We start from the raw sequence: 224,633 nt of genomic DNA, 5'->3' as shown, positions 1-224,633 counted from the left end.
AGGCCGCCGGACCCCCGGCCGGCCGACCCGACCTCCTACGTCTGCACCGACGTGCACGGCGGCGGCTACGCCGCGGTCCTGCACCTCAACGGGCTCGGGCGGAGCCGGATCGGCTACCTCGGCCGGATCGGCACCGCCACCTCCGAGCAGGTGTTCGCGGGATACCGCCAGGCCGTGGCCGACCTCGGGCTGCCGGAGATCCCGGACGCCGTGGCCAGGCAGCCCGTCTGGACCGGACCCGACATGCTCGCGTACGCCAACGCCTGCGTGACGGAGAAGGTCCGCGCGGTGGTGTGCCTCGGCGACCGCGAGGCGACCGCGCTGCTGCCCTACCTGCGCCGGGTCGGCCTGACCGTCCCCGACGACATCGCCGTCGTCGCCTACGACGACGAGGTCGCCGACCTGTCCGAGGTGCCGCTCACCGCGGTGTCGCCGCCCAAGGCGGAGGTGGGCCGCATGGCGACCGAGCTGCTGCTCCGCCGGATCGAGCTCGGCCCGGCCGCCCCCGTCTGCCGTGTCGTGCTGCAGCCCCGCCTGGCCGTACGGGCCTCCTGCGGCGCCGCCTCCGGCAGCCTCGTCGAGGTCCGCGTCCCCCGCTGACGCCGGCCGTCATCCTCACCCCCTTCCCCTCTTCCTGCTGGAGGACCCAATGAGACTGCGCATGCTCGCCACCGCGGCGGCCGTCCTCACCGTGGCCGCCACGGCGGCATGCGGCGGCTCGGCCGACGAGTCGGGAGCCGTCACTTTGAAGCTCGGCTTCTACGCCGCAGCCGGAGACCCGGCCGACACGACCATGCGAGAGCTCGTCAAGGAGTTCACGGCCGCCAACCCGTCGATCAAGGTGCAGCTGGAGGTCGCACCGTACGTGAAGTTCTTCGAGAAGCTGCGGACCGAGATCGCCGGTGGCCAGGCGCCGCAGGTGTGGCTGTCCGACGGCGTGCTCGTGCAGGAATTCGCCGCGCGCGGCGCCCTCGCCGACCTCACGGACCGGGTCAAGACCGTCAACGCCGCCGACTACTCCGGCATCGAGCTGAACCGGGACGCCAAGGGCCGGATCTACGGCTTCCCGCAGGGCGCCCAGACGCCGGTGCTGTTCTACAACAAGAAGCTGTTCGCCGAGGCCAAGGTCGACGCGCCGACCGCCGACTGGACCTACGACGACCTGGCCGCTGCCGCCAAGAAGCTCACCAAGGACACCAACAACGACGGCAAGCCCGACACGTACGGCTTCCGCGCCTACTCGCCGGGCTTCACCGAGAGCTGGTGGCCGATCATCAAGGCGTTCGGCGGCGACATCGTCACCGACGGCAACCGCAAGGTGGTCGTCGACAGCCCGCAGTCGAAGGCCGCGCTCGACTGGATGCTCGGCGCCATGGGCAAGGACGGGTTCGCCCCCGACTACGCGACCACCGAGGGCCTCGGCAAGGGCGTCGTCCACACGCTGTTCGCCACCGGCCGGGTCGCGATGTCGTACGGGATCTACGCCCGCACCCTGCCCGCGGCGAGCGCGGGCGTCGACTTCGGCGTGGCCCCGATGCCGAAGGGCCCGGCCGGCCGCGGCAACGTCGCCATCGTCAACTCGTGGGTGGTCAGCAAGTCGGCCTCGCCGGCGCAGGCCGACGCGGCGTGGAAGTGGATCACCTTCTTCTCGGGAGAGGGCCCGCAGCGCAAGTGGGCCGAGCTCGGCGAGGCGATCCCGATCAACAAGAAGGTCGCGGCGACGGCCCTGCCCGCCGACCGCCGCCAGGCGTTCCTCGACTCGCTCGACGCGGCCACCGACCTCGGCGTCAACGCCGTGTGGTCGGAGTACACCGAGGCTCTGTCCAAGCGGATCAGCGAGGCGCTGTCGGGCGCCTCGCCCGTCGACACCGCGCTCGCGACCGGCCAGAAGGAGGCCCAGGAGGTCATCGACCGCTTCTACGCGGGGCAGACGCAGTGACGGTGCTCACGAGGAAGGCCGGGAAGGTGGCCGCCGACCCGCGGCCATCGTCCGGCAGACGGCACGCGGGCGAGCGCGCCTGGGCGTTCGCCTTCGCCTCGCCCTACCTGCTCCACCTGGTCGCGCTGGCCGCCTGGCCCCTGCTGGCCTCGCTGTTCTTCAGCATGACCGACTACGACCTGGTCTCCCCGCCGAAGTTCGTCGGGTTCGGCAACTTCACCCGGCTGTTCGGCGACGAGGTCTTCTGGCGGACCCTCGGCAACACGGCGTACTTCGCGGTGCTGTTCGTGCCGACCCAGACGGTCCTGGCCCTGGGCCTGGCGATCGCGCTCAACCAGCGGCTGCGCGGCATGGCCCTGTTCCGCGCGGCCTACTTCGTCCCGGTCGTCTCGTCCTGGGTGGTCGTCGCGTACGTCGCCGACGCCGTCTTCAACCCGCAGACCGGCCTCGCCAACCAGGTGCTCGGCTTCCTCGGGCTGCCGTCGGAGAACTGGCTGCAGGACCCGGCGCTGGTCATCCCCACGCTCGCGGCGGTCGCGGTGTGGAAGGGCGTCGGCTACATGATGGTGCTCTTCCTCGCGGGCCTCCAGGCCATCCCCGAGGAGCGCTACGAGGCGGCGAAGATCGACGGCGCGTCGGCCTGGAACCGGTTCCGCTACATCACCCTGCCGGGCATCTCCGGCACCACCTTCCTGGTGCTGGTGCTCACCTCGATCGAGACGCTGCAGTCGTTCGAGCAGGTCTTCGTGATGACCGACGGCGGTCCCCACGGGGCGAGCGAACTGACCGTGCTCCATCTCTACCGGCAGGGCTTCCAGTTCTTCCAGATGGGCTACGCCTCGGCCATCGCGTGGGTGCTGTTCGTGCTGGTGCTCGCGCTGACCCTGGTGCAGTTCCGGCTCCAGCGCAGGTGGGTGCACTATGCGTAAGACCATCTCCTACGTCCTGGTCACGGCGGGCGCGCTGGTCATGCTGGTGCCGTTCGTGGCCGCGCTCAGCAACTCGCTCAAGAGCTTCGCGCAGTACATCCAGGTGCCGCCGAGCTGGATCCCCGACCCGGTCCACTGGGACAACTACGCGGAGGTGTGGCGGCGTACGCCGTTCGGGCTCTACCTGACCAACAGCCTGGTGATCGCGGCCCTCGCCGTGGCCGGCAACGTGCTGACCAGCGCCATGGTCGGGCACGCCCTGGCCAGGATGCGCCTGCCCGGCAGGGACGCGCTGCTCACCATGGCACTCGGCACCATGATGCTGCCGACCGTCATCACGATCGTCCCGAACTTCCTGCTCTTCCGCTCGCTGGGCTGGCTGGACACCCTGCTGCCGCTCATCGCGCCGTACTGGCTGGCCACGCCGATCGGGATCTTCCTGATGCGGCAGACCTTCCTCGGCATCCCGAAGGACTTCGAGGAGGCGGCGAGCCTCGACGGCGCCAACCCCTGGCAGGTGTTCTGGCGGATCCACCTCCCGCTGGCCAAGCCCGCCCTGGCCACGCTCGCGGTCTTCACGTTCACCACGTCGTGGAAGGCCGTGCTCGAACCCACGATCTACCTCACCTCGCCGGAGCACTACACGCTGCCCGTCGGCGTGCTGAGCCTCAAGGGCCAGTTCGTCGGGAACGACCAGCTCGTCACGGCCGCGGCGATGATGAGCCTGCTGCCGATGCTGGTGGTGTTCGTCCTGGCCCAGCGCTATTTCGTCCGCGGAACCATGTCCGCGGGACTCAAGGGCTGAAGCGCCCCATCCGAACCGGAAAGGAAATCGTGACAACAACATCCGGGCTGCGCCTGCCTACGCTGCGCCTGGGCGTCATCGGCGCGGGCACCATCGCGGAGTTCCACGTGGCCGCCGCCCGCCGCACCGGCGGGCAGGCGCAGGTCGTCGCGGTGTGCGACGTGCGCGCCGAGGCGGCGGAGAAGCTGGCCGCGGAGGCAGGGGCCCTCGTCTTCACCGATCACCGGGCGATGATCGACGCGGGCGGCCTCGACGCGGTCGTGATCACCGTCCCGCACGCCCTCCACACCCCGATCACGTTGGACGCGGCCGCGGCCGGACTGCACGTCCTCCTGGAGAAGCCGATCGCCACCACGCGCGAGGACGCGATCCGCATGATCGAGGCCTGCCGCGCGGCCGGCGTCGTGTTCGCGGTCGGGCACGTGCTGCGCTTCGTCCCGACGCTGCGCGCCGCGGCCTCCTACCTCGCCTCCGGAGAGCTGGGCCGCGTCGTGGTGGCCTCGGAGCGGCGGACCGCCGACTACGCCGACCCCGCGCGACCCCGCTGGTTCCTCGACCCCGGCATGGCCGGGGGCGGCATCGTGCTCAACGTCGGCACCCACAGCATCGACAAGCTCCAGATGCTCGTCGGCTCGCCGATCGTCGAGGTCACCGGCCACACCGCCGCGCCCGCGGGCGGGTCGGTCGAGACCGAGGCGGTCGCCCTGGCGCGGCACGCCGACGGCACCCGCTCGACCATCTCCGTCACCGGCACCGGCCTGCCGTTCACCGACGAGGCCGAGGTCGTGTGCGGCGAGGGCGCGATACGGATCAGCCGGGGCGAGGGCGTCTGGTCCTTCCGGAGAGGGGTCGCCACCCAGGTGGCCGCCCCCGAGCCGGGCGAGATGACCACGGCGTTCGCGGCGCAGCTCGCCGACTTCGCGCGGGCCTGCGCGGAGAACGGCACACCCGAGGTCACGCCCGAGTACGCGCTGTCCGTCCTGGACGTCGCCCTCGCCGTCTACGAGTCATCCCGTCAGGGGTCCTCCATCACTGTGAAGGGACAGTTGTGAACCCTCTCGCGTTCAGCACGCTCGGCATGCCCGGCGCCCCCGTCGGCGACGTCATCGCCACGGCCTCCCGGTACGGCTGCGCGGGTGTGGAACTGCGCTGCGCCGACGGCGAGATCATCTCGCCGGACACGCCCGCCGGCGAGCTGCGCGAGGTCGCGCGCGCGTTCGCCGCCGCCGGCGTCGAGATCGTCGCGGTCTGCTCCTACACCCGGGTGGCGCGGCCGGACGGCGACCCGGTGGCCGAGGTGCTGCGTCACGTGGAGATCGCCGAAGCGCTCGGCTCGCCGTACGTGCGGGTCTTCGGCGGCGTCGAAGGGCAGGCCGGTCCGGCCGCCGCCGCGACTCGGAGGCTCGCGGAGGTCGCGGACCGGCTGCCGGACAACGGCGTCGACGTGCTGCTGGAGACCCACGACGTCTTCCTCACCGGCGAGGCGATCGCCGGAGTCCTGGCCGGGGTCGGCTCGCCGCGCGTCGGCGCGCTGTGGGACGTGGTCAACCCGTGGCGGGCGGGCGAGGCGGCCCCGGCCACCGCGGACGCGCTCGCGCCCTACCTGAGGCACGTGCAGATCAAGGACGCGGCGTCGCCCACCGATCTGGCGCCGGTGCTGCCGGGCAAGGGCGCGGTGGGCGTGCCCGGCGTGCTCGCCGAGCTGGACCGCATCGGATACGCCGGATATCTCGCGCTCGAATGGGAGCGCGTGTGGTATCCGGACGCGCCGCCCGTCGGCGAGGCGCTCGCGGCGTTCCGTGAGGTGCTCGGGCGGTGATTCCCCAGGTCACCTCACTCATCTCGGGCGAGGGCCGGTTCCCGCTCGACCGGGGCGCCCGGGTGCGCGGCCCGCACGCCGACGCGGCCCGGGAGCTGCTCGGCCTCCCCGAGGACGGCGACGCCCCCGGGGAGATCGTCCTCGACCTCGTGGACGACCCGTCGCTGGGCGACGAGGGGTACACGCTCACCGTCACTCCGGAAACGGCCAGGATCGCCGCGGCCGGAGCCGCCGGGCTGGGCTGGGGCGTCCAGACGCTGCGCCAGCTCGGCGCGGCCGGCGCCGTGCCGTGCGTGACCGTCCGGGACGTGCCCAGGTACGCCTGGCGCGGCGTCATGATCGACGTGGCGCGCTGGTGGCGCCCGGTCTCCTTCCTGCGCGCGTACGTGGACCTGCTGGCGCTGCACAAGTTCAACGTGCTGCACCTGCACCTCACCGACGACCAGGGGTGGCGCTTCGAGGTGCGGGCGCACCCACCGCTCACGGAGGTCGGCGCCCACCGCGCCGAGTCCCCGGTCGGCCACGCCCGGGAGGGCAGGTTCGACGGGACCCCGCACGGCGGCTTCTACACCCAGCGGGAGCTGCGCGACCTGGTGGACTACGCGGCGGCCCGGGGCGTGACCGTGGTCCCCGAGATCGAGTTTCCCGGGCACTCCCAGGCCGCGATCGCCGCCTGCCCCTGGCTCGGCCACCCGTCCGCCGAGCCCGTGCGGGTCCGCACCTCGTGGGGCATCTCCTCGCACGTGCTCAACGTGAGCGACCGCGCCGCCGGGTTCGCCCGCGACGTGCTCGACGAGCTGTGCGATGTGTTCCCGTCCCGGTTCGTCCATATCGGGGGTGACGAGGTCCGTACGGAGGAGTGGGCGGCCAGCCCGGAGGCGGCCCGGCGGGTGGCGGACGCCGGGCTCCCCGGCCCCGAGGCCCTGCACGGCTGGTGGGGGCGGCTCCTCGCCGGGCACCTGCGCGGGCTCGGCCGCCGCGCCGTCGCCTGGGACGACATGCTGGACCACGACCCGCCCGAGGACATGGTGATCATGGCGTGGCGGGGCGTGGACCGGATCGAGGCCGCGCTGCGAACAGGGCACGACGTGGTCGCGGCGCCCCACACGCACACCTACCTGGACTACGCCGAGTCGGACGCCCCCGGCGAGCCGGTGAGCATCGCCGGGCCGCTTCCGCTGGAGACCGTCTACGGGTTCGACGCGGGGGAAGGCGTCCTCGGGATGCAGGCCCAGCTCTGGGGCGAGTACCTCCCCACGAGGGAACGCTTCGACTACAACGCCTTCCCCCGGCTCTGCGCCGTCGCCGAGGCCGCCTGGACCTCCGGCCGGGACCTCGGCGACTTCACCCGGCGGCTCACCGCCCACCTGCCGCTCCTCGACCGGCTGGGCGTGGGTTACCGCCGGCCACACCACCAAGGAGCGCGACATGTTCACCTCTGAGCGGGAGCTCGAAGACCGGCTGGCCACCCCCTCGGCGGCGCTGGTCGCCGACGCCGGCCGGCTGAACGGCGACCTCGTCGTCCTCGGCGCCGGCGGCAAGATGGGGCCGAGCCTGGTCCGGCTCGCCCGGCGCGCGCTGGACGCCGCCGGACGCGGCTCCGCCCGCGTGTACGCGGTCTCGCGCTGGTCGGACGACGCGGCGGCGCGGGCGCTGGCGGACGAGGGCGTCGACGTGGTGCGCCACGACCTGATGGGCGGCGACGACCTCGCCGGGCTGCCCGACGCGGCGAACGTCGTCTTCATGGTCGGCGCCAAGTTCGGCACGTCGGCGGCGCCGTACCAGGCGTGGGCGGTCAACGCGGCGCTGCCCGCGGCGGTCGCCCGGCGCTATCGCGACTCGGTGATAGCGGCCTTCTCCACCGGCAACGTGTACCCGCTGGCACACCTCGCCTCCGGCGGCTGCGCGGAGGAGGACCAGCCGGGGCCCGTCGGCGAGTACGCGATGAGCTGCCTCGGCAGGGAACGCGTGTTCGAGCACGCCGCCGCCGCGTACGGCACGCGGGTCGCGATCCTGCGCCTCAACTACGCGGTGGACCTGCGCTACGGCGTGATCGCCGACATCGCCGCGGCGGTGGCGGCGGGTGAGCCGGTCGACGTCACGACCGGGCACGTCAACGTGGTGTGGCAGGGGTACGCGAATGAGGTCGCGCTGCGATCGCTGTTGCACGCGCGCGCTCCGGAGGCGTTCACGCTCAACCTGACCGGCCCGGAGACGGCGTCGGTGCGGCGGATCGCGATCCGGCTCGGCGCCGCTCTCGGCGTCGAGGCGACCTTCACCGGCGAGGAGAGCGGCACGGCGCTGCTGAGCGACGCCTCCCGCTGCCACGGCCTGTTCGGCTATCCGGAAGTGCCGCTCGACACGCTGATCGCCTGGCAGGCCGGCTGGCTGTCGCGGGGGCTGCCGCTGTCCGGGAAGCCGACCAAGTTCGCCCTGCGCGACGGGAGGTTCTGAGATGTCGCTCGACCTGCTCAGGGCGGGGACGGTCATCCCCGCCCACCCGCTCGCGCTGACCGCTGGGCGCACGCTGGACGAGCGCCGCCAGCGGGCGCTCACCCGCTACTACCTCGCCTCCGGGGCGGGCGGGGTGGCCGTCGCCGTGCACACGACCCAGTTCGAGATCCGCGAAGTCGGGCTGCTCCGGCCGGTGCTGGAGATCTCCGCCGAGGTCGTGGCGAAGGAGGCCGACCGGCCGTTCGTCCTGGTCGCCGGGGCGTGCGGCGACACCGCCCAGGCCGTCGCCGAGGCGGAGCTGGCGGCCTCGCTGGGCTACCACGCCGTGCTGCTGTCGCCGAAGGTGCCGGGCGCCGGCGAAGCGGAACTGCTGGAGCGGGCCAGGGCCGTCGGCGAGGTGCTGCCCGTCATCGGCTTCTACCTTCAGGAGGCGGTGGGCGGCCGCAGGCTGAGCCCGTCCTTCTGGCGCTCACTCAGCGAGCAGGAGTCCCTGGTCGCGATCAAGATGGCGCCCTTCGACCGCTACCGTACGGTCGACGTGGTCCGGGCCGTCGCCGTGTCCGGACGGGCCGACGACATCGCGCTCTACACCGGCAACGACGACAACATCCTGACCGACCTGCTCACGCCGATCGCGGGCCGCCGCGTCGTCGGCGGACTGCTTGGCCAGTGGGCGGTGTGGACCCGCGCGGCCGTGCTCATGTTCGAGGAGGTGCGGCGCGCGTGGGCCGGGGACGATGAGGTCCTGCGCTCCCTGCTGGGCCGCGCCGCCGACCTCACCGACGCCAACGGCGCCGTCTTCGACGTGGCCGGCGGCTTCCACGGCTGCATCGCCGGGGTCCACGAGGTGCTGCGCGGGCAGGGCCTTCTGGCCGGCACGTGGTGCCTCGACCCCGGCGAGGGGCTGTCCCCGGGGCAGGCCGAGGAGATCGCCCGGGTGCGCGCCGCCTATCCCTGGCTGGTGGACGACGACTTCGTCGCCGCCAACCTGGACGACTGGCTGCGCTGAGCCGGGCGCCCGGATCGGCGGCTCGGGGCGGCAGGTCGTCCGCCCCGGGCCGCGACCGGCCGGAGCCGCCGTCAGACGCTCCAGTGCGCCGAGGCGAGGGCGCGCACCGCGTCCTCGTCCACCTCGACACCGAGGCCGGGCCCGGTCGGCACCAGAGCGGTGCCGTCGACGACCTCCACCGTGCTCCCCCCGACGTAGGCCGAGCGTACGAACTGCCGTCCGTTCAGATCGACGGGGGTGTCGACGCCGAACGCCGCGAACAGGTGCAGCGAGGCGGCGAACCCGAGATCGGTGTCGGTCAGTCCCGACCCCATGATGCGCAGCCCCGCGTCCTCGGCGAGCTGGCACAGCCGCCGCGAGAGCGTCAGCCCGCCCGAACGCTGGACCTTGGCGATGGCGATGTCCACCGCGTCGAGCTTCACGAACGTGGCCAGGTCGGACGGGTGGCGCAGGCTCTCGTCCAGCGCCACCGGCAGCGGGCTGTGGTCACGCAGCCTGCGCAGCCCGGTGACGTCGTTGGCGGGCAGCGGCTGCTCGAACGCCGACACGTCGAATTCCGCGAGCCGGCGCGCCATGCGCAGCGCGGCGTCCACGGTGTAGGCCTGGTTGGCGTCCACCCAGATGGGCGCGTCCGGCGCCGCCTCCCTGACCGCCGCCACGATCGAGACGTCCGTCGCCTCGTCGTGCAGGCCCACCTTCACCTTGTACGCGTGATAGCCCTCGGCCCGCCCCTCCTCGACCGCCTTGCGCACCTCGCCGGGGGCCTGCCCGGCCACGATCCAGCCGAGCCGGATCCGGTCGAGGCGGCGCTGGCCCCAGAGCACGCCGACGGGGACCCCGAGGGCCCGGCCGAGCAGGTCGTGCAGGGCGATGTCGAGCGCGGACTTGGCGATGGGGGAGCCGATCGTCAGGCCCCGGTTGATCACCTTTTCGTAGGCCGCGCAGGCGCCGTCCAGATCCCACGCCGGCCGTCCGACCAACACCGGAGCGAGGTAACGGTGAATGGTCGTCGAGATCGACTCCACGGTCTCGTACGTCCAGGAGGGCGTCGGCGTCGCCTCACCCCAGCCGGTCACGCCGCCGGCCGTCACCTTGACGAGGACACGTTCCGCGGGCTTTCCCGCCGTGGTGACGCTCCCTCCGGAAATGCTGAACGACCTGATGGAGGGCAATTCGACGACGAACGTCTCCACCCGCTCGACGACCAGCGACTCCATGATTCTCCCATCAAATGAATTCATTCGTATTTCCTTGCCGTAATACCCCCAACCTAGTATGTCGGAAATATTTGACCAATCAATGGAATGAATTCCGGTGCCACGCCTTTCCGATCACGGCGCCGCGCCGCGGGCCACCGAGATCACCTCCGGCCGGCCCGCCGCCGATCATGGCTCGCCGTGCCAGGCCGGACGGAGTCGCCGGGCGACAAAGGCCCCAGAAGGGTGTTTAGAGGTCATGGCTGGCGAAAGACTACCTATTGGGCATAAACCGATCGAGCGAGGAGAGACATCTTGAGCGTCAACCCTTCCTCCAGAGTCCGTGAGAGCAGCCAGCCCTGGCTCCACCAGAGGGGCACCGAGATACAGGCGTTCGGTACCGTGCGGGACTTCCCGGTCGGGCTGCCGAGGGAGACGCGCGAGTACTCCTGCCAGCGGCTCAACCAGGTCCTGGCCGACACGCAGATCCTCTACAGCCTGTACAAGAAGCATCACTGGCTCATGCGGGGGCCGACCTTCTACCAGCTTCACCTGCTTCTCGACAAGCATGCGAGCGAGCAGCTGCCGATCATCGACGCGGTCGCCGAACGCATCCAAACCCTCGGCGGCGTCGCGGTCGGCGATCCGCGCCAGGTGGCGGAGATGACCGTGATCCCGCGGCCGCCGGACGGTGTGGAGGAGGTGCCCGCCATGCTGTCCCGGCTCCTGGAGGCGCACGAGACGATCCTGGTCGCCGCGCACGACGCCGCCTCCCGGGCGGACGAGATGGGCGACGACGGCACCAACGACCTGCTCGTCTCCCAGGTCATCCGCACGGGCGAGCTGCAGGCGTGGTTCCTCGCGGAGCACCTCGTGGACACACCGCTCGTCCGCGCCTGAGCTGCGTTCCCGGCCCGGGCGTCACCCCGTGACGCCCGGGCGGCCGTTCTCGACGTGTCCCATCAGCCGCCGGGCGAACCCGTCGTGCCCCGCCACCCCGATCATCAGGTCGTACCAGCCGGTGGGCGCACGCCACTCCACGCGGGCGGTGTCTCCCGGTGCGATCCCGACCGTACGCGCCGCACCGCCGTAGGCCAGCGGGGTGACCGACACCTCGACAGGGAAGGCGCCCGGGTTCGCCATGGCGATCACGACGGCGCGGGCGGCGGCGTCGATCGCGCCGGTCACCTCCACGGGGTCGGCCGTCCCGCCGCGGAACTCCCGGCGGAACCCGTTCGGCCCGACGAGCACCAGGTCGTACGACGGGCAGGGGAAGTAGAGCACCTCCTCCGCCGCGCCGAGCACGTCGAAGTGCATCGGCTTGGCGAGCTCGCCGAGGTAGCCGTACAGGATGAAGTGGGCGGAGGCCGCGCCGGAGTTGCGCATCGCGATCTCCACGGACCGCCCGCGCACGACCGCCTCGGCGTCCTGCTGGTAGGGCAGCGCGCGGGCGGGCCTGACCCCCGGCTCCTGGACCGGCATCCGCTGCTCGGCGGGCACCTGCGGATACCACCGGTCACCGGCGGGAGCCGGCCGGGGCTCGGCGACGGCCGTCACGGGAGGCGGGGACATGGGGGCGGCGAAGTCGAAGGCGGAGGTGAGGTCGCCCGCCACCCGGCGCCGCCATTCGCCGATGGGCGCCGCGATCCCGAACCGGCGCTCGAGGAACCGTACGGTCGAGGTGTGGTCGAACGTCTCCGAGCAGACGTGGCCGCCCACGCTCCACGGCGACACGACGATCATGGGAACGCGGACGCCGAGGCCCATCGGCCGCCCGCCGACGAACTCCTCCGGAGTGCCGTCGGGCGGCACCGGCGGCGGGACGTGGTCGAAGAAGCCGTCGTTCTCGTCGTAGGTGATGAACAGGGCGGTACGCGCCCAGACCTCGGGGTGGGAGCCCAGTGCGTCGAGCAGCTCGTAGACGACCCGTCCGCCCTCCACGGCCGACGACCCCTCGGGGTGCTCGGAGTCGGCGAGCGAGGGCACGACGTACGACACCGCGGGCAGCCGCCCGGCGGCCACGTCGGCGGCGAACCACTCCGCCAGGCCGCCCGCGGGGGCGCGGCGCAGCGCCCGGTCGTAGAGGTCGCGGTCGGTCGGCTCCAGGGCGGCCACCCGCGCGTCCAGCTCCGCCAGCAGCGGCGCCGGGTCCTCCGCCGCCCGGACCTTCTCGTAGAACGAGCGCATGCTGCCCAGCCCGATCCGGTCCATCACGGTCATGAACGGCCGGAAGAACTCGAGGTTGTTGCACTCGTAGTTGTCCCACTCCTGGTACACCTGCCAGGTGTGCCCAGCCCGCGTCAACAGCTCGGGCACGGTGACCCAGTCGTAGCCAGGATGCCCCTCCGCCCCCTCGGACGCGACGTTGTCCAGCGCGCGCTGCCGGGTCCCCGGCTCATAGCCCGTGTAACCCGTCACGTGGTAGTTGCGGTTGGGCGTGGTCGAGGTCAGCAGCGAGCAGTGATAGGCGTCGCAGATCGTGAACGTGTCGGCCAGCTCGTAGTGGAAGGGCAGATCGCGCCGGTCGTAGTAGGCCATCGAGCCGGGCCCCTTGCTGGGCACCCAGGCGTCGTTCCAGCCCATGGCCCAGGCGTTCTGGGTGCCGAGCCAGGTGTGGTCGTGCGTGTCGAGCAGCATCGGGTCCGCCCCCGCCCGCTCGGCCGCCTCCCGTACGGAGAAGGGCAGCACGCCGTCCTGCTCGAAGACCGGCCGCCAGGCCCGGGTGGACACCGCGTTGCGGTCCCCGAACCCCCGCACCCCGCGCATCCGCCCGAAGTAGTGGTCGAACGAGCGGTTCTCCAGCATGACGAAGACGACGTGCTCGACGTCGTCCAGACTCCCCGGCGGGACCGGCCGGGCCAGCGCCCGGAGCAGGGAAGGCGGCAGCGAGGATCCGGCCGGCATGGGCGCCCCTTAAAAGGAGGGAGGAATCACGCGAAACGCCCACAACCTAACAGCGTCGCGTCGTCACACGAGCACGCGCCTGCGCGTGGCGGCGGGCGGCGGCAGGTGGACGCGGACCAGCTCCCGCAGGGCTCGGGCGGCCCCGGCACGGCGGGCGAGTGAAAGCGCCTGCCGGGCGAGGTCGGCCGCTTGGTCCCGCTCGTGCGCCTCGGCGTACGCGTGCGCCTTGCGGGCCAGCACGTACGCCGCGAGGTACGCGGGTGTGGCCGGGGCCGGCTCGCCCTCCAGGAGCTCGATGGCGTCGCCCGGCCGGCCGAGGTCGACCAGGCAGCCCGCGCACAGCTCCGCCCGCGTCTCGCCCGGCTCCTCCAGGCACCCCTCAGCGCACTCCTCAAGGCACTCCTCAAGGCAGCGGTGGCACAGCTCCACCTCGCCCGCCAGCGCGTGCGCCCGGGCCTCGCGCCGCCGGGACAGCGTCCCGACCTCGGCCGGCACGCCCGTACGCTCCCGGGCGGCCACGGCCGCCTCGACGATCTCGCCCGGCTCGGCGGCGTCGACCAGCTCAGCCCGCTGGATCAACGCGAAGACCTCGATGAGGGGGTCGCCGGTCTCGCGCGCCTCGCGGATCGCCCGGTCGGACCAGGCCCGTGCCCCAGGCGCGTCGCCCGCCTCGTGCTCCATCCCGCTGATCAGCTCCGCGTCGCGGGTGGCGAGCGTGAGCAGCGGCCCCCGCGCGGACGGCCGGGCGTCATGGCGGAACGCCTCGATGCCCGCGAAGACGGGCCGCAGCGCCGCCGCGAGATCGGCCGGCCGCGCGTGCGGCACGGCGCAGGCGTCGAGCACGCGCTCGAAGTAGCCGACCGTGCCGGCGTCGGCGCGCCAGGGGCGCTCGATGGCCCGGCCGACCCGTTCCTCCTCCTCTTCGGGGAACAGGCCCGGCACCAGCGGAATGCCGGTTAGGTGGTGCCACAGGGTGGTGCCCGACTGCGGCCCGACGAACAGGTCCGCCTCGTCGACGCCGAACACGCGGCACAGCAGCTCCGCGTGGCCGGGGTCCGGCCGCCGCTCCCCCGCCTCCCATGCGCGCACCGCGTCCGCGGGCAGGCCGGGCTCGGTCTCCCCCGCGACTTCTGTCAGCCGTTCTTCCAGGTCCCGGCGGCTCCACAGTCGGCCGCGGCGCAGCGCCCGCAGACGGGCGGCCCACAGCGGGACGTCAATAGTGATCATCAGCGGCACCCCCGGTTCTGTCGGTGCCGGGCGTTATGTTTGCGGCGTGCTGACCCGACGTATGCTCAACCGCGCGCTGCTCGACCGCCAGATGCTGCTGAGCCGCCACCACGTCAAGGCTCTGGCCGCGATCGAGCACCTGGTGGGCATGCAGTCGCAGGCTCCTCTCCCAGCCTACGTCGGCCTGTGGACCCGCCTGCTGGACTTCCGGCACGAGGACCTGGCCGGGCTGCTCACCGACCGCACGGCCGTACGGATCGCGCTGATGCGCGGCACCATCCATCTCGTCAGCGCCGACGACTGCCTCGCCCTGCGCCCGGTCATGCAGCCGCTCCTCGACCGGTTGCTGCGCACCTCATACGGCAGGCGGCTGGACGGGGTGGACCTCGGCGAGGTGGCGAGCGCCGCCCGCGCCCTGATGGAGGAGCGGCCACTGAGCTTCGCGGAGCTGGAGGAACTGCTCGGGCAGCGGTGGCCGGGCCGCGACGCGCTCGCCCAGGCCGTACGCGCGGTCGTGCCGCTGGTGCAGGTCCCGCCGCGTGGCGTGTGGGGCGCCTCGGGCCAGGCGCGGCACGTCCCGGCGGAGTCATGGCTGGGCCGACCGCTCGGCGACGGCTCGGCCGCCGGCGACATGGTGCTGCGTTACCTGCGCGCCTTCGGACCGGCGTCGGTGAAGGACATGCAGACCTGGTCGGGCCTGACCGGGCTGCGCTCGGTGGTGAAGGGCCTCGACCTGGTCACCTACCGGGACGAGAACGGGGTGGAGCTGTTCGACCTGCCCGGGGCGCCGCTGCCCGGCCCGGACGCCGAGGCGCCGGTGCGGTTCCTGCCCGAGTTCGACAACCTGCTGCTCTCGCACGCCGACCGGACGCGGGTGATGGCCGAGGAGCACCGCCTGCGGGTGTTCACGGTCAACGGGATCATCCGCGCGACGATCCTGGTCGACGGGTTCGTCGCGGGGCTGTGGCGAATCGAACGGGAGCGGATCGAGCGGCGGCGGACCGAGCGGGCCGGGGAGACCGCGGTCCTGGAGATCGAGCCGTTCGCGCCACTCGGCGCCGCCACCCGCGACGCGCTGGCGGCCGAGGGCGAGCGCCTGCTGGAGTTCGCGGCCGGCGACGCCTCCGCCCGCGACATCCGCTTCCTGGGATAGGACGCTCACCTGGGTAGGACGTACGGGGTGGAGATCCTCTCGGTGGCGGTGGACGCGCAGGCGAGCCCGGAGCGGGTCTTCGCCGTGCTGACCGACTGGCCCCGGCAGCACGAGTGGATGCTGCTGACCCGGGCGTGGGTGGTCGCCGGCGACGGCCACAGCAGGGGCAGCAGGCTGGCGGCGGCCACCGGGATCGGCCGGCTGTCGTTCGTGGACACGATGGACGTCACCGGCTGGCGGCCGCCACACGAGGTGGAGGTCCGCCACACCGGCCGTGTCGTACGCGGCGTCGGGCGGTTCCACGTGCTGCCCCGTCCCGGCGGCGGGAGCAGGATCGTCTGGGAGGAGAACCTCCACGTGCCCCTCGGCCTGGTGGGGCGGATCGGCTGGCGGGTCGCCGGGCCGGTGAGCGCGGTCTTCCTGCGCGTGTCCCTGCGCCGCCTCGCCGTCCTGTGTGTTTAGCCGAGCGCCATGTCGAAGAAGCGGCGCTCCAGGGTGGTCGCCCGGCGGAAGACGTCCAGCACCCGGGCCCGGCCGTTCTCGTCGAGGCCGGGGCCGAGCCGGTCGAGCTCGCCGCGCAGGAAGCCCACCCACGCCTCGAACTCCGGCCCGCTGTGCAGGTCGATCCACTCCCGATGGACGAAGCCCGCCGGGAGCCCGATGGCCCGCGAGGCCCAGCCGAGGTAGGTCCACTCGGCCACGCACAGCACCGCCAGGATCAGCGGATAGTCCTGGCTGAGGCGCACCTCGTCCATCAGGGCCCGGAACTCGACCGTCACCGGCTCCGGCGGGGCCTGCTCGCCCCCGAGCTCGGCGAGCGCGCGGTGGAAGTAGCTGTGCTCGGTGTCGGCGACGGTCTGCCCGAGGAAGCGGCCCACGGCCACCCGCGCCTCGAAGGTGTCGGCCGCCGCGACCGCGGCGCCGAGCAGCGCCGTGAAGGAGTCCACGAACTGGAAGTCCTGCTCAAGGTAGCGGCGCATGTCGGCGGTGCCGTCATGGATCCCCGCGGCGAAGGGATGCGTGACCACCGCCGTCCAGTCCGGCTCGCTCGCCGACCGCAGCCACTCGCTGAACGGCGTCTCGAACCCTGGCCCCTCGCTCATTCGCCATCCTTCCCCGCGATCCGGCGTGAACGTTTCACGATGATCTCAGAGGACCGCCGTCCGCCTCCACCTGCCCAACCGGGGTGAGCGACGAGGCGGCTCGAAACCCGCACCGCGCGAATCCGTTGACCGGCGCTTAACAGGTCCGTAATTTGATGCGTGTTGTTCCTCCTCATGAATGCTGTTCGCATTCATGAACGCCCCCCCTTCGCGGGACCAGGAGTCACCCCCTCGGTCAGGGGTCCTGCACGACATGCAAGGAGCTCGGCTTTGAGAACCAGAACCAGAACCGGAGTCGGGGTGATCGGCACCCTCGCCGGGGTCGCCGCCCTGGTCGGCGGCGTGTTCGTCGGCGTCTCCAACGCGGCGCCGAGTGCCGGCGCCTACCGGATCGTGAACGGCGCCAGCGGTCTGTGCCTCACCGTTCCGGGCAGCAGCACCTCCGACGGCGTGCAGCTCACGGTTTCCAGTTGCAACGGCGCGAGCAACCAGACCTGGAACCTCTCGTCCCAGGGCAGCGGCTTCCGCCTGGCCGCCGGCAACAGCGGCAAGTGCGCCGGGGTCGCCGGGGCCTCCACCTCCGCGGGCAAGGCCGTCCAGCAGGAGTCGTGCACCGGAGCGTCCTCCCAGACCTGGGAGCTCACCGCCTCGGGCTCGAACTACCAGGTGGTCAACGCCAACAGCGACAAGTGCCTGAACACCAAGGACAACTCCACCTCCTCGGGTGCCCTGGTGCAACAGAACTCCTGCGACTCGGTGTCCACCAAGCAGTGGACCCTCCAGCCGACCGGCTCGACCCCGAGCGGCACGCCCACGGCCACCCCCACTGTCACGCCGACGAGAAGCCCGTCGCCCACGCCGAGCACCACGCCCACGGGCGGCCCGACCACCCCGCCCACCACCGGGCTGATCGGCTGGGCGACCCAGGGCGGCGGCACGACCGGCGGCGCAGGCGGCGCCACGACGACGGTCACCTCCCTGACCGCGCTCACCACCGCCGTGAAGGGCGACGCCGCGAAGATCGTCCAGGTGAACGGCAACTTCACCTGCTCCGAGGACGTCCGGGTGGGCGGCAACACCACCGTCCTCGGCGTCGGCGCGAACTCCGGGCTGACCGGCTGCGGCCTGAACATCCGTGACGTCAGCAACGTCATCGTGCGCAACATGAAGATCTCGAAGGTCCAGGCCGGCAACGGCAACGGCGACGCGATCCACCTCGACAACGCCAAGCGCGTGTGGCTCGACCACAACGACCTGTCGAGCGACACCAGCCACGGCACGGACTACTACGACGGCCTGCTGGACATCACGCACGGCTCCGACTACGTCACCGTCTCCTGGAGCAAGCTGCACGACCACGTCAAGTGCTCGCTCGTCGGCCACAGCGACGGCAACAGCTCCGAGGACTCCGGGCACCTGCGCGTGACGTACCACCACAACGCGTTCCAGACCTGCGCCCAGCGCAACCCGCGGGTGCGCTTCGGCAACCCGGTCCACGTGTTCAACAACTACTACTACAAGGACCCGTCCTACACCGACTACAGCTACGGCATCGCCTCCACCTGCGGCGCCGGGGTGCTCGTCGAGGGCAACTACTTCGAGAACATCGCCGAGCCCACCCACACCGCCGAGGGCTCGTCGCCGGGCGGGTCGATCGTCGCCCGCAACAACTACTTCGTGAACTCCGGCACGCCGCAGACCTCCGGCCGCGTCGCCTCCATCCCGTACTCGTACACGGTGGACAACCCCAGCGGCGTGAAGGCGAACGTCCTCGCCAACGCGGGCACCGGCAAGATCTAGTTCCAGAACCCACAGGTACCGGCACGTCCCTGTGAAGTCCCGGAGGCCGCGGCCACCCCGCCGCGGCCTCCTCTCGCCCTCAGTCGACGAGGCCAAGGTAGGCGAACAGGTTGTCCTCGATCAGTGCCACCAACTGCGGTGGCAGTTGCCCCAGATAGTCGCCGAGCTCCTCCTTGAGAAAGGGCTGTGCGCAGACGGTGCGCACCCAGCACTTACTGGGCAGGTTGGCGATCCCCTGGGCGAGCTTGACGCAGTACTCGGTTTTGAGGGTCGTGGCCGTCGACAACGGCGCAACGTAGATCAAATCCCAGTCCGACTGCTGGTTCTTCGCGTCACCACTCAGGACGACGACCGGTCGCCGAGAGTGAAGATTGCGCTGGTCGTTGGGCGGCATCGTGAGCGATCTGTCGGAGACGTAGTAGACACCACCCTTCCGAACGAACGACTTCACCGGTCGTCCAGGGCCTTCGCGTTAGCGCGGCGCAGAGCGTCTCGCGTCTGCAGGAACTCCTCCTTGAGGATCGCACCGGCACCGGGGTCGCCGTGCTCGGGAGGCATCGACACACGCCTCGCCCTCGCTCGCGCGAGCAGCGCCGTGGCCTGCCTGCGCCGCCGTGCCCGGCTGAGGTCGAGCAGGACGCCCGACTCTCCGCCCGCCTGCGCCTCGACGACCGGCACGGTCGCGTCCACCACGGTCCGAAGCACAGCGGTGTCCTTTCCCCCGTGCAGGGCCACGACCGTGCGGACGAATCTCATGGCGTCAGGGTCCAGAGGATCGTCCACTTCCATGGTCAAGGACAACGCGCCCGCCTCCGGGTCAGCGGATTCGTCGTCTCCGCGCTCCGCGAGCTCGCTCTCCACCACATAGTCCTGGGCCCGCGTAAGGGCGGGGTCATAGGGACCGCGGCGCCCGAGGCGCCAGGTGGCCCCGGTGATCGGTGGATGCCCCGCCTCGACGGCGGCGACGTCGGTGAGATAAAGCAGCCCCACCAGGTGAGCCTCGGTCACTGGCAGACTCAGCTCCCGCGCCGCCACGAGTATGGACAGCACGGCCCCGGCCAGAGGATTCGGCGAGTCGACGGGCATGCTGATCACCGCTCCTCCCCTGATCAGCCGCATGCTCACCGTACCCCTCCCGGCCCGCTCGCCACCTTGCACCACTACAGCGGGCACATTACTTACCGTCACATTGTCACGTCAATGAGTGACGGAGGCGACCAATGCCGGGAGGAGCTCTCTTCGAGAGGCCGGTCAGCCGTCGAGGACGGCGCGTTCGGCGTCGGTGAGCAGGCGGGAACGGATCAGGAAACGCACGCCCTCGGGCGCCTCAAGGGAGAAGCCGCTGCCCCGGCCGGGGACGACGTCCACGGTCAGGTGGGTGTGCCGCCAGCGCTCGAACTGGCTCGCCGACATCCAGAACGTGACCGGCTCGTCGACGCCCTCGACGGTCAGCGAGGCGAGCAGCACGTCGGAGGAGCCGGTGCGGAACTCGCCCTCCAGGTAGCACATGGGGGCGCTGCCGTCGCAGCAGCCGCCGGACTGGTGGAACATCAGCGGGCCGTGGGCCGCCCGCAGCCGCCGGATGAGGTCGGCGGCCGCGGGGGTGAGGTCCACGCGGGACACCTCGGGCATCAGAAGAAGCCGAGCTTCGAGGGCGAGTAGCTGACCAGCAGGTTCTTGGTCTGCTGGTAGTGGTCGAGCATCATCTTGTGCGTCTCCCTGCCGATGCCCGACTGCTTGTAGCCGCCGAAGGCGGCGTGGGCGGGGTAGGCGTGGTAGCAGTTCGTCCACACACGCCCGGCCTGGATGGCCCGGCCGGCCCGGTACGCCTTGTTGACGTCCCTGGTCCACACGCCCGCCCCGAGGCCGTACAACGTGTCGTTGGCGATCTTGATGGCGTCGTCGAAGTCGGTGAACGAGGTCACCGAGACCACCGGCCCGAAGATCTCCTCCTGGAACACCCGCATGTGGTTGGCGCCCTCGAAGATCGTCGGCTCGACGTAGTAGCCGCCCGACAGCTCGCCGCCGAGGTCGGCGCGGTGCCCGCCGGTGAGCACCTTGGCGCCCTCCTGCCGGCCGATGTCGAGGTAGGACAGGATCTTCTCCAGCTGGTCGTTGGACGCCTGGGCGCCGACCATGGTGGCCTGGTCCAGCGGGTGCCCGCGGACGATCTTCTCCGTACGCTCGACCGCGGCCTCGAGGAACCGCTGGTAGTGGCCCTGCTGGATGAGGGCCCGGGAGGGGCAGGTGCACACCTCCCCCTGGTTGAGCGCGAACATCGTGAAGCCCTCCAGCGCCTTGTCGAAGAACTCGTCGTCGGCGGAGGACACGTCGTCGAAGAAGATGTTGGGGCTCTTGCCGCCGAGCTCCAGCGTGACCGGCTTGATGTTCTCGCTGGCGTACTGCATGATCAGCCGCCCGGTGGTGGTCTCCCCGGTGAACGCCACCTTCGCGACCCGCGCGCTGGAGGCCAGCGGCTTGCCGGCCTCGACGCCGAATCCGTTGACGATGTTGAGGACGCCCGGCGGGAGGAGGTCGGCCACCAGGCTCATCCAGTAGTGGATCGACGCCGGGGTCTGCTCGGCCGGCTTCAGGACCACGGCGTTACCGGCGGCCAGCGCCGGCGCGAGCTTCCAGGCGGCCATGAGAATCGGGAAGTTCCACGGGATGATCTGCGCGACGACGCCGAGCGGCTCGTGGAAGTGGTAGGCGACGGTGTCCGCGTCGATCTCCGACAGGCTGCCCTCCTGGGCCCTGATCGCCCCCGCGAAGTAGCGGAAGTGGTCGATGGCCAGCGGGATGTCGGCGGCCAGCGTCTCCCGGATCGGCTTGCCGTTCTCCCAGGTCTCGGCGACGGCGAGCCGCTCCAGGTTCTGCTCCATGCGGTCGGCGATCCGGTTGAGGATGTTCGCCCGCTCGGTCGTGGACGTACGGCCCCAGGCGGGGGCGGCGCCGTGCGCGGCGTCCAGCGCGCGCTCGACGTCCTCGGCCGTGCCGCGCGCGACCTCGGTGAAGGTCTGACCGGTCACCGGCGTGGGGTTCTCGAAGTACTGCCCCCGCTGCGGCGGGACGTACTCGCCGCCGATCCAGTGGTCGTAACGCTGCTCGTACGCCATGAGGGCGTCCGGCTGTCCCGGCGCGGCGTAACGGGTCATGAGATGGACCTCCCGGACAGGGTGTGGGTCTGACGCCCCGGACGTTAGTCGCGGGCACGTTGCCGACACGTTGCGTCCATGTTCCAGACGTTTCGCACACAGCCTCAGGGCGGCACCGTCAAAGCAGCGGTCATGAACGGTCAAATCTCCCCTAAAATCACGCGACATGACTTCGGAAACGTTTTCCGTCTCCCGCAGGGCCGCCCTGCGCCTGCTGGCGGGCGGCGCGACGGCCGGGCTGGCCGCCGGGCTGCCCGCGTCCCCGGCGAGCGCGGCGGCCCGCGTGTGGAGCGTCACCGGCCGCAGCGCGACGTCGCTCAAGCCCTTCGACGACACGCTGAAGCGCTTCATGCAGGCACGGACGATCCCGCACGCGTCCCTCGCCGTGGTCCGCAAGGGCAAGCTCGTGCTCGCCCGGGGCTACAACTGGACGGCGGACACCTCGTTCGCGGCCGGGCCCACCTCGCTGTTCCGCGTCGCGAGCCTGAGCAAGCCGGTCACCGCCGCCGCGGTCTTGAAGCTGGCGCAGGACGGCAAGCTCAGCCTCTCGGCCAAGGTCGCGCCCCTGCTGGGGCTGAGCACGACCGCCGACCCGCGCCTCGCCAACGTCACCGTGACCCACCTGCTGCAGCACCTCGGCGGGTGGGATTCCGAGATCTCGGGCGACCCGATGTTCAAGGACCGGGTCATCGCGACGGCGCTCGGCGTCCCGCTGCCGATCACGCAGGCGCAGATCATCAAACACACGTCCGGCCTCAAGCTCGACCACGCCCCCGGGACGACGTACGCGTACTCGAACTACGGATACCTCCTCCTGCAGAAGATCATCGAGAAGGCGAGTGGGGTCTCGTACGCGAGCTACGTCCAGAGCAAGGTACTGACGCCCCTCAAGATCAAGCGGATGGTGCTCGGCAGGACCGCGAAGAGCCTCCGCAAATCGGGCGAGGTGCCGTACTTCTCCCAGTACACCGGCAAGAGCGTGATCGACACCTCCAACTCCGTGGTGCCCTTCCCGTACGGCGGGTTCAACCTCGATAACATGGCCGCCCACGGCGGATGGCTCGCCACGGCCGTCGACCTGGCCAAGTTCACCACCCTCTTCGACGCGGCCGGCGTGCTGACCTCGGCGTCGATCTCCAAGGCGTTCGCCAAGCCGTCGATCGGGATCAACTCCGACGGCTGGTACTACGGCCTCGGCTGGCAGGTCCGCCCGGTCACCGGGGGCCGCAACACCTGGCACACGGGATCGCTGGCCGGCACCTCCACGCTCATGGTCCGGCGCTACGACGGGCTGAGCTGGGTGGTGCTGTTCGACCAGCGCGACGACGCCTCGGGGCTGAACTACGGGGACATCGACTCCCTTCTCCACACCGCCGCGAACTCGGTGAAGTCCTGGCCCACCACCAACCTCTTCTCCACGTACGGTCTGTAAATGTGAGCGACGTCTGGGACCTGGTGGTGGTCGGCGCCGGGCCGGCGGGCTCGGCCGCCGCGCTGCGGGCCAGGCAGCTCGACCCCGGGCGCCGGGTGCTGCTGCTCGACCGGGCGGCCTTCCCGCGCGACAAGGCCTGCGGCGACGGCATCGCGGCGCACGCACGGCAGGAGCTCGCGCTGCTCGGGCTGCCCGGTCTGCTCGACGACCACCGGCCGACGCCGCGGCTGTCGGTGACGTCACCCGGCGGAGCCCGCGTCTCGGCCGTCGTCGCGCGGCCCAACCACGTGGTCCCCCGCCGGGTCTTCGACGCCCGGCTGGTCGAGGCGGCGCGGGCGCGGGGCGTGGAGGTCCGCCGCCACCGGGTGCGTACGCTGACCGCCCTCGGCGAGCACGTCGTGATCGACGGCCATCTGGTCGCCCGCACGGTCGTCGCCGCCGACGGCGCCAACTCGGCCGTACGGCGGCTGATCGGCGTCCCGCCGAGCCCGGACCGGCACACCGCCATCGCGGTGCGCGGGTACGCCGACGTGCCGCCGGACGACGACGAGCAGGTCATCGTCATGCAGAGCGAGGCCTGGCCGGCCTATGCCTGGTCGTTCCCGGTGGGCGACGGCACGGCCAACGTCGGCTACGGCCTGCTGCTGCCCATGCTGAGAGAAGACGGCCGGCCGGGGCGCGAGATCCTGCACGGGCGGCTGGCCCGGCTCCTGCCCCTGCTGGGCGAGATCAGGTCACCCGTCCGCGACCTGCGGGCCCATCACCTGCCGCTGTCGAGCGGGCGGCCGGTGCCGGGGGCGGGCCGGGTGCTGCTGGCGGGCGACGCGGCGAGCCTCGTCAACCCGCTGACCGGCGAGGGCATCTACTACGCACTGCTGTCGGGGCGGCTGGCCGCCGAGGCGGCGATCGGTTCGCCGGACGACCCGCTGCGGGCCTACCGGCGCGGGCTGCGCCGGGCGCTCGGGCGGCACCTGCGCACCACCGACGCGCTCGCCCTGGCCGCCCGCTCCCCCGGCTTCATTGACGCGGCGATCGCCGTCGCCGCGCGCCGCACCGAGGTGTTCGACCTGCTCGTCGACGTGGGGCTCGGAGCGGGCACCGTGCCGCCCCGCCTGGCGGCGGCGGTCGCCCTCCGCTGGCTCACGAATCTCACCTGAACGGCAGGCCGTACTCCGCGTCGAGGTCCCGCACCCGCCGGGCGGCCCTCGCCCGGGCCGGGGATCCGGCGGGCAGCGCGGCCAGCAGCGCCTGCCAGGCGACGATGTCGTCCCTCCCCCACGGCGCGCGCGTCCACCGTTCGAGCAGCGCGGGGTCGCGCCGGGCCACCAGCAGGTCGCGTACGCCGTCGTCCAGCAGGCGGCGCTGCCAGACGACGCCGGGCGCGTCGGAGCCGGGCAGGAGCGGCCCCCGATAGGCCCGCAGCGCGGCGCCGGCGTCCGCGGCGGCCAGGTGCTCGGCGAGCTCCTGGAAGTCGGCCCGCACCGGCACCCGCAACCGGTACGGACGGGAGTCGAGCAGCGGGCCGAGCCGATGACGCAGCCGGGACAGCTCCGCGCGGAGCGTGACGGGGTTCAGCATGCGGTCGCCGTACAGCTCCGCGCTGAGCTGGTCGCTGCCCAGGCCCTCGGGATGGCAGGCCAGCAGCACGACGATCTCGCTGTGCCTGGGGCCCAGCCTGATGCGGCGCGGGCCCTCGCTGAGCACGGCGTCGTCCCGGCCCAGGGCCGTGAGCGTCACGGCGGGCGCGAGCGCCGGAGCCGGAAGTGTCGCGAGGTGAGCCTCGGCGGCGCGGGCAGCCGCCTGCACGAGGGCCAGGCTGTACGGGCTGGCCAGGTTGTCGCCACCGGTGACGTCGACCGCGCCGAGCAGGCGGCCGGTGTGCGGGTCGTGGATCGGCGCGGCGGCGCAGGTCCACGGCTGCACCGGTACGGCGAAGTGCTCGGCCGCGAAGATCTGCACCGGATGGTCGACCGCGAGCGCGACGCCGGGGGCGTTGGTGCCCGCGTGGGACTCGTCCCATCGGGCTCCGGCGACGAAGTTCATCCGCTCGGCCCGCGCCCGCGCCCCGCGATGCCCCTCGACCCACAGCAGCCGGCCGGCCGCGTCGCACACCGCGAGCAGATGCCGCCCGTCGTCGGCGATGCCGCCCAGCAGGTCGCGGAACAGCGGCAGCACCTGGGCCAGCGGGTGCGCGTTGCGATACTCCTCGAGTTCGGCGTCGGTGAGTTCCAGCGGCGCGAGCGCGTCCGGGTCCACGGCCCGGGCCGAGCGCCGCCACGAGTCGGCGACGAGGGAACGTACCGGTCCGTCGATCGCCCCGGCCGACAGGAAGCGCTCATGGGCGCGGCGCAGCTCACCCGTGCGCTCCGCCGCGTCGGCCCCGGACTCAAGCGCGAGCCATGGATTGGTCACGGCGCCCTCACTCTCCGCGTCTTCAGGCGCCATCGTCACCCACGCCCGGGCCGCGCGACAAGGCCCCTCAGCCACCGAGCCCTTTCAGCCCGAGCCCTCTCAGCCCGAGCCCTTTCAGCCCGAGCCACCGCGTGAACGGGTCCGCGGGCGGCTCGCCGGCCCACGCGACGTACCCGTCCGGGCGGACGAGCATGTCCGGGCCTGGGAGCACGGTGAGACGGTCGGCGAAGCCCTCGGCGCGCGCGGCGAGCCCGGGGTCCCGCGTGACGAGCAGGAAGCGGGCGGTGCGGCAGTGGCCCGCGAGGAGGCTGCCGTCGTCGAGCACGAGATCGGGCGCCACGCGGCCGCGCAGCCGCCCGACACCGGAGATCTGCTTCATCACGTACGTCGCGCCGGGCACGGTGTCGAGCAGGTCGGCGACCACGGCCCGCAGCGCCGCCGTGCGGGCGTCGGGACGGCCGAGCGCGGTCTGGGCGTCGCTCCAGCCCTGCACCCATGCGCCGACCGGATGGCGTTCTTCGGTATAGGTGTCGAGCAGCCCCTCGGGCGCCCATCCGCGTACGGTGGCGGCGAGCTTCCAGCCGAGGTTTATCGCGTCGCCGATGCCGAGGTTGAGGCCCTGTCCGCCCGCAGGCGAATGGATGTGCGCGGCGTCGCCCGCCAGCAGAACCCGGCCCGCCCGATAGGTGGCGGCCTGCCGGGTGGCGTCGGTGTACCTGGTGCCGGTGCGCACCGAGACGATGCCCGGGTCGATCCCCGCGACCCGGCGCAGGCAGTCGGCGATCTCCTCCGCGGTGATCGGCGCGCTCCTGTCGGCGGGCGGAGGACCATGCTCCGGCCGCCGTCACACCCGGCCAGCCAGCCCGCCCGGATCCGCCCGGCCGGCGTGGTGACGGTCACCCCGTCGTCGCCCGCGTCGAATCCGGTGAGGGGGCACCCCCGCCGGATCTCGCGCGCGCTCATGCTGCGCCGTCCCTGGTTTCCGGCCGCCGCGGCGGCGCGGCCCGGTCTCGGCCCGGGCAGCCTGCGCTGGCTGGAGGCGTGGCTGCGCGCGGTCGACGGGCTCGGCCTCGGCCCCGACGCGATGCTGGCCGCCGTGAGCACGATCCAGATCTTCGTGCACGGTTCGGTGGCGTACGAGGTCGCGCAGCGGGCCGCCGGTTACGACGCGAAGACGTGGCTGGCCGCCCAGGGCGCGTACGGCGACTCGATCATCGCCTCGGGCGCCCACCCCACGCTGATCCGGATCATGGTGGAGGCCGAGGGACCGCACCGTGCCGACCAGAACGAGAGGCTCTTCGCGTACGGGCTGCGGCAGGTGCTCGACGGCCTGGCCGCCGCCCTGCCCGAAGCGTGACGGGCGTCAGGCGCTCGCCCAGATGTCCTTGTCGATGTCGCCGGCGGCCTGCGGGCCCATCAGGCCGAGCCCGCCGTCCACGAACAGCGACGCGCCGGTGACGTACGACGCGGTCGGCCCGGCCAGGAAGGCGATGACGGCGGCGACCTCGCGGGCGTCGCCCGGACGGCCGAGCGGGTAGCCGGGCCGGGTGTCGGGCCGGGGCGGCTGGTCCTCCTGCCCGGTCATGGGAGTCGCGATCTCCCCGGGGGCCACGGTGTTGACCGTGATGCCGTGCCTGGCCAGCTCCATCGCGAGCGTGCGGCTCAGCATCCGCAGGCCGCCCTTGGCTGCGCAGTAGGGCCCGGCGCCGAGACGGGGGTACTCCTCGTGGACGCTGGTCACGTTGACGATCCGGCCGCCTGCACCGCGTTCGATCATCCGGCGGGCGGCCCGCTGCGAGCACAGGAACGGCCCGTCGAGGTCGACCGCGAGGACCGACCGCCACCGGTCGTAGTCGATCTCCAGCAGCGGCTCGGCCGTGCCGGTGCCGGCGTTGTTCACCAGCACGCCGAGGCCGCCCAGCTCGTCGGCGAGCTCGTCGATCACCTCCGCCGCGGCCACCGGGTCGGTCAGGTCGTGCCGCCGCACCGCGGCCCGGCGCCCCCGCACCTCTACCTGCTCCGCGGTCTCCCGCGCGCCCTTCTCGTCCCGGTGATAGGTGACGCCGACGTCGAAGCCCTGGGCGGCGAGCGTCACCGCGGTCGCCCGCCCGATCCCCGAGTCGCCCCCGGTGACGATCGCCACCTTGTCGTAGTCGAAGCGCGAGATCGGCGCCACCGTGCCGCCCATGGGTCCCCCTCCGTCGGTACGGCAACTCGGCGTACCCGGGAGTCCCTCCTTCACACGCCCCGGCGGGCGCGCGCCATGGCGGCCAGGCGGGTGCGCTGCTCCGGGGTGAGACGCGCAAGCCGCTCGCGCGGATCCGGCCGCGTCATGACCGCGTCGGTGCCGATCAGCGCCTCGGCGTGCTCGGCCACGACGCGCACGGCGTTCCCCGACGCGGCGTCGGCCGCGAGCGCCGCGATCCGCTCCCGATATCCGCCGCCGGCCGCGGAGTCCAGGGCCCGGACCAGCAGGGCGGCCGCCCGGTCCTCGTCCCAGCGCGACACCGGCAGCCACTCCGCGACACCCGCGCGGTCCAGCCGCTCGGCGTTGTCCGGACGGTCGACGCCGTGCGCGAGCAGCACCTGCGGGGTAGCCGACGACAGCGCCCTGGCGAGCGTGCCGATCCCGCCGTGATGGACGACCGCGGCGACATGGGGCATGACCGAGGCGAACGGCGCCGAAGGCACCCACTCCACCCCGTCGGGCAGCGACTCGGGAAGGAACGACGGGTGCCGGTTCACCAGCAGGGCCTTCCTCCCGATGCGCCGGCACGCCCGGGCCGCCACGTCGTAGAACCGATCGTGCAGCACCTGCCCGGTGCCACCGGTGATCAGCACGGGCGGCTCGGCCCAGTCGGGGACCGGCCCCTCCGCCGTGTCCCCGAGCACGAACCCGCAGCGGACGACGTGCTCCGGCGCCGGCTGGCCCGCCGCGTCGAACCATTCCGGCCACAGCGCGAGCTGGGTCTTGACGCTCGTCAGATAGGCGGCCCAGTCGCGGACCGGGCGCAGGCCGAACGCCCGGAAGACCTCGTCGTACCCCTGCCCGAGCACGCGCCGGAAGAGGTTCCCGAGCACCGGCAGCGAGACGTACTGGTGGGGCGTGACGGACACCAGCGCCACCGGGACCCCGCGCAGTTCGGCGGCCATCAGCGCGGCGATGCCCGAGGTGTGCCGGGCGACCACCACCGTCTCCCCCGGCCGGTAGTGCGCCTCGATCATGCGGACCTCGTCGGCGAGCAGCTCGAACAGGCCGTTGCGCCGGTAGAGCGCGAGCACGCCGTCGGGGTCTTTCAGGGGATCGAGCATGTAGCGCCTGGCGTCGTCCAGGTGCCGGTCGTAGCCCTCCGCCGTGTCGATCGGCAGGTGCCGGAGACCCGCGGCCTCGATCCGGTCGGCGAACCAGGAGTGCGTCATCACGATGACGTCGTGGCCGCGCTCCGCCAGCTCGCGCCCGATCCGTACGAACGGGAGCACGTCGCCGTTGGTGCCGTGGGTGCTCAGCAGCATCGTGGCCATGCGGATCAGCCGTTCCCGGAGTCGAGCAGCGCGTCGATCTCCTCGTCCGACAGGCCCGCGAGCTCGTCGAGCAGCCCGGCCAGCTCCTCCTCGTCGGTGTCGGCGAGCTGCCGCTCCTCGATCGCCTTGGCGACCTCGGCGACGGTGAACGAGGTGGTGTAGAGCGTGTCGAAGGGCAGCTCGACGCCGAACTCCGCACGCACCCGCGCCATGAACTGCACCAGCCGCAGCGAGTGGCCGCCCAATTGGAAGAAGCCGTCGCTCACCGAGGCCGGCGCCGCGTCGAGCAGCTCGGCCCACATCCGCATGACGGTCGCCTCGACAGGGCTCGCTCCGGCCACCTCCGCCACGGGGCGGGCGGCCCGCATGGCGTCGAGGATCGCGTCGGCGCCGGTCAGCCGGGTCGCGATCCGTTCGACGGCCGCCCAGCCCGCGGGAGCGGCCGCCGGTTCGGTGGCCTGTGTGGTCCGGGCGGGCCCCGCTGCCCTCTCCTCAGCAGGGCCCGGCGCGTGGACGACGGCCGCCGCGTCGCCCGCGTCGAGGACGTACCAGGCCGCCTCCTCGCCGTACGGCTCCACCGTGGCGGGCAGGGCGGCGAGGAAGTCCCTGGCCGGTCGGTTGCGCTCGGTCGCCCGGAAGGCCAGGGCGACCCGGGCCAGTCCGCGCTCCCGCGCGAGCGCCCCCAGGTGCGCGAGCATGCGGTGCTCCACCCCGCGCCCGAGCGCCCGGCAGCTCAGCAGGAACGCGCCGGCGCGCAGCGTGTCCCCCTCCGTCCGTACGTCGGTGAGGCCGACGACGCCGTAGTCCCCGAAGCGGTCCCGGACGTCCACGACGAACTTCTCGTCGCCGTCCAGGCGGCGCGCCCCGGAGAGGTTGAACTGGTTGGTCCGCTCGGCGAGCTGAGCGGCCCGGGCCTCGTGCTCGGCACCGGCCGGAGTGATGGTCACCCGCAGATCGAGCGTGGCGAAGAAGTCGGCCAGGGACATCTCGCCCCTGGCGTGCTCGCGCCGCCGTTCCTCCTGGTAGCGCCGGGTGCGCTCGCGGTCGGCCTCGGTGACCGCGGCCAGGTCGAGGGGCCAGCAGTGCCGCAGGAAGGCGGCCGCCTCCGCGGCGCCAGCCGGGAGCCGGAGGGTCAGCACCTCGGGGCAGCCGGCCCGGACCTCGGCGCACTCGACCGGGCTGTCGTCGAGGAAGACGAAGGAGTCGAGCCCGAGGTCGAGCTCGGCGGCGAGCGCGCGCAGCGCCTGCGACTTGGCCTCCCACCCGACGCGCATCGCGGCGACGTCGTCCAGGCCGACCGGCAGCTCCGGATGCCGCGCGAACACCTCGCGGACGTCCTTCTCCTCGTTCTTGCTGCACAGGCACAGCAGCCTGCCCGCGGCGACCTGGCGGGCCAGCTCCCGCCAGACCTCCATCCGCTCGGGGCCGATGACCACGCCGTCGGGGCCGTCCTCGCCGACCACGCCGTCCCAGAGCGTGCCGTCGCAGTCCACGGCGACGACCTTGGGACGCGGGGTGGTCATGGCGTGCAGGCGGCGGGTGACCGCGGTGGCCAGCGCGGCGAAGTAGCGGTCGGTGTAGGGCACGTTGCCGGTCCGGTCGGCGAAGGCGTCGTGGACGGCCTCCGGCGCCGGCTCGTACGGCTCGGCGGAGGCGAGCACGCAGACCGCCCGGTCGCCCTCGAACGCCTGGACCAGCCGGGACGTGAGACGCCCGTGGGCCTCGGGCGAGCCGTGCTCGGGCGAGGGAGGACAGACGACGAGCACGTGGGGCCTGCCGGACGCGCGGGCCGAGGTACGCAGCGCGGCGGCGAGGTCGGTGGCCACGGCCTCCACCTCGCCGAGCCCGTCCCGCCCGGCGGCCGAATCCCCGGCAACCAGGTCCTCGGCAACCAGGTCCTCGGCCCGGACCAGCACGACGGCGGCCTCGGCCCGGCCGAGCACGCTGCCCGGATCGAGGAGCGAGGGGAAGACCTGGCCGTACGGAGCGAAGGCGACGTCCTTCTCGGCGTCTCCCTCGATGTCCAGTTCCGCGAGCCAGAACCGCAGGGCGTCCCCGAGCGGCTCGGCGGTGAAGGTCGCGGCGACCCCGAGCCCGATCTTGTTCACGGCGTTTCCCTTCCGAGAGCGCGGTCAGTCGGACATGGCGACGAGGATGCGGCGGGAGCCGGTGAAGGGCCTGCGGCCGTGCCCGACCAGCACGTTGTCGATCAACAGCAGGTCGCCCTCCCGCCAGTCGACGTCCACCGCGTTGTCCAGGCCCCGGTCGCGCACCTGGATCACGTACTCGCCGGGGATCGGGGCGCCGTCCGGGAACGTCACCGACTGCGGCAGCTCCTCCGGCGGCATGAGTTCGGCCAGCATGGCGGCGGCCTCGTCGCCCAGCGACGCGGGGTGCCACTGGTCGGCCTGGTTGAACCACACCTCGGCGCCGGTCACGGGGTGCCGGGTGGTGGCGGGCCTGACCTGGGAGATCCGTACGCCGCCGTCGGGCCGCCACTGCCAGTCCGCGCCGATGCGGTCGAGGAACCCGGCCACCTCGTCGCGGTCCTCGGTTTCGAACGTCTCCTGCCAGCTCTTGCCGAGCCCCCGGCCGGCGTGCAGGTTCTGCGTGTAGCGCACGCCCTTGGCGAAGGCCTCCCTGACCTCGTCGTCGAGCGACTCCAGCCAGCGCACGCCGTCCACGACGGGGGTGGCGCCGCCGCTCTCGGCCGCCTTCTCGCAGTAGAACAGCAGCCGCGAGGGCCAGGTGGCGGAGTACGACAACTCGTTGTGCATGGAGATCGTGTACTCGGGCGGGTACTCGGTCGAGGTGTAGACGTTGCCGCCCACCTTGGTGCGGGGCGAGTTGCCGTGCACGTACGCCAGCCGGTTGGGCAGCAGCATGTCCATGACGGGATCGAGGGTCTCGGGTGTGACGCCGAACCCCCGGAAGACGAGCGCCTTCTCGCGGACCAGCAGGTCGCCCACGTTCGTTTCGCGCAGCCGTTCCACCAGTCCGCCGGGTGTGGCGGCGGAGCCGTCCGGGGTTATTTCCAGGGGCTTCCAGAAGTCGTCCATGCGTCCTCCTTCTGCGCGGGATCCGGCCGCGGCCGAGCACGGGGAAAAGTCGAATCAAGGAGGCAGGCGGGCCCTCGAATAGGCGGCGCCCCTGCGGAAAGAGATTCCGGCGGCCAACATAGAACCCGAATCGGGTCACGCGCAAGAAACATGTTTCATCCGGTTTATCCCGACGTCGCCAGTCAAATTATCCGACATACGCCTGTGTCCGCCGGCAATGCCGACGACCACTCATGTTTCGCCACCCCCAGGCGATGACGGAAGGTCGATTTCCCCATACTCTTCGCGCTCGACCGCAGGTCAAAGTGAGGCTTGCGTCACCCAGCGTGCGTCCCGTATCGTAAAATAATCACTTTCGTGGGAGCGCTCCCATGCATCTCGGCTCGAACACGGCGAGATAGGCGGCGAGATACGCGGCGAGGTCCTGCGGAATCAACGATCAAGCGTTTTCTGGTTCAACCACTTTTCTGCGTGGTCAGCTGGTCCTGCGCATTGTTTGCGCAGAGAGGAGAACGCTCGGTGACGATAACGCCGACGACTGACAACGAGCTTCTAATAGCGTCGCTTTCCCCACGCAGGCAGGAGGCGCTGCGCCGGCTCCTCGCCGCCAGAGCCGCGAGGGCGGCCGCCGCGAACGTGATCACTCCGCGCGGCGGGGGACCCGCCCCCTGCTCCTACGAGCAGACCCAGATGTGGCTCGGCGCCCGCTTCGCCGAGGGCGCCCCGGCGCCGAACGCCACGATCGGCCTGCGGCTCACCGGCCCGCTCGACACCCGGGCCCTGACCGTCGCCCTGGACAGCCTGGTCGAACGCCACGAGATCCTGCGTACGGTCTACGAGGGCGACGGGCACGAGCCCCGGCAGATCGTCCTCGACCCCGGGCCGGCGCCGCTCGACGTCGTCGACCTGCGGGACCTGCCGGAGGCCGAGCGGGAGCAGCGGGCCCGCGAGATCACGTGCAGGGCCGCCGTCGAACGCTTCGACCTGGAGACCGGGCCGGTCCACCGTACGACGCTGGTCCGGCTGGCCGACGAGGACCACGTGCTGATGTTCGTCTGCCACCACATCGCGTGCGACGGGTGGTCGGTCGGCATCATCGTGGACGAGCTGACCAGCGTGTACGCGACCGCCCACGAGGGCCGTCCCCCGGAGGTGGGCACGCCCCCGCTCCAGTACGCCGACTACGCGGCCTGGTCGCGGCGTGAGCTGACCGGCGAGCAGCGCGAGCGGCGGCTCGCGTACTGGCGCGAACGGCTCGACGGCGCGAGCGCGGTGGAGCTTCCCATCGCGCGGGACGGCCAGGCCGCCACCGAGGGCAACCGGAGCGACTGCCACCTGTTCACGCTGCCGGACGAGGTCCTGCGGGCGCTGCGGGAGGCCGGCGGCCCCGGGACCACGCCGTTCGTGGCCCTGCTCACCGTCTTCTCGATGCTGCTCGCGCGCTACACCGGGCAGGGCGACCTGACGATCGCCACGGTGGACGGCGGCCGGCGCCGGGTGGAGCTCGAACCCGTGCTGGGCTGCTTCGTCAACGCCCTGCCGCTGCGCGCCGACCTGTCGGGCAACCCCTCCTTCCGGGAGGCGGCGGCCGGGGTGCGGCGCAGGCTGGGCGAGGCGCTCGCCAACCACCTGCCGTTCTCCGAGCTGGCCGGGGCGCTGAGCGACCGGGACGCCCGCAACTTCTCGCTGTCGACCGTCGGCTTCTCGCTGCGCGTCTTCCGCGACCAGCGCGGGCGCTGGCCCGGGCTCGAAGCGTCGGTGTGGGAGCACGAGGTCGACGACTTCACCTACGATCTCGCGCTGCTGGTGCACCTGAACGGCACGGACGACCCCGAGCTCTACCTGACCTACCAGAAGGACCGGTTCGACGCGGACTCCGTCGTCCGGATGGCCGGGCACTACCGGGCGCTGGCCGAGCGGATCGCCGCCGCCCCCGACACCCCGCTGGCCGACCTGGAGCTGCTCACCGACGCCGAGCGCGACGTGGTGCTGGGCGCCTGGAACGACTCGGCCCGGCCCTACCCGGACGTGGCCCTGCCCGAGCTACTGGAGCGCCACGCGGACTCCGGCGCGGTGGCGGTCTCCTTCGAGGGCCGCACGACCACGTACGCCGAGCTGCACGCCCGCGCCAACCAGGTCGCCCACCTGCTGCGCGAGCGGGGCATCGGCCCGGAGGACACGGTGGGCGTGCTGCTCGACCGGAGCCCGGACCTGATCGCCTGCCTGCTGGGCGTGTGGAAGGCGGGCGCGGCCTACCTGCCGATGGATCCCAAGTTCCCCGCGCAGCGCGTCCGCGACATGCTGTCGATCGCCGCGACCCCGCTGGTCCTGACCTCAGCGGGCTACGCGCACCTGTTCGACGGCCCCGAGGTCGTGGACGTGGACAGCGGGGTGCTCGACGGCCGGCCCGCCGATCCGGCCGATGTGCCGTACGACATCGACCGGCTGGCCTATGTGATCTTCACGTCGGGGTCCACGGGCAAGCCCAAGGGCGTGCAGGTCACCCACCGCGGGCTGGTGAACCACGTCTGGTGGGCCGTCGAGGACCTGGCGTCCCAGGGGGACGGCGGCGCGCCGCTGTTCGGCTCGGTCGCGTTCGACCTGGTGGTGCCCAACCTGTGGGCGCCGCTCGTCGCGGGCCGGCGCGTCACCGTGCTGCCGCAGGACTTCGACATGGGCGAACTGGGCGCGCTGCTGGTGGCGGGCGGGCCGTACGGCTTCATCAAGTGCACCCCCGGACACCTGGAGGTGCTCGGCCACCAGATCGACGCCCGGCAGGCCGCCGCGCTCGCCGGGAAGATCGTCGTGGCGGGTGAGGCGCTGCCCGGCTCGATGGCCAACCGGTGGCTGGAGATGCTCGGCCCGGGCCGCCTGATCAACGAGTACGGTCCCACCGAGGCGTCGGTCGGCACGTGCATCTATCCCGTGCGGGACGCCCAGCTCGTGGAGGTCGTCCCGATCGGCCGCCCGCTGCCCAACATGCGGATGTACGTCCTGGACGCCAACCGGCGGCTGCAGCCGGTCGGCGTGCCGGGCGAGCTGTACGTCGGCGGCGTGGGCGTGACGCGCGGCTACATGAACCGGCCGGACCTGACCGAGGAGCGGTTCCTGCCGGATCCGTACACCCCTCTTTCCGGGGACGGGGGTGGCCGGATGTACCGCACCGGCGACCGGGTGGCCTGGACCCGCGACGGGAACGTGGCCTTCCTCGGCCGGTTCGACGACCAGGTGAAGATCCGCGGCTACCGCATCGAGCTGGACGAGGTGCGGGCGGCCGTCCTCGACCACCCCGGTGTGCGCGACGCGGTCGTCACCGTGCACGCGTTCACGTCCGAGGACAAGCGGCTCGTCGCCTACTACGTCCCCACAGGTCCCGAGTTATCCGAGCTCGCGGACCACTGCGCGGAACGGCTGCCGGACTACATGGTCCCGTCGGTGTTCGTGCCGCTGGAGACCATCCCGCTCAACGCCAACGGCAAGGTGGACCGCAAGGCGCTGCCCGATCCGGTGGTCAAGGTGGGCGAGGACCTGGCCGAGCCGACGACCGAGACCGAGATCGTGGTCGCCGGGGTCTGGCGGGAGGTCCTCGGCATCGAGGCCGTCTCGATCGACAGCGACTTCAACGCGCTCGGCGGCCACTCGCTGCTGCTCATCCGCATGGTCGCCAAGCTGCGCCAGGCGCTGCCCGCCGACGGCTACCAGGTCACCGTGCTCGACGCGATCGCCAACCGCACCGTACGGGAGCTGGCCGCGCTGATCGACGCCGCCCGGCAGGCGCCCGAGGAAGCCGAGGACGGCCCGCGCGGCCTGCTGGTCGAGCTCACCCGGCCGGTCAAGGCGCCCACGCTGTCACTGGTCTGCATCCCGTACGGCGGGGCCAGCGCGATGGTCTACCAGCCGCTGGCCGACGCGCTCCCGGACGGCCACTCGCTGTTCGCGGTCGCCCTGCCCGGCCATGAGCTGGGCGTCGAGGAGAGCACGATCGGCTTCCACGAGGCCGCCCAGCGGGTCTGCGACGAGGTGCTCGACCGCGTGCGCGGCCCTGTCGCGTTGTACGGCCACTGCGTCGGCAGCGCGCTGACCGCCGAGATCGCGCGGCGGCTTGAGGCGGCCGGGCGGCGCGTCGAGGCCGTCTACATGGGCGGCAGCTTCCCGTTCGCCACCCCCACCAAGGGCCTCAACGGCCTGCTCGGCCGGATCTTCCGCAGCAAGGCGCTGGACAACGCCAACGCGCACGCCAACTGGCTCCGCGCGATGGGCGCCGACCTGCAGGACCTCGACCCCGAGCAGGTCGACCACATCATCCGCACCATGCGCGTGGACGCCCGGGCCGGCGAGGACTACTTCAGCGAGCTCGTGGAGCGGCAGAGCCCGCAGCTGCGCGCCCCGGTGATCTCGATCGTCGGCGACCGCGACGCGCTGACCGACTTCTACCAGGAGCGCTACCGCGACTGGCACTGCGTCTCGGAGACCACGGCGCTGGTCGTGATGGCCGAGGCCGGCCACTACTTCCTCCGATACCGCACCGAGGAGCTGGCCGCGATCGTCACGAGCACCCACGCCGCCGTCGAAAGTCCCGGGGAGTGGCGGCCGCGCCCGCCCGACGACCCGGCGACGTGGTGGCGGCAGGCGCTGTCCACCGACCGGCGGGCCGACGTCTCCGGGCCGCAGCCCAGTCTCGGCCGGTTCTTCACGGTGGCGACGGGTCAGATCGTCTCCATGATCGGCGCCGTGATGACCGAGTTCGCCGTACCGATCTGGGCGTACCTGAAGAGCGGCTCGCTGGTGCAGTTCGGGCTATTCGCCATCATCGGGCTGGTGCCGGGGCTCGTCCTCGCGCCGCTGATCGGCGCGCTCGTCGACCGGTACGACCGCAAGCGGGCGATGCTGGCGGCCGACGGCATGTCGCTGGCCGTGCAGGCCGCGCTGCTCGCGCTGATGGCGGGCGACGTGCTGAGCATGCCCGTGCTGTACGGCCTGCTGGTGGTGCTGTCGATATCGGTGACCCTGCAACGGGTGGCCTGGCAGTCGGCCGGTCCGCAGCTCGCGCCCAAGCACTACCTGCACCACGTCGGCGGCGTCGTCCAGCTCGGCAACGCCGTGGCCCAGCTCATGGTCCCGCTGTTCTCCGTCGCCGTGCTCGCGTTGATCGGCATCGAGGGCATCCTGACCGCCAACGTGGTCTGCTACGCGATCGCGTTCGCCGTGACCCTGCTCGTGCGCTTCCCGGCCACGATGGCCTGGCGGCGCCGCGAGACGGTCTCCGCCGAGATCCGCAACGGCTTCCGCTACCTGCTGCGGCGGCGGGGCTTGCGGGCCATGGCCTTCACGATGTTCATCGTGAACTTCTTCCTGTTCACCGGGTTCATCATGATCTCGCCGCTGGTGCTGTCGGTCGGGGAGCTGGCCGACACCGGGCGGGTGGCGCTGCTCGCCGGGATCGGGGCGGTCTGCGGCGGCCTGATCATCACGCTGTGGGGCGGCCCGCGCGACCGCCGGATGTTCGGCATGCTGTCGGCCGCCGGTGTGCTGGGGATCTTCTGCGCGATCGCCGGTCTGCGCCCGTCGCTCGTCCTCATCACGGTCGGGGCCTTCGGCATGTCGCTGATGATGACGATCAGCGACGGCATCTGGCTGACGATCATCCACTCGAAGGTGCCCCAGCGCTACCACGCCCGCGTCATCGCGATCAACCGGATGCTCGCGCTGTCGACCCAGCCGGTCGGCCTGGCCGTACAGGCCTGGCTCGTGGGGCTGGTCTTCGAGCCGCTGATGCGGCCCGACGGCCCGCTGGCCGGCACGGTCGGCAGGGTGATCGGGGTCGGCGGGGGCCGCGGCATCGGCCTGCTGTACGTCGTGTGCGGCCTGGCCATCGCGCTCACGATCACGCTGGCCCTGCGTCACCCGGCCCTGGCGAGGTTCGACCAGGAGACCCCGGACGCCGAGCCCGACGACCTGGTCGGCCTGGAGGCGCTGCGCAGCCGCCAGGAGGCGAGCGTTCCGGCGCAGCGGGTGCCATCCGAGCTGTGAACATGTGAATGGCATACGGGCCGCCGGGTACGGCGGCCCGTATGGACGAGAAGAAGATGAATCCGAAGCAGCTCGCCGAGGAGCTGGCGACCAACGCGCAGGACGATCCGCGGTTCAAGAACCGGACGCCGGGCATCCGGGCCACCCGGCAGGGATCGGTGGAGCAGGCGGACCAGGACGCGGCAGGCATCGTCGGCGGCAAGGGAATCTCGGGCGGCGGCGCGTCCGGAGGAGGAACGTTCGGGCAGCCGCCGACCGGAGAGCTCGACGACGACCAGCTCGCCGACACGGTGGCGGGCACCGGCCTGCCGCCCGGCGACGAGGAGGACGAGGGCGACCAGTGATTCTCAGGTGAGACGGAAGGTCGGGCGGCCGCCGGGACCGGTCTCGGCGTCCAGTGTCTTGCCGCCGACGGCCTGGGCGACCTGCGCGTCGAGGAAGACGCGCACGTCCGCCCTCTTGATCACCTCATCGCCCGAGAAGGGCGCGCTCACCAGCGAGAGCTCCAGCGAGGCGGGCTCCCCCGGCTTGGCCGCGATGCGCAGGCCCGCCTCCTCGGGGAGGTACTCCCCCACCATCAGATCGCGGATCGCCTGAACGGCGTGGTCGGTGACTGTCAGCACGACGCGCCTCCTGTGTGTCTGCTCACGCGTCCTCGGGCTTGCGCCGCCGGTTCATCGCGAGCCATCCCGCGTCCCAGGCGGCGTACCTGTGGTGGTCGAGACGGCGGCGGACGAGAGCGAGGCACGCCAGCAGGGCCGTCAGCGACAGCGCCGCCGTGGCCGTTCCGGACGCGACGCCGTCGGCGACCGTGTCGATCCGGCTCCGCGGGCCGTCGCCCGGCCGGCCGTCGCGGTCCAGCCAGATCCGCACGGGCGTGCCGGCCTTGGCCGCCGAGGGGACCGGCGCCTGCCCGGTGACCGTACGGCCGTCCGGGGCCGTCCAGGCGACACCCGTGCGCAGCCGCGCGGCCGTGCCCTCCACCGCGACCCAGGTGGCCGCCGGCGCGTCGCGCGTGACGGTGGCCGTCACCCACCGCCCGGAACGCTCCTCGGCCACGCCGCCGCGGTAGACGGCGGCGCCCACGGCGAACGCCGCGACCAGGCTCAGCACGGCCAGGATCAGGAAGGTCAGCACGACCGCGGACTCGACGCGGTCGGTTCGGCGCCGTAACGGATTGCCGTCGGGCAGGTAGCGCCGCACCCGCATCGTCACCGGGCCAGATCGCATCGCGTCACCCCTCCTCTTTCTCGTGCGCCTTCTCGTGCGCAGGGGCGTCTCACTCGCCCGGCTCCCGGAACCGCGGCGCGTCCGGCGGAGGGCCGGAGGACTCCTGGATCAGCGCGTTCAACGTGGTGTCGTCGGCGATGGCATGCTCGGCCTCGGGCGTGTCCTCCAGCGCGGTGATCTGCTCCGGTCGCCGCGCCTCCCGCTCCGCCTCGTCCCGGTCCCGTACGGCCCCCTCGATCGCCTCCAGCATCTCCCGCCGGCTGTAGGAGCCCTCGGCGATCTCGTTCAGGAGGGCGAGGGTCTCGGCCGGCACGTGGATGTCCGCGGCGGCGGCGGAGTAGAGGTCGCGGCGCGTCACGCGGAGGCGGTCGTGGAAGACCTCGTCCACGACCTGGCGCAGCCGCTCCGTTTCCGCAGGGTCAGGCATGCCCTTCTCCTTCCGGTCTGTCCTTACCCCCCGCGGTGCGGATCCCACGCCCGGACTCGAAGATCGGCGACGAGAAGCCGATATCCGGCGTCGTACGCCGCGAACCGTTCACGTACCGGCCGGAGCCGATCAGTATGGCGGGAGGAACCGGATTCCGATCACGGGAGGCCCGCATGTCCGACGCGCTGCTTCGCGACCCCTACCCCGTCTACGCGAAGGCCCGCGAGACTCCCGGGCTGACCTTCCTTCCCGAGATGGACGCCTGGCTGGTCGCCAGGGACGCCGACGTGCGCGAGGTGCTGCGAAGTCCGGAGGTCTTCTCCTCGGCCAACGCGCTGCGCGGCGACTTCGTCCCCGAGCCGTCCGTGCTCGCCGAACTCGCGAAGGGCGTCGGCGGCGCGCCCGTCGTGGTCACCTCCGACGGGGCGGCGCACCAGCGCTACCGGGCCCCGCTCGTCCGGGGGCTGTCACCCGCCCGGGTCGCCGCGGTCGTGCCGTTCATCCGGGAACGCGCCGAGTCACTCGTGGACGCCTTCGCCTCGCCGGTCGAGTTGATCGGCGCGTACGCCAGGAGGCTGCCCGGGGAGGTGATCGGGCGCCTGCTGGGCCTCGACCCCGAGCACGTCCCCCTGGCGGTGGAGGCCGGCTACCGCGCCGAGGAGCTGTTCTTCCTCCCGGTCGGGGAGGAGGGGCGGATCGCCGCGGCCCGCGAGGTCGTCGCCCTGCAGCACCTGATCGACGAGTACGCGCGGAGCCGGCGGGAGGACCCCCGCGACGACCTGTGCACCGAGATGGTCCGGGCGCTCGCGCCGGGCGCCGGGCCGCTGACGCGGGAGCAGCGGGCGGAGCTGGTGTCGAACCTGCAGAACCTGCTGATCGCCGGTCACCTGACCACGACGGCCCTGATCTGCACCGCGGTGCTGCATCTGCTGCGGCATCGCGAGCAGTGGGAGCTGCTGTGCGCCCGGCCCGAACTGATCCCCGACGCGGTCGAGGAGGCCGCCCGGCACGACGCCCCCGTCCAGGCGTTCCGCCGCGTCACCACCCGGCCGGTGACGCTCGCGGGCACCGACCTGCCCGAAGGCGCCACCGTCCTGGTCGCGTACGGCTCCGCCAACAGGGACGAGGCCAGGCACGACCGGCCCGGCGACTTCGACGTCACCCGGCGCGCCCGGCGCCATCTCGCCTTCGGGCACGGCGTGCACTCCTGTCCGGGGGCGCAACTCGCGCGCGAACAGGTGCGGATCACGCTGGAGATCCTCACCCGGCGGATGCCCGGGCTGCGGCTCGCGGCGGACCGGCCGGTGGTCATGGCCCCCACGCTCATCCACAGGGGGCCGGAGGAGCTGTGGCTCACCTGGTGAGGCTCCTCAGGCGAGCCAGTCCAGCCACTCGCCGTGCGGCCCGGCCATCGCGAGCGGCTCGCCGTCGAGCGCGGGCAGGAACGCCAGCCGCCGCTCCGGCAGGTCGGCCGTCAGCTTCGGAAGAAGGGAGGGCAGCCGGGGCGAGCCCTCGTTGGAGATCCACCGCACCGGCAGGCCCCCTGCCCGAATGCCGCGTACGAGCGCCACGAAGCGGTCCCGCGCCCCGGCGTCCAGGTAGGGCATGACCGCGCTGTGGAAGACGACGACCGTCGCCCCGGCGGGCGCGGCGGCGACGAGATCGGGCAGGGCCGCCGCGGCGTCCCCGCGCACCAGACGCGGCGGGTCCTGCCTCGCCATCCGCACCGCCCCGCGCAGCCGCGCGAGCCGGTCCTCCTGTTCCGGCCAAACCAGGCACTCCAGCCAGCGCACCGCCTCGTCATCGCGTACGTCGATGGGGTTGAGATCCAGCCCGGCCCGCCACACGACCTCGGGGAGGCGCTCCGGCACCGGCACCTTCCCGTTCGTCCGGCAGGTGAGCAGGACGGGGCTTTCTGCCGGTCCGATCTCGGGCCCGTCGTCGTATCGGTAGCGGTAGCGGTCGGGGTAGAGGCACAGCCCCGCCGAGGCGCCCACCTCCACCAGGGCCAGCGGCTGCGGCAGCGTCGCCAGCACCGGCAGCAGGCTCGCGCACCGGCCCGCCTCGTTCGTCTGCGTCCGCCGGGCGAGCATCGTCTCCCGCACCTCGGCCCAGTGGCGTACGGTCCACTCGCGGAACCGGCCGAACTCGTCGTACGGCCCGCCGCGGAAGCGCACGGCGGCAAGCAGCAGGTTCGGCTGTCTCTTCGGCTCCGGCAGACCGTCGATCAGTTCGAGCAGCCCGGGGTCGGCGGCGATCCCGAGGGCGAGCGCCTCGTAGGCCGGGCTGTGCCCCCTGACCTCCCGCTCCGCGAAGTACCGGTACCACTCCGCCGTCTCCATGCCCGCCTCCCCGAGGACCGCCGGAGCCTCCATCAAACCAGGAGGAGTGCGCCGGGGTTAACGCCCGGGCGAAGGGGCGTCGGCCGGCGGCACCGTGCCCCGGCCGGCCACCATCGCGACGATCACCTGGCCGGCCGCGGCGACACACATCAGAATGATCGGTGCCTGCCAGCCCGAGCCGAGGGTGTGCAGCAACCCGAAAATCACCGGTCCTGCGGCGGCCAGCAGGTAACCGATCGACTGCGCCATCGCCGACAACGCGCCCGCCACGGTCGCGTCCTGGGCGCGCAGGCTGAGGAAGGCCAATGCGAGCACCAGGCAGGCTCCGCCGCCCAGTCCGAGGACGACGCTCCACAGCAGTGCCCATCCCGGCACCGCCAGAAGCCCGAGGTAGCCCGCGAGCAGGACCACCGAACTCGCCGTCGCCACCGCACGCTGGTCACGCGCCCACCGCAGCGCGGCGGGCACCGCCAGGCTCGTCGCCACCGCGACCGCCTGGAACACGAACAGCAGCCATCCCGCCGCCGCCGCGCTCACTCCACTGTCCTGGAACACCTGAGGCAACCAGGTGACGACGACGTAGAAGCCCAGCGACTGCAGTCCCATGAACGCCGTGACCGCCCACGCCAGCGCCGATCTCCACGGCAGCCGGTGTCCGCGAACCGTCTCCGCGGCCGGCCGCGAAGCCCGCACCTGCGGGAGCCACAGCACGACAGCCACCAGCGCGGGAACGATCCAGCACCCCAACGCCGTGTGCCAACCACCAGGGGCGACCTGGTGCATCGGTACCGCCACCCCGGAGGCCACCGCCGCGACCGCCCCCATGACCGTGGCGTACGCGCTGGTCAGCAGGCCCACTCTCGTGGGGAAGTCACGCTTGATCAGGCTCGGCAGCAGCACGTTGCCCACGGCGATCCCCGACCCGATCAGCACGGTCCCCGCGAACAGCCCGATCGCCGTCGGCGCCCACCGGATGGCGATCCCGAGGGTCAGCACCACGAGCGCACCCCAGAGGAGCCGCTCGGGTCCCCACTGCGCCGCCAGCCGCGGAACCATCGGTGATATCACCGCGAACGCCAGCAAGGGCAGCGTGCTCAGCAGACCCGCCACGGCCGGAGCCAGTTCCAGATCGGCCTGCACGCGATCCAGCAACGGCCCGACAGCGGTCAAGCTCGGCCGTAGGTTCGCCGCCACCACCAGCAATCCCCACACCAGCAGCGCCCGGCCGGAACGCCCCGTCGACCGCTCGTGATGCGGTGAGAGCAGGGTGAAACGCTCCTTCGACATGGTGTCGACCTCTCATGCATAATACGGAATCAGGAATCCGCATTCCGTATCGGAGTCTAGGCAGAGGATCGTTTGGGATGTCAACCCCGCAGCCGCGGCGCAGGACGCGTACCGACGCCGAGCGCAATCGAGATCGCGTCCTGGAGGCGGCACGCGCGTTGTTCGCCGAGTCCGGCCACGACGTGCAGATGTCGGAGGTCGCACGAGTGGCGGGCGTCGGCGTCGGGACCCTCTATCGCAAGTTCCCGACCCGGGAGGCCCTGATCGAGGCCATCGCCGAGCAACGGACCGCCGACATCATCGCCGCCGCACGCCGGCTGGCCGACGCCGATGATCCGGCTGACGGCTTGGCCCGTCTCCTGCACCACGTGGGCGAGGTGCTGGCGGACGATCGCGGCATGTCCGAGGTCATCGAGAAGGCCATGGGCTCGGGCGAGCCGCGGGAAGAGACCCGCGAGGCGCTGCTCGCCATCGCCGGGGAGCTGCTCGACCGGGCGCAGGCGCACGGCACGGTTGGGCGGGAGGTGACGACCGGGGACGTCAACATGGTCATCTGCGGCCTGGCGGCGGTCATCCGCAACGCCGCGGGCGATTGGCGGCGGTACATCGAGGTGGCGCTCGACGGTCTCCGTTCCCGCTGATCGGCGCTCTCCCGTCGGGACGACGACCCCCATGGGCGCACGTATGCGCGAAGGTCAGACTCCGGCCTCCCGCCGCACCCCGCCTGGTCGTTCCCAGGTCCACAGGCGCTCGCCGTCCTCGAAATGATCGGTGGGCAGCAGGCCGATCCGGTTGGCCACCGTCATGGACGCGTGGTGATCGGGGTGGATGTGGGCCTCGATGCGGGCGACGCCGCGCGCACGCAACCATTCGGCGAGGGCTGTCGCCGCCTCCGAGGCGTACCTCCGGCCCTGCCAGGCGGTCCCCACGACCCACGCCACCTCGGCCCGCCGCCCGCCGTCCATCACGGTGGCCTGCACGTAGCCGACCGCCCGTCCGTCGGTGTCGCGGCGGATGATCCAGTTGAGCCACTCCTGCCGTCCGTCCGGGGACCTGCGGGCTTCGAGCGCGGCGTACCGGGCGCGTAGTTCCGCCGGGGTGGGCGCGGCTCCGCCGATGAAGGCGTACAGCTCCTCCCCCGCCAGCACCTCCGCCATCTCGTCCGCGTCCTGCGCCGTCAGCGGCCACAGCGTGAGCCGCGCCGCCGAGATGGTCTCCATACCTGGAAGTCTCGCTCCTCCCAGCCCCTACGCCCAACGGCTTTTCGCGGGCCGCCGGATAACCGATCGATTCCCGGGCGGACACGCGGCCATCATGGCGGGCATGAAGCACCGCAAGGGTTCCGGGCGCTCCCGCCGGGACGCGCTCGTCGAGCTGCACGGCTCGCTGGACCGCCGCTACCGGCCGGAGGACGTCGCCGAACTGATCCTCGAGGCGCTGGCCGGACGGCTGTCGGTCCGTGAGCGCCTCGTGCTGGGCCGTGCCGCCCGGCACTCCTCGCGCGGCTCCGCGTGGTTCACCTCGATGTCGAGCGACTACGCGCGTCCCGTCGGCGGAGCGCGTCAGGTGGCCACGGCCACCCGGCTGTTCGGCGCTCCGGCGGAGGTGGACCCCGACGACCCCGACTCCCTGCTGGCGTACGCCGGCACGGTCGGGCGCACCATCGAATGGACGCCCGACCGGACCGACTTCCTCGCCGACCGGCTCAACCGCGAGGCCCGGGAGGCCGCCGGGATGGACCTGTCGAAACGGCAGTACAACCGCCGGTTCCGCATGCTGCGCCGCATCGCCGCGAAGGCGGACACGCTCGAGGTCGAGCGGGAAAAGCGGCGGCTGCTGCTGATCGCTGTCACCGGCTTCGGCGCACGCGTTCCGCTGGAGAGGTTCGTCGCGGACCCGGACGCCGCCTGCTTCGTCGCGTACTACACGGCGCGCCGCAAACTGCGCCGCGAGTTCAGCCTCTCCGGGCGGGACAATCCGTTCGACGGGATCGCGGAAGTCCTGCTCCGCCGATGCGGAGACGATGCGGACTGGTGGATGATCGCGCAGGTCCGGCCCACATCCGACGTGCTGGACCGCCTCACCGACGGCGAGCGGGGACGACTGCTCGGACAGTGGTCCGCGGTCATGCGGCACACTGCCCGGCTCCTGGGCCGGCGCTGGCGGCCGGCCATGGACCGGACGACGATGATCGTCCGGCCCGGCGACGACTCCAGCACGTGGAACTCTGTCGCGGGGGCCTACAACGCGGCCCGTGCCGGGTGGCTGGCATGCCTCGCCTCGCTGGACGCCCTGGAGTTGCTGGACGTGTCCTGCCCCGGCAAGGCGATGCGGCTGATGGCCGCGGACCTGGCGGCCTGGCACCGCTCGACCGGCGGCGACGTAGATCCCGGCACCCGGGTCTGGGCCGCGCTGCCGCCGCCGTGGGAGGTGCTGGACGGCACGGCCTCCTGCACCCGCGCGGACGTCGAGGCGGCCTGCCGTACGGCGGGGCTCGACCCGGAGAAGTCGGGCTGGACCGCGCCCGCGCCCAAGCGTCGTGTCGCGGTGTTCCGGCCCACCCCCGAGCTTGTCCACGGCGTCGCCGTCGCCGATCCGGTGTGGGCGGCCCTGTTGCGCCGGGCCGGGGTGTTCAGCGGCAGGGCCGGCCGGCCCGACCTGGCTCCGGACGCCCTGCGCGGGCTTCAGGGCGGCGTCGTGACCGGCGACCTGCCTCCCATCGTGGAGACGGATTAATCCGTGGCGTGGCCGGGGACGGTCGAGCAGACTGGTACCCGGCCCGCCGTAGTTCAGAGGTAGAACGCCCGGCTCTTCCGGGTGGGCGCCGGTTCGAGCCCGGCCGGCGGTGCCAACACGATGGAGCGGCCTCGTCGTAGCTCAGCGGTAGAGCGCCCGGCTCGGGCCCGGGTGGACGCCGGTTCGAGCCCGGCCGGCGAGGACCTCCACAGCGTGGATCATGGTGAGGTGGTCGAAACCGTCGAGACGCTCATCGCCAGGGCCGCGCCGGGTCACCTGTACGTGCTGTGGGACCTGTGGACGGCACTGCTCCGGGCGGCGGCCGATCGCGAGCACGCCGAGCGCGCTCTCGACGCCCTGGCGGCGGCCCCGCCCTGGCTGTGGTCCGAGCTCGACCCCGCGCGGCGTGCGACGTGGTACGAAGCACCCACAGTCGCCACGGCACCTGAGCCGCGCGGGCTGTGGCGCCTGCGTCGCAAGCCCCCCATGCCGGACACCTCGCTCGCCGTACTGGCGGCGGCCTGCGTCCACGACGGCCACGAGCGGGAGCGCGCCGTCCGGCACCCCGCCATGCGCCACGATCCACGGCTGCTGCCGATCTTGGTGATCCGGGCCGCCGACTGGGTGCCCGAGGTGCGGTCGGCGGCGGCGGACGTCCTGGAACAGGCGCTCGCGACGCCCACCGTGACCGTCCTGGAGACCGTCGCGCCGGTCGCCGTACGGCTCGGGGGACGGCGACGCGGCGAAGCGGTCGTCCGCATGGTGCGCGACGCGATCACGCGGGCGTGCGGCGAGGTCCTCACGGCCCTGCGGAGCAGCGCCGACATCCCCACGCGCCGGTTCGCCTACCGGGCCTGCCTCGACGGCGGGCGTCTCGGCGAGGCGGACCTGGTTCACGCGGCGCAGCACGAGGAAGACGTGACCTGCCGGACGCTGTGCGCGGAGGCGGTCGCCGGGCTGGACCGTCCCGAGCTGCTGCGGGTGCTGCTGGCGAACCGGGCGGCCCAGGTGCGTGCCACGGCGCTGACCGCCCTGGTGCGGCTCGGCGCGCCGGAGCACGGAGAGCGGATGCTCGGCGACGGCTCCTCGGTGGTGCGGCTGACCGCGCAGTGGGCGGTCCGGCGTGCCGGCGGCGACCCGGCGGAGTTCTACCGCCGCCTGCTGAACGAGCGACCGGGCCACGGACTACGACACCTGGTCGCGGGGCTGGGTGAGTGCGGCACTCCCGCCGACGCCCCGACCGTCCTGCCTTACCTGGCCGGCGAGAACCCCCGCGTGCGGGCAGAGGCCGTACGTGCCGCGTCCCGCCTGGGCGCGCAAGTCGACCTCGCCGCGATGCTCGTCGATCCCGCGCCGATCGTCGTCCGCCGCGCCGCCGAGGCGTTGCGCACCGCGCCCCCGCCCGAGGACCGCTTGTGGCCCTTGTTCGACAGTGGCCGCCCGCCTCACGTACGGCGAGCGGCCTACCGGTTGCTCGCCGGGACGCACGTGTGGAACCGCCTCAAGGCCGACCTGATCCTGCTGGCGGGGCCGGACGAGTCGCTCCGCGAGCGGGCGCGGGCGGACGTGCGCAACTGGCTCGACCGGCAGGCGGCCACCGCGTACGTGGGACCCCCCGAGCCGCTCCGCCGCGAGCTGGCGGTGCTGATCGAGCGGGCGTACGACGTGCTGGGCGAGCGGACCGTGCGCATTCTCAAGTGGCACCTGCGAGCGGACCAGCAAGATCGATAAAGTGCGCGGGTGATCGGACTCCGGTGGGCGCGTATCGTACGGCCGGCGCTCGTGGCCGTGCTCCTGATGGCAGGGCTCATGGGCGAGCCGGACCTCATGGAGGAGGCGGTGACCTGCCTGTCCGTGTCCTCCGGCGATTCGATGTCGCTGTCTTGCGGTGATCCCGAGTTCGAAGCGAAGGTCAAGGCCAACGCCCTCACCCCGGAGGAGGCGAAGGCCATCGGCTGCCCACCGATCCAGTGGGAGGACGACGGGGCCGCGGCCGGGGCCCTGACCGTGGACACGCAGGAGCCGGTTTTCGTGGGCAACGAGCCCACGTACGTCCCGCGTACGCCCGATCCGGGGGTCACCGCCCGGGTGAACCAGGCGTGGGACCGCGTCGAACGCTGGCTGGGCGCGCACGCCTCGGCCACCCTGCGGAAGCTCAAGTTCGGCGCCGACCCGCAGGACCTCGCCCGATGGGAGGCCGATCACGGACGCCGGCTGCCCGACGACCTGTACGTCTCCTACCTGCGGCATGACGGCGCCGACGGCAACCTCGGGGCGGGGTTCCGGCTCCCGCGGTCGTACGGCCTGCTCGGGGCGTCCGACATCGACTACGTCAACGGGAGCAAGTGCGAGGACCTGGTGATGGCGGGCGACCTGGACGCGGCCGACGGGGTGCGGCGCTGCGGGACTGGTATCCGGTCGTCACGGCGGGCTGCGAGCTGCGCTGGGCCGAGGACCCCGCCCCCGCGCGGCCGGGCTGCGCCGGCGGCCCCCGGCCGTCCCCCAGCCCCACGCCCACGGCTGAGCCGACGCCGGAGAAACCGACGGCGGAGGAGTTGCGGGCCGGCGGGTGCCTGCCGCCCCGCCGTACGCCCCGGGTGCGAGTGCCGGGCCCGCGCGTCACGGCCCAGGTGAACGCGGTGTGGCGGCGCGTCGAGCGATGGCTGGCCCGCAGGGCGCCCGTCACGTTCAAGCGGCTCCGGCCCCCGGCCCGCCCCCTGGACATCGCCAGGTCGGAGGCGGCGATGGGGCTGCGCTTCCCCCACGACCTGCGCGCCTCGCTGCTGCGGCACGACGGCGGGGGCTCCTGGGGGTTCGGCCCCGCCCCCTTCTACGAGCTGATGTCCGCCAAGGACATCCGCTCGGAGTGGAAGATGCTCTGCGGCGACGGGAACGACTTGCTCGACGACTGGTGGAACGGCCACCTGATCCCCTTCGCCTACGCCAACGACGGCGGGAACCTCTTCGTCGACACCCGCACCGGGAAGACCGGCGAGTTCTTCAACGAGGAGGGGCTCACGCTGGAGGGCGACGTGGTGTGGCCGTCCTATCTGGCCCTGCTGAAGGCGACCGCGAGGTCGCTGGAGACCGGCAGGCCGATCCGCGGCTGGCGGCCGAAGGTGGTCAAGGGCGAACTGGAGTGGGAGAGCACCCGGGGGTGACGCCCCCGGGCCCTGTCAGGCGGGCCCGGGGGCTGCCCCGAACAACACGGATCAGGTGACGGTCACCACCGCCTTGGCCTCGACCGTGCTGCCGGCCACGTGGCCGGTGACGGTGAACGTGCCCGGGGCGGCGTACCTCGCGGGATCGACCGCGTCCCACGTGACCTTCACCCGGCTGTCCTTCGAGCCGTCGTTGTAGGTGGCGACGACGGTGCCGGGCAGCGACGGAGCGGTTCCGGCCCGCGTGGTCACGCTCTCCTCGGCGATCGAGGTGACGGTGACCGCGTCGGTGGTGCGCACGTAGACCGTGGCGTGGACCGCGTCGCGCACGCCCTCGGCCAGGCCCGCGACAGTGAAGCTGCTGCCGCCGGTCTTCACCTGGTCGAGCGTGACCGGCTGCCAGGTGACCTTGGCCGTGCCCCGCCCGCCGTCGGCGTACGTGGTCTCCACCGAGGCCGGCAGCTCGGGCAGCGTGTTCACCAGCGTGGGCACGTGCACGGGCCGCACGCCGTCGGGCCGCACCGCGTACGTCTTCCACTCCAGCAGCCCGACCGAGCCCTGCCCGGACTCGAGCACCACGCGCAGCCGGGTCGTGGTCACCGGGTCGAACGACACGGTGTTGTATTTGTCGGCTGCGACGGGATAGTCGGCCTGGATGTCCTTGAACGCGGCGCCGTCCCAGTACTGGATCTTCCAGGAGGCGGGGACCCGGACGCCGCCGCCGTCGTCGAAGAAGTAGACGTCCGACTTGTTCACCTTGACAGGTGCGGGCCATTCGAGCTGCACCCACTGCGTGCCCTGCTGCGGCCAGGTGCCCCAGCGGGGGTTCACGGCGTCGTTGGACCGCGGCGGGTCGATGCCGTCGTTGACCGCGCTCACCTTCTCCCAGGGTGAGGTGTAGGAGGCGGTGGGCGTCGCGTTCGCGGCGATGTTCACGTCCTCGGCCTGCTCGGTCGCCGTGACGGTGACCGTCGTCCGGGTCGTCAGCGCGCCGTCCGCGGCGGTAAGCCGCACCCGGTAGGTGCCCGCCTTCGTGAACGAGACCGTCGTGCCCGTCGCACCGGACGGGTCGCTGAAGAACGCCTCACCCGGCCCGTCCACGAGGTCCCAGGCGGCGGTGAGCTGCCCGGACGGCAGCCCGTCGTCCTTGACCACCGCGTTCAGGCGCACCTGCCCCGGCCGGTTCACGCTCTCGTCCCGCACGACCAGCGCGTACGGTGCCCGGTTCTCGGCGGACGGCGCCCTGCCGCCGCTGGAGAACGCCTGTACCTCCTTCAGGCCGGTGGCGTACCCCGGCCGGTGCGTGACCACCACGCGCAGCTTCGCCGTGCTGATCGAGGGGAAGCGCACCTCGTTGAGGTTGGCCCGGGGGTAGACCGGCGACTTGGCCTGACCGGGCACGTCCTTCCATTCGGACCCGTCGAGGTACTGGATCGTGTAGAGCGCGGGCTCGCTGTATCCGCCCGGCTTGCGGTCGTTGGAGAAGTACAGCCGCACGTCGTCCACGGGCCGCGCCGAGCCGAGGTCCACCTCCAGCCAGTCGGAGGCCTTGCCCGACCCCTTGCTCCCCCAGTAGGGCTCGTTGATCGTGAAGCCGTCCACCGCGCCCGCCGGGTCGCCGTACGAGGCGGTGGCCGACCTGACCAGGTTGGGCGCGTCGCCGTCGAGCGACACCCCGGCCTTGGCGAAGAGGTCCTCGATCCTGTCGCCCTTGAGCTTCACCTCGGTCGGCGCCTTGAGCTGGTGCGCGGCCTCGCTGTGCAGGACCTGGCCACCCTCGACACGTCCCGTCGCGGGGTCCCAGACGGCGTGGGCCAGGCCCGCCAGGGTGACCTTGCGCTTGCCGTCGATGAAGATCGAGTAGCCCTCGGGCACGCCGCGATACTTCACGTCGCCGTCCGGCTTGTCCCAGACGATGGTCAGGTCGTGGCCCCGGTAGTCGATGTCGTTGACCGTGAAGTGGTCCCAGCCGATGTCCACCGGCCACAGCTCGACCTTCGCGTCGTCGCGCGGGCGCAGCCCCATGACGTCCTCGATGACCGTCCAGTTGCTGCTGCCGAGGATGGTGTGGTGGATCCAGGAGCGGTAGTCGATGCTCTTGGTCTGCGGGTTCCAGTTCGCCCAGAACTCGTTGGCGTCCGGCCAGCGGGTGTCGCCGCCGACGAACTGCGCCCAGGCGTTCCAGTAGAGCAACTGCTTGTACATCTCCGGGGTGATGTACGGCGAGGAGTACTCGTGCAGCGCCTTGGAGAACAGCGAGAAGTCCCGGGTGGAGTTGATCTGGGAGAAGTTGTTCGACCCCGGCTTGCCCTGGGCGGCCGCCTCGGCCTTGTCCTTCTGGTTGGCCGTGTAGAAGGGGAAGATCGGATACTCGGCGGGGTCGGTCCACAGCCGCAGCGCCTCGCGGTACTTCGGCTCGTCGGCCGGCACCAGCCCGGTGGCGAACGGGATGTAGTTGTTGGACTCCTTCCACGGGATCAGGTTGCCCGTGCGCAGGTCGCGGTGCTTGAACACCTTGTCCTTGTCGTCCCACAGCAGCGTCAGGACGCCGTTCTTGACCTTGTCGGCCACGCCGCGCATCTCGGCCGCCTTGGCGCTGTCGCCGATCAGCTCGTACGCCTTCGCGGCGGCCATCGCGTTGGCGTAGACGTAGGCGCCCTCGGCCCGCTCGTTGGCGCCGCCGTAGTAGTGGAACGACACGGCGTCCGCGTCGTTGCCCGTCATCGCCTCCCAGTCGTACTCGATGACGCCGTTCTTGTTGGAGTCGTACGCGTTGAGCTGGCCGTAGACGTCCTTCTCGGCGTACCGCGCCAGGTTGCGCAGGATGCCGGGCTGTCCGCCGTGCAGGCGGTAGCTCTCCAGGGCGCTGGCCGAGATGTACTGGGTGTAGCTGTTGCTCCAGTTCTCCGGGTCACCGGGGTTGTCGGTGTACTTGGAGTTCTTGGAGACCTCGCCCGCCGACACCCACGGCCCGTAGGAGTAGATGGGGTCGCGCAGATACTTGAGGTCCTGGATGAACATCGGCACGGTCAGCACGATCGCGTTGTTGTAGCCGAGCGCGCCCTCGACCGACGTGGGGAACTGGAAGTCGTTGCCCGGGATGTCCGCATCGAGGAAGTTGAAGCGCATCAACCACCAGCGGTAGTAGACGAACTTCTTGATGTTCTCGTCCGGCACGTCCATGTAGGGCACGTTGTCCGCCCACCAGGCGTTGTAGTCCTTCAACTGCCTGGTCAGCGCCTTCTCCGGCGAGCGTCCCTTGTAGCCGTCGTACTCCTCGCGGGAGCCCGGCAGTTCCTCGGTGACCAGCCCGAGCTGGACCTTGGTGCGCACGGTCTTGCCCGGGGCGATGGTCAGCGTGCCCTTCAGCGCGGCGCCGTCCACCTTCAGGCCGTCGCCGCTGAGCCTGGGGAAGATCGTGGTGAGCCGGTTCTTGGCGGTCACGACCCCGGTCAGCTCGCGGTCGCCGTCCGCCGTCTTCGCGTACGGCGAGGTCACGGTCACCGGCACCGAGCGTTGCGCGGCGCCGGTGTTGGTGATCTCAAGCGTGGTGACCAGCACGTTCTCATGCGTGATGAACTTCCTGACCACGACCGACAGCCCGTCGCCGGTGTAGACGCCCTCCCAGTGGCTGGGCATCTGCAGCCGCTCGGCGACGTTCTCCCGCAGGGCGGTGCCCAGATCCACGGCGTACGCGTCGCGGTTGTCGATGCTCTCCCAGTAGGCGAGGCTGCCGCCGAACCCGATGACGGCGGGGTCGTGCTCCTTCATGAACGCCGCCCTGCCCCGGCTCATCAGCCACGGGCCGGCCGGGTCGTCGCCCTTGCGGGCCAGCATGCGGTCGATCCAGTAGGAGTCGCCGCCCTTCTCCTTGTCGTAGATGGCCCGCATCATGCGTCGCGGGTCGTAGCTCACCGGCTCGTCGGGGACCGGGTCGCCGCCGGTGAAGACCGGCAGGCCGAGCTGGTCCTGGGACTGCGCCGGCAGGATCTCCGGCGCGGCGGACGCCGGAGTTGTGAGCGTTAACATCCTGCCGCTCAACACTGTCAGCGTTAACAGCCCGGCTGCCGCCGGGGTCCGCCAACGTGGCTTCATGACCTCTCCTTCCGGCATCCCCCCGCGACGCACGAAACGAACTAAAAGGTTTTCGGTAACGTAAAAGAAACCTCAGTCGCTGTCAACGGTCATGACGTAAGTCCAGTTCAGAGGTGGACCGAACATCGCGAAAAGGTTTTCGTGATCTTGCGCGAAGCGCCGGGACGCCGCGCGGTCAGGGCAGCCGGCCCGCGATGCCGTCGAGGACGAAGTCGAGCCCGATCGCGAAGCGTTCCTCCGGTGTGGGACCGGCCGGGTGGGTGAGCCATTCCGTGAGGTGAGGCAGGCGGCCGTCGGCGGCGGCCAGTTCGCGGAGCGCCGCGATGGCGGCGTACAGCCGGGCGTCGTCGTCCAGGCCGTGGCGCCGCTCCTGGCGGGCCTCCTCGCTCTCCTGCAGGGCGCTGCCGAAGACGTGCCTGTCGATCAGCGCCGCGTAGGTCATGGCCTCGCCGACGGTCGCCCCCTGCCGTACGAGGACGGTGAGCATGAACTCCAGCCTGCGCATCATGTGCGGACCGGCCGGAGGGCGGGCGTGGACCAGCACAGCGAACCAGGGGTGCCGGGCCGTCATCCGCCGGGTCTCCAGGGCGAGCGTGCGCAGGTCGTCACGCCAGTCCCCGCCAGGCTCCCCGGGCAGCGGGATCTCGGCGGTGGCCGCGTCGAGCATGAGGTCGAACAGGCCCTCCTTGCTGTGCACGTGGCGATAGAGCGCCATCGGCGAGTACGGCCCGAGGCCGGCGGCGACCGCCTTCATCGTCAGGCCGTCCAGCCCGGCCTCGTCGGCGACGCGGATCGCCGCCGCCACGATCTTCTCCCGGTCCAGCCCGCGCCTGCGCGGCGGCGGCTGAGTCCAGATCAGCGGGAACGCGGTCGTCTCTCCCTCACCCACGTTCCGAGTTTACGCAATAAACTCTTCGTGTACGACATAAACTTCCCCAGGACCGGAGGTACTGATGACGCAGGCGGCGACCGACGCGTACGAACCGCCGGGGATCCGGCTGGGCGTCGTGAGGGGCGTCAGCTACGGCCTGTTCGGCCCGCCCGGCACGTTCGTCCCCCAGGCCCGATCGCTGGGCGCCGGGATCGTGCGGGCGTACGTGTACTGGAGCCAGGTCGAGCCCGAGCCGGGCCGCTACCTCTGGGAGGTGGTCGACGCGCTGCTCGGCCAGCTCGACGGCGACGAGGAGGTGTGGATCACGCTGTGCTCCAGCTCCCCGTGGGCGACCAGGACGCCGACCGACTTCCTGCCGCCCTCCCCCGCGAACGACCTGAACGCCTACGCGGAGTTCGTACGCCGGGTGGTGCGCCGCTGCGCCGGCCGGGTGCGCTACTGGCAGTGCGACAACGAGCCGAGCAACACCGACCTGCTGTGGGCCGGGACCGCCGACGAGTACGTCGCGCAGCTCAAGGTCATGTACGCCGCGGTCAAGGAGGCCGACCCCGCGGCCGCCGTGGTGCTCGGCGGGTGCGGCTACGACGTACTCTCCGGCGAGGCGGGAAGCGAGCCGTGGCGCTTCTTCGAGCAGGTGGTGTCCGGCGGCCGTGACGCCTTCGACCTGTTCGACGTGCACCTGTACGGCGACGCCGCCGCGGTCCCCGCCCACATCGAGGCCGTGCGGGAGCTGATGCGGGCGCACGGCTGTCTGAGGCCGGTGGTGGTGGGCGAGTACGGCGCGCCCGTGCCGTTCGAGTTCCCCGACGCCCAGGCCGTCATGTACGAGGTGTTCGCCGAGGCCTTCGCCGGGGCCGCACAGGTGCAGAGCACCCAAGAACTGGCCGCCAGGGCGCGGCAGGACACCCCCGAGCGACGGGCCATGGCCGCGTTGTACGCGCGGATGCCGCAGCTGCCGCCCCGGCTGGTGATGTTCATGGAGGGGTGCCCGCCCGAGCTGGAGGCCAGACGGCACCGGATCAACTGCCGCCAGCTCGTCGCGTGCACCCTGGAGGCGCTCGCCGCCGGGGTCCGCCGCACCCTCTACTGGAACCTCGCGCCCGAGGTCCCCGGACCGGCCGATCCCCTGCAGATCATGCACCTGATGTTCGGCAAGCTCGCCATGCTCGGCTACCGGGACGGCGAACTCGCGGTCCGGCATCCGGCGGCGGACACCTTCGCCCTGCTCGCCGCGCAGCTCGCGGGGGCCCGCCGGGTGACCCGGGTGCGGCCCGGCGACCCGCCCGGCCTGTACGCGTTCGAGGTCGAGCGTGCCGGACGGGGGCCGCTACTGGTGCTGTGGAACCGGCGCGACACGGCCGACGACACGGTTGACGACACGGCCGACGGGGAGGAGCGGCCGCCCGTCGCCGTCTCCTGGCCCTGGCCCGCTTCCGCCGCGACCGCCGTGGACGCGTTCGGCGAGCCGCACGCCGTCGAGATCCGCGACCGGCGGCTGCGCACGGCCGTCTCCGACACGCCGGTGTTCGTCAGCGGAACCTGATCATGACGAGATCGGGGCGACGGACTCCCGTTCGACCAGCGTGACGTCCATGAACAGGGTGGCGGGCGGCGCGGGCTCCGGGTCGCGCAGGCGCCGGATCAGGCGCCGGGCCGCTTCCGCGCCCATCTCGTAGACCGGCTGCGCGATGACGCTCAGGGCCGGGGAGACCAGCACGGTCCAGTCCAGGTCGTCGAACGCCACCACCGAGAGCCGGTCGGGCACCACGACGCCGAGGTCGCGGATCGCGCGGTAGGCGCCGACCGTCATCAGGTTGTCCACCGTGAAGATCGCCGTCGGCGGGTTCTTCAGCGCGAGAACGCGCTTGGTCTGCTGGTAGGCGGCCTCGGCGGCGTAGGTGCCGGTGCGCCGGACCAGCTCGCGGCGCACCGGCACCCCGGCGTCCCAGTGGGCCCGCAGATAGCCGAGCAGCCGGGCCTCGCTCGGGCTGAGCTCGCCCAGCGACACCTCGGCCTCCGGGGTGAGGAACCTCGCCCAGTCCTGCTCCCGGGGCTGGCGCAGCTCCGTCACGATCGCGATGCGCCGGTGGCCGAGGTCGAGCAGCCGCCGTACGGCCTGGTAGGCGGCCTTCATGCCGTCCACGATGACGGCGTCGGCCTCCAACCGGTCGCTCACGCGGTCGAACAGGACGACGGGCGTGCCGCCGCTCTGCGCCTGTGCCAGATGCTCGACCTGCTTGACGTCGGCGGGCGCGCAGATGATGCCGTCCACCTGCTTGTGCAGGAGCAACTGCACCGCCTCACGCTCGCTGGCGAGGTCCTCGTCACTGTTGGTGACGAGGGTGCTGAAGCCGTTCTCGTGCGCGACGTCGGAGATCCCCCGCAGCGCGCGGGCGAAGAAGGGACTCTCGATGTCCGCGCACACGACCCCGATGGTGTCGGTCCTGCCGGTGCGGACGCTGGCGGCGAGGCGGTTGGCGCGGTAGTTGAGCTGCCGCGCCGCCTCCGTCACCCGCCGCCGGACGTCCTCGCTGACGCTTCCGTAACCTCCCAGCGCGCGCCCCGCGGCGGCCGTGGAGACACCGGCCAGCGCCGCCACGTCCGGGAGCGTCGCCCGCCGCGGCCTGCTGGATGCGGTCACGGATCCTCCTCTTCCCGGTATCGGTCGCCGCCGGCGGGATCCCGGCCGTCATCGCGTTCGCGGGCGCGCCCGGGAAGCGCCGGCGGCTCGCCCATCAGCGATCCGCCGCAGCGAGATTGTAGTGATCCCGCGCGGCGCGGGCGGTGATCCGCCCGCTGCGCAGGTCGGCCTCCACGGCCTCCCTCGGGCGCAGCGCCGGGTCGCCGAATCCGGCACCGCCGCCGGCCCGCAGGCTCACCACCTCGCCCGGTGCGGCGACGTGCTGCCCCTTCGCCGGGAGCGGGGTCTCCTCGCCGTCCTCGCGGATGAGGACGATCGAGGCGGCGGTGCCGGGCAGGCCGCCGTCGAGCCCCTGCGGAACGTGACCGGGGTCGCTCTGCTCGGCCTCGGAGAGGAACTGCATGGGCCCGTCGGAGATGTTCCGGTAGTCCGCGCGGATGCCCAGGCCGCCCCGTGTGCGCCCCGCGCCGCCACTGTCGGGCCTCAGCTCGTAGCGCTCGACGCGCAGGAGGTAGCTCGACTCGATCACCTCCGCCGGGATGATCGCGCAGTTGGCCATGTGGACGTCGACCGCGTCCGCGCCGTCGTGCGAGGCGGTGGCGCCCGCGCCACCCGCGACGTTGGCGAGCAGCACGACGCCGTCCCCGGTCTTCGGCGAGGCCGACTCGCAGATCAGCACCGGCCAGCCGACGAACCACTCCGCCGACGCCCGGTGCGGGGCCGCCGGGGCCAGCGCCCGGGTCATGACGGACGCCAGCCGCTGGGACGCCAGGTGCCGGTCGCCGACCGCGGCGGGGAAGATCGGGTTGACCGCCGAGCCCTCCGGGGCGTGGATGGTCACCGGCTCCATCGACCCCTCGTTGAACGGCACGTCGTCGGGCAGCAGGCACTTGATCGCGTAGTGCACGACCGACCGCGTCGTGGACGTGGGGATGTTCATGCCGCCGGGCATCTGCGGATCGCAGCCGGAGAAGTCGACGTGCGCGCCGTCGCCCTCGATGGTGACCGTGACGGCGAGGCGGACGGACGCGCCGGGGTTGATGCCGTCGTCGTCCAGCCACCCCTCGGCCCGGTACGTCCCGTCGGGCAGGGCCGCCAGCTCGGCCCGGGTTCGCTCGGCCGTGTAACCGATCAGATCGTCGATCGCCGTGACCAGCGTGTCGGTGCCGTACCGCTCGGCCAGGCGGGCGAAGCGGCGGGCGCCCGAGCGGGCGGCGGCGACCTGGGCGCGCAGGTCGCCGTGGTTCTGCTTCGGGTGGCGGGTGTTGGCCGTGATGATGTCGCGGACGTTCGGCTCGGGGACGCCGCGCACCTCCAGCTTCACCGCCGGCAGCATGACGCCCTCGTAGAACGCGCTGCGGCTGGTGGCCGCCGCCGTGCCGGGCACGACCCCGCCCCAGTCGGCGTGGTGCGCGATGGCGCCGGTGAAGCCGATGAGCCGCTCGTCGCCGTCGAAGACCGGGACGAACAGGTTGAGGTCGTTGGTCTGGCAGGCCCCCAGGTAGGGATGGTTGCTGAGGAAGACGTCGCCGGGGTGGATGTCTTCGCCCCACTTGTCGAGGCAGGCCCGCAGCGCGGGGGACATCGAGGCGAGCAGCGTCGGGATGTCCAGCGCGGCGGCGAGCAGCCGGCCCGACCGGTCGAAGACCGCGCAACTGTAGTCGCGCATGTCCTTCACCACGACGCTGAGCGCGGTGCGGCGCAGCGCGGTGCCCATCTCCTCCGCGATGGTCTCCAGGGCGTGCCGGATGACCTCCGTGGTGATCGGGTCGGTTCGTCTCATGCCGGTGTTCATGCCGAGGTTCCCTTCACAGTCAGGACGAGGTTGCCGTCGCCGTCCACGCGCGCCCGCGCGCCGGGCGGCACGACCGTGGTCGCCTCGCGCTCCTCGATGATCGCCGGGCCGCTGAACGCCGCCCCTGGCCTCAGGTCCGCCCGCTCGTACACGTCGGTGTCGACCCATCCGGCCCCGCGGAAGCAGACCCGCCGTACGGAGGCCGGGGCGGGGGTGGAGGACGCCTCCTCCGAAGAAGCGGCGGCCGTGCGCGGCAGAACGCCGTACACCTCGACGCCGACGGCGACGAGTTCGACACGGGCCTCCTTGTCGCTGTGCCCGAACTCGAACTCGTGCTGGGCGTGGAAGCGGTCGAGCGCCTCGGCCAGGCTCTGCGCGTCCACGGCCCCGGGCCGCAGCAGCACCTCCACGTCGTTGTCCTGCCAGGCGTAGCGGAAGCGGGCCAGCCGGTTCTCGGTCTGTCCCGTGGTGAGCGACTCGACCCGGGAGAGCCGGTCGCGGGCCCGGTCGAGCAGGCCGGTGAACAGCCCCTCGATCTCCTCCGGGCTCAGCGTGTCCACCGGCGCGTCCACGGTGAGCGAGAAGTCGTACTTCAGGTCACTGGTGGCCAGGCCCAGCGCCGAGAACGTGCCGGGGTGGCGCGGCACCAGGACGGTCCTGATGTCGACCATCTCGGCGACCGACAGCGCGTGCATGGGACCGGCCCCGCCGAAGGGCAGCAGCACGAAGTCGCGCGGGTCGTAGCCGCGGTTGACGCTGACCACCCGCACGCCCCTGGCCATGATGGCGTCGGCGACGTCGAGGATGCCCAGCGCGGCCTCCTCCAGGCCGATCCCGAGCGGCTCCGCGACGTGCGTCAGCACCGCCTGCCTGGCGGCCTCCACGTCGAGGGTCATCTCCCCGCCGAGGAACCGCGCGGGGTCCACCCGGCCGAGCACCACCTGGGCGTCGGTCGTCGTGGGCCGGGTGCCGCCGCGCCCGTAGCAGGCGGGCCCGGGGACGGCGCCCGCGCTCTCCGGTCCCACCCGCAGCAGCCCGGCCGCGTCCACCCGGGCCAGCGACCCGCCGCCGGACCCGATGGTGTGGATGTCGAACTGCGCGACCTGCAGGGGCCGCCCCTCGAACTGCGACGACCGGTCCAGGCGCGGCCGGCCCTCGTGGATCAGGCAGATGTCGGTGGACGTGCCGCCCATGTCGAAGGTGATCTGGTTGGCGTACGCCGGGTTCTCCGCCACCCGGGCGGCGGCGAGCACCCCCGCCGCGGGGCCGGACAGCACCATCTTGTGCGCGGCGGCCGACGCCTCGGCGGCCGACATCACGCCGCCGGAGGACTGCATCACGAAGAACGGGCAGGTGACCTTCTCGCTGTCCAGCCCGGCCTCGACCGCCGACAGGTAGCGCGCCACCAGCGGCTGCAGCGCCGCGCTGATCGCGGTGGTCGACGCCCGGGGATATTCCTTGATCTCGGGCGCGACCTCGGAGGAGACGGCCACGTGCAGGCCGGGCAGCGCGGCGGCCAGCCGCTCGGCCACCCGGCGCTCGTGGGCGGGGTTGCGGAAGGAGAACAGCAGCGTGACCGCGCACGCCTCGGCGCCGCTCGCCGCGACCTGGGCCACGACGCGGTCGATCTCCTCGTCGGTGAGCGGGGTGACGACCCCGCCCAGCCGGTCGAGCCGCTCGTCGATCTCGAAGACCATGTCGCGCGGGATCACCGGTTCCGGCTTGACGACCCCGAGGTCGAACAGCGCGGGCCGAAGCTGCGTGCCGATCTCCAGGACGTCCCGGAAGCCGCGGGTCACGATCAGCGCGGTGGGCGGGAGCTTGAACTCCAGGAGGGCGTTGGTGGCGACGGTGGACCCGTGCGCGAACATCCGCAGCGCGCCGGTGTCGACGCCGCGGGTGCCGCGCGCGGCGCGGACGCCGTCGAGCACGCCGCCCGCCTGGTTCTCCGGGGTGCTGGGGACCTTCTCGACGAGGACGCGTCCGTCGTCCCCGATGACCACGACGTCGGTGAAGGTCCCGCCGACGTCGATTCCGAGGCGTTGGCTCACTTCTTTCCTGCCTTGTAGAAGTACGCGCTGACGGCGGGGTCGTTGATGTTCTCCTGGGTGGCCACGACCGCGTCGAGGCTGACCGACTGCGGCTTGGTGCCGTCCTTGAGGTAGGCGGCGAGGTCGGAGACCGCCCTGCTGCCCATGTCGCCGGGCTTCTGGATGATCAGCGCCGCGACCAGGCCGCGCTTGAGCAGGCTCACCTCGTCGGGCGAGGCGTCGAAGCCGACGATCTTGACCTTGTCGCTCCTGCCCGCGGCCTGTACGGCCTGAGCGGCGCCGAGGGTGGGGTTCGTCCAGTTCGTGAAGATGCCGGCGAGGTCGGGGTAGCGCTTGAGCACCGCGCTCACGGTTCCGGCGATGGTGGTGAGGTCGGTGGCGTCGTAGCGCTCGGCGACGTACTCGAGTCCGGTCTGCTTCAGCCCCTCCTGCCAGCCCTTGAGGCGGGCGTCGGTGCTGGAGGTGCCCGGGGTGTAACCCTCGAAGGCGACCTTGCCCTTGCCGCCCAGCAGCTTGTCCATCGTCTGGGCGGCCAGGCGGCCGGCGGCCTCGCCGTCGGAGGTGACGGTGGCGAGGCGGGCCGACGGGTCGGCGACGTCGGCGTCCACCGTGATGATCGGGATGCCCTGCGCCATGACCTGCTTCATCGGCGCGATCATCGCCTTGGCGTCCAGGGCGGACATGATGATCCCGTCCGGCTTGCGGGCGGCGACGGACTGCAGGAGCTGGGTCTGCGAGGCCACGTCGAGCGTGGACGGCGCCTGCCAGCTGAAGTCGAAGCCCTGCTTCTTCGCCTCGGCCTCGGCTCCGGCGACCAGGGTGAGGTAGTAGGGGTCGAACTGGTCGTTCAGCAGCATGACGATCTTCTTGCCGGCGGCGCTCCCGCCTCCGGCGTCGTCGGCGGACGAGGTTCCGCCGCAGCCGGCCAGCAGGCAGACCGCCAGCGCGCTCGCGGCCAGGGCGGGGATGGTTCGCTTCATCGGGTTCCTTCGGGATGAGGGGTGGGTGCGAGCGAGGAAGCTCATGTGCGCTCCTGAGCGCGGATCTTGACCTGGTCCACGTAGACGGCCACGAGCAGGACGACGCCGACGGCGACGTTCTGCCAGAACGGCTGGACGTCCATGATCACGAAGCCGCTCTGCAGGACCGCCGGGATGAGCGCGCCCACCACGGTGCCGGAGATCCGGCCCCGTCCCCCGAACAGGCTCGTCCCGCCGATGACGACGGCGGCGATGGCCGACAGCGCGTCCCCGGAATGACTGGTGATCGACGCCGTGCTGAACCGCGCGACGTCGAGGACGGCCACGATGCCGCAGAGGGCGCCGGTGCCGACGTAGAGCAGGACCATGTGCCGCCTGACGTTGACGCCCGCGCGGCGGGCCGCCTCCAGGTTGGCGCCCATCGCGTAGGTGTGCAGGCCGAAGCGGGTCTTGGACAGCACGACCCAGAAGACCGCGGTGACCACGGCCGCGATCACGATGGACCACGGGATGACCTCGAACAGCTTGCCCAGGCCGAACGACGACTGGAAGGGCAGCGGCACGTTCTGCACGTTCTGGCCGTTCGTCCAGACGCTGGCCAGGCCGAGCACGATGCCGCCGGTCGCGAGCGTGGCGATGAACGGAGGGATGCGGAGCTTCACGGCGAGCAGGCCGTTGACGGCTCCCCAGCCGGCGCCCACCAGCAGGCCGCAGACGATCGCCACGGTGATCGCGACGCCGAGGTTCGGATAGTGGAAGTCCGCCGCCTGCGCCGCCGTCCCGGCGAGCGCCCCCATCACCTTCGCGACGACGACGGCGGAGAAGATCGTGATCGAGCCGATGGACAGGTCGAGTCCGCCGGCGATGAGCAGGAACGTGATGCCGCACGAGAGGATGAGCAGCTGCGAGGCCGTGAGCAGGATGGACTCGGCGTTGCTCAGCGACAGGAACGTGCCCGCCGGAGTGACGATCGAGAAGACCGCCACGATGGCGATCAGCAGCAGCAGGATCGTCGCGTCGGACAGCCGCTGAGGGCGCGGCACGGCCCTCCTGCGCGGCGCGCCCGGCGGCGTGGTCCGCGGTGTGGCCGGCGGTGTGCTCTGCGAAGCGAGGTCGGTCATCGCGGTTCTGCCGCCCTTTCCCCGGTCGGGCTGAGGGTGTCGGCGCCCGTCATCGCCCTGATCAGATCGGTCGAGGTGACGTCGGACATGCGCGCGGTCAGGACCCGCCTGCCGAGCCGCAGGACCGTGCAGCGGTCCGCGACGCGGAAGACGTCGGGCAGGTTGTGGGAGATGAGCAGCACCGGCAGGCCCTTCTCGTCCCGGATCCGCCTGATGAGCTCCAGGACCGACTCGGTCTGCGCCACGCCGAGCGCCGCGGTCGGCTCGTCCATCATGATCAGGGCCGAGCCCCACATCGCCGCCCTGGCCACCGCGACGGCCTGCTTCTGCCCGCCCGACATCGAGCCGACCTCGGCGCCCAGGTCCTGGATCTTGGAGTTGAGCTGCCGCAGGTGGGTGGCGGCCTCGGCCCGCATGGCCTTGCGGTCGACGAACCCCAGCCGGCCGAGCAGCCCCGGCCGGGCGGGCTCGCGGCCGAGGAAGAGGTTGGCGTCCGGCGGCAGCGTCGGCGCGAGGGCCAGGTCCTGGTAGACCGTCTCGATGCCGGCCGCCTGGGCGTCCCTAGGGCCGGTGAACCGGTGCGGCACGCCGTTGATCTCGACGGTGCCCTCGTCCGGCGTCACCGCTCCGGCGAGCACCTTGACCAGCGTCGACTTGCCTGCGCCGTTGTCGCCGAGCAGGGCGTGGATCTCCCCGGGGGCGATGTCCAGGTCGACGCCGCGCAGCGCCTCGACGTGGCCGTACCGCTTGCGAACGCCGCGCACGCGCACCGCGAGGTCGGCGCTGTCTTTCATGGGGTCTCCTCCGGTGGATAGAGGGCGTCGAGATCGGCGGGGTAGCCGTAACCGCCGTGGTGACGGCAGACCGAGGCGGCGTACGCGGCCGCCCGCGCCATGGCGACCTCGGCCGGGGCAGCGGGCAGCGCGACCAGCAGCTGCGCCGCGAAGGCGTCGCCGGCGCCCAGCGTGTCCACCACCTCGGTGGGGACCGCCGGCTGCCACACTGTACGTCCCTCCGCGGCCAGCAACGCGCCCTGATCTCCGCAGGTCACGACGGCGAACCGGGGTCCGAGCGCGAGGACCGACGCGGCGAACTCCGCGCACTCGCGCCGGTCGAGCCGGGGCCGGGAGAAGAAGGCGATGCCGACCGAGGGCAGCAGGTCCCGCGCGTACTCCATGTCCTTGTACGAGAAGTCGAAGGAGACCTTCGTGACGCGGGCGATGTCGGGGAGCTGCTCCTCGACCAGGCTGGTGTGTCCCGTGTGGACGAGGTCGAACGACGACAGGTAGTCGAGGTCCGCCGGGCTCAGCCGCAGGTCCTCCGTAGGCGGGACGTAGTCGACGAAGGTCCGGTTGCCGTCGGCGTCGAGCTTGACGTCGGCCCGTGGGGTGGGGTGACCGCCGTACCGGGACCATCTGGCCTCGACCCCCTCGGCGGCCAGGCTGTGCCGTACGAGGTCGCCCGCCGGGTCGGCCCCGATCGAGCCGAGGTAGGCGGTCTCCGCGCCGAGGCGCCCGGCGTGGACCGCGACGTTGCAGGCGCTGCCGCCGGGGAAGACGAGGCCGAGGTCGAGATATCTGTCGACGACGTTGTCGCCGACTCCGCACAGCCGCATCTCAGTACGCCATCTTGTGCATGTAGCGCCGCTCGTCGAGCGAGTGACCGGTGACGGACTCGTAGTGGTCGGCCAGCCGGGTGGCGATGTTGGCCAGCACCGGGGCCGACAGCTCCGGCCGGGCGGCCGCGGGCACGCCGGGCAGTTCGAGAGCGGCCGAGTCGAGCGTGAAGACCCGGGAGGTCACCTTGGGGGCGAAGGCGGCCACCCGGTCGGCCATCGCCTGGGTGCGGTCCTCGCTGCGCAGGAGGATGAGCGGCGCGTCGCCGACCACCATCTCGAACGCCCCGTGGAAGAAGTCGCCGGACGCCACGCAGACCGACTTCTTCCACTGCATCTCCATCAGGTAGCAGACCGAGAGCAGGAAGGCGACGCCGTACGCGTTGCCCCCGCCGACCACGAAGGTCAGGTCGGCGTCGGCGGTCTCCCGCGCGATCGTGGCCGACAGCTCCTCGTGCGCCTCGGTGGCGGCGGCGAGCGCGTCGGGCAGCGCCGCGTAGCCGCGTTCGAGGGTCTCGTAGTCGAGGTCCGCGCCCTCGATCCGGAGCAGTTCCTGCACGAGCTGCCCCAGCAGGACGTGCTTGGCCGCCGTGATCGTCTTCTCGCTGTGGTAGGTGAACGCCGCGTCCCCCAGCTCGGCGAGCGGGTTGTCGTCGTCGGTCGCCACCGCCACCACGTACGCGCCCGCCTCCTTGGCCAGGCGCGCGGCGGCCACCGTCTCGGGGGTCGCGCCGGAGTGGGAGGAGGCCACCACGAGCGAGCGCGCCGACAGCCGGGGCGAGGGGGAGGCCAGGAACTCGGCGGCGTTGATGTTGTGGCTGACCAGCCCGGTCGCCGAGGCGGACAGCGTGGCGTGCGCCGGCACCGAGGAGGCCCAGGAGCCGCCGCAGCCGAGGAAGAACACGTCCGTCACTCCGCGCGAGGCCGCCTGCGCCGCCACCTTCGCGGCGGCGCCGCGCTGGTCGACCGCTCCCCCGATGACCTCCCTGAGCTGAGGGTCGACGGGGCGCAGGCCGGGTTTGGAAGTCATGGGGACACTCCGCAAGTAGAACGTTCTCACTGACCGGTGCGCGAACGTGTAGAACGTTCTCACCGGGATGGTGAGAAGGTTCTCAACACCGTCGGGGAGCAGTCAAGGGTTCACGCCGTTTTTGCCCCTCGTGTCACATAGCAGGACCAAGGTGATGTCGATCACATAAAGGGATCTTGTCGCCATACGGGCACGCATGGTGATTTACGGAGGATTTCCACACCCCCTATGGAGGCTCTCCGTGCTGTTACGAGCAGCCATCGCCGCAGTCGCCGTGACCGCGATCGGCGCGGTCCCGGCCCACGCGGCCACCGGCCCGGCCATCACCGTCGACCAGGGACGGACCCAGCCGGTCTTCTCCTACGCCGACGCCGTCCGCGAACACGTCTACGTCGAGTCGAGCGTCGACAGCGACTCCGACGGCCGCCTCGACCGGGTCAGGGTCGACATCATCAGGCCCAGGGAGTCGGGGCCCGGGCTCAAGGTGCCGTCGATCATCGACGAGAGCCCCTACTACGACAACTCCGGGCGCGGCAACGAGTCCGAGCGCAAGGTGTACGACGCGGCGGGCGAGCCCGCCAAGTTCCCTCTGTTCTACGACAACTACTTCGTGCCGCGCGGGTACGCCGTCCTCAACGTCGACATGGTCGGCACCACGAAGTCCGACGGCTGCCCTGACGTGGGCGGCAAGGCCGACGTGCTCGGCGGCAAGGCGGTCGTCGACTGGCTGAACGGCCGCGCCCCCGCCTTCCACGACGACGGCTCCCCCGCGGTGGCCGACTGGAGCACCGGCAAGGCCGGCATGATCGGCAAGTCGTACGACGGCACGCTGGCCAACGCGGTCGCGGCGACCGGGGTCGAGGGCCTGGAGACGATCGTCCCGATCTCGGCCATCAGCTCCTGGTACAAGTACCAGCGCTCCAACGGCGTCATCTACAACTACAACTACATGTCGTACCTGTCCCGGGTCGTCGACACCGACCCGGCCGCCAAGTGCGCGGCGAATCGGGCTCGGCTGGACGTCGACGCCGATGACGCCACGGGGAACTACAACGGCTTCTGGGCCGAGCGCGACTACGTGGCCGGGTCGCTCGGCGACGCCTCGAAGGTGCACGCCAGCGTCTTCGTCGTGCACACGGTCAACGACCTGAACGTCAAGCCCGACAACTTCTCGGTGTGGTGGCAGGCGCTCGCCGACCGGAACGTGCCGCGCAAGATCTGGGTCGGTCAGTATCAGCACGTGGACCCCTTTGACTTCGAGGGGCGCCGCGACCTGTGGGTCGACACGCTGCACCGCTGGTTCGACCGCTGGCTGCTCGGCGTGGACAACGGGATCATGCGGGAGCCGCGCGCCGACGTGCAGGTCGGCCCGGCCGAGTGGATCACCCAGGGCGACTGGCCGACGCCGGCCGCCTCGACCCACTTCTTCCGCCCGTCCGCCGACGGTTCGCTGAACCTCAACCCCGGCAAGAACGGCGAGACCGCGAGCTTCACCGACATCCGCCAGTCGGAGGACGCGATGGTCGCCGACGTCGGCACGGCCAAGCCCGGCCGGGTCGCCTTCACCACCGGTGAGCTGCCGCGCGACCTGCGCATGTCGGGCACGCCCGAGGTGGACCTGCGGGTCTCGCTCGACAAGCCGACCTCGAACCTGACCGCGCTTCTCGTCGACTTCGGCGAGGACACCCGGGTCGATTGGCGTCGCGGACAGGGCATCACCACCCTCGCCCAGGAGGACTGCCACGGCGACAGCACCGCCGCCGACGACGCCTGCTACCGGAAGGTCGTCACCAACCTGGCCACACGGCCGCTCGAGGTCGTGGCCCGCGGCTGGATCGACGCGCAGAACCGCGACTCGCTCTCCGAGTCCTCGCCGCTGACCCCCGGCACGTACGCGCAGGTCACGTGGAAGACGCTGCCGCAGGAGTACGTCTTCAAGAAGGGCCACAGGATCGGGCTGGTGATCGCCGGCACCGACTCGAACTACAGCGGCGAGCGGGCCACCGGCACGACCGTCACCATCGACCTGCACAAGAGCCGGGTGGAGATTCCGCTCGTGCTCGGTGTCGGCCACGCGCTGAACGGCGGCGACATTCCCAAGGACAAGGGCACCTGGCACGGTCCCCAGCAGATCGATCTGCCGGTGCCGGACAACACGCTCTACTGATCCCCTGATCGTCCTCCGACGCGGCGCCGGGACCCTCGTCCCGGCGCCGGCGTCCGAGCGGTTCAGCGGTTCCCGCCGACGTCGTAGTGTCATGACATGACCGAGATCGTCGTGGAGGACGGCGCATGGACGGTCGATGTCGAGGCGGTGAGGATCACCCCCGGCAGCGGCCGCGACGTCCACGAGGTGCGCAAGACCCTCGGGGACCTGGTGGTGCCGCTGGAGGCCGTGGCGGGAGCCGTGTTCGAGCCCTCGCGCAAGGGCGGGCACCTGCGGCTGCGACTGCGGCCCGGTGCGGACCCGCTCACCGAGGTGGGCGCCGGGCTGCTGGCCGCTCCCGCCGACCCCTACCGGCTGGCGGTCCCCAAGGAGCGCAGGGCCGCGGCGGAATACATGGCCGGCGAGATCCGCGACCTGGTGCAGCTGGCCCAGGTGCCGGAGGAGCCCTGTCCCGATTTCCTGTTGCCCGGCCCGGCCGTGCCGATCAGCGCCACGGCCGGTGACGGCACCGTGAGCTTCGACGGCGTCCGGGTCCGCCTGGAGTGGACCGGATTCGCCAAGGCCGTCAAACAGGCGGCCGGCGCTCAGGAGTTCCGGCTGTCGGATCTGACCGGCGTCGAGTGGAAACCGCAGTCGGGCCTGGCCTACGGGAGCCTCCGTTTCCGCGTACGCGGCGAGGGGCCGACCGGCCGGCCGGAGGAGGACCGACGCTGCCTGTCGTGGGGGGTGCAGCGTTTCGGAGGGACGAGCGTGCTCGTCGGGGCCGCCGTGCTGGCGCGGCTGGCCCGCCACGCTCCGGAACCGCCCGCCGCCCTCCCGCCCCCCGCGCCCGACGGCCGTGACCTCCCGAGCCGGGACCTGCTGATTCGGCGGCTCACCGACCTGGGCGAACTGCACCGGAGCGGAGTGCTGACCGACGAGGAGTTCAGCACGGCGAAGAAGGCGCTGCTGGACCGCATCGCCGAACTGTAGGGTCCGGCCGCCGCACGGTGTTTCGACCTCTCCTGATCGGCAAGCTGGTAGATCCAGGGTCAAGCCGACGGGAGAGGTCACCGTGCGTTTCCACGCCGACCTGCACATGCACTCCAGGTACGCCTACGCGTGCAGCAAGAACAGCGACCTGGAGCAGCTGACCTGGTGGGCCCGGCGCAAGGGCGTCACGCTCGTGACTCCTCCGCTCCCTGAAGCTGAAGGGAGCAGCTTCTCGCTAGGCCGCTTCCGCAGCGTCGCGAAGGACAAGCCCTGCCCTGAGGATGTTGGTGGCCGCGTTCACGTCGGCGTGCGCGGTGTGCCCGCACGTCGTACAGGCGAACTCGGCTTGAGTGAGGCGGTTGTCCTTCGCACAGTGCCCGCACCGCGAGCAGGTGCGGGAGGTGTTGCGGGGATCAACTGCGATCAGCTCGCGACCGGCGCTTTCAGCCTTGTACGCGAGGACCCGCAGGAACACCCCCCAACCCGCGTCCAGGATGCTCCGGTTCAGCCCGGATTTGGCCGCGACGTTCCGCCCGGGTCGTTCGATCGCGCCGGCGGCGGAGCGGGTCATGTTCGCGATCCGCAGGTCCTCATGCACGATCACGTCATAGCCGCGGACCAGCGTGAGCGCTGCCTTGTGCGCGGTATCAAGACGTTGGCGGCGGACCTTCGCGTGTAGCGCCGCCACCCTCGCCACCGCCTTACGCCGCCGCTTGGACCCCCGCTTCTTGCAGGCCAGAGCCCGCTGGGCCGCCGCCAGACGTCCCGCCGACGCCTCCAGGTGGCGCGGGTTGGCCAGGGGGTCCCCGTCGCTGGTGGTCACCAGCGATGCCACACCCATGTCCACGCCCACGGCCGCCCCCGTCGCAGGCAAGGTCTCGGCGGGGACGTCATCGCACGACAAGATCACATACCAGCGGGAACCCTCCCGCTTGATACTGATCGTCTTCACCCGGCCCCGCACCGGACGGTGCCGGTGCGCCCGAACGTGCCCGATGCCCTGCAAACGGACGAACGTCGCCGTGGGGTGTCCGGGTTGAGAGTCCCACCGGCAGCCGTCGCCGTCCTTGGGCCACTCCACCGTGTCGAACCAGCCGCGCCCCTTGAACCTGGGGAACCCCGGCACGTGCCCTTCGCGGATCCGGGCGAAGAAAGCGCGGAACGCCTTGTCCAACCGGCGCAAGGTGGCCTGCTGAGAGGAGAACGACTACCGGCCCTGACCGGCAGGGTCATCGGCACGGATGTGCTTCAACTCCGCGGACTGGTCGCCGTAGCGAACGGTGACGCCGGCCCTACGGTAGGCGGTCCGCCGGTGCTCCAGGGCGGCGTTGTAGAGCTGGCGGTGATCCTCAAGGCAGGCGGCGAGCGAGGCGGCCTGCCTGGCCGTGGGGCGCAGCAGGAATTTGAACGATCGGCGCACACCCACCTCCCCGGTCCTCCCACGTTCAGTCCTACGTTGAGTAATCAAATCACTACGCTACCGGAAGGCGACGACAAAACCCGGGGGGAGTGTCGGCGGATCCTGAAAACTGACCCCTCCGAGATCTTGGAGGGTGCTGAACGTGGAGGAAGCGCGGAATCACCGGTCAGCCCAAGCAGGCCGCGGATCAGCTCCTCAAGGCGGGCCTTCACCCGGCTACCCAGAACGGGACGACGGTACTTGGGACACCACACCACGTGGTACCCGAGGTCATGGGCCGCGCCGGGGGAGGCGCGCACCTGACGAGTCACACGATCACTATGAAAGCACCGCCCATCTAATCCACCAGGGAAAGGAACTCGCGATGAGCCCGGAGAGAAAACCAGTCAGAGACGGCATTCCCCGTCACCTGAAGGCGACGGCCCCCTACCGAGATTCTGATGGCGGCCCCCGAACGGCTGACACGCCTGCGGGTCACAGGTAGGTGATGCCGGTCAGGGCCTCGGCGGCGGTCCACAGGCGCCGCCCGACACTCGGGTCGGCCGCCTCCGTGCTGGGACGGACCTCCACGACCCGGCCGCGCATCTCCCAGAGGCCGGACGGCTCGAAGAACTGACCGCCGCGCACATTGGGCGCGGTCGCGGCGAAGAGCTGGGGCAGCGCCCCCCGCTCGGCCGGCTGCGTCGCCAGCAGCCCGGCTCGGGCGAAGATCCGCCCGAGCCGGCCGCGGTGCTCCCAGGCCCGGGGGGTGAGATTGCTTCTGGACAGCCCGGGGTGGGCGATGACGCTGACGACCGGCGAACCCGCGGCGCGCAGGCGGCGGTCGAGTTCGAGGCCGAAGACGGTGGTGGCGAGCTTGGAACGGCCGTACGCGCGACTGGCGTTGAAGTCGCGCCGCGACATCAGGTCGTCGAAGTCGAGGTGGGCGTTCTTGTGGGTGATCGAGCTGAGGCTGACCACCCGTGCGGCGTCCGCTCGGCCGAGATCGTCGAGCAGCAGGCCCGTGAGGGCGAAGTGGCCGAGCATGTTGGTGCCGAGCTGAAGCTCGAACCCGTCGGCCGTCGTGCGGGCGGGGCCGAGGAGGACCACGCCGACGCTAGGACGGGGCCGCCGGGATTCGGTCGTACGCGTTTGCCTGGGAACGCCAGACCTACCTTCGGCGCGGACCGCACCGGCAGACTGTCGCTATGGCCGTCGACCATCCGTACGCCCGTGAGCTCGGCGACTTCCTGCGTGCCCGGCGCGGCCGGTTGCGCCCGCAGGACGTCGGGCTGGAGCCGGGGCCCCGGCGCAAGGCGGCCGGCGGCCGTCCGCACCCGCCGGGCCCCGGAACGCGTGCCGGACAGCACCCGGCGCCTGCTGCACGTCATGAGCACTCCCGCGGTCGTGCTCGGCCGGCACCTCGACGTGCTCGCGTGGAAACGCGCTCGCCGAGGCACTGCTCGGCGATCCGGACACCCTGCCGCCGGGGCGGCGGAACATGCTCATGGCGCTGTTCGAGGATCCCGGGACCCGTGCGCGCTGCCCCGGCTGGGAGACGACCGCCCTGCAGTACATCGGCATGTTGCGCGCCGCCGTCGCGACCGACCCGACCCACCCGCGCGCCACCACGATCATCGGCGAGCTGAGCATCCGCAGCGCGGACTTCCGCCGGCTCTGGGCGCGGCACGAGGTGCGTGAGACGGTCCACGGGACGAAGCTGTTCCGGCACCCTCAGGTGGGCGAGATCACCGTCGACTGGGACGTCTATCCCCTGCCCGGCAATCCCGGGCCGGTCCTGCTCGTCTACACGGCCGAGCCCGGCACGGCGGACGCCGAGCGCCTCCAGCTGCTCGCGTCCCTGCACGCCACCCGGGTAACGCGGAAAGCCCAGGCCGAACGGCCTGGGCTTTCCGACGTGGTGCGCCGCCAGGGACTCGAACCCCGGACCCGCTGATTAAGAGTCAGCTGCTCTAACCAACTGAGCTAGCGGCGCAAAGCCCTTAGAGGTTATCGCACACCTCAGAGCAGTCCAAATCAGAGCAGTCGAAACCGGGCTAGAGTAGAACAACATTCGGTATCAGCGGTTGGGAGCGCACATGTGGTTCGCCTCGCCTGACGAGGTCCGGGGACGGCTGGCGGCCGTCGACTACCTTGCCGACGACGGCATCGCGACATCGGTGTTCCTGGCCGGGGCGCTGGGCAAGCCGCTGCTGGCCGAGGGACCGGCGGGAGTGGGCAAGACCCAGCTCGCGAAGGCCGTGGCGGAGGCGACCGGCGCGCGGCTGATCCGCCTGCAGTGCTACGAGGGCCTGGACGAGGCGCGGGCGCTGTACGAGTGGAACTACAAGAAGCAACTGCTGCGCATCCAGGCCGACGACGGCGCCTGGGACGACATCTTCTCCGAGGAGTTCCTGCTGGAGCGCCCGCTCCTGAAGGCGATCAGGAGCGACGAGCCCACGGTGCTGCTCATCGACGAGACCGACAAGGCCGACGTCGAGGTCGAGGGACTGCTGCTGGAGATCCTCTCCGACTACCAGATCACGATCCCCGAGCTCGGCACGATCACCGCCGAGCGCCGGCCGTACGTCGTGCTGACCTCGAACGCGACCCGGGAGCTGTCGGAGGCGCTCAAGCGGCGCTGCCTTTATCTCCACCTCGACTACCCCACGCCGGAACGGGAGCGCGACATCCTGCTCGCGCAGGTGCCCGCGCTGCCCGCGAGCATCGCCGACCAGCTCGCCCGTACGGTGGCCACGCTGCGGGCGCTGGAGCTGAAGAAGTCGCCGTCGATCGCCGAGACGGTCGACTGGGCGCACACCCTGCTCGCGCTGGGCCGTACGGAGCTGGACGAGGCGCTGATCGGCGAGACGCTGGGCGTGGTGCTCAAGCACAACTCCGACCAGGTGCGGGCCGCCAAGGAGCTCGGCCTGCCGTCCCGATGACGACGAATACGGCGTCCCTCGTGGACCGGCACGTGGGGTTCGTCCACGCCCTGCGGGAGGCCGGGCTGCCGGTCTCCCCGGCCGAGGGGCTGGACGCGGCCCGCGCGCTCATGGTCGTCGACCTGGCCGAGCGGGAGACGCTGCGTGAGGCGTACGCGGCGACGCTGGTGAAGCGGCCCGCGCACCGGCCGGGATTCGACCTGCTCTTCGACCTGTGGTTCCCGCCGGTGATCAGCGGCACCGAGGGCACCGCCGTCACCGAGGGCGCCGAGCCGCGCGAGCTGCCGGAATTGCGCGAGCGGCTGGCCGAGCTGCTGATGGGCGATCCGGCCGATCCCGCGTTCCGGGAGTTCGCCCGGGCGATGGTCGGGCGGTTCGGACAGGTCCAGGCGGCCCCCGGCAGGCAGTCGTGGTTCTCCTTCCCGGTGCTGCGCGCGCTGTCGCCGGAGACGCTGGTGGCCCGGATGCTGACGGCCATGCTCGACGAGCGCGGCGGCCTGCCGGAGAAGGTCGCCCGGTGGCACATCGCGCGGACCATCGAGGCGTTCACCGAGGCGGTCGCCTCCGACGTACGCCGCAGGATCGCCGAGGAGTCCGGCGTCGAGAAGATCGCCAGGTCGGCGGTCCGGCCGCCGATCGACCAGGTCGACTTCCTGCGCGCGACCAGGGAGGAGCTGGCCCGGCTGCGGCGTGAGGTCTATCCCCTCGCCCGCCGCCTGGCCACCCGGCTGTCGATCCGGCAGAAGCGGGGGCGGCGCGGGCGGCTCGACTTCCGGCGCACCGTGCGGGCCTCGCTGTCCACGGGCGGGGTGCCGCTCACCACCCACCTGCGCCCGCCCCGCCCGCATCGGCCCGAGCTGGTCGTGTTGTGCGACGCCAGCGACTCGGTCTCCACGTTCTCGCACTTCACGCTGTTGCTGACGTTCGCGCTGCGGGAGCAGTTCACCAAGGTGCGGGCGTTCGCGTTCGTGGACACGGTGGACGAGATCACCGGCCTGTTCGCCCCGGGCGCGGACGTGCTGGACGCCATCGCACGCCTGACGGAGGAGGCCGACATCGTCAGGTTCGGCCGCACCGACTACGGCCACGTCTTCGAGCGCTTCGCCGAACGCTTCCCCGACGCGGTCGGTCCCCGGACGTCGCTGCTGATCCTGGGCGACGCCAGGTCCAACTACCAGGTCCCGGCGCTGGGCACGCTGAAGCGGCTGGCCGGGCAGGCCAGGCACGCCTACTGGCTCAACCCGGAGCCCCGGGCCCAGTGGGACACCGGGGACTCCCTCGCCACGTCGTACGGCTCGGTCGTCCCCATGCACGAGTGCCGCAACGTCGCCCAGCTCGCCGCGTTCGTCGAGACGCTGGCCTGAGAGACGCCAGCCCGAATCGAGACCCTTCGCCCGAATCGATTCCGGCCCGCGTCCGCGTGCTCAGCTCATGCGGCGCAGGATGCGGGCCGCCGTACGGGCCAGCAGTTCGATCTGCTCCTCGGTGAACTCGGCGGAACCGTGGGTGCGGATCCAGCGGGCCACCCTGCCGGGGTAGGCGACGGTCAGCCCCTCCCCGTACAGCACGCCTCCCCTGGCCTTGATCTTCCCGCCGTGCACGGCGAGCACCGGGGCGATGGAGACCTCGATGCCGGTCTCCTTGGTCAGCAGCGCGGCCATCGAACCTGCGGCGGAGATGAGGCCCTTGGCGACCGAGGTGCCGAACTTCTCGTCGAAGAAGAGGCGTTCGCCGTAGCGCGCGATCAGGGTGTCGGGCGACCACGCCTCGTTGTCCACGATCCAGACGCCGCCCGGCCCGATGACGAGATGGTCGATCGACGCTTCGCCGGGCACGGCCCGGCCGTCCATCACCCGGTAGCCGTGCCGGCGCAACCCGAGACGCAGCAGCCGTCCGGTGCGCACCTCGCCGCGCCGCTTGCCCCGCCACACCGCCGTACGCTCGTGCAGGCGCCAGGCGATGAACAGGTCGGTGCCGCCCGCGAGGGCGGCCAGCACGAGGCCGGCGGCGAACATGTTCAGCCCGAGCCGCGGGCCCACCAGGTTGCCGACGACGAACCCCGCGAAGGTGATCGCGGCCCGCACCCGGATCCGGTTCTTGCGTCCGGCGAACCAGAACGTCTCGTACAGGTTCTGCGGCGAGGCGCCGGTGAACTTCTCGTCCCTCGGGACGTAAATGGACCCATTCGGCACGCGAACCCCCCACACTAGGCATGCGGCTTTCTCCGGGATACCCGAGCGGGAATCCCAACCCTCCTAAGGTGAGGGAAGTAGCGCAATTACGCCAGTGCCGACGCTTGACCGACCAGTCGGTATGCTTGACCCGAGAGACGAAGGAGGTCGGCATGGCCCGCCGCGCAGCCGGAGAGCACCGCGTAACGGGGGATCGCGTGAACGGGGAGCGCCCCGCCAACGGGTCCCTGGAGGAGCCGGTGCGGCAGCGCCTGCTCGCCGAGGCCACCCGGCTGTTCGCCGAGCGGGGTTTCGAGAGCACGTCGGTGCAGGAGATCGTGGCGGCGGCCGGAGTCACCAAGGGCGCCATGTACCACTACTTCGATTCCAAGGACGACCTGCTCCACGAGATCTACGCCCGGGTGCTGCGCCTGCAGATGGAGCGCCTCAACCGGTTCGCCGACGCGGAGGGCGCGGTGGCCGACCGGCTGCACGCGGCGGCGATGGACGTGGTGGTGACCACGGTCGACAACCTGGACGACTCCAAGATCTTCTTCAGGTCGATGCACCAGCTCGCGCCGGAGACGTACAAGAGCGTGCGGGCCGAGCGGCGGCGCTACCACGAGCGGTTCCGCGACCTCGTCGTCGAGGGACAGCGCGACGGCGTCTTCCGCGACGACATCCCCGCCGAGATGGTGGTCGACTTCTTCTTCGGCTCGGTCCACCACCTCGGCACCTGGTATCACCCCGACGGCCCGCTGACCGGCCAGGAGGTCGGCCGCCACTTCGCCGACCTCCTGCTCAACTCGCTGCGGCCCTGACTACGCGGGCGCCGGGAGGTCCGCAGGACCGGCCAGCGCCTCGCGGTGGTCACCGGGCGTGCCCAGCGCGATCTGGTCGGCCTTGGCCCGCTTGAGATACAGGTGCGCCGGGTGCTCCCAGGTCATCCCGATGCCGCCGTGGAGCTGCACGCACTCCTCGGCGGCGTGCACCGCCACCGCCCCGCAGTGGGCCTGCGCCACCGCGACGGCCACCGCCGCGTCGTCGCCGAGCGGTCCCGCCGCGGGCGCCTCCGCCAGCCGGGCGGCCGCGTTGCGGGCCGCCGCCCTGGCCCCCACGACCTCCAGCCACAGGTCGGCCAGCCGGTGCTTGACCGCCTGGAACGACCCCACCGGCCGGGCGAACTGCCGGCGTTCCTTCACGTACGCGACCGTCGTGGTGAGGCACCACTCGGCGACGCCGAGCTGTTCCGAGGCGAGCAGCCCGGCGCCGCGTGCCAGGGCCTCCCACACCCACGGCACCTCCAGCCCGTCGGCGCGGGCGACGATCCGCGCCGGCGCCGCCGCGAACGACACCGTGGCGATGGGCCGGGTCAGGTCGAGCGAGGTGACCGGTGTGACCCGGACCTCCGGGGACGCCTCCACCGCGCACAGCCCGGTGCCCTGTGCCAGCCGTACCGGGACGAGCAGGACGTCGGCGACCTCGGCGCCGATCACCCCGGTGACCGTGCCGGTGACCGTTCCGTCCTCTCCGAGGGTCGCCACCGGAGCCGGCGGCGCGTACGGCGAGGCGGCGAACGACACGGCGAGCGCGGCCGTCGCCTCCCCGGCGGCCAGGCGTCCCAGCAGTTCGGCCGCCACGTCTCCCCCGGCCGTCAGCAGGGCCTGGGTGGCGAGGACGGCGCTGCTCAGGAACGGCACGGGCGCGACGGCGCGGCCCAGCTCCTCCAGCACGACGGCGGCCTCGCGGGCCGAGGCGCCGCCGTGGTGGGAGGCGGAGCCGCCGAGCTCCTCGGGGATCAGCAGCCCGGCCACGCCGATGTCGCGGGCCAGCGCCTTCCACAGCTCCGCGTCGTACGGCGTGCCCGACTCCGCACGGTCGAGCACGGCGGACGGGGAGCACTTGTCGGCGAGCAGGTCGCGCACGGCGGCCCGCAGCTCCTCCTCCACCTCCGTGTACAGCAGCGTCATCGGGGGAGGTCCTTCCAGGCGACGTCCTTGTCGGCGCGCGGCTCGGCGGGCAGGCCGAGGACGCGTTCGGCGATGATGTTGCGCAGGATCTCGGAGGTGCCGCCCTCGATCGAGTTGCCCTTGGCGCGCAGGTAGCGGTAGCCGGCCTCGCGGCCGATGAAGTCGACCTTGTCGGGGCGGCGGAACGTCCAGTCGTCGTAGGCCAGGCCGTCCTCGCGCAGCATCTCGACCTCGATGCCGGACAGCTCCTGGTGCAGCCGGGCGAAGGCCAGCTTCATGCCCGACCCCTCCGGCCCCGGATGCCCGGCGGCGAGCTGCTCGCGCAGCCGTACGGCCGTCAGGCGCATGACCTCCGAGTCGACCCAGAGCCTGAGCAGCCGCTGGTGCAGGTCGTGGGTGCGCAGCTCCGGCCGGGAGCGCCAGGTCTCGGCGACGACGCCCATCATCGTGCGCCGGGAGGGAGTCCCGCCGATCGCCACCCGCTCGTTCATCAGCGTGGTCTGCGCGACCCGCCAGCCGTCGCCCACCTCGCCCAGCCGCAGCGAGTCGGGCAGCCGCACCCCGGTGAGGAAGACCTCGTTGAACTCGGCCTCACCGGTGATCTGGCGCAACGGCCGGACCTCGACGCCGGGGGCGTGCATGTCGCAGACGAAGTAGGTCAGCCCGCGGTGCTTGGGCACGCCCGGGTCGGTGCGGGCCACGAGGATGCCCCAGCGGGCGGTGTGGGCGCTCGACGTCCACACCTTCTGGCCGTCCACCACCCACTCGTCGCCCTCGCGTACGGCGCGGGTGGCCAGCGTGGCGAGGTCGGAGCCGGCGCCGGGCTCGCTGAACAGCTGGCACCACACCTCCTCGCCCGTCCACAGCGGCCGCAGGAAGCGCTTCTTCTGCTCCTCGGTGCCGAAGGCGAGGATCGTCGGGGCGGCCATGCCGAGGCCGATGCCGATCCGGCCCGGCTGGTTGTCGGGCGTGCCCTTCAGCTCCCGGTCGGCCACGGCCTGCAGCTCGCGGGGCGCGCCGAGCCCGCCGAGGCCCTCGGGGAAGTGCACCCAGGCGAGCCCGGCGTCGAACCGGGCGCGCAGGAACTCCAGGCGGTCCATGGCCGCCGGGTCGTGCGCCGCGAGGAAGGCTCTGGCGCGCTCGGCGACCGACGCCTCATCCCATGCCACGAAATATCACCCCATGTATTTCTTGAGCTCGCGGTAGGCCAGCGACCGCTTGTGGACCTCGTCGGGGCCGTCGGCGAACCGCAGCGAGCGCGCGCCCGCCCACAGCGCCGCCAGCGGGAAGTCCTGGCTGATCCCGCCGGCGCCGTGCGCCTGGATGGCCTTGTCCAGGATCCACTCCACGGTCGCCGGACCGGCGATCTTGATGGCCTGGATCTCCGTGTGCGCGCCCTTGTTGCCGACCGTGTCCATCAGCCAGGCCGTCTTCAGCACCAGCAGGCGCAGTTGCTCGATGCGCACCCGCGACTCGGCGATCCAGTCCTGGATCACCCCCTGCCGGGCCAGCGGCTTGCCGAACGCCTCCCGCGTCAGCACCCGGCGGCACATCAGCTCCACGGCCCGCTCGGCCATGCCGATGAGCCGCATGCAGTGGTGGATGCGCCCCGGCCCGAGCCGCGCCTGGGCGATGGCGAACCCGCCGCCCTCCTCGCCGATCAGGTGGTCCACCGGCACCCGTACGTCCTCGAACACCACCTCGGCGTGCCCGCCGTGGTCGGCGTCGTCGTAGCCGAAGACGGTCATGCCGCGCCGTACGGTGAGACCGGGCGTGTCGCGCGGGACGAGCACCATGCTCTGCTGACGGTGCTTGGGCGCCTCGGGATCGGTCTTGCCCATCACGATGAACACCCGGCAGCCGGGGTTCATCGCGCCGGTGATGAACCACTTGCGGCCGTTGATGACGTACTCGCCGCCGTCCCTCCTGATGGAGGTCGCGATGTTCGTCGCGTCGGAGGAGGCCACCTCGGGCTCGGTCATCGCGAAGGCCGACCTGATCTCGCCGGCCAGCAGCGGCTCCAGGTATTCCTTGCGCTGCCACTCGCTGCCGAACTCCGCCAGCACCTCCATGTTGCCGGTGTCGGGGGCGGCGCAGTTGGTGGCGGGCGGCGCGATGGCGGGTGACCTGCCCATGATCTCCGCGAGCGGCGCGTACTGCAGGTTGGTCAGCCCCGCGCCCTGCTCTCCCGGAAGGAACAGGTTCCACAGGCCGCGCGAGCGGGCCTCGGCCTTGAGGTCCTCCAGCATCGGCGGCGGGCTCCAGCCACTGGCGGCGGCCTGTTCGTGGAAGGCGTGCTCGGCCGGGTAGACGCACTCGTCCATGAACTCCAGCAGCCGTTCCCGGTAGCGGTTCGTGGTCGCGTCGAACCCGAAGTCCATTCAGACCTCCATGAGCCCGCGGGCGACGATCGGGGCGACCTGGTCGCCGACCTCGGCGAAGCCCTCCCCCACCGTGAGCCCCTTCGTGTATCGGAAATGGATGCCCTCGGCGATCACCGCGAGCTTGAAGCAGGCGAGGCCGACGTACCAGCCGAGCCGGGACAGATCGCGCCCGGACGCCTCTCCGTAGTGCGCGGCCAGCTCGGCGCCGGGCGGCACCTCCCCGGCCGAGCCCCGGTCGAGCGAGGAGACCTCGCCGTACAGGAGGAACAGCGCCAGGTCGGTGAGCGGGTCGCCGAGCGTGGACATCTCCCAGTCGAGCACGGCCCGCACCTCGCCGTCGGCGACGAGCGTGTTACCCAGCTTGAAGTCGCCGTGCACGATCGCCGGCCTGCCGGAGGCGGGCACGTCGCGGGCGAGCCGCTCGTAGAGGTCGTCGATGCCGGGCACCTCTCGGCTGCGCGAGGCGTCGAGCTGCCGCTTCCACCGGGCGACCTGCCGCTCCAGGAAGCCGTCGGGCCTGCCGAAGTCGCCGAGTCCCACGCTGTCGGGGGTGATCGAGTGGAGCGCGGCCAGCACGTCCACCAGCCCGTGGGCGAGGGCGGGGGTGAGCGGCGGCTGCCCGCCCTCGACGTGCTCCATCACGTAGAAGGGCGCGCCGACGACCTCGGGGTCCCGGCACAGATGGTAGGTGCGCGGCACCGGGACACCCGTGTCCTGGAGCGCGCTCATGACCCGGTATTCGCGGCCCATGTCGTGCGCCGTCGCCAGGACGTGCCCGAGCGGCGGCCGCCGCACGACGTAGGTGCTCGTGCCGTCACTGACGACGTACGTCAGATTGGACTTGCCGCCCACGATCAGCTCCGCGGTGAGCGGCCCTTCGGTCAGGCCCTCGCGCTGGAGGTGCTCGGCGAGGCGGGTGAGGTCGAGGCCGGGCGGGTCAGCGTTCACGCCGTCAGCGTACCGACCAGACGGTATGTATGTCGACACGGCCACGGCGAAGTGGTCCTCGCCGTTCCGCCCCAAGTGGCCATCCGCCCGCGGCCCAGGTCGGCGATAACGTCGGGCGCATGACCGCGAAGATGCCCGCGCCGGCCGTGCTCGACGGCCGCGTCGTACGCCTTGAGCCGCTCGCCCCCGGCCACGTGCCCGACCTGTTCCTCGCGGCGCAGGACGAGGAGGTCTGGCGGCACCGGCCGGAGCCCGTGCCGCAGACCGAGGAGGACATGCGCCGCCTGGTGGAGACGCTGCTCGCCGACCCGCGCACCACGCAGTTCGCGGTGGTACTCAAGGAGACCGGCCGGGCGATCGGCTCGACCGGCTACTGGGACGTCGGAGGCTTCGACGAGAGCGTGGAGATCGGCTCCACCTGGTATGGCCGGGCCTACTGGCGCACCGCCGTCAACACCGAGTGCAAGGTCCTGCTGCTCGACCACGCCTTCGCTCTCGGCTTCGTACGCGTGGTGCTGAAGACCGACATCCGCAACCTGCGGTCGCAGGCGGCCATCGAGCGCATCGGCGGCGTGCGGGAGGGCGTGCTCCGGCGGCAGTACCGCCGCCCGGACGGCACCTGGCGTGACAGCCCCCTCTACTCGATCCTCGACGACGAGTGGCCGGCCCACCGCGCCCGCCTGCTGGCCGCCCGGCACTGACGGCCACGCCGTGATCGGCGGGTGATCGGCGGGGCTCACCTTCCCGAGGCGATGCGGAGGAGCTCCCGGAAGGCGGCGTCGAGCTCTTCGAGGGTCGGCACGTCCCCCGCCCCCACGACCGCGTCGAGCAGCAGCCCTTCGACGTAGGCGACCATCTGCCGGCCGTGCCGCACCGGATGGGGCGAGCCGGCGGCGGCCAGCGCCGCGACCGCCTGCTCCCGGAACCGGCGCCCCATCTTGTCGTACATCGTGCGCAGCTCGGGGCGCCGGCTCGCCTCCAGCGCCAGCTCGTATCGCGCGATCGTGGTCTCGCGGTGCACGGTGATCGCCGCGTGCATCGCCCTCGCCATGAGTTCCGCCAGCCGCGCCACGTCGACCGCACCCTCGGGCATCCCGAGATCGGATGGCATCGCGGCGGTGAACACGGCCTCCTCGCGCTCGGCGAGCCGGGCCAGTGCGAGCTCCAGCAGCGCCGCCCGCGTGCGCGCGTGGTTCGAGGTGGAGCCCGGCGGCAGCCCCGCGGCCTCGTCCACCGCACGATGGGTGAGGCCCCGCATCCCCCGCTCGGCCAGGATCGCGATGGCCGCGTCCGCGACGAGGACCTCCCGCTGACTGCTCACCCCCTCATCGTAGAGGCGGACTACAGCTGTAGTACGCTCACTACAGATGTAGTGACGAGGAGGCGGCATGGCGCACGCGGTGGTGATCGGGGCGGGCATCGGCGGGCTGACGGCGGCCCTCGCCCTGGCGCGCAAGGACTGGTCGGTGACGGTCCTGGAACAGGCGGCCTCGATCGAGCCGGTGGGCGCCGGGCTGGCGGTCGCGCCCAACGCGCTCCGGGCGCTCGACGTGATCGGCGTCGGGGACGAGGTCAGAAGGCTCGCCGCCATCCAGGGCCAGAGCGGCATCCGGACGCCGGACGGCCGCTGGCTGTCGCGGACCACCGCCGAGGACGCCGCCGCCCGGTATGGCGACCCCATCGTGCTGCTCGCCCGGTCGGCGCTGGTCGGCATCCTCGCCGGACGCCTGCCACAGGGCGCCCTGCGGGTGAACACACGCGTCGCCTCGGTGGACCCGGCGACCGGCCGCGTCACGGTGCCGGAAGCGGAGACGATCGAGGCCGACCTGGTCGTGGCGGCCGACGGCATCCGGTCCCGGACCCGCTCAGCCCTGTTCCCCGGCCACCCCGCACCGGTCTACGCGGGCGTGACGAGCTGGCGGGCGATCGTACCGCTGCCCGGCGTGACCGGAGCATCCGAGACCTGGGGGCCGGGGCTGGTCTTCGGAGTCATGCCGCTCGCGGGCGGCCAGGTGTACTGCTACGCCACCGCGAAGGTTTCCGCCGGCCTGCGCGCGGCGGACGAGAGGGACGAACTGCTCCGGTTGTTCGGCCGCTGGCACGACCCGATCCCGGCGCTGCTGGCCGCCGCCGACCCGGCCGCCGTGCTCCGCCACGACATCCACTGCCTCGACGCCCCGCTGCCCGCCTTCCATGCCGGGCGGGTCGCGCTGCTGGGCGACGCGGCCCATCCCATGACGCCCAACCTGGGGCAGGGGGCCTGCCAGGCCATGGAGGACGCCGTCGTGCTCGCCGGCCGCGTTTCGCCCGGGAAGGGCCTGTCCGCCGGCCTTGCCGCCTACAGCCGGGAACGGCTGGCGCGGACGACGCCGATCGTCCGGCGGTCGCGGGCGATCGGCCGGCTCACCCGGTGGAGCAACCCGCTGGCGGTCGCCCTGCGCGACGGCGCGATGCGCGCGGCGGGCCGGCTCGGGCCCGGCGTCGCGTTGCGGCAGGGCGACCAGATCTTCGTCTGGTCGCCCTGAACGGCCGAGATATCGGCCGCCGAGGAGGTCAGGCCGCCTCGGACGCTGCCACCGGGCCACCGATCCTGTCCGGCTCGGCCGGTACGGCCACGGGCTTGGAGTGGTCGGGGGCGAGGCGGCCGAGCGTGATCGTCCCGGCGATCAGCAAACCGGCCGCGAGCAGCGCGGGGATCGCCTTGTCCACTTCGGTGGGCAGCGACTCGCCCAGCAGCACGGCCCCGGCGGTGACCGAGGTGATGGGGTCGACGACCTGGACCCCGGCGTAGGCGATGCCGAAGTAGCCCACGGCGTACGACTTCTGCAGCAGCACCACGGCGCAGACCAGCAGCACCGGGATGGCCAGGGTGAACCAGTGGACCAGGCGGCCGAGGTCTCCTTCGAGCCCGCCGCCGACGACCCGGACGAACGTGGACACGGTAGCGGTGACCGATCCGGCGCCGACCGCCATCAGCAGCGCCTTCGCCGGGCCCCTCAGCCAGCGCGCCGCGGTGAACGTGACGGCGACGACCAGGGCGACGCAGCCGATCAGCTCCAGGGCGTGCGCGTCCGACAGGACCGGGGTCACGTTGTGCGCCGGGACCAGCACCATCAGGCCGAGCAGGCCGACCGCCACCGCGATCGACCCGGCGATCTCCGCCCGGCGCGGGCGTCTGCCGTGCAGCGTCGCGGCGAGGGGCACCGCGAAGACGAGGGTCGCCACGCTCACGGGCTGGACGACGACCAGCGGAGCGAGGCTGAGCGCCACCGCGTGCAGGGACGCCCCGGCGAAACCGATGACCCCGCCGATCCACCAGCGGGGCCTTCTGACGAGAGCGAGGGTCGCCCCCTCGCTCACCGCCTCGAACTGCTGCAGCGCCGCGCCGAGGGCGTATCCCAGCGCGCCGACGAGGGCGATGGCCACTCCCACCCAGGTCATGCGCGCCCGCCGGTGTGTCGAGAAATCACCACGCAAGCTTAGTGGGACCCGGTACAGACCAAGGGAGCCCGCGACACAAGTCCGGCTTTCCGGCCAGCTCGCCATGATCCATTCCCCGAGATCCGCGACCGGCGCGGATCCCGGGGACACGACCTGGCTAGTCGGTGCCGCTGGACAGGGCGATGTCGATGACCCCGGTGTTCTCGGTCACCCAGGTGGCGGACAGCCCGCCCTCCTTCACCAGGGCCTCGCCGGTGACCTTGAGCACGCCGATCCGCTTGCCCGCGAGCGCGAGTTCGAGGACGTTCAGGTTCTCGGTCACCCAGGTGGCGGACAGGCCCCCTTCCTTCACCAGTGCCGCACCGCCGCCCCGAACGACCCCGATGCGGTCGCCGGCCAGGACGAGCTGCTTCACGGCCGTGTTCTCGGTCACCCAGGTGGCCGACAGCCCGCCCTCCTTCACCAGCGCGACGCCGTCCGCCCGGACCACGCCGATCCGGTCGCCGGCCAGCGCGAGCTGCTTGGCGCTGTCGTGCTCAAGCACCCAGTTGGCCGACAGGCCGCCCTCCTTCACCCAGGCCCTGCCGTCGGCCGTCAGCACCCCGATGCGGTCGCCCGACAGCGCGATCTGCTTGACCCGGCCGTCGTGCTCCAGCACCCAGTTCGCCGACAGGCCGCCCTCCTTCACCCAGGCCTTGCCGTCCCCGGTGAGGACGCCGATGCGGTCGCCCGACAGCGCGATCTGCTTGACGCCGCCGTCGTGCTCCAGCACCCAGTTGGTGGACAGGCCGCCCTCCTTCACCCAGGCCTTGCCGTCCCCGGTGAGGACGCCGATACGGTCACCTGCCAGCGCGATCTGGATGACCCCGTCGTGCTCCAGCACCCAGCTCGCCGACAGCCCGCCCTCCTTGACCAGGGCGTCGCCGCCGACCTTGAGCACGCCGATCCGGGGCAGGGCGACGGCCGCCTGCGCGGGCCCCTGAGTCTGCGCCTGCGCGCTCGCCGAGGTCGTGCCCAATCCGGCCGGCAGCAGGCCCGCCGCGCAGGCGAGCCCCGCCCCGAGGAGAACCAGGCCGGGGCGGGTCGCTGATCGAGTCGTCATGTGTGCCTCCGCGTCGCATCGGGCGGGCCCCCTGCCCGCCGAATCGATCACGGAGAGACTAGATCCGATCACGTGATGTAATCACGCTTCCTGCATCGCCAGGAGAGTCAGCCACACTGTGCCTGCTTCAGGGCCACTGGGCCTACTTCAGGACCTCTCCGGACACACGCAGAAAAGGTGGCCCTCCGGGTCGGCGAGCACCACCCAGTCGCCCGGCTGGAACTCCGGCTTGGTCGCCCCGAGCGCGATGTACTCCTCCACCGCCTTGGCGACGTCGGGCACCCGGAAGTCGAGGTGGAACTGCTTGTCCGGGCCGGGCCAGGAGGGGGCCTTCCGGTCGGGCACGCGCTGGAAGTAGATGCTCGTCGTGCCGTCGCCGATCCCCGCGTACTCCTCCTCGGCGTACTGCACCTCGAATCCGGTGATCCGGGAGTAGAACTCGGCGAGCTTCTTCGGCTCGGCGCAGTCGATGGTCACGGCGATGAGCTTCGCGGTCGTTGTCATGTCCGCCATCCTTCCGCGTATACCTGTCAGGGAGTGTCAGGTAGGCGCGCCACGGAAATCGGCATCGATAGTGGGACCATGAACCGGGCATGTGGAACCAGTCCGGCAAGCGAGTCGTTGGAGCGGATGTGGCACGGGTAGGCGAATGGATCAGGCGGTTTCTGGACAAACCAGGAAGCGTCGATCTGGCCCCCTTCCAGCGGATCGTGGCCGAGGCGGGCGAGCTGGAGGACGAGGTCACCCGGCGCGCCGAACTGCGCCCCGCCACCCTCGATCCCGCCTGGGTCGGCTCCGCCGACTTCTGCGCGGTGATGCGGGAGGCCGCTCGCCGGGCGCTCGGCCAGCGGCCGTACGACGTGCAGCTCGTGGGCATGCTGGCCATGCTGGAGGGCCACGTCGTGCAGATGGCCACCGGCGAGGGCAAGACGCTCGTCGGCGCGCTGACGGCGGCCGGGTTCGCGTTGCGCGGCGCCCGGGTCCACGCGGTCTCGGTCAACGACTACCTCGCCCGCCGGGACGCCGAGTGGATGGGCCCGCTGTACGAGACGCTCGGCCTCACGGCCGGGTGGATCGCCGAGACCTCCGCCTCCGAGGAGCGCCGGGCGGCGTACGCGTGCGACGTCACGTACGGCGCCGTCAGCGAGCTGGGGTTCGACGTGCTGCGCGACCGCCTGTGCACCGACCCCGCCGACCTGGTCGTGCCCGCCCCCGAGGTCGCGCTGGTGGACGAGGCCGACTCGGTCCTGGTGGACGAGGCCCGCGTGCCGCTCGTGCTGGCCGGCACGGCCGACCCCGGGACGGCGCTGCCCGAGATGGCGGCCCTCGTGCGGCGGCTGTCGCGCGGCTACCACTACACGATCGACGAGGAGGGGCGCAGCGTCTTCCTCACCCCCAAGGGCACCGACACGGTCGAGAAGGCCCTCGGGATCGACCTCTACGAGCACCCCGGCGTGGTGACCCAGGTCAACCTCGCCCTGCACGCCCACGCGCTGCTGACCAGGGACGTCGACTACATCGTGAGGGACGGCCGGGTCCACCTGATCAACACCTCGCGCGGCCGGGTCGCCGTGCTGCAGCGCTGGCCGGACGGACTGCAGGCGGCCGTGGAGGCCAAGGAGCACCTGCCGGCGTCGGAGACGGGCGAGATCCTCGACTCGCTCACCGTGCAGAGCCTCATCCGCCGCTACCCGCAGGTGTGCGGCATGACCGGCACCGCGATCGCCGTGGCCGAGCAGTTGCGCGAGTTCTACGACCTCAGGGTCGCGGTCATCCCGCCCAACAAGCCGTGCGTACGGGTGGACGAGCCCGACCGGATCTTCGCCACGCTGGAGGACAAGGAGCGGGCGCTGCTGGAGGAGATCGAGACCCGGCACGCCGCCGGGCAGCCGATCCTCGTCGGCACGCTCGACGTCGCCGAGTCCGAGCGCCTGGCCGAGGCCCTGGAGGCCAGGGGGCTGAGCGCGGCCGTGCTCAACGCGAAGAACGACGCCGAGGAGGCGCAGATCATCGCGAAGGCCGGCCGGCGCGGCGCGATCACGGTCTCCACCCAGATGGCCGGGCGCGGCACCGACATCCGCCTCGGCGCGGGCGACCCGGACGAGGAGCAGGAGGTCGCCGCGCTCGGCGGGCTCTACGTCATCGGCACCGGCAGGCACGAGAGCAGCAGGCTGGACGACCAGCTGCGGGGCCGCGCCGGACGGCAGGGCGACCCCGGCGGCTCGGTGTTCTTCGTCAGCGGCGAGGACACGCTCCTCACCGCGTACGTGCCCGACCAGTCGCTGCCCGCGGCCGGCCACGACGGCGTCGTACGCGACGCGGACGCCGCCGGGCTGGTGGCACACGCCCAGCGCGTGGCGGAGGGCGTGAACCTGGAGATCCACCGCAACACCTGGCGCTACACGCGGCTGCAGGAGCGCCAGCGGGCGGAGGTGCTGGAGCAGCGCGAACGCGTCCTGCACGGCGACACCGGGGCGCGGGCCCTGGAGCAGGCCTGCCCGGAGCGCTACCGCGAGCTGTGCGAGACGGCGGGCGAGGAGGCGGTCGAGCGGGCCGCCCGGCAGATCGTGCTGTATCACCTCGACCGCTGCTGGACCGAGCACCTCGGCTTCCTCGCCGACCTGCGTGAGGGCATCCACCTGCGGGCACTCGGGCGGCTGAACCCGCTCGACGAGTTCAACCGCGAGGCCGTTCCGGCCTACCGGACGATGCTCGACGAGGTCGAGCGGCGTTCGAAGGAGACATTCGAGAAGGCCGACGTCACCCGCGACCTCGCGGAGCAGGGCCTCAAGCGGCCCACGGCCACCTGGACCTACCTGGTGCAGGACAACCCGTTCGGCTCGGAGTGGGACCGGGTGCTCAAGCGCGTGGCCGGAGCGCTCAAGCGCCGCAAACGATAGAGGCTTCCCTACCGCTTGCGGTGGCGGCCCTGCTGGTGTGCGGTCGCGTGGGCGGGACGGCTCAGCACGGCCTTGGCGCCCACGGCGACGAGCGCGCACACCACGATCGCGACCGAGAAGGCGGGAACGGCCGCCTCTTCCAGCTGTCCGTCCACGGCCGACGCGGGGGTGAACGCCGGGGAGGCCGTCGCCTCGCCGGTCCTCGCCCCCTTCACGGTCTCCGCGGCGGTCCTCGCGCCGGCCTTCCCCGCGGTCTCCGCGGTCTTCTGCGCTGCCTTCTGCGCTGCCTTCGCCGCTGCCGTGCCGGCGAGCGGGGACATCCCGGCCGAGGCGGCCTCGGCCTGCGTGTCCGGCGAGGCGGGCGAGGCGGGCACGGCCGGCGCCGCAGATGGGGAGGCCACGGCCGGGGAGGCCACGGGGGCCGGGCTCTCCTTCACGCCAGGCGTGGACGTGGGAGCGGAGTCCTGCGACGCGGCGGCAGAGGCGGCGGGAGCGGGAGTCTCTGTCGGGCAGGGCGGCGGGGGCTCCGGGTGGTCCTTGACCCCGTACGCGCCCGTCGAGAACGGCTTGGGCGCGCCCGTCTTGCCGAGGCCCTTGCCCCACTGGGTGATCACGTACTTCACGGGGATGTGGCCGAGCCCGCCCGCGTCCTCGACGGTGAGCGAGTCGGTGTTCCAGGTGCCGCCGGTCAGCTCGGCGAACGTCTTGCCGTCGAGGTCGAGCATGACCCCGCTGCTGGAGGGAACGCCTGGGCCGCGGTCGCCGATGAAGAAGTCGGCCTTCTTGCCCTTGTAGATCACGTAGCCCTTGGTGCCCATCGGCCAGCTCGGGCTGGCGGCCAGGCCCTTCTGCATCGGCTCGCCCGACGCGGGGGCGCCGGTGTCGCCGTTGACGCCCGACCCGTCGTCCCAGAAGTACGACGCTGTCGTCTTGCCGGCGTACAGGACGATCTGGCCCTCGGCGGTCGGGCAGCCGACCTCGGGAACGGCGGGCGCGGCGGCCGCGTCGGCGGCCTCGGGCTCCGGAGCGGCCTCCTGCGGCTGCGGGGCCGTCGCGTCGTCCGCGTCCAGGAGCCATCCGGTGGCGACGAGCGTGGCGCCGTCGGTGGGCGTGTGCGGGGAGCCCGCCGGGGCGGGGCGGGCGGAGGCGTCCTGCCGGTGCGGGGGCACGGCGGTCGCGTGGTGCGTCTCGCCCTTCGCCGGGCTCGTCTGCTCCCGGAGGGCGTCGGTGTGGGGGTCCGCGTAGCTGGAAATGGGGGATCTCCTGACTGGTCACGGTTGGGTAACCGGACACTAAGCCAAGAACACCCCAAATCTCGACATCTCAGGCGAAAGTTTTACTTTCTGGACGAACCTCCCATGAAGTGGCAAAGTCAGATGTGACGCGCCCCCCTTCCCGGGGGGTTGAAGGGAAGGAGGGCACGCCACGTATCGGGATCAGGACGACAACAGGCGAGCCCGCAGCCCGGCCCCGAAGGCGGTCGGGGTGCCGTTGTAGTCGCTGATCAAGGACGGGCCGGTGGAGCAGTCCCAGGTGTTCCAGGTCCAGCCGAGGTAGGACGCGCCCTTCGCGTCGAACCAGTTCATGACCTGGTCGATGAACCCGTGCGAGCAGGTGTTCTCACCGATCTCCCCGGCCACCAGCGGGACCTGGGCGGCCACCGGCGCGAGCTGGCTGTCCCAGCACGAGGCGCTGACGCAGGAGTTGAAGTTGTACACGTGCCACGCGGCGGCCAGGTTGTTCCGCGAGTCCGTGGGCTTGTACTGCAGCCACTGCGACAGGTCGTTGGAGTAGGCCAGGCCGCCCAGCATGATGATGTTGGTCGCGCCGGTGGCCCGCACCGCGTTCACCAGCGACTGGAAGCCCGCCACCTGGTAGGGGATGCCGGAGCAGGTGCCGCCGTCGCGCCAGCAGGCCCACCCCGAGGCGGCGCTGCCGGTCGCGCGCTCCGGATAGGGCTCGTTGAACAGGTCGAACACGACCTCGTCACGGCCCTTGAACGCGTTCGCCACCCCCGTCCAGAACTGCGGGGCGTACTGCGCGTCCGGCATCGGCTTCTGGCAGGAGGCGTGCACGTCGGAGCAGCCCGAGGAGTTGCCGGTGTACTGGCCGTAGTTCCAGTGCATCTCGACGATCGGGGTGATGCCCTTGGCGACCAGCCGGTCGACGTACGCCTTGACCTCGTTCTGGTAGGCGGCGCCGCCGTACGAGGACTGGATGTTGCCCAGGCCGAGCCAGCACTCCTCGTTCAGCGGGACGCGGACCGCCCGGACGTTCCACGCCTTCATCGCGTCGATCGCCGCGTTGTCGACCGGGCCGTCCCAGATGCCGCGGCCCTGGACGCACATGAACTCGCCGCCCGAGCGGTTGACCCCCAGCAGCCGGTACGGCGTGCCGGTCGCGGCGTTCACGATCTTGTTGCCCGACACCTTCAGCTTCGGCGCCGCCCCTGTCGAGGGACTGGTGGAGGGGCTGGGCGACGGACTCGGTGAAGGGCTGGGCGAGGGGCTCGGCGAGCGAGAGGGCGAGGGCGAGGCAGACGGGGACTGCGACGGCGTGCTGCCGTTGCAGGCGACGCCGTTGAGCGTGAAGTCGGTCGGCGCCGGGTTGCCGCCGCTCCAGGACCCGTTGAAGCCGATGCTCGTCGAGCCGCCGGTGGACAGGGACTTGTTCCAGTCCAGGGCGGTCGCGGTCACGGTGCTGCCGGACTGGCTCCAGGCGGCCGACCACCCCTGGGTGACCTTCTGACCGCTGTCGGGGAACGTGAAGGTGAGCGTCCAGTTGCTCAGGGCGTCGCCCAGGTTCTGGATGCTCAGGTTGGCGGACATGCCGCCCTGCCACTGGCCGGCCGTGTAGGTGACCTTGCACGCCACGGCGGCCTGGGCCGCCGGCGTGTTGCCCAAGGCGAGGCCGCCTGCGGCGATCAGCCCCAGTGCGGTGAGGATCACGCCTCTCCGTCGCATGCTCCGTCCTTCCGTCGGGCCATGAGAAGACCGGAGCGAAGCGTCGTGAACTAGACCGGTTAAGTCAAAGGCGCGGCGCAGCTCACCCCCGCCGACCTGGCCGTACGGGCCGTGGACAGGTGAAATTTTCAGCCGCTATGCCTGCTCGCCACGCAGGACCGCGGCGGGGATCGGGATGGCCGGGAACGGGTTGTCCGGCAGGAGGATCAACCGGCGCGGCGTGCCGGTGTGCTCCGCGGCGTCCAGATGCAGCAGAGCCGTCCCGATGCCCGCGGCTCCCACCATGTATCCGGTGTCGGCCGTGACCTCCCCGGGCCGCAGCCGCCGATATGCCTGATACCACCGGAAGCCGGCCTCGTCGCCCGCGGTCGCGCGTCCGATCAGGTCGATCGCGAGCGTGCGCGCGAAGTCGAGGTACGGCTCACGCCCAGTGGCGGCGTACAGGCCCACGAAGCACTCGATCAGCCCGGCCGTGCCGCAGCACAGGCAGGCCACGTCCCAGTGACCCGAGGGCCGCGACCCGGGCACGCCGCTCTGCATGATTCCGTGCGCGAGCCGTTCCACCCAGTCGAGATCGCCCGGGTCGCCGGTGACCCGGTGCAGTTCGTGGAACATGCGGGCCACTCCGGCGGATCCCGAGCAGAAGCCGAGGTAGTGAAGGCGGCGGCCCTGCGGGAGGTGGTGCGGCACGAGCGCGCACCTGTCGGTGACCACGCTGACCGTCCGGACGAAGTCGGCCCCCCTGCGGGCCGCCGTGAGGAACCGCTCGTCGCGGGTCACGCCGTACAGGCGGGCGAGCAGGAACGCCGTGCCCGCCGTCCCGGGCAGGAACCCCGGGGAGACGGCGTCCACGGGCAGGTCGGGGGCGGCGTCGCCGCCGAAGCGGTGCCCGGGGACGGCGAGGCCCGCGATGCGCTCCCCCGCCTCGATCGCCACCTCCTCGTACGCCGGGACGCCGAGGATCCCGGCCGCGTGCAGCAGCGCGAGCACGATCCCCCCGTCACCGCGCTGCGCCGGGTCGCCGGTCCAGCCGATGCCGTCGCCGAACGGGCGGGCGTCGCGGACGAGGCGGTCGGCGGCGGCGCGGGCCGCCCCGAAGACCTCCTCGTCACCCGTCGCCCACCCCGTCTCCGCCATGGCGAAGACCAGACCGGCGAGCCCGTGATAGAAGGTCGGGTCACGCTGCTCCGGCCAGGTGACGGCGAGCCTGCGGGCGCCCGCGAGCGCGTCCTCCAGGTAGGCCTCGTGGCCGGTGGCGGCGGCGAGTTCGAGGAAGAACAGCACGACGCCGGCCGCGCCGGCGTAGAGGGACGAGACGTCACCGGCCCCGGCCGACCGCCCCCGGGGATCGGGGTTGGCCCGCCATCGCCGTCCCAGGTCGTCGTCGACCGCCGCCGACCGCACCCAGCGCGCGGCCGTGACGGCGGCGGTGACAGGTGTCTCGCGGGGCCAGGCGCTCATCACCCCAGTCTCCCACAAAGCTGGTAGGAAATTAAGGCTACTGTTCTTCCATTCGGAAGCCTACGGGGAGTCGCGCGCCGATCACACCGTCCGCGCGGGAACGTCCGGGTGACGTGCCGCGAGAACGGGGGTCGGCGGTGGCGCGGACGGGAGCCCGAGCAGCGTCCTGGCATGGTCGATCGCGGCCGGCGTGTCCGGGAAGACGAGCCCGTCGCGCCGGAGGTGGCCGGCCACTCCGAGCCCGCCGAGGACCTCGTCGTGGCCAGGCCGGATGCCCGACAGCAGCACGGTGATCCCCTTTCCTTCCAGCCGTCTGATCGCGTCCCCGAGGACACCCGCGCCCGTGGCGTCGATCGTGGACACGCGCGACATGCGCAGGATGACCACCCGCACGTCGGCGACCTCCGACAGCTCAAGCAGAAAGCGGTGGGCCGCGCCGAAGAACAGCGGGCCGTCGAACCGGTAGGCCACGATGTGCTCGGACAGCAGGCGCCGTTCCTCGTCGCCGTGGTCGCCGGTCTCCAGCGGGACCTGCTCGATCTGTGCGCTGCGCGCGACGGCCCGCAGGGCGAGCACGATCGCGACTCCGACGCCGACCGCGACCGCGGTGACGAGGTCGAACACGACGGTGACGGCGAAGGTGAGGATCATCACCGCGGCGTCGCCCCGGGTGGAGCGGGCGATGGCGCGCAGCGACCCGACCTCGACCATGCGGACCGTCGTGGCCAGCAGCACCCCGGCCAGCGCGGCGAGCGGGATCCGCCCGACGAGGCCGCCCGCGCTGAACACGATGACGGCCAGAACGACGGCGTGCGTGAGGGCGGCCAGGCGCGAGCGGGCGCCCGAGCGCACGTTGACGGCCGTACGGGCGATCGCGGCGGTGGCGGGGATGCCGCCGAAGAGCGGGGAGACGACGTTCGCCAGGCCCTGCCCGAACAGCTCGCGGTCGGGGTCGTGCCGCTCCCCCACGCTCATGGCGTCGGCGACCGAGGCGCACAGCAGACTCTCGAGGGCCCCGAGGGCGGCCACGGCGAGGGCCGCGGGGAGCAGCGAGGTGACGGCGCCGCCATCGAGGAAGGGGTCGAGGAAGCCGATCGACGGCGCGGGCAGCCCGGCCGGCAGCGTTCCGATGCGGGCGACGTCCAGCCCGGCGACCTCGGCCACGACCGTCGCGGCCACGACCGTCAGGAAGGAGAACGGCACCGCGGGCCGCCACCGCGCGCCGAGCAGCATGACCCCGGCGACCACGAGCGCCATCGCGATCGGCACCGGATGCGGGTCGCGCGCGAAGTTCGCGACCGCGTTCCCCGCCGCCTGCCACACCCGCTCCCCCTCGCCGGTCACGCCGAGCGCCGCGGGCAACTGCTGGAGCGCGATGACGACGGCGATGCCCGCCGTGAAGCCCTCGATGACGGGGGTCGGCATGTAGCGGGCGTACCTGCCGATTCGGGCCAGCGCGAGCACCACGAGCACGATCCCGGCGAGCAGACCGACCGCGAGCACTCCGGCAGGGCCGTGACTGTGCACGATCGGGACGAGGACGACGGTCATGGCCCCCGTGGGCCCCGACACCTGGAGGTTGCTGCCGCCGAAGACGGCGGCGATCACGCCCGCGACGACGGCGGTCGCCAGGCCGGCCTGCGCGCCGAGCCCGGAGCCGACCCCGAAGGCCAGCGCGAGCGGCAGGGCCACCACCGCGACCGTGAGCCCGGCGATCAGGTCGCGGCCGGGGCTGCGGCGGGCCGGTCGCCAGTCGGCGGGCGAGGGCAGCAGCCCTGCGACCCGGCCGTACAGCCGCCTGGCCGCGCCGGTCACTCGGCCGCCTCCGCCTGGAGCTCGGCCAGCAGCTCGCCCTGGCCGGTGATCATATCGGTGAGGATCCGCCGGGCCGCCGCGAGCAGGTCCACGACGTCGGGGGTGGCCAGCGAGTAGACCACCGTGCCGCCCTCCCTGACCGCGCTGACCAGGCCTGTGCGGCGCAGCACGGCGAGCTGCTGGGACAGGTTCGACGCCTCCACCTCGATCTCGTTGAGCAATTCGCGGACCGGGCGGGGGCCGTCCCGCAGAAGTTCGAGCACGCGGATGCGCACCGGATGTCCCAGGGTGCGGAAGAAGTCGGCCTTGGCTTGGTAGAGCGGGACGGGCATCGGGGTCACTCCGCCTCTCCCGCCGCCTCCGGGCTGATCCCGTGATCGGCGGCCAGGCGGTTCAGGTTGTCGAGACGGCCCGAGGCGACCTGGACGCCGTGCTCGTCGCCGCTCTCCCGCGCCCGCCGCAGTTCCTCGCGCACCTCCGCGAGCCGGGCGCGCAGCTCCGCCGTGAACTCGTGCATGTCGTCCTCTCCTCCGTCGGCGGAGCCAGCATATTCGTAATGTGAAGAATTCTTCAATTCAACAGCACCGCAGCCGCTCGGGCGGCCGGAGACGGGTTCAGGCGGGGCGCGGCGTGAAGGAACGGTGGTCGCGCCGCAGCGGGTGGCCCTCGGGAATCTCGACCAGCACGATCGGCAGGCCGTCGGGGTCCTCGATCCACATCTCCACCAGCCCCCACGGCTCCAGCCGGGGCGGGCGGGACACCCGCACCCCGGCCTCCACCAGCCGGTCGTGCTCCCTCTGCACGTCGCGCACCTGCAACCAGATGGCCGGCCCCTCCCGTACGTCGCCGGTGCGCGGCGAGACCTCGACGAACCCCTGCCCCAGGAAGAACACCACCCCGGGGTCCTCTACCGGGCCGAACTCCCGGTTGACGGCCAGGCCCAGGACGTCCCGGTAGAAACGGCGGCTCGCGGTCCGGTCGGCCGATCGCAGGAGTATGCGGCTGCTCAGCACTTCCACGTGACGGTCGTGCCCATTCGGGGCATGCGGTTGGGGATGGATTACGGCAAGCGGCGGCCAAGGCTTCCCGGGCCCTTAGTCCCTCCGCCGAGCGACGGACGTCGGTGCCGCCGGAGGGACGGGAACGGCAGACTGGCCGCCGACGCCCGTTGAGGATCATCGTGGAGGTTCGCATGACTGAAGACACGGCTCCCGCCGGCATGCCGCGCCTGGACAAGCTCGACCGCGAGGAGTGCCTGCGGCTGATCTCGCCGGGCGGTGTGGGCAGGGTCGCCTTCAACAACCCGGCCGGGCCCGTGATCCTGCCGGTCAACTACACGATCGAGCAGGGCGCCGTCTTGTTCCGCACCGCTCTCGGCGGCCCGATGGACGCCGACCTGCGCACGGGGATCGAGGGGGCCGACTTCATGGTGGCCTTCGAGGTGGACCACATCGACGAGAGCACCCGGGAGGGCTGGAGCGTGCTCGTACGCGGCGGGGCCCACCACATCACCGGCGACGTGAACAAGAACGCCGTGGAGTCGTGGGCGGGCGGCGACCGTCCGCTCTACATCCGGATCTCGCCCAACGAGGTCAGCGGCCGGCGCATCCGGCACGCCTGATGGACGCCTGGGTCGTGGCCCGGCCGGGGCCCGTCGCGACGCGACCGCTGGAACGGGCCGTGCTGCCGGACCCCGTGCCCGGGCCGGGGGAACTGCTGGTCCGCGTCGAGGCGTGCGCGGTCTGCCGCACCGACCTGCACCTCGCCGAGGGCGACCTCCCCCCGAGGCGCCCCCGTACGGTTCCCGGGCACGAGGTCGTGGGGCGGGTGGCGGGGCTCGGCCCGGACACGGCGGGGCCGCCGGTGGGCACCCGCGTGGGGGTGGCCTGGCTGCGCTCGACCTGCGGCCGGTGCCGCTACTGCCTGCACGGCGCGGAGAACCTGTGCCCCGCGTCCACCTACACCGGCTGGGACGCCGACGGCGGGTACGCGGAACTGCTGACCGCCCCCGCGGCGTACGTCTACCCGCTGCCCGCGGACACCCCGGCCGAGACGCTCGCCCCGCTGCTGTGCGCGGGGATCATCGGATATCGCGCGCTGGTCCGCGCCGACCTGCCCCCGAGCGGGCGGCTCGGGATCTACGGGTTCGGCGCCTCGGCCCATCTGACCGCCCAGATCGCGATCGCCGAGGGCGCGACCGTGCACGTGATGACGAGGTCCGCGGCGGCCAGGGAGCTCGCGCTCCGGCTGGGCGCGGCCTCCGCCGCGGGCAGCGCCGACCCGCCGCCGGAACCCCTGGACGCGGCCATCCTGTTCGCCCCGGTGGGCGACCTCGTGCCGGTCGCGCTGGCCGCGCTCGACCGGGGCGGCACACTCGCGGTGGCGGGGATCCACCTCACCGACATCCCGGTGCTGAACTACCAGCGCCATCTGTTCCAGGAGCGGACGCTGCGCAGCGTCACGGCCAACACCCGCGACGACGGGCGGGAGTTCCTGCGGCTGGCGGCCCTCCACCACCCGCGGGTCACGACGACGCTCTACTCCTTCGACGCCGCCGACCAGGCCCTGGCCGACCTGGCCGCCGACCGCGTCGGAGGGGCCGCCGTCCTGCTCATGGACGGGTGACGGACGGCACCGGCTCCAGGTGGAACAGGCCGCCTTTCACGTCCACCACGTCTTCCGCCGGACGCGCCGTCCTCCCGGCCAGCGCCATCAGCACGTCGGTGGTGGTGACCAGGCCCCGCAGGATCTCGTCCGGCCCGAGCACGCAGACCGCGCCGCAGTCGGCGTCGGCCATCAGCGCGGCCACCTCGGACAGCGGGGCGTCCGGGGCGACCCGGGGACAGCGCCGCCCCTGCACGAGCGTGCGCACCGCCGTCCGGGACTGCTCGGCGGGGCCGCCCGACCAGTGCGCGGCGACGTCCTCCCGCCCGAGCACGCCGACGAGCCGGCAGCGGGCGTCCACGACCGGGAGGTGGTGCACGCCGGCCCGCCACATCAGCTCCCAGGCCATCAGCGGCGACTCGTCCGGCTCCACCGTGACGAGCGTCCGGGTCATCACCTCGGACGCGGTCGTGGTCTCGACGCTCATCGGTCCTTCCCGCCTTCCGCCGGGCCGGCCCGCCGGGGCGCGCCCGCGGAGACCGCCCGGTCCACGTCGTCCGTCTCGTAGGAGATGAAGGAGTCGACGTCCACCACGCCGTCCACCTGCCAGACCTCCTCGATCAGGGCGCAGAGCTGGGAACGCCGCTCCACGCCGCCGTCGAGGTGGACGATCCCGTCCTCGACCCGTACGGCGCACTGCCGGGAGTAGCGCGACACCACCTCGATGACGTCGTCGCGGAGGTCCTCCGGGGGCCGGCAGAACGCTCTGATCAGGTCGGACTGTTTGACCAGCCCGGTGATGCGACCGGTCTGCCCGTCCACCACCGGCAGTTCCTTGATCCTGTTGCGGTGCATCAGACAGGCCGCCCGCCGCAGCGGGGTGTCCTCGGTGACGGTGATCGCGGGGCTGCTCATGATCTGGGCGGCGGTGCGGCCGCTCGCCTTCCTGCGCTCCCTGCGGCGGAACGGCCCCTCGATGAGCAGGTCGCCGGGCCGCCGGTCGAGGTCCTTGAGCAGCAGGTCGTCGTCGCTCACCATGCCGAGCACGCGCCGGTCCCCGTCCACGACCGGGACGGCCCCGACGTGGAACCGGCACATCGCGGTGACCACGTCGGTGAACGAGGCCGTCGCCTCGACGGCGACCACGAACCTGTTCATGACGTCGCGGACGGTCATCGGCATGGCGCCCTCCTTCGTCTTCCCCAGCCTTGGCCACGATCGGCGGCGGGGCGACCGGCGAACGTCCCCCTACCGTGGGACCTATGTCCCGGGAGTGCCGATCAGGGAAGATCCGCCAGTACCGTGTGAGTTGTGCAGAATGCCGCGATCCTCACCGTCGATGACGACCCTTCCGTCTCCCGGGCCGTGGCTCGTGACGTACGCCGCCGATACGGCGACCGCTACCGGGTGATCCGGGCCGAGTCCGGCCCCAGCGCGCTCGACGCGCTGCGCGAGATCAAGCTGCGCGGCGAGCAGGTCGCCGTCATGCTGGCCGACTACCGGATGCCCCAGATGAACGGCATCGAGTTCCTCGAGGCCGCCATGGACATCTTCCCGCTGGCGCGCAGGGTGCTGCTGACCGCGTACGCGGACACCGACGCGGCCATCAACGCGATCAACATCGTCGACCTCGACCACTACCTGCTCAAGCCGTGGAACCCGCCGGAGGAGAAGCTCTACCCGGTGCTGGACGCGCTGCTGGAGTCCTGGCTCGCCACCCCCGCGGTGACGATGCCGGAGACCAAGGTCGTGGCACATCGCTGGTCGGCGCAGTCGTTCACGGTGCGCGACTTCCTGGCCCGCAACCTCGTGCCGTACCGCTGGCTGCGGGCCGACGAGGCCGAGGGCGTACGCCTGCTGACCGCCGCCGGGATGAGCGAGGCGGACGTGCCGGTGGTGATCACCACGGACGGCAAGGCCCTGGCGCGGCCCACGGAGGCCGATCTCGCCGCGCACGTCGGCATGGCCACCACGCCGGCCTCGGACCTCTACGACCTCGCCGTGATCGGCGCGGGCCCCGCCGGCCTCGGCGCCGCGGTGTACGGCGCGTCGGAGGGACTGCGCACCCTGCTCGTGGAGCAGCGGGCCACCGGCGGCCAGGCCGGGCAGAGCAGCCGGATCGAGAACTACCTGGGCTTCCCCGACGGGGTCTCCGGCGCCCAGCTCACCGACCGCGCCCGCAGGCAGGCGCTGAAGTTCAACACCGAACTGCTCACCACCCGGGAGGTCGTCGGCCTCGAAAGGAACGGTTCGGCCACCCTGCTGCACTTCGGCGACGGCACCGCCGTGACGGCGCACACGGTCGTGCTGGCGACCGGCGTGTCCTACCGGCTCCTGGACGCGCCCGGCCTGGCCGACCTGACCGGCCGGGGCGTCTTCTACGGAGCCGCCGCCACCGAGGCCCCGAGCTGCGCCGGGGAAGAGGTCTACATCGTGGGCGGGGCGAACTCGGCCGGGCAGGCGGCGGTGTACTTCTCCCGGTACGCCCGGAAGGTGCACATGCTCATCCGGGGAGAGGACCTCACCCGGTCGATGTCGCGGTATTTGATCGATCAGATCGAGGCCATTCCGTCGATCGAGGTCCATCCGCGCACGCAGGTGGTCGGCGGCGAGGGCCGCGACCATCTGGAGCGCCTGATCCTGTGCGACGGGCGGACCGGCCTGACGACCGCCGTCCCGGCCTCGTGGCTGTTCGTCTTCATCGGGGCGGAACCGCGCACCGACTGGCTCGGCGACGTGGTCGCCCGCGACGCAGGCGGCTACGTGCTGACCGGGTCCGACCTGCTCGCGGACGGCCGCCGCCCGGCCGGATGGACGCCGTCCAGGGACCCCTATCACCTGGAGTCGAGCATGCCCGGCGTCTTCGCGGCGGGCGACGTGCGGGCCGGATCGGTCAAGCGCGTGGCCTCGGCCGTGGGCGAGGGCGCGATGGCGGTCTCGCTCGTCCACCGTTATCTGGAGGCTCGATGACCGACCACCCGAGTGAGCCGACACTGTCGCCTGACGAGCTGCGCACCCTGTTCCTGTTCGAGGCGCTGGACGACGCGCAGCTCGCCCGCCTGTCGGAGGCGGGCCGGGTGGAGCGGCGGCTCCCCGGGACCCGCGTCTACCAGGAGGGCGACCCCGCCACCTGCTTCTTCGTGCTGCTGCGCGGCACGGTCGCGATGAGCAGGCGGGTGCAGGGCGACGAGGTCGAGGTGAGCCGCACCGACCAGCGCGGGGTGTACGGCGGCGCCACCCAGGCGTACATCACGGGGGAATTCTCCCAGCTCTACATGAACACGCTGACCGCGGTCACCGACGCCGAGTTCTTCGTGCTCCCGGCCGAGGTGATCGGGGCCTGCGTGCGCGAGTGGTTCCCGATGGCGATGCACCTGCTCGAGGGGCTGTTCCTCGGCATGCGCGCCACCCAGACGATCGTCGGCGAGCGGGAGCGGCTGCTCGCGCTCGGCTCGCTGTCGGCCGGCCTGACGCACGAGCTGAACAACCCCGCGGCCGCCGCCGTACGGGCGACGTCGGCGCTGCGCGAGCGGGTGGCGGGCATGCGGCACAAGCTCGCCATGATCGCCGACGGGCGGCTGGACGGCAGTCAGCTGCACGACCTGGTGGAGCTCCAGGAGGACGCGGTCAAGCGGTCGGCCTCCGCCCCCGACCTCACGCCGCTGGCGCGCTCCGACGCCGAGGACGCGGTCGCCGACTGGCTGGACGACCACGACATCGTCGGCGGCTGGGACCTGGCGGCGACGCTGGTGGCCGGCGGCCTCGACGCGGCCTGGCTGGACCAGATCGCCGGGGCGGTGGGCGAGGAGAACCTGGAGGCCGCGGTCCGGTGGCTCACCTACACGGTGGACACCGAACTGCTGATGTGCGAGATCGACGACGCGGTCAACCGGATCTCCGGCCTGGTCGCCGCCGCCAAGCAGTACTCCCAGCTCGACCGTGCCCCGCACCAGATCGTCGACGTGCACGATCTGCTCGACGCCACGCTGACCATGCTGCACGGCAAGATCCCCGAGGGCGTCCGCACGGTCAAGGAGTACGACAGGTCGCTGCCGCCCATCCCGGCGTACGCGGCGGAGCTGAACCAGGTGTGGACCAACCTCATCGACAACGCGCTCGGCGCGATGGACGGCACGGGCACGCTGACCCTCCGCACCCGGCGCAAGGACGGCCACCTGATCGTGGAGGTCGGCGACACCGGCCCCGGCATCCCGCCCGAGGTCCGGCCCCGCATCTTCGAGCCGTTCTTCACCACCAAGCCCGTCGGCGAGGGCACCGGCCTGGGCCTGGACATCTCCTATCGGATCGTGGTCAACAAGCACCACGGGGACATCAGGGTGGACTCGCGTCCCGGCGACACCCGGTTCCGGGTCTACCTGCCGGTGGACCAGGCGACGCGGGAGCCCGTTCGATAAGGCCATCCGTACGGCCTGGCCGTACAGTGTGGGCATGGGCATGGTCAGCACCGTGGGTCTCGTCCTGCACCCGCAACGCGACTCCAAGGAGGCGATCGACACGATCGTCGAGTGGGCGCGCAAGCGGGACTGCACGGTGCTCGGGCTGCCCGACGAGGTCGGCCGCATCGACTGCAGCGCGATCGCGGTGGACGCCCCGACCCTGGTCAGGCGGTCCGACCTGCTCGTCAGCCTCGGCGGCGACGGCACGATGCTGCGCACGATGCGCCTGATCGCCGGGCGGCCGACCCCCGTCCTCGGGGTCAACCTCGGGCGGCTCGGCTTCCTCGCCGAGATCGACGTGGACGAGCTGGCGCCCGCGCTGTCCGCCATCGACGAGCACAGATACACGGTCGAGCCGCGCATGGCGGTCCGGGCGACCAGCCACGACGGCCGTATGGTGACCGCGTTCAACGACATCGCCCTCGTCCGTATCCCCGGCGACGGGCTCGCGGCCGTGTCCGTCTCGGTCTACGGCGAGCCGTTCGTCCGGTACGCCGCCGACGCCGTGATCGTCTCCACCTCCACCGGGTCCACCGCGTACAGCTTCTCGGCGGGCGGCCCGATCGTCTCCCCCACCGTCGAGGGTTTCCTCGTCGTCCCGGCCGCCGCCCACTCGGCGTTCAACCGGGCGCTGGTCCTGTCGGCGGACGAGGAGGTGACGCTCGACGTGCTCCCGACCAGCGGGCAGCTCGCGCTGGAGGTCGACGGCACCATCGGCGGCCACTTGTGTCCCGGCGACCGGCTCACGGTGACCGCGCTGCGCGCCGCCGCCCGCGTGGTGCGGCTCGGGACGACCACCTTCTACGAGCGGGCCCGCCGCAAGCTGCGCGTGAACGGCAGCGCCGAGGTCGACTGACCCGCCGCCCCGCACGCCGCGGATCGTACGGCTTGACCTGGAGCACGCTCCAGTTCCTAGCGTCCTTCTCATGACGACACAGCACGAGATCGGCCAGCACAGGATCGGCAGTGGTTTCGGTGCCCGCAGCACCGCGCGTGAGGTGCTCGCGGGAATCGATCTGTCCGGGCGGACGGCCCTGGTCACCGGGGGCTACTCCGGGCTCGGCCTGGAGACGACGCGGGCGCTGAGCGCGGCGGGAGCTCAGGTGATCGTCCCCGCGCGCAGGCCGGCGGCGGCGAAGGAGGCGCTGCGCGACATCCCGGGCACGGAGACCCGCGAACTCGACCTGGCGGACCTGCACAGCGTTCGCGTGTTCGCGGAGACGCTTGTGGAGACCGGCAGGACCATCGACATCCTCATCGCCAACGCGGGCATCATGGCCTGCCCGGAGACCCGCGTCGGTCCCGGGTGGGAGGCCCACTTCGCGGTCAACCACCTCGGTCACTTCGCCCTCGTCAACCGCCTCCGCCCGGCCCTGGCCCCCGGAGGGTCGCGGGTGGTGTCGGTGTCCTCCGCCGCCCACTTCGCGACCGGGATCCGATGGAACGACATCCACTTCCGCGACGGGTACGACAGGTGGCTGGCCTACGGCCAGTCGAAGACGGCGAACATCCTGTTCGCCGTGCGTCTCGACGCGCTCGGGGCGGCCTCCGGCGTACGGGCCTTCTCCCTGCACCCGGGCGAGATCCTCACTCCCCTCCAGCGGCACATCCCCCGCGAGGAGCAGATCGCCCTGGGCTGGATCTCTCCCGACGGCACGGCGGCGGAGGGCTTCAAGACCCCGGAGCAGGGCGCGGCCACGACGGTCTGGGCGGCGACCTCTCCCCTGCTCGCGGAGCACGGCGGGGTCTACTGCCAGGACTGCGACGTCGCCGAGGTCGCCACGGCCGACGACATGAAGAGCGGAGGGGTCAAGCCGTGGGCGATCGACCCGGAGGAGGCGTCCCGGCTCTGGGACCTGTCGTGCGAGCTCACCGGCGTCGACGCGTTCTCCTGACGCGGACGGCCGGGGCGGCGCACGCGTGCCGGCCCCGGGACCGCGTCCGCATGGCCTACAGCAGGCTCTCGATCTCGGACAGCTCCTCGGCGGTGAGCGGGGGCGCGGCCAGGGCGGCGACGTTCTGTTCGAGCTGCTCGACCGAGCTCGCCCCGACCAGCACGGACGTGACCCGCCGATCGCGCAGGATCCACGCCAGTGCGAGCTGCGCGAGCGACTGGCCGCGCTCCTGGGCGATCTTGTTGAGGCCGCGCAGGGTCTCCAGCAGTTCAGGGGTGAGCCGGTCGCGCTTCAGGAAGTGGCCGATCGCCATCCGCGAGTCGGCCGGCACCTCGCCGTCGAGGTAGCGCCCGGTGAGCAGGCCCTGGGCCAGCGGCGAGTAGGCGATGCATCCCGCCCCGGCCCGCTCCAGCGTGTCCAGCAGGCCGTCCTCCACCCAGCGGTCCAGCATGGAGTAGCGCGGCTGGTGGATCAGGAGCGGGGTGCCCAGCTCGCGCAGCACGGCGGCGGCCCGCTCGGTCTGCTCGGCCGAGTAGTTCGAGATGCCCACGTAGAGCGCCTTGCCGGAGCGCACCGCCGTGTCGAGGGCGCCCATCGTCTCCTCGATCGGGGTGTCCGGGTCGGGCCGGTGGGAGTAGAAGACGTCGACGTAGTCGAGGCCCATCCGGCTCAGCGACCGATCGAGGCTCGCCAGCAGATACTTGCGCGACCCCCACTCGCCGTACGGCCCGGGCCACATGTCGTAGCCCGCCTTCGTCGAGATGAACAGCTCGTCGCGGTAGGGCCGGAAGTCCGCGCGCAGGTGGCGGCCGAAGTTCTCCTCCGCCGAGCCGTACGGCGGGCCGTAGTTGTTGGCCAGGTCGAAGTGGGTGATGCCGAGGTCGAAGGCCCGGCGCAGGACGGCGCGCTGCACGTCGAGCGGGTGGCCGTCGCCGAAGTTGTGCCACAGCCCGAGGGAGATCTCGGGAAGCAGCACGCCACTCCTTCCGCTGCGCCGGTACCGCATGTCGTCGTATCGAGCGGGGGCGGGGACGTAGGGGTGCGGGATCATGCGTGGCCTTTCTTGCGCGACTGGGCCGGTCCTTTGCCGCGGCCTTACTCAAGGACTACCAGCAAACCGCACATGTCAACGGCGCAGGCAGGGGGCGGCGCTCAGCCGGGCGGGTGGTCGGCACAGGGCGGAGCGGCTGGGGCGGGGGTGGTCGGCACAGGGGGGGCGGCGCTCAGCCGGGCGGTTGAGCCGGGCGAGCACGCACGCGCGTCTTGTCCCCGCGCGGGCCGAAGATGTGGAGGATCTCGACGGAGCGCTCGCCACGCGGGCCGAACCAGTGCGGCTCGGCCGTGTCGAACTCGGCCACCTCGCCGGGTCCGAGCGTGAGCTCGCGGTCCCCGAGCACGAGCAGCAGTTCTCCCGCGAGAACGAGCAGCCATTCGTACCCGGCGTGCGTGACGAGCCTGCGCGGGCCCGGGGCGATGACCTGCTTGAAGACCTGGAGGCGGCCCGGATAGCGCGTCAGCGGCACGATGACGGTCCCGTCGCGCTTGCGGTGCCGCACCGGGGTCAGGTGGACCCTCGGGTCGCCGGTCGCCGGGGCGGCGATGAGCTGGTCCAGCGCGACGCGGTGTGCCCGCGCGATCGGGATCAGGAGTTCGAGGGTGGGGCGCCTCTTGCCGGACTCCAGCCGCGACAGGCCACTCACCGAAATGCCGGTCGCCGCCGACAGCGCCTCCAGGGTCATGCCGCGGTCACGGCGAAGCGCCCGCAGCCGGGGCCCGATCGAGGCGAGCGTCTGCTCCAGTTCGGCGTCCACGCCTGCCAGCGTGGCCGGATTTTGCGGTTATCGCAAACTTCCTGTTCCGGCGGCTCCTCTCGGCCCGACAGTTTGTCGCGAATCCTCGTGCGTCTTAAGGAGCATCCATGGAAACCTCGCGCAGACGCTGGACGGTGCTGGCGATCTGCTGTCTGAGCCTGTTCCTGGTCGGGCTGGACACGACGATCGTGAACGTCGGGCTGCCGTCGATCGGGGCCGGCCTGCGGGTCGGCACCCGCGAACTGGAGTGGACGGTCGACGCGTACACGCTCGTGCTGGCCAGCCTGCTGATCTCGTCGGGCGCACTGGCCGACCGCCTGGGACGGCGGCGCGTGTTCCGGCTCGGGCTGGTCGTGTTCGGCGCCGCGTCCGTGGCGTGCGCGCTCGCGCCGTCCGTCGGCGTCCTGGTGGCGGCCCGCGTGGTGCAGGGTGTCGGCGGCTCGATGCTCAGCCCGGTCGCGCTCGCGATCGTCGTCAACGTGATCACCGAGCCGAAGGAGCGGGCCCGGGCCATCGGGGTGTGGGCGGCGGTCTTCGGCGTCAGCATGGCCGCCGGGCCCGTCGCGGGCGGCGCTCTCGTCTCGGCCGCCGGGTGGCGGTCGGTCTTCTGGGTCAACGTGCCGGTCGTCGCGGTGGCGCTGGCGCTGACCGCGCTCTTCGTCCCGGAGTCCCGCGCGGAGCGGCCGCGCCGGCTGGACGTCCCGGGGCAGGCGCTGCTGACCGTCACGGTCGGTTCCTCGGTAGCCGTGCTGATCGAGGGACCACGTGTCGGGTGGGGGTCGCCCGCGGCCGTCGCGGGCTACGCGGTCGTCGCCGTCTCCGCCACCGCCTTCGGGTGGGTCGAGTCGCGGCGGAGGGAGCCGCTGGTGGATCCGCGGCTGTTCCGCCACCCGCCCTTCGCCGCCGCCGTCGCCGGCGCGGTCGTGGTGTTCGTCGCGCTCAACGCGACGCTGCTGCTCAACACCCTCTACCTCCAGCACGCCCGGGGCATGACCCCCATCGCCGCGGGGGTCGTCACGCTCCCGATGGCCCTGGCCGCGACCGTGTGCGCACCGCTCTCCGGAGTGCTCGTCGGGCGTTTCGGCGCGCGCCCGCCGCTGCTGCTCGCGGGCGCTTTGCTCGCGACCGGCGGCCTGTGCCTGGTGGGCGTCGGCGACCACACCGACCTCCGGCTGCTGTCGCTGGCCTACCTGCTCGTCGGGGCCGCGTTCGGGTTCGCGAACGCCCCGATCACCAACACCGCGGTCAGCGGCCTGCCGCCCGCCCGCGCCGGTGTCGCCGGCGGATTCACCTCCAGCGCCCGCCAGATCGGCGCGGCCCTCGGCATCGCCGTCGCGGGAAGCATGATCGCCGACACCCCGGCGGCGCGGCTCGCGCAGGCGTCGCGTCCCGGCTGGCTCATGGTCGCCGCCTGCGGGCTGCTCGTGCTCGTCACCGCCCTGTCGGCACCGGCCGCCCGCGGGCAGCGCAAGCCGCAGGCCGGCGGGAGGCGGGCCGACAAGGCCGAGAAGGTCGGAGCGGGCGGACCCGGCTGACGCCGCCTACGGGACGCGGCTCATAGCGGATGCCGGCAGGCGGCACCCCGCCGCGAAGGGTGCCGTCACCGTACGCCTCTCGGGCGGAACTGGACGCTGATGCGGGCGCCGATCACCGTGGCCGACTTCGGGATCGCGTGCTCCCAGGTGCGCTGGCAGCTCCCGCCCATGACGATGAGGTCGCCGTGGCCCAGCTCGTGCCGCAACGTCGGGCCGCCCCCGCCGCGAGGGCGCAGCAGCAGCGGGCGCGGCGTGCCGACCGACACGATCGCGACCATGGTGTCCTGCGTGCTCCCCCGCCCGATGGTGTCGCCGTGCCAGGCGACGCTGTCCCTGCCGTCGCGGTAGAGGCACATCCCGGCCGTGCGGAACGGCTCGCCGAGCTCCTCCTGGTAGTGGGCGTTGAGCGCGTCCTTCGCCTGGGCCAGCACCGGGTCGGGAAGCTCCTCGTCCTCGTCGTAGAACTTCAGCAGGCGGGGCACGTCCACGACCCGGTCGTACATGTGCCTGCGCTCGGCGTGCCACGGCACCGCCTCAAGCAGGCGTTCGAAGAGCGCGTCGGCCCCCTCGATCCAGTGCGGCCGGACGTCGATCCAGGCGCCGCGCTCCAGGGGAGTGCGCCGCACCGACGAACCGAGCGGGCCGACGTGAACATCCTCGCCCCAATCCAGCAGCGAAGCCTGAAAAGCCGTCATAAGGCCAGCATATTAGAACAGTTATTCGATCATGTCGCGAGCGCGAGGGAGCGCCGCCCCAAGCGCCACACCGCCACCGCCAGCCACACCGCACCGAGTGCGATCAACACGCCATGGGCGATGCGGATCTCGGGAGTGCCGAAGAACTGAGGGATGAACAGCAGAAACCCCGCAGCGAGCGGAGCGGCGCTCCACCGGGGGAGCATCCCCGACCGACCGGCGGCGACGGCGGCCAGCACCGCGCCGAGGCCGAGCAACGCGAGCCCGGCCACGAACATCGTGACCGCCGCCGGGCCGAACCGGAACTCGTCGGCCAGCGCCAGCAGTGACGCGTCGCCGTCCCGCACCGCCCTCGCGGCGATGACGTTCAGCCCGAAGACCTCCGCACCATAGTACGGCAGGGTCAGTCCGGCGCCGATCCACGTCACCACGGTGGCACGCAGAGCGAGCGGACGATCCAGCGCCGGGTCCAGCAGCAGGTGCAGCCCGAGCACTCCCAGCGCGAGCAGGACGAACCCGGCCACCGCGAACAGGTGCGCCGCCACCCAGGCCGGCGACGCCATCGCGGCGGCCCCGGACAGCGAGGTCTCGTCGGAGTACGGCCGGACCACGGGATACAGGACGAACAAGATCCCGGCTCCGAGAAAGGACAGGCCGGTCAGCCGGGCACGGGCAGGCAGGACGGATGTCATGGCGGCTCCCATCGTCGGGCACGACGAACGGAGCCTGGTCATCGCTCCGTTTCGAGAGCAATGCTCTCTTCACGGAACAACGATGTCAACATGAATCCCTGCTTTCGCCCCTACCTCCGGGACGAAAGCAGCGGATCCAGGCCCTTCGGATCGACCGAACTCGTCACCGCACGTCGAGGTCGAGACCCGGCGGCAGGCCGGTGACGGTGGCGTGGCCCGCCGCGTCCACGGCGACGCTCACCTCCGCGCCCGCCACCCGCAGTCCCCGGGCCGACAGCGCACCAAGCGGCGCCCCGGCCATGGGCCGCAGCAGCACCCGCCCCGCCGGCACGTCGGGGTACAGGCCGAGCGCGGCGTGCGCGATCGTCACGGCCGCCGCGGCCGACCACGCCTGGGGCCGGCAGGCCGCCGGGTAGGGCATGGGCCTGCCGAGGCCGGGGCGCGGGCCGGCGCTGTCCCCGGCGTACAGCTCGGGCAGCCGGTAGCCGAACGCCTCCCCCGCCGCGAGCAGCCCTTCGGCGAGCCCGGCCGCCTGCGCGGCGAACCCGGCCCTGGCCAGCCCGGCGAGCACGATGGCGGTGTCGTGCGCCCAGATCGAGCCGCAGTGGTAGGACAGCGGGCTGAAGCCGCCGTCGCCGGACGACATCGTGCGCAGCCCGTAGCCGCCGCTCATCATCGGGGCGGCCAGCAGCTTCGCGACCTGGGCCGACTCCTCCTCCGACAGCAGGCCGGTGCCGAGCAGGTGGCCGATGTTGCTGGTGAGCGCGTCCACCGGCCGCTTGTCGGTGTCGAGCGCGAGCGCGGGGAAGCGCCCGTGCGGGCCGTCCACCCAGAACCGGGCGCGGAACCGCTCGGCCAGCGCGTCGGCGTGCTCGTTCCACCGGCCCGCGCCGGGCCGGCCGAACGCCTGCAGCAGCGACGCCGCGTTCCTCGCCGCCTCGTACGCGTAGCCCTGCACCTCGACGAGCGCGATCGGCGGCTTGGCCTGGCTGCCGTCGCGGAACCGGATGGAGTCGCCGGAGTCCTTCCAGCCCTGGTTGGCCAGGCCGCGGTCGGAGGTGTCGATGTACTCCACGAACCCGTCGCCGTCGGGGTCGGCGAAGTCGGCGAGCCAGCCGAGCGCGGCCTCCATGTTCGGCAGCAGCGCCGCGACCTCGCGCTCGGGCATCCCCCACCGCCAGGCGTCGTGCAGGAGACTGATCCACAGGGGAGTGGCGTCGATCGTGCCGTAGTAGGCCGCGGGCAGCCGGAGGCCGTTGCCCTCGACGGTGAACTCGTGCCGCCGCAGCTCGTGCATGATCTTCCCCGGCGCCTCGCCCGAGGTGGGGTCCACCCGCGTACCCTGCCGGCGCGCGAGCACCCGCAGCGTGCCGGCGGCGAGGTCGGTGCCGAGCGGCAGCAGCATCCGGGCGGCCCACAGGCTGTCGCGCCCGAAGAGCGTGAGGAACCAGGGCACGCCGGCGCCGAGGAAGGTGTCGCCGGGGGCGCCGGCCTCCGCGAGCCGCAGCGACCGCAGGTCCTCCAGTGACTGGTTCAGCAACCGGGTCAGCCGCCGGTCGGCGGCGGTGACCTCGGGCCTGGTCCACTCCAGCGTCCTGGCCGGCGTGACGACGACGGCGGCGGGGTCGTCCACGACGACCTCCCAGCGCAGCGTCGCCGACCCGCCCGGCGGCAGGCTCAGCTCCCAGCGCAACCGGGTGCCGTCGGCGGTCTCCGAGCGGGCGTCCTCGCCCACGGCCGTGACCCGGATGCCGCCGCTCCGCCACGACAGGCCGCCGGGACCCGTATGGGGGCCGTCGGGCTCGGCCGGCGCGGTGTCGCCGCCCGACTTGACGACCTCGATCGGCGCGAAGTCGCAGCCCAGCTCGACCGTGACCGAGGCGGTCACGGCGACGGAGGCGGTGGAGGTGATCTCCACGCGCTCGCTCATGCCGTACGCGCCGACCTCGCGGACGCGTTCGAGCCGCACGGTGGGGTCGGGGTGGGGGTCGCCGAGCCAGCGGGCGAGCGAGACGAACCGGGTGCGCCCGGCCTCCTCGTGGACGTGGCCGATCGCCTCGGGCTCGCGGCCGTTCACGAGCAGCGTCGCCTGCGACAGCGCCCGGTGATCGGCGTGGAAGAGCCCCTGGACGCCGAAGGGGCGGATCTGGCCGTCAGCGCCGCTCAGCGCCCCGGTCGGCGCCATGACGGTGCTGACCAGCTCGTGCAGTGGCGGTTGCAGGCGGTACGCCGTGCCGGTGGCGAACTCGCCACCCGCACCGGGCGTGGCTCCGACGAGCACCGATGGGCCCTCCTGGATCGAATCGCCGGCTTTGACCTTGACATGTGGTCGCCGGGGGTGCACATTGCGAAACACTCAGTTTATTTTGATCGATCTAATCATGCCTTACTCCTCCTTGAACGTTCAAACCCCCAGAAGGGCAGGACATGACCGAAAAGGTGACGATCGCCGATGTGGCCCGGCTCGCCGGCGTGTCACGCCAGACGGTCTCGAACGTCCTGAACAGCCCGGACGTCGTCCGCGAGGAGACCAGGCAGCGGGTGCTGCGGGCGGTGGAGGAGCTGGGCTACCGGGTCAACCAGGCGGCCCGCCAGATGCGCACCGGCCGGTCCCGGTTGATCGCCATCCGGATCGAGCCCGACCGGGACGGCATCAACGGCTCGGTGCTCGACCGCTTCCTGCACGGCCTGACCGAGTCGGCGGCACGTTCCGGCTACCGGGTGCTCCTCTACACGGCCGACGACGACCAGGCCGAGGTCGACACGTTCGAGGACCTGCTCGGCGCGTACGAGCCGGACGCGTTCGTGCTGACCAGCACCCACCACGGCGACCTGCGCACGGCCTGGCTGCTGGACCGCAAGGTGCCGTTCGTCACCTTCGGACGCCCCTGGAGCGCGGACTCCGCGGGCGCCTCCCATGCCTGGGTGGACGTGGACGGCGCGGCCGGCACGGCCGCGGCCACCCGCCACCTGCTCGACGCGGGCCATCGCGTGATCGGCTTCCTCGGCTGGCCGTCCGGCTCCGGGGTCGGCGACGACCGCCGCGAGGGCTGGTCACGCACGCTCGCCGCGGCGGGCGTGGACCCCGCCGGCCTGAGCCGGGCCACCAGCGACGGGGTGGCCGACGGCGAGAAGGCCGCCCACGACCTGCTGCGGTCGGACCTCGGGGTGACCGCTCTCGTCTGCGCCAGCGACTCGCTCGCGCTCGGCGCGCTGCACGCCGCCCGCTCCCCCGGCCTCGCCTGGCGGCCCGGCAGTGACGCGGCGGAACGGCCGGTCGCGGTGATCGGCTTCGACGACACGCCGGTGGCCAAGGCCGTCGGCCTGACCAGCCTGAGCCAGCCGCTGGCGCAGGCCGCCGCGCACTGCGTGGCGCTCCTCACCACACTCCTCGACGGCCAGGCGGACCCCGGCGAAGCGCCGGCGAACGTGCTGCTCGAACCCTCGCTGGTCGTCCGCCAATCGGCGTGAACCGGCGCGTCCCCCTCAACGAAGATCGGGAATCCTCATGAAGAACAGAACCGTACGGACGGCGGCGCTGGGCGCCGCCTGCGCCGCCCTCCTTGCCTCGGCCGCCTGCGGCAGCGGTTTCGACGACGACAAGGCGGCCGCTCCCGCCCAGCAGAGCAGCGGCCCCGCCGAGCTGCAGATCCTCATCGGCTCCTCGGGCGACGCGGAGACCACCGCGGTGAAGGACGCCGCCGCCGCCTGGGCGCAGAAGTCGGGCTCGAAGGCGACCGTGACCCCGGCGCAGGACCTCGCCCAGCAGCTCGGCCAGGCGTTCGCGGGCGACAACCCGCCCGACGTGTTCTACGTGGACGCCTCCCGGTTCGCCGACTACGCGAGCGTGGGCGCGCTGGAGCCGTACGCCGACAAGCTGTCCGGGGCGTCGGACTTCTACCCGAGCCTGCGCACCACGTTCACCTACGACGGCAAGTTCTACTGCGCGCCGAAGGACTTCTCCACCCTCGCCCTGGTGATCAACGACGACCTGTGGGCCAAGGCCGGGCTCGGCGAGGGCGACGTGCCCACCACCTGGGACCAGCTCAAGGCGGTGAGCGAGAAGCTCAAGGCCAAGGGCGTCACGCCGCTCGCGATCGGCGACACGCGCGACCGGGTCGGCGCGTTCCTGGTGCAGGCGGGCGGCTGGATCACCAGCCCCGACGGCAAGCAGGCGACGGCGGACACCCCGGAGAACCTCAAGGCCCTCCAGTACGTCCAGTCGCTGCTCAAGGACAAGCTCGCCCAGTTCCCCAGCCAGCTCGACGCGGGCTGGGGCGGTGAGGCGTTCGGCAAGGGCAAGGCCGTGATGACCATCGAAGGCAACTGGATCAAGGGCGCCCTGAAGGCCGACTTCCCCGACGTGAAGTACAGCGTGCACGAGCTCCCGGCCGGGCCCAAGGGCAAGGGCACCCTGTCGTTCACCAACTGCTGGGGCATCTCCTCCAAGAGCAAGTACAAGCAGCAGGCGATCGACTTCGTCGAGGCGATGACCACCGTCGACCAGCAGATGGCCTTCGCCAAGGCCTTCGGCGTCATGCCCTCGCGGCAGTCGGCCAAGGACGCCTACACCAAGGAGTTCCCCGCCGACGGCCCGTTCGTGAACGGCGCCGACTACGCCCAGGGCCCGGTCAACGCGCCGAAGATGGACAGCGTCCTGGCCGACTTCGACACCGGCATCCAGAAGCTCACCTCCAGCGACCCGAAGGCGCTGCTGGAGCGTCTGCAGAAGAACACCCAGGCCGCCCTCGGCTGACGCGAGAGCCGACGCGAGACGGAGCGGGCCCCGGCCGGTGACGGCCGGGGCCCCGCCGACCGGAAGGAGTGACCGTGGCCGACACCGCACCCGCACGGGCCACGCGGCCCGGCCCCCGGCTGAGCGCCGCCGTGCGGGAGAACATCGCGGGCTGGCTGTTCGTGGCGCCGGTGGTGGTGATCCTGGGCCTGTTCATGCTGCTGCCGATCCTGATGGCGATGTGGGTCAGCCTCACCGACTGGAACGGCCAGGGCAGCCCGTTCCGCTCGGGCGTGCCGTTCGTGGGGACGGAGAACTACACCCGGCTGTTCACCGAGGACGGCCTGGCCCGCCAGGACTTCATGACCAGCGTGCGGAACAACTTCTACTACGTCGCGATCGTCGTGCCGGCCCAGACGGTCCTGGCGCTGGGCCTCGCCCTGATCGTGAACGCCAGGATGCTGAAGGGGAAGACGTTCTTCCGCGCCGCGTTCTTCTTCCCCTCGGTCACCAGCTCGGTGGCGATCAGCGTCGTGTTCCTGTTCATCTTCGCCAACTCGGGCGCCGTGACCAGCCTGCTGAAGCTGTTCGGGATCGACGGCCCGCAGTGGTTCTCCGACTCGCGGGGCGTGCTCCACCTGCTGCTCGGGGGGCTCGGCCTGGTCGACCCGGCCGATCCGCCGGCGGCGCTGACGGACGGCGGGCCGTTCGGGCTGTCGTGGTGGGAGTGGCTGTCGGGGCCGAGCGTGGCGATGTGCACGATCATCATGCTGGTCGTCTGGACGACGTCTGGAACGTTCATGTTGATGTTCCTGGCCGCGCTCCAGGACATCCCGGTGACGCTGGAGGAGGCCGGCATGCTCGACGGGGCCGGGCGCTGGCAGCGGTTCCGGCACATCACGCTCCCGCTGCTGAAGCCCACGCTGTTCCTGGTGCTGACGCTCGGCCTCATCGCGACCTGGCAGGTCTTCGACCAGGTCTACGTGATGAGCCAGGGCAACCCGGCCAAGACCACCCTCACCCCGGCCTTCCTGTCGTACCAGACGGCCTTCCGGAGCTTCGAGTACGGCTCGGGCACGGCCATCTCGTTCGTGTTGTTCGCCATCATCGTCGTGCTCGCACTGGTCCAACGGTGGATCATGCGCGACCGGGACCCCGCCCGCCGTACGAGGAGGTCGTGACCGTGAAACGCCGGGACCCCCGCTCGCTCGCCTCCACCTTCGCGGGCTACTTCGTGCTGGTCTTCTTCGCGCTGGTCTTCCTCTACCCGTTCGTGATCCAGGTCGCGAACTCGTTCAAGACCGAGCCGGACGCCGCCGCGAACGCGCTGTCGCCCATCCCCCATCCCTTCACGACCAGCGGTTACGAGAAGGTCTTCCTCAACACCGACCTGCCCCTCTGGCTGGGCAACTCGGTGCTGGTGACGATCCTGGTCACCGCCGGGCGGGTGCTGCTGTGCTCGATGGCCGGGTACGCGCTGGCGCGGATCCGCTTCCGGGGCCGCAAGGCGCTGTTCTCCGCGGTCATCGGGGTCATGGCCGTGCCGCCCGTGGTGCTGTTCGTGCCGAAGTTCCTGGTGCTCAACCAGTTCGGCCTGTACGACAGCTACACGGCGCTGATCCTGCCCCTGATCGTGGACGCCGCGGGCGTCTTCATCATGAAGCAGTTCTTCGAGTCGGTCCCGGTGAGCGTGGAGGAGGCCGCGCGCATCGACGGCGCGGGGGTGTGGCGCACCTTCTGGTCGGTGGTGCTGCCGATGGCACGACCGGCCCTGATCACCCTGACGATCATCTCCTTCCAGGGCAGTTGGAACGAGTTCGCGCACACGCTGGTGGCGGTGCAGAGTCCGGAACTGTTCACGCTGCCGCGAGGGATCGCCGACCTGGTCAGCGGCTCGCTCGGCAAGGGCACGCAGTATCCGCTCAAGCTGGGCGCCGCCGTGCTCGCCACGATCCCGGTGGCCGTCATCTTCGTGGTGTTCCAGCGCTACTTCGTACGCGGCGCGAACGAGGGCGCGGAGAAGGGCTGACGCCCAGTGGCCGTCCCCGGACCGGCCCCCGCCGGGCCGGTCCGGGGATCGCTTTCAGTGACTTGAGCGCGTCCTGCACGCCCGTGTTCAGGCCCTGACCGCCCGCCGGGAAGTGGATGTGCGCGGCGTCGCCGGCGAGGAGAACCCGGCCCTCTCGGTAACGGCCGGCCTGGCGCGCCGCGTCGCCGTGGCGGGAGAGCCGGCGCGGCGAGTGCATGCCGTAATCCGTCCCGGCGATCCTGATCAAGGCCGTGCGGAGGGTCTCCAGGGTCACCGGTTCGTCCCGGTCGGCGACGTGATCGAACTCGGGACATGGGTCGCCGGCCCCGGCCCGCGTGACGGACATGCGCGATGGCGACCTGCTTGCCGCCCGCTCCTACCGGCTGATCTGACGTGGAACCGCCACCGCGAGAAGTTTGTCCGGGTTCCGGATGGCGTAGAAGTTGGTGATCTTCCCATCGGCGATCTCGATCAGGAAGACCCCTTCCAGGCGCTCGCCGCTGAGGACCATCGCGGGCGTGTTGTTGCAGTTGACCCTCTCGATCCGCAGGTCCGCCAGCCGCTCCAGACGGAACAGGTTCATGAGGACCGCGGCCACCTTTTCCGCGCCCACCACCGGCCGGCGCGCTGCGGTGGTCTTGCCGCCGCTGTCGGCGGTCCAGGTGACGTCCGGCGCGAGCAGCGAGAGCAGCCCTTCCAGGTCACCGGTGGCCGCCGCGGTCATGAACCGCTCGGTGATCCGCGCGGTCGTGGCGGCGTCGGCGGGCTCGAAGCGCTTGCGCCGCGCCCGTACGTGCTCGCGAGCGCGGTGCGCCACCTGGCGCACCGTCGCCACGGATTTGCCCACCGCCGCGGCGATGTCGTGGTACTCGAAGCCGAACACCTCGCGCAGCACGAACACCGCACGCTCATCGGGGGTGAGCGTTTCGAGTAGGACGAGCATCGCCATCGACACCGACTCGGCGAGCAGTACATCGGTCGACGCGTCGTTCTCGTCGAGCAGCAGCGGCTCGGGCAGCCACGAGCCGATGTAGTCCTCGCGACGGCGCGCGCTCGTCCGCATGGCGTTGAGCGCCTGCCGGGTCACCAGCTGTGCCAGATACGACTTGGTGTCCCGCACCGTCGCGAGGTCCACTTCCGCCCACCGCAGATAGCCGTTCTGCAGCACGTCGTCGGATTCGGTCACCGAGCCGAGGATCTCGTAGACGATCGTGAACAGCAGCGGCCGCAACAGGGTGAACCGCTCGGCATGCTCGTCGGTGCTCACGGGGAGGTGACCACCCGCGCGGCGGAGGCCGGCTGCTCAAAACGCCGGCCGCCCTTGGGCCAGGTCATGGAACCCGGCTTGCGCGCCTCGAGGCGGATCCGCTTCGCCACCACGAACTTGCAGGTCACCTCCTTGATCACCGCGCCCACGCGGCCGCCGATGAAGACGTTCACCGCGGTGTCGTCCTTGCGGGCCAGCTGCCGGATCCCCGTGCGCCGGCCGAGGCTGACGCACGCTCCCGTGAAGGCCAGGTCGATCACCGCCGGTTCGGTCCCCGCGATCCGGCTCAACACGGTGTCGGCGGCCCGTGCCCCGAGCGGCCCGGCGGCGTAGCCGCTCATCCGCAGCGGCTGACCCGACGGCGCGGCGGCGTCGCCGGCCGCGACGATGCGATCGTCGTCGACGCTGGTCAGCGTCTCGTCGGTGAGCAGCCGGCCGAGCGCGTCGGTGCGCAGCCCGCTCGCGGCGGCCAGCGCCGGCACGCCGAAACCGGCCGTCCAGATGGTGAGCGCGCTCGGACGCACCCCGCCATCGGCGGAACCGTCGGAAAGGACGACCGCGTCCGGCCGCACCTCGCTCACCGCAGCGGCCTCGAGCACGGCGACACCGTGCCGGGTCAGCCATTTGGCGATGTATCGGCGGCCAGGTGCGCTGAACGTCGGCGCCAGGGCGCGGCCGCACACCAGCGTGACCCTGCGTCCTTGCTCGGTCAGCTCGGCGGCCGTCTCTATGCCGGTCAACCCGCCGCCGATCACGGTGACCGGAGCATCGAGGGGCAACTCCTCCAGCCTGGCGCGCAGCCGCCGCGCGGATTCCAACTCAGCGATGTCGAACGCGAATTCGGCCGCGCCGGGCACCGATGAGGGTGTCGCCGCCGTGCTGCCGACCGCGTAGATGACGTAGTCGTAGTCCAAGGTACGACCCGACGCCAGCCGTACCCTGCGCGCGGCGGTGTCGATGCGCGTGCCGCTGTCGACGACCAAGCGGATGCCCTCGCCGAGCAGCGTGCCGTAGTCGATCGTGGCGTCGCCGGTACGGGCCACGAACTGGTGCAGCCGGATGCGTTCGACGAACTCCGGACGGGGGTTGACCAGGGTGACGTCGACGTCATCGCGCGCCCGCAGGCGATTGGCCGCGAGCGTTCCGGCGTAACCGCCACCGATGACCACGACCTTGTGGAGCATGTTGTGTTCGGTCATGCCCTCAGGACACCGCTGATCGCTGAGACGTGACATCACGCGATGTGACAGACGTCACTTCGCGTAGCGCGGGCACATCCACTCCGGGACCTCTTCAGCGCCTGTCCAGCAGGCGGGCCCGGCAGCCCAGCTCTGCGCCCACCCGGTCGAGCAGTACGGCGAAGCCGTCGCGCGTCCGCGGCCCGAGCTGCCGGAAGAACCCGTTGACGAGGGGCACTCCCCAGCGCAGGCTCTCGGCCACGTTGCGGACCTGGTGCACCAGCAACGTGCCGGCCGGATCGGGCGCGATGCGGTATTCGCCCCGATACCACCAGCCGCCCTGCGTGGCCAGCAGATCCGGGCCCACCTCGACCGTCATCGTGTGGCCGGGCGCGGCGAGCACGAACCGGTCCGGCCCGCCCGTGAGCGTCCCGCCGTGCTCCGCCAGCGGGAAGCAGTTGTCACGCCCCACCGGCCCCGGCCGTACGCGCAGGAGCAGGCCGGCCACGCGCTCGACCGGCGCCTCGACGACGCCGCGCACCTCGCACAGGAGGGTTCCCGCGGACGTCACGGCGTGCCGATCCGCGTGTTCTGGAACGACGCGAAGCGCCAGCCGTCGCCCTCCCTGACCGCGGTGAAGGTCATGATCGAGTCGCGGCCGGGGTCGGCCGTGCCGTCCGGCAGGGCCGAGCCCCCGGTGGTCACGACCAGTGCCACGTCCGGGCTGAGGAAGCGGATCTTCCGCAGCGGCGGCGCGGTGGCGGGGCCGCCCAGCCGGGACCCCTTCAGCGGGCCCTCGAACAGCGCCCGGTGGCTGTCCTCGATGGCTCGGCGGCCCTCCATGCGGGCCCCGAAGAACGTCACGTAGTCGGCGTCCTCGGTGAACAGCCCGGCGAAGGCGGCGGCGTCTCCGTCGTTCCAGGCCGCGGTCAGCGCGTCGAGCAGGCGGTGGATGTCGTCGGACATGTCGTACGGCTCCTCTCGGACGACCGCGAAGCCGCCTATCCTTCGGAGTGCCAGGTCGTGTCTGACGAATCATGCCCTGCTACGCGTGGCCCAGGCTCGCGACGGACAGCCTTCGTCAGACACTCCCGCCCTGATCGGCCGCTTCGCGGTGGTCGGGTCCGGCGCCGGCCGGATGTTGGCGCATCCGGCCGGCGCATCACTGCGGGTCGAGCTGCCCGGTGTTCGAATCGGCACTCCAGGAGACCTGTCCGGACCGGATCTCGGCGAGGGTCGCGCGGACCCACTCCAGCTCGGCGGCCTTCATCGCCCGGTCGTACTCCACTTCCAGGACCAGCACGCGCGGCAGGCCGGATCCGGTGAGTGCCGCGATGTGCGCGTCGGCGGAGACGATCGCGCCCTCCAGCGTGGCGGCGCGGGTGCTCAGCGCCCGCTCCGCCTCGGGGACCGGAAGGCATCCCATCAGCGACACCGCGGCCAGGAAGACCTTGGTGTCGCCGTCCGGCTGTTCCAGGAGGCGGCGGAGCCGGGTGCTCAACTCGGCCCGTCCCTCCTCGGTCACCCGGTAGACCGTACGCTCCGGCCGGCGGCCCTCCCTGCTGGTCTCCACGGGGGCGATGAGCTCCTCGCGGGCCAGCCGGTCGACCGCGTGGTAGAGGCTGCGTGGCAGGCCGCTGATGTAGTCCTTGTGCGTGTCGATGACGAACCGGTGCAGCTCGTAGGGGTGGGCGGGCCGTACGGACAGGAGGGCGAGCACCGTCAACCCGACCAGGTCCCTGTCCGCCCGTCCCCGCGCCATCACTCCCCCTTTGCCCTATTGCAATCCGCACTATAGCGAGATGCACCTAAAGCGGGAAGCCCCTGCCCGAAGGCCGGAAGGCGTCACGGGCGGCTGAATCGGCTACAGCTGCGCCAACCAGTCGGCGATCGCCACGAAATCGGCATGGGTCAGCCCGCGACAACGATCAACGCGATGGAGGAGCGCCTGTCCGTGATGATGCCGAGCAAGGGGCCACGGTGACGGCTCATATGGCAGCCGAAGCGGGAATCCGAGGCGGCCTCCCTGTCGTCATCGACCTGGCCCTGGAGGTCGATCTCCTCGACGAAGGCGGGCTCGGTGGGAAGGCCGACGCGCTCTTCTACCTCAGCAAGGAGGCGTTCAAGCGCCGCCTGATAGACGACCTGTGGAAGGCCCGTGCGGCGACGGCCCCGAAGTCCCTCGTCCGAGTTCTGCTCACGCCGGTGATCCTCGACGCCGTACGGAAGGAACTGCGGCGGCAGACGGGACACAATGCGGACGAGAAGGAGATCGAGCGCATCCTCCAGGCGGACGTCCTCCGGCCCGATCTCCTCGTCTGAACAGCGGAGGGCGGGCGGATGGTCACCGATCGCGCAGACGCCGGCAACGGCGCCTGCGCGGTCCACGTCGTCCACTACATCAGGGACCGTCTCCGGCACGGCCGCCGACCGCGCCGCGGCCCCCGGTCACCCGGTGGCGGCGGGGTCGGCGGCGAACTCGGCGGTCAACTCGGCCTGAGCGGCCAGAGCGGCGTCGAGGGCCTCGGGGTCGTCGGCGTCGAGCGTCATCGCGCATCCCATGCGGATCGCGTCGAGGTCCACCGGCCCGCGCCTGGTCGCCCACCAACGGCCGACGTCCGACCGCCAGATGATCCAGCCGGTATGGACCCGTGCGATGTCCTCCAACGTGGTCATGTCACCCATCTCCAACGGCTGCTCGCGGAAGTGGGCCAAGCTAAGCGCTTTTAGAGCGGTTGGAGTATCAGCCAGAGGACGTCCAATCACAGCCAGTAGCCACGCGAACACAGAATCTCCCGTAGTGTCAGCGTGTCACGCTGACACAGTGTGCTGGGGGTGCGACATGCCGGCCAACCACCGCCATCCGCCGAACCGCCGGCTCGCGTGGGAACGCCTGCAGCGCGGGTGGTCCTACGAGGAGCTGTGCGAGCGCATCCGTACGTCCATGCGGTCGTGCGACGAGAAGGACACCGGCCTGACGGCCAACACGGTGCGGCGGTGGGAGACCGGCGAGCGGTGGCCGGATCCGCGCTACCGCAAGCATCTCGTGACGATTTTCGACAAGCCCGCGAGCGAGCTGGGACTGCTCACCCCCGACGAGATGGCCATGCGGCCGGTCACGGAGGTGGTGGACGAGATACGGAGGCTGCTGAGCATGATCGTCGCAGAAGGCATCGACCGCTCCACGTTCCTGCGGGGGCTCCTCAGCGCGGGCGTGCTCGCCCCGCTCCTCGGTGAGGGCGGCGAGCGTCTTCCCGCGGCGGTGGAACGCGGGCGCGGGGTCGACGCCGAGTCGGCCGAGGCGTTCGCCCGGGTGGTCGACAAGCAGGCCGCCCTCTACTGGACCTCGCCGCCGGACGACATCTTCCAGGCGTCGGTCGCGCACACCCGGCTCGGCATGAGCCTGCTGCGTGCGGCGCCGGAGGGAGCGGTCAGGCAGACGCTGGCCGAGGCGGCCGCACGCTCGGCCCTGCTGTCGGGGAGGGTGGCGTTCTTCGACCTGAACGACGGCCCCACCGCCGCGCGGCTCTACCGGATGGCCCTGTCCGCCACCCGGGAGTGCGGCGACCATCCGCTCGCCGCAGCCGTGCTCGCCCACGCGGCGTTCGTGCCGGGGTTCGAGGGCAACCGTACGGACGCCCTGGGTTTGCTGGACGCGGCCTTCGCGCACGCCTGGCACGGCGTCGGCCCGCTGACCAGGGCGTGGCTACACTGCGTGGCGTCGGAGATCTCGGCGCGCTGCGGCGAGCCGAAGGAGTGCATGCGCCACATCGACCGCGCCGACCACATGGTGGACGCGGGCGGGGACGACCCGGCCTGGCTGGACTTCTTCGAGCGGGCCAGGCTCGACGGCTTCGCCGGCTACAGCGCGCTGACGGCGGGCAACCACGAGGAGGCGGCCCGACGGCTGCGCAAGGCGCTCGACGACCTGGGCCCGAACGGCGGCAAGCAGCGCTCGGTGCTGCTCGCCGACCTCGCCGCCGCCCACGCCCCCACCGACGGCGACCAGGCCGCCGAACACCTCAGGCAGGCGGTCGAGGCGCTCGAGGACCAGTGGTACGTGATCGGGCACGACCGCGTCCGCGGGGTGCTGAAGATCCTGCCGCCCGCGGCGGACACCCGGGCACTGGACGAACGGCTGACCGACCTCGGCCGCTCCCGACACCCCGAGCTCACGATGTGACCACGGCCCCCGCCCGCCACGCCACGCGCAGCGCCTCGATCTCGGCCGGGGAACTCTCGCGGGCGATGAACGGGATGTCCAGCAGGTGTCGCGTCGCGGCGGCGGACAGGCGTTCGCGCACGACGGCGGAGTCGTCGAGCACCTGGCGGTAGAGCGACGCCCCGTCCATGCAGAAGACGTCGACGAGCACGGTCCTCCCGTCCACCGCCCGGCGGACGTTGCCGTGGTTGAGGTCGATCCCGTCCCACCACGGCATCCGCGCCCGCCATTCCTCGTCCACGGCGAGGGCGGTGCGCCGTACGGCGTCGAACGCCTCGTCGCCCGCCCCCTCGCGCCACCGCCGGGCGACCTGCGCCGCCTCGGCCTGCTCGGCCGGGGCCAGGAACTCCAGGACCGTGAGCGAACCGCCGCCGTCGAGCGCCTCCGTGAGCGCCACCCGGGGCAGGTACGGGTTGCCGGGGCAGCGGCGGCACAGCTCCAGGAAGGCGGGATACGCCGGGTCGAAGGGGCAGACCCGCGCCGCGAGCAGGCCGCGCGGCGAACGCAGCCCGACGGCCCAGTCACCCACCCCGCACGGCGTCCAGCCGAGCCCGACGAGGTCGGCCAGCGCGTCCCGGTGGCTGGCCGTCCCCCATGCCCGGCCGAGCAGCGGCACGAGGTCGACATCGTGATCAGCCGTCACCCCGGCAACTCTAAATGCTCATCGCCCGGCTGAGCTTCTCCCAGCCGTCCAGGTCGGCGCGGAGCATTTCGTGGTGGGCCCGGATGCCGTCGACCGCGTCGTCGCCCAGGGCGAGCCGCAGCGGAGGCTCGTCGTGGTCGAGGACCTGGAGGATCGCCTGCGCGACCTTGGCCGGGTCCCCCGGCTGGGTGCCGTCCATGTCGTCCACCAAGGCCCGGGTCACGCCCGTGGACACCCGGTAGGCGTCGATCGGCTCCGAGCGGTGCATGCGGTGACCGCCGAACTCGGTGCGGAACGCGCCCGGCTCCACGATCAGCACCCGTACGCCGAAGGGCGCGACCTCGGCGGCGAGCGCTTCCGACAGTCCCTCAAGGGCGAACTTGGCGGCGCAGTAGGCGCCGAACCCCGGCATGCTGAGCTGTCCGCCCATCGAGCTCATCTGGACGATCGTCCCGCTCCCCTGCCTGCGCAGATGCGGCAGGACCGCCTTGGTCACGGCCACCGCTCCGAAGAACATGACCTCCATCAGCGCGCGCAGGTCGGCCATGTCGAACTCTTCGACGGCTCCCACCGACCCGTGGCCGGCGTTGTTCACCACGACGTCGATCCGGCCGAAGGCCGACAGGGTCTCGGCCACCGCCGCGTCGACGGACGCGGCGTCGGTGACGTCCAGCCGGGCGCTGCGCACCCGCTCGCCGCCCGTCTCCACCAGGTCCGCCAGCGTCTCGGGGCGTCGCGCCGTCGCCATCACCCGGTCCCCCGCGGCCAGAGCGGCCTCGGCCAGCTCCCGGCCGAAGCCCGCCGAGCATCCGGTGATCAACCACACCCGTCCGGTCATAGTCCCACTCCTCGTCTTCGTGATCAGTGCGACCACTCTCCCCCGTGCCGGTCCCCCGCGGCCAACACACGTTCCCTGCAGCGGTTACAGTCAGAGCCTGTGACCCCCGAGCTGCGTCATCTGCGGTATTTCGTCGCCGTGGCCGAGCATCTGAGCTTCACCGTCGCCGCGCGGGAGCTGCACATCGCCCAGCAGTCGCTGTCGCAGCAGATCGCGGCGCTCGAACACGCCCTCGGCGCACGGCTGTTCGACCGCGACACCCGGGGCACGCGCCTGAGCGAGGTGGGCCGCGTGTTCCTGCCCGAGGCGCGGGCCGTCCTGACTCGCGCGGACGCGGCCCTGGAGACCGCCCGTAAGGCGGTGCGCGGTGAGATCGGCCGGCTTCGGGTGGCCTTCCTCGTCTCCACCGCGAACTACATGATGCCGCCGGTCGTCCGCGCGTTCCGGAAGCGGTATCCGGACGTCGAACTGCTCGCCGAGGCCGTCGGCATCGCCGACCTGGTGGCGGGCCTGCGCGAGGACCGGTACGACGCGGCGTTCACCCGGCCGCCGCTGGTCGACGACCTGGTGACCGCGACGCTGGTCGCCGAGCCGGTCTGCGCGGTCCTACCGGCGGGCCACCCGCTCGCCGGGCGGGCCGGGCTGCGGCTCGCCGATCTGGCCGGCGAGCCGTGGGTGCTCACCCCGCGCGGCTCGTGGGAGCCGTGGCATCGGAAGTACGACACGGACTTCCGCGCGGCGGGCTTCGAGCCGCGGGTGGTGCAGCGGGCCGACGGCGTGCCGAGCCTGCTCGGCCTGGTCGCCGCCGGCGTCGGCGTGACCCGGCTCGCCCGGTCGGCACACAGCCTGCGGCGCACCGGGGTCGTGTTCGTGCCGCTCGCCGACGAGCAGGCCGAGACCGTCATGGCCTGGCATCCCGCGCGCGACCGGCAGGCCGTACGGAACCTGCTCGACGTGGCGGCGGAACTGGCCGCCTCGATCGACCTCACCGAGGCGGGTTGAGCGATCAGTCGCCGTTGTGCTTGCGGATCAGGGCGGGCAGCTCGGCCAGCGAGTCGACGTGGAACAGGCACGCCCGGGCGGCCCGCTCGTCGCGGAGGATGTGGCCCCACGGACCCCGCCGTACGAGGGCGGTGCGCAGGCCGGCCTTCTGGGCGGGCCGGATGTCGTTGTCGAGGCGGTCGCCCACGTAGAGGACGGACTCCGCCGGGCAGCCGGCCTCCGCCACCACGCGGTCGAAGAAGGACGCGTCCGGCTTCTCCACGCCCCAGCCGTCGGAGGTGCCGATCACGTCCACCGGCAGGTCGAGGGCGCGCAGGATCCCCTCGGCGCGGGCGGTCTGGTTGCCGGCGAGGCCGACGCGCAGCCCCATCTCCCGCAGCTCGGCCAGGCAGGGGCGGGCGTCGGGGTAGAGGTTCTCCTCGCCGAACGTCTCGGCCTGGCCTTCCCCGGCCCGGCGCTCCCGCTCGGTCTTGAGGTCGAAACCGGGCCGGAAGTGCTGGAAGGTGTCCCGGTAGTCGCCGCCGCGCGCGATCACGGCGCCGAACACGGCGGAGAAGGTGTGCCGCGGGACGCCCAGCCAGTCGGCCCAGGTGCCGTACTCGCGGGTCTCGTCCACCAGGGTCTCTCCGACGTCGAAGAAGACCGCCTCCAGCCGCATCGGTACCTCCCGTCTCTCACATTGCATCCAGACCTTACGCGGATTCGGTCGCCCTCCACTGCCCCATCGGACAGGACCGAAGCCGCCGGAGGCACCGAAGAAGATTCGGTTCCGGCATGGACAGGGGACGGCGGCGGAGGACAGGCTGGACGGGTACGACTCACGAGCCTTGGGAGCCGCGATGAGCCTGTCCGACCTGCAGCCCGTGCCCGCCGACCAGCTCGCCTTCCGGATGCCGAAGAGATTCGACACCGTGGAGGAGGAGCGGCGCCACCGCAAGGAGCGGCTCGCGGCGGCGCTGCGCCTGTTCGGGAGGTTCGGCTTCGAGGAGGGGGTGGCGGGCCACATCACGGCCCGGGATCCCGAGCACACCGACCACTTCTGGGTGAACCCGTTCGGCATGTCGTTCAAGCGGATCAAGGTCAGCGACCTGATCCTGGTCAACCACGAGGGCCAGGTGGTGGAGGGCCGCTACCACGTCAACCAGGCGGCGTTCGCCATCCACTCGATGGTCCACCAGGCCAGGCCCGACGTGGTCGCCGCCGCCCACTCCCACTCCGTGTACGGCAAGGCCCTGTCGGCGCTCGGCACGTTGCTCGAACCGCTGACGCAGGACGCGTGCGCGTTCTACGAGGACCACGCCCTGTTCGACGACTACACCGGGGTGGTCGTGGAGACCGAGGAGGGCCGCCGCATCGCGCAGGCGCTGGGGTCGCACAAGGCGGTGATCCTACGCAACCACGGCCTGCTGACCGTGGGCGACAGCGTCGAGGCGGCTGCCTGGTGGTTCATCACCATGGAACGCAGCTGCCAGGCGCAGCTCGTGGCGAAGGCCGCCGGGCCGACGGTGCCCATCTCGCACGAGAACGCCAAGCTCACCCACGGCCAGATCGGCAACGACTTCGTCGGGTGGGTCAACTTCCAGCCCCTGCTGGACCAGATCCTCGCCTCCGACCCCGAGTTGCTGGACTGAGCCTTCTGAACCAAGCACGGGGCCCTTCTGGACCAAGCACGGACCCGGGCCCCGTTGCCGGGACCCGGGCCGGATCGGCTGAGCGTTACGGCATCGGCACGGTGTCCTTCCACGTGGTGCCGGCGCTCCGGAAGGCGTTCACCCTGGAGGTGATCTCGGCCGGAGCCACGACCTCGTTCTTGCTGAAGTAGAACCAGTCCACCTGCTGGGTGTAGGCACGCGGGGTGGCGCTGCCCAGCAGCCCGCCGCTGATGAACCAGAGGTTGAAGTTCACCGACTGCGGCGTCTCCGGGTAGTAGTCGCCGCCGTGCTCGGCGAACAGCGTGCCGTCGATGTAGTAGCGGACCGTGCCACCGGAGACCTGCAGCACGAGGTCGTGCCAGCCGGCGTAGCTCGCCGTCCGCTCGGTGTGCGTGTTGACCGCGAGCCAGGGCTCGTTGCGGTAGGTCTCCCAGGTGGTCGTGTACATGATCGGGCCCTGCGCGCCCCAGCCGCCGTTCGGCAGGTATTCGAAGTCCTGCTCGCTGTAGTCCGGGTCGAGGTCGTACGCCAGAGGCGTGATGGTGAAGAACGTCTCCACGATGTTGTCGCCGTCCGGGCCGCTGTCCGGGGCGTCGGCGAACTTCACCCGCGCGGCGTACGTGCCCTCGAAGAACTTGCGCTGGTGCAGGAACTCGGCCTGCGAGGTGCCCCCCGCGGTGCCGTCGGTGGCCGCCCGCAGTTGCAGGGCCTTGTTGCTCCCGCTGACGACGGGGAAGCTGACGTTGGACGCCGGCCAGCTCGCGCCGGGGACGCCGGGACCGCCGCTGTTGGTCCGCACGGTCCAGTTGTGCGCGGTGATCTGCGGGTCGGACGAGGAGGCGTAGGCGAAGTCGTCGAAGACGACCCCGCTGCCGCCGCCCGGCCCGCCCGGCGAAGGCGAGGTGGAGGGCGACGGGGACGGCGAGGGGTCGGTCACACCCGCGGGCGGGACGCCCCAGACCAGCGTGCCGCCCTGGTGGACCGTGACCTTGTCCCAGTCGCCGTACGTCGTCCTGGCCGGGCCGAAGGAGTAGTCGTCGCTCTGCCGGATCGTCTGCCAGTCGGACCGGTAGAAGCGCAGCTGCATGTCGCCGGTCGAGGCGCCGGCCGCCAGGCTGCCGGAGGTGAAGCCGACCTCCAGGTAGCGGTCGGCCGTGGCGGTGCCGGGCGAGATCGTCTGGAAGGTCCCGGTGATGGCCGAGCAGGAGACGACCGCCCACGAGCAGGCGAAACGGTACTGCTGCGTGGGCGAGTCGGCCTTGAAGTAGTAGCGGATCTTCACCGTGTTCAGCGGCACCGCCGTGGTCCCGCTGTTGACCAGGTCGAACCACGGCTCCACCTGGTCGGCGGTGGCGCCGATGGCGCTGGTCTTGTAGCGCAGGCGCAGCGACTGGGCCGCCTGCGCGGGCAGAGCCACGACCAGCGCGGCCAGCAGGACGGCCGCGAGACCGCCCCATAAGAGCTTTCGTGACACCGCAGTCTTCCTTTCGTGGGGGGTGGACCCTTTCGGGTGGGTTGCGGAGTCAGGGGATGACCGGCCCCGGCCGGACCCCCAGGGACTCCAGGTGGGGGGAGAGCCTGTGCAGGAAATCGCGGTAGTCCCCCGCCGTGCCCCAGGCCACCTCGGCGAAGGCGCACAGCCGGGGGAAGGCCATCGCCTCAACGTGCTCGGGCGTGGGCATGTACTCGGTCCACAGCTGGCACTGCACGCCGAGGATCCGGCCGGTGGCGCCCTCCGGGGCAGGGGGCGGCGTGAACCCGTAGACGTCGGCGAGGGAGAGCACCCGGCCGTGCGGCCCGGGGGTGTCGGCCGGATAGTCGAAGTAGGTGCTGGTGTGCGGGGCCAGCACGACGTCGAACCCTTCGAGCGCCGCCCGCGGGCCGCTCTCGTGGTCGAGCCAGGTCATCGCCGTCACGCCGGGAGCGCCTCCTGGCCCGTCGTACCAGTGGATCGGGCGCCGGCCGCGGGAGGCCACGTACGCGCCGGCGGTGGCGATGAACCACGCCCGTGCCGCGTCCGGGCCCGGCAGCCCGAGCTCGGCGATCCGCCGCAGCGCCGCCTCGCCGCGCTCCCACTCGTCGGCCGGGCACTCGTCGCCGCCGAGGTGGACGTACTCTCCGGGGAACAGGTCCATGACCTCGTCGAGCACGTCGCGGCAGAAGCCGATCGTCACCTCCTCCAGGTTGAACACGTGTGGGCTGATCCCCCACGAGTCCCAGACCGGCAGGTGGCGCGACGGCTGGTTGCCGAGCCAGGGATAGGCGGCGATGGCCGCCTGGGCGTGCCCCGGCATCTCGATCTCGGGCACGATCGTGACGAACCGGTCGGCGGCGTAGGACACGATCTCCCGGATGTCCTCCTGGGTGTAGTGCTCCCCGCTGACCTCGGTCAGCCGGGGATAGCGCTTGATCTGCAGCCGCCAGCCCTGGTCGTCGGTCAGGTGCAGGTGCAGCCGGTTGAGCCGGTGCACCGCGAGCAGGTCGATCAGCCGCAGCACGAACTCCTTCGGCATGAAGTGCCGGGCGACGTCGAGCATCACCCCGCGCCAGGAGTGCGCGGGCCGGTCGGTGATCCGGCACAGCGGCGCCTCGGGGCCGAGCGCCGCGAGGGTGCGCAGGCCGTAGAAGCGCCCGGCGGGTCCCCCGGCGGCGAGCTCGGCGCCGTCGGGGGTGACGTCGATGCGATACCCCTCCTCCCCCAGCCGGGGATCGTCGGGCGCGTGCCGTACGAGGCCGTCGTGGAGCGTGACGGTTCCCCCGAGCACGGCCGCCTCGCGGGGCCGCGGAATCATCATCTGGGTCATCCCTTCACCGCGCCCGCGATCATCCCGGAGGACACGCGGCGCTGGAGCACGAGGAAGACGAGCAGGACGGGAAGCATGAACAGCGTGGCGGCGGCCATGGTGGCGCCCCAGTCGGTGCCGAAGACGTTGCTGAACCCGGACAGCCAGATCGGCAGCGTACGGTCGCCCTGGTCCTTGATCATGAGGGCGTTGGCGAAGGCGAACTCGTTCCACGCCGTGATGAAGCCGAACAGCGACGTGGACATCAGGCCGGGCGCGAGCAGCGGCAGCACCACCCGGCGGAACGCCTCGGCCCGGCCGCACCCGTCCATCAGCGCGGCCTCCTCCAGCTCCGGCGGGACCGCCGCGATGAAGCCGCGCAACGTCACGATCGTGAACGGCAGCGTCGTGACGAAGTACACGAGCGTCAGCGTCGGCAGCCGGTCGAGCATGTCCGCGTCGCGGGCGATGATGTAGACGGGCACGAGCAGCGCCGACCAGGGGGCGGTCTGGGCGACGAAGACCATCAGGATGAACCCGCGCCGTCCCGCCCAGCGCAGCCGGGCCACGGCGAAGGCGGACGGCAGCGCCACGACCAGCGCGAGCAGGACCGCGCCGGCGGTGACGGCCAGGCTGTTGCGCCAGAACGTCCAGAACCCGGCGGCCCGTACGGCAGTGGCGAAGTGGTCGAGGGTCGGCCGGGCGGGCCAGAACGCCGGGGTCTCGGTGAGGATGTCCACCGTCGGCTTGAACGCGGTGATCACCATCCAGTAGACGGGGAACACCGACACCGCCAGCACACCCAGGGCGGCCAGATTGAGCGCGGCCCTCTTCACGCTGCCTCCTCACGGAACATGCGGCGCAGGTGGACGACCAGCACGGCGAGCAGCATCAGCACGGTGAGCGTCGAGACGGCCGACCCCAGGTCGTACCGGTGCAGCGACTGCGCGATCTGGAACGCGTAGACCGGCAGCGTGGCGGTGGCGCCTCCGGGGCCGCCCTTGCTGATCGCCCAGATCTGCGCGAAGCAGGTGAAGACCCAGATCACCTCCAGCGACGTGATCAGGCCGAACAGCGGGCGCAGGATGGGGAACGTGACCCGGCCGAAGACCTGCCACGGCCCGGCTCCGTCGATCCTGGCCGCCTCGTACAGCTCGCCGGGGATGGTCGTGAGCCCGGCGTAGAGGGTGAGCGCCGCGAACGGCACCGACTGCCAGACGACCAGCGCGACCAGGATCGCGAACGTCGCCCCGCCGTCGGCGAACCACGTGTAGTCGCGGAAGGAGTCGAAGCCGAGGCGGACCAGCAGCCAGTTGACCACTCCCAGGCGCGACTGGAAGAGCCACTGGAAGATCGTGGTCGCGGCGAGCACCGGTGTGGCCCAGGTGAGCACCATCCCGCTCATGACCGCCAGCCGCATCCGCCGTCCGAGGTGCGGCAGCATCAGCGCGACGGCCGTGGAGATCACCATGATCAGCACGACGTTGGCGGCGGTCCACAGGAAGGTCCGCCGCACGACCGCCCAGAACTCCGGCCCGCCGAGGGCCTCGGCGTAGTTGGCGAGCCCGGCGAAGTCCGCACCGCCCCTGATCAGCTCGCCCAGCCGGAAGTGCTGGAAGGAGATCACGACGCTGCGCGCCAGCGGGTAGACGAGCAGGCACGCGAAGCCGGCCAGGGCCGGGGCCACCAGCAGGTAGGGCCAGAGCGCGCCTTTTCTGCGGCTTCTCGCCTCGATCACGAGGGCGGGACGCACCGTACGGGCGAGGGTGCGCGCCATGTCAGGACTTGGTGTTGAGGATCGTGGTGATCACCTCGGAGGCCGCCTTCGCCTCGGTGGCCGCGTCGCCGCCGGTGAGCACCTTGGTCATGTACTCCTTGATGACGTTCCTGGCCTCCACGGCCGCCCAGTTGGGCGAGTTGGGCGTGGCGTGCCCGACCGCGGCCCCCGCCGCCATCGCCGCGGTGGCCTCGTCGCCGCTCAGGACCCCGGCGTACGAGGTCCGGTTGGGCACGTAGCTCATCTCCTTGGCCATGTCGAGCTGGAACTTCTCCCCGGCCAGGGCCTTGACCACCTCGTACGCCTCGTCGGGGTGGGCGGACGCCTCGGGGATGATCAGGTCCGATCCTCCGGTGAAGACGGCGCCCGGCTTGTCGGCCGTCTTGCCGGGGATCGGGAAGAAGCCCAGCTTGCCCTTGAGGTCCGGGTTGGCCTTCTCGATCGCGACCGCACCGCCGGGAGCGGAGATGATCTGCGCGACGTCGCCCTTGCCGAAGACGTCGGCCTGCGGCGGCCTGGCCTCGTCGGAGTCTTTGGGTCCCTTGCCGAGCGCCTGGAGACGCTGGTAGAACGCCATGCCGGCGAGCGCCTGCGGCGTGTCGAGCACGCCCTTCCAGCGGTCACCGTCCTTGACCGCAAGGTCGCCGCCCTCGTCCCAGACGAACCCGGCGAACGTGTACCAGTTCTGGCCGGGCAGGTAGATGCCCTGCACGCCGCCCTTGTTCAGCTTCGTGGTGACGTCGATCCACTCGTCGCGGGTCTTCGGCGGCGTGGTGACGCCGGCCTTGGCGAACAGGTCCTTGTTGTAGATGACCACCCGGTTGGCGGCGTACCAGGGGATGCCGTACTGCCTGCCGTCGATCTTTCCCGGCTCGGCCAGGCCGGGCAGCCAGTCGGAGCCGCCCAGGTCGGCGGCCTTTCCGGTGAGGTCCCTGACCCCGCCGCTCGCGGCGTACTCGGCGACCTGGGTGTTGCCGACCTCGATGACGTCGGGGGCGTCCTTGCTGGCCAGCGCGCTGGTGACCTTCTGCCCGATGCCGTCCCACTCCTGGATCTGGACGTTCAGGGTGATCCCGGGATGCGACCGCTGGAAGTCGTCCGTGAACCGCTTCACGATCGCGTCCGACAGGCTGTCGCGCATGAACCACACGGTCAGCGTGGTCGCGCCGGTCTTCTCGGATGTCCCGGGCTCGGACGCCGAGCCGCATCCGGCGAGCGCGAGGCTGAACACGGCCGCCGCGGCGAGGAGGCGTAACCTCATCGGTCCTCCCACTGGTCAGTTATTGGTAAACCGTTGAGAGGAGAGTGGTCTTAACCAGTCGGGCTGTCAAGAGTCGAAATTTCGGATATTCCCAGGCACGATGATGGGAGGAGTGGTCAACTACTGGTAAGGTCGAGGACGTGCAGAGACTTCCAGCGGGCCTCAAGCGCGACCGAGTCAGAGACGTCCTGCTCGACCTGATCGCCGACAAGGAGCCCGGCACCGCCATCCCCTCGGAACGCGACCTGTCCCGGGAGCTCGGCGTCTCGCGCCCGACCCTTCGCGCGGCGATCGACGGGCTCGTACGGCAGGGCATGCTCGTGCGGGAGCACGGGCGGGGGACGTTCACCGGCCGCCGGAAGGTCACCCAGCCCCTCGCGGCCGGCCACGACTCCTTCCACGCCCCCGCCGCCGAGGGAAACTGGCTCAGCCGCATCCTGGAGTTCGACTCGGCCCCGGCCACCGCCCGGCTGGCCCACCGCCTGCAGGTCTCCCCCGCCGACCCGGTCCTGCGCGTCGTACGGCTCCGCCTGGTGGACGACGAGCCGATGGCGATCGAGCGCATCCACCTGCCGCATCGCCTGGTCGAGTCCCTGCGGCCCGACGACATGGTCTCGGGCTCGTTCTACCGGTTCCTGCGCACGAGGTTCGGCATCGACGTCCGCCGCGCCACCCAGAGCATCGAGCCGACCGTCACCGACGAGACCGAGGCCGAACTGCTCGGCGTCCCCCAGCACGCCCCCGCCCTGCTCATCGAACGCACGGCCCGCGAGGCCGGCGGCCGGGTCGTGGAGTTCACCCGCTCCATCTACCGCGGCGACCGCTACCGCATCACCTCAGAACTGCACTTCGACGACACCTCCGGCTGACGCGGCACGGGTCGTCACGGAGAGTATGCGAGATAGTCGAAAACAGTGATCGGCGAGCTTCTGATCGGCCAGACTGTACGCCGTACAACCCCCAGAAAAGGCGATGGGGAGAGGCCCTTCCGGGCGACTCCCCTGCCTAAGTCCTCTTGAGAGTACTTCCCCCGGCGGGTTGTGTGCAAGCAGTAACGCCTCGATCACGCAGCCGAAGGGATATCTCACCGATGGGAGCCGTCACCAGCAGGTCCGACACGGGCACCCTGGTCACCGCACGAGTGCTGGAACTGCTGGAATCCTGGCGTCCCTGGCATCGCCGCCTATGGGACGTGGGGACCGTTCTCGCCCTGCGCGAGGCGGTGGAGGCGGCCGACTGGGTCGGGCGCCATGTCCTCTCGCACGCCTCGCTCGCGTGGTACGCGCGGGAATCACTGCTACCGAGGCTCAGGACCGACAGCGCGTTGGGCGACGGGCAGATCCGCCGGCATCTTCACCAGGTATGCGCCAGACCGATCAAGCCGGGTGCCCGCAGCCAGCGCACGCTGGCACTCCTGTCCGACCTTGTCGCCGACGGCTATCTCAGGCGTTGGCGAGCTATCCTCGCCGGCGGTTCCATGCATCTGGAGCGTTCCGCCCGTTGTATCGCCGCTCACCTGCTGGACGAGGGTTTCCACCAGGATTTCCTCCGACGCGAGGTCAAGTCACGGCTCGACGGTTCGACCGATTCGGTCGACCTGATCGATCTACTCATCGAACTGGAGTCGCGTGGCGATCGCGAGTACGAAGGGCTGATCATCATTCAGGACAAGGTGCCCGCGCCGCAGGTGGCGAGCAAGTCACCCCACTGGGTGTCCAGGGAGGATGTCAGTCGCCTGCTTGGGACGGCCTTCCCCCATATCGATCACGTGAGGGCGAGCGGAGGATTGCTGTTCCGCGTACGGGCTCGCGATCATGTCTCCGCCGTGCAGCAGGTGACCGAGTCGTTCGACCGTGTCAGGAACAGGGTGCGCTACCGGCGCGGGCAGACGGCGCTGGACGTCTACCCTAAGGTGTTCATCTCTGGGCTGGCCGAACCGCAGGACTTCCGCCGGGGCGATCCGGCGGTCACCGTGCTGTCGCTGGAACGGGTCGGCGTGCTCTACGACCTGCCCGACACCGGTGCCCATGGGCTGCGTATCGATGACGCGCTCGAACTCGCTGCACCGCTCACCGAGAGTTCCCCGAGCACCGCCGTGGCAGGAGCCTGGGCCGCCGTCGAATCGCTGCTCTTCTGCGACACCGACGACGCGGACCGCGAGGAGGGGCGGGCGGTGGCCGCCGATCGGGCCGCCGCTCTGGTGACCGCGGGCTGGCCGCGCGCCGAGTTGACCGCGCTGAGCTACGACGCCCGAATCCGTGAGGAAGATCCGCGCCTGCGCCGCGACCTCGACGCGGTCGGCGGGAACAACCGCGAACGGGCACGGCGGATGGTCCGGTGGCTGGCCGCGCAGCCGGTCGTGCACGTGGACGACCCCGTGACCACGGCCGCCATCGGACGAATGCGCGAACTGGTCGCCGCGCCGTCCGTGACCCTCGGCCGCGTGGAGCGCTATCTGCGCGGCTGCTTCCGGCGCCTCTACCGCCAGCGCAACATCGTGCTGCACGGCGGTTCGACGCGTTCGGTCGCGCTGCCGTCCACCGTACGGACGGCCGGGCCGCTCGTCGGCGCCGCACTGGACCGGCTCGCGCACGGCCACGCGGTCTCGGGCATCGCACCGCTCGACTTGGCCGGCCGCGCGGAGTTGGCCCTGCGAGTGGTTGACGACGTCGACGGCTGGGGGCCGCACGAGTTGCTCGACGTCTAGTCCCGCCGGGAGTGCGGGTTCGCTGACAGCGTGGGCAGGGGCTCTTGCCGGGGGCTGGGCGCGCTCCGTACGGTCCGGGCATGGCCACTCTTCCCTCGACCGAGCCGGCACTGGCGGTGGTGCGGGCCGCCACGGGCGACGAACGGCAGGTGCTGGAGGCGTTCCTCGACTTCCTCCGCGCGATGGTCGTACGCAAGGCTCAGGGGCTGTCCGAGCAGGACGTACGCCGGCGTCACGTGCCGTCGGCGACGACGCTGGCCGGGCTGGTCAGGCATCTGACCGTGGTGGAACGGAACTGGTTCGGGCGGGTGCTTGCGCAGGACCCGGCCATGGCGCCTCCTTCGGAGGAGGACGCCGACAGGAGCTTCGCTGTCGGCGACGACGACACCATCGAGGCCCTGATCGCCGCGTACGAGGAGGCCTGCGCCGAATCGCGGCGCATCGCCGCACGGTTCCCGCTCGACCACGAGGTGCCGCACGAGCAGGTCGGCCCGATCTCGTTGCGCTGGATCTACGTTCACATGATCGAGGAGACCGCGCGGCACGCCGGGCACGCGGACATCCTCAGGGAGCTCACCGACGGCGCCACCGGATCCGTGGTCTGAGCGGACGCGACGACGCCGGACCCCTCACGGGGGCCCGGCGTCCTCACCGCCGGTGGCCGATCAGCGGCAGGCGACGCGGTAGGCGTCGAGTTCGAGGCGTTTCTTCAGTGAGTTGAAGTTCTGCGCGTTGGCCTTGCTACAGAACTTCGAGGTGGCGAGGTTGTACTCCACGTTGAAGACGGCCTTGCCCGCCTTCACGAACTGGTCGAGGCCGTAGTCGCCGTTCTGCGCGGTGGTGCACTCGGCGAACTCCCAGCACTGCTCGTTCAGCGCCCAGTCGAAGTACGGCAGGAGCTGCGGGATCTGCTCGTTGTCGTTCTTCAGGCCGGCCGACAGCCCGCGGGCGTGGGCCTCGTTCGCGAGCCAGGCGTTGTAGCGGAGCTGGTCGTCCGCGGTGAGCGGGAACCCGGTCTTGTTGGTGTAGCCGTCGACGTTGTCGAACTCCACGGCGTCGAAGCCCTTGGCCTTGCACATGTCGAGTCGCGCCCGCATGATCTGGCCGAGCGTGCCGCCGTACTGCCGGATGTCGAGCCAGCGCTCGCCCGCCCAGCCGTCGAGGGCCTTGCCGAGCACGGAGGCGGGGAAGGAGCCGGCGTCGGGCCGCCAGTCCTCGTAGGACCCGGCGCTGATGTAGCAGACGACCGTGCGGCCGGTCTTGGTGGTGTGCAGCCGCTGGACGGTCGCCGCCGTGGCGTTGAAGCCGTCGATGTCGTACATCGCGACGTCCAGGAACGGCTCCGCCGGCACCGAGCTGAGCTGCCACTGCCAGCTCGTGTTCAGCGCGGGGTGCCAGCAGCCGGCGCACGAGACGGGAGCGGGCAGTGCCGTCGCCGCGTTCGCGGCTGCCTGGGCGCCGACGAGCGCGCCGAGGAACGCCGTGGAGGCGGCGAGCATCGCCACCAGGTATCGGAGAATGCGCATGTTCTTCCTCGCAGTGAGATCGGCGGGGCGCATGCGTGCTGTTCCGCACTCTCCACATCGCCTCGCCCCCGGGGGATGCGGCGGTGTGGAGTGGCGTGGCCCAGGGAGGTCGGCAGGGCGCACGCCAGCACGGGAAGGGAACCTCCTCTCCCTCTCCGGGACTCCGGCGGCGCGATCGGCCGCCGGACGACTCAGCCACCCGAGAACAGGGCGTTGACCTTCTGGTTGGCCGCGGTCAGCGCGGTGCGCGCGTCCTTCTGGCCGAGCCAGACCTCCTCCATCGCGGTGGAGACGATCTGGTTGATCTCGTCGCCGTGGTCGCTCACCGGCAGCAGGAACGTGCCGCCGGGCGCCTTGGCCTCGTCGACGAACATCTGCACGTCGCGGCCCGCCGCCTTGTGGGCCTTGAGCGCCCGCTCGACCGAGGAGGTGATGGCCGGGAAGACCACCGCGTCGTCGGCGACGATGTCCTGGCAGGCCGTGGAGCCGAGGAACTTCACCCACTTCCAGGCGGCGTCCTTGTGCTCGGTGCCCGCGTAGATGACGTCGGCGAGGCCGTTGAAGGCGGACTTGCGGCCCTGCGGTCCGGTCGGCAGCGGCGCGAAGGCGAACTTCTGCGACTTCGAGTCGAGATAGGTCCTGATCATCCAGGAGCCGGTGATGCCGAGCGCGCCCTTGCCCGCGTTCAGCATCGTGTCCGGGCCGAGCGAGCTCGTCTTGTCGTACGGCGTGGCGTACCCCTTGTCGGCCAGGCGCCTGAACCAGTCGGCGGTCTCGGCGAGCTTAGGGCTGTCGTAGTAGTAGCGGGTGCCGAAGGGGTTCTTGTCGATGAACGTGAAGCCGTTGGAGACCGCCAGGTCGCCCCAGCCGTTCTGGCCCTGCGAGCCGTCGTTCAGCTCGGGCACGATGCCGTGCACGGCGACCCTGGTCTTGTCGAAGCCGGGCTCGTCGCCGCGCTTGCCGTTCGCGTCCACGGTCAGGCGGGCGATGGCCTTCTCGAAGGTGCCGCCGTCGGTGGGGTTCCACGTGAGGCCGGACATGTCGACCCCCGCCTTCTTCGCCATGTCCACGTTGTAGACGATCGCGATCGTGTCCCAGTCCTTGGGCAGGCCGTACCGCTTGCCGTCCTTCACCCAGAGGTCGGCCAGGCCGGGCCAGTACTGACTCAGGTCGATCCTGTCGGCCGACACCATCGGCTGGATGTCCAGGAGCTGGTTGTTCGCGACGAACTGGGGATAGTACGACGCCTGCATCGTGATCACGTCGGGGGCGCCGCCGGAGACCATCTGGGTGGTGAGGTTCTGCCAGTACTGGTCCCAGGCGCTCTGCGAGATCTTGATGGTGATGTCCGGGTTGGCCTTGTGGAACGCGTCGGCGCACTGCTGATAGGCGCCCTGCTGGACGTCGTCCCACAGCGCGTACGTCAGCGTGACGCCGCCGGCGTCCGCCGAGCCGCCGCCCCCGCCGCAGGCCGCCGTCAGGAGCAGGGCGGTCACCGCCATGAATGCCTTCTTCAACGTCAACCCTTCATGCCGGAGAACTGGATGGAGTCCACGAGACGGCGGCCGAAGAAGACCACCAGCAGCAGGACGGGGACGACCGACAGGGCGGAGCCCGCCATCAGGCCGGTCCAGTCGGGCGAGGTGTTGGGCGACTGCTTGAGGAAGATGCCGAGCGCGGCGGTGAGCACGCGGGTGTCCTCGCCGGGCGCCACGAGCAGCGGCCACAGGTAGTCGTTCCAGGTCCACACCGCGGTCGTCAGCGCAAGGGTGAACAGCGGCCCCTTGGTCATGGGCAGCACCACCCGCCAGAAGATCGTCCACGGCCCCGCTCCATCGATGAACGCTGCCTGCTCGACGTCACGCGGGATGCCGAGGAAGAACTGGCGCAGGAAGAACACCGCGAACGGCGTCATGAGCAGGCTCGGGGCGACCAGGCCCTGGTACGTGTTGAGCCAGCCGAGCTGCTTCACCAGGGCGAAGTTGGGCAGCAGCGTGAAGATCGGGGGCACCATCAGCGCGGCGACGAACACGTTGAAAAGGGCGTCCCTGCCGCGGAAGCGCAGCCGCGCGAAGGCGTATCCGGCCATCGCGCAGAAGAGCGTCTGGGCGCAGGTGATCAGGCCGGTGTAGACGACGGAGTTGCGCAGGTAGAGGAAGAAGCTGAGGTTGGCCCCCGACCCGCCGGCCGCGCGGGCCTCGTCCCGGCTCACCAGGCCGAGCACGCGCTCGAAGTTGATCAGCGTGGGGTGCCGGGGCAGCAGCCCGGCGTTGTCCGACGGCAGTTCCGGGCCGGGGGTGATCGCGGTCCGCAGCATCCAGTAGAGCGGGAAGAGCGAGATCCCGAGGGCGAGGATCAGGCAGATCCAGGCCGGCAGACGGCGCAGCCTCCGGCGGCCCACGGTCACCGGCGCGCTCATGCGAGGTCCGACCGGGAGGCGCGCAGGAGGCGCATCTGGACGAAGGTCAGCAGGCCGAGGATGAGCACCAGGCTCAGCGCCAGCGCCGAGGCGTATCCCATCTTGAAATGGGTGAACGCCTCCTCGTAGATGTAGTAGTAGACGACGCGGGTGGCGTCCACCGGCCCTCCCTTCGTGGTCACCGCGACGGCGTCGAACAGCTGGAACGAGTCGATCAGCGAGACCACCAGGACGAACGCCAGGATCGGGCGGAGCAGCGGCAGGGTGATGCGGAAGAACTGGCGCACCTCGCCGGTGCCGTCGAGCGCCGCCGCCTCGTAGATCTGCTGCGGCACCAGCAGCATCCCGGCGTACAGCAGCAGCGTGGTGTATCCCGTGGCGCCCCAGGCGTTGATCGCGGCCACGCTCGGCATCGCCAGCTCGGGCGAGGTCAGGAAGCCCTGGTTGTCCAGGCCGAGGCTGACCAGCAGGTGGTTGAGGAAGCCGAGGTTGGCGTCCAGCAGCCACATCCACAGCAGGGCCGAGGTCACGCTGGGCACCAGCCAGGGCACGACCAGCAGCGAGCGGAGCACGAGCGACCGGGTGAGGCGGTGCATCAGGGCGGCCAGGCCCAGGCCCAGGACGATCTGCATCCCGACGGTGAGCACCACGTAGTAGGCGGTGACCTTCAGCGAGTTCCAGAACAGCGGGTCCCGCACGAGCTCGGCGTAGTTGTCCAGGCCGACGAACCCGGGCTCCGACAGCAGGTTCCAGTCCGTCAGGGAGTACCAGGCTCCGCGTACGGCCGGATAGACGTAGAACGCGGCGAACCCGATGAGCACGGGCGCCAGGAAGGCCAGCGCCACCCTGCCGTCCCCGCGTCTGCGGCGGGGCAGGGCGGCGCCGGCGGTCTCCGTTTTCGTGAGGGTCGCGGTCGTCATCGTCGCGGCATCTCCAGACCTCCTGAGACCACCGGGACGAGCCGGTGCGGGCGGGATGTTGGAGACCATAATGGTCTCTTTCGAAACCTTGTCAATACCTTCGAAGACGCCGCATTCACCGCTTTCCAGGGTGTTCTCCCGGCAGTTTCGCAAGACTTGACAAGTTATCGAAGGTGCTGGGACCGTTCCGGTCCATGGGGAGACCAGATTTCGACCTGCTCGTCGTCGGTGACGCGAACCCCGACGTGGTCGTCACGGGAGCGCCGCGCGTGCCGGAGTTCGGCCAGCGCGAGCGGCTCGTCGAGGCCGGTGCGCTGGTGCTCGGCGGATCGGGGGCGATCACGGCCTGTGGCGCGGCCCGGCTGGGCCTGCGCACGGCCTTCGCCGGCCGGGTGGGCGACGACGCCGCGGGCGCGTTCGTACTCGACGTGCTCACGCGCGGCGGGGTGGACGTCTCCGCCTGCGTGGTGGACCCCGGCGCGCCGACGGCCCTCACCGTGGTGCTGGCCGACGGCGGCGACCGGGCCATCCTGACCGCGTCCGGCTGCCTGGACCGGCTCGAACCGGGCGACGTGCCGGCGGCGCTGCTGGAACGCGCCGCTCACATCCACGTCTCGTCCTACTTCCTGCAGCCCCGGCTGGCCGCCGGCCTGCCCGCCCTGTTCCGTACGGCACGGGCCGCGGGGGCCACCACGTCCCTGGACACCAACGACGACCCGTCGGGCCGCTGGCAGGGGCTCGACGAGGTGCTGCCGCTGACCGGCGTCCTGCTGCCGAACGAGCGTGAGGCCCTCGCCATCGCCGGACGCGCCGACGGCGACCTCGAAGGCGCCGTACGCGACCTCGCCGCCCGGGGCACCACGCCCGTGGTCAAGTGCGGCGGCGACGGCGCGCTGACCATCCACGAGGGCGAGCCGCTCCGCGTGCCGGCCGCCCCGGCCACCGTGGTCGACACGGTCGGGGCCGGCGACAGCTTCAACGCCGGCCTCCTCGCGGCCCGCCTGCGCGGGCTCCCGCTCCGCCGCGCCCTGGAGGTCGCGGTGGCCTGCGGCACCCTCTCCACCCGAGCCGCGGGAGGCACAGCGGCACAGCCGACCTGGGAGGAAGTCACCCGATGAGGAACCCAAAGATCGTCTTGATCGGCGCGGGAAGCGTCGTCTTCACCCAGGGCCTGCTCGCGGACCTGCTGGCCTACCCCGAGCTGCGGGAGGCCCGGATCGCGCTGCACGACATCGACGCCGAGCGGCTGCGGGTCGCCGAGACCGTCGCGCACCGGATCGCGGCGGCCCGCGGCGCCCGGCCGGCGGTCACCGCCGACCTCGACCGCCGGGCCGCGCTCGACGGCGCCGACTTCGTGATCAACATCATCCAGGTGGGCGGGCACGACGCGACCGTCGCCGACTTCGAGATTCCCGCCCGCTATGGCCTGCGCCAGACGATCGCCGACACGATCGGCGTGGGCGGGATCTTCCGGGCGCTGCGCACCTTCCCGGTCCTGGACGCCCTCGCGGCCGACATGGCCGCCGTCTGCCCCGACGCCCTGCTGCTCAACTACACCAACCCGATGGCCATGAACGTCTGGTATCTCAGCGGCAAGGTGCGCAACGTCGTCGGCCTGTGCCATTCCGTGTACTGGACCATGCGGGGGCTGGCCGACCTGGTGGCCGTGCCGTACGAGGAGGTCGCGTACCTGGCGGCGGGGGTGAACCACCAGGCGTGGGTGCTGCGGTTCGAGCGAGACGGCGAGAACCTGTACGAGCGGCTGGACGACGCCATCGCGCGCGACCCGGAGCTGCGCCGCCGGGTGCGGGTGGAGATGTACCGGCGCCTGGGCCACTATCCGACCGAGACCAGCGAGCACTCGGCCGAGTATCTGCCCTGGCTGCTGCGGCACGACGACGAGATCGACCGGCTGCGCATCCCGGTGGGCGAGTACGTGCGGATCAGCGAGGAGAACGTGCGCGAGTACAAGCGCACCCGCGACGCCGTACGGCACGGCGGGGGGCTGCCCGTGGAGGGCACCGGCGAGTACGCCCCGCAGATCATCCACAGCGTCGTGACCGGCACCCCGCGCGTGGTCTACGGCAACGTCGTCAACGACGGGCTGATCGCCAACCTGCCGCCCGGGTGCGTGGTCGAGGTGCCGTGCGCGGTGGACGCCACCGGAGTGCTGCCCACCCGGATCGGCGCACTCCCGCCGCAGTGCGCCGCGCTCAACCGGGCGTACGTCAACGTCAACGAGCTGACCGTGCGGGCCGCGCTGGAGGGACGGCCGGAACACGTGCGGCACGCCATGATGGTGGACCCGAACACGTCGGCGACGCTGTCGCTCGAGGACATCTGGCGGCTGTGCGACGACCTGACCCGGGCGCACGGCGACCTGCTTCCCGAGGCGCTGCGCGCGACGCTCGCCGGCTGACGGCCGTTCCTCCAAGCTGCGAACTCCACCTTCAGGCCGCGATCTCCACCTTGAGGCCGCGATCGCGGAGCACGGCCACCGTGGCCGGGTCGGCCGGCTCCCCCGTGATGAGCAGGTCGATCTCCGACAGCGGGCAGATCGGCGCCATCCCGATCGCCCCGAGCTTGGAGGAGTCGGCGACCACGATGCGGCGGCCGGCCGCCCGCAGCATGCGCTGCTTCATCTCCGCGTCGGGCAGGTTCACGTTGGTGATCCCGACGTCGGGGTGAACGCCGCCGCAGCCGATGAAGACCGTGTCCACCCGGATGCCCTCGATGGCCTTGCCGCCGAGCGGATCGACCAGGGAGTGCTGCTGACGGCGCAGGCTCCCCCCGGTCACGACGACGGCGAAGCGGGGCAGCGCGGGCTCCAGTTCCAGCGCCGTACGCAGGCCGTTGGTGAAGACGGTGACCTCGGTGAGGTCGGCCCTGGCGACGAGCTCCCTGGCCACGTAGGCGGTGGTGGTCCCCGCGCCCATCATCACGCTCTCCCCCGAGCCGACCAGCCGGGCCGCCGCCTTGGCGATCAGCGCCTTCTCCACGGCCGCCGTGCCGAGCGACAGCTCGAACGACGGCTCGGTGCGCCGCGGCGGCCCGGCCGCGACGGCCCCGCCGCGGACCCGGCGGATGCGGCCCTGCTCCTCCAGCGCGTCCAGGTCGGCGCGTACGGTGACGCTGGAGACGCCGAACGCCTCGGCGAGCTCGGCGACCCGGGCGAACTCCTGCTCCATGAGCATGCCGAGCATGCGCTCCCGCCGCACCTCCGTGGGCATGGAGTCGGTCATGGCCTGCTCCCGGCCCTGCTCCCGGCCCTGCTCCTGGCCCTGCTCTCAGCGGGGCGGACGCCCTCCGGCAGCAGGTCGCGGTGCGCCTCGATCAGCTCGTCGCAGAGCGCCTCGATCGCGGGCAGCGGCAACGTCGCGGCGGTGTTGGGGTCGAGCATCGCGGCGTGGTGGACGTGCCTGCGGTCGCCGTCGAGCACCGCGCGCACGGTCAGCTCGACGACGTTGAGGAACGTGCGGTTGAGCGCCACGAGCTGGATGGGCAGCTCTCCCACCGGCCGGGGGTGGACGCCGTCGGCGTCGACCAGGGCGGGCACCTCCACGCAGCAGCCCTCGGGCAGGTTGCCGATCAGCCCGTGGTTGGGGACGTTGACGTAGACCTCCTTCTCCTGGCCGGTCAGCATGGCCAGGAGCGCGGCGGCCGCGGGCTCCTGGTGCTGCCAGCGCACCAGGAGCGACCGGCCGGCCGACAGCGCCCGCCGCGTCTCCTCGTACAGGTGCAGGCTGTGGCCCACCCGCCGCAGGTACTCCTCGGGCCGCACCCCGAGGCGCGCGGTCTCCTCGCTGTGCCGCATGAACCACGGGACGTACTCGGCGGCGTGCTCGCTCGACTGCGTCGGGAAGTAACCGAACCGGCGGTAGAGCTCCACCCGCACGTGCCGCCGCAGCTCGGGATCGGCATCGAGCACCTCGTCGAGGTCGGGATACAGCGAGCGGCCCTCGGCCTCGAACCGCAGCACGAACGACTGGTGATTGAGGCCGGCGCTGAGGAACGTGACCTCGTCCAGCCCCCGGCCGACCAGATCGGCCAGGTACGCGTGGGTGTCGCAGACGGCGTGGCACACCCCGGCGAACCGCGTGAAACCGGTCGCCTCCTGCACCGCCCAGCCCGTCATCGCCATCGGGTCGCTGCAGCTCAGCAGCCAGGCGTCCGGGCACAGCTCGGCCATCTCGCGGCCCAGCTCGACGAAGACCGGAATCGTCCGCAGCCCGCGGAAGATGCCGCCGATGCCGATGGTGTCGCCGATCGTCTGGCGCAGGCCGTACCTGTGCGGGATCTCGAAGTCGCGCAGGGTCGCCTCGAACCCGCCCACGTCGATGTGGCCGACGACGAAGTCGGCGCCGTCCAGCGCCCTGCGCCTGCTCGGGCAGGTGACGATCGTCGCCACCGACCCGGCTTCGGCGTCGAGCGCGTGGACCAGGGCCTCGGCCGTCGCGAGCTGACCGGGGTTCTCGTCGTGCAGCACGATCTCCAGTTCGCCCCGCAGCGAGGGGGCGAGGAGAAGATCGGAGACCACCCTGCGCGTCAGCTCCACGTCCCCGACGCCGACGAAGACGATGCGCGCCATCCCCACCTCCCGCCCGGTACGTGCGCGAAGACTACTTCACCCGATGCTCCCATGCATCCCATGAGCGGGCGATGCTCGATTTCGCGCGATATCCGCTGATTCCGCGCATGTCATGTCGCCGCCCGTCCTTGTCGGTCGGCGTTCACGACGACCATACGCCGTCCTCCATTGCTCGAATCTGCTCGATAGTGCTACAAATCTTGCATCAATGAGCACTGGAGGGCCCGTGAGTCACACCGAGACCGAGATCGCGTCCCAGCCCGCCTGCTGGAGCCGAGCCGCCGGACTGTCCTCCTCCAGCGCCCTGCCGACGAGAGGCGAGCGGGTGGCGGTCGTCGGCTGCGGCACCTCGTGGTTCATCGCCCAGGCGTACGCCGCGCTCCGCGAGGGCGCGGGGCACGGCGAGACCGACGCCTTCCCCGCCTCCGAGGCCCCGATCGGCCGCCGGTACGACCGGGTGCTGGCGCTCACCAGGTCGGGCACCACGACCGAGGTGCTCGACCTGCTCCGCCGCGTCCGTGAGCAGGGCGGGGAACGGGCCCGGACGGCCGCGGTCACCGCCGATCCGCACACGCCGGTCATGTCCCTCGCCGACGAGGTCGTCGTCCTCGACTTCGCCGACGAGCGGTCGGTCGTGCAGACGCGGTTCGCCACCGCGCAGCTCGCCATGCTGCGGGCGCACCTCGGCGAGGACCTCACCGGGGCGATCGCCGACGCGGAGCGCGCGCTCGCCGAACCGCTGCCCCCCGGCCTCGTCGCCGCCGAGCAGTTCTCCTTCCTCGGCACCGGCTGGACGTACGGCCTGGCGCGGGAGGCGGCGCTGAAGATGCGGGAGGCCTCGCAGTCGTGGACGGAGGCCTACCTCGCCATGGAGTATCGCCACGGCCCGATCAGCATCGCCGCGCCCGGACGCGTCACGTGGGCGTTCGGCCCGGTCCCGCGCGGCCTGCGGAGCGAGGTGGAGGCCACCGGAGCCACGTTCGTGGAGGGCGGCCTCGACCCCATGGCCGAGCTGGTCCGGGTGCAACGGCTCGCGGTCGCCAGGGCGCACGCCCGCGGTCTCGACCCCGACACGCCGGCGCACCTCACCCGATCGGTCATCCTCCCCGAATCGCCATGACCCGCGTGATCCTCACCGTCACGCTGAACGCGGCGCTCGACGTCACCTACGGCGTCGGCGACCTCGACTGGGACGGCGTCAACCGCGTGCGCGCCGTGCACCGCAGGGCGGGCGGCAAGGGCGTCAACGTGGCCCGCGTCCTCACCGCCCTCGGCCACGAGGTCCTCGCCACCGGCCTGGCCGGCGGCCCGACCGGCGACGCCGTGCTCGCCGACCTGGCCGCGGCCGGCGTCCCCGCCGCCTTCACCCCCATCGCGGGGGAAACCCGCACCACCCTCGCCGTCCGCGCGGCCCGGCGGACCACGCTGTTCAACGAGCCAGGACCGCTGGTCGCCCCGGAGGAGCTGGCCCGGTTCCTCGACGCGTACGAGCGGGTCCTCGGCCGGGCGTCCGCCGTGGTGATCTCCGGGAGCCTCCCGCGCGGAGTCCCCGCCGACCTCTACGCCACGCTGGCCGCCGTCGCCGCCCGGCACGACGTCCCCGCCGTCGTGGACGCCGACGGCGCTCCCCTGCGCCACGCCCCCGCCGGGCGGCCCGCCGTGCTCAAGCCCAACGCCGAGGAGCTCGCCCGCGCCCTGGACCCGGACGGCGGGGAAACGGTGGACGTCGCCACCGGGGCCCGGTTCCTGAGGGACGAGGGCGCCGGGTCGGTCGTGGTCTCACTGGGGGCGGACGGTGTGCTCGCCGCGACCCCGGAGGGGACCTGGCGGGCCCGCATGCCCTACCGGGTGGAGGGCAATCCGACCGGCGCCGGAGACGCGCTGGTGGCCGGACTCGCGCTCGGCCTGGTGGAGGGCACGCCGTGGCCCGAACGGCTCCGCCGGGCGGCCGCCCTCGGCGCCGCCGCCGTCGCCGCCCCCGTCGCGGGCGACTTCGATCCCGGCGTCTACCGGCGCGTCCACCCCGGCATCACCGTCGAACCCCACCACCCCTGACCGGACCTTCGGAGGCCCACCATGCCCCTCGCCGGCATCGGCGACATCATCCGCGACGCGCCCCTGGGCGTGGGCGCATTCAACATGATCCAGCTCGAACACGCGGAGGCCATCGTCGCGGGCGCCGAGACCGCCGGCGTCCCTGTGGTGCTGCAGATCAGCGAGAACTGCGTGCGCTACCACGGCGCGCTGGCCCCGGTCGCGCTGGCGTCGCTCGCCCTGGCCCGGGCCGCCGCCGTTCCCGTGGCCGTGCACCTCGACCACGCCACCGACAGATCCCTGATCGAGGAGGCCGTCGGCCTCGGCCTCGGCTCGGTGATGTACGACGCGTCCGCCCTGGACCACGAGGCCAACGCGACGGCCACGGCCGAGGTGGCGCGCTGGTGCCACGAGCGCGGCGTGTGGGTGGAGGCGGAGCTCGGCGAGATCGGCGGCAAGGACGGCGTGCACGCCCCGGGCGCCAGGACCAGGCCGGATGAGGCGGCCCGCTACGTCGAGAGGACCGGGGTGGACGCCCTGGCCGTCGCGGTCGGCAGCTCGCACGCCATGACGACGAAGGACGCGGTCCTCGATCTCGGCCTGATCGCCGAGCTCCACGCCGCCGTCCCGGTCCCGCTGGTGCTGCACGGCTCCTCCGGGGTTCCGGACGAGACCATCCGGGCGGCCGTACGGCACGGCATGAAGAAGATCAACATCGCGACCCATCTCAACAAGGCGTTCACGGCGGCGGTCCGCGACCGCCTGACCGCCGACACGTCCGTGGTCGACTCGCGCAAATACCTCAAAGCGGGCCGCGACGCGGTCACCCGGGAGGTCGCCCACCTCCTCGGCGTGCTGGCCTCGTGACACAACCTCCCGGCACGCCGCCCCCATGACAGGGCGGCCTCGCGAGCCGCCGCCCGTCGCGGGCGCGGCCGCATGAGGAGATGTCCGCGCACGGTGACCCGGTGCGCGGGCCCGGGTGGTCGCTCAGGCTCGCACGACCTTGACACCCACGTCGGCGAAGGGTGCAGTCTGCTCCTCGGTCGCCGCGCTGTCGGTGACGAGGATGTCGATCTGGTTCACCGGGCAGATCCGGGCGAACGCCCGCCTGCCGAGCTTCGAGCTGTCCGCCACGATGACGACCTGCTGCGCACGGGAGGCCATGATCTGGTTGACCGCCGCCTCGCCCTCGTTGTGGGCGCTCGCGCCGTGCTCCAGGTGCAGGGCGTCGACCCCCAGGATCGCCAGGTCCAGGGCGACGCGCTCCAGCATGCCTGCGGCGATCGGCCCGATCAGCTCGTACGACTGGGGCCGGGCGGAGCCGCCCGTGGTGACGACGTGGATCTGCGGGCGGAGCACCAGCTCGTTGGCGATGTTCAGGGCGTTGGTCACCACGGTGACCACCGGGCCCCGCTGGTCGGTGTTCAGGTCGGGGCGCGTGGCCAGCGCCCGTCCCACCTCGGTCAACGTCGTACCGCCGTTCAGGCCGACGGTGGCGCCGGCGGGGACCATGGCGGCCGCCGCGGCTCCGATGCGCTGCTTCTCGGGGGCGTGCCTGGCGACCTTGTAGCGCAGGGGCAGGTCATAGGTGACGCTGTGCGCCGACGCCCCGCCACGCGTGCGGGTGAGGAGCTGCTGGGAGGCCAGCTCGTCGAAGTCCCGCCGCACCGTGGCGGGCGACACGCCGAGGTGCTCGGCGGTCTCCTCCACGTCGAGGTGCCCGCGCTCGGCGAGCAGCTCCAGCAAGGTGTTCCACCGCTCGTATCTGCTCACGGCCACTCCTTGCTCACCCGCTGCCTGCGCGACCCATCATGCCCGGTCCGGGAGGTTCCGGAGCCCCAGGTGTGCCTCCGGATCAACGGCCTCCTTCTGTGATCTTTCCCCGGACGTCGAGGACGGCCCGGTCGGCGGCGGCCCGGCCGGAGATCCAGCCCTCCCGGTTGCTGACCGCGCCCGCGCCGACCATGGTCAGCGTCGGGAAGATCTCCTCGACCTTCGCCTCGACGGCCTGTTCCCTGGCCGCCAGCACCGGCAGCAGGTCGCGCCCGGCATCGGCGGCGGCCTCCCGCACCGCCTGTCCCGCCGCTTCCTCCAGTCGCTCGCCGATCCGCTGGGCGTACGCCGCGAGGAACGACTGCCGGAACGACCGCGTGCGCGAACGGCCGGAGCCGTCCCGGCGAGACCCGGCCAGCGTCATCGCGGTCATGGCCTGCACCAGCAGGGAGGTGAACAGCACCTCCACCGCGGCCAGGTCCGCGGGGAACCCGAGCACGGTGGCGAACCCGAAATGCCGGCTCCACACGGAGCGGCAGTGGTTGGCCGAGGCGATGACGTCCAGCAGCATCGCCTTCGGGCCCTCGTAGGGCGCGTCGACACCCAGCCGGCGGCCCTGCGGCCGGTCGGCTCCTCCCGGGCCGGCCGTCCGCGAGGCGAGCAGCGCGGCGTCGATGCTGTGCCGGGCCATCAGCGCCTGGGCCGCGGCGGTGAACGTCTCGGCCTCCGCCTCGAACTCGGTCGACTCGGCCTTCGCCAGCAGGGCCCGCACCCGGGCGAGCGTCCGCTCGTCCACGGCGCCGCCGCGGGAGCCGGGCGTACGGCGGGCCGTTCCCGGCACGGGGCACAGCCGCTCCAGCGGCGGCAGCGTGGCCAGCAGATGGATCACCCGGAGCGCACAGGCGACCATCGCGGTCCGGTCGCCGTCCTCACGGAGGTACTCCTCGTCGCGGCCCCACCACACCGTCGCGCCGATGGCCTCGATCTGGTCCAGCCAGCGGTCGTCCACCGTCGCCGCGGCGTAGGCGCGCATCTCGGCCGCGACGGCGTCGGTCACGAGGCGGACGTGCCGGGCCTCCAGCCGCCGGCCCACCAGCCGGACGACGTCTGCGGGCTGCCAGCCGAGGTGCCAGGCGTGCGTCACCTGCCGGTGCAGGGCGTCGAGCAGGGCGCGGTCCACGGCCTGGCGCAGCCCCTGGCCCTGCGCGAGGACCTTCACGCATCGCCGGAACTCGGTCTCGTCGAGGCGGCGCCGCGCCTCCAACGCCGCGGACAGCAGCCCGGCCACCAGTTCCTCGGCCGACTCCCCCGGAGAGCCGGACGACCAGGGGAAACTCCAGGCGCCGTCGCCCGGCGGCCCGAGGCTCCACCGCCGCCGCGCGCCCTCCCGCTCTCCGCCGCTCATCCGCTGCCCTCCCCCGCTCGACGCCTCCCGGGATCCTCGGCGGCCGCCCCGGTCGGTCGTGCGAGCGATTCTGTCAGCCCCGGCCGCCGGTGCCGTGACGTTATCCACAGGCCGGCGGGAGTGGCCGTCGGGCGGGCCCGGGCCGTCCGGCGCCTGTGCGAGGTGGAGCACGCCAGGGAAGCGGCCGACCTCCCCGAACGCGACCTCGAACGGCCGCCGCGCCGCGAACAGGTCCCGCAGTGCGGCGAGCACGCCGTCGTCCAGGCGTTCTTGCGGGAGGAACGGATACAGGACGGTGACGTGCGCGGGCATGCCGTACGCCGCGAAGGAGTCGTAGCGTTCCCGCAGGCCCCGGACCAGGGGCTCGGCCGAGGGGACCTCCACCACCAGGGCGGTCTCACCGACCTCGAAGGCGGTCACGCGTACGACCAGACGCAACCGCGGGGAGTCACGTACCGCTCTGGGCATTTACATGGCGGATTCGGCCAGATTAAATCTTTATTTCCAGATACATAGTGATCTGGACCACATTGGTGCCGTGCCTGATCGTGCGAGGAGTGGTGCCCGATGGTGTTGTCGCTGGCGAAGCGAATGATCTTCGCTCTCGGCCGGGGATTCGTGCGGCTCGGACGGTACTGGGCCGCCCAGTTCGGCCTCGCCTACGCGCTGACCTGGTCCCCCGACGCGCCCCACCTCGCACATGAGGAGGAGACCGAGCACTGGGACTGGTCGATCCCCTACCACTGGTACGAGACCTCCCGCTGACCGCCGCCCTGCCGGCCGGACCGGCGTCCGGTGAATGCCCGGCGGATCACGCCTCACCGCTCGATACTGTCCGCATGAAGGACGTCCGTTGCGAGCGCTGCGACCTCACCGTCGGTTTGGGCTGCTCCTGCTCGGGGACCTCGCCGAAGGCGTTCGTCCCCTTCGAAATCCTGATCTCCCCCAGTCGATTCGCCCACCTGCCCGGTGGATGCAACCACACGGCCAGCCAGGAGATCATGGAACGCGACTGGGGGCGCGTACGCGATCCTCGTCCGGGCCTGTGGATCAGCATCGGCCCGGGCAACCCCGTACGCGCCCAGGAGGGAAACCTGGAGACGTTCGCCGTCCGGCGGTGTCAGGACTGCGCGAACGCGTTCCCCGGCGCCGGGTGACGGAAGGCGGCGCGTTCAACGATTTCAGGCGACGAGCCGGGTCACGAGCCGAAGACAGGCCTGGGTAAAACAGAAGGCCCAGGTCGGCTGTGCCGACCTGGGCCTTCTTGTGGTGCGCCGCCAGGGACTCGAACCCCGGACCCGCTGATTAAGAGTCAGCTGCTCTAACCAACTGAGCTAGCGGCGCCCGCACCACAAGAGTAGCGGCATCCGGAGGTGCTCCGCGCCACCGGCGCGCTCATCGTGCCGGAATGCGGGCGACCAGATCATGTCCTGCCCTTACGTGTCCGGGATGTTCCCCTTCTCACCTTCGGGTACGTGGAGTGACGACGAAGGGAGTGAGGACCATGACACCGGATCTCTGGTCGTATTCCGACACCATCTCGGGCACCGGACAGCAGATGGACATCGCCGGATACGACGTGCAGGCCGTGGACGGGAAGATCGGTTCCGTGGACGAGGCCACCTACGAGGCCGGCCAGAGCTACATCGTCGTGGACACGGGCCCGTGGATCTTCGGCAAGAAGGTGATGCTCCCCGCGAGTGTGGTGACGAGGATCGACTTCCAGGATCGCAAGGTCTTCGTCAGCCGTACCAAACAGGAGATCAAGAACGCGCCGGAGTTCGACGAGTCGGCGATGAGCGACCCGGGCTATCGGGACCGTGTCGGGGAGTACTACGGACGTTTCCCCCGCACTTCGTCCATGTGAGTGACATATGGAGGGGCCGCGCCGTCACGGCGCGGCCCCTCTCTTCGCCGGCGAACCGGCGAGCCCGACCCGCCCGACTCCGCCCGACTCCGCCCGGCCCCTCCTCCGCATGGACCGGGACGGCAGGCCGGAGTGCGGCGCTCACGGCCAGGTGCCGTCCGGCCGAGGTGTCGTAGGGGCGATAATGCGCAGCCGCTCCAGGAGCGTGACGAACGTCGAGGCGTACGGCGACGGCGCGGCGACCGAGGCGACCCGGTCCCAGTCCACCTGCTCCCGCATGGCGCGGACCATGGGCAGCAGCGAGCCGTAGTCGCAGGCGTGCTCCGACAGCGGCAGTATCCAGGAGATCACAAGGTCGGTGGCTTCGAGGACGGGCAGGCTGAGCGCGGCGGTGTTGATCGGCTCGGCCCGAGCGATCATGGCCTCGGTCACGGGCCTGTCGGCGAGCGAGAAGATCAGGTCGACGAGGATCCCTTCCTCGTCGAACGCCTTGACCAGCCAGTCCTCCGGTGGTTTCGCGGTCCGGAAACCCAGGCTCTCCAGGGTTTTCAGCGCGAGCGGGACGTCTTCCTCGACCAGGGCGAAGTCGACGTCATGCAGTGATGGCGCGGCGCCCCTCGCATAGCCGGCGCAGCCTCCGGCCAGGGCGAACCGCACCCCGGCCTCCTTGAGGCCGGCCCCGGCGCGCTTGAGCGTCTCAAGAATCGCGTCGGTGACTTCGTGACTGTGACTACCCACTCACGTCGCTTGCCCAGCCATGTTCGCCGCAAACAATCCCGGGTAGGGCGCGCTCATGACCGAGACCCTCCAGGAGATCAAGCGCGAGTACGAGGGAGAGGACACCCGTCCGCTGGCCTCGTACACACGGGTTCTCGCGGTGTACGGCGGGGCCGTCACGGCGCTGCTCGCCGCGGCGAAACTGACGGGCCGCACAGCCCCAGAGAAGATCAAGGTGATGGACCTCATGCTCATGGGGCTGTTCACGCACCGGCTCTCGCGCACGCTCGCGAAGGACCCGGTCACCAGTCCCATCCGCGCCCCCTTCACCCGGTACGAGGGCGTCTCCGGCCCGGCGGAGCTCAAGGAGAAGGTCCGCGGTCACGGGCTGCAGCACGCCGTGGGCGAGCTCCTGACCTGCCCGTTCTGCCTGTCCCAGTGGGTCGCGACGGGATACGCGGCGGGCACCGTGTTCTTTCCCAGGGTGACCCGGCTGGCCGGGGCGACCATGGCGGCCGTGGCGATCTCCGACTGGCTCCAGCTCGCCTACGCGCGCCTGATGAAGAAGGCCGAGGAATGAGCGAGCGGTCCGAGCCGCCGGGCGAGGCAGTGGCATGAGTGAGGTGCTCGAGCCTCTGGAGAACACCGACGAGAACCCGAAGGAGCGCGTCGACCGCGAGCTCGGCGAGCTGCTGCAGGGTCTCCGGGTGGCCGCGACGGGCGTGCAGGTGCTGTTCGCGTTCCTGCTGACGCTCCCGTTCTCCTCCGGTTTCGGCAAGATCGACACGACCGGGAACTGGCTGTTCTACCTGGCGGTGGTCAGCGCGGCGGTCGCGTCGATCTGCACGATCGCCCCGGCGACCCAGCACCGGATCATGTTCCGGTCGGGGCTCAAGGAGTTGCTGCTGCGCCGGGCAAACCGCCTGGGCGTGGCCGGCGGCCTGGCCCTGGCCGTGTCCATGACCTGCTCCACCGCCCTGGTTCTGGACGCGCTGACCAGTCCCGGGCCCGCCGCGCTGGTCGGCGCGGGCGTGGCGCTGCTGTGTGCCTGGCTGTGGTTCGTCCAGCCGCTCCTGTCGCTGCGCCTGGTCAAGGACGAGGACCAGAAAGCCTGAGAGCGCGACCGCGATGCCCGCGGTCGCGCTCTCGCGTGCCTCGCGTCAGCTCCGCTCCCGCAGGCGCGGCAGGATCTGCGTCGAGTAGAACTCGAAGAACCCCTCCTGCTCCGTGCCGATCTGGGAGATGTAGACCTCGTCGAAGCCCGCGTCCACGTACTCGCGGATCGCGCTCAGGTGCGCCTCCGGGGAGGGGCCGCAGGGCGTCGACTGGGTGGCGGCCTCCTCCGTGACGAGCTGCGAGAGCTGCTCGAAGTGCCGCGGCAGCGGCAGGAGCTGGGCGGCCTCTCCCGGGATCCCCTGGTTGGGCCAGAGCCGGTGGACGGTCTTGCGCGCCTCGGCCTCGTCGTGCGCCCAGCACACCTTCAGCCCGGCCGCGCACGGCTTGCCCTCGCCGCCCGCCTTGTGGAACGCCTCGACCATGTCGGCGGCGGGCGCGGTGTGGATGTAGCCGTCGCCGAGCCGCCCCGCGAGCTCGACGGACTTGGGCCCGAAGCCCGAGATGTAGATCGGCGGAGGCCGGTCGGGCAGCGAGTACAGCCGGGCCGTGTCCACCTCGTAGAACTCGCCGCGGTAGGTCACCAGCTCGCCGGTCCACAGCTCCCTGATGACGTCCAGGGCCTCCTCCAGCATGCGCTGGCGCTCCTCGGCCGGTGGCCACTGGTCGCCCAGGATGTGCTCGTTCAGCGCCTCGCCGGTGCCGACCCCCAGACGGAACCTGCCGTCCAGCAGGATCTGTGCGGTCGCCGCGGCCTGGGCGATGATCGCCGGGTGGACGCGGATGATGGGACAGGTGACCGCGGTGGTCACCGGCAGCGACGTGGCCTGCGAGATGGCCCCGATGACGGACCACACGAACGAGCTCTCGCCCTGCTCGTCCAGCCACGGGTGAAAGTGGTCGGAGATCCACAACGCCTCGAAGCCGGCTTCCTCGGCGAGTTTCGCCTGACGTACCAGCTCCTTGGGGTCATGCTCCTCGCTGGAGAGAAAATATCCGAAAGTGGTCATGTATCACCACATGCCCGAATAGTGTCAAGCAAACGTAACAATGGGCGATTCCGCCGCAAATTCGATCGGCCCCAGGGCTGGATGATGTTACGAGACCCTTTGTAGGGGCAGTGGAGGGCCATGGCTACTCTGCTTTGGATCATCGCCGTGGTACTGGTAATCGCCGGGATCTACGTCATCCTGGCCCGTCGGGACATCCTCTGGGGGATCGTCCTCATCGTCCTCGGATTCCTCGTCGGCCCCGGGGGCGTCAGCATCTTCAATCCCTAGCCGCAACCTCGCCCACACTACTCGCGGACACCGAGACGGCGGCCGGCCGAAGGGGCCGGCCGCCGTCTCGAGTTGAGAACACGGCGAATCAGCAATGGTCGCCGTTCAGGCAGTAAACGGTGTAGGCGTGCTTGATGACCGGAAGGGCGACATTACGCACCCGGATGCCTCCGGGAGTAACGCCCTTTTCCGTACCCGCGTGCGCATGACCATGGATGAAGAGATCCGCGCCCTCGGCGTCGGCCGCCTCCGCCAGCATGTAGCTGCCGAGGAACGGATAGATTTCCGGCGGCTCGCCCATCAGCGTGTCCTTGACCGGCGAGTAATGGCTGAGCACGATCTTGTGATCGGCGTCCAGGTCCTTGAGCGCCCGCCGCCACCGCTCGGCGATCTCCTTCGTGTGCCGGACGAACGCCTTGGTCTCCGGCTCCCCGAACTCGCTCGCGCACTTCCCGGCGAAACCGCCGCCGAAGCCCTTGCCGCCGGCGACTCCGAGCCGTACGCCGTCGATGGAGACGACCGCTCCCTCATCGTCGAGAACGATGATGCCGGCGTCACGGAGAAGATCGATGATCTCCTGGTTGCGGTCGGAGTGGTAGTCGTGGTTGCCCAGCACGGCGACGACGGGGATGGGCAGGCCGCTCAGCTCCTCGGCGACCACCCGGCCCTCGGGGATCGTGCCGTGCCTGGTCAGATCGCCTCCCACCAGCAACACGTCCGCACGGCGCTCGATGCCCTCGATCTTCTTGCGATAGTGGCCGCGCAGGTCCTCGCCCAGATGGATGTCCGCGACGGCGGCGATCCGCAGTTCCCTCACAGATGCTCCTCCTCTCCCGGCTCCCGCACCTCCACCAGGGTGATCTCGTTGTGCAGCCGCAGGCCCGGAGCCGCCTCCCGGGCGACGTTCTCGATCTGATGCCGCCGCTCGTCACAGGAGACCTGCCCGCGCAGGTAGACCTCTTCTCCTCGCACATCGACCCGAATGCCCAGTTCGGTGGTTCGTTCGTCCTCCGCGAGAGCCCGCTGCACGCGGGCCGCGACATAGTGCGGCGTCTCCATCTCTTCCCCTCGTGTCCCCCTCGGTTCCGTACGGCTAGCGCTGCCCGGCCCTTTCCCGGCGAAACCACTGGTTTGACGGGCGCGAGGGTGGATATGGTTTTCTGTATTCCTGGTGCCTAAGACGCAGGTACCTCCTTGGCGTGAGCATGCCGTTACGGAGGAGCGTCTTGGGTACGTGTGACCGGACTTCACCCCGCCCCGAGCCAGCCCATGAGCGAGGCACCGCGGGCACCGGCCGCACCTCTTCCCGCTCCTCTTCCGCGGTCACTCCCTCCACCGGCCCCCACGTCGCCGTCCGTCCCGTACCGGCCGCCGCCCCCGCCCCGGTCGCCGGGCCTGCTCACCTGGACTCCCTGACCCCCGAGCCGGGTACTCGCCACTGCCGCTCTTGGAGGAACCCCCAGTGAAGATCGCCATGGTCTCGGAGCACGCCAGCCCGCTCGCCACCCTCGGCGGTGTCGACGCCGGCGGCCAGAACGTGCACGTCGCCGCCCTCGCCCGCGAGCTCGCCGGCGCAGGGCACGAGGTCACCGTCTACACGCGTAAGAATCGCGAGGACCTGCCGGAAACCGTCGCCTTCGGCCCGGGTGTGGAGGTCGTCCACGTCCCCGCGGGCCCCGCCTCCGAGATCCCCAAGGACGAGATCCTTCCCTGGGTTCCCCACTTCGGGAAGTGGCTGCACGACCGGTGGCTGTTCGACCGCCCTGACGTCGTGCACAGCCACTTCTGGATGAGCGGGCTCGCCGCGCTCGCCGCGGCGGAGAAGCTGCGCATCCCGGTCGTCCACACCTACCACGCGCTCGGCAGCGTCAAGCGGCGTCACCAGGGCCCGGCGGACACCAGCCCGCGCGAGCGCATCGAGGCCGAGGCCGCCATCGGGCGACGGGTCGACGGCATCATCGCGACCTGCAACGACGAGGTCGACGAGCTGATCCGCATGCGGGTGCCGCGCCGCGCGACCCGGGTCGTCCCCTGCGGAGTGGACGTCACCACCTTCCACCCCCACGTCGAACCGCTGGAGCGGCCGGAGCGCCCGCGCCTGCTGTCGGTCGGCCGGCTCGTGCCGCGCAAGGGCCTGGAGACCACCATCAGGGCGCTGCAGTACCTGCGGGACGCCGAACTCGTCATCGCGGGCGGTCCCCCTGCGGCCGAACTGCACCACGACCCCGAGGTCACCCGGCTGCGCTGGCTCGCGGCCCAGGCGGGCGTCTCCGACCGGGTCCGGTTCCTCGGCCGGGTCGAGCGCGACACGCTGCCCTCGCTGATGCGCTCGGCCGCCGCCGTCGTGTCCGTGCCGTGGTACGAGCCGTTCGGGATGGTGGCGCTCGAGGCGATGGCCTCCGGTGTCCCCGTCGTCGCCTCGGCCGTCGGCGGCCAGAAGGAGACGGTGGTCAACAACGTGACCGGCCTTCTCGTGCCGCCCCGCAAGCCCGCCGTGCTGGCCAAGGCGCTGCGCAAGCTGCTCGACGACCCGGTGCGGCGCACGGCGTACGGGATCGCGGGAGCTGACCGGGCCCGCGCGAGGTACGCCTGGAGCCGCATCGCCACCGAAAGCCTGGCCGTCTACGACCGGGTCCTGTCCACCCGGGAGCTGGAAAGGAGCGCTTCTTGATCCTGCCGACCCCTGGGGTGAGCCGGTGACGTCTACGGCCCTCGTGCTGCGCTCGGACGGCATCGGGGGCCTGCTCACCGTGGTGCCCGCGCTGCGCGCCCTGCGCCGCCACGGGCTGCGCGTCGTCCTGGCCTGCCCGCCGGAGCTGAGCGAACTCGCCGCGCTGACCGGCGCGGTGGACCGGATCCTGCCCGCGTACGGGCTCGCGCCGCTGTCGTGGCCCGGGCCCGGCGAGGAGGACGCCGATCACCCCCCGCTCCTGCCGGACCTCGCCGTCAACCTGCACGGACGTGGGCCGCGCAGCCACCGGATCCTGCTGAATCTGCGCTACCGGGGCGAGGGGATGAGGCGCCTGTGGGCGTACGCCAACCCGGACGTCCCCTGGATCAGGGGGCCGTGGTGGGACCCGGGCGAGCACGAGGTGCTGCGGTGGTGCCGGCTGCTTCAGTGGCACGGCGTGCCCGCCGATCCGGAGGACTCGACGCTGCCCACTCCCCTGACCGCGAGCCCCGCGCCGGGGGCCGTCGTGATCCACCCCGGCGCGGGCGGCACGTCGCTGCGCTGGCCCGCCGACCGGTTCGCCGAGGTGGCCCGGATGCTGACGGACGAGGGCCTGCCCGTCGTGATCACCGGCAGTCCCCGGGAGCGGCCGATGGCCCTGCTCGTGGCGACCCGGGCGGTGCTGCCGCCGCAGATCGTGCTCGCGGGCCGCACCTCGCTCCGGGAGCTGTGCGCGCTGGTCGCCGGGGCCCGGCTGGTCATCAGCGGCGACGTCGCGATGACGCGGCTCGCCGCGGCCTATCGGACGCCCTCGGTGCTCGTGTCCACCGCGGACCGGCGGCACCCGATCCTGCGCGAGGTGGACGGCGCCGACCATCTGGACGCCGCGGTCCCGGCCGCCCAGGTGGTCAACGCCGCCGTGCGGGCGCTCGGCGCAGGAGTTCGATGACGGCCTCCTCGACCGGCCCGTGGGTGGCGAGCCGGCCCTCGCCGGTGTCCTCGCCCAGTCGTTCGAGGGGGATCGTCCGTCCCTTCTCGTACAGCGCGACTATCCGCGGGTCCACGTAGGAGGCGCGGCACACCGACGGCGTGTTGCCCAGGTACTCCGACACCTCCTTCATCACCCTGGAGACCGCCCGCTTGCGCCCCGCGCCGCTGCGTACGGGGCGGGAGACGGCGAGCCCGACCGCCGCCAGGACCGTGGCGTGCCAGGTGCGGAAGTCCTTGGCCGAGACGTCGGTGCCGAACGTCTCCTTCAGGTAGGCGTTGACGTCCGCGCTCCGCACGTCCACCCAGCCGTCGTCGGTGCGGTAGCGCAGCAGTTCGCCCCGGTGCCCCTTCGACAGCGACGTCAGCACCTCGCACACGTCGGCGTCGGCCAGCACCTGCTCCCGCTCCTTGCGGCCCTTGGCCAGGTAGCGGCACACGACCTTGCCGTCGCCGCACTTCACGTGCGAGGTCTTCAGCGTGGCCAGGCCGTAGGAGTCGGTGTACTCCTCCCCGCCGACACGGAAGAAGCCGATGTCGAGCATGCGCGCGGCGGTGGCCAGCACGCGCTCGCGGCTCAGCTCGTCGCCGCGCAGGTCGCGCGCGACCCGCTCGCGGAACGCGGGGAGCCGCTGGGCGATCTCCAGCACGTGGTCGAACTTGGCCTCGTCCTGCTGCCTGCGCCACTCGTCGTGGTATCGGTACTGCCGCCGGCCCGCGGAGTCGGTGCCCACGGCCTGGAGGTGGCCGTTCGGATGGGCACAGATCCACACGTCGGTCCAGGCCGGCGGGATCGCGAGGGACTTGATCCGGCGCAGCGTGGCGCGGTCCTTCACGGGCCGGCCGGAGGCCCAGGTGTAGCTGAACCCGCGCCCCCGGCGCCTGCGCCGGATGCCCGGCTCGCTCGGATCGCTCGGCCGCAGTTCGACGGGTGGTATCTCGAAGACCTTCGCCTTCTCCGCCGGCGTCTTCTCCGCGACGGCGCTCATCGCAGCAGGTCCCACGCCTGTTCGAGCACGTCGTCCACGCTCACGTCACCCACCCACGAGACGTCCCTGTGGCCGCACTCCCGCATGCCCAGCTTGGGGTCGGCGGCTGTCCCGCAGACCGGGCAGCCCGACGTCCAGGAGATCAGCGGCCGCTGGTGCCCTCTGCTCAACGGACCCCAGTTGATCATGTTGCCGCACCAGTAGATCCCCACGGTGGGGGTGCCGGTCGCCGCCGCCAGGTGACGCGGCCCGGTGTCGTTGGAGACGAGCAGGTCGCAGGCGGCGTACAGCGCGGTGAGCCCGCCGAGGGACAGCTCCCCGACGACGGCCCTCGCCGGGGTCTGCATCTGCGCGACGACCTTCTCGACGACCTCCCGCTCCTCCTCGACGCCGGTCACCACCACCGGCCGTCCGAGGCGGTCGGCGACCTCGGCGAAGCGTTCCGGCGGCCATCTCCTGCGCCGGTCCCCGGCGCCCGGGTGGATCGCCACCAGTCCCCGCGGGACCTTGCCGAGCGTGCGGTTCAACTCGGCCCAGTCCTCCCTGACGACCGCGACCCTCGGCTCGATCTCGTTCGCGGGCGCGCCGAGCAGTCCCGCCACCTCCAGGTAGCGCAGGGTCTCGTGCTGGTAGTGGACGTACGGCACCCAGCGGTCGAGCGGTGCGGCGTCGGGGGTGCGCAGGCCGGCCGTCACCCGCGCGCCGAGGCGGCGGATGAACGGATTGGAGTTGCGCCCGCCGCCGTGCATCTGGACGGCCAGGTCGAACCTGCGCTGCCGCAGGTCCTCGTACAGCTCCTCGGGGGCGGAGGGCCCGTCGGGCGGGGAGGAGACGCCGGAGATGGGTGGCAACGCCACCACCTCGTCCACCGGGCCCGGGCGATCGCGCAGGAACCGCGCGTGCCACTCGCGGCCGAGCAGGGTGATCTTGGCGGCGGGATACGCCCGCCTGAGCGCCCCGATGGCGGGCAGCGCCAGGAGCAGGTCGCCGAGGGCGTTGGCCCTCAGCACGGCGATGCGCTCGACTCCCTCCACGAGCAGCGCGCTCATGCCACCTCCTCGCCTGGCGGCTCGGAGTCGCATGAGCGAATCGCACTGTGCTTATCGATTCGCTCGCTTCGCTCGCTCATGCCACCCCCTCGTCCATCGGACATCCCCCATTCGTCCGGCTCCCCGGCTGACCCCCGGTGAGCACTCGTGTGGAGCGACGTCTGATCCCGGTTACCCCGGTGCGGCGGCCCCAAACCGGGCGGCCGGGTCGGCCGTGCCTGTTGTTTCCCCTGCGCCTGCGGGGGTAGCCGCCGATGTATGACGGAAGAGACGCTCAACCGTTTCGGTGAAGTCACAGCCGTCGTCGTCGGGGACGTGATGCTCGACTCGTGGCTGCGGGGCCGCACGAAGCGCATGGCACAGGAGGCCCCGGTGCCGGTGGTGACCGTCGAGCAGATCGAGGACCAGCCGGGCGGCGCCGCCAACACGGCCGTGAACCTGGCCGCCCTCGGCGCACGGGTCCACATGGTGGGAGTGACCGGCGCCGACCCCGCCGGGGCCACGCTCAACGCGACCCTGGGACGGCTCGACATCGAGGGCCTGGTCATCGTGCGGAGCTGGCGGACCTCGGTCAAGCGCCGGGTGTTGACCGACGGCCAGATCGTGGCGCGGTACGACGAGGAGGACGAGGCTCCGCTGCCGGAGGCGGCCGAGCGCGAGCTCATCGAGCAGATCACCCGGCTCGCGGCGGACGCCGACGTCATCGTCGCCTGCGACTACGGCGGCGGGGTGTGCACCCCGAACGTCCGCCGGGTGCTGTGCGACCTGAGCATCGACCGGAGCGAGGGATCGCGCGGCGCGCCGATCCTCGTGGTGGACGCCCACGACGTGGCCGCCTGGCGGGACTGCCGGCCGGCCGCCGTGCTGCCCAACTACGCCGAGGTGCGGCGGCTGCTGGGCGAGGGGGACGACCACGACAGGGTCGCGTTCCTGTCCGCGCGGTCGGAGGACCTCATCGAGGCCACCGGCGCCGACCTCGTGGTCACCACGCTGGACGGCGAGGGCACGCTGCTGCACCGGCGCGGCAAGGAGCCGCACCGCACGTACGCGACCCCCGCGCCCGACACGATGAGCATCGGCGCGGGCGACACCTTCACGGCGGCGTTCTCGCTCGCCCTGGCGGCCGGCGCTGAGCCCGAGCGCGCCGCCGACATCGGGCAGGCGGCGGCGAGCGTGGTGGTACGGCGGCAGGGGACGGCCGCCTGCTCCCACGAGGACCTGCTGCAGGCGCTGCGCCCCGACACCGCGCTGCCGCCCGAGCGGCTGGCCGCGTGCCTGGAGCGCGACCGCGCCGAGGGCAAGCGGATCGTCTTCACCAACGGCTGCTTCGACGTGCTGCACCGCGGCCACGTCGCCTGCCTGGAGGAGGCCGCCCGGCTCGGCGACGTGCTGGTCGTCGCGGTCAACGGCGACGACGGCGTGGCCCGGCTGAAGGGGCCGGAGCGCCCGATCAACCGGTGCGAGGACCGGGTGGCGGTGCTCGCGGCGCTGGGCTGCGTGGACTACATCACCGTCTTCGACGAGGACAGCCCGACCGAGCTGCTGCGGCTCGTCCGGCCGGACGTGTACGTCAAGGGCGGCGACTACCACCCCGACCTGCTGCCCGAGGCGGAGCTGGTCAGGGAGCTGGGCGGAGAGGTGCGGGTGCTCGGCTACGTCCCGGACCGCTCCACCACGGCGATAGTGAACCGGATTCGAGGGTAGAGGGGCCTCCATGACCGAAGAACAACGCTCGCCGACGGGCAAGCCCATGGTGGAGGCGACCCCGATGGATGTGATCCGCATCCGCATCGGGTCGTTCGCACTGGTCTTCTGCGTCGCCGTACTGGTGCTTTCCTTCATCGGGCGCCTCTGGGTGCTGACCGGGATCGTCGTGGCGGTCATGGCGATCATCGCGATCTACATGGCGTTCGCCGTGCGCAAGCAGAAGAGACTCGGCGGCGGGCCGCAATCGAGAGGATGACGAGGTGAGCCTGAAGGACAAGGTCGTCGTGGTGACCGGCGCGAGCGGCGGGGTGGGCCGCGCGGTGGTCCGGCAGCTCGGAGCGGAGGGCGCGAAGGTCGCGCTCATCGCACGTGGAGAGGCGGGCCTCGCCGGCGCCGCCGTGGACGTCGGGGCCGAGGGCGGCACCGGGAAGACCTTCGCCGCCGACGTCTCCGACTACGACCAGGTCCGCCAGGCCGCCCAGCGGGCCGAGGCCGAGCTGGGCCCGATCGACGTGTGGATCAACGTCGCGTTCACGACCGTGTTCGCGCCGTTCCTGGAGATCACACCCGAGGAGTACGAGCGCGAGACCAAGGTGACCTATCTCGGCTACGTCTGGGGCACCCGGGTGGCCCTGGAGATGATGAAGCCGCGCGACAAGGGCGTCATCGTGCAGGCGGGCTCGGCCCTGGCCTACCGGTCGATCCCGCTGCAGTCGGCGTACTGCGGCGCCAAGCACGCGATCGTCGGGTTCACCGAGTCGGTGCGGACGGAGCTGCTCGCCGAGGACTCGGGCGTGAAGATCACGGTGGTGCAGCTTCCGGCGCTGAACACCCCGCAGTTCGACTGGGGGCTGAACCGGATGCGGCGGCACGCGCAGCCGGTGCCGCCGATCTACCAGCCGGAGGTTGCCGCCGACGCGCTCGTCTACGCCGCCGAGCACCCGGAGCGCAAGGAGTACTGGGTCGGCGGGATGACCGCGGCCACGATCCTGGGCCAGCGGACGGCGCCCGCCCTGCTCGACCGCTACCTCGCCAGGACCGGGGTGAAGTCGCAGCTCACCGGCGAGAAGGCGCCGACCGGGGTGTCCAACCTGTGGGAACCCGCGGACGAGGACAAGGACTACGGGGCGCACGGCAGCTTCGACCGGCGGTCGCACGGCCGCAGCGTGCAGTTGTGGATGTCGCAGCACCGCCGCCTGGTCACCTTCGCCGGTCTCGGGCTCGCCGCCGTCGCCGGTCTCGGCCTGCGCCGCCGCTGACCAGACCACGAAATTCCGGGTACGCCCCTTTTGAGGCGATACGAAGGGGCGTACGGGGGTAGTCGGGGGCGATGGACGAGCTTGACTACCGCTTCCTGTGCGAACTCGCGGCCCAGCTCCGGGTGGACTCGGTCCGGGCCGCCGCGGCCGCCGGCTCGGGACACCCGACGTCCTCGATGTCGGCGGCCGAGCTGATGGCCGTGCTGCTCGTGCGTCACCTGCGCGTGGACGTCGCGGATCCGGCCAACCCGGCCAACGACCACCTCGTCTTCTCGAAGGGTCACGCCTCCCCCCTCCTGTACGCGATGCTCAGGGCCGCCGGGGTGGTCACCGACGAGGAGCTGCTGACCTTCCGCAGGCGCGGCAGCCGCCTGGAGGGCCATCCCACCCCGCGGGTGCCGTTCGTCGACGTGGCCACCGGCTCGCTGGGCTTCGGCCTGCCCGTGGGGGTGGGGCTCGCGCTGACCGCGCGCAGGCTGGACCGCCTGCCCTACCACGTCTGGGTGCTGTGCGGCGACAGCGAGCTCGCCGAGGGATCGATGTGGGAGGCGTTCGAGCACGCCGGACACGAGGGGCTGAACAACCTGACGGCGATCATCGACGTGAACCGGCTCGGCCAGCGCGGCCCGACCCGGCACGGCTGGGACCTCGGCGCGTACGCCGCCAGGCTCGGCGCCTTCGGCTGGCACACGATCGAGATCGACGGCCACGACCCCGGCCAGATCGACTACGCGCTCGCCGACGCCCGGGCCACCCGGCGCCGCCCGACGGCGATCATCGCGAGGACCTGCAAGGGCCGCGGCGTGTCGGCCGTGGAGAACCGCGAGGGCAAGCACGGCAAGCCGCTGGAGGACGCCGAGCAGGCGCTCGACGAACTCGGCGGGCCGCGTTCCCTCACCGTCGAGGTCACCCCGCCGGACGCCCCGGCCACGCCGTACCGGTACGCCGACGGCACGCTCGACCTGCCGAAGTACGCGGTGGGCGAGCGGGTGGCCACGCGGACCGCCTTCGGCGAGGCGCTGGCCGCGCTGGGCACGGCGCGAGGCGACGTCGTCGCGCTCGACGGCGAGGTGGCCGACTCGACCAAGCTGGAGGCGTTCGCCAAGGCGCACCCGGACCGGTTCTTCGAGTGCTACATCGCCGAGCAGCAGATGACCGCCGCCGCCATCGGCATGGCCGCGCGCGGCTGGACCCCCTACGCCGCGACGTTCGCCGCCTTCCTCACCAGGGCGTACGACTTCGTCCGGATGGCGGCGGTGAGCCGGGCCGGGATCTGCCTGGTGGGGTCGCACGGCGGGGTGTCGATCGGGGAGGACGGGCCCTCCCAGATGGGCCTGGAGGACCTCGCGGCGTTCCGCGCGGTGCACGGCAGCACCGTGCTGTACCCCTGCGACGCCAACCAGACGGCCCGGCTGGTGGCGGACATGGCCGATCTGGAGGGTGTCCGCTACCTGCGGACGACGCGGGGCGAGACGCCGGTGATCTACGGCCCGGACGAGGAGTTCCCCGTGGGCGGCTGCAAGATCCTGCGCACCGGCGGCCAGGCGACCGTCGTGGCCGCGGGCGTCACCGTGCACGAGGCCCTGGCCGCCGCCGACCTGCTCGCCGAGGACGGCGTCTCCGTCACCGTGATCGACGCGTACTCGATCAAGCCGCTCGACTCGGCCGAGCTGGTCGAGATGGCCAGGGCGACCGGGAAGGTCGTCACGGTGGAGGACCACTGGCCGGAGGGCGGGCTCGGCGACGCCGTGCTCTCGGCGCTCGCGGACGCGCCGGTGCCGGTGCGCAAGCTGGGCGTGTCGCGGATGCCCGGCAGCGCGACCTCCCAGGAACAGCTCGAGGACGCGGGCATCGACAGGGGCGCCATCCGCGAGGCCGTCCTGTCCCTGCTCCGCTGAGACACGCTGGGCCTACCGGTGGGCGGCGAGAGCGCGGGCCGTCGGCGTCCCCGCGTCCGGCGGGTAGTCCGCGACGTGCCCCTGGTAGAGGACGTTCCCGCCGTGCCTGCCGGGGCCGGGCCCGAGATCGATCAGCCAGTCGGCCTGCCGGATGACGTCCAGGTTGTGCTCGATGACCACGACGGTGTGGCCCCTGTCGACGAGCGCGTCCAGGACCCGGAGCAGGCCGCCGATGTCGCTCATGTGCAGGCCCGTGGTGGGCTCGTCGAGCACGTACGTCGCGGGCCGCTCCGCGTCGCGCAGCTCCTTGGCGATCTTGAGCCGCTGGCACTCCCCTCCGGACAAGGTGGTGAGCGGCTGGCCCAGCCGGAGATAGCCGAGACCGGCCTGCGACAGGTGCCGCAGCGCCCGGTCGACGGCCTTGTCGGGCAGCCGGTGCCTGGCCTGGTCGACGGAGAGAGCGTCGACGTCGGCGATGGACAGGCCGTCGACCCTGTACGCGAGCACCTCGGGGGTGAAGCGCCGCCCTTCGCATGCCTCGCAGACGACCTCCTGGCCGTCCATGAAGGCCAGATCGGTGTAGATGATCCCGAGCCCTTCGCACTTCGGGCAGGCGCCTTCCGAGTTCGCGCTGAACAGCGCGGCGGAGACGCCGTTGCGCCGGGCGAACAGCCTGCGTACGGCCGGCGCGATGCCGGTGTAGGTGATCGGCGTGGACCGGCGGTTGACGCCGACCGGCCTCTGGTCGATCACGACGGCGCCGTGCTGCTCGACGAGTTCGGCGGCCAGGCTGGACTTCCCCGAGCCGGCGACGCCGGTGAGCACGGTCATCACACCGGCGGGGATGTCCACGGTGACGTGCCGCAGGTTGTTGCGCGTCGCCTCGGCGACGGTGATCGCCGCCCTTGTCGTCGGCGGGGCCGTACGCGGGGCCGTCTTGAGCGGCGCGGGCCGGGAGAGCGCGCGTCCCGTGGGAGTGGCGGCCCGCCGGAGCTCGGGGAACGTGCCCTGGAAGACGAGCCGGCCTCCGTCGGCGCCGGCGCCGGGGCCGATCTCGACGATCTGGTCGGCGGCGGCCATGACGGCGGGGTCGTGCTCGACGACGAGGACGGTGTTGCCCCTGTCGCGCAGCCGCTCCAGCAGGCGCGTCATGGACTCGACGTCGGTGGGGTGGAGCCCGGCCGTGGGCTCGTCGAACACGTAGAGCATCTGGGTGAGGCTCGACCCGAGATGCTTCACGATCTTGATGCGCTGGGACTCGCCGCCAGACAGTGTCGTCGTCGCGCGTGCCAGGCTGAGATACCCCAGGCCGATGGCGTCCATGGCGTCGAGCCTGGCGGTCAGCGCGGCGACGACGGGAGCGACATCCGGCGCGTCGACGCCGCGGACGAGTCCGGCGAGCTCGGCGACCTCCAGCCGGGACAGCTCGCCGATGGTGTGCCCGAGGACGGTGGCGGTGCGGGACGCCTCGTTGAGCCGGTCTCCCCCGCAGTCGGGGCAGACCTGCGACCGGGTGAACCGGCGGATCGTCTCCTGCTTGCGCTCGGACAGGTCGCCCGAGGCGTGCAGGTAGATCCGCTCGAACCGTTCGACGACCCCCTCGTAGTCCTTCGGCAGCCTGCGCCCCAGCCGCCGTCCCAGCCGCGCCGCCGCCTCGCCGCCGTGGAGCAGGGCGTCGCGCTCGTCCCGGCTCCAGTCGCGCAGCGGCGTCTCCGGGTCGAACACGCCGATGTCGGCGTACTGGGAGTACCAGTAGTTGCCGTCGCCGAACCCGGGAAGCCGGATCGCGCCCTGCCGCAGCGACCTGTCCGGGTCGAGGATGCGGTCCACGGCCGTGACGACGACGTCGCCGAGCCCCGAGCAGGTGGGGCACATTCCGGCCGGATCGTTGAACGAGAAGTGGTTCGACTCGCCCACGTGCGGCTCGCTGAGACGGGAGAACAGCAGCCGCAGGTAGGTCCAGGTGTCGGTGATGGTGCCGACCGTGGAGCGGGCGTTGCCGCCGAGGCGCCGTTGGTCGATCACCACCACCGGCGAGAGCCCGTCGATGTGCTCCACGTCGGGACGCGTCCACTTCGGCAGCCGGTTCCTCGCGAACGGAGGGAAGGTCTCGTTCAGCTGGAAGCCGGCCTCCGCCGCGATCGTGTCGAAGACCAGCGACGACTTGCCCGACCCCGAGACGCCCGCGAAGACCACGAGGCGGTCCCGCGGGATGTCCACGTCCACGCCGCGGAGGTTGTTCGTGCGGGCCCCTCTGATGGAGATGCTTCGTGAAGCCATACCCGCGACCGTACGGGCAATTGTGGCCGGATTCTGACCGCGATTGCGGGCATGATGGGCGGATGGCCGACGTGACCCGACGCATGCTGGCCCTGCTGTCGATCCTCCAGACGGGACGGCCGTTCAGCGGGGACGAACTCGCCACGCGCCTGGACGTCAGCCCCCGCACCGTACGCCGCGACGTGGACCGGCTCAGGGAGTACGGCTATCCCGTCGAGACACAGCCGGGACCGGGCGGCCACTACCGGCTCGTGGCAGGCCGGACGATGCCCCCGCTCGTCCTGGACGACGACGAGGCGATCGCCGCGCTGCTCGGTCTCGCCACTCTCGCCTCCTCCGGTTCCGGCGAGGACGGGGCGCTCGACGACGCGGCCACCCGCGCGTACGGCAAGCTCGACCAGTTCCTGCCCGCGCGGCTGCGTCCGCGCGTGGCCGCGTTGCGGGCGAGCCTGGAGACCGACCGGCAACTCGCGCCCGCCGTGAGCGCGGCGCTTCTGGCCGGTCTCGCCGAGGCGATCAACGACCGGGAGGTCGTGCGGTTCGGCTACAGCGACAGGCGCGGCGAGGAGAGCCACCGGCGGGTGGAGCCGCACCGGCAGATGCATCTGCTTCAGCGCTGGTATCTGCTGGGCTGGGACCTGGACAGGGACGACTGGCGGGTGTTCCGCCTCGACCGCGTCCGCGACCTGGTGCGCACCGGCGTGCGGCACGCTCCCCGCGCCCTGCCGGCCGACGCGGCCCTCTCGTACCTCCGTCAGGGCCTCAACGCGGACCGCCGGCGCGTACGGCTCGTCGTGCGGGCGCGGCCCGGCCAGGTCGCGGACGCGTTGAAGTTCGAGGACGCCGAGATACACCAGGGGCCCGGCGACCGGGAGACCCAGGTCACCGTCTGGCTCGACTCCTGGGAATGGCTCGTCCTCGGCCTCGCCCACCTCGACGCCGACTTCACCGTCGTCGAGCCGGCGGACTTCCGGAGAGCCTATGCCGCCTTCGCCCGCCGTCTCCTCGCCGCCTCCGGCGGTCTGAAGCCGCCGCCCGCGTGAAAGCGCGCCGGGATGAAAGCGCCGCGCGTGTGAAAGCGCCGCCGACCGCCCTCGCGGGGGCGGCCGGCGGCGCACGGCAGAGGTCAGCGTGCCTTGGCGGTCGCCTTGCGGTTGGCCTTCTTGATGGCGTCCACGAGCTCGTCCTTGGTCATCTTCGACCGGCCCGGGATGCCGAGGCGGCTGGCCACGTCGTAGAGGTGGTGCTTGGAGGCGTTCGCGTCGACACCCTCGGCCGTCTTGCCCGGCTTCGGCGTGCCCTTCTTCGCCTGCTCGTCCGACGGTCCGCGCCCCTCCTTCTTCTCCCAGTGGTCGCCCACCTTCTCGAAGGAGTGCTTGAGCGCGGCGAACGCCGTACGGTGGGCGCGCTGGCCCTCGCCGTACGTCTCGACGGCGGAGTCGTGCGCCTTGATCCACGTCTCCTGGGCCTCCTTGGGCGAGCGCTCCAGGGTCGAGGGCAGTTCTTCACGTCCTGGCATGGTCCATGCCTCCCTTCAGACCGTCGGAAGTCCGTTGGAGGGGGTCAGATGGTGGGGTCGTCGTAGCGCCGCTCCTCGTACACGTGGCGGCGGGTGGCGGTGGCGTCCACGGGGGCGGCGGCGGTGACGGTGGTCCTACGGCGGACCGTCGTCAGGCGCCAGATGCCGAAGAGCAGCCCGGCCAGGCCGCCCACCATGAGGATCACCCCGATCACCTGGATGTCGAGGCCCGCGATGGTGAAGTCGACCGCCCAGGTGAGGATGGCCCCCAGCATGATGAGGATGATGCTTCCGGCGATGGTCATGGCTTTTCCTCCTTCGCCTTCTGCTCTATCCCCTCCACGGATTCCAAACGTCGCATGCGGGTGCCCGTATAGGGCAGCATGCGAATCATGACCGATACCCCCATTGTGGTGATGGGACTCATGGGCGCGGGGAAGAGCACCGTCGCCCGGCTGCTCGCCGACGCGCTCGGCCGTCCCATGCGCGACAGCGACGCCGATCTGGAGGCCAGGTACGGCGCGACCGCCGCCGCGATGGCCGCCGGTCTGGGCGCGGACGAACTGCACGCCCGCGAGGCGCTGGTGCTGCGGGAGGCGCTGGCGGCCCGTCCTTCCCCCGTCATAGCGGCCGCCGCCAGCACGGTCGAGGACCCCGAGACGCGCCGTGCGCTGGCCCCCGCCTTCGTGGTCTTCCTCGACGGCCCGCCGGAGGTGCTGGCCGAGCGGATGAAGTCGAGCCCCCACCGCCCGCACTTCAAGCCCGACCTCGTACGCATGCTGACCGAGCAGCGCGACCTGCGGCTGCCGGGGTTCCGGGAGGTGGCGGACCTGACCGTGGACCCCTCCACGCACAAGCCCGAGGAGATCGCGGCCACGGTGCTCGCGCACCTCGAAGGTGCGAAGACCCGCTGAAACGCCGAGTGGCGCGTCAGCCGACGGCGATGCGCATCTGGTGCGGGACGACGGGCAGCGGCGACGGGCTGCCCGCCCCGGCGAGGAACCAGACGGTCTTGCCGCCCCGGCCCGAACCGGCCACTCCCCAGTCGTCGGCGAGTTCGTCCACGATGAGCAGGCCACGGCCCCCGATGGAGTCGATGTCCGCCTCGCGCTGGTGCGGCACGCCCTCGCCCTGGTCGAAGACCTCGCCGTACACCCAGGTGCCGTTGCTGCCGAGCCGGAGGGTGAAGACGTTGCCGCCATGCCGTACGACGTTGGAGGCGAGTTCGCTCACGATGAGGGAGCAGTCGTCGACGAGTTCGTCCAGGCCCCACCGGCCGAGCTCGCGGCGGACGAGAGCGCGCGCCTCGGCGACACTCGCGCCGACTGCGGGCAGGAGGCATTCCGCGGTCCAGACGGGGGCCGGGTCGACCGGCGCCGTACCGAAGGGGAGAGTCACGCGCGCCTCCTTAGGCTCATGGGAGCGCTCCCACGGCTCAAGATACGGCACGCAACGCAGTCATGTGAATTCATAGAAACAAGATTGTTTCCGGTCAATGCCCGATCCGTGATAGCCACGAAGGGGAAAAGTCCGGCGGTCTTCCGCGCCCCGGCGCGAGTACGCACGTCAGCGCCGCCGCGTCCGCCGCTCCCGGTCCCCGCCGCGCGACCGCGAAGCGCGACCGCGCGGTCGGCGCCGCCGTGAAAATAACTGAAATAAGCCCATCCCGGCCCGCTGATGCAGGCAGACCGGAATCGCCCTACATATCCGCCATGACGCATAAGGGCAATTTCGTCCGGCATGCCCTCACCCGAGCGCGGTGATTCCCCAGCGGTGGGCGACCCGCTCCCCCGGGGCCAGGCGCACCAGGCACTCGCCGGTCGCGAAGGCGTTCGGCGGGCAGCTCATCGGCTCGACCGCCACTCCGGCCCGCCGATACGGCTCGGCGAGCGTGTCGCCGGTGAAGACCTGGAGCCATTCGACGCCGGGCGCGGCCCACAACTCCACGCCCCGCGAGCCGTCGGCCGTACGGAGCCGGGCCCGCACCAGCCCGTCGTCGTCGCGCCGCAGGGCCGTGTAGGGGGTGTCGAGCACCGTGCCGCCGATGCGGCGTCCCTCGCGGAAGTCGTACTCCGTGCCCTCGACCGGACGGCGGCCGACCGGGATCTTCTGCTCGTCCACCGGGGTCCATTCGGCCGCGGGCACCTCCAGCACGGCGTCGTCCACCGTCTCCTCGCCGAGGGTGAGGTAGGGGTGCGCGCCCATGCCGTACGGCGCGACGCCGTCTCCCACGTTCACGGCCGACACCTCGACCTCCAGGCCCGCCTCGTCCAGGGCGTACGACGCGGTCAGGTCGAGCACGTGGGGATAGCCGAGCTGGGGGAACAGCCGCAGCCCGAGCCGGATCGAGGCGTCGTCCCGGTCCAGGACCGTCCAGGGCATCAGGCGGGCGAAGCCGTGCGCGGCGTTGCCGGTCCTGGGCTCGGTGATGGCGAGCTGCCTGGTCTCGCCGTCGAAGTCGTATCTGCCGTCGCGCACCCGGTTGGGCCAGGGCAGCAGCAACTGCCCTGCGCCGCCCACCGGCTGCGCGTCCGCGGGGTACGACATGACCAGCGGCCGTTCGCGGTACGTCAGGGCGCGCAGGCCCCCGCCCACCTCGGTGACGGTCGCCGCGTATCCGTGCGCGGCGATCGTGTGCTGCGTGCCGGTCGGGGGAACGGGTTCGCGAACCGCTGGTGCTGTCATGAGAGGGATTTTCCCATCCGTCCCACGACACTCGCAGAGGACCCTGCGAAGACGCCTCAGGGCTGGGCTCCGCGGGCCGTGAGCCCGGCGGCCCGGGCCCACGTTCTGGGTGTCACGTTCTGGGTGTCACGAGGAGAGCGTCTGGCCCGCCAGGCCCTCCTGTGCGGTGAGCAGCGCGCGCAGTTCCTCCGCGCTCTCACCGCATGCGGTCATGATCAGGCCTCGGTCCATCTCGATCCGGGACAGCGACCTGGTCAGCCGGGTCGCGTACCAGCGGCCGGCGTCGCTTCTCCAGATCGACCAGCGACCGGCGTACTCGCTGCTCAGTTGTCTCCAGGCAGCGTCCTCGGCTGAGAACCGCACTCGTCACCACCTCCAGGCTCTGTGCCGGGAGACAACGATGTGCTCATCCGGACACGATTGGTAGTGAGAAGCGGTCTCCCCCTTCCGGCGGCGCCGCCACCCCGGCTCTCATGAAGATCTTCCGCCGGATGCGGTGACTTCACCACGACTTGATCCCCGTTCCTCCTGTACCACCCGTGTCATGCCGGGTAGCGGAACGGCGCTGGTGTTCGCGGGGCAGGCATGGCGCGGGCACAGGATAGGCACGATGCAAACGTCGCGTCTCCAGTCACACCGGACATGGTTTTACTACCTTGCCGGACAGAAAGTCAGGGGAGAGATTCGAGAGGGCCGACATCGAGTGAAGGGAAGGTCACCTATGCCCGGACTCCCACGGCTGCCGTTCGAGCGGCCGGACGTCCTGGGGATATCCCCCGGCTTCGGCGAACTGCGGGCCAGAGCGCCGATCACCAAGGTCACGACCGCCATGGGCGACGAGGCGTGGCTGGTCACGGGCTACGAGGAGATCCGGCAGGTGTTCGCCGACGACAGGTTCGGCCGCTCCCACCCCGCCCCCGAGACCGCGGCCCGCCTGTCCAACAACGCCCTGCTCGGCGGCCCGACCGGCGAGTACGCCACCGAGCGGTCCATCCACAAGGAGATGCGGCGCCTGCTCGCCCCCGCGTTCTCGGCCCGGCGCATGCGGAGGCTGTCGGACCGCATCGGGGCGCTGGTCGGAAACCTGCTCGACGGGCTCGCCGAGCAGGGCCCGCCCGCGGACCTGCACGCCGGCCTGTCGCTCCCGCTGCCGATCCAGGTGATCTGCGAACTTCTCGGCGTGCCGTACGAGGACAGGGACAGGTTCCGGGCCATGGCCGAGGCGATGACCGACCTCACCCATCCCGAGCGGTCCGCCGCCGCCCAGATGGAGATGAACACCTACACCTACGAGATCGTGAAGGCGAAGCGGGACGATCCGGGCGAGGACGTGTACTCCGACCTGGCGGACGCCTCGCTGCCGGAGGACGACGTCGCCAGGATCGCGGGCGGCCTGCTGTTCGCCGGCCACGAGACCACGGTCAACCAGATCGACTACGGCGTGCTGCTGTTCCTGCGCAACCCCGCCCAGCGCGACGCGCTGCTGGACGACCCCTCCCTCGTGGACGGTGCGGTCGAGGAGATCATGCGGGTCGCCTCGCCGAGCGAACACGGGCTGGTGCGCTACGCGCACGAGGACGTCGAGGTCGCGGGGGTGCTGATCCGGGCGGGCGAGCTGGTCATGCTGTCCACCCCGGCGGCCAACAGGGACGAGCGCGTCTACCCCGACCCCGACACGTTCGACGTCAGGCGGCGCGATCCCCACCCCCACGTCGGCTTCGGCCACGGGCCGCACCACTGTCTCGGCGCGTCCCTGGCCCGGGTCGAACTGCGCGCGGTCTTCGGCTCCCTCTTCACGCGCTTCCCCACCCTGGCGCTCGCCGTGCCGTACGAGGAGCTGAAGGCGCACACCGACAGGCTGGCCGGGGGAATCCAGGCGCTGCCCGTCACGTGGTGAGCGCCCGGATCCGGTCACGGTCGCGCCTAACGGCCCGCGCCGCGCCCGCCGCTGACATGCTCGGCGTCCCCGGGCCCGGCGGTTCCGTCGTCGTCGGCGAGCCGCCGGTACGCGCGGTCGCGCAGCCGCAGCACCACCGTCGCCAGCAGCGCCGCGACCAGTGAGCCGGTCAGGACCGCCAGCTTGACCTGCGTGTCACGGGCCGTGCCCGGACCGAACGCCAGCTCGCCGATGAGCAGGGACACCGTGAACCCGATGCCCGACAGGATCGCCAGCCCGCCGATGTCCACCCACGCGAGCCCTTCGTCGATGTCGGCACGGGTGAAGCGGGCGGTCAGCCAGGTGGCCGCCATGATCCCCAGCGGCTTGCCCACGACGAGCCCGACGACGACGCCCAGCGACACCGGGTCGGCGAGCAGGTTCGTCACACCGTCCAGCCCGCCGAGCGGCACACCGGCGGACAGGAACGCGAACAGCGGCACGGCCACCCCGGCCGAGATGGGGCGGAACCGGTGCTCGAAGTGCTCGGCGAGCCCCGGTCCCGCCTCCGGACCGCCCGCCTTCTCACTGCGCAGGACGGGTACGGCGAAGCCGAGCAGCACCCCGGCCACCGTGGCGTGCACACCCGAGGCGTGCACCAGCCCCCAGGTCACGCCGGCCAGCGGGAGCAGCAGCCACCACGAGCGCACCCGCCGCTGCACCAGCACGGTGAAGACGCCGAGCGGCACCAGCGCCGCCAGCAGCGGCAGCACCGACAGATGCGACGTGTAGAACACCGCGATGATCACGATGGCCAGCAGGTCGTCCACGACGGCCAGGGTGAGCAGGAACGTACGCAGCGCGGCGGGCAGCCGCCGCCCCACCACGGCCAGCACCGCCAGCGCGAACGCGATGTCGGTGGCCGTCGGGGTCGCCCATCCCCGCATCGCGCCGTCCATAAGCGAGTTGACCAGCAGGTAGAGCAGAGCCGGGACGATCACACCGCCGACCGCCGCCGCGACGGGCACGACGGCCCGGCGGGGATCACGCAGGTCGCCGGCCACGAACTCGCGCTTGAGTTCCAGGCCGGCGACGAAGAAGAAGATCGCCAGCAGCCCGTCCGAGGCCCACTTGGCGAGGCTGAGGTCCAGGTGCCACCCGGCCGGCCCCACCGTGACCGAGCGCAGCCCCGCGTACGCCTCAGACCAGGGCGAGTTGGCCCAGACGAGGGCCGCGACGGCGGCGGTCAGGAGCAGCGCGCCGCCGATCGTCTCCTTGCGGAGGATGTCGGCGATGCGGCGGGTCTCGGCCCGGGAACCGGGACCGAGGAGGGACAGTCGGCGGGGAGAGGCCATGGGCGCTCCGTTTCCGGGCTCGGTTCGATGACCGCCGACCAGACTTCCCGGCACCCCGCGTCCATCCTATGGGCACCCGCCCGGATCCTTGCCCATTGCACCTTTCGTCCCACCGATTTTCCTCGGGAGTGCCCGTTCACACGGGCCGGAGACGGTAGGTTCTCGATCCGTACCACGACCCTGTCGGCCCCCTTGCCACGGGAGCGAGATGTCAGGTCCGCGGCACACCCCCTTTCCGGTCGACCAGTTGCTGCGTGCCGTACGTCTGGAGATCGCGGCGGAGCTGCGAAGCGACGGAGACGGGGAGAAGCTCTCCTTGTCCGAGAGACGCCGGCTCGGCCGCAGCGCGGAGAAGTACGAATACCTGTTCTCCTGCAAGGCGTGGAAGGAGGCCTTCGCCGGAGAAAGGCTGCTGATCCGCCTCTCCCGATCGCGTGACGCCTGGTCGAGCGCCGAAGTACGGCGCATGCCCGACGGAAAGGTCAAAGTCCGCACACCGGCCGATCTCGGCACTGGGCCCATCCAGGCACAGGTGCGTGCGGACGAAACGGCCGGTTGGGAGGCCGTCGTCGAGCGACTGGAGTCGGCAGGCGGGGCCACGGGCTCGGTCAACCTGACCTCCGCCGGCTGGCTGATGGGCCAGGGGCGGCCCCGCACCGAGCGTTGCGCGACGCCGGAGCGGTTCATCCGGGGATACCGTGAGCGCACGCTCAACGACGGTCAGCGCCGGGCGGTCGAACAGGCGCTGGAGAGCGAGCTGACCTGTGTCTGGGGACCGCCGGGCACCGGGAAGACCGACGTCGTGGCCGCCATCGTGGAAGGCAGCTACCGGCAGGGGTTGCGCATGCTGTTCGTCGCCCCCACCAAGGTGGCCGTGGACCAGGCGCTGGAGCGGATCTGCGATCTGCTGTCGGGCGAGGAACGCTTCGACAGGGGTTTGGTGCAACGAGCCGGGGACATCGAACTGCCTTCGCTGGCGGCCAGGTTCGGCGAGCAGCTCGACCCGGCCAGGATCGCCGAACGGCTGTCCGCCTCGCTCGTGGAGGAGATCGCCGACGTCCGCCGCCGGTTGGATGCGGCTCTCCAGGACCTTGCACTGCACGCGGATGTGGCGGCCGCGGAGGAGCGGCTGGCCGATCTGCGCACCGACCACGACGGGGCCGGTCAGCGCATCGCCTTGCTGCAGCAGTGCATTGAGCTGTCGCAGCGGGCGATCGGCGAGATCGACCACGAGATCCGGAGCATCGGACTGCCGACCGGGCTGTTCGCCAAGAAGAAGCAGGCCAAGCTGGAGCAGCTCGCCCGGATGCGATGGCAACGCCAACAGGAACTGACCGCGGCCGGCAACGAGCTTCCCCTCGCGCATGCTGCCCGGCAGCAGTACGCGACCGAGCTCGCCGAAGCGGAACGCGCGCTGTCGGTCCAGCGCGGCCGGCTTCGCGCCATCCCGGCTCGCGGCCCGCTCCAGGAGGCCGCTGACCGGCTACGGCAGCATCTGCCGGGCTTGGAGCAGAAACTACAGAAGATCACCGAGGTGGTGCGCGCGAACTGCATGGTGCTGGGAACGACGGTCGCGAAGGCGGTGCAGTCACGCAAGCTTCTCGACTCGATCGACGTGGTCGTCATCGATGAGGCCGGCATGGTGAACACCCCATCCGCCTGGTGCGTCGCGGGGCTCGCGGGTCGCCGCCTCGTCATCGCCGGCGACTTCCGCCAGTTGCCGGCGGTGACCAAAGCCTCCGGTGACCGAAGCAGTTCCCCGGAAGACCGGGAGCACGCCCGGCTCTGGATGGACCGGGATCCCTTCACCACGGCGGGGCTTGTCGACGCCGCCGGCAGGGCCCTCCGCGACGATCCGCGGCTGGTCTGTCTGGACACGCAGTACCGGATGCGACCGGCGATCTGCGAGGTGGTCAACGTGGTCGCCTACCCGGACGCACCTCTGCGCACCGGTCGGGAAGACCGCGGCCGGCTTCCCTCATCGCCACTGCTCAGCGGGCCGCTGATTCTGGTCGACACCACCTCGCGCCGCCTGCCCAACCCCACGGCCAGGTACGGCGCGCACACGACCAATGCCGTGCACGAGGCCGTCATCCACGAGCTGATCCGTGGCCTGCAGTACGACGAGGTCCTCCCCGCACGCAAGTGGACCGACCTCGGCGCCGGCGAGCGTCCCACCGACCGCATGGCCGTGATCGCCCCGTTCAAGGCGCAGGTCAAGGCGCTGCGGGACAGCCTGGCCTACCGGTTCGGCCAGGACTGCGACGGACTCGTCGACACGGTCCACCGCTTCCAGGGCAGCCAGCGTCCCCTCGTGGTCATCGACACGGTCGCCGGATCGGGAGACAAGCCCGGCTACTTCTACGAGGGCCTGGGGCTGTCCTCCTCCACGTGCCGCCTGCTCAACGTGGCCCTCAGCCGAGCGCAGGATCATCTCGTCGTCGTGGCCGACACCCAGTTTCTGCGCGCCAAGCTCAACCCGGCCGGCGAGGCCGCGCGCATGCTCGACCATCTGGAACGGCATGCGCACAGGCTCTCCGTGGACGACCTCGTCCCCTTCCGCTGCGCTGCCGACCTCGCCGGCCTGCCCGAGGAGGAACTGGCGAGACCGGCGTTCTTCCCGGCCGACGAGGTGCCAAGAGCCGTCGCCTGGGACATCGCCCGCGCCCGGCACAGCATCGAGATCTACTGCGCGTTCCTCGATCCGAACCCCGTGCACAAGTGGCTCCGTCACCTCGCGCCGCGCGTCCAGGCAGGAGTGCGGGTCACCGTTCACACGAGAGACCAAGCGGAGGACGTACGCCGGAAGGCCCTCATCGACGAACTCCGGGCTGCCGGATGCCAGGTCGCGACACGCGAGCGCATGCATGAGAAGGTGCTCATCCTCGATGACACCGTGCTGTGGCACGGATCCCTCAATCTCCTGGCCAACAGCGGCCCTACCGATCTCATGATGCGGATCACCGATCCGGGGTCCTGCCGACGCGTCCGCCACATCGTCGAGCGAGCTCGCATGGAACGCCCCGCGCGCCCCTGGCCGCAGCGTGACTCCTCCGGGCCCCGGCCGGACGGCGACGGCGAGCCTCGTCCAGGCGAGGTCGTCGGCGGCCGTCTCTATCTCGACGTCCCCTTCGAGGACAAGGATGAGCTGAAGCGCGTGGCGCGAGCCGAAGGAATGCCCGCATCCTGGGACGGCAGGCGGAAGTTGTGGCACGTCGACGCCGACATCCCCCGGCATGTCGTCCGTCGATGGCTTCCGCCGTCGAGTCCCTGACGTTCACAGTGCCGGTCGCCCTGCCGGTCGCACTGCTGCCGCACTGCCGCCGCCTGACCGTCACACTGCCGGTCGTACTGGACGGTGGCAGGGACGATCGCAGCGGGCCGGACACCCCGAAATCAGCCAGCCCTCTCCACTGGCTCGGGCCCTCGCTCGGCCTTGTGTCGAAGCCTGCCCAGCCGCTCTGTGTCCGACCGGTCGGCGCCAAGCCGCTCCATGTCCGATCGGTCGGCGCCAAGCCGCCCGGTATCCGACATCTCCTGCCGAGTGTGGCTGTGTCAGAAGGGCGGTTCGTCACGTTCGCCTCCGAGCAACGATCCGCGTGTCCCGGCGTCGCCGTCCGATTGCGGTGGCATTGCTACTCCCGTGCCCGGTTGGGAGGCCTCCTGCCGGAGTGGTGGTTCGGGGGCCGGGACCATCGTGGGGGTGTCGGGGAGATCGCCGAGGTCCCGGTAGGGCGCTGAGGTGCGGCTGCGGGGGTGGGGGTCACAGACGGAGACGATGATCTTCGGGAGAGGGCTGGGATAGCGGTGCCCCAGCGGACTGGTCCAGACGACCAGGTGAGGGCCTGCGGCGCTGACGCGCCAGCCGCCGTGGTGCCGGGCGCGGTGGTCGTGGCGGCAGGCCAGGTGCAGGTTCTCCGCATTCGTGGGCCCCTGCTCCGCCCACGGGAGGATGTGGTCCTGGTCGGTTCGGGTGGCGGGCATGCGGCAGCCGGGCCAGGAGCAGACCCGGCCCCGAATCTGCACGTATCGTCGTAACGCCGCTCCGGCCTGACGCCGCCGCTCCGAATCCGCCTCGTCGTCCTCCCACCCCTCTGCTCGCCCATCCACCAGGCTGTCTACCGGGCCGTTTACCACGCCGTCCGCCACGCCGTCCGCCATGCCATCCGCCATGCCGTCCTCGCGCCGGGCGCCGGTCTCATCGCGGTCCTGGACCGGGCGTCCCGGAGCGGTGCTGTCGGGTGCGGAGCCGGCCGGGTCAGTGCAGTCGGGTGCGATGCCATCGGGCATGGTGTCTTCAGAAGCAGTGGCGTCCAGGCCAGTGGTCAGGAGGGGTGCGGCATGGGCGGACAGGTCGGCGACGACCGGCGCCCACGCCCCAAGGGTGTCGGCGGGCTGGGCGGCCAGCACCCGCAGATGGCTGAGGGTGATCTGCAGTTCGACGATGCCGCCGCGCCGCCGGTCGCGGGCGGGGCGGTTCTGGCCAGGGGTGTGGGGGCGGGCCCGGGTGAGTCCGGTCAGCGCCAGGTGGCCGTTGTCGTGGCAGATGGCGTATCGCCATTGCCCGCCGAGCATGCCTGCGACGATGCGCCGGGCCAGACAGGGGTGGATCACTCGCCAGCCGGGCAGATGGGCGGGATGCTCGTCCAGGCCGAGCAGCGTGGTCAGCTCCACCCGGATCTCCCGCACCGTCCAACCCCCGGCGCCCGCCCAGACACCGGCGTCCGGCCATGCATGAGCTTGGGCTCGGGCATGCCTCAACCCCGCTCTGTCGAGCACGGCTCTCTCAGGCACGGCCTTGTCGAGCACGGCCGCACCCCTGTCGGCGTCGGCGAAACCGCCGGTGCCGTCGGTGCCACCAGTGCTGTCGGTGCTGTCGATGCCGCTGGCGCCGCCGCTGCCGCCATCTGGCTCATCGAAGTCGCTGTCAGCGTGCACGCCACCACCGCCGCCGGGGTGGTCGGGGTCGGAGGCAGGACGCACGCCGAAATCGCCCCCGGAGTCGTCCGGGTCGTGGCCACTACCGCCGGTGCCGGTGCCATCGTCGGGGGCGTTGCCGGCATCGTCTTCCCGCGCGTCGGGGGTGTCATGAAAGGGGTGACAGAGGACGTGGGTCGTGATCTCCTCATCCGACATGCCCTCGAACGTGCCGTCCAGACTGCCGAGAAAGAGGTCCACCCGTATGTGGTCGATGGGACGGCGGTCCCCGGCCCGCTTGCACGCCCGGGCCAGTTCGTCGATCCGGTCGCACCCGGCCGCAGCCCGATCCAGGGGCAGGTCCAGCCCGGACACCGTCGCGGTGCCGTCCTCGTTGCGGGTCCCCACTACCCGGCGGCGGCGTACCGCCTCCGCGTACCGGCGCTCGGCCCAGGCGGGGTCGAGCGCCAACGCCAGGCGCTGGATCCGCTCGATCAACTCCCCCACCGTCCAGGACGACGCCTGTGGCACCAACTGGTCGCACACCAGGGCGGCTTGTTCGTCGGTCAACCCCAGGGTCCAGCGGACGAACGCCACCGCCCGGGGTTCGTCCAGGGTCCCGGCCAGCATCGCCTCTCCCAGGATCGGCAACCGGCGGTGGACATTCCAGGCCAGCTCGAACGTCGAATCGGCGCGGCGGCGTGACCACACCAGTGCCGCCCGCACCTCATCCGGGCCGAACTCATCCGGCACCTCCAACCGCGCCACCTCGTCACCCGAGAACGAGTCCCGCAGCCCCACCTCCAGCAAGACCCGCAAGAACCACGCCCGGTCATGACAGACCTGCCGGTAGGCCGCTTTGAGCACCTCCACCGTGTCGAACCCCGACACGCGCTCCACATTCACCTCGGCCAGCAGTGCGGCCAACTCCGCACCCGGCGGTATCACCGTGAGCCCGTCCGGAATCGGAACCGCGGTCCGCGGCAGCGAAAACACGCCGGCCCCGGCCACGCCGGACGAAGAGGAGGAGGCGTGATCAGAAGCAGACCGCATGGGCGGAACAGGCGATGAAGACGACGCGCCAGACACGGGAGGCGCCGGCACCACGGGCTGCCTCGGTGATTCATGAGGCGAGGGCTGCCCGGAGGGCACCTCAAACAAGTCAACGGCGGAAGAGCTGGACGGGCCTGGCATTGGCGGGCACCCCCTTCAGAGCCGGAGACGAAAGCACCATTGGTTCCCGGCCGCCCGGACCGGGACTTACTCAACAGACTCGGCTACTTCATCACTCGGCACCTGGGCCACAAACCAAGCTCACTCCGCAACGACTACCTCAAGGATAACCGAACACACACTCGAAAACGAGCCTGACCAGTACAAACGTGGGATCACAACCCAGGCTCAGGGCTGGCCTCCGCAGCCCTGGGCCTGGCGGAAGATCAGCCGCGGCGAAAGCGTGATCAGGGTTCAGCGACCGCGCGCACGTTACGTCGACGGCGTACGCGTCGCCGCACTCGGCCCCTTCAGGACCGGCGGGCCCGGACGCCACCAGCCAAAAGGGACGAAGCGGAGCGCCGGGAGGTGAAGGTGTGCGGCCCGGCCACGATGAAGCTGCTGGTCGAGCCGCTCGGCCGGGTGAACTACGGCCCGCGTCAGGTCCGTGAACCGGGAGGCGGGGCGGGGCGTGGTGTGCCGCAGAGACGAGCGGCTCATAGAGAAAGCCCAGGCCGACTGTGCCGACCTGGGCTTTCCTTGGGTGCGCCGCCAGGGACTCGAACCCCGGACCCGCTGATTAAGAGTCAGCTGCTCTAACCAACTGAGCTAGCGGCGCCCGCGATGTCCGTAACCTTAGCAGTCCCGCGAAGGTCACGCACATCGCTCGTTGATCGCAATCGCGTGGCTCAGCTCCGCCAGGCGCCACTCGAGAAGGGCACCGGCTCGCCGCGCAGGCCCGGCCCGTCGCCCCACTTCGTGACGACGTACTGGATCGGGATGTGGCCGAGGTCGCCGGCGACGGTCAGCGTGTCCTCGTTCCAGGTGGTGCCGGTGAGCTCGGCGAAGGTCTGGCCGTCGATGTCCAGCATCACGCCGCTGTCCGACGGGACGCCCGGGCCGCGGTCGCCGATGAAGAACTTGGCCTTCTTGCCCTTGTAGAAGATGTAGCCCTCGGTGCCGAGCGGCCAGCTCGGGCTGGCGAACAGCCCCTTCTGCATGGGCTTGCCGATGGCCGGCAGGCCCGTGTCGCCCTGACGGCCAGAGGCGTCGTCCCAGAAGTAGGAGCCGGTGGTGCTGCCCTGCAGCAGGACCTCCTCATGCGCCGGGATGGCGAGAGAGGGCTGGCGCGCCGGGATGGCGGCGGAAACGTTTGCGGCCTCGTTGACCGACTGCTCGACGGGCGCGGGCACGGCGGCCACGAGGGACGCGGTGACGGCCGCCGCGCCGACGAGAGTGGCCGCGGCGGTGAGGCGTCGGTTGCCACGCAGGTCAAACAGAGTCTTCATCAGGGCTGGGGATCTTTCGTGAGACGACAGAGAATGGCCATGCGTCATCAGAGGGCCTGCGCGTACGGCAGGCCGCAGAGACGGGCCACGTGTCCGGGTGAAAAGGAGAAGTCGGTCACCCGGAGGCGTGTGCGCTGAAGCTATGGCGATCGGCCGGAAGGCCGTCGTGAGTCAGACGTGTGATCCGAGATGCCTTGGCTCAGAGGTCGATGTGGGGTCACCCACGGTGATCTCCTCTCCAAGTCCAATCCAGCCACCGGTCGGCGGCAAACTGGACACTACAGGACGAGTCAGGATGGAGCAAAGTAAAAGCGGCATAGCGCCCAGAAGATCTACCTCTGCTCCTGTTTACCCCAAGTCGCGCCACGCCCCGCCGCCCCGGCTTCGTGATGTTGACGGTGCGTGACGGAGGTCCGTTCGATGAACGGCAAAGCCCGGAGGGCCGTACGGCAAGAGACCACAAAGGAAATCACCGGGGACGGCGCGATAAAGCAACTCGCCGCAAAAGCGGAGCCGCACAGTGAGAGGAAGACCGCGGTTTACGAAGGCAAAGGGTCCTTTTCCCGCGCCGGAGACCGCGGCTCGCCCATGGTCATAGCGCGAGCGTAGGGACCGATGGCGGGGCTCGCCCGTGGTCACAGCGCGAGCGGAGGGAACCGATGGCGCGGATCCCCCGTGGTCATGATGTGGGCGGAGAGGCAGAGGGCAGGCGGGAAGCGCGCGAACGGGCGAACGGGCGAACGGGCAGGTCAAAGCACGGCCCCCCTGTGCCCGGCCCATCAGCGCGGCGCCCCGTTCGGCCCGTCGGAGCCCCCTGTGCGGCAATCAGCGCCCGCTGTGCGGCCCGTCAGCGGCCTGTGCACGGCGCCTGGACGGAGCCGAGCCCCTGCTGCCGACGCCGGGACGAGCCTCCGCGCGCCACACGGACGGCCGCAGAGCTTCCCGGACGCGGAGAGAGTCTTCGGGACGGCCGAGGCAAAGCGGACCCGGCGGCCCGGACGGCGGGGGGAGGGGACGGACGGGAGGAGAACGGGTACAGGACCCTGAAAATGCCGGAGCCGGGCAGTCCCCCAACTGCCCGGCTCCGGATCAAAGCGGTTCCGCCAGGAATGCCCTCCCCAAAGGCACCGGCGGGTCCCCCGCTTTCCGGACGCGGTTCCCCCATCCGCGTCCTTTATCAAGAAAGTCTGTCGCCCTCTCCCGAGGACCTGCTTCAACACTACAAGGGGCCCTGTCATGAAGTCGTCATAGGCAGGTTGATTTCCGGCCTACATCCGAACGGGCCCCGCCAGCCCGTGCTACCGCCCGAGGTCCAGCCTGACCTCGGTGCCCTTCTGGAGCGACCGGCTCACCGTGCAGTGGCGCTCGTGGACCCGCTCGGCGACGGCCTCGAAGACCTCGCCGGAGTCCTCCGGGGCCAACTCCACGTCATAGGTCACGGTGACCGAGCGCAGCAGAGTCGGACTCTCCTTCTCGGCGGAGACCTCGACGGCCAGCCGTACGAGCCGGTGGCCGCGCTTGGCGGTGAGCGGCTCGACCGTCATGACGTTGCAGCCGCCGACGGCGGCCAGCAGCAGCTCCACCGGGCTGAACAGGCCGTCACCGGCGCCCATCTCGATCTCGGCGCCACGCTCGTTGCGGGCGACGAACCCGTCCTCGGTCCGCTCGACGCGTACAGAGCCCATGACCTCACCCTACTGGCAGCGCCAGCCGGACGAGCGTGCCTCCGCCGGGGGCGGGACTGGCCGACACGCTGCCGCCGTGGCTGTCCACGACCTGGCCCACGATCGCCAGGCCCAGCCCCGAGCCGGGCAGCTTCCGGGCCGAGGGCGCACGGTAGAAGCGGTCGAAGACGTGCGGCAGGTCGTCCGCGGAGATGCCGGGGCCGTGGTCGCGCACCGTCAGCACGCCGCCCCGCAGCGACACCTCGACCAGGCCGCCGGCCGGGCTGTACTTGGCCGCGTTGTCGAGCAGGTTGGCGACGGCCCGGGCGAGCCGGTCGGGCACGCCCCGCACCACCGTCGGCTCGGCCGACACGGAGTAGGCCGTCGAGGGCCAGTGCCTGGCCGCCCTGGCGACCTCCCGCTCCACGAGCTCGTCGAGGCGCACGCTCTCCACGAGCACGGCGGGCTCCTCGTCGCGGGCCAGCTCGACCACGTCGGAGACGAGGGCCGTGAGCTCCTCCAGGCCGCTCATCACGGCGCGGCTCACCTCCTCGTGGACCTCCTGCGGCAGGTCGCCCCTCATCAGCAGCTCGACGTTGGTGCGCAGGGCGGTGAGCGGCGTACGCAGCTCGTGGGAGGCGTCGGCGACGAGGCGCTTCTGCGACTTGGCGGAGCGTTCCAGCGCGTCGAGCATCGCGTTGAAGCTGCGGGCCAGGCTGCTCAGCTCGTCGTCCCCCGCCACGTCGATCCGGGTGGTCAGGTCGCGGGTGGTGGCCACCCGTCCCGCGGCGTCCTTGAGCGCGTTGACCGGCCGCAGCGCCGCGCGGGCGGCCAGCCAGCCGAGCGCCCCCGACAGCACCAGGCCGCCGAACGCCACGGCGACGAAGGGCCAGCCCAGGTCGTCCACGTCGGCGAGGGCGGCCAGCACGCCGTTGGGGGGCCGGTCGCCGTAGCCGCCGTAGCTCTCGTACGCTCCCCCGTAGTGGTCCATCGCCCACTCGACGCGGCGGCAGGTGATGACGTAGGCGGCCACGATCACGACGATCACGCTCACCGCGGCGGCCAGCGCCGAGGCCATCGCGAGCCGCCAGCGGAGCTTCACCGCTCCTCCCCGGTGGCGGGAGCAGCGGTGGGCTCCCTCAGCGCGTACCCGAGGCCGTGGACGGTGTGGATCAGCCGCGGCTCGCCCCCCGCCTCGGTCTTCTTGCGCAGGTAACCGATGTAGACCTCCAGCGGGTTGGACCCGGGCCGGAAGCCGTAGCCCCAGATGCGTTCGAGGATGAGCTGCCGGGTCAGCACCTGGCCGCCGTTGCGGATCAGCAGGTCCAGCAGGGCGTACTCGGTGCGGGTCAGGTCGATGAGCCGCCGGCCGCGCCGGGCCTGCCTGCTGTCGGGGAGCAGGACCAGGTCGGCGAAGCCGGCCTCCGGGGGCGGCGCGGCGCGGCGCAGCAGGGCACGCACCCGCGCGAACAGCTCCTCCAGCGCGAACGGCTTCACCAGGTAGTCGTCGGCGCCCGCGTCGAGGCCGGCCACCTTGTCGCCGATGCCGTCCAGGGCCGTCAGCATGAGCACCGGCAGCCGGTTGCCGTCGCCGCGCAGCGTACGGCAGACCTCGATGCCGTCCATGCCCGGCATGAGCACGTCGAGCACCACGAGGTCGGGCGCCACTCCGTCGATGGCGTCGAGGGCGTCCACGCCGTCCCCGGCGGTCGCAACGCCGTACCCCTCCACGCGCAGCGCCCGCGCTATCGCGTCGCGGACCTCGGGTTCGTCGTCGACGACGAGCACCTGTGTCTTGACCACGCCGCCATTGTGACGTGCGGAGATGAGAGGTTGCTGAGCGCAGGCCCCCGCGCTCAGGCGTCGGGGTGTTTGGACAGGTAGTCGACGTAGACCGGCCGGAGCGCGTCGCCGAGCTCACCCTCGCCCGCGCCGATCGCGTCGCTGAGCAGCGCCGAGACCCTGCTGAGGTCGTTCGCGGTCTCGTCGCTGTTGCCGCTGGCGGCCTCGGCCGCCGGGATGACCTTCAGCAGATCCCACAGGAATCCCAGGTCGCCGTGCCGTACGGCGTAGCGCACGGCGCGATCGTGCAGCTCCTTCGCGGGGAGCGACTCGAGCTCTTCCACGTCCATTCGATCTCACCCCCAACTGGTCGGTTTCCCCCAGGTTTGCCCCTTATACCCCCGAGACGAGAGAAAGACCGCCGGAATCGGGCGAGCTTTTTGCCGCTCCTCCCCGCCCCTGGCGCGGACCGCCTATTCCGGCCACACGCGATCCGCGCACTCTTTGCCGTGCCATGGAAGGATTCTTGAGGTGAAGGTCATACTCAAGATCATCGTGGTGGCCGCGGCCCTGTGGGCGTCCACCAAGCTGGTGGACGGCATCACCGTCAGCGCCGGCTCCACCGCCAAGCAGATCGGCACCCTCCTCGCGGTCGCGCTGATCTTCGGCCTCGTGAACGCCGTCATCAAGCCGATCATCAAGACGATCGGCTGCGCGTTCTACGTGCTCACGCTCGGGCTGTTCGCCCTGGTGGTGAACGCCGCCCTGCTGCTGCTCACGAGCTGGCTCGCCGAGCAGCTCGACCTCCCCTTCCACGTCGACGGGTTCGTGGCCGCCTTCTGGGGCGCCATCGTCGTCGGCGTGATCAGCTGGATCCTCAACATGATCCTCGGCGACGACTGACCGGCCCGGGGCGGGTGTGCCATCCGCCCCGGGGTCGCACCCGCCCGAAAATCATGTATTCTCAGTAGGGAATTAGGGAGACTTCTCGGAGAGGCCGGCCGATGAGCGTGGACGTGCACCAGCACCTGTGGACGCCGTCCCTCGTCGACGCGCTTCGCCGCCGCACCCGCCCGCCCTACCTGGACGGATGGACGCTCGTCCTCGACGGCGAGCCGCCGTACGAGGCGGATCCGGCCGACCACGACGTGGAGATCCGGCGCAAGCGCAACGCCCACCTCGGCCTCGCCCTCGTCTCCCTGTCGAGCCCGCTCGGGATCGAGCACCTGCCGCCGGAGGAGGCGTGGCCGCTCATCGACGCCTACCACGCCGACGCCCGCGCGCTGCCCGCACCGTTCGGCGCCTGGGCCGCCGCCCCGGTGACCGACCCCGATCCCGTACGGCTCGCCCGTGCCCTCGATCAGGGCCTGGCCGGGCTGCAGCTTCCGGCGACCGCGCTCGGGGACGCCCGGGGGCTGGCCCTGGCCGCCCCGCTGCTCGACGTGCTGGAGGACCGCGGCCTGCCGCTGTTCGTCCATCCGGGCCCCGCCGCGGCTGCGGGCCCTGCCTGGTGGGCCGCCGTCGTGCCGTACGTGCAGCAGATGCACGCCGCCTGGTACGCGTTCGAGGCCTTCGGCCGGCCCCGGCACCCCCGGTTGAAGGTGTGCTTCGCGCTGCTGGCCGGGCTGGCCCCGCTGCACCGGGAGCGCCAGCTGAGCCGGGGCGCGACCGGGCGCGGCCTGGTGGACCCCGATCTGTTCCTGGAGACGTCGTCCTACGGCCCCCGGGCCGCCGACGCGGTGATCCGCGAACTCGGGATCGACGTCCTCGTCGCCGGAAGCGACCAGCCGTACGCCGAGTCGGCGTGGCCGGACCCCGGCGACCCCGCACAACGAGCCATCGATCATGCCGTCCGCGTGGCCAATCCCGGCCGTCTGCTGTCCCGGAAGGAGTCGCACCCATGAGCACGCCCACGATCCAGGAAGGCGCGCTCTGTGCCTCCTTGGCCGACCTGCCCGCCCGCGCGCTCGACCGCCGCGAGCTGCTCGCCCTGGTCGAGGACCTGGCCGAGCGGCCCGAGCTGTGGCGTCACCACCTCAACTTCGAGGGCGCGGAGGACGGGGGACGCCACTACGTCTCGCTGCACCGCGACTCGTACGTGGACGTGTGGCTGCTGTGCTGGCGGCCCGGGGACGACACCGGCTGGCACGACCACGACGTCTCCTCCGGCGCGGTCCGCGTGGTGGCCGGCGAGCTGAAGGAGTGCAACCCGCGCATCGGCGGCGTCCACCTGGAGACGCCGGTCACGGAGGGCGAGGCCTTCTCGTTCGGGCCCGACCACATCCACCGGCTGACCGGCGAGGCGCCCGGCTCGGTCTCGATCCACGCGTACTCGCCGCCTCTGTGGCGCATGGGGCAGTACTCCATCACCGACGACGGGACCATGCGCCGTCTTTCGGTCGGGTACGCCGACGAATTGCGCCCGCTCGACCCGGCTTAGGACGGCTCGCGTAGTTCGTTCATCACAGAGGGTGACGCTAGGCTTCTGCCATGACCAGCGTGCTCGATGACTGGCTCCAGCCCCGTCCGGGAGGCGGGGCCGGGGGCGTCTCCGATCGGCTCTCCCGGCTCCGTCCCCCCGCCGACGAGCGGCGGGACGGCGAGGACGACGCCGATCACCCCGACGCCGGCCTCGTCCCCACGGGCCCCCAGACCCGATTCCGTGAGCGCATGACCTACGGCCTGCGCACGGCCCTGAACGCGCAGGTGCCGGGCGACCTGGTGGCGGTCAGTCGCATGGACGTGTTACTGGGACCGGATCGGCGCGCCCGTCCCGACGTGTCCCTGGTAGACGACCTCGCCGCCTCCGACGACCGGAGGACCTGCTACCTCCCCGAGGAGGTGCGCCTGGTCATCGAGGTCGTCGGCCCCGACTCGCCCGCCCCGGACCGCGACGTGCGGCCACGGCACTACGCGGCGGCCGGCATCCCCCACTTCTGGCGGGTCGAGAGCACCGACTGCCGCCCCTTCGTCTACTCCTTCGCACTCGACGCCGACGGCGCCGGATATCAGGTGACCGGCGTCCACCACACCCGCCTCGCGGTGGACGCCCCCTTCCCCATCGCCATCGACCTCGAACGGCTGCCGCGCTGACCAGCCGTTCCAGATCCGGCACACACTGGGCGGGATCCAGCGGGACCCCCGGGTCTGCCTGGGCGGGCCGGTTCGCGAAAGGCTCGGAAGAGTTCGGGGAGTTACTGCGCCGGGCGGCCGATGAAGGTGGTCCGGTTCCGCTCGGCGATCTCGGTGACGAGCGGGGCCAGTTCCTCCATCGGACGCCCGGGCGCGACGTTCGCGTCGAGGTCAGCGAAGAGCTTGCCCGTGCCGTCGGTCAGGCTGAAGGCCAGGAACTTCACGGCCTTGCTGCGCACCTCGATCGTGTGCACGGCGCCGGTGGGAACCGTGATCGACTCGCCGGGACCCATCTCGTACCGCTTGGAGCCCACCTGGACCGACATCCTGCCGTGCAGCACGTAGTACGACTCGGGCCAGGGGTGCCGGTGCGGCGGCACGAAGCTGCCTCGCTCTCCGTCGATCTCGAACAACTCGTACTCGCCGTCGGTGTGCTCCGCACCGACCTTGACGGTCGCGGTGCTGTCGACCGTGAACAGTTCCCTGCCCTCACCGGCGAGGCTGTGGTGGATCTGCTGGGGCATGCCCGTCTCCTTACTGTGTTTGGCCGAGGTCGCGGTCCCGGTGGGCACCGCGTCGCGCTTTCACGTTAGGAACGGGCGTCACGAGGCTCCATCCCGCGAGAGGGGTGATCACGGCGGGCGGCCACCCCCAGGAATCTGGGATGGTGTCCGGCGGAGCGCCCTTCGATACTGGGGCCATGGTGAACCAGGCACGGGCCGCGGAGGCCAAGCGGCTCCTGTCCACCCTTGCGACGGCCAGCTTGAGCCCCGTGGACGTCCAGCAGGAGGCGATCGAGGTGGTCGGCCGGGTCGTACCGTACGACGCCACCTGCTGGGCGGCCGTGGACCCGCAGACGATGCTGCCCACCGGTTCCGTGACGGTCGATCTCAACCCCTCGGCGCGGCAGGAGGCGCTGTTCGCCGAGATCGAGTACGGGCACGGACCGCCGGACGGCAACAGCTTCGCCGACCTGGCGCGCAGGGAGGTCCCCGTCGGACGGCTCACCGAACTGCCGTACGGGGAGGTCGTGCGGAGCCGTCGCGTCAACGAGCTCTACACGTCCATGGGCGTGGCCTTCGACCTCCGTGCGTCCTTCGTCAGCGGCGGGGCCTGCTGGGGAGTCGCGGGCCTGATGCGCGGATCCGACGGTTCCGACTTCTCCGCCGCCGAAGCCGGCTTCCTCGCCTCGGTGGCTCCGTTGATCGGGACGGCGTTGCGTACGGCGAGCCGGACCGTGCTGCCCGGCGCCGGCGGCGGTTCCGGCGGTCCCGTCGTGATCGTGCTCGGCGCCGGCGGCGATTTCACCGGCGTCACGCCGGCCGCGCGGGACTGGCTGGAGGCCTGGCAGGCCGCGCGTCCCGGCTGGCTCGGCGTCGCACTGCGCGGTGTGGCCGCCACGCTGTCCGGTTCCGCCACGGGCGCGGCGCACGCCCGCATGCGTGACATCACGGGCGCCTGGGTCGCGCTGCGCGCCGCGCCGCTGATGGACCTGGACGGCTCGTCGGCCGAGAGGGTGCTCATCACCGTCGAGCCGGTGCCCGCGGACGAGGTGATCGGGATCATGATGAGTTCCTACGCCCTGACCCCCCGGGAGCGGCAGGTCTGTGCGGAGGTGCTCACCGGCCGGTCCACCTCCGAGATCGCCGACGTGCTGCATCTGTCGGCCTACACCGTCCAGGACTACCTGAAGTCGATCTTCGCCAAGGTCGGCGTGCGCAGCCGCAACGAGCTCGTCAGCCGCCTCCGCGGTCTCTGATCGGGGGACACGACCTCGCGATCCGACCGCTCATCCGAGCGTCTCTGACTACCCCGTCGCGGGGCGGGCGGCGAGCACACCCGACACCAGTTGGAGGGCGCACGCCCCCAGCCCGGCGAGCAGGGGCACGGACCAGCCGCCGGACAGCTCGTGGAGCAGGCCGAACGCGAGCGGCCCGATCGCGGCCAGCACATAGCCGCTCGACTGGGCGACCGCCGACAGCGCGGTCACCGAGGCCGGATCGGGCGCCCGCAGCGTGATGATCAGCAGGGCGAGCGCGATCGAGGCCCCCTGGCCGAGCCCGAGGGCGATCATCCACAGCCACGGCGTGGTGGTGGGCGCGAGCAGCACGCCCAGATATCCGCCGACGGTCAGCAGCGCGGCCACGACCACGTGCGGCTTCTGGGATCGGGCCCGGCCCGCGTGCAGGGGGACGGCCAGCGCGGCGACGATCTGCACGAGGTTCGTCAGGCCCAGCAGATATCCCGCCTCGTCGGCGGGGAGGCCGGCGGCCTGGAACACGGTGGGCAGCCAGGCCAGCAGGACGTAGAAGGTCAGCGACTGCAGACCCATGAAGGCCATGACCGGCCACGTCGCGGGCGCGCGGAGCAGGGCCGCGTACGGCCGGTGGCCGGGGTCGCGGGACCGGGAACGGCCGTCCCGCCCTCCGACCCGTGCCGCCGGGTCCTGCGCGTCCGGCCTCGTGAGCACGGCCGGAGACGGCGACGCGACGGCCCGGCCCTGCCTCGTGAGCGCCACCCACCACAGGGCCGCCGCCAGCAGTGCGAGCAGGGCCGCCGACCCCGCCGCCGCCCGCCAGCCGACCTGCCCGGCCAGCGGGACCATCGCCGCCGAGGCCATGGCGGCCCCGCTCACCATGACCGAGACGTACAGACCGGTGAAGAGCCCGATCCTGCCGGGGAAGTGCTGCTTGACGAGGCCCGGCATGACGACGTTCATGACGGCGATGGCCGTGCCGGCCAGGGCGGCGCCGCAGTACAACGCGGGCACGCCGTCCGCGCTGCGCAGGGCGACACCGGCGGCCAGGACGAGCAGGCCGGCCAGCAGCGTGCGGTCGAGCCCGATCCGGGTGGCCAGCGCGGGCGCGGCCGGGGCGAGCAGGCCGAGGCACGCCACCATCACCGTGGTGATGGCGCCACCCCCGGCGGGGCTGAGGCCGAGGTCCCGCATGATGGCCGGGAGGAGCGGTGACACACCCGCGAGAGCGGGCCTCAGGTTGAGCGCCGCCAGGACGAAACCGCACACCAGCAGCAGGTTTCCCCGATAGGTCACAATCCCCCTCATCACCCGGAGAACCCTACCGGCCGGTGTCGCGCGCCCCGCCCGTCCACCGCCCGTCCACCGGCCGGCGCTAGGGTTCGGTCGGGAGGTGGGCGGTCATGGCGGAGGAGCACGTCCAGTCGCTGGCCCGGGGTCTGGCCGTGATCCGGGCGTTCGACGCGGCGAGCCCGGAGCTGACGCTCAGCGAGGTCGCCCGCAAGACCGGCCTCACCCGCGCCGCGGCGCGCAGGTTCCTGCTGACGCTCGCCGGCCTGGGCTACGTGCGGACCGACGGGCGCCTGTTCTCCCTGTCGCCCCGGGTACTCGAGCTGGGCTACGCCTACCTGTCGAGCCTCTCCCTGCCCGAGGTCGCGCTGCCGCACCTGGAGCGGCTCGTCTCCGAGGTGCACGAGTCGGCGTCGGTCTCCGTGCTGGACGACACCGACATCGTCTACGTGGCCCGGGTGCCGACGGCCCGGATCATGCGCGTGACGATCGCCATCGGCACCCGCTTTCCGGCGTACTGCACCTCCATGGGCCGGGTGCTGCTCGCGGGGCTCCCTCCGGAGGAGCTCGACGCCTACCTCGCCCGCGCCGACCTGGAGCGGCTGACCCCGCACACCACCACCTCGCCGGTCGCCCTGCGCGCCGCGCTCGACCGCGTACGGACCCAGGGCTGGGCCATGGTGGACCAGGAACTGGAGGAGGGGCTGCGCTCGATCGCCGCGCCGATCAGGGACCGTGGCGGCCGGGTGGTGGCGGCGGTCAACATCTCCTCGCACGCCAGCCGCACCACCCTGGAGTCGGCCCGCCGCGACCTGCTCCCCCCGCTGCTCGCCACCGCCGCAAGGATCGAGGCCGACCTGCGGGCCACCGGAGGCGCGAGCCGCGCGGAGCCCGGCAGTCCGTAATCCGGCACACCCCACGTCCCCACAAAAGCGACCATCTCTCACCATGGAACTGACAACGTTGTCTAAGGCCGTGAAATGGGAGATGATCCCTGCGTGGGAGAGACGAGACGCGGCCGTCCGACCATGAACGACGTGGCCGCCGCGGCCGGTGTGGCGCTCAAGACCGTCTCCCGCGTCGTCAACAACGAACCCGGCGTCAACGCCGTGACCGCCGGACGCGTGCAGGAGGCCATCGAGCGGCTCGGCTACCGCCGCAACGACAGCGCGCGCATCCTGCGGCGGGGCCGTACGGCGAGCATCGGCCTGGTCATCGAGGACGTCGCCGACGCCTTCTACTCCAGCCTCAGCCGCGCCGTGGAGGACGCCGCGCTGCACCACGGCTACCTGCTGTTCACCGGGTCGTCCCGGGAGGACGCGGCCCGCGAGCGCGATCTCGTGCTCGCCTTCTGCGCCCGCCGGGTGGACGGGCTGATCATCGTGCCTGCGGGGAGCGACCACGGTTACCTCGCGCCCGAGTTCGAGGCCGGGATCAAGGCGGTCTTCGCCGACCGGCCGGCGGGCGCGGGATGCGAGGCGGACACCGTCCTGTGCGACAACGCGGGCGGTGCACGGGCGGGCACGGCCCACCTGATCGCGCACGGCCATCGCCGCATCGCCTTCCTCGGCGACTCCCCCGGGATCTTCACCGCCGCCGAACGGCTGCGCGGTTACCGGCAGGGGCTGGCCGCCGCCGGCCTGCCGTACGACGAGGGGCTGGTGGTCATGGGGCCGCCGGATCCGGCGCGGATGCGGGCCGACCTGACCCGGCTGCTCACGGCGTCCGACCCCCCGACCGCGTTGCTGACCGGCAACGGCCGCACCACCGTGGAGACCCTGCGGGCGCTGGCCTCGCTCACGGACGCCGCCGACGCGGGCGCCGCGGGCGGACTCGCCCTGGTCGGGTTCGACGACTTCGAACTGGCCGACCTGCTCGGCATCACCGTGGTGGCGCAGGATCCCGCCCGGCTCGGCCGTACGGCCGCCGACCTGCTGTTCATGCGCCTGTCCGGGGACGAGAGGCCGACCAGCAGGATCGAAATCGCTACGCGGCTGGTTCCGCGGGGCTCGGGCGAGCGCCCTCCCCTGCCCCGCCGGGACCGTACGGCGGGCTGACCCGCCTCGGCCGGTCGCCGCGCAGATCACCCCGCAGATCACCCCGCAGATCACCCCGCAGCGCGAGCACGACGGCGATCACACCGCAGCCCGACAGCGCGATGGCGAGATGGGCGGGCACGAGTTCGGCGAGGGCGCCCGCGGCGGCGGCGCCCAGCGCCTGGGCCGTCATCAGCCCGGACGTCTGCAGGCCGAACGCCTGCCCGCGCGCGGCCTCGGGAACCGCGTCGAGGAACCGCCGCTGGAGCCCCAGGTTGTAGGCGAGCCCCGCCGCGGCCAGGGCGGCCAGCGCCGCCGCCACGGCCACCCCCGGGCGGACGGCGAACCCGAGCAGCGGCACGCCCAGCAGGAGCGCCAGCGCGAAGGGCAGCCGTTCGCGCACGGCGGGCGGGGCGAACCTGCCGACGGCGAACTCCCCCGCGCCCATGCCCGCCGCCGCCGCGGCCAGCACGACCCCTGCGCCCCACGCCGATCCCTCACCCGTGAGGTACGGCACGTAGACGGCCTCCGCGCCGACCGAGAGCATCGGCGGCAGCCACCCGGCCAGCAGCAGTCCCCGGACGGCGCGGTCGGCCAGCAGCGCCCGGTTGACCCGCAGCGTCGTCCGTACGGCCCCGGCCCGGTGGTTGAGGGCGGAGAGCGAGGCACGCGCCGGGCGGTCGCGCAGCCCGAACCGGGTCAGCGCCGCGCTGCCCAGCGAGAGCGCGGCGGTGATCAGCAGCGCCCTGTGCGGGCCCGTCACGGCGAGCAGACCCCCGCCGACGGCCAGCCCGGCGACCTGCGCGCCCGCCGAGGTCGTGGTGAACACGGCGCGGCCGAGCACGTACGCGTCCCCCGCCAGCACGTCGGGCAGCACGGCGCTGCGCGCGGCCGAGAACAGGGGTGTGGGCACGCCCGCCGCGAACACCAGCGCCAGCATGAACCCGATCGGCAGGTCGCCGAGACCCAGAACGAGACACGTGGCCACGCGCAGGAGGTCGCCCGCGACCATGAGGGTCCGCGGGCGCCACCGGTCGGCGAGCGACAGCAGGAGCATCCCGCCCGCCACCTGCGGCAGGAACCCGATCATGTACGCCAGCGCGGCCAGCCCGGGCGATCCCGTCCGCGCGAAGACGAGCACGGAGAACGCGAGCATCTTCACCGTGTCGCCCAGGACCAGCAGAAGCTGGCTCCCGAACAGCACACGGAACTCCGCGACGGCGAAGCACGCCCGGAACGTCGATCTCTCCTGGTTCGCGGCCATGGTCACGGCCCACCTCCCGGCGCCCATGCTCGGCGTGCCGCCTCCGGCCGCGCTAACGTTTCGGAAATGGCCGAAGGGTGAGCGCGCGCGTGTATCGGATCGAGGTGAGCCCGCAGGACGTCGCCGCCAGCCGTTTCGCGATCTCCCCGCTCAACGAGACCATGCACGCGATGTGGGTGCTGTCGGGGCGGATGCAGGCGGGCGCGCACGCGTCCTGGGCGCAGACGGCGCGCCCCCGGTTCGCCCGGCTGCTTTCCGGCAGCCCGGGAGCGCGGGCGCTGGTCGCGCTGTTCCGGCAGGGTGCCTACAACGCCGACTTCATCGCGCCGCCGCCCACCGGGGTCAACGTCGCCTTCGCCGAGGAGATCGCGGCGATGCGGGCGACGCCCCTGGAGCGGGCCCGGGCCGAGATCGCGATGTCGCTGGACGGCCGTCCGCCTCCACCCGCGGAGATCAGGCAGGTCCTGGAGGACGACGACGTGGTCGCGCTCCTGGCCGACGGGCTCGAGCGCACCTGGACCGAGCTGGTCGCGCCGCAGTGGCCCCGCTTCCACGCGATCCTGGAGCGCGACGTGATCCAGCGGGCCGGGCGGCTGGCGACGTACGGCTGGGCGGCGGCGCTCGGCGACCTCGGCCCGCGGGTGCGCTGGCGACCCGAAGCGGCCCGCATCGAGGTGGCGGCCTCAGGCGACCGGGACGAACGGCACCGGCTGGGCGGCCGGGGCCTGCTGTTCCTGCCCAGCCTCTTCGTCCGCAAGGTGATCGCCTACCTCGACGAGGCGTGGCCGTACGCCCTGGTGTATCCGGCGCGCGGGGTGGCGGCGGCGCAGCCGGGGGCGGGCGGCGCGAGGGCGCTCGCCGGACTGGTCGGCAGGTCCCGGGCCCGGATCCTGGCCGAGCTGGAGACCCCGGCGACCACCACGCAGCTCGCCGCCCGCCTCGGGCTGGCGCTCGGGACGGCCGGCGGCCACCTGACCGCGCTGCGCGCGGCCGGGCTGGTCGCCGGCGCCCGGGTCGGGCGGCAGGTCCTCTATCGGCGCACCCCTCTCGGGGACGCGCTGGTGGCCGGCCGCCTCGACCCCTGAGAGTCAGCCCTTGAGCGCGCCCGCCATGAGACCGCGCATGAAGAACCTGCCGAGCAGCACGTAGATGATCATTGTGGGGATGGACGCCAGGATCGCCGCCGCCATCTGCTGGCTGTACGGCGTCGTCACGGCGCCCGCGATGTTGTTGAGCATGACCGTGGTCGGCCAGGAGCTCGGCCCGGTGAGGAAGACCGCGAACAGGAAGTCGTTCCACATCGAGGTGAACTGCCAGATGATCACCACGGCGAACGCCGGGCCGGAAACCGGCAGCACGATCGACCAGAGCGTACGCAGCATCCCCGCGCCGTCGACGCGGGACGCCTCGATGAGCTCGTCGGGAATCGTGACGTAGTAGTTGCGGAAGATCAGCGTGCAGATCGGGATGCCGTACACCACGTGGGCGAGTACCAGGCCCGGGATGCCGCCGTACAACTGCACGCCGAGCGCGTCGCCCACGTTCACCATGAGCTGCACCAGCGGGATCATCACGCCCTGGTACGGGATGAACATGCCGAACAGGAACAGCGTGAACAGCACGTCGGCGCCGGGGAAGCGCCACTTGGACAGCACGTACCCGTTCAGCGACCCGAGGGCGGCGGAGATCAGCGATCCGGGGATCGCGAGCAGGAAGCTGTTGACGATGCCGGGTTCGAGCTTCTCCCAGGCGACGCTCCACGCCTCGGTCGTCCACACCTTGGGGAGGTTCCACGCCTGTGTGGGATCGGCCTCGGTGAGCGGCTTGAAGCTCGTGACCAGGAGCACGTAGACCGGGATCAGGAAGACCAGGACGAACAGCAGCAGCAGGACGAGCCGCACCCACGTGCCGGCCCGGCCCTTCTCGCGGACCGGGGCGGCGGGCGCAGTGCGCGGGGCCTTCTCGGCGACGTGCGCGGTCATCAACGCTTCCCCTTACGGGCGTCCCAGATCAGGTAGGGCACGACGAAGACGGCGACGGACAGCACGATGTAGGACGCGATCGTCGCGCCCTTCGCCGGGTCGTGGGAGTCGTAGACCGCCGTCCACATGAACGTCGCGGGCACGTCGGTGATGATCTGCTTGCCCGACACCGCGACGACGAGGTCGAAGACCTTCAGCGAGATGTGGCCGAGGATGATCAGCGCGGACAGCGTCACCGGGCGCAGCATCGGCAGCACCACGTGCCGGTAGACCCCCCACTCGCTGCAGCCGTCCACCCGGGCGGCCTCCCGCAGTTCCTCGGGCACGCCCCGGAACCCGGCGAGGAACAAGGCCATGATGTATCCGGACATCTGCCAGATCGCCGGGATCGCCATGGCGGCCATGCCCCAGTCGGGGTCGCGGAACCACTGCCACTGCAGGAAGTCGAGCCCCACGTAGTGGAAGAGCCGGTTGAGCCCGACCGCCTGCTCACCCGTCGCGCTGTTCATCAGCCACCGCCAGACCACGCCGGTGGCGATGAAGGAGACGGCCATCGGGAACAGGTAGACGGCGCGGAAGCCGCTCTCCGCCCGGATGCCCTTCTCCATCAGGAAGGCGAGGAGCCAGCCGAGGACGAGCGCGCCGCCGACGAAGACCACGGTGAAGACGATCGCGTGCCGGACCGACAGGCCCCAGCGCTCCTCGCTCCAGATGCCGGTGAAGTTCTCCAGCCCGACGAAGTTGCCGGGGATCTCCGCGATCTCGTCGTGCTTGTCGGTCATGGCGAGCTTGAAGTTCCAGCCCAGCAGGCCGTACACGAAGACCGCGATGAGGATGATCGACGGCGACACCAGGAGTAGCCCGGGCAGCCATCTGCGCACCCGCGTCACTTGTACCTCTCAGAAGTCAAGTACGGCCCACGCCGTGTGGACCCAGCGTGGGCCGTACGAGGAGATCAGGTCACTGGCCGCTGTTCTTGGCCGCCGCGACCAGCGCCTGCTGGAACTTGGCGACGTCCTTGTCCTGCTGGAAGAGACCGACCGCGTCGGTGATCGCCTGACGCCACTGGTCGTTGGCGACCACGCCGTGCTGGATCGAGCCGGCCAGCTTGTCGCTCGCCCACTGCTCCAGGTCCCACGACAGGTAGTCCTTGTAGAGGGACTGGTCGGCGTCCTTGCGGGCCGGGATCGAGCCCTTCAGCGGGTTGAACGCGTCCTGGCCCTCCTTGCTGGCGGCAACCTTCAGCCACGCGATCGCGCCGTCGCGGTTGGGCGCGCCCTTCGGCAGGGTGAAGCTGTCCGACAGCCACATGAAGGTGCCGTCCGTGCCCGGCGACGCGGCCCAGTCGAAGTCCTTGTGCGACTCCTTGCCGAGACCGCCCTCCGGCGGGTTGTGGAAGTAGCCGTAGGCCCAGTCGCCCATGATGTTGAAGGCCGCCTCGCCGTCGGCGACCTGCTTGGCCGCCGGCTGCCAGTCGTCCTGCGGGCTGCCCGCGTACGACAGGATGGTCTTGAAGTTCTCCAGCGCCTTGGTCACGTTCGCGTTGGACCAGTCGGCGTTGGCCGTCCACAGAGCGTTGTAGGCGTCGGTGCCGAGCGAGCCGAGCAGCACGGACTCGAGCAGGTGCACCAGGGTCCACTGCGAACCGATCGACAGCGGGATCTTCCCGGACTTCTTGACCTTCTCGAGGTCGGTGATGAACTCCTCGATGGTCTTCGGCGCGCCGTCGATGCCGGCCTTCTTGAGGACCGAGGGGTTGAACCACAGCACGTTCGACCGGTGGATGTTCACCGGCACGGAGTACACCTGGCCCTGCACCGAGATCTGGTCGATGAGCTGCTGCGGGAAGACCTCCTTCAGCTTCAGCTCGTCGTACAGGAAGTTCAGCGACTCCAGCTTGCCGCTCTTGATGTAGCCCTGGAGCTCGGCGCCGGCGTGGCCCTGGAAGGTGTCCGGGGGCTGGTTGGCCTGCAGCTTGCTCGACAGCAGCGCGCGGGCCTGGTCGCCCGAGCCGCCCGCCACCGCGGCGTCGAAGAACTCGAAGTTCGGGTTCTGCTTGGCGAAGATCTCGCGCATCGCCTTCAGGCCGTCGGCCTCACCGGGACCCGTCCACCACGAGAAGACCTCGACCTTCTTCTGCGCGGCCTGACCGCCTCCGCTCTCCTGCTTGTCACCGCCACCACAGGCGGAAAGAGTGAGCAGACCTGCAACAGAGACCGCGACGGCCGCCATCCACCGTCGTCTCATCGCAACATTCCTTTCAGGCTTTTTCACGAGGATTTCGGGCCCCCGAAGACACATATGGCTGACAACGTTGTCAGCAGGCCCCATCAACCCACTTTCACCGGCACGCCGTCAAGTTTGTGCCGATAACGTCTCTGCATACGGGCCCTGGCGAGGTGTTAGGGGCATGCGTCAAGGCCGCCGCCGCGAAGGAGCCCCGAGAAATTGTCGGCGCGGGCGCTCACACTGCAGGCATGACGGTCACACAACAGGGGGGACCAGATCATCTGTCGGAGGACGACCTGCCGGACATGGCGGACGTCGAGTCTCCGCAATGGGCGCGACACTACGGCACGATGGCGGGGCTGGGCTTCCTCACGGTCGCGCGGCGGCTGCCCCGGCTGATCCGGCAGGCACTGGGCATCGCCTGGGAAGCGAGTCCCCGCGACACCGTGGCCACGGTCACGCTGAGCACACTCGGCGGCGTCTTCACCGCCTTCGGCCTGCTCGCCACGACGGGCGTGCTGACCGCGCTGTTCCAGGCGGGCCCCACCCCGGACCGGGTCCGGGCCGCGCTGCCCAGCCTGCTGCTCGTGGGCCTGGCCGCCATCGCGCGCACGGCCCTGCAGGCCGGGGCCGGGTGGGCCCAGTCCCGGCTCGAACCGCAGGTCAGCCGGATCACGGAAGAGCGCCTCTACACGCTGACCAGCCAAGTCGACCTCGTCTGCTTCGACGACCCCGAGTTCCACGACGCGCTGCAGCGGGCGCGCATGCGCGGCATGCAGATGGCCGAGATGGTCGTGAGCACGGCCATCGACACGCTGTCCGGCTTGGTCGGAATCGTGGCCGCGGCGGGTGTGCTGGGCGTGCTGCACCCCGTGCTGCTGCCGCTGCTCCTGCTCGCGGTCGTCCCCGACGCCTGGGCGGCCGTCCGGGCCGCGAGGATGCGCTACACGACCGCCCTGGTACTCGTCCCGGCCAGACGGCGCAAGTGGATCATCGAGGAACTGCTGGCGGACAAGGACACCGCGGCCGAGGTCCGCACGTTCACCATGCGTGGCTTCCTGCTGCGGATGTTCGACGCGGTCGCCCGGGGCGAGCAGCGGGTCATGCTCGACCTCGCGCGGCGGCAGACCCTCGCCCGCGTCCTCGGCGAGGCGCTGGGCGGCCTCGGGCAGGGCGCGGTCTACGTCGCGCTCGGCCTGCTGCTCGCGGCGGGCGCGGTGCCCCTCGCGGTGGCCGGCACCGCGGTGCTGGCCATCCGGTCCGGCCAGACCTCGCTGTCGAACTTCATGTACGCGACGAACCGGCTCTACGAGGAGGGCCTCTACTTCACCGACTTCCTGGACTTCATCGCGCACGCCGAGGGCCGCATCCCGCCCGCCCGCGACCGGACGGCCCCCGACGGATTCGGCCGCATCACGGTCGAGGAGGTCACCTTCTCCTATCCCGCCGCGCCGACCCCCGCCCTGCGCGGGGTGTCGGTCCGCATCGAGCGCGGGGAGGTCGTGGCCCTCGTCGGGGAGAACGGCTCGGGCAAGACGACCCTCGCCAAGATCCTCGCCGGGCTGTACGAGCCGGACGGCGGCCGCGTCCGGTGGGACGACGTCGACCTGTCCGAGGTCGATCCGGACAGCCTGCGCCGCAGGATCGCGGTCATCGCCCAAGACCACACCCGGTGGCCGCTGACCGCCCGCCACAACATCACGATGGGCATGGAGAAGGGCGAGGCCGAGGTGGTCCGCGCCGCCGAGGTCGCCGGCGCCGACCAGGTCATCGCCGAACTCCCGTACGGCTATCGCACGCTGCTCGACCGCCGGTTCAAGAACGGCCAAGAACTGTCGGGCGGGCAGTGGCAGCGGATCGCGGTGGCCCGCGGCTTCTACCGGGACGCGCCCCTGCTGATCTGCGACGAGCCCACGGCCGCCCTCGACGCCAGGGCCGAGCACGCGTTGTTCGAGCGGATCCGGCAGCACGCGGACGGCCGTACCGTGCTGCTCATCACCCACCGCCTCGCCAGCGTCCGCTACGCCGACCGCATCTACGTGCTCGACCACGGCAAGGTCCGCGAGCACGGCACGCACGAGGAACTGATCGCCCTCGACGGCCTCTACGCCGACCTCTACAACCTCCAGGCCGAGGCGTACCGCACGACGTGAGTCAGGTGCCCGGCCCGCTCACGAGCGGGCCGGGCACGCGTGCGCTCAGGAGGCCTGCTCGCAGTCGGGGAGCATGTCGCGCATGGTCCGCACGTCCTTGTAGTACTGGATCTTCCGCTGGATCGCGCCCTGCTTCTGGCGCAGGTCGGCGACCTGGGCCTCGACCTTCCGGTCGTGCTCCTCCAGCAGCGCGATCCTGTCCCCGATGGTGTGCTCGCCCTGCCGTACGAGTTGCGCGAAGCGCAGCATCTCCGCGATCGGCATGCCGGTGTCCCGCAGGCAGCGGATCATGCCGAGCCAGCTCACGTCGTCCTCGGTGAACCGCCGCTGGCCCGCCGCGTTACGGCCGACCGGCTCCAGCAGCCCGATCCGTTCGTAGTACCGAAGGGTGTCGAGGCTGAAACCGGTCTCCTCGACGACCTGTCCAGGTGTGTACACGGCCACGCCTTTGATCCTGTCACATCGAATCTCGCACGCATGAAGGCTTTCGCGTACACGTGGGTCGTTTCCTGCAGGCGTTTCGCAAGCGGCTCGCAACTCGCCGACTTATAACAGGTCCTGCCCGTACGATCCGGTGCCCGTGTCTCCCCAGGGGGCGTACGGGCGGCGTCCCCGATGGAGCCAGTGAGAAATGCCCGGCATCCCCCGCTCAATCGCCGGTTTGGTGACCCTCTCCGCCGCGGTTCTGCTGTCGACCCCGATGACCCCGGCAGCCGCGGCGACGCCCGGCGACCGCCTCCCCTGCCGCCCCGGCAGCGGCCCGCACCTCCCCGGCCGGGACCTCACCCGGATGGCGCTGCCCGCCGACCTGTCCTGCGCGGACCTCCGGGGCGCCAAGCTGGACGGCCTGACCGTGCGCAGCCCGCTCGTCGGCGCCGATCTGAGCGGAGCCTCGCTCAAGGGGGCCCACCTCGGGTACGCCCAGATGGCCGGGGCGAGGCTGCGCAAGGCCGACCTGTCCGAGGCCGAGCTGTACTACGCCGACCTGCGCGGCAGCGACCTGCGCGAGGCGACGATGGACGACTCCTCGCCCTACTACGCGCATTTCGAGGGGGCCGACCTGAGCGGGGCCACGATGGCGCGGGCCAAGGCGTACGACGCGCAGTTCGACGACGCGAAGCTGGTCGGCGTCGATCTGACCGACGCCGCCGCCTACGGTGCGGACATGCGCCGGGCCGACCTCAGGCGGGTCAAGGGGGCGAAGGCCAGGCTCTACGGCGCCACCTTCATCAAGACCGTCCTGCGGCAGGCGGACCTCAGCGGCGCGCAGTTGTACGAGTCGGTGATGACCGGCGCGGACTTCCGGGGGGCCGACCTCGCCGGGGCCGACCTGCGGGACGTCAGGGATGCCCGGCTGGCCGGGAGCAGGGGGGTGCCCAGGTTCCTGCCGGCGCCGGACCCGTCGTGCGAGCCCGGCAGCGGTCAGGACTACCGGGGCTGGGACCTGACCGCGGTCACGGACTTCCCCGACGACCTGAGCTGCGCCGACCTGACCGGCGCCAAGCTGGACGGCGTCGACCTGACGGGGGTCAAGCTGGACCGGGCGATCCTCCGTGACGTCTCCGCCGTCGGAACGGGCCTTCGCTCCGTGAAGGGCGCCGACCTGCGGGGCGCGCGGCTGCGGCGCGCCAAGCTCGGCAGCGCCGATCTCGTGGGGGCCGACCTGTCCCGGGCCGACCTGTCGGACGCGGCGCTCGGCAGCGCCAACCTGACGCAGGCCAAGCTGGCCGGCGCCGACCTCAGGGACGCGGAGCTGATCAGCGTCACGGCCGACCAGGCCGACTTCACCGGCGCCAGGATGGACCGGGCGTACCTCCACAGCGGCAAGTACCGGGACGCGGTCTTCCGCAAGGCCATCTTGACCGACGCCGATCTGAGCGACGCCGAACTGCGGGGCGCCACCTTCGAAGGCGCCGAGGTCACCGGGCTGAAGCAGGACTTCGCCCAGGACATCGACCTGTCGGGGTCCTCCAGCCGGCTGTCCGTCGGCTGGCTGGTCTTCTTCGGCATCGCCGGCCTCGTCGTCTTCTGGATCGTCGTCGGGGTGACCACGGCACGGGTGCGGCGGCGGAGAATCGCCAGGGAGCAGGCCGCCGCGAGAGCGGTCCGGTTCGAGGACGCCAGACGCGTGCAGGAGGAGAACGTGACCCGGCTGGGCGAGGAGATCGACAGCCTGACGGACCGGACCGGCGAGGTGGACTGGAACGCGGTCCTGGACGCCTACGACGCGGCGAAGGAGGCACTGGCGAGCGCCCGCGACATGAGCGATTTGACGGACGTCGAGACCATCGTGGCGCGCGGCCGCAAGGCCCTCACCCGCCCCCGGTGAGAGCCGCTTGTGCTGGAGTGCGCTCCAGGCGGCAAGGTGGTCGGCATGAGAATCGCTCTGGGAACGATCCCCTTCGGGACCACCGTGGACGAGGCGACCTCGTTCGCCATCCTCGACCGCTTCGTCGAAGGCGGCGGAACGATCCTCGACACGGCCAACAACTATCCCTTCTGGCAGGAGGGCGCGACCGGCGACGAGAGCGAGGCCACCATCGGGCGATGGCTCGCCTCCCGGCGCAACCGGGACAGGGTGGTGATCAGCACCAAGTGCGGCGCCCGCCCGTCCGTGCCCGGCGCCCGTACGCTCGACGCCGCCGAGGGCCTGTCCGCCGGTGTCATCCGGGCCGCGATCGAGGGCAGCCTGCGGCGTCTCGGCACCGATCACGTGGACGTGTACTGGGCCCACATCGACGACAGGTCCACGCCGTTGGAGGAGACGGTCGCCGCCTTCGACGAACTGGTGCTCGCCGGCAAGGCCAAGGAGGTGGGCGCGAGCAACCACGCGGTGTGGCGGCTGGAGCGGGCCCGCTCACTGGCGGCGGCCCGTGGCGGCACCCGGTACAGCAACGTGCAGCTACGCCACTCCTACCTTCGCCCCCGCCCCGGCGTACGGCTGCCCGAGGGCGGGCACACCCTGGTCACCGAGGAGCTGCTCGACTACGTGCGCTCCGAGGGCGACCTGACGCTGTGGGTCTACACCTCGCTGCTCGCGGGCGCGTACGCCGGCAAGCCGCTGCCCGAGCACTACGACCACCCGGGCACCACCAGGCGGCTCGCCGTGCTGGACGAGGTCGCGGGCGAGCTCGGCGCGACGCGCAACCAGGTCGTGCTCGCCTGGCTGCGGGCGCAGGACATCATCCCGATCGTCGGCGTCAGCTCGGTCGCCCAGCTCGAAGAGCTCCTGGTCGACGTCAAGCTCGACGACGAGCAGATCGCCCGCCTCGACGCCCCCGCCTGACCATCGCATGGCACCTCCGGTGGCGGCACGAACCGGCCCCCGCCACCGGAGTCGGCGTGATCGGCGAGGCCGCCCGCGGGCGGGCGCGCCGGTGACGGGCGCGGCTAAAGCCCGAGAAGGCTGTCGATGCCGGCCTTGATCTGGTCCTCCGTCACACCGCATTCGACCGTGAGGTGCTCGAACAGGCTCGGCACGAATGGCGCGAGCAGCAGATGGGCCAGGATCGTGGGGTCCGATTCGGGTCTCATCTCGCGCAGCAGCATGGACACATGCGTGTGCATGGTGAGGTAGGCGCCGCTCTGGTAGCGGGCTCCCGGTGAGGCGCTCTCCGCCGCCGCCATGATCTCGCCCTGCTCGATGATCCGGCCGGCGACCGTGTGGAGGAAGGCGCGCAGCCGCTCGGCGGGCGGGGCGCCGGGGCCGAGGGGCGGTGGACCGGTCATGAAGGCTTCCTGGAAGCGCTGCTCGCCGTCGTCGAGCACCGCGAACAGGAGGCGGCTCACGTCACCGAACCGGCGGTAGACGGTGCCAACGCCCATGCCCGCGGCGTGCGCCACGGCGTTCATGGTGACGGCTTCCGGGCCCTGCTCCGCGATCAGGCGAGCGGTCGCGTCGAGGATCTTCCGCCGGTTCCGCGCGGCGTCCGCGCGCTCCGGCAGGGCCTGTCCGGTGACGGGAAGCTCGGTGCGGGGCATGGTCCCGAGGCTACCTGAAGTGATCCACCTCCGGAGTTGCGAACCGGATAGTTATCCGATTTACTGCCAGTCAACCGGATAGGTATCCGGTTGATCCTCGTCACTTCGGAGGAGACTCACCATGAGTGCCAAGATCGCTGTCGTCTACTACTCGGCCACCGGCAACGTCCACCAGCTCGCCAAGGCGGTCGCCGAGGGCGCGGAGAAGGCCGGTGCCGACGTCCGGCTGCGCCGCGTCCCCGAGCTGGCCCCGGACTCCGCCATCGACGCCAACCCGGCCTGGCGCGAGCACGTCGAGGCCGCCAAAGACGTCGAGGTCGCCACACTGGACGATCTGGTTTGGGCGGACGCCTACGCCTTCGGCTCGCCGACCCGTTTCGGCAACATCGCCTCACAGCTCAAGCAGTTCATCGACACCACGGGGGGCCTGTGGCAGCAGGGCGTCATGGCCAACAAGCCCGCCACCGGTTTCGCCAGCGCCCACAACGCCCACGGCGGCAACGAGTCGACGCTCCTCGCCCTCTACAACACCTTCCACCACTGGGGTTCGATCATCGTCGCGCCCGGCTACACCGACCCGGTGGTGTACCCCGCGGGCGGCAACCCGTACGGCACCGCCCACCGGGGCGGCGCGGGCACCCCGTCCGAGGAGACCCTCGCAGCCGCCCGCTACCAGGGCGAACGCCTGGCGGACATCACTACCCGCCTCCTGGCCGGCCGGGCTGCTTGAATGGCGGCATGCTGCACGTGCTGATCGTGAACTACACGGGCTCCGAGGAAGACGCCGCTCCCTTCGTTCGCGATCACGTCGGCTATCTCGAACGGCACCACGCGGACGGCGTCTTCCTGGTGTCGGGGCAGACGGTGCCGTCGTCACAGGGCGGGGCCATCCTGGCCTGCGGCGTGGACCGCGAGACCATCGAGCGGATCAGCGCCGAGGACCCGTTCGTCGTGAACGGCGTCGCGACCCACTCGATCACGACGATCGAGCCGGGACGGGTCCATCCGGCTCTGGGCTCGGACACCGTGGTCAGCGGCTGGCAGTTTCGGCAGCGGGACGGGGTTCAGCGCTCTTCGCGGTGCGGTGCAGACGCAGAGCGGAGATGAGGAAGAAGACGCCGCCGACGGTCGCGTACCCGGCGAGGCTTGTCAGCGATGCGGTCGGCGTACCGGCCTGGAGGATGAACCCCGTCCCGGCGATCGTGGAGATCGCACCACTGAGGATCATCGCCCATTGGCCGCCGAGCCTGCGGCGGCTGACGGCCACGATGAGCTGCACGATCCCGGCGGTAATCGCCCAAGCGCCCCAGACCCGCAGTACCGCGGGCACGCCCGAGGTGGCCGTGGCGGCCAGGCCGATGGCGGCGAGCAGGCTGAGGGCCAGGTTGACGTACAGAGCTGCGGCGGGGCGCGCGGTTTGCGAGGAGCGCAGATCGATGACGGCCGCGGCGACGTCGAACAGCGGGTAGATCACGAGCAGTGCCACACTCACTGGGCCAGTAGCCGGCCCGGTCACGAACATCAGGACCGCCCAGATGAGGGCGAATCCGAATCGCACCACGTAGAGGTTCCGCAACGCCGCGGCAGTGCGACCGGCGTTCACATCAGTGACGGTGGTCATTCTCTGTCTCTTTTCGCCAGGGGGAGTAGGTAGAATGACTAGTAACTCTACCTGAGGGTGACGGTAGCCCGGCGGTGAGGTCCGGCGCAAGGGGCGAAGAGGAGGAACGCGTATGATCTCGAGCATGAACAGCCCCATGCGTGAGCGCCTCCTTGAGGCGGCGACCGAGCTGTTCTACGCACACGGGCTCCGCGCGGTGAGCGTCGACAAGGTCATCGACCTCGCCCGCACGACGAAGGTGACGTTCTACCGACACTTCAAGACCAAGGACGACCTCGTCGTCGCTTACCTCGAACGCCGCGCCGCACTCGAGCGAGACGGCATCGATGAGGCGATCAAGCAGGGCAACGGCGATGTCGATGCCACCCTGCGGGTGATCTCCGAGGCGATCGGGATCATTGCCTGCGCGCCCGGCTTCCGCGGCTGCCCCTTCATCAACGCCGCCGCCGAATACCCTGACCCGGACAGCCCGGTCCGCAAGGTCGTCGACGCGCATCGCCGCTGGAACAAGAGGACGTTCGAACAGCTCATCGCCCCGCTCGGTATCGCGAATTCCGGAGACGTCGCCGACGACCTGATGCTGATTCGCGATGGCGCCATGGTCGCCGGATACCTCGACCAGCCGGCTACCGTCGCCGCCTCGTTCCTCCGCAGTAGCCAGGCCGTTATCGGCACCGGCAACTCGACTCAGAGCTGAGCCCGCTGCCTTCGACGTCGGCCACTCGACTACAACGCGGCGGATGTGGTGGCGTTATGAAGTCGATCGCGCCCAGGCTGACCACCAGCGCGAGCGCTCCGTCGAAAAGCCTCTCTCAGACCAAGGGGTGACGCGTGTGGCGGCGTCCGTGCGGTTGGGACTACAGAGCACAAGCGCCCGCGGGCTTCTTCGCTCAGAGCAGGCGTGGCGAGCACGAGCCCGATCGCGTACAGACGTATAGGCGCTTATCGGAGGTGGTCGGAGAGGTAGCGGCGGACGAGGCGTTTGCATTCGGCGATGAGGTCGGGGTCGCCGTCGGGGTGGGCGCGGAAGGCCAGCTTGAGCACGGCGTCGGCGGCCTCGACGGCGACAACGAAGGCGCGCGACAGGCCGTCGCCCGGTGCCACGCCGAGCAGATCCACGATGAGAGAACGCAGGCGGTCGGCGACGACCACGTTGTTCTCCAGCGCCTCGTCGAGCATCCGCTGGGTGCCGGGAAGGGCGGGCCCGCCGGGAGCGGCGAGCACCTCGCCGAAGTCCACCACACCGAAGCCGGGCGTGGTCCGCTTCATGCGGACGAACTCGTCGACGACCAAGTCCACGACGCCGGTCCAGTCGGACAGCGGCGCGGCGGCCAGCCGGGACGCGATCCGGTCCAGGTACGCCTCCAGGTTCCGCAGCGCGAGCGCGCGGACCAGGCTCTGCTTGTCAGTGAAGAACTGGTAGAAGGTCCCGATCGGCACCTCGGCCCGGCGGGCGACCTCCTTGGTGGTCAGGGCGGCGTACCCCACCTCGTCGAGCAGCAGGGCGCACTCGTCCAGCATGCGCTCGACCCGCTCCTGACTGCGGCGCTGTGCGGGCCGTCGGCGCAAGGCTCCCCCTGTTGTCATTCCGCCATTCTCTCCCGCTTTTCGGACAACCGAGTTAACATGAGTTCTCCTCATATTAGTTGAGAGAGGCGGCACAATGTTCCTCTGGGGTACGGCCACCGCGTCCTACCAGATCGAAGGAGCGGTCACCGAGGACGGCAGAGGGCCTTCCGTCTGGGACACCTTCTCCCACACGCCGGGGAAGGTCCGCGACGGGCACACGGGCGACGTGGCCTGCGACCACTACCACCGCTACCTCGAGGACGTGGCGCTCATGGCCGGCCTCGGCGTGAACGCCTACCGCTTCTCCATCGCCTGGCCGCGGGTGATGCCCACCGGCGCCGGCCCGGTCAACCAGGCCGGGCTCGACTTCTACGACCGTCTCGTGGACGCGCTGTGCGAGCGCGGCATCGCTCCCGTGCCGACGCTCTTCCACTGGGACCTGCCGCAGGCGCTGGAGGACGAGGGCGGCTGGCTCAACCGTGACACCTCCCGCCGTTTCGCCGACTACGCCGCCGTCGTGGCCGAACGGCTGACCGACCGCGTACACATGTGGATCACGCTCAACGAGCCGTTCGTCCACATGGTGGAGGGATACGGCCTGGGCATACACGCCCCGGGCAGGGCGCTCATGTTCGACGCGCTGCCGGTGGCCCACCACCAGTTGCTCGGGCACGGCCTGGCCACGCAGGCCCTGCGGGCGGCCGGGGCGGAGCAGGTGCTCATCACCAACAACTGCACCCCGGTCTGGCCCGCCTCCGGCTCGCCGGAGGACCTGGCCGCCGCCGAGACGTACGACATCCTGCACAACCGGCTGTTCAACGACCCGGTCCTCACCGGCGCCTACCCCGATCTGTCGGCGTTCGGCGTCGAAATCCCTGTGAGACCCGGCGACCTGGAGACGATCGCCCAGCCCCTCGACGGATTGGGGATCAACTACTACAACCCCACCCGGATCGGCGGCCCCGCCGGGGACGGCCTGCCGTTCCGGTTCGAGGAGATCTCCGGCGTTCCCACCACCGCGTTCGGCTGGCCCGTCGTCCCCGACGGCCTGCGCGAACTGCTCGACTCCCTCAAGGCGCGGTACGGCGACGCGCTGCCGCCCGTCTACATCACCGAGAACGGCTGCTCGTACGACGGACTGGACGACCAGGAGCGGATCGCCTACCTCGACGGCCACATCACGGCGATGCGCCAGGCGGACGTGGACCTGCGGGGCTACTTCGTCTGGTCACTGCTGGACAACTTCGAGTGGGCCGAGGGCTACCACCAGCGGTTCGGCCTGGTCCACGTCGACTTCGAGACCCAGCAGCGCACTCCGAAGGCGTCCTACCACTGGCTGCGGAAGTTCCTGGAGGCCACCGACACGCTGGAGGTTCAGAGCACCGACACGTGAACGTGGTCGTAGTGGTTGGCGGTGATGCCGCCGCGGTCCGACATCATCCGCCAACCGGCATGCGTACGCATGTCGTAGTAGCGCTGCTGCCAGATGATGTACATGATCCCGTACTCGCTCGCGTGATCGATGCACCACTGCGCCAGGGCGTCGCCGCGCTCCTTGGCCACCGCGTCGGGCATGCGGCCGCCGCTGCTCATCATGAAGTCGCAGGCCCGGCCCTTGCCGTGTTCTCCCGGGTCGCCGGGCCGCAGACAGCCCACACTGAAGGGCATCGGGAACTGAGCCATGATCGCGTTGCGTACGGTGATCATGCGCTGCGTCAGGCCGCTGCCGGCGTCGGGTGTCTGGAAGCCGTACTTGGCCATCAGCCGCTCGACCTCGCCGCGCCTCGACTTGAGCTCTTTGATGTGGGCCTGCAGCTTGTCGATCTCGTCGGCGGCCGCGGCGGCCGCCTTCTTCTGCTTGGCGACGAGATCCTTGACGCTGTTGAGCCGCTCGGTCCTGGCGTTGCCCAGATAGGCCAGCGTCGCCAGCGAACTCGGGTCGACCGACAAGGAGAAGAGCCGGGAGGCGTCCGCGCCCCCGCTCATGTACGAGGTCTGGGCGAACGCGGCCACCTGCCGCTGGGCCGCGAGCAGGTCCCCCTTCAGCTTCCTGACCCTGCCGGACGCCTTCTGCGCGGCCCGCTTCGCGTCGTCCAGGCTGAGGATCTCGCCGCGGTACTCCTTCTGGAGCGCGGCGGCCTCCTGGGTGAGCTTGCGGAGCTTGGCCTGCTGGTCCGGCTCGGCCTCGGCGGTGAGCGCACCCGAGACGGCGCCCGAGACAGACGGTGCGACGAGCAGCGCGGTGGTGACCACCGCCAGCCTGGCCCAGCGTCCCGACCGCACGCGACCTCCACTCGGATTCGGCCTGAAACTATAGAAGACGATCTTTACGTCTGCTACCGGAACAGGTGAAACTCTTGGGATCAAAGCGGACAATCGCCGGATTCTCCATGCTGTGACCAATTCGTGACTTACGCGTCGCCTTACCGCACTTGAACGGGATTTGACCCCGGCAGAGATTCGGGAGATCGTCACCCCCCACGAAGGGCTCACCGATGTCCCGACGAGAGATCGTCTCGACTCTGGCCGCCGCGGCTCTCGGCGCGGCGCTCCTGCTGCCGGTCTCCCCGGCGCAGGCCGGCCAGGGCGACCCGCTCCCCCCAGCGGACCAAGCCGACCTCTACCAGCTCGACAGCGCGCCCGGCACCTCGGGCACGCTGACCCAGAAGGGCTTCGACGTCGTCCAGCGGCACCTCGCGGGCGACAAGGAGCACGTCGAACTGACGGCGACACCCGCCGAGCTCAAGAAGCTCCAGATCCTGGGCTTCCGGCCCGAGCCGGTGCGCAACCCTCAGGGCCAGACGCAGTTGCAGGCCGCCAAGGCGCAGGCGGCCGGCGGGTACACCGTCTGGAAGTCCTACTCGGAGAAGGGCGGGATCGCCGACCAGCTCCGATCCATCGCGGACGCCAACAAGGACATCGCGAAGCTGGAGACGATCGGCAAGACCCTCCAGGGGAAGGACATCCTCGCGCTGAAGCTGACGAAGCTGGCCCGGGTGCTGCCCGACGGCGTCAAGCCGTCCGTGCTCTACTCGGCCACCCAGCACGCCCGTGAGTGGATCGCGACCGAGGTCGACATGCGGCTGCTGAAGTATCTGGTGGCCAACAAGGGCACATCCGACGTCGGCCGGCTGCTGGCCACCACCGAGGTGTGGTTCGTGCCGGTCGCCAACCCCGACGGCTACGACTTCACCTTCACCGAGGGCAACCGCCTCTGGCGCAAGAACCTCCGGGACAACGACGGCGACGGCCAGATCACGGGCAACGACGGCGTCGACCCCAACCGCAACTTCCCCACCCGCTGGGGGTACGACGAAGAGGGCTCCTCCAGCGTCTTCAGCAGCGAGACCTACCGCGGCACCGGCCCGGCGTCGGAGCCCGAGACGCGGGCCATGGACGGCCTGCTCAAGCGGCTGCGCTTCAAGGCGCAGGTCAACTACCACTCCTACGGCCCGCTGCTGCTGTATCCCGAGGGCTGGCAGGTCGAGACGAAGACCGCGGACGACCCCGTCTACCTGGCGCTGACCGGCACCGACGAGAACCCGGCCGTTCCCGGCTTCGACCCCGGGGTCGGCGCCGAGCTCTACACGACGAACGGCGAGACCACCGACCACGCCCACAAGGCGTACGGCACGCTCGCGTGGACGCCGGAGCTGGACGAGGGCTGCGACGGCTGCGGCTTCGTCTTCCCCGACGACGAGGCGCTGGTGCAGGCCGAGTTCGAGAAACAGCTTCCCTTCGCGCTCGACGTCCTGAAGTCGGCGCCGAACCCGAGCGAGCCGGTCAGCCACCTCGGCAACACCGTGCCCGACTTCGTCGTGGACGCGTTCGACGTCAGCTACGGCACCGACCAGGTCGTGCAGGTGGACGCCAAGCGCAAGCTCGGGCCGGTGCTCCTCGAATACCAGGTCAACGGCGGGCGCACCAGGACCGTCCCGACCTCCGAGTGGAAGGGCGGCGAGCGGTACGGCGACGGCTACGACACCTACTTCCACCAGCTCAGGGGCACGGTCAAGGGTGCGAAACCCGGCGACACCGTGAAGGTGTGGTTCCGCTCGCTCACGAAGAAGAGCGAGGCGTTCACCTACAAGGTCGCCACGGACATCGGCGGCAAGGTCCTGATCGTCGCGGCGGAGGACGTCACGGGCGTCAGCCCGGTCCAGGGCGTCACGGAGGCGAAGTACGCCGACGACTACGCCAAGGCGCTCGCGGAGGCCGGCTACTCCTCCGACGTGTACGACGTGGACAAGAACGGCCGCAAGGCGCCCCACCCGCTCGGGGTCCTCAGCCACTACAAGGCCGTCGTCTGGGAGACCGGCGACGACATCATCCCCCGCGCGTCCGGGCAGCCCGGCGGCACCGCCGCCAACCTGGCCGAGGCCCTGGAGCTGGCGTTCCGCGACTACCTCAACGAGGGCGGCAAGCTGCTCGCCACCGGCAAGTACGCGCTGTACGCCCAGAACGCCAACGGCTCCTACTGGTACGAGCCGGACTACCCGGCGCAACCCGAGTGCACGACGCTGAGCAAGCCGCCGTGCCTCTCGCTGAGCAACGACTTCGTGCAGTACTACCTGGGCGCCTACACCTTCGTGGAGGGCGGCGGCCAGGACGCCGACGGGAACACGCTGCCGCTGCGCGGCGCCGGCGGCGCCTTCGCCGGCTTCACCGGCACGCTCAACGGCGGCGACTCGCCCGGGAACCAGAACCGCACCGCCTCGTTCGTCACGACCTCCTCGGTCCTGCCGGCCGACCGGTTCCCGCAGTTCGCCAGTTCGGCCCCGCTGAAGTGGCAGTACGGCGCGGGAGCGCCGTTCAGCCCGCGCACCGGCGCCTGGGACGTGCAGAGCGGCCAGGCGGACGTGTCCTACAAGCGCCTGACGAGGACGATCGACCTCACCGGCAAGACCAGTGGCGAGCTGTCGTTCTGGACGTCGTACAACACCGAGCCGGACTGGGACTTCCTGACCGTCGAGGCGCACACGGCGGGCCAGGACGACTGGACGACGCTGCCCGACGCCAACGGGCACACCTCGGACGCGGCCGGTGAGAGCTGCGCCGCCGGCTGGGTGGACATCCATCCGTTCACCGCCCACTACCAGACGTACGACGGCGCGTCGTCCTGCACCGCCACCGGCACGACCGGTGCGTGGCACGCCGCCTCCGGCTCGTCGAACGGCTGGCAGCAGTGGTCGGTCGACCTGTCGGCGTACGCGGGCAAGAAGGTCGAGGTGTCGATCTCCTACATCAGCGACTGGGGCACCCAGGGCCTCGGCGTGTGGCTGGACGACGTGGCCGTCAAGGCCGACGGCGCCACCCTCGCGGAGACCTCGTTCGAGGACGACCTGGGCGGCTGGACGGTCGCCGGGCCGCCTCCCGGGTCGGCGGCCGCGTTGAACGACTGGGCGCGCAGCGACCGGTCGCTCGACGACGGCGCGGGCATCGCCACGAAGGACACGGTCTACTTCGGCTTCGGCGCGGAGGGCGCGACGACGCAGGCGATGCGGACGGATCTGGTCCGGCGGTCGATGGCCCACCTGCTCGGACGGGCGCTTCCGTAGGGCCCCACTTCAGCCGCACCGTCCGGCCCGTGCCGCCCGGCGCGGGCCGGACCGCGGCGGCTCTTGCCAAGGCCGAGCAGAACATGGTTCGGTCAGATTGAGTGCGCGAAGACGCGCCCGATCAGGAGGCAGGCATGCTGCAGCACGACACGCTGTTCATCGGGGGCGACTGGGTGGCCCCCGCGGGCACGGGCACGATCGAGGTGATCTCTCCCCACAGCGAGGAGGTCGTCGGGCGCGTGCCGGACGGCACGGCCGCCGACATGGACCGGGCCGTCGCGGCCGCCAGGGACGCCTTCGACAACGGGCCCTGGCCGCGGATGACGATGGCCGAGCGCGCGGCGGTCGTGGGCCGGCTGGCGGAGATCTACGAGGCGCGCCAGGCCGAGATGGCGGAGATCATCACGACGGAGATGGGCTCTCCGATCACGTTCTCCCAGCTCGCCCAGGCGCCGCAGCCGCTGGGCATGCTCAAGTACTACGCCGGCCTCGGGGCGACGTTCCCCGAGGAGGAGGAGCGGCCCGGCCTGTTCGGCCCGGTGATCGTCCGACGCGAGCCGGTCGGCGTGGTGGCGGCCGTCGTCCCCTGGAACGTCCCCCAGTTCGTCACCATGACCAAGCTGGCCCCGGCGCTCGTCGCAGGCTGCACCGTGGTGCTCAAGCCCGCTCCCGAGACACCGCTCGACTCCTACCTGCTCGCCGAGATGGTCAAGGAGGCCGGCATCCCCGCCGGGGTCGTCAACATCGTCGCGGCCGGCCGCGAGGCGGGCGAGCACCTCGTCTCCCACCCGGACGTCGACAAGGTCGCCTTCACCGGCTCGACCGCCGCCGGCCGCAGGATCGCGTCGATCTGCGGCGAGCAGCTCAAGCGCTGCACGCTCGAACTCGGCGGCAAGTCCGCGGCGATCATCCTGGACGACTGCGACCTGCCCTCGGCCATGGGCTTCCTGTCGATGGCCTCGCTGATGAACAACGGCCAGGCGTGCGTCGCGCAGACCCGCATCCTCGCCTCCCGCAACCGGTACGACGAGGTGGTCCAGGCCGTCGCCGAGATGGTGACGAGCCAGCAGGTGGGCGACCCCGCCGACCCGGCCACCGGGATCGGGCCGCTGGTGGCCAGGCGACAGCAGGAGCGGGTCGAGGGCTACATCAGGGCGGGCATCGAGGAGGGCGCCAAGCCCGTGGTCGGCGGCCTCGACCGGCCGTACGACCGGGGCTGGTACGTCGCCCCGACCGTCTTCGCCGGGGCCACCAACGACATGCGCATCGCCCGTGAGGAGATCTTCGGCCCGGTGCTGGCGGTGATCCCGTACGAGGACGAGGCGGACGCGGTGCGGATCGCCAACGACAGCGACTACGGCCTGTCGGGCTCGGTCTGGACGGCCGACACCGAGCGCGGGATGGACGTCGCCCGCCGGGTGCGCACCGGCACGTACGGCGTCAACATGATGCACACGCTCGACCCGAACACGCCGTTCGGCGGCTTCAAGGCCAGCGGCCTCGGCCGGGAACTCGGACCCGAGGGCCTGTCGGCCTACCTGGAGACCAAGTCGATCGCCCGCCTGGGCTGAACGCCTGCTGAGCTGAACGCGTCCCTCCGGCCCGGTACGGCGTGCGTGCCGTACCGGGCCGGTGAAACCGCCCAGCGCGCCCCCGCGACGCTGGGCCACACCCGTGTGAGGGCGTGCGCCGATCCCCAATCGGCGGCGCGGACGGAGGGGTTCCGGATCCGCACAACCCTCATAGACGACCCTTATGGGGTTTTGGTTCGCGAAATCCAGCGACCAATTTTTCGGACCAGGCCGGGGGTGGCCGCCGCCTCCGCGTGGCCGTAGCCGGGCTCGATCCACAGCTCCTTCGGCTCGCCGGCGTACTCGTACAACTGGTAGGCGTGCTCGGTGGGGAAGAACGGGTCGCTGTCGCCGTGGACGATCAGCAGCGGCGTGGGCGCGACCAGGGCCGCCGCCTCGTACGGCGGGAGCGGGACGGGGTCCCATCCGCCGCCCGCGATCCTGGTGCGCTTGACCAGCCGGGCCGCCAGCCGGCCGTGCCAGCGTTCGATCGCCCAGTGGACCTGGCGCATGGGCTTAGTGCCCCGGTAGTACCAGCGGGCCGGGCCGCTCACCGACACCACCCCGTCCACGCCCCCGTGCAGCGCGGCGTGCCGCACGACCACGGCGGCGCCCATCGAGAAGCCGACCGTGGCGATCCGGCGGTAGCCGATCGCGCGGGCGTGCTTGACCGCCGCGTCCACGTCGAGGACCTCCAGGTCGCCCACCGTGGACTGGCCGCCGGAGCGTCCGTGCCCCCGGAAGTCGAACGACACCACTCCGCCGAACTTCGACAGGACGTGCACGATGCGCCGGGTGTCCGGCCCTCTCCACGTGCCGGTGAAGCCGTGCGCGACGACGATTCCGAGATCGAGTGAGCCGTTGGGCGTGTGCGCCGCGTCGATGCGGACACCGTCCGCCGTGCGCAGCATCGCTCCGAAAGCAGCAGCGAGAGCCATGCCCCCGACCTTATTTCCCACCACTTCACCCCCTGTGCGACGGGGATCTTTCAGAGGTCGGCCGTCGAGCGCAGCCGGTCCCAGGCGACCCCCAGCCTGACCTCCTCGTCGTCGAGTGACTCGATCTGGTCCCACTCGGCGTACCGGATCTCGCCGTGCATGCGCCGCACGAGGGCGCCGAGCAGCGACGGCCGCCACAGCCCGGGGCCGCGCTCGTACCCGAAGAGCTGCCCGGCACGCCGCCGGGCGATCAGCAGCCCGGCCAGCCGGAACGCCTGTTGGACCTCGGCCAGCAGCGGCCCGTCCTGGACGAGACGGACGTCCACCGTGTCGCCCGCGACCTCCCCCGACGGACCGCGGACGGTACGGCCGAGCAGCCCGCCGAGCCGCATGCTGTCCGGCCTGTCCTCCCACCTCTCCCGCACCCGGAGGGTGCTTTCCGGGGCATCCTGCTCCTCCGTACCGGCCGCTCCGGGGATGCGGCTGACGACGTTCCTGGTCAGCCAGCGCTCCAGCGCCAGGTCCTGCCGGCGGCCGGCCACCCGTACGGCGCTGCCGATCTCGGTCACCACGCTCATCTCGATGCGGTACGGCCCGGGCCGCTCCTCCCCCCGGAAGAGGCGGTCGGTCTCCGTCATCAGCCATCCCGGCAGGCCGCCGAGCCGCGGGCCGAGCGCCAGCGGACCGGACAGGATCGCGGTGACGTACGGCCGGTCGCCGGGCTGCACCTCCAGGTCGTCCACCTTGCACAGCAGGCGGTCGTCGCTCTCCCTGACGACCTGCCGGTCGAGCAGGTGCAGGCGGGCGTGCAGCACCCGTGCCGGCTCACTCATCGACCCCTCACCTCCTCGTACGGCGCCGTCACTGCCCTGCCTTGGTCGCGAGCATCAGGGGGATGGCCGCGACCGCCACGACGAGAAGCAGCACCATGTAGAAACTTCCCAGCACGTTGCTGAATCTGCCGTTGACCTTCTCCCCCATGTAGTCGGGATCGTTGGCGATCATGAGAACCGGCAGGTAGGTGAGCGGAAGGGCCGCGGCCGAGAAGACCAGCGAATACTCGGTCACCTTGATCGGGTCGATGGTGGTGAGGATCAGCGCGGTCGCGACGATCACCGACGCCAGCACGGTCACGTGGAACCGGGCGGCGCGGCCGGGCACCACGTACTTGCCCCACTGCCAGCCGAAATACTGGCTCAGCGAGTAGCCGGACGACAGCGCGGTCTCCAGCGTCGCGCCGAACGTGGCCGCGAACACCCCGAGGATCACCACACCGAGCCCGATCTTGCCCACTCCCTCGGCGACCGGGAGCACCATCTGCCCGAGCGAGTCGGGCTCGGCCTCGACCGGCATGAACACGGTCGCCGCGCACGCCGCGATCGTCAGCGACAGCACCCCGCCGAGGGGGAAGCCGACGAACACGTTGGCCCGCGCCGTCACCAGATCCTTGCGCGTCCACTTCTCCTCGACGCCGCCGGAGGAGAAGAAGAACACCTCGTACGGCGTCATCGCCCCGCCGAGCAGCGCGATCGCGTAGTAGAGGTAGGTCGGCACGCCCTCGTCCTGCGGCGGCCGGGTGAGCTGCGTGGTCAGCTCGCCCCAGTCGGGCCCGAGCTGCCACAGCGCCACGATGAACACGACGAGCGCGAGCCCGGCCAGCCCGAAGACGCGCTCCATGGTCTCGAACTTCACCCGCCACATGACCAGCCAGGCGACCAGGGCCACGGGCGGCACCCACAGCAGGTAGTTGAGCCCGGTCGCCAGCTCCAGCGCGAGCGCGGCGCCGCCGATCTCGGCCGCGAGCGTGAGCACGTTGATGAAGAACGACGCGCCGAGGTTGACCAGCCCGGCGCGGGGGCCCATGCGCTCGCGGACGAGGTCGAAGACCGGCCGCTGCGACACCGCCGCGATCCTGCCGGACATCTCGGCGAAGACGCAGATCCCGATAATGCCGACGACCACCACCCAGGCGAGGGACATCCCGAATCTCGCCCCCACGACGGCGTTGGCCACCAGGTCGCCGATGTCCACGAAGCCGCCGAAGGCCGTCAGGATGCCGAGCGTGACCGCGATCAGTTTCTTCACTTGTGCTTCTCCGCGAAGTCGCTCAGCTCGCGCGCGAGCCCGTCCAGCTCCCGTGCGGCGGCCTCCGGGTCCTGCACCCCGTCGCGGCGCGCCTGGATGAGCAGGTCCTCCACCTCGCTCTCGGCCTTCTCGGTGAGGCGCAGCACCTCGTCCCTGATCCGGTCGGAGGCGTCCGAGGGCGGCTGCACGCCGCCGAACTGGTCGTTCACGCTGCTCAGGTCCTGCACCGCCTCGGTCAGCACGACCTCGGCGTACGGACCGGTCATCCGGTCCCGGTACGCGACGGCGGAGCGGGCGAAGCGCAGGGCCGAGACGGCGGACTCGGCCGTCTTCCCGGCCTTCAGCGCGTAGTCGTGGTCGTCCCATGCGGGGCTGACGCAGGCGGACAGCAGGAGTGCCGTGAGGAGGGCGAGCGGCGCCAGCCGAGCCGACGGGATCATGTGCGCCGCCGCAGCAGGAGGTAGGCGAGGACGAGTATCGGCACCAGTAACTCCGCCCAGGCGATCAGCAGGACGAGACCTTCATCCGTCACAGCCGACTCACCTGCCCGAACGGAAAGCCTTTAGACAGGATGGAATGCGATCCGCGGCGAGGGCGTTGCCATCGAGGGTCCTGTACGGCCGCGGCGTGTGGCGGCGAGCGGGATCAACTAAAATGGCTGGGCCGTGTCATGCGGCGATGTGCGTCTCGCTTCGGTCCCGGGACGCGGACGACACCCCGACGAACCAGAGCGAGACTTCACTATGCCTATGAACACCCGCGACGACCTGCGGAACATCGCGATCATCGCGCACGTCGACCACGGCAAGACCACGCTGGTCGACGCGATGCTGTGGCAGTCCGGCGCGTTCCGGGCCAACCAGGACGTCGACGAGCGGGTCATGGACTCCAACGACCTGGAGCGCGAGAAGGGGATCACCATTCTCGCGAAGAACACCGCGGTCCGGCACGGCGGGATGACCCTGAACATCATCGACACGCCCGGCCACGCCGACTTCGGCGGCGAGGTCGAGCGCGGCCTGTCGATGGTGGACGGCGTGGTGCTGCTGGTGGACGCCTCCGAGGGCCCGCTGCCGCAGACCCGCTTCGTGCTGCGCAAGGCGCTCGCCGCGAAGATGCCGGTGATCCTGTGCATCAACAAGGTGGACCGGCCGGACGCCCGCATCGCCGAGGTCGTCGACGAGGTGTACGAGCTGTTCATCGACCTCGACGCCACCGAGGAGCAGATCGACTTCCCGATCGTGTACGCCTCGGCCAAGGCCGGACGGGCCTCGCTGGAGCGCCCCGCCGACGGCGGCATGCCGGACTCCCCCGACCTGGAGCCGCTGTTCGAGACGATCAAGAACACGATCCCGGCGCCGGTCTACGACCCGTCCGCGCCGCTCCAGGCCCACGTCACCAACCTCGACGCGTCCAGCTACCTGGGCCGTATCGCGCTGTGCCGCGTCCACCAGGGCACGATCCGCAAGGGCCAGCAGGTCGCTTGGTGCCGCACCGACGGCAGCGTGCAGCGCGTCAAGATCTCCGAGCTGCTGATGACCGAGGCGCTGGAGCGCAAGCCCGCCGAGGAGGCCGGGCCCGGCGACATCATCGCGATCGCCGGCATCCCGGACATCATGATCGGTGAGACGCTGGCCGACCCGGACGATCCGCGCCCGCTGCCGCTGATCACGGTCGACGAGCCGGCGATCTCCATGACGATCGGCACCAACACCAGCCCGCTGGTCGGCAAGGTCAAGGGCGCCAAGGTCACCGCCCGCCTCGTGAAGGACCGCCTCGACAAGGAGCTGGTCGGCAACGTCTCGCTGCGCGTGCTGCCCACCGAGAGCCCGGACGCCTGGGAGGTGCAGGGCCGCGGCGAGCTGGCCCTGGCGATCCTCGTCGAGCAGATGCGCCGCGAGGGCTACGAGCTGACGGTCGGCAAGCCGCAGGTCGTGACCAAGGTCGTCGACGGCAAGGTGCACGAGCCGGTCGAGCGCCTCACGGTCGACTGCCCCGAGGAGTACCTGGGCGCCGTCACCCAGCTCCTGGCCGTACGGAAGGGCCGCATGGAGCACATGACCAACCACGGCACCGGCTGGATCCGCATGGAGTTCCTGGTGCCGGCCCGCGGCCTGATCGGCTTCCGCACCGAGTTCCTCACCGAGACCCGCGGCACCGGCCTCGTGCACCACGTGTTCGAGACGTACGAGCCGTGGTTCGGCGACCTGCGCACCCGCAACAACGGCTCGCTGGTCGCCGACCGCGCGGGCCAGGTCACCGCGTTCGCCATGCTCAACCTGCAGGAGCGCGGCACGCTGTTCGTCTCCCCCGGCACCGAGGTGTACGAGGGCATGATCATCGGGGAGAACTCCCGCTCCGACGACATGGACGTGAACATCACCAAGGAGAAGAAGCTCACCAACATGCGCTCCTCCACCAGTGAGGAGACCGAGAAGGTGATCCCGCCGCGCGTCCTGTCCCTGGAGCAGGCCCTGGAGTTCATCCGCGACGACGAGTGCGTGGAGATCACCTCGGAGACCGTGCGCATCCGCAAGGTCGTCCTCGACGCGGCCAGCCGTGGCCGCGCCGCCGCCCGCGCGAAACGAGCCAACTGAGCGCGGCAACTGAGCTCCTTCATCCGAGGCCCCCGCCGATTCGATCGGCGGGGGCCTCTGCTTTGGTCAGGAGTCGCTCGCCGGCCAGGTCAGCCGGCCCGCGCGCAGGTCGTCCACGACCGACCGCAGCCAGCGCTCCTCCGCCTCGGTGACCGCGAGCACGTACTCGCTCTCGATGACGGCGACCCTGGGCAGGTCGCCCGTCTGTTCCGCCAGCGCGGCCTCCAGGCCCGCCCGCGTCTCCGCCAGCCGCTCGGCACGGCGTTCCAGCAGCCGCAGCGCGTCCTCCGGCGGGATCATCATCAGGTGTGACAGTGCCGCGGGGAACTGCGGGAACTCCTGCTTGGGCACGGCCAGCATCTGGTCCAGCCACTCACGGGCGACGCGCCGTCCCGCGTCGGTGAGCTCGTACACGGTCCGCTCCGGATAGGCCGGGTCGCGGGTGGTCTCGCGGACGGCGATCAACCCCTCGGCGTGCAGCCGCTCGATCGTGCGGTAGAGCCCGGCCCGCTGGCTCACGTTGACGACCTGGTCCTTGCCCCATTGCTTGATCAGCCGCTGCACGGCGTACGGGTGCATCGGCTCGTGGTGCAGCAGTGCCAGCACGGTCAGCGCGAGCGGGGAACTGCGGACGGAAGCGCTCATGCCCCGCATCCTAGCCTCAGGCGAACTAGTTGACGAGCAACTAGTTGCAATGCAACTATTCCAACGGCGACCGATCAACGGCTCGCGGCAGACGAGGAGTGGTGAGCATGAGCAAGGTGACCAGCGCTTTGGTGATCGGCGGCGGCATCGCCGGGCCCGTGACGGCGCTCGCCCTGGCCAGGGCCGGCATCCGGGCGACCGTGCACGAGGCCCACGACAGCGCCGCGGACGGCGTCGGGGCGATGCTCAGCCTGGCCCCGAACGGGCTCGACGCGCTGCGGATCGTGGGAGCGGACGAGGCGGTGCGGGCAGTGGGGCAGCCTGTCCCCGGCGTGGTGATGGCCGACGGCGCCGGGAACCGGCTCGCCGAGTTCGGCGGGTTCCCCGGCCTGCCGCCCACCCTGGCGATGCCGCGCGCCGCCCTCTTCCGGGCACTGGCCGACCACGCCGTGGCGGCGGGGGTGCGGATCGAGTACGGCAAGCGGCTCGTCTCCGCCGAGGAGACCCCGGAGGGGGTGACCGCCACGTTCGCGGACGGCACCACCGCCACCGCCGACGTGCTGATCGGCGCCGACGGCATCCGATCCACCGTCCGCACGCTGATCGACCCCGGCGCGCCGGGCCCCGAGTACGGCGGCGTCCTCAGCTTCGGCGGCTACGCCGACGACGCCGGCGTACGCGCGGAACCGGGGGTCATGTACTTCGCCTTCGGCCGCACCTTCATCGGCTACTGGCGACTGCCCGACGGCCGGATCTGCTGGTTCGCGAGCCTGCCCCGCGCCGAGCCTCTCACCTACGCCGAGGTCGTCCGCGTCCCCGCCGCGGACTGGCTGGCCCGCCTGCGCGACCTTTACGCCGGGCACGTCCCGGGCGAGAAGCTGCTGGCGGGCACCGACCCCGGCGACCTCATGATCACCGGCCCGATGGAGCGCATGCCCCCGGTGCCGCACTGGCACCGCGGCCGCATGGTCCTCGTCGGCGACGCGGCCCACGCCCCGTCGTCCAGCTCTGGGCAGGGCGCCTCTCTGGCGGTGGAGAGCGCCGTCGAGCTGGCCCGCTGCCTGCGCGACCTGCCGCAGCCCGAGGCGTTCGCGGCGTTCGAGCGTCTCCGGCGCCCCCGGGTGGAGATGATCGGCGGCGACGCCGCGGCCAAGAACAAGGCCAAGGCCGGCCAGGCCGGCGACCGGCCCGCCATGCCGGCTCCCGAGCAGATGTTCGCCCCCGTCCACCTCCACCACATCGACTGGGACGCGCCCGTCAGCGCCTGACGCCGCGACCGGCAAGAGCGGGTAAACGTCGGGCACAGATGGCGTCGTGTGCCGCTCCCCGCCACATCCGGGCGTGCTCTGCTGTCGCAGGCATCGAGTGTGTCTGAGGAGGAGCGACCATGCCCCGCACAACCCGTTTCGCCCTGGCCGCCGGGCTCGCCCTGGGACTCGCCGCCGCGGCCGCCCCGGCCGTGCCGGGGCTGTCCGCCGGGATGGCGGCGGCCTCGGCCCCGCAGGCCCGTCAGTGGGAGTCGGCGAGTGGGTCGGCGACCGCCGTCATCAAGAACACCGCCGGACGCGTCCTCGGCACCGTGCGGGTCGAGCGGTACGACGCGAAGAAGTCGCGGGTCAGCGTCAGCGTGCGGGGGCTCACTCCCGGGTTCCACGGCTTCCACGTCCACGCCGCCGGCGTGTGCGACGCGCGCTCCGTCGACCGGGCGACGGGCAGCGCGTTCTCCAGCGCCGGAAGCCACCTCGGCCCCGGGGAGCACGGCGACGGAGCCGGGGACATGCCGCCGCTGCTGGTGGCCGCCGACGGCACCGCCTCCGCGTCGTTCGTCACCGACAGGTTCACGCTGGAGCAGCTGGGCGACGCCAACGGCAGCGCGTTCGTGGTGCATGCCGGGCCGGACAACTTCGCGCACATCCCGGACAGGTACTTCCACCGCCCCGACGCCACCGGCGCCACGGGCCCGGACGCGACCACGCGCAAGACCGGCGACGCCGGCGCCCGGATCGGCTGCGGGGTCGTCAAGGTCCACGCCTGATCCGTCGCCTCCCGAGCGATGTCAGGAGATGTGGCGGCGCAGCCAGTCGACGAGCGGGACCAGCGCCCGCCAGGTCGAGCGGACCCGGTCGAGGGTCTCGGGGGTGTGCAGCCACGGCTCCGGCTCGAACCGCCGCCCGGCGTGCAGCGTCTTGTGCCGGAGGAGTTCGAGCCGGGGGTGGTCCTCTGGCGTCCCGCGGGGGCGGGTCTTGAGCCGGTCGCCGCCGACCGTCAGGTCACCGGGCAGGGCCGCGAGGGTCTCCTCCAGCAGGGTCCCGGCGGTGTCGTCGTCCAGCGCCTCGCGGTAGCGGAGCACCTGGTCGCCCGGCATCCACCAGCCCGCCGCCACGTAGAGGCCGTCGGCGTCCACCTGCAGGTAGTAACCGACGCCCTCCACGCCCACTCCGCAGTAGGCCCCTTGATGCGTCTTGTACGGCGACTTGTCCTTGGAGAACCGGACGTCGCGGTGCGGCCGGAACAGGTGGGCCGGTCCGAACTCCGGCTCCAGCTCGTCCATGAGCGCGAGCATCGGCGCCCGGACCCCGGTCTCGTACAACTCCTTGTGGGCCGACCAGTACGCCTTCGAATTGTCGGCGACCAGGCCCTCGTAGAAGATGAGCGCCTCGTCAGGGAACCCGCTGAAACCCATGCCACCCACCTTCGCACGCCCCACCGACAGTCACGGGACCGGGACCGGGACCAGGGCCGCGCTTACGCGCTCAGCGCCGCCGTCTCGCCGTGCCGAAGATCGACCTGGTGATCTCCCGGCCGAGCGCGGTCGCGGCGGTGCGGGCCAGCGACCTGAACTCCTTCGAGGCGAGCATCTCTTCGAGCGCCGACTGCCTGGGGGCCCTCTCCGGTCTCTCCTCCGGTCTCCCGACCGGGGCTTGCGGCTCGGGCTCCTGCTGCCGGGCCAGACGCGCGGCGAGGATCTCGTACGCAGACTGCCGGTCCACGGCCGTGCCGTACTTCGGCAGGAGCGGGGACGCGGCGATGATCCCCTGGACGACCGCCGGGGCGGACGGCGCCATGAGCGAGCGCGGCGCGCGCAGCCGTGTCCAGGCGACCGGCGTCGGGGCCCCGGTCTCGGACAGGACCGTGACGACCGCCTCCCCGATGCCGAGCTCGGTGAGCAGCCGTTCGAGGTCGTAGGAGGAGGCGGGGAACGTCGAGACGGTCGCCTTCAGCGCCTTGGCGTCCTGCGGGGTGAAGGCGCGCAGGGCGTGCTGCACGCGCGCGCCGAGCTGGGCGAGGACGTCGGCCGGCACGTCCTTGGGCGTCTGGGTGACGAAGAAGACCCCGACCCCCTTCGATCGGATCAGCCGCACGGTCTGGGTGATCGACCTGAGGAACGCCTTGGACGCGCCCTCGAACAGCAGGTGCGCCTCGTCGAAGAAGAACACCAGCGACGGCTTGTCGGGATCGCCCACCTCGGGCAGCGTCTCGAACAGGTCCGCGAGCAGCCACATCAGGAACGTGGAGAACAGCTGCGGCCGGTCCTGCACGGCGGGCAACTCCAGGATGGAGATCACGCCGCGCCCGTCCGGCGTGGTCCGCAGCAGATCGTGCACGTCGAACTCGGGCTCGCCGAAGAACGCCTCCGCCCCCTGGGCCTGGAAGTTCACCAGGGCGCGCA

207 protein-coding genes, 5 tRNA genes and 3 pseudogenes (2 of these 215 only partly in view) are annotated in these 224,633 nt (G+C 71.6%); 95 read left to right on the top strand and 120 right to left on the bottom strand.

The annotated features are described in order from the left end of the window. The 9 genes in view from Msi02_RS06470 to Msi02_RS06430 are tightly spaced (at most 49 nt apart) and all read left to right on the top strand, a layout consistent with a single transcriptional unit that may run on beyond the window. Positions 1-600, top strand: the 3' portion of a protein-coding gene (locus Msi02_RS06470; RefSeq protein WP_204047480.1) for a GntR family transcriptional regulator. The gene continues 516 nt to the left of window position 1, outside the view; 600 of the gene's 1,116 nt are visible here — the last part of the coding sequence; its start codon lies off the left edge, out of view; it ends in the stop codon at positions 598-600. A 49-nt stretch (positions 601-649) separates the two neighbouring features. Beyond that, the gene (locus Msi02_RS06465) at positions 650-1,939 is read left to right on the top strand and encodes an ABC transporter substrate-binding protein (protein ID WP_204047479.1); all 1,290 of its coding nucleotides are present in this window, start codon (positions 650-652) and stop codon (positions 1,937-1,939) included. Then, entirely contained in the window at positions 1,936-2,868 is a 933-nt protein-coding gene (locus tag Msi02_RS06460; protein ID WP_079316632.1) for a carbohydrate ABC transporter permease, read from the top strand. Before Msi02_RS06465 ends, Msi02_RS06460 begins: the two co-directional genes overlap by 4 nt. Then, a complete protein-coding gene (locus Msi02_RS06455) occupies positions 2,861-3,673 on the top strand; it encodes a carbohydrate ABC transporter permease (protein ID WP_079316631.1) in 813 nt (270 codons plus the stop codon). Before Msi02_RS06460 ends, Msi02_RS06455 begins: the two co-directional genes overlap by 8 nt. A 29-nt stretch (positions 3,674-3,702) precedes the next feature. Further along, on the top strand, positions 3,703-4,725 hold the full coding sequence (locus Msi02_RS06450; protein WP_204047478.1) for a Gfo/Idh/MocA family protein: 1,023 nt from the start codon (positions 3,703-3,705) through the stop codon (positions 4,723-4,725). Then, positions 4,722-5,492: a sugar phosphate isomerase/epimerase family protein gene (locus Msi02_RS06445; protein ID WP_204047477.1), complete on the top strand. Its 771-nt coding sequence runs from the start codon at positions 4,722-4,724 to the stop codon at positions 5,490-5,492. Before Msi02_RS06450 ends, Msi02_RS06445 begins: the two co-directional genes overlap by 4 nt. Continuing rightward, positions 5,489-6,934 (top strand): beta-N-acetylhexosaminidase, encoded by a 1,446-nt coding sequence (locus Msi02_RS06440; protein ID WP_204047476.1) that lies wholly within the window; start codon positions 5,489-5,491, stop codon positions 6,932-6,934. The genes Msi02_RS06445 and Msi02_RS06440 overlap by 4 nt, the downstream gene beginning before the upstream one ends. Beyond that, on the top strand, positions 6,921-7,946 hold the full coding sequence (locus Msi02_RS06435; RefSeq protein WP_204047475.1) for an NAD-dependent epimerase/dehydratase family protein: 1,026 nt from the start codon (positions 6,921-6,923) through the stop codon (positions 7,944-7,946). Before Msi02_RS06440 ends, Msi02_RS06435 begins: the two co-directional genes overlap by 14 nt. Position 7,947: 1 nt before the next feature. Further along, a complete protein-coding gene (locus Msi02_RS06430) occupies positions 7,948-8,955 on the top strand; it encodes a dihydrodipicolinate synthase family protein (RefSeq protein WP_204047474.1) in 1,008 nt (335 codons plus the stop codon). A gap of 71 nt (positions 8,956-9,026) precedes the next feature. On the opposite strand, the gene Msi02_RS06425 is transcribed toward Msi02_RS06430, so the two are convergent. Then, on the bottom strand, positions 9,027-10,196 hold the full coding sequence (locus Msi02_RS06425) for a mandelate racemase/muconate lactonizing enzyme family protein (protein WP_204047473.1): 1,170 nt from the start codon (positions 10,194-10,196) through the stop codon (positions 9,027-9,029). Positions 10,197-10,466: 270 nt separating this feature from the next. On the opposite strand from Msi02_RS06425, the gene Msi02_RS06420 reads away from it, so the two are divergent. Then, positions 10,467-11,051, top strand: coding sequence for a Dps family protein (locus Msi02_RS06420; protein WP_079316626.1), 585 nt, complete (start codon positions 10,467-10,469; stop codon positions 11,049-11,051). Between the two features lie 21 nt (positions 11,052-11,072). Here the strand turns inward: Msi02_RS06420 and Msi02_RS06415 are convergent, their stop codons facing one another. Beyond that, positions 11,073-13,055 (bottom strand): phosphocholine-specific phospholipase C, encoded by a 1,983-nt coding sequence (locus Msi02_RS06415; RefSeq protein WP_204047472.1) that lies wholly within the window; start codon positions 13,053-13,055, stop codon positions 11,073-11,075. A gap of 63 nt (positions 13,056-13,118) precedes the next feature. After that, the gene (locus tag Msi02_RS06410; RefSeq protein ID WP_204047471.1) at positions 13,119-14,282 is read right to left on the bottom strand and encodes a helix-turn-helix domain-containing protein; all 1,164 of its coding nucleotides are present in this window, start codon (positions 14,280-14,282) and stop codon (positions 13,119-13,121) included. A gap of 46 nt (positions 14,283-14,328) precedes the next feature. On the opposite strand from Msi02_RS06410, the gene Msi02_RS06405 reads away from it, so the two are divergent. Then, on the top strand, positions 14,329-15,435 hold the full coding sequence (locus Msi02_RS06405; RefSeq protein ID WP_239108166.1) for a winged helix DNA-binding domain-containing protein: 1,107 nt from the start codon (positions 14,329-14,331) through the stop codon (positions 15,433-15,435). A gap of 27 nt (positions 15,436-15,462) precedes the next feature. Then, entirely contained in the window at positions 15,463-15,897 is a 435-nt protein-coding gene (locus Msi02_RS06400) for an SRPBCC family protein (protein WP_239108165.1), read from the top strand. Here Msi02_RS06400 and Msi02_RS06395 read toward each other — a convergent pair. Continuing rightward, positions 15,894-16,538 (bottom strand): TenA family protein, encoded by a 645-nt coding sequence (locus tag Msi02_RS06395; protein ID WP_204047470.1) that lies wholly within the window; start codon positions 16,536-16,538, stop codon positions 15,894-15,896. The genes Msi02_RS06400 and Msi02_RS06395 overlap by 4 nt on opposite strands. A gap of 270 nt (positions 16,539-16,808) precedes the next feature. Between Msi02_RS06395 and Msi02_RS06390 the strand changes: the two genes are divergently transcribed. Continuing rightward, positions 16,809-18,338: a pectate lyase family protein gene (locus Msi02_RS06390; protein ID WP_239108164.1), complete on the top strand. Its 1,530-nt coding sequence runs from the start codon at positions 16,809-16,811 to the stop codon at positions 18,336-18,338. 79 nt (positions 18,339-18,417) lie between these two features. Here the strand turns inward: Msi02_RS06390 and Msi02_RS06385 are convergent, their stop codons facing one another. From Msi02_RS06385 to adh, 4 genes are all read right to left on the bottom strand, one after another. After that, positions 18,418-18,789: a type II toxin-antitoxin system PemK/MazF family toxin gene (locus tag Msi02_RS06385; protein WP_204047468.1), complete on the bottom strand. Its 372-nt coding sequence runs from the start codon at positions 18,787-18,789 to the stop codon at positions 18,418-18,420. Further along, complete coding sequence (locus Msi02_RS06380; protein WP_204047467.1) at positions 18,786-19,463, bottom strand: hypothetical protein; 678 nt, start codon at positions 19,461-19,463, stop codon at positions 18,786-18,788. Before Msi02_RS06380 ends, Msi02_RS06385 begins: the two co-directional genes overlap by 4 nt. Positions 19,464-19,589: 126 nt before the next feature. After that, positions 19,590-19,970 carry a DUF779 domain-containing protein gene (locus Msi02_RS06375; RefSeq protein ID WP_204047466.1) on the bottom strand — a complete coding sequence of 127 codons (381 nt, stop codon included), beginning with the start codon at positions 19,968-19,970 and terminating at the stop codon, positions 19,590-19,592. Then, positions 19,970-21,493, bottom strand: coding sequence for an aldehyde dehydrogenase (gene adh / locus Msi02_RS06370; RefSeq protein ID WP_079316620.1), 1,524 nt, complete (start codon positions 21,491-21,493; stop codon positions 19,970-19,972). The genes Msi02_RS06375 and adh overlap by 1 nt, the downstream gene beginning before the upstream one ends. 166 nt (positions 21,494-21,659) lie before the next feature. Between adh and Msi02_RS06365 the strand changes: the two genes are divergently transcribed. Continuing rightward, on the top strand, positions 21,660-22,925 hold the full coding sequence (locus Msi02_RS06365) for a serine hydrolase domain-containing protein (protein WP_204047465.1): 1,266 nt from the start codon (positions 21,660-21,662) through the stop codon (positions 22,923-22,925). A 2-nt stretch (positions 22,926-22,927) separates the two neighbouring features. Beyond that, entirely contained in the window at positions 22,928-24,082 is a 1,155-nt protein-coding gene (locus Msi02_RS06360; protein ID WP_239108163.1) for an NAD(P)/FAD-dependent oxidoreductase, read from the top strand. Here Msi02_RS06360 and Msi02_RS06355 read toward each other — a convergent pair. Continuing rightward, complete coding sequence (locus Msi02_RS06355; protein WP_239108162.1) at positions 24,075-25,337, bottom strand: helix-turn-helix domain-containing protein; 1,263 nt, start codon at positions 25,335-25,337, stop codon at positions 24,075-24,077. The genes Msi02_RS06360 and Msi02_RS06355 overlap by 8 nt on opposite strands. A 67-nt stretch (positions 25,338-25,404) precedes the next feature. After that, positions 25,405-26,109, bottom strand: a complete 705-nt coding sequence (locus Msi02_RS44765) for an FAD-dependent monooxygenase (RefSeq protein ID WP_444543482.1) — start codon at positions 26,107-26,109, stop codon at positions 25,405-25,407. Positions 26,110-26,166: 57 nt separating this feature from the next. Here Msi02_RS44765 and Msi02_RS06345 point away from each other — a divergent pair, with 57 nt between their 5' ends. Continuing rightward, positions 26,167-26,694 (top strand): TetR/AcrR family transcriptional regulator C-terminal domain-containing protein, encoded by a 528-nt coding sequence (locus Msi02_RS06345; RefSeq protein WP_204047463.1) that lies wholly within the window; start codon positions 26,167-26,169, stop codon positions 26,692-26,694. 6 nt (positions 26,695-26,700) lie between these two features. Here the strand turns inward: Msi02_RS06345 and Msi02_RS06340 are convergent, their stop codons facing one another. From Msi02_RS06340 to Msi02_RS06325, 4 genes are read right to left on the bottom strand one after another with little or no spacing between them, the layout of a single operon-like run. Beyond that, a complete protein-coding gene (locus Msi02_RS06340; protein ID WP_204047462.1) occupies positions 26,701-27,525 on the bottom strand; it encodes an SDR family oxidoreductase in 825 nt (274 codons plus the stop codon). Positions 27,526-27,575: 50 nt separating this feature from the next. Further along, positions 27,576-28,859, bottom strand: coding sequence for a glycosyltransferase (locus Msi02_RS06335; RefSeq protein ID WP_204047461.1), 1,284 nt, complete (start codon positions 28,857-28,859; stop codon positions 27,576-27,578). A 5-nt stretch (positions 28,860-28,864) separates the two neighbouring features. Beyond that, positions 28,865-30,967 (bottom strand): HAD-IIIC family phosphatase, encoded by a 2,103-nt coding sequence (locus Msi02_RS06330; RefSeq protein ID WP_204047460.1) that lies wholly within the window; start codon positions 30,965-30,967, stop codon positions 28,865-28,867. A 24-nt stretch (positions 30,968-30,991) separates the two neighbouring features. Continuing rightward, entirely contained in the window at positions 30,992-31,918 is a 927-nt protein-coding gene (locus tag Msi02_RS06325) for a TauD/TfdA family dioxygenase (RefSeq protein ID WP_204047459.1), read from the bottom strand. 636 nt (positions 31,919-32,554) lie between these two features. Here Msi02_RS06325 and Msi02_RS06320 point away from each other — a divergent pair. Beyond that, complete coding sequence (locus tag Msi02_RS06320) at positions 32,555-37,948, top strand: non-ribosomal peptide synthetase/MFS transporter (RefSeq protein WP_204047458.1); 5,394 nt, start codon at positions 32,555-32,557, stop codon at positions 37,946-37,948. A 41-nt stretch (positions 37,949-37,989) separates the two neighbouring features. Further along, positions 37,990-38,292, top strand: coding sequence for a hypothetical protein (locus tag Msi02_RS06315; protein ID WP_204047457.1), 303 nt, complete (start codon positions 37,990-37,992; stop codon positions 38,290-38,292). A gap of 3 nt (positions 38,293-38,295) precedes the next feature. On the opposite strand, the gene Msi02_RS06310 is transcribed toward Msi02_RS06315, so the two are convergent. From Msi02_RS06310 to Msi02_RS06300, 3 genes are read right to left on the bottom strand one after another with little or no spacing between them, the layout of a single operon-like run. After that, positions 38,296-38,571: an iron-sulfur cluster assembly accessory protein gene (locus tag Msi02_RS06310; RefSeq protein ID WP_079316608.1), complete on the bottom strand. Its 276-nt coding sequence runs from the start codon at positions 38,569-38,571 to the stop codon at positions 38,296-38,298. Positions 38,572-38,593: 22 nt separating this feature from the next. After that, entirely contained in the window at positions 38,594-39,178 is a 585-nt protein-coding gene (locus Msi02_RS06305; protein WP_204047456.1) for an Rv1733c family protein, read from the bottom strand. A gap of 49 nt (positions 39,179-39,227) precedes the next feature. Continuing rightward, positions 39,228-39,605, bottom strand: a complete 378-nt coding sequence (locus tag Msi02_RS06300; RefSeq protein ID WP_079316606.1) for a hypothetical protein — start codon at positions 39,603-39,605, stop codon at positions 39,228-39,230. Positions 39,606-39,778: 173 nt separating this feature from the next. Here Msi02_RS06300 and Msi02_RS06295 point away from each other — a divergent pair, with 173 nt between their 5' ends. Continuing rightward, positions 39,779-40,969, top strand: coding sequence for a cytochrome P450 (locus tag Msi02_RS06295; protein ID WP_204047455.1), 1,191 nt, complete (start codon positions 39,779-39,781; stop codon positions 40,967-40,969). A 6-nt stretch (positions 40,970-40,975) separates the two neighbouring features. Here Msi02_RS06295 and Msi02_RS06290 read toward each other — a convergent pair whose 3' ends face one another. Continuing rightward, entirely contained in the window at positions 40,976-41,980 is a 1,005-nt protein-coding gene (locus Msi02_RS06290) for a DUF2332 domain-containing protein (protein WP_204047454.1), read from the bottom strand. 24 nt (positions 41,981-42,004) lie between these two features. Further along, the gene (locus Msi02_RS06285) at positions 42,005-43,234 is read right to left on the bottom strand and encodes a CynX/NimT family MFS transporter (protein ID WP_204047453.1); all 1,230 of its coding nucleotides are present in this window, start codon (positions 43,232-43,234) and stop codon (positions 42,005-42,007) included. 77 nt (positions 43,235-43,311) lie between these two features. On the opposite strand from Msi02_RS06285, the gene Msi02_RS06280 reads away from it, so the two are divergent. Further along, positions 43,312-43,875: a TetR/AcrR family transcriptional regulator gene (locus tag Msi02_RS06280; protein ID WP_204047452.1), complete on the top strand. Its 564-nt coding sequence runs from the start codon at positions 43,312-43,314 to the stop codon at positions 43,873-43,875. Between the two features lie 54 nt (positions 43,876-43,929). Here Msi02_RS06280 and Msi02_RS06275 read toward each other — a convergent pair whose 3' ends face one another. After that, entirely contained in the window at positions 43,930-44,454 is a 525-nt protein-coding gene (locus Msi02_RS06275) for a GNAT family N-acetyltransferase (protein WP_204047451.1), read from the bottom strand. 103 nt (positions 44,455-44,557) lie between these two features. Between Msi02_RS06275 and Msi02_RS06270 the strand changes: the two genes are divergently transcribed. From Msi02_RS06270 to Msi02_RS06245, 6 genes are all read left to right on the top strand, one after another. Beyond that, positions 44,558-45,970 (top strand): hypothetical protein, encoded by a 1,413-nt coding sequence (locus Msi02_RS06270; protein WP_204047450.1) that lies wholly within the window; start codon positions 44,558-44,560, stop codon positions 45,968-45,970. 42 nt (positions 45,971-46,012) lie between these two features. Then, positions 46,013-46,085: transfer RNA gene (locus Msi02_RS06265), tRNA-Arg, on the top strand. 15 nt (positions 46,086-46,100) lie between these two features. Beyond that, positions 46,101-46,172 (top strand) — tRNA-Pro (locus Msi02_RS06260). 26 nt (positions 46,173-46,198) lie between these two features. Further along, entirely contained in the window at positions 46,199-47,701 is a 1,503-nt protein-coding gene (locus tag Msi02_RS06255; RefSeq protein WP_204047449.1) for a HEAT repeat domain-containing protein, read from the top strand. A 9-nt stretch (positions 47,702-47,710) separates the two neighbouring features. Then, on the top strand, positions 47,711-48,604 hold the full coding sequence (locus Msi02_RS06250) for an SMI1/KNR4 family protein (RefSeq protein WP_204047448.1): 894 nt from the start codon (positions 47,711-47,713) through the stop codon (positions 48,602-48,604). Next, positions 48,574-49,131 (top strand): SMI1/KNR4 family protein, encoded by a 558-nt coding sequence (locus tag Msi02_RS06245; RefSeq protein WP_204047447.1) that lies wholly within the window; start codon positions 48,574-48,576, stop codon positions 49,129-49,131. The genes Msi02_RS06250 and Msi02_RS06245 overlap by 31 nt, the downstream gene beginning before the upstream one ends. A 51-nt stretch (positions 49,132-49,182) precedes the next feature. On the opposite strand, the gene Msi02_RS06240 is transcribed toward Msi02_RS06245, so the two are convergent. Further along, on the bottom strand, positions 49,183-53,160 hold the full coding sequence (locus Msi02_RS06240) for a discoidin domain-containing protein (protein WP_204047446.1): 3,978 nt from the start codon (positions 53,158-53,160) through the stop codon (positions 49,183-49,185). Between the two features lie 241 nt (positions 53,161-53,401). Next, complete coding sequence (locus Msi02_RS06235) at positions 53,402-54,115, bottom strand: TetR/AcrR family transcriptional regulator (RefSeq protein ID WP_204047445.1); 714 nt, start codon at positions 54,113-54,115, stop codon at positions 53,402-53,404. 64 nt (positions 54,116-54,179) lie between these two features. Here Msi02_RS06235 and Msi02_RS06230 point away from each other — a divergent pair, with 64 nt between their 5' ends. Next, entirely contained in the window at positions 54,180-55,661 is a 1,482-nt protein-coding gene (locus Msi02_RS06230) for a glycoside hydrolase 5 family protein (protein ID WP_204047444.1), read from the top strand. Here Msi02_RS06230 and Msi02_RS06225 read toward each other — a convergent pair whose 3' ends face one another. The 8 genes from Msi02_RS06225 to Msi02_RS06190 form a co-directional block, all read right to left on the bottom strand. Continuing rightward, positions 55,662-56,759: a LacI family DNA-binding transcriptional regulator gene (locus tag Msi02_RS06225; RefSeq protein WP_204047443.1), complete on the bottom strand. Its 1,098-nt coding sequence runs from the start codon at positions 56,757-56,759 to the stop codon at positions 55,662-55,664. A gap of 94 nt (positions 56,760-56,853) precedes the next feature. Next, complete coding sequence (locus Msi02_RS06220; protein WP_204047442.1) at positions 56,854-58,542, bottom strand: hydantoinase B/oxoprolinase family protein; 1,689 nt, start codon at positions 58,540-58,542, stop codon at positions 56,854-56,856. A gap of 8 nt (positions 58,543-58,550) precedes the next feature. Then, positions 58,551-60,605, bottom strand: a complete 2,055-nt coding sequence (locus tag Msi02_RS06215) for a hydantoinase/oxoprolinase family protein (RefSeq protein WP_204047441.1) — start codon at positions 60,603-60,605, stop codon at positions 58,551-58,553. Next, positions 60,602-61,585: a substrate-binding domain-containing protein gene (locus Msi02_RS06210; RefSeq protein WP_204047440.1), complete on the bottom strand. Its 984-nt coding sequence runs from the start codon at positions 61,583-61,585 to the stop codon at positions 60,602-60,604. Before Msi02_RS06210 ends, Msi02_RS06215 begins: the two co-directional genes overlap by 4 nt. Positions 61,586-61,626: 41 nt before the next feature. After that, positions 61,627-62,706, bottom strand: a complete 1,080-nt coding sequence (locus Msi02_RS06205; protein WP_204047439.1) for an ABC transporter permease — start codon at positions 62,704-62,706, stop codon at positions 61,627-61,629. Then, complete coding sequence (locus Msi02_RS06200; protein WP_204047438.1) at positions 62,703-63,500, bottom strand: ATP-binding cassette domain-containing protein; 798 nt, start codon at positions 63,498-63,500, stop codon at positions 62,703-62,705. Before Msi02_RS06200 ends, Msi02_RS06205 begins: the two co-directional genes overlap by 4 nt. Then, positions 63,497-64,321 carry a PfkB family carbohydrate kinase gene (locus Msi02_RS06195; RefSeq protein WP_079320473.1) on the bottom strand — a complete coding sequence of 275 codons (825 nt, stop codon included), beginning with the start codon at positions 64,319-64,321 and terminating at the stop codon, positions 63,497-63,499. Before Msi02_RS06195 ends, Msi02_RS06200 begins: the two co-directional genes overlap by 4 nt. A 1-nt stretch (position 64,322) precedes the next feature. Continuing rightward, on the bottom strand, positions 64,323-65,351 hold the full coding sequence (locus tag Msi02_RS06190) for an SIS domain-containing protein (protein ID WP_204047437.1): 1,029 nt from the start codon (positions 65,349-65,351) through the stop codon (positions 64,323-64,325). Positions 65,352-65,592: 241 nt separating this feature from the next. On the opposite strand from Msi02_RS06190, the gene Msi02_RS06185 reads away from it, so the two are divergent. Then, on the top strand, positions 65,593-67,518 hold the full coding sequence (locus Msi02_RS06185) for a Xaa-Pro dipeptidyl-peptidase (protein ID WP_239108161.1): 1,926 nt from the start codon (positions 65,593-65,595) through the stop codon (positions 67,516-67,518). Between the two features lie 96 nt (positions 67,519-67,614). Further along, complete coding sequence (locus tag Msi02_RS06180; RefSeq protein WP_204047435.1) at positions 67,615-68,490, top strand: DUF4429 domain-containing protein; 876 nt, start codon at positions 67,615-67,617, stop codon at positions 68,488-68,490. Positions 68,491-68,725: 235 nt separating this feature from the next. Here the strand turns inward: Msi02_RS06180 and Msi02_RS06175 are convergent. From Msi02_RS06175 to Msi02_RS06165, 4 genes and pseudogenes are all read right to left on the bottom strand, one after another. Beyond that, positions 68,726-69,676, bottom strand: a pseudogene (locus Msi02_RS06175) (RNA-guided endonuclease InsQ/TnpB family protein); the annotation flags it as partial. A 21-nt stretch (positions 69,677-69,697) separates the two neighbouring features. Next, positions 69,698-69,910 (bottom strand): helix-turn-helix domain-containing protein, encoded by a 213-nt coding sequence (locus tag Msi02_RS43020; protein WP_239108159.1) that lies wholly within the window; start codon positions 69,908-69,910, stop codon positions 69,698-69,700. 182 nt (positions 69,911-70,092) lie between these two features. Next, a pseudogene (locus tag Msi02_RS44760) lies at positions 70,093-70,209 on the bottom strand (transposase); the annotation flags it as partial. A 175-nt stretch (positions 70,210-70,384) separates the two neighbouring features. Beyond that, positions 70,385-70,999, bottom strand: coding sequence for an SDR family NAD(P)-dependent oxidoreductase (locus tag Msi02_RS06165; RefSeq protein WP_204047434.1), 615 nt, complete (start codon positions 70,997-70,999; stop codon positions 70,385-70,387). 349 nt (positions 71,000-71,348) lie between these two features. Between Msi02_RS06165 and Msi02_RS06160 the strand changes: the two genes are divergently transcribed. Continuing rightward, complete coding sequence (locus tag Msi02_RS06160) at positions 71,349-71,846, top strand: MmyB family transcriptional regulator (protein ID WP_204047522.1); 498 nt, start codon at positions 71,349-71,351, stop codon at positions 71,844-71,846. On the opposite strand, the gene Msi02_RS06155 is transcribed toward Msi02_RS06160, so the two are convergent. Then, a tRNA-Lys gene (locus Msi02_RS06155) sits at positions 71,809-71,885 on the bottom strand. The genes Msi02_RS06160 and Msi02_RS06155 overlap by 38 nt on opposite strands. A 103-nt stretch (positions 71,886-71,988) precedes the next feature. Here Msi02_RS06155 and Msi02_RS06150 point away from each other — a divergent pair. Both Msi02_RS06150 and Msi02_RS06145 read left to right on the top strand, forming a co-directional pair. Continuing rightward, on the top strand, positions 71,989-72,834 hold the full coding sequence (locus tag Msi02_RS06150) for an AAA family ATPase (protein ID WP_204047433.1): 846 nt from the start codon (positions 71,989-71,991) through the stop codon (positions 72,832-72,834). Continuing rightward, positions 72,831-74,198: a vWA domain-containing protein gene (locus Msi02_RS06145; RefSeq protein WP_204047432.1), complete on the top strand. Its 1,368-nt coding sequence runs from the start codon at positions 72,831-72,833 to the stop codon at positions 74,196-74,198. Before Msi02_RS06150 ends, Msi02_RS06145 begins: the two co-directional genes overlap by 4 nt. Before the next feature lie 60 nt (positions 74,199-74,258). On the opposite strand, the gene Msi02_RS06140 is transcribed toward Msi02_RS06145, so the two are convergent. Beyond that, positions 74,259-75,026, bottom strand: coding sequence for a nuclease-related domain-containing protein (locus tag Msi02_RS06140; RefSeq protein WP_204047431.1), 768 nt, complete (start codon positions 75,024-75,026; stop codon positions 74,259-74,261). A gap of 152 nt (positions 75,027-75,178) precedes the next feature. Between Msi02_RS06140 and Msi02_RS06135 the strand changes: the two genes are divergently transcribed. Beyond that, positions 75,179-75,826 (top strand): TetR/AcrR family transcriptional regulator, encoded by a 648-nt coding sequence (locus tag Msi02_RS06135; protein ID WP_204047430.1) that lies wholly within the window; start codon positions 75,179-75,181, stop codon positions 75,824-75,826. Here Msi02_RS06135 and Msi02_RS06130 read toward each other — a convergent pair whose 3' ends face one another. Genes Msi02_RS06130 through Msi02_RS06115 form a run of 4 tightly spaced genes read right to left on the bottom strand, consistent with a single transcriptional unit; the run spans position 75,827 to position 80,307 of the window. Beyond that, on the bottom strand, positions 75,827-76,975 hold the full coding sequence (locus Msi02_RS06130; RefSeq protein WP_204047429.1) for an acyl-CoA dehydrogenase family protein: 1,149 nt from the start codon (positions 76,973-76,975) through the stop codon (positions 75,827-75,829). Further along, the gene (locus tag Msi02_RS06125) at positions 76,972-78,144 is read right to left on the bottom strand and encodes an acyl-CoA dehydrogenase family protein (protein WP_204047428.1); all 1,173 of its coding nucleotides are present in this window, start codon (positions 78,142-78,144) and stop codon (positions 76,972-76,974) included. Before Msi02_RS06125 ends, Msi02_RS06130 begins: the two co-directional genes overlap by 4 nt. Before the next feature lie 6 nt (positions 78,145-78,150). Then, entirely contained in the window at positions 78,151-79,356 is a 1,206-nt protein-coding gene (locus tag Msi02_RS06120; RefSeq protein ID WP_204047427.1) for an acyl-CoA dehydrogenase family protein, read from the bottom strand. After that, a complete protein-coding gene (locus Msi02_RS06115; protein WP_204047426.1) occupies positions 79,357-80,307 on the bottom strand; it encodes a phosphotransferase family protein in 951 nt (316 codons plus the stop codon). A 119-nt stretch (positions 80,308-80,426) separates the two neighbouring features. Between Msi02_RS06115 and Msi02_RS06110 the strand changes: the two genes are divergently transcribed. Beyond that, on the top strand, positions 80,427-81,008 hold the full coding sequence (locus Msi02_RS06110) for a GNAT family N-acetyltransferase (RefSeq protein ID WP_204047425.1): 582 nt from the start codon (positions 80,427-80,429) through the stop codon (positions 81,006-81,008). Between the two features lie 35 nt (positions 81,009-81,043). Here the strand turns inward: Msi02_RS06110 and Msi02_RS06105 are convergent, their stop codons facing one another. Beyond that, a complete protein-coding gene (locus Msi02_RS06105; RefSeq protein WP_239108158.1) occupies positions 81,044-81,628 on the bottom strand; it encodes a TetR/AcrR family transcriptional regulator in 585 nt (194 codons plus the stop codon). A 67-nt stretch (positions 81,629-81,695) separates the two neighbouring features. On the opposite strand from Msi02_RS06105, the gene Msi02_RS06100 reads away from it, so the two are divergent. Further along, on the top strand, positions 81,696-82,832 hold the full coding sequence (locus Msi02_RS06100) for an FAD-dependent monooxygenase (protein ID WP_204047423.1): 1,137 nt from the start codon (positions 81,696-81,698) through the stop codon (positions 82,830-82,832). A 28-nt stretch (positions 82,833-82,860) separates the two neighbouring features. On the opposite strand, the gene Msi02_RS06095 is transcribed toward Msi02_RS06100, so the two are convergent. The 3 genes from Msi02_RS06095 to Msi02_RS06085 all read right to left on the bottom strand — a co-directional run bounded on the left by Msi02_RS06095 (position 82,861) and on the right by Msi02_RS06085 (position 85,354). After that, positions 82,861-83,748, bottom strand: a complete 888-nt coding sequence (locus Msi02_RS06095) for a DMT family transporter (RefSeq protein WP_204047422.1) — start codon at positions 83,746-83,748, stop codon at positions 82,861-82,863. Positions 83,749-83,905: 157 nt separating this feature from the next. After that, entirely contained in the window at positions 83,906-84,850 is a 945-nt protein-coding gene (locus tag Msi02_RS06090) for a hypothetical protein (RefSeq protein WP_204047421.1), read from the bottom strand. 147 nt (positions 84,851-84,997) lie between these two features. Further along, the gene (locus Msi02_RS06085; protein WP_204047420.1) at positions 84,998-85,354 is read right to left on the bottom strand and encodes a VOC family protein; all 357 of its coding nucleotides are present in this window, start codon (positions 85,352-85,354) and stop codon (positions 84,998-85,000) included. 128 nt (positions 85,355-85,482) lie between these two features. Between Msi02_RS06085 and secA2 the strand changes: the two genes are divergently transcribed. Continuing rightward, a complete protein-coding gene (gene secA2 / locus Msi02_RS06080; RefSeq protein ID WP_239108157.1) occupies positions 85,483-87,750 on the top strand; it encodes an accessory Sec system translocase SecA2 in 2,268 nt (755 codons plus the stop codon). Positions 87,751-87,758: 8 nt separating this feature from the next. Here the strand turns inward: secA2 and Msi02_RS43015 are convergent, their stop codons facing one another. The 7 genes from Msi02_RS43015 to Msi02_RS06045 form a co-directional block, all read right to left on the bottom strand. Next, entirely contained in the window at positions 87,759-88,700 is a 942-nt protein-coding gene (locus tag Msi02_RS43015) for a hypothetical protein (RefSeq protein ID WP_239108177.1), read from the bottom strand. A 486-nt stretch (positions 88,701-89,186) separates the two neighbouring features. Beyond that, on the bottom strand, positions 89,187-90,713 hold the full coding sequence (locus Msi02_RS06070) for a cellulase family glycosylhydrolase (RefSeq protein WP_204047418.1): 1,527 nt from the start codon (positions 90,711-90,713) through the stop codon (positions 89,187-89,189). A gap of 135 nt (positions 90,714-90,848) precedes the next feature. After that, complete coding sequence (locus Msi02_RS06065) at positions 90,849-92,174, bottom strand: lanthionine synthetase LanC family protein (protein WP_204047417.1); 1,326 nt, start codon at positions 92,172-92,174, stop codon at positions 90,849-90,851. Between the two features lie 81 nt (positions 92,175-92,255). Then, the gene (locus tag Msi02_RS06060) at positions 92,256-93,989 is read right to left on the bottom strand and encodes a SulP family inorganic anion transporter (RefSeq protein ID WP_239108156.1); all 1,734 of its coding nucleotides are present in this window, start codon (positions 93,987-93,989) and stop codon (positions 92,256-92,258) included. Continuing rightward, entirely contained in the window at positions 93,986-94,321 is a 336-nt protein-coding gene (locus Msi02_RS06055) for an ArsR/SmtB family transcription factor (RefSeq protein ID WP_079312867.1), read from the bottom strand. Before Msi02_RS06055 ends, Msi02_RS06060 begins: the two co-directional genes overlap by 4 nt. Positions 94,322-94,326: 5 nt before the next feature. Next, entirely contained in the window at positions 94,327-94,506 is a 180-nt protein-coding gene (locus tag Msi02_RS06050; protein ID WP_079312473.1) for a hypothetical protein, read from the bottom strand. A 97-nt stretch (positions 94,507-94,603) separates the two neighbouring features. Then, complete coding sequence (locus Msi02_RS06045; protein ID WP_204047416.1) at positions 94,604-95,008, bottom strand: VOC family protein; 405 nt, start codon at positions 95,006-95,008, stop codon at positions 94,604-94,606. A 173-nt stretch (positions 95,009-95,181) separates the two neighbouring features. On the opposite strand from Msi02_RS06045, the gene Msi02_RS06040 reads away from it, so the two are divergent. Together Msi02_RS06040 and Msi02_RS06035 are read left to right on the top strand one after the other, a co-directional pair. Then, on the top strand, positions 95,182-95,610 hold the full coding sequence (locus Msi02_RS06040; protein WP_204047415.1) for a pyridoxamine 5'-phosphate oxidase family protein: 429 nt from the start codon (positions 95,182-95,184) through the stop codon (positions 95,608-95,610). Then, positions 95,610-96,614: a zinc-binding alcohol dehydrogenase family protein gene (locus Msi02_RS06035; protein WP_204047414.1), complete on the top strand. Its 1,005-nt coding sequence runs from the start codon at positions 95,610-95,612 to the stop codon at positions 96,612-96,614. The genes Msi02_RS06040 and Msi02_RS06035 overlap by 1 nt, the downstream gene beginning before the upstream one ends. Here the strand turns inward: Msi02_RS06035 and Msi02_RS06030 are convergent. Continuing rightward, positions 96,601-97,080 (bottom strand): CBS domain-containing protein, encoded by a 480-nt coding sequence (locus Msi02_RS06030; protein WP_204047413.1) that lies wholly within the window; start codon positions 97,078-97,080, stop codon positions 96,601-96,603. The two genes, Msi02_RS06035 and Msi02_RS06030, sit on opposite strands and share 14 nt — an antisense overlap. Beyond that, on the bottom strand, positions 97,077-97,775 hold the full coding sequence (locus Msi02_RS06025) for a CBS domain-containing protein (RefSeq protein ID WP_204047412.1): 699 nt from the start codon (positions 97,773-97,775) through the stop codon (positions 97,077-97,079). The genes Msi02_RS06030 and Msi02_RS06025 overlap by 4 nt, the downstream gene beginning before the upstream one ends. A gap of 129 nt (positions 97,776-97,904) precedes the next feature. Here Msi02_RS06025 and Msi02_RS06020 point away from each other — a divergent pair, with 129 nt between their 5' ends. From Msi02_RS06020 to Msi02_RS06005, 4 genes are all read left to right on the top strand, one after another. Further along, the gene (locus Msi02_RS06020) at positions 97,905-99,563 is read left to right on the top strand and encodes an NAD(P)/FAD-dependent oxidoreductase (protein ID WP_204047411.1); all 1,659 of its coding nucleotides are present in this window, start codon (positions 97,905-97,907) and stop codon (positions 99,561-99,563) included. Further along, positions 99,560-101,008 carry an ATP-binding protein gene (locus Msi02_RS06015; RefSeq protein ID WP_079312483.1) on the top strand — a complete coding sequence of 483 codons (1,449 nt, stop codon included), beginning with the start codon at positions 99,560-99,562 and terminating at the stop codon, positions 101,006-101,008. Before Msi02_RS06020 ends, Msi02_RS06015 begins: the two co-directional genes overlap by 4 nt. A gap of 34 nt (positions 101,009-101,042) precedes the next feature. After that, positions 101,043-101,906, top strand: a complete 864-nt coding sequence (locus tag Msi02_RS06010) for an NAD(+)/NADH kinase (protein WP_239108155.1) — start codon at positions 101,043-101,045, stop codon at positions 101,904-101,906. 70 nt (positions 101,907-101,976) lie between these two features. Then, complete coding sequence (locus Msi02_RS06005; protein WP_204047410.1) at positions 101,977-102,945, top strand: SDR family NAD(P)-dependent oxidoreductase; 969 nt, start codon at positions 101,977-101,979, stop codon at positions 102,943-102,945. Between the two features lie 55 nt (positions 102,946-103,000). On the opposite strand, the gene mgrA is transcribed toward Msi02_RS06005, so the two are convergent. Together mgrA and Msi02_RS05995 are read right to left on the bottom strand one after the other, a co-directional pair. After that, positions 103,001-103,996 carry an L-glyceraldehyde 3-phosphate reductase gene (mgrA, locus tag Msi02_RS06000; protein ID WP_204047409.1) on the bottom strand — a complete coding sequence of 332 codons (996 nt, stop codon included), beginning with the start codon at positions 103,994-103,996 and terminating at the stop codon, positions 103,001-103,003. Positions 103,997-104,168: 172 nt separating this feature from the next. After that, the gene (locus Msi02_RS05995) at positions 104,169-104,756 is read right to left on the bottom strand and encodes a helix-turn-helix domain-containing protein (RefSeq protein ID WP_204047408.1); all 588 of its coding nucleotides are present in this window, start codon (positions 104,754-104,756) and stop codon (positions 104,169-104,171) included. 107 nt (positions 104,757-104,863) lie between these two features. On the opposite strand from Msi02_RS05995, the gene Msi02_RS05990 reads away from it, so the two are divergent. Continuing rightward, positions 104,864-106,291: an MFS transporter gene (locus Msi02_RS05990; protein WP_239108154.1), complete on the top strand. Its 1,428-nt coding sequence runs from the start codon at positions 104,864-104,866 to the stop codon at positions 106,289-106,291. 65 nt (positions 106,292-106,356) lie between these two features. On the opposite strand, the gene Msi02_RS05985 is transcribed toward Msi02_RS05990, so the two are convergent. From Msi02_RS05985 to Msi02_RS05975, 3 genes are all read right to left on the bottom strand, one after another. Beyond that, positions 106,357-106,986: an alpha-ketoglutarate-dependent dioxygenase AlkB gene (locus Msi02_RS05985; protein ID WP_204047407.1), complete on the bottom strand. Its 630-nt coding sequence runs from the start codon at positions 106,984-106,986 to the stop codon at positions 106,357-106,359. Between the two features lie 29 nt (positions 106,987-107,015). Next, positions 107,016-107,678, bottom strand: coding sequence for a hypothetical protein (locus Msi02_RS05980; protein WP_204047406.1), 663 nt, complete (start codon positions 107,676-107,678; stop codon positions 107,016-107,018). Between the two features lie 163 nt (positions 107,679-107,841). Next, positions 107,842-109,959 (bottom strand): amylo-alpha-1,6-glucosidase, encoded by a 2,118-nt coding sequence (locus tag Msi02_RS05975; RefSeq protein ID WP_239108153.1) that lies wholly within the window; start codon positions 109,957-109,959, stop codon positions 107,842-107,844. A 146-nt stretch (positions 109,960-110,105) separates the two neighbouring features. Here Msi02_RS05975 and Msi02_RS05970 point away from each other — a divergent pair, with 146 nt between their 5' ends. The 4 genes from Msi02_RS05970 to Msi02_RS05955 all read left to right on the top strand — a co-directional run bounded on the left by Msi02_RS05970 (position 110,106) and on the right by Msi02_RS05955 (position 114,442). Next, the gene (locus Msi02_RS05970) at positions 110,106-111,149 is read left to right on the top strand and encodes a LacI family DNA-binding transcriptional regulator (RefSeq protein ID WP_204047405.1); all 1,044 of its coding nucleotides are present in this window, start codon (positions 110,106-110,108) and stop codon (positions 111,147-111,149) included. A gap of 37 nt (positions 111,150-111,186) precedes the next feature. Continuing rightward, positions 111,187-112,434: a sugar ABC transporter substrate-binding protein gene (locus Msi02_RS05965; protein WP_204047404.1), complete on the top strand. Its 1,248-nt coding sequence runs from the start codon at positions 111,187-111,189 to the stop codon at positions 112,432-112,434. A gap of 74 nt (positions 112,435-112,508) precedes the next feature. Then, positions 112,509-113,594, top strand: coding sequence for a carbohydrate ABC transporter permease (locus tag Msi02_RS05960; protein WP_239108152.1), 1,086 nt, complete (start codon positions 112,509-112,511; stop codon positions 113,592-113,594). After that, the gene (locus tag Msi02_RS05955) at positions 113,591-114,442 is read left to right on the top strand and encodes a carbohydrate ABC transporter permease (RefSeq protein WP_239108151.1); all 852 of its coding nucleotides are present in this window, start codon (positions 113,591-113,593) and stop codon (positions 114,440-114,442) included. The genes Msi02_RS05960 and Msi02_RS05955 overlap by 4 nt, the downstream gene beginning before the upstream one ends. 67 nt (positions 114,443-114,509) lie before the next feature. Here Msi02_RS05955 and Msi02_RS43010 read toward each other — a convergent pair. The 6 genes and pseudogenes from Msi02_RS43010 to Msi02_RS05925 all read right to left on the bottom strand — a co-directional run. Further along, positions 114,510-114,788 (bottom strand): annotated as a pseudogene (locus Msi02_RS43010) (FAD-dependent monooxygenase); the annotation flags it as partial. A 30-nt stretch (positions 114,789-114,818) separates the two neighbouring features. Further along, positions 114,819-115,709, bottom strand: coding sequence for an RNA polymerase sigma factor SigJ (gene sigJ, locus Msi02_RS05945; protein WP_204047401.1), 891 nt, complete (start codon positions 115,707-115,709; stop codon positions 114,819-114,821). Then, the gene (locus Msi02_RS05940) at positions 115,706-116,908 is read right to left on the bottom strand and encodes an NAD(P)/FAD-dependent oxidoreductase (protein ID WP_204047400.1); all 1,203 of its coding nucleotides are present in this window, start codon (positions 116,906-116,908) and stop codon (positions 115,706-115,708) included. The genes sigJ and Msi02_RS05940 overlap by 4 nt, the downstream gene beginning before the upstream one ends. A 94-nt stretch (positions 116,909-117,002) precedes the next feature. Further along, positions 117,003-117,458: a hypothetical protein gene (locus Msi02_RS05935; RefSeq protein WP_204047399.1), complete on the bottom strand. Its 456-nt coding sequence runs from the start codon at positions 117,456-117,458 to the stop codon at positions 117,003-117,005. Further along, positions 117,455-117,853, bottom strand: a complete 399-nt coding sequence (locus Msi02_RS05930; protein ID WP_204047398.1) for an SgcJ/EcaC family oxidoreductase — start codon at positions 117,851-117,853, stop codon at positions 117,455-117,457. Before Msi02_RS05930 ends, Msi02_RS05935 begins: the two co-directional genes overlap by 4 nt. A 196-nt stretch (positions 117,854-118,049) precedes the next feature. Next, positions 118,050-118,649: a PadR family transcriptional regulator gene (locus tag Msi02_RS05925; protein ID WP_079312505.1), complete on the bottom strand. Its 600-nt coding sequence runs from the start codon at positions 118,647-118,649 to the stop codon at positions 118,050-118,052. Positions 118,650-118,879: 230 nt separating this feature from the next. On the opposite strand from Msi02_RS05925, the gene Msi02_RS05920 reads away from it, so the two are divergent. Then, entirely contained in the window at positions 118,880-119,209 is a 330-nt protein-coding gene (locus tag Msi02_RS05920; protein ID WP_079312507.1) for a hypothetical protein, read from the top strand. A gap of 126 nt (positions 119,210-119,335) precedes the next feature. Here the strand turns inward: Msi02_RS05920 and Msi02_RS05915 are convergent, their stop codons facing one another. Continuing rightward, on the bottom strand, positions 119,336-119,563 hold the full coding sequence (locus tag Msi02_RS05915) for a hypothetical protein (RefSeq protein ID WP_204047397.1): 228 nt from the start codon (positions 119,561-119,563) through the stop codon (positions 119,336-119,338). Between the two features lie 166 nt (positions 119,564-119,729). Between Msi02_RS05915 and Msi02_RS05910 the strand changes: the two genes are divergently transcribed. Continuing rightward, complete coding sequence (locus tag Msi02_RS05910) at positions 119,730-121,070, top strand: helix-turn-helix domain-containing protein (protein ID WP_079312509.1); 1,341 nt, start codon at positions 119,730-119,732, stop codon at positions 121,068-121,070. On the opposite strand, the gene Msi02_RS05905 is transcribed toward Msi02_RS05910, so the two are convergent. Further along, positions 121,060-121,752, bottom strand: coding sequence for a hypothetical protein (locus Msi02_RS05905; protein ID WP_204047396.1), 693 nt, complete (start codon positions 121,750-121,752; stop codon positions 121,060-121,062). The two genes, Msi02_RS05910 and Msi02_RS05905, sit on opposite strands and share 11 nt — an antisense overlap. Before the next feature lie 10 nt (positions 121,753-121,762). Then, a complete protein-coding gene (locus Msi02_RS05900) occupies positions 121,763-122,590 on the bottom strand; it encodes an oxidoreductase (protein ID WP_204047395.1) in 828 nt (275 codons plus the stop codon). Between the two features lie 99 nt (positions 122,591-122,689). Between Msi02_RS05900 and Msi02_RS05895 the strand changes: the two genes are divergently transcribed. Then, entirely contained in the window at positions 122,690-123,592 is a 903-nt protein-coding gene (locus Msi02_RS05895; protein WP_204047394.1) for a LysR family transcriptional regulator, read from the top strand. Between the two features lie 4 nt (positions 123,593-123,596). Here the strand turns inward: Msi02_RS05895 and Msi02_RS05890 are convergent, their stop codons facing one another. After that, complete coding sequence (locus Msi02_RS05890) at positions 123,597-124,250, bottom strand: HAD family hydrolase (RefSeq protein WP_079312517.1); 654 nt, start codon at positions 124,248-124,250, stop codon at positions 123,597-123,599. 181 nt (positions 124,251-124,431) lie between these two features. Here Msi02_RS05890 and Msi02_RS05885 point away from each other — a divergent pair, with 181 nt between their 5' ends. After that, positions 124,432-125,223 carry a class II aldolase/adducin family protein gene (locus tag Msi02_RS05885; protein ID WP_079312519.1) on the top strand — a complete coding sequence of 264 codons (792 nt, stop codon included), beginning with the start codon at positions 124,432-124,434 and terminating at the stop codon, positions 125,221-125,223. An 85-nt stretch (positions 125,224-125,308) separates the two neighbouring features. On the opposite strand, the gene Msi02_RS05880 is transcribed toward Msi02_RS05885, so the two are convergent. The 5 genes from Msi02_RS05880 to Msi02_RS05860 are packed head-to-tail and all read right to left on the bottom strand — an operon-like array spanning position 125,309 to position 131,065. Continuing rightward, the gene (locus tag Msi02_RS05880; RefSeq protein WP_204047392.1) at positions 125,309-126,718 is read right to left on the bottom strand and encodes a cellulose binding domain-containing protein; all 1,410 of its coding nucleotides are present in this window, start codon (positions 126,716-126,718) and stop codon (positions 125,309-125,311) included. Positions 126,719-126,767: 49 nt separating this feature from the next. Beyond that, positions 126,768-128,039 carry a beta-N-acetylhexosaminidase gene (locus tag Msi02_RS05875; RefSeq protein ID WP_204047391.1) on the bottom strand — a complete coding sequence of 424 codons (1,272 nt, stop codon included), beginning with the start codon at positions 128,037-128,039 and terminating at the stop codon, positions 126,768-126,770. Positions 128,040-128,044: 5 nt separating this feature from the next. After that, positions 128,045-128,863 carry a carbohydrate ABC transporter permease gene (locus Msi02_RS05870; RefSeq protein WP_204047390.1) on the bottom strand — a complete coding sequence of 273 codons (819 nt, stop codon included), beginning with the start codon at positions 128,861-128,863 and terminating at the stop codon, positions 128,045-128,047. Next, the gene (locus Msi02_RS05865; RefSeq protein ID WP_079312525.1) at positions 128,860-129,804 is read right to left on the bottom strand and encodes a carbohydrate ABC transporter permease; all 945 of its coding nucleotides are present in this window, start codon (positions 129,802-129,804) and stop codon (positions 128,860-128,862) included. Before Msi02_RS05865 ends, Msi02_RS05870 begins: the two co-directional genes overlap by 4 nt. Before the next feature lies 1 nt (position 129,805). Further along, the gene (locus Msi02_RS05860) at positions 129,806-131,065 is read right to left on the bottom strand and encodes a sugar ABC transporter substrate-binding protein (protein ID WP_204047389.1); all 1,260 of its coding nucleotides are present in this window, start codon (positions 131,063-131,065) and stop codon (positions 129,806-129,808) included. Between the two features lie 140 nt (positions 131,066-131,205). On the opposite strand from Msi02_RS05860, the gene Msi02_RS05855 reads away from it, so the two are divergent. From Msi02_RS05855 to Msi02_RS05845, 3 genes are all read left to right on the top strand, one after another. Next, complete coding sequence (locus tag Msi02_RS05855) at positions 131,206-131,934, top strand: GntR family transcriptional regulator (protein WP_204047388.1); 729 nt, start codon at positions 131,206-131,208, stop codon at positions 131,932-131,934. Between the two features lie 221 nt (positions 131,935-132,155). Continuing rightward, positions 132,156-133,772, top strand: a complete 1,617-nt coding sequence (locus Msi02_RS05850) for a hypothetical protein (protein ID WP_204047387.1) — start codon at positions 132,156-132,158, stop codon at positions 133,770-133,772. 80 nt (positions 133,773-133,852) lie between these two features. Next, positions 133,853-134,377, top strand: a complete 525-nt coding sequence (locus Msi02_RS05845; RefSeq protein WP_204047386.1) for a DinB family protein — start codon at positions 133,853-133,855, stop codon at positions 134,375-134,377. 60 nt (positions 134,378-134,437) lie between these two features. Here the strand turns inward: Msi02_RS05845 and Msi02_RS05840 are convergent, their stop codons facing one another. The 4 genes from Msi02_RS05840 to Msi02_RS05825 form a co-directional block, all read right to left on the bottom strand. Beyond that, positions 134,438-135,298 carry an endo alpha-1,4 polygalactosaminidase gene (locus tag Msi02_RS05840; protein WP_204047385.1) on the bottom strand — a complete coding sequence of 287 codons (861 nt, stop codon included), beginning with the start codon at positions 135,296-135,298 and terminating at the stop codon, positions 134,438-134,440. A 191-nt stretch (positions 135,299-135,489) separates the two neighbouring features. After that, positions 135,490-136,800 (bottom strand): ABC transporter substrate-binding protein, encoded by a 1,311-nt coding sequence (locus tag Msi02_RS05835; protein ID WP_204047384.1) that lies wholly within the window; start codon positions 136,798-136,800, stop codon positions 135,490-135,492. A 17-nt stretch (positions 136,801-136,817) separates the two neighbouring features. Continuing rightward, positions 136,818-137,717 carry a carbohydrate ABC transporter permease gene (locus tag Msi02_RS05830; protein WP_204047383.1) on the bottom strand — a complete coding sequence of 300 codons (900 nt, stop codon included), beginning with the start codon at positions 137,715-137,717 and terminating at the stop codon, positions 136,818-136,820. Further along, positions 137,714-138,637 carry a carbohydrate ABC transporter permease gene (locus tag Msi02_RS05825; protein WP_204047382.1) on the bottom strand — a complete coding sequence of 308 codons (924 nt, stop codon included), beginning with the start codon at positions 138,635-138,637 and terminating at the stop codon, positions 137,714-137,716. Before Msi02_RS05825 ends, Msi02_RS05830 begins: the two co-directional genes overlap by 4 nt. A gap of 194 nt (positions 138,638-138,831) precedes the next feature. Between Msi02_RS05825 and Msi02_RS05820 the strand changes: the two genes are divergently transcribed. Next, on the top strand, positions 138,832-139,755 hold the full coding sequence (locus Msi02_RS05820) for a carbohydrate kinase family protein (protein WP_204047381.1): 924 nt from the start codon (positions 138,832-138,834) through the stop codon (positions 139,753-139,755). Further along, complete coding sequence (locus Msi02_RS05815) at positions 139,752-141,056, top strand: alpha-glucosidase/alpha-galactosidase (protein WP_204047380.1); 1,305 nt, start codon at positions 139,752-139,754, stop codon at positions 141,054-141,056. The genes Msi02_RS05820 and Msi02_RS05815 overlap by 4 nt, the downstream gene beginning before the upstream one ends. Positions 141,057-141,087: 31 nt before the next feature. Here the strand turns inward: Msi02_RS05815 and Msi02_RS05810 are convergent, their stop codons facing one another. Continuing rightward, positions 141,088-141,879, bottom strand: a complete 792-nt coding sequence (locus Msi02_RS05810) for a DeoR/GlpR family DNA-binding transcription regulator (protein WP_204047379.1) — start codon at positions 141,877-141,879, stop codon at positions 141,088-141,090. Continuing rightward, positions 141,876-143,225, bottom strand: coding sequence for a family 4 glycosyl hydrolase (locus Msi02_RS05805; protein WP_204047378.1), 1,350 nt, complete (start codon positions 143,223-143,225; stop codon positions 141,876-141,878). Before Msi02_RS05805 ends, Msi02_RS05810 begins: the two co-directional genes overlap by 4 nt. A gap of 226 nt (positions 143,226-143,451) precedes the next feature. Between Msi02_RS05805 and Msi02_RS05800 the strand changes: the two genes are divergently transcribed. The 3 genes from Msi02_RS05800 to Msi02_RS05790 are packed head-to-tail and all read left to right on the top strand — an operon-like array spanning position 143,452 to position 146,126. Beyond that, positions 143,452-144,345, top strand: coding sequence for an SIS domain-containing protein (locus Msi02_RS05800; RefSeq protein ID WP_239108150.1), 894 nt, complete (start codon positions 143,452-143,454; stop codon positions 144,343-144,345). Continuing rightward, a complete protein-coding gene (locus Msi02_RS05795) occupies positions 144,342-145,280 on the top strand; it encodes a 1-phosphofructokinase family hexose kinase (protein WP_239108149.1) in 939 nt (312 codons plus the stop codon). Before Msi02_RS05800 ends, Msi02_RS05795 begins: the two co-directional genes overlap by 4 nt. A 21-nt stretch (positions 145,281-145,301) precedes the next feature. Next, on the top strand, positions 145,302-146,126 hold the full coding sequence (locus tag Msi02_RS05790) for a class II fructose-bisphosphate aldolase (RefSeq protein ID WP_204047376.1): 825 nt from the start codon (positions 145,302-145,304) through the stop codon (positions 146,124-146,126). A 123-nt stretch (positions 146,127-146,249) separates the two neighbouring features. Here Msi02_RS05790 and Msi02_RS05785 read toward each other — a convergent pair whose 3' ends face one another. Beyond that, entirely contained in the window at positions 146,250-147,035 is a 786-nt protein-coding gene (locus Msi02_RS05785) for a DeoR/GlpR family DNA-binding transcription regulator (RefSeq protein ID WP_204047375.1), read from the bottom strand. Positions 147,036-147,117: 82 nt separating this feature from the next. Next, the gene (locus Msi02_RS05780; protein WP_204047374.1) at positions 147,118-148,860 is read right to left on the bottom strand and encodes a DUF2786 domain-containing protein; all 1,743 of its coding nucleotides are present in this window, start codon (positions 148,858-148,860) and stop codon (positions 147,118-147,120) included. A gap of 147 nt (positions 148,861-149,007) precedes the next feature. Between Msi02_RS05780 and Msi02_RS05775 the strand changes: the two genes are divergently transcribed. Together Msi02_RS05775 and Msi02_RS05770 are read left to right on the top strand one after the other, a co-directional pair. After that, complete coding sequence (locus Msi02_RS05775; RefSeq protein ID WP_079312551.1) at positions 149,008-149,205, top strand: hypothetical protein; 198 nt, start codon at positions 149,008-149,010, stop codon at positions 149,203-149,205. 74 nt (positions 149,206-149,279) lie between these two features. After that, positions 149,280-149,597: a hypothetical protein gene (locus Msi02_RS05770; protein ID WP_204047373.1), complete on the top strand. Its 318-nt coding sequence runs from the start codon at positions 149,280-149,282 to the stop codon at positions 149,595-149,597. 110 nt (positions 149,598-149,707) lie between these two features. Here Msi02_RS05770 and Msi02_RS05765 read toward each other — a convergent pair. Next, positions 149,708-149,784 (bottom strand) — tRNA-Lys (locus Msi02_RS05765). Between the two features lie 160 nt (positions 149,785-149,944). Here Msi02_RS05765 and Msi02_RS05760 point away from each other — a divergent pair. Beyond that, complete coding sequence (locus Msi02_RS05760) at positions 149,945-150,307, top strand: PRC-barrel domain containing protein (RefSeq protein ID WP_204047372.1); 363 nt, start codon at positions 149,945-149,947, stop codon at positions 150,305-150,307. 141 nt (positions 150,308-150,448) lie between these two features. Here the strand turns inward: Msi02_RS05760 and Msi02_RS05755 are convergent, their stop codons facing one another. Continuing rightward, on the bottom strand, positions 150,449-151,045 hold the full coding sequence (locus tag Msi02_RS05755; RefSeq protein ID WP_204047371.1) for a nucleotidyltransferase family protein: 597 nt from the start codon (positions 151,043-151,045) through the stop codon (positions 150,449-150,451). Positions 151,046-151,100: 55 nt separating this feature from the next. Here Msi02_RS05755 and Msi02_RS05750 point away from each other — a divergent pair, with 55 nt between their 5' ends. Both Msi02_RS05750 and Msi02_RS05745 read left to right on the top strand, forming a co-directional pair. Further along, on the top strand, positions 151,101-151,604 hold the full coding sequence (locus Msi02_RS05750) for a DUF1360 domain-containing protein (RefSeq protein WP_204047370.1): 504 nt from the start codon (positions 151,101-151,103) through the stop codon (positions 151,602-151,604). 34 nt (positions 151,605-151,638) lie between these two features. Then, positions 151,639-152,139: a DUF6328 family protein gene (locus tag Msi02_RS05745; RefSeq protein ID WP_079312561.1), complete on the top strand. Its 501-nt coding sequence runs from the start codon at positions 151,639-151,641 to the stop codon at positions 152,137-152,139. 45 nt (positions 152,140-152,184) lie between these two features. On the opposite strand, the gene Msi02_RS05740 is transcribed toward Msi02_RS05745, so the two are convergent. Continuing rightward, on the bottom strand, positions 152,185-153,147 hold the full coding sequence (locus tag Msi02_RS05740) for a TIGR03557 family F420-dependent LLM class oxidoreductase (protein ID WP_204047369.1): 963 nt from the start codon (positions 153,145-153,147) through the stop codon (positions 152,185-152,187). 120 nt (positions 153,148-153,267) lie between these two features. On the opposite strand from Msi02_RS05740, the gene Msi02_RS05735 reads away from it, so the two are divergent. Continuing rightward, positions 153,268-153,417, top strand: a complete 150-nt coding sequence (locus Msi02_RS05735; RefSeq protein WP_167530303.1) for a GPGG-motif small membrane protein — start codon at positions 153,268-153,270, stop codon at positions 153,415-153,417. An 88-nt stretch (positions 153,418-153,505) separates the two neighbouring features. On the opposite strand, the gene Msi02_RS05730 is transcribed toward Msi02_RS05735, so the two are convergent. Continuing rightward, positions 153,506-154,234: a metallophosphoesterase family protein gene (locus tag Msi02_RS05730; protein WP_204047368.1), complete on the bottom strand. Its 729-nt coding sequence runs from the start codon at positions 154,232-154,234 to the stop codon at positions 153,506-153,508. Beyond that, complete coding sequence (locus Msi02_RS05725) at positions 154,231-154,476, bottom strand: BON domain-containing protein (protein WP_079312565.1); 246 nt, start codon at positions 154,474-154,476, stop codon at positions 154,231-154,233. The genes Msi02_RS05730 and Msi02_RS05725 overlap by 4 nt, the downstream gene beginning before the upstream one ends. Positions 154,477-154,879: 403 nt before the next feature. On the opposite strand from Msi02_RS05725, the gene Msi02_RS05720 reads away from it, so the two are divergent. Next, a complete protein-coding gene (locus Msi02_RS05720; protein ID WP_204047367.1) occupies positions 154,880-156,088 on the top strand; it encodes a glycosyltransferase in 1,209 nt (402 codons plus the stop codon). A gap of 25 nt (positions 156,089-156,113) precedes the next feature. Beyond that, complete coding sequence (locus tag Msi02_RS05715) at positions 156,114-157,037, top strand: glycosyltransferase family 9 protein (RefSeq protein WP_079312569.1); 924 nt, start codon at positions 156,114-156,116, stop codon at positions 157,035-157,037. Here Msi02_RS05715 and Msi02_RS05710 read toward each other — a convergent pair. Together Msi02_RS05710 and Msi02_RS05705 are read right to left on the bottom strand one after the other, a co-directional pair. Continuing rightward, positions 156,997-158,064, bottom strand: a complete 1,068-nt coding sequence (locus tag Msi02_RS05710; protein WP_239108148.1) for a DNA topoisomerase IB — start codon at positions 158,062-158,064, stop codon at positions 156,997-156,999. The genes Msi02_RS05715 and Msi02_RS05710 overlap by 41 nt on opposite strands. Further along, a complete protein-coding gene (locus tag Msi02_RS05705) occupies positions 158,061-159,113 on the bottom strand; it encodes a glycosyltransferase family 9 protein (protein WP_204047366.1) in 1,053 nt (350 codons plus the stop codon). The genes Msi02_RS05710 and Msi02_RS05705 overlap by 4 nt, the downstream gene beginning before the upstream one ends. A gap of 258 nt (positions 159,114-159,371) precedes the next feature. Between Msi02_RS05705 and rfaE2 the strand changes: the two genes are divergently transcribed. From rfaE2 to Msi02_RS05685, 4 genes are all read left to right on the top strand, one after another. Continuing rightward, complete coding sequence (rfaE2, locus tag Msi02_RS05700) at positions 159,372-160,817, top strand: D-glycero-beta-D-manno-heptose 1-phosphate adenylyltransferase (protein WP_204047365.1); 1,446 nt, start codon at positions 159,372-159,374, stop codon at positions 160,815-160,817. Between the two features lie 10 nt (positions 160,818-160,827). Then, entirely contained in the window at positions 160,828-161,076 is a 249-nt protein-coding gene (locus Msi02_RS05695; protein WP_204047364.1) for a hypothetical protein, read from the top strand. A 10-nt stretch (positions 161,077-161,086) separates the two neighbouring features. After that, entirely contained in the window at positions 161,087-162,079 is a 993-nt protein-coding gene (locus tag Msi02_RS05690; protein ID WP_204047515.1) for an SDR family oxidoreductase, read from the top strand. Positions 162,080-162,150: 71 nt separating this feature from the next. Then, on the top strand, positions 162,151-163,977 hold the full coding sequence (locus tag Msi02_RS05685) for a transketolase (protein WP_204047363.1): 1,827 nt from the start codon (positions 162,151-162,153) through the stop codon (positions 163,975-163,977). A 12-nt stretch (positions 163,978-163,989) separates the two neighbouring features. Here the strand turns inward: Msi02_RS05685 and Msi02_RS05680 are convergent, their stop codons facing one another. Further along, positions 163,990-166,257 carry an ATP-binding cassette domain-containing protein gene (locus Msi02_RS05680; protein WP_204047362.1) on the bottom strand — a complete coding sequence of 756 codons (2,268 nt, stop codon included), beginning with the start codon at positions 166,255-166,257 and terminating at the stop codon, positions 163,990-163,992. Positions 166,258-166,319: 62 nt separating this feature from the next. Between Msi02_RS05680 and Msi02_RS05675 the strand changes: the two genes are divergently transcribed. Next, positions 166,320-167,300, top strand: coding sequence for a helix-turn-helix transcriptional regulator (locus tag Msi02_RS05675; protein WP_204047361.1), 981 nt, complete (start codon positions 166,320-166,322; stop codon positions 167,298-167,300). A gap of 83 nt (positions 167,301-167,383) precedes the next feature. On the opposite strand, the gene Msi02_RS05670 is transcribed toward Msi02_RS05675, so the two are convergent. After that, complete coding sequence (locus Msi02_RS05670) at positions 167,384-167,776, bottom strand: ChaB family protein (RefSeq protein ID WP_079312585.1); 393 nt, start codon at positions 167,774-167,776, stop codon at positions 167,384-167,386. A gap of 44 nt (positions 167,777-167,820) precedes the next feature. Further along, complete coding sequence (locus Msi02_RS05665) at positions 167,821-168,081, bottom strand: DUF6458 family protein (protein WP_030505976.1); 261 nt, start codon at positions 168,079-168,081, stop codon at positions 167,821-167,823. 87 nt (positions 168,082-168,168) lie between these two features. Here Msi02_RS05665 and Msi02_RS05660 point away from each other — a divergent pair, with 87 nt between their 5' ends. Then, positions 168,169-168,690, top strand: a complete 522-nt coding sequence (locus tag Msi02_RS05660; protein WP_239108146.1) for a shikimate kinase — start codon at positions 168,169-168,171, stop codon at positions 168,688-168,690. A gap of 16 nt (positions 168,691-168,706) precedes the next feature. Here Msi02_RS05660 and Msi02_RS05655 read toward each other — a convergent pair whose 3' ends face one another. The 3 genes from Msi02_RS05655 to Msi02_RS05645 form a co-directional block, all read right to left on the bottom strand. Continuing rightward, the gene (locus Msi02_RS05655; RefSeq protein WP_179154934.1) at positions 168,707-169,174 is read right to left on the bottom strand and encodes an ATP-binding protein; all 468 of its coding nucleotides are present in this window, start codon (positions 169,172-169,174) and stop codon (positions 168,707-168,709) included. A 348-nt stretch (positions 169,175-169,522) separates the two neighbouring features. Then, positions 169,523-170,461, bottom strand: a complete 939-nt coding sequence (locus tag Msi02_RS05650; protein ID WP_204047360.1) for an aldose 1-epimerase family protein — start codon at positions 170,459-170,461, stop codon at positions 169,523-169,525. Between the two features lie 126 nt (positions 170,462-170,587). After that, on the bottom strand, positions 170,588-170,824 hold the full coding sequence (locus Msi02_RS05645; RefSeq protein ID WP_079312593.1) for a hypothetical protein: 237 nt from the start codon (positions 170,822-170,824) through the stop codon (positions 170,588-170,590). Between the two features lie 358 nt (positions 170,825-171,182). Between Msi02_RS05645 and Msi02_RS05640 the strand changes: the two genes are divergently transcribed. Next, a complete protein-coding gene (locus Msi02_RS05640) occupies positions 171,183-172,358 on the top strand; it encodes a cytochrome P450 (RefSeq protein ID WP_204047359.1) in 1,176 nt (391 codons plus the stop codon). 26 nt (positions 172,359-172,384) lie between these two features. On the opposite strand, the gene nhaA is transcribed toward Msi02_RS05640, so the two are convergent. Then, entirely contained in the window at positions 172,385-173,692 is a 1,308-nt protein-coding gene (gene nhaA / locus Msi02_RS05635) for a Na+/H+ antiporter NhaA (protein ID WP_204047358.1), read from the bottom strand. Between the two features lie 208 nt (positions 173,693-173,900). On the opposite strand from nhaA, the gene Msi02_RS05630 reads away from it, so the two are divergent. After that, positions 173,901-176,966 carry an AAA domain-containing protein gene (locus Msi02_RS05630; RefSeq protein WP_204047357.1) on the top strand — a complete coding sequence of 1,022 codons (3,066 nt, stop codon included), beginning with the start codon at positions 173,901-173,903 and terminating at the stop codon, positions 176,964-176,966. A 281-nt stretch (positions 176,967-177,247) separates the two neighbouring features. Here the strand turns inward: Msi02_RS05630 and Msi02_RS05625 are convergent, their stop codons facing one another. The 7 genes from Msi02_RS05625 to Msi02_RS05595 all read right to left on the bottom strand — a co-directional run bounded on the left by Msi02_RS05625 (position 177,248) and on the right by Msi02_RS05595 (position 184,906). Beyond that, positions 177,248-179,536, bottom strand: coding sequence for an HNH endonuclease signature motif containing protein (locus tag Msi02_RS05625; protein WP_204047356.1), 2,289 nt, complete (start codon positions 179,534-179,536; stop codon positions 177,248-177,250). Positions 179,537-180,366: 830 nt separating this feature from the next. Then, positions 180,367-180,440, bottom strand: a tRNA-Lys gene (locus tag Msi02_RS05620). A 70-nt stretch (positions 180,441-180,510) separates the two neighbouring features. Beyond that, positions 180,511-181,110 (bottom strand): hypothetical protein, encoded by a 600-nt coding sequence (locus tag Msi02_RS44425; protein WP_079312606.1) that lies wholly within the window; start codon positions 181,108-181,110, stop codon positions 180,511-180,513. Positions 181,111-182,408: 1,298 nt separating this feature from the next. After that, positions 182,409-182,795, bottom strand: coding sequence for an OsmC family protein (locus tag Msi02_RS05610; protein WP_204047355.1), 387 nt, complete (start codon positions 182,793-182,795; stop codon positions 182,409-182,411). Positions 182,796-182,799: 4 nt separating this feature from the next. Continuing rightward, positions 182,800-183,876: a HAMP domain-containing sensor histidine kinase gene (locus Msi02_RS05605; RefSeq protein WP_079312608.1), complete on the bottom strand. Its 1,077-nt coding sequence runs from the start codon at positions 183,874-183,876 to the stop codon at positions 182,800-182,802. Continuing rightward, positions 183,873-184,577 (bottom strand): response regulator transcription factor, encoded by a 705-nt coding sequence (locus tag Msi02_RS05600; RefSeq protein WP_079312610.1) that lies wholly within the window; start codon positions 184,575-184,577, stop codon positions 183,873-183,875. Before Msi02_RS05600 ends, Msi02_RS05605 begins: the two co-directional genes overlap by 4 nt. Before the next feature lie 53 nt (positions 184,578-184,630). Beyond that, positions 184,631-184,906, bottom strand: coding sequence for a hypothetical protein (locus Msi02_RS05595; RefSeq protein ID WP_076438988.1), 276 nt, complete (start codon positions 184,904-184,906; stop codon positions 184,631-184,633). A 181-nt stretch (positions 184,907-185,087) separates the two neighbouring features. Between Msi02_RS05595 and Msi02_RS05590 the strand changes: the two genes are divergently transcribed. The 4 genes from Msi02_RS05590 (at position 185,088) to Msi02_RS05575 (ending at position 187,649) form a co-directional block, all read left to right on the top strand. Further along, the gene (locus tag Msi02_RS05590) at positions 185,088-185,459 is read left to right on the top strand and encodes a phage holin family protein (RefSeq protein WP_076438990.1); all 372 of its coding nucleotides are present in this window, start codon (positions 185,088-185,090) and stop codon (positions 185,457-185,459) included. Positions 185,460-185,560: 101 nt separating this feature from the next. Beyond that, positions 185,561-186,460 carry an amidohydrolase family protein gene (locus tag Msi02_RS05585; RefSeq protein WP_079312612.1) on the top strand — a complete coding sequence of 300 codons (900 nt, stop codon included), beginning with the start codon at positions 185,561-185,563 and terminating at the stop codon, positions 186,458-186,460. After that, entirely contained in the window at positions 186,457-186,996 is a 540-nt protein-coding gene (locus Msi02_RS05580) for a cysteine dioxygenase (protein ID WP_204047354.1), read from the top strand. Before Msi02_RS05585 ends, Msi02_RS05580 begins: the two co-directional genes overlap by 4 nt. A gap of 50 nt (positions 186,997-187,046) precedes the next feature. Next, positions 187,047-187,649 carry a Uma2 family endonuclease gene (locus Msi02_RS05575; RefSeq protein ID WP_204047353.1) on the top strand — a complete coding sequence of 201 codons (603 nt, stop codon included), beginning with the start codon at positions 187,047-187,049 and terminating at the stop codon, positions 187,647-187,649. A 101-nt stretch (positions 187,650-187,750) separates the two neighbouring features. Here Msi02_RS05575 and Msi02_RS05570 read toward each other — a convergent pair whose 3' ends face one another. After that, entirely contained in the window at positions 187,751-188,212 is a 462-nt protein-coding gene (locus Msi02_RS05570) for a cupin domain-containing protein (RefSeq protein WP_204047352.1), read from the bottom strand. A gap of 176 nt (positions 188,213-188,388) precedes the next feature. Here Msi02_RS05570 and Msi02_RS05565 point away from each other — a divergent pair, with 176 nt between their 5' ends. Then, positions 188,389-189,447, top strand: a complete 1,059-nt coding sequence (locus Msi02_RS05565) for a helix-turn-helix transcriptional regulator (protein ID WP_204047351.1) — start codon at positions 188,389-188,391, stop codon at positions 189,445-189,447. A gap of 48 nt (positions 189,448-189,495) precedes the next feature. On the opposite strand, the gene Msi02_RS05560 is transcribed toward Msi02_RS05565, so the two are convergent. Next, positions 189,496-190,752, bottom strand: coding sequence for an MFS transporter (locus Msi02_RS05560; protein WP_204047350.1), 1,257 nt, complete (start codon positions 190,750-190,752; stop codon positions 189,496-189,498). A gap of 95 nt (positions 190,753-190,847) precedes the next feature. On the opposite strand from Msi02_RS05560, the gene Msi02_RS05555 reads away from it, so the two are divergent. Then, positions 190,848-191,639 (top strand): IclR family transcriptional regulator, encoded by a 792-nt coding sequence (locus Msi02_RS05555; RefSeq protein ID WP_079312618.1) that lies wholly within the window; start codon positions 190,848-190,850, stop codon positions 191,637-191,639. A gap of 93 nt (positions 191,640-191,732) precedes the next feature. Next, positions 191,733-192,791, top strand: coding sequence for a LacI family DNA-binding transcriptional regulator (locus Msi02_RS05550; protein WP_239108145.1), 1,059 nt, complete (start codon positions 191,733-191,735; stop codon positions 192,789-192,791). Here the strand turns inward: Msi02_RS05550 and Msi02_RS05545 are convergent. Continuing rightward, positions 192,721-194,034 (bottom strand): MFS transporter, encoded by a 1,314-nt coding sequence (locus Msi02_RS05545; RefSeq protein WP_204047512.1) that lies wholly within the window; start codon positions 194,032-194,034, stop codon positions 192,721-192,723. The genes Msi02_RS05550 and Msi02_RS05545 overlap by 71 nt on opposite strands. An 89-nt stretch (positions 194,035-194,123) precedes the next feature. Here Msi02_RS05545 and Msi02_RS05540 point away from each other — a divergent pair, with 89 nt between their 5' ends. Further along, complete coding sequence (locus Msi02_RS05540) at positions 194,124-195,119, top strand: ArsR/SmtB family transcription factor (protein ID WP_239108144.1); 996 nt, start codon at positions 194,124-194,126, stop codon at positions 195,117-195,119. Between the two features lie 3 nt (positions 195,120-195,122). Here the strand turns inward: Msi02_RS05540 and Msi02_RS05535 are convergent, their stop codons facing one another. The 3 genes from Msi02_RS05535 to Msi02_RS05525 form a co-directional block, all read right to left on the bottom strand. After that, entirely contained in the window at positions 195,123-196,016 is an 894-nt protein-coding gene (locus Msi02_RS05535; RefSeq protein ID WP_079312624.1) for a carbohydrate ABC transporter permease, read from the bottom strand. After that, positions 196,016-196,897 carry a carbohydrate ABC transporter permease gene (locus Msi02_RS05530; protein ID WP_306291585.1) on the bottom strand — a complete coding sequence of 294 codons (882 nt, stop codon included), beginning with the start codon at positions 196,895-196,897 and terminating at the stop codon, positions 196,016-196,018. Before Msi02_RS05530 ends, Msi02_RS05535 begins: the two co-directional genes overlap by 1 nt. 79 nt (positions 196,898-196,976) lie before the next feature. Further along, a complete protein-coding gene (locus Msi02_RS05525; protein ID WP_079312628.1) occupies positions 196,977-198,263 on the bottom strand; it encodes an ABC transporter substrate-binding protein in 1,287 nt (428 codons plus the stop codon). A gap of 230 nt (positions 198,264-198,493) precedes the next feature. On the opposite strand from Msi02_RS05525, the gene Msi02_RS05520 reads away from it, so the two are divergent. Next, positions 198,494-200,398, top strand: coding sequence for an ABC transporter ATP-binding protein (locus tag Msi02_RS05520; RefSeq protein WP_204047348.1), 1,905 nt, complete (start codon positions 198,494-198,496; stop codon positions 200,396-200,398). 45 nt (positions 200,399-200,443) lie between these two features. On the opposite strand, the gene Msi02_RS05515 is transcribed toward Msi02_RS05520, so the two are convergent. After that, positions 200,444-200,842 carry a MerR family transcriptional regulator gene (locus Msi02_RS05515; protein WP_079312630.1) on the bottom strand — a complete coding sequence of 133 codons (399 nt, stop codon included), beginning with the start codon at positions 200,840-200,842 and terminating at the stop codon, positions 200,444-200,446. 187 nt (positions 200,843-201,029) lie between these two features. Between Msi02_RS05515 and Msi02_RS05510 the strand changes: the two genes are divergently transcribed. Both Msi02_RS05510 and Msi02_RS05505 read left to right on the top strand, forming a co-directional pair. After that, entirely contained in the window at positions 201,030-202,727 is a 1,698-nt protein-coding gene (locus Msi02_RS05510; protein WP_204047347.1) for a pentapeptide repeat-containing protein, read from the top strand. A gap of 45 nt (positions 202,728-202,772) precedes the next feature. Beyond that, on the top strand, positions 202,773-203,684 hold the full coding sequence (locus tag Msi02_RS05505; RefSeq protein ID WP_204047346.1) for an aldo/keto reductase: 912 nt from the start codon (positions 202,773-202,775) through the stop codon (positions 203,682-203,684). 104 nt (positions 203,685-203,788) lie between these two features. Here Msi02_RS05505 and Msi02_RS05500 read toward each other — a convergent pair whose 3' ends face one another. After that, a complete protein-coding gene (locus tag Msi02_RS05500) occupies positions 203,789-204,379 on the bottom strand; it encodes a TetR/AcrR family transcriptional regulator (protein WP_204047345.1) in 591 nt (196 codons plus the stop codon). A 121-nt stretch (positions 204,380-204,500) separates the two neighbouring features. On the opposite strand from Msi02_RS05500, the gene wrbA reads away from it, so the two are divergent. After that, positions 204,501-205,109, top strand: a complete 609-nt coding sequence (wrbA, locus tag Msi02_RS05495; RefSeq protein ID WP_204047344.1) for an NAD(P)H:quinone oxidoreductase — start codon at positions 204,501-204,503, stop codon at positions 205,107-205,109. An 8-nt stretch (positions 205,110-205,117) separates the two neighbouring features. Beyond that, positions 205,118-205,486: a YciI family protein gene (locus Msi02_RS05490; protein ID WP_204047343.1), complete on the top strand. Its 369-nt coding sequence runs from the start codon at positions 205,118-205,120 to the stop codon at positions 205,484-205,486. On the opposite strand, the gene Msi02_RS05485 is transcribed toward Msi02_RS05490, so the two are convergent. Beyond that, a complete protein-coding gene (locus Msi02_RS05485) occupies positions 205,410-206,000 on the bottom strand; it encodes a hypothetical protein (RefSeq protein WP_204047342.1) in 591 nt (196 codons plus the stop codon). The genes Msi02_RS05490 and Msi02_RS05485 overlap by 77 nt on opposite strands. A 124-nt stretch (positions 206,001-206,124) precedes the next feature. Here Msi02_RS05485 and Msi02_RS05480 point away from each other — a divergent pair, with 124 nt between their 5' ends. Further along, complete coding sequence (locus Msi02_RS05480) at positions 206,125-206,697, top strand: TetR/AcrR family transcriptional regulator (protein ID WP_239108143.1); 573 nt, start codon at positions 206,125-206,127, stop codon at positions 206,695-206,697. 245 nt (positions 206,698-206,942) lie between these two features. On the opposite strand, the gene Msi02_RS05475 is transcribed toward Msi02_RS05480, so the two are convergent. Next, positions 206,943-207,587 carry a TetR/AcrR family transcriptional regulator gene (locus tag Msi02_RS05475; protein ID WP_204047340.1) on the bottom strand — a complete coding sequence of 215 codons (645 nt, stop codon included), beginning with the start codon at positions 207,585-207,587 and terminating at the stop codon, positions 206,943-206,945. 76 nt (positions 207,588-207,663) lie between these two features. Here Msi02_RS05475 and Msi02_RS05470 point away from each other — a divergent pair, with 76 nt between their 5' ends. Then, complete coding sequence (locus Msi02_RS05470; protein ID WP_204047339.1) at positions 207,664-208,962, top strand: GH1 family beta-glucosidase; 1,299 nt, start codon at positions 207,664-207,666, stop codon at positions 208,960-208,962. Here the strand turns inward: Msi02_RS05470 and Msi02_RS05465 are convergent. Further along, positions 208,944-209,852: a coiled-coil domain-containing protein gene (locus Msi02_RS05465; protein WP_204047338.1), complete on the bottom strand. Its 909-nt coding sequence runs from the start codon at positions 209,850-209,852 to the stop codon at positions 208,944-208,946. The genes Msi02_RS05470 and Msi02_RS05465 overlap by 19 nt on opposite strands. Before the next feature lie 212 nt (positions 209,853-210,064). Here Msi02_RS05465 and Msi02_RS05460 point away from each other — a divergent pair, with 212 nt between their 5' ends. After that, on the top strand, positions 210,065-213,127 hold the full coding sequence (locus tag Msi02_RS05460; RefSeq protein WP_204047337.1) for a M14 family metallopeptidase: 3,063 nt from the start codon (positions 210,065-210,067) through the stop codon (positions 213,125-213,127). A gap of 134 nt (positions 213,128-213,261) precedes the next feature. Beyond that, a complete protein-coding gene (locus tag Msi02_RS05455) occupies positions 213,262-214,698 on the top strand; it encodes an aldehyde dehydrogenase (RefSeq protein ID WP_204047336.1) in 1,437 nt (478 codons plus the stop codon). A 182-nt stretch (positions 214,699-214,880) separates the two neighbouring features. Here the strand turns inward: Msi02_RS05455 and Msi02_RS05450 are convergent, their stop codons facing one another. The 4 genes from Msi02_RS05450 to Msi02_RS05435 are packed head-to-tail and all read right to left on the bottom strand — an operon-like array spanning position 214,881 to position 218,161. Next, positions 214,881-215,636: an alpha/beta hydrolase gene (locus Msi02_RS05450; protein ID WP_239108142.1), complete on the bottom strand. Its 756-nt coding sequence runs from the start codon at positions 215,634-215,636 to the stop codon at positions 214,881-214,883. Between the two features lie 50 nt (positions 215,637-215,686). Further along, the gene (locus Msi02_RS05445; RefSeq protein WP_204047335.1) at positions 215,687-216,469 is read right to left on the bottom strand and encodes a hypothetical protein; all 783 of its coding nucleotides are present in this window, start codon (positions 216,467-216,469) and stop codon (positions 215,687-215,689) included. 28 nt (positions 216,470-216,497) lie between these two features. After that, positions 216,498-217,721 carry an NRAMP family divalent metal transporter gene (locus Msi02_RS05440; RefSeq protein ID WP_204047334.1) on the bottom strand — a complete coding sequence of 408 codons (1,224 nt, stop codon included), beginning with the start codon at positions 217,719-217,721 and terminating at the stop codon, positions 216,498-216,500. Next, positions 217,718-218,161 (bottom strand): hypothetical protein, encoded by a 444-nt coding sequence (locus Msi02_RS05435; RefSeq protein ID WP_204047333.1) that lies wholly within the window; start codon positions 218,159-218,161, stop codon positions 217,718-217,720. The genes Msi02_RS05440 and Msi02_RS05435 overlap by 4 nt, the downstream gene beginning before the upstream one ends. A gap of 303 nt (positions 218,162-218,464) precedes the next feature. Between Msi02_RS05435 and typA the strand changes: the two genes are divergently transcribed. Further along, complete coding sequence (gene typA / locus Msi02_RS05430) at positions 218,465-220,318, top strand: translational GTPase TypA (RefSeq protein ID WP_204047332.1); 1,854 nt, start codon at positions 218,465-218,467, stop codon at positions 220,316-220,318. A gap of 66 nt (positions 220,319-220,384) precedes the next feature. On the opposite strand, the gene Msi02_RS05425 is transcribed toward typA, so the two are convergent. Next, complete coding sequence (locus tag Msi02_RS05425; RefSeq protein ID WP_204047331.1) at positions 220,385-220,963, bottom strand: PadR family transcriptional regulator; 579 nt, start codon at positions 220,961-220,963, stop codon at positions 220,385-220,387. 107 nt (positions 220,964-221,070) lie between these two features. Here Msi02_RS05425 and Msi02_RS05420 point away from each other — a divergent pair, with 107 nt between their 5' ends. Beyond that, the gene (locus Msi02_RS05420; RefSeq protein WP_204047330.1) at positions 221,071-222,231 is read left to right on the top strand and encodes an FAD-dependent monooxygenase; all 1,161 of its coding nucleotides are present in this window, start codon (positions 221,071-221,073) and stop codon (positions 222,229-222,231) included. Between the two features lie 119 nt (positions 222,232-222,350). Beyond that, complete coding sequence (locus Msi02_RS05415; protein ID WP_204047329.1) at positions 222,351-222,998, top strand: superoxide dismutase family protein; 648 nt, start codon at positions 222,351-222,353, stop codon at positions 222,996-222,998. Positions 222,999-223,019: 21 nt separating this feature from the next. Here Msi02_RS05415 and Msi02_RS05410 read toward each other — a convergent pair whose 3' ends face one another. Together Msi02_RS05410 and Msi02_RS05405 are read right to left on the bottom strand one after the other, a co-directional pair. After that, positions 223,020-223,646, bottom strand: coding sequence for a DUF2461 domain-containing protein (locus Msi02_RS05410; RefSeq protein ID WP_204047328.1), 627 nt, complete (start codon positions 223,644-223,646; stop codon positions 223,020-223,022). Positions 223,647-223,716: 70 nt separating this feature from the next. Further along, positions 223,717-224,633 carry the 3' portion of a helicase HerA-like domain-containing protein gene (locus tag Msi02_RS05405; RefSeq protein WP_204047327.1) on the bottom strand. 589 nt of this gene lie beyond the right edge of the window, so only the last 917 of its 1,506 coding nucleotides appear in the window; its start codon lies beyond the right edge, outside the window — the gene reads right to left on this strand; the stop codon is at positions 223,717-223,719.

The organism is Microbispora siamensis (genome assembly GCF_016863095.1).
GTDB lineage: Bacteria > Actinomycetota > Actinomycetes > Streptosporangiales > Streptosporangiaceae > Microbispora > Microbispora siamensis.
This window is presented reverse-complemented; position numbering and strand designations above follow the sequence as displayed.

What these genes read in the sequence shown, in the direction of transcription:
- Msi02_RS06465 (WP_204047479.1), top strand. Translation starts at nt 650, where the DNA reads ATGAGACTGCGCATGCTCGCCACCGCGGCGGCCGTCCTCACCGTGGCC.
- Msi02_RS06455 (WP_079316631.1), top strand. Translation starts at nt 2,861, where the DNA reads ATGCGTAAGACCATCTCCTACGTCCTGGTCACGGCGGGCGCGCTGGTC.
- Msi02_RS06435 (WP_204047475.1), top strand. Translation starts at nt 6,921, where the DNA reads ATGTTCACCTCTGAGCGGGAGCTCGAAGACCGGCTGGCCACCCCCTCG.
- Msi02_RS06430 (WP_204047474.1), top strand. Translation starts at nt 7,948, where the DNA reads ATGTCGCTCGACCTGCTCAGGGCGGGGACGGTCATCCCCGCCCACCCG.
- Msi02_RS06425 (WP_204047473.1), bottom strand. Translation starts at nt 10,196, where the DNA reads ATGAATTCATTTGATGGGAGAATCATGGAGTCGCTGGTCGTCGAGCGG.
- Msi02_RS06415 (WP_204047472.1), bottom strand. Translation starts at nt 13,055, where the DNA reads ATGCCGGCCGGATCCTCGCTGCCGCCTTCCCTGCTCCGGGCGCTGGCC.
- Msi02_RS06410 (WP_204047471.1), bottom strand. Translation starts at nt 14,282, where the DNA reads ATGATCACTATTGACGTCCCGCTGTGGGCCGCCCGTCTGCGGGCGCTG.
- Msi02_RS06395 (WP_204047470.1), bottom strand. Translation starts at nt 16,538, where the DNA reads ATGAGCGAGGGGCCAGGGTTCGAGACGCCGTTCAGCGAGTGGCTGCGG.
- Msi02_RS06375 (WP_204047466.1), bottom strand. Translation starts at nt 19,970, where the DNA reads ATGCCCGAGGTGTCCCGCGTGGACCTCACCCCCGCGGCCGCCGACCTC.
- adh (WP_079316620.1), bottom strand. Translation starts at nt 21,493, where the DNA reads ATGACCCGTTACGCCGCGCCGGGACAGCCGGACGCCCTCATGGCGTAC.
- Msi02_RS06365 (WP_204047465.1), top strand. Translation starts at nt 21,660, where the DNA reads ATGACTTCGGAAACGTTTTCCGTCTCCCGCAGGGCCGCCCTGCGCCTG.
- Msi02_RS06345 (WP_204047463.1), top strand. Translation starts at nt 26,167, where the DNA reads ATGCTCCGGCCGCCGTCACACCCGGCCAGCCAGCCCGCCCGGATCCGC.
- Msi02_RS06340 (WP_204047462.1), bottom strand. Translation starts at nt 27,525, where the DNA reads ATGGGCGGCACGGTGGCGCCGATCTCGCGCTTCGACTACGACAAGGTG.
- Msi02_RS06335 (WP_204047461.1), bottom strand. Translation starts at nt 28,859, where the DNA reads ATGGCCACGATGCTGCTGAGCACCCACGGCACCAACGGCGACGTGCTC.
- Msi02_RS06325 (WP_204047459.1), bottom strand. Translation starts at nt 31,918, where the DNA reads ATGGACGACTTCTGGAAGCCCCTGGAAATAACCCCGGACGGCTCCGCC.
- Msi02_RS06315 (WP_204047457.1), top strand. Translation starts at nt 37,990, where the DNA reads ATGGACGAGAAGAAGATGAATCCGAAGCAGCTCGCCGAGGAGCTGGCG.
- Msi02_RS06305 (WP_204047456.1), bottom strand. Translation starts at nt 39,178, where the DNA reads ATGCGATCTGGCCCGGTGACGATGCGGGTGCGGCGCTACCTGCCCGAC.
- Msi02_RS06300 (WP_079316606.1), bottom strand. Translation starts at nt 39,605, where the DNA reads ATGCCTGACCCTGCGGAAACGGAGCGGCTGCGCCAGGTCGTGGACGAG.
- Msi02_RS06295 (WP_204047455.1), top strand. Translation starts at nt 39,779, where the DNA reads ATGTCCGACGCGCTGCTTCGCGACCCCTACCCCGTCTACGCGAAGGCC.
- Msi02_RS06290 (WP_204047454.1), bottom strand. Translation starts at nt 41,980, where the DNA reads ATGGAGGCTCCGGCGGTCCTCGGGGAGGCGGGCATGGAGACGGCGGAG.
- Msi02_RS06285 (WP_204047453.1), bottom strand. Translation starts at nt 43,234, where the DNA reads ATGTCGAAGGAGCGTTTCACCCTGCTCTCACCGCATCACGAGCGGTCG.
- Msi02_RS06280 (WP_204047452.1), top strand. Translation starts at nt 43,312, where the DNA reads ATGTCAACCCCGCAGCCGCGGCGCAGGACGCGTACCGACGCCGAGCGC.
- Msi02_RS06275 (WP_204047451.1), bottom strand. Translation starts at nt 44,454, where the DNA reads ATGGAGACCATCTCGGCGGCGCGGCTCACGCTGTGGCCGCTGACGGCG.
- Msi02_RS06270 (WP_204047450.1), top strand. Translation starts at nt 44,558, where the DNA reads ATGAAGCACCGCAAGGGTTCCGGGCGCTCCCGCCGGGACGCGCTCGTC.
- Msi02_RS06240 (WP_204047446.1), bottom strand. Translation starts at nt 53,160, where the DNA reads ATGTTAACGCTCACAACTCCGGCGTCCGCCGCGCCGGAGATCCTGCCG.
- Msi02_RS06230 (WP_204047444.1), top strand. Translation starts at nt 54,180, where the DNA reads ATGACGCAGGCGGCGACCGACGCGTACGAACCGCCGGGGATCCGGCTG.
- Msi02_RS06220 (WP_204047442.1), bottom strand. Translation starts at nt 58,542, where the DNA reads ATGAGACGAACCGACCCGATCACCACGGAGGTCATCCGGCACGCCCTG.
- Msi02_RS06210 (WP_204047440.1), bottom strand. Translation starts at nt 61,585, where the DNA reads ATGAAGCGAACCATCCCCGCCCTGGCCGCGAGCGCGCTGGCGGTCTGC.
- Msi02_RS06205 (WP_204047439.1), bottom strand. Translation starts at nt 62,706, where the DNA reads ATGACCGACCTCGCTTCGCAGAGCACACCGCCGGCCACACCGCGGACC.
- Msi02_RS06200 (WP_204047438.1), bottom strand. Translation starts at nt 63,500, where the DNA reads ATGAAAGACAGCGCCGACCTCGCGGTGCGCGTGCGCGGCGTTCGCAAG.
- Msi02_RS06195 (WP_079320473.1), bottom strand. Translation starts at nt 64,321, where the DNA reads ATGCGGCTGTGCGGAGTCGGCGACAACGTCGTCGACAGATATCTCGAC.
- Msi02_RS06190 (WP_204047437.1), bottom strand. Translation starts at nt 65,351, where the DNA reads ATGACTTCCAAACCCGGCCTGCGCCCCGTCGACCCTCAGCTCAGGGAG.
- Msi02_RS06180 (WP_204047435.1), top strand. Translation starts at nt 67,615, where the DNA reads ATGACCGAGATCGTCGTGGAGGACGGCGCATGGACGGTCGATGTCGAG.
- Msi02_RS06150 (WP_204047433.1), top strand. Translation starts at nt 71,989, where the DNA reads ATGTGGTTCGCCTCGCCTGACGAGGTCCGGGGACGGCTGGCGGCCGTC.
- Msi02_RS06145 (WP_204047432.1), top strand. Translation starts at nt 72,831, where the DNA reads ATGACGACGAATACGGCGTCCCTCGTGGACCGGCACGTGGGGTTCGTC.
- Msi02_RS06135 (WP_204047430.1), top strand. Translation starts at nt 75,179, where the DNA reads ATGGCCCGCCGCGCAGCCGGAGAGCACCGCGTAACGGGGGATCGCGTG.
- Msi02_RS06130 (WP_204047429.1), bottom strand. Translation starts at nt 76,975, where the DNA reads ATGACGCTGCTGTACACGGAGGTGGAGGAGGAGCTGCGGGCCGCCGTG.
- Msi02_RS06120 (WP_204047427.1), bottom strand. Translation starts at nt 79,356, where the DNA reads ATGGACTTCGGGTTCGACGCGACCACGAACCGCTACCGGGAACGGCTG.
- Msi02_RS06110 (WP_204047425.1), top strand. Translation starts at nt 80,427, where the DNA reads ATGACCGCGAAGATGCCCGCGCCGGCCGTGCTCGACGGCCGCGTCGTA.
- Msi02_RS06100 (WP_204047423.1), top strand. Translation starts at nt 81,696, where the DNA reads ATGGCGCACGCGGTGGTGATCGGGGCGGGCATCGGCGGGCTGACGGCG.
- Msi02_RS06095 (WP_204047422.1), bottom strand. Translation starts at nt 83,748, where the DNA reads ATGACCTGGGTGGGAGTGGCCATCGCCCTCGTCGGCGCGCTGGGATAC.
- Msi02_RS06090 (WP_204047421.1), bottom strand. Translation starts at nt 84,850, where the DNA reads ATGACGACTCGATCAGCGACCCGCCCCGGCCTGGTTCTCCTCGGGGCG.
- Msi02_RS06085 (WP_204047420.1), bottom strand. Translation starts at nt 85,354, where the DNA reads ATGACAACGACCGCGAAGCTCATCGCCGTGACCATCGACTGCGCCGAG.
- Msi02_RS06070 (WP_204047418.1), bottom strand. Translation starts at nt 90,713, where the DNA reads ATGCGACGGAGAGGCGTGATCCTCACCGCACTGGGGCTGATCGCCGCA.
- Msi02_RS06065 (WP_204047417.1), bottom strand. Translation starts at nt 92,174, where the DNA reads ATGAGCGCCTGGCCCCGCGAGACACCTGTCACCGCCGCCGTCACGGCC.
- Msi02_RS06055 (WP_079312867.1), bottom strand. Translation starts at nt 94,321, where the DNA reads ATGCCCGTCCCGCTCTACCAAGCCAAGGCCGACTTCTTCCGCACCCTG.
- Msi02_RS06050 (WP_079312473.1), bottom strand. Translation starts at nt 94,506, where the DNA reads ATGCACGAGTTCACGGCGGAGCTGCGCGCCCGGCTCGCGGAGGTGCGC.
- Msi02_RS06040 (WP_204047415.1), top strand. Translation starts at nt 95,182, where the DNA reads ATGACTGAAGACACGGCTCCCGCCGGCATGCCGCGCCTGGACAAGCTC.
- Msi02_RS06035 (WP_204047414.1), top strand. Translation starts at nt 95,610, where the DNA reads ATGGACGCCTGGGTCGTGGCCCGGCCGGGGCCCGTCGCGACGCGACCG.
- Msi02_RS06030 (WP_204047413.1), bottom strand. Translation starts at nt 97,080, where the DNA reads ATGAGCGTCGAGACCACGACCGCGTCCGAGGTGATGACCCGGACGCTC.
- Msi02_RS06025 (WP_204047412.1), bottom strand. Translation starts at nt 97,775, where the DNA reads ATGCCGATGACCGTCCGCGACGTCATGAACAGGTTCGTGGTCGCCGTC.
- Msi02_RS06015 (WP_079312483.1), top strand. Translation starts at nt 99,560, where the DNA reads ATGACCGACCACCCGAGTGAGCCGACACTGTCGCCTGACGAGCTGCGC.
- Msi02_RS06010 (WP_239108155.1), top strand. Translation starts at nt 101,043, where the DNA reads ATGGGCATGGTCAGCACCGTGGGTCTCGTCCTGCACCCGCAACGCGAC.
- Msi02_RS06005 (WP_204047410.1), top strand. Translation starts at nt 101,977, where the DNA reads ATGACGACACAGCACGAGATCGGCCAGCACAGGATCGGCAGTGGTTTC.
- mgrA (WP_204047409.1), bottom strand. Translation starts at nt 103,996, where the DNA reads ATGATCCCGCACCCCTACGTCCCCGCCCCCGCTCGATACGACGACATG.
- Msi02_RS05990 (WP_239108154.1), top strand. Translation starts at nt 104,864, where the DNA reads ATGGAAACCTCGCGCAGACGCTGGACGGTGCTGGCGATCTGCTGTCTG.
- Msi02_RS05985 (WP_204047407.1), bottom strand. Translation starts at nt 106,986, where the DNA reads ATGACGGCTTTTCAGGCTTCGCTGCTGGATTGGGGCGAGGATGTTCAC.
- Msi02_RS05980 (WP_204047406.1), bottom strand. Translation starts at nt 107,678, where the DNA reads ATGACATCCGTCCTGCCTGCCCGTGCCCGGCTGACCGGCCTGTCCTTT.
- Msi02_RS05970 (WP_204047405.1), top strand. Translation starts at nt 110,106, where the DNA reads ATGACCGAAAAGGTGACGATCGCCGATGTGGCCCGGCTCGCCGGCGTG.
- Msi02_RS05965 (WP_204047404.1), top strand. Translation starts at nt 111,187, where the DNA reads ATGAAGAACAGAACCGTACGGACGGCGGCGCTGGGCGCCGCCTGCGCC.
- Msi02_RS05940 (WP_204047400.1), bottom strand. Translation starts at nt 116,908, where the DNA reads ATGACCGAACACAACATGCTCCACAAGGTCGTGGTCATCGGTGGCGGT.
- Msi02_RS05930 (WP_204047398.1), bottom strand. Translation starts at nt 117,853, where the DNA reads ATGTCCGACGACATCCACCGCCTGCTCGACGCGCTGACCGCGGCCTGG.
- Msi02_RS05925 (WP_079312505.1), bottom strand. Translation starts at nt 118,649, where the DNA reads ATGGCGCGGGGACGGGCGGACAGGGACCTGGTCGGGTTGACGGTGCTC.
- Msi02_RS05920 (WP_079312507.1), top strand. Translation starts at nt 118,880, where the DNA reads ATGGCAGCCGAAGCGGGAATCCGAGGCGGCCTCCCTGTCGTCATCGAC.
- Msi02_RS05915 (WP_204047397.1), bottom strand. Translation starts at nt 119,563, where the DNA reads ATGACCACGTTGGAGGACATCGCACGGGTCCATACCGGCTGGATCATC.
- Msi02_RS05910 (WP_079312509.1), top strand. Translation starts at nt 119,730, where the DNA reads ATGCCGGCCAACCACCGCCATCCGCCGAACCGCCGGCTCGCGTGGGAA.
- Msi02_RS05900 (WP_204047395.1), bottom strand. Translation starts at nt 122,590, where the DNA reads ATGACCGGACGGGTGTGGTTGATCACCGGATGCTCGGCGGGCTTCGGC.
- Msi02_RS05890 (WP_079312517.1), bottom strand. Translation starts at nt 124,250, where the DNA reads ATGCGGCTGGAGGCGGTCTTCTTCGACGTCGGAGAGACCCTGGTGGAC.
- Msi02_RS05885 (WP_079312519.1), top strand. Translation starts at nt 124,432, where the DNA reads ATGAGCCTGTCCGACCTGCAGCCCGTGCCCGCCGACCAGCTCGCCTTC.
- Msi02_RS05875 (WP_204047391.1), bottom strand. Translation starts at nt 128,039, where the DNA reads ATGATGATTCCGCGGCCCCGCGAGGCGGCCGTGCTCGGGGGAACCGTC.
- Msi02_RS05865 (WP_079312525.1), bottom strand. Translation starts at nt 129,804, where the DNA reads ATGGCGCGCACCCTCGCCCGTACGGTGCGTCCCGCCCTCGTGATCGAG.
- Msi02_RS05860 (WP_204047389.1), bottom strand. Translation starts at nt 131,065, where the DNA reads ATGAGGTTACGCCTCCTCGCCGCGGCGGCCGTGTTCAGCCTCGCGCTC.
- Msi02_RS05850 (WP_204047387.1), top strand. Translation starts at nt 132,156, where the DNA reads ATGGGAGCCGTCACCAGCAGGTCCGACACGGGCACCCTGGTCACCGCA.
- Msi02_RS05845 (WP_204047386.1), top strand. Translation starts at nt 133,853, where the DNA reads ATGGCCACTCTTCCCTCGACCGAGCCGGCACTGGCGGTGGTGCGGGCC.
- Msi02_RS05840 (WP_204047385.1), bottom strand. Translation starts at nt 135,298, where the DNA reads ATGCGCATTCTCCGATACCTGGTGGCGATGCTCGCCGCCTCCACGGCG.
- Msi02_RS05835 (WP_204047384.1), bottom strand. Translation starts at nt 136,800, where the DNA reads ATGGCGGTGACCGCCCTGCTCCTGACGGCGGCCTGCGGCGGGGGCGGC.
- Msi02_RS05830 (WP_204047383.1), bottom strand. Translation starts at nt 137,717, where the DNA reads ATGAGCGCGCCGGTGACCGTGGGCCGCCGGAGGCTGCGCCGTCTGCCG.
- Msi02_RS05825 (WP_204047382.1), bottom strand. Translation starts at nt 138,637, where the DNA reads ATGACGACCGCGACCCTCACGAAAACGGAGACCGCCGGCGCCGCCCTG.
- Msi02_RS05820 (WP_204047381.1), top strand. Translation starts at nt 138,832, where the DNA reads ATGGGGAGACCAGATTTCGACCTGCTCGTCGTCGGTGACGCGAACCCC.
- Msi02_RS05815 (WP_204047380.1), top strand. Translation starts at nt 139,752, where the DNA reads ATGAGGAACCCAAAGATCGTCTTGATCGGCGCGGGAAGCGTCGTCTTC.
- Msi02_RS05810 (WP_204047379.1), bottom strand. Translation starts at nt 141,879, where the DNA reads ATGACCGACTCCATGCCCACGGAGGTGCGGCGGGAGCGCATGCTCGGC.
- Msi02_RS05805 (WP_204047378.1), bottom strand. Translation starts at nt 143,225, where the DNA reads ATGGCGCGCATCGTCTTCGTCGGCGTCGGGGACGTGGAGCTGACGCGC.
- Msi02_RS05795 (WP_239108149.1), top strand. Translation starts at nt 144,342, where the DNA reads ATGACCCGCGTGATCCTCACCGTCACGCTGAACGCGGCGCTCGACGTC.
- Msi02_RS05790 (WP_204047376.1), top strand. Translation starts at nt 145,302, where the DNA reads ATGCCCCTCGCCGGCATCGGCGACATCATCCGCGACGCGCCCCTGGGC.
- Msi02_RS05775 (WP_079312551.1), top strand. Translation starts at nt 149,008, where the DNA reads ATGGTGTTGTCGCTGGCGAAGCGAATGATCTTCGCTCTCGGCCGGGGA.
- Msi02_RS05770 (WP_204047373.1), top strand. Translation starts at nt 149,280, where the DNA reads ATGAAGGACGTCCGTTGCGAGCGCTGCGACCTCACCGTCGGTTTGGGC.
- Msi02_RS05760 (WP_204047372.1), top strand. Translation starts at nt 149,945, where the DNA reads ATGACACCGGATCTCTGGTCGTATTCCGACACCATCTCGGGCACCGGA.
- Msi02_RS05750 (WP_204047370.1), top strand. Translation starts at nt 151,101, where the DNA reads ATGACCGAGACCCTCCAGGAGATCAAGCGCGAGTACGAGGGAGAGGAC.
- Msi02_RS05745 (WP_079312561.1), top strand. Translation starts at nt 151,639, where the DNA reads ATGAGTGAGGTGCTCGAGCCTCTGGAGAACACCGACGAGAACCCGAAG.
- Msi02_RS05740 (WP_204047369.1), bottom strand. Translation starts at nt 153,147, where the DNA reads ATGACCACTTTCGGATATTTTCTCTCCAGCGAGGAGCATGACCCCAAG.
- Msi02_RS05735 (WP_167530303.1), top strand. Translation starts at nt 153,268, where the DNA reads ATGGCTACTCTGCTTTGGATCATCGCCGTGGTACTGGTAATCGCCGGG.
- Msi02_RS05725 (WP_079312565.1), bottom strand. Translation starts at nt 154,476, where the DNA reads ATGGAGACGCCGCACTATGTCGCGGCCCGCGTGCAGCGGGCTCTCGCG.
- Msi02_RS05710 (WP_239108148.1), bottom strand. Translation starts at nt 158,064, where the DNA reads ATGAGCGCCGTCGCGGAGAAGACGCCGGCGGAGAAGGCGAAGGTCTTC.
- Msi02_RS05705 (WP_204047366.1), bottom strand. Translation starts at nt 159,113, where the DNA reads ATGAGCGCGCTGCTCGTGGAGGGAGTCGAGCGCATCGCCGTGCTGAGG.
- rfaE2 (WP_204047365.1), top strand. Translation starts at nt 159,372, where the DNA reads ATGACGGAAGAGACGCTCAACCGTTTCGGTGAAGTCACAGCCGTCGTC.
- Msi02_RS05695 (WP_204047364.1), top strand. Translation starts at nt 160,828, where the DNA reads ATGACCGAAGAACAACGCTCGCCGACGGGCAAGCCCATGGTGGAGGCG.
- Msi02_RS05685 (WP_204047363.1), top strand. Translation starts at nt 162,151, where the DNA reads ATGGACGAGCTTGACTACCGCTTCCTGTGCGAACTCGCGGCCCAGCTC.
- Msi02_RS05680 (WP_204047362.1), bottom strand. Translation starts at nt 166,257, where the DNA reads ATGGCTTCACGAAGCATCTCCATCAGAGGGGCCCGCACGAACAACCTC.
- Msi02_RS05675 (WP_204047361.1), top strand. Translation starts at nt 166,320, where the DNA reads ATGGCCGACGTGACCCGACGCATGCTGGCCCTGCTGTCGATCCTCCAG.
- Msi02_RS05670 (WP_079312585.1), bottom strand. Translation starts at nt 167,776, where the DNA reads ATGCCAGGACGTGAAGAACTGCCCTCGACCCTGGAGCGCTCGCCCAAG.
- Msi02_RS05665 (WP_030505976.1), bottom strand. Translation starts at nt 168,081, where the DNA reads ATGACCATCGCCGGAAGCATCATCCTCATCATGCTGGGGGCCATCCTC.
- Msi02_RS05660 (WP_239108146.1), top strand. Translation starts at nt 168,169, where the DNA reads ATGACCGATACCCCCATTGTGGTGATGGGACTCATGGGCGCGGGGAAG.
- Msi02_RS05650 (WP_204047360.1), bottom strand. Translation starts at nt 170,461, where the DNA reads ATGACAGCACCAGCGGTTCGCGAACCCGTTCCCCCGACCGGCACGCAG.
- Msi02_RS05640 (WP_204047359.1), top strand. Translation starts at nt 171,183, where the DNA reads ATGCCCGGACTCCCACGGCTGCCGTTCGAGCGGCCGGACGTCCTGGGG.
- nhaA (WP_204047358.1), bottom strand. Translation starts at nt 173,692, where the DNA reads ATGGCCTCTCCCCGCCGACTGTCCCTCCTCGGTCCCGGTTCCCGGGCC.
- Msi02_RS05630 (WP_204047357.1), top strand. Translation starts at nt 173,901, where the DNA reads ATGTCAGGTCCGCGGCACACCCCCTTTCCGGTCGACCAGTTGCTGCGT.
- Msi02_RS44425 (WP_079312606.1), bottom strand. Translation starts at nt 181,110, where the DNA reads ATGAAGACTCTGTTTGACCTGCGTGGCAACCGACGCCTCACCGCCGCG.
- Msi02_RS05610 (WP_204047355.1), bottom strand. Translation starts at nt 182,795, where the DNA reads ATGGGCTCTGTACGCGTCGAGCGGACCGAGGACGGGTTCGTCGCCCGC.
- Msi02_RS05595 (WP_076438988.1), bottom strand. Translation starts at nt 184,906, where the DNA reads ATGGACGTGGAAGAGCTCGAGTCGCTCCCCGCGAAGGAGCTGCACGAT.
- Msi02_RS05585 (WP_079312612.1), top strand. Translation starts at nt 185,561, where the DNA reads ATGAGCGTGGACGTGCACCAGCACCTGTGGACGCCGTCCCTCGTCGAC.
- Msi02_RS05580 (WP_204047354.1), top strand. Translation starts at nt 186,457, where the DNA reads ATGAGCACGCCCACGATCCAGGAAGGCGCGCTCTGTGCCTCCTTGGCC.
- Msi02_RS05575 (WP_204047353.1), top strand. Translation starts at nt 187,047, where the DNA reads ATGACCAGCGTGCTCGATGACTGGCTCCAGCCCCGTCCGGGAGGCGGG.
- Msi02_RS05570 (WP_204047352.1), bottom strand. Translation starts at nt 188,212, where the DNA reads ATGCCCCAGCAGATCCACCACAGCCTCGCCGGTGAGGGCAGGGAACTG.
- Msi02_RS05565 (WP_204047351.1), top strand. Translation starts at nt 188,389, where the DNA reads ATGGTGAACCAGGCACGGGCCGCGGAGGCCAAGCGGCTCCTGTCCACC.
- Msi02_RS05560 (WP_204047350.1), bottom strand. Translation starts at nt 190,752, where the DNA reads ATGAGGGGGATTGTGACCTATCGGGGAAACCTGCTGCTGGTGTGCGGT.
- Msi02_RS05555 (WP_079312618.1), top strand. Translation starts at nt 190,848, where the DNA reads ATGGCGGAGGAGCACGTCCAGTCGCTGGCCCGGGGTCTGGCCGTGATC.
- Msi02_RS05545 (WP_204047512.1), bottom strand. Translation starts at nt 194,034, where the DNA reads ATGGCCGCGAACCAGGAGAGATCGACGTTCCGGGCGTGCTTCGCCGTC.
- Msi02_RS05535 (WP_079312624.1), bottom strand. Translation starts at nt 196,016, where the DNA reads ATGACCGCGCACGTCGCCGAGAAGGCCCCGCGCACTGCGCCCGCCGCC.
- Msi02_RS05525 (WP_079312628.1), bottom strand. Translation starts at nt 198,263, where the DNA reads ATGAGACGACGGTGGATGGCGGCCGTCGCGGTCTCTGTTGCAGGTCTG.
- Msi02_RS05520 (WP_204047348.1), top strand. Translation starts at nt 198,494, where the DNA reads ATGACGGTCACACAACAGGGGGGACCAGATCATCTGTCGGAGGACGAC.
- Msi02_RS05510 (WP_204047347.1), top strand. Translation starts at nt 201,030, where the DNA reads ATGCCCGGCATCCCCCGCTCAATCGCCGGTTTGGTGACCCTCTCCGCC.
- Msi02_RS05505 (WP_204047346.1), top strand. Translation starts at nt 202,773, where the DNA reads ATGAGAATCGCTCTGGGAACGATCCCCTTCGGGACCACCGTGGACGAG.
- Msi02_RS05500 (WP_204047345.1), bottom strand. Translation starts at nt 204,379, where the DNA reads ATGCCCCGCACCGAGCTTCCCGTCACCGGACAGGCCCTGCCGGAGCGC.
- wrbA (WP_204047344.1), top strand. Translation starts at nt 204,501, where the DNA reads ATGAGTGCCAAGATCGCTGTCGTCTACTACTCGGCCACCGGCAACGTC.
- Msi02_RS05490 (WP_204047343.1), top strand. Translation starts at nt 205,118, where the DNA reads ATGCTGCACGTGCTGATCGTGAACTACACGGGCTCCGAGGAAGACGCC.
- Msi02_RS05485 (WP_204047342.1), bottom strand. Translation starts at nt 206,000, where the DNA reads ATGACCACCGTCACTGATGTGAACGCCGGTCGCACTGCCGCGGCGTTG.
- Msi02_RS05480 (WP_239108143.1), top strand. Translation starts at nt 206,125, where the DNA reads ATGAACAGCCCCATGCGTGAGCGCCTCCTTGAGGCGGCGACCGAGCTG.
- Msi02_RS05475 (WP_204047340.1), bottom strand. Translation starts at nt 207,587, where the DNA reads ATGACAACAGGGGGAGCCTTGCGCCGACGGCCCGCACAGCGCCGCAGT.
- Msi02_RS05470 (WP_204047339.1), top strand. Translation starts at nt 207,664, where the DNA reads ATGTTCCTCTGGGGTACGGCCACCGCGTCCTACCAGATCGAAGGAGCG.
- Msi02_RS05460 (WP_204047337.1), top strand. Translation starts at nt 210,065, where the DNA reads ATGTCCCGACGAGAGATCGTCTCGACTCTGGCCGCCGCGGCTCTCGGC.
- Msi02_RS05455 (WP_204047336.1), top strand. Translation starts at nt 213,262, where the DNA reads ATGCTGCAGCACGACACGCTGTTCATCGGGGGCGACTGGGTGGCCCCC.
- Msi02_RS05450 (WP_239108142.1), bottom strand. Translation starts at nt 215,636, where the DNA reads ATGGCTCTCGCTGCTGCTTTCGGAGCGATGCTGCGCACGGCGGACGGT.
- Msi02_RS05445 (WP_204047335.1), bottom strand. Translation starts at nt 216,469, where the DNA reads ATGAGTGAGCCGGCACGGGTGCTGCACGCCCGCCTGCACCTGCTCGAC.
- Msi02_RS05435 (WP_204047333.1), bottom strand. Translation starts at nt 218,161, where the DNA reads ATGATCCCGTCGGCTCGGCTGGCGCCGCTCGCCCTCCTCACGGCACTC.
- typA (WP_204047332.1), top strand. Translation starts at nt 218,465, where the DNA reads ATGCCTATGAACACCCGCGACGACCTGCGGAACATCGCGATCATCGCG.
- Msi02_RS05425 (WP_204047331.1), bottom strand. Translation starts at nt 220,963, where the DNA reads ATGAGCGCTTCCGTCCGCAGTTCCCCGCTCGCGCTGACCGTGCTGGCA.
- Msi02_RS05420 (WP_204047330.1), top strand. Translation starts at nt 221,071, where the DNA reads ATGAGCAAGGTGACCAGCGCTTTGGTGATCGGCGGCGGCATCGCCGGG.
- Msi02_RS05415 (WP_204047329.1), top strand. Translation starts at nt 222,351, where the DNA reads ATGCCCCGCACAACCCGTTTCGCCCTGGCCGCCGGGCTCGCCCTGGGA.
- Msi02_RS05410 (WP_204047328.1), bottom strand. Translation starts at nt 223,646, where the DNA reads ATGGGTTTCAGCGGGTTCCCTGACGAGGCGCTCATCTTCTACGAGGGC.